Source organism: Pseudomonas sp. NUPR-002, assembly GCF_056322725.1.
On the sequence record NZ_CM150476.1, the window covers coordinates 1,133,271 to 1,360,229 of the forward strand.

Genomic DNA, 226,959 nt, shown 5'->3' on the forward strand with positions numbered 1-226,959 from the left:
GCCAACCGCGAACTTCGGCTTTGGACAGGAACGACAGCGGGGTCAGCATGCCCAGCAGCGGGATGTCGGTCCACGACACGTGGTTGCTGACCCACAGCATCGGTTGTTGCGGCAACTTACCCACTACACGGACCTTGAAGGGCAGGGCGTTGCTGAGCTTGCGCATGAACAGCTGCGACCAGCGCTGGCGCCGTTCGCGGGAGGCAGCGATTCCCAGGCGTTCATACACCGAAAACAGCGCGGCCATGGCCAGGCCGAGCAACACCACCAGCAGTACCCGCAGCAGGCGTGCAACCACACGCAGACGCCGCATCACACCGCTGCCTTGAAGTGACGGGCATAGCGCGGGCACAGCTCGTCACGTTTGAGCAGGATGAACACGTCGGCGACCTGGAAGTCTTCATCCCAGCACGGTTCGCCGCAGATTTTTGCCCCCAGGCGCATGTAGGCCTTGAGCAGCGGTGGCATTTCAGTAATGACGTTGCCGGGCAGGGCCAGGCTGGGCAGTGGTTTCTTCGGTTCGGCGCGCAGGTGCTCGGTGCACAGGTAGCGTTCGCGCAGGCGCTGCATGATGGCATGGGCCTGCACACCGCCGTCTTGCATGGGAATGCTGGCGCAACCCATCAGGTAGCTGTAGCAGCCCTCGTTGAGTACCTCGGCCAGCTCCGCCCAGAGCACGGCAATGGTGCCGCCGTTGCGGTAAGCCGGGTCGACACAGGTGCGGCCCAGCTCCAGTATCGGGCCCTGCAAGCCCGCCAGACCGTGCAGGCTGAACTCTTCTTCGCTGTAAAAACGCCCCAGGCTGCTGGCGGCCTGATGGTCGAGCAGGCGCGTGGTGGCAACCAGATGACCCGTGCAGAGGTCGCGTACACCGATGTGGCGACAGTGAATATCGTAGTCGTCCATGTCCAGGCCCAGTTCGGCGCCCTTGAGCTTGGCCTTGAACTCAGCGCTGAAGACCTTGAATCGAAGGGCCTGCGCTTCTTGCAGGGCCGCAGGGCCAACCAGACGCTCGGCGTGCAGGCGGCGTTCAGTGCGGGTGTCGCTGGTGCGCGCGATTCGAGTCATTGCGAGTCTCCATAAGCCAGCCAAGGGGTTGCGGCCGGTCGACTTTGTTGTGCAAGCTCAGCCTAGGGAGAGGGGGTGTCACCCCCATGAATCTTTGGTGATGCTTGTATGACAACCCTCAAGGAGCGTGACGATGGCCTGGCTGCAACGACTCAACGACCCACAGCGATCGCCGCTGTCCGCTGACCTTGGCGAGACCTACAGCAGCCTGCTGGCGCGCCTGGGCAGCGTCAGCCCGTTCGAGCTGGCGGTGCTTGGCGGCCGGGCCATGCCGACGCCGGGGTTGGCCTTTCTGATCGGCTACCAGGCGGCCTTGCGCATGCTCTGGCCAAGCGCCCCGGCCAGCCTCGGTGCCTTGTGTGCCAGTGAACGGCGCAGCGTGCGTGTGGCCGACATGCAAGTTCGCCTGGATGACTTGCGCCTGAGCGGCAGCAAGGATTTCGTCACCGCCGGGCTGGATGCCGACTGGCTGTTGGTGGCGGCACGCAGTGAAGCGGTGGGGGAGGCGCCGCAACTGAGCTTGGCGGTGGTCTACCCGGGTGAGCCCGGCGTTCGCCTGGAACCATTACCGGCCTTGCCACTGATGCCGGAAGTCGGCCACGCCCGCTTGCACCTCGATCAGGCCCTGTGTGAGCGCCTGGCAGGTGATGGCTGGGATGCCTACGTCAAACCGTTCCGTTCCCTCGAAGACCTTTATGTACTCAGTGCACTGTGCGCCTGGCTGTATGGCGTCGGTCAGGACAATGGCTGGCCGCAGAGCCTGCAGTTGCGCTTGATCGGTTTACTCGGCGGCTGCGCCGAAGGCAGCCGCCAATGTGCCGATTCCAGCGCCTGTCACGTGCTGCTGGGGGGCTTGTTCGCCCAGTTCGCCGCGCTCAAGGATGAACTCAATCAGGCGTTGAGCAATTCGCCGGGTGAATGGGCGCCGTTGTGGCAGCGCGACCAGGGCCTGCTGGAAATTGCCAGTGCGGCGCGAGCCAAGCGCCTGGCCAAGGCCTGGGCCTCCTTCGGATTGTCATGAAGCGCCCTTAAGCTGGCTGAACCCTGGCCTTGAGCGACACCGCATGATCAGAACGTTTACAGCGCTGTGGCTCGGCCTGTTGTTCATCAGCACCCAGGCCTCGAGCCAGGAGGACTGGCCGCTGCCGGACTGGCGTCAGGCGGCTGAGGTCAACAGCCCTGCCTGGCAGCAAGTGCAGGCCTATGCGTTTGCACCCCGTGATGAGCAGTGCCGTGAAGGTATACGCACCGATGCCTTGTTGGTCATCAAGAACGGCCGCATCGTGTTTGAGCAGTACGCTGCACCGACCACCGCCTGGACCCCGCACCTGACCTGGTCGGTGAGTAAAAGCGTGCTGGCGACGCTATTGGGTGTAGCTCGTCAGCAAGGACGCTTTGCCCTCGATGACCCGGTTGCCCGTTTCTATCCGCCCATGCATGTCCATCCACAGATACGTCTGCAAGACCTGCTGCACTGGGCCAGCGGTCTGGACTGGCAGGAAGACTACGAATACGCGCCATTGCATTCCTCGGTGGTGGCCATGCTCTACACCCGCGGGCGGGCGGACATGGCCGCCTATACCGCTGTGCGACCGGCGCTGGCCGAACCGGGCCAGCGCTTTCTCTACTCCAGCGGTGACAGCAATCTGTTGGCGGCCGCATTGCGCGGCATGCTCGGGCCTGAGCACTACACGCAGTACCCGTGGGACGCGCTGTTCACCCCCTTGGGCATCACTTCGGCAGTCTGGGAGCGAGATGCCAGCGGCACCCTGGTCGGTTCCTCCTACCTGTATATGACGGCGCGCGATCTGGCCCGTGTTGGCTTGTTGATGCAACGTGACGGTCGCTGGCAAGCGCAGCAGTTGCTGGGTACCGATTGGGTGGCGTTCAACCGCACCTTGTTTGCCGCGGCTATTTCCCAGCCCGGCGAAGCCAACCCCGGCGGCCATTGGTGGCTCAACCAGCCGCTACCCGGCGCCGCCCGTCCTTGGCCGGACGCCCCAGCCGACACCTTCGCCGCCTTGGGCCATTGGGGCCAGGCGTTGTATGTGCTGCCTGCTGAACAACTGGTGGTGGTGCGTTATGCCGACGACCGCGACGGCCAGTTTTCCCACAACGAACTGCTCAAGCGTGTGCTGGCGGCACAGGCGCAGGGGCGACCATGAAGCGCTTGATACTGCTTGTGCTGCTGGCCGTGGCCGGTTGGGCCTGGTACGAACGCCAGGCCCTGGCCGACTTTACCGGCATTCTCAGCGCCTACTCGGCCAAGGAGTACTGCTCCTGCCGGTTCGTCATGGGTTTTGAGGCGCCTTACTGTCGGGCCTATGTGCGCCAGTACCTGCCGTTGAGTCGTCTGGAGGAAGACACCCAGACCCGCCTGGTTGTCGCCAAGGGGCTGGGGGTCGAGCGTCGGGCGCGTTGGCAGGGCGTACGTGAGGGCTGTGGCTTGCTGCCGTGAAGGCAGGCGGGTAAGGTTGACGGCCTCTGTGTCACAGGATTGCTCATGTTCTCTCTGCCTCGTCTTTTACTGGCCCTGCTCGCTCTGGTGAGCGTCTCGGCCCACGCCAACTGGCACCTGGATGGCGAATCTTCACGCCTGTCTTTTATCTCCAGCAAAAATGGTGATACCGCCGAAGTCCATCGCTTCCTGGTATTGCACGGCAAGGTCGATCGCAAAGGCGCAGCGCAGTTGCAGATCGAAATGGACTCCAACAGCAGCGGTGTACCGTTGCGCGATGAGCGCATGCGCAAGGAGCTGTTTGAATTTGCCCGCTTCCCGGAAGCCAAGGTCACCGCGCAGATCGATTTGCAGCCCATCAATGACCTGGCCAATGGCGCCCAGGTGGAACTGCGCCTGCCGCTGACCGTCGAGCTGCACGGCAAAAAACACAGTTACAACGCCTTGCTGTTGGCGACCCGCCTGGACGAACGACGCTTCCAGGTAGTGACCCTGGAGCCGTTGATGCTGCGTGCCGAGGAGTTCGATTTGCTACCGGGCCTTGAGACCTTGCGCAAGCTGGCCGGGCTCAAATCCATCAGCCCGTCGGTGCCGGTGTCCGCGGTGTTGATCTTTACGGCGCGCTGATATGGCCGGACCGGTTTTCCCCTGGCGAGATGGTAACCGGTTCGAATTATTGATCGACGGCCCCGCGTTTTTCCCGCGCATGCTCAGTGCCATTGGCGAGGCCGAACAACACGTTGATCTGGAGCTGTACCTGGTGGAAGCGGGCGCCTGCGCCGAAGCCGTGGTGCAAGCCCTGGTACAGGCCGCCGAGCGGGGCGTGCAGGTGCGCTGCCTGTTTGACGATTACGGCTCATTGGCGTTCACCCTGAACCTGCGTCAGCGCCTGATGGCGGCGGGGGTCGAGCTGCGCTGGTACAACCGCCTGCGCTGGCGCCGTGGCTTGCGCAACCTGTACCGCGACCACCGCAAACTGCTGATCGTCGACCAGGCCTGGGCAGTGGTTGGCGGTACCGGGGTGACCGATCAGTTCTGGATGCCGGGCCAGGACGCCAGCGAATGGCATGAGGTCATGGTGCAGATGCAAGGGCCATTGGTGGCCGACTGGCAGATGCTCTTCGACCGCCAGTGGCGTGCCAACCTGCGCCGCACTGCCTGGCGGCCGCCGACCCACTTCGGCCTGACGCGCCTGCCGCACGTACCAGACAGCGGCCAGGGCATGGGCCGGGTGGCCTATGCCGATGCCCGTCAGCACCGGGATATCGTGCAATCGCTGGTACGTGCCCTGAACAGTGGCCAGCGGCGCATCTGGCTGGCCACACCTTATTTTCTGCCGACTTGGAAAGTACGCCGCTCCTTGCGCCGCGCTGCGAGCAAAGGCATCGATGTACGCCTGCTGCTGACGGGGCCGCGCACCGATCACCCCTCGGTACGCTATGCCGGGCATCGTTACTACCCGAAGTTGATGCGCGCTGGTGTGAAAATCTACGAGTACCAGCCGTGTTTCCTGCACTTGAAAATGGTGCTGGTGGACGATTGGGTCAGTATTGGCTCGTGCAATTTCGACCACTGGAATTTGCGCTTCAACCTTGAAGCGAACGTCGAGGCGCTTGATCCGCCGCTTACCGCAGCGGTGGCGGCCAGTTTCGAGCGTGACTTCAGCCTTAGTCAGGCAATCGATCTGGAGCAGTGGAATACGCGGCCACTTTGGCGTCGGTTCAAGCAGCGGCTGTGGGGGTGGTTGGATCGGTTGGTGGTTAACTTGTTGGATCGGCGAGACTGAGCGCTGCGGTCAGAAGTTGTTATCAGGTACGAGGTACTTTTTTCGGACGAAAAAGAATCGGTTCGGCTGGCGCGATATCCGAATAGTCAGAGAAAGGGCCACCTGGTATTGGTGGAACACGTTTGAATACGGTATTGCTGTTGGCATAGGCTTGTCCTATTTTTTCCGGCTGATTAGTTTGAGTTGGGTTTCTCATGAAGATATTGTCACCGTATGCAATTACCCGTCTTTTCAGCGTATTGGCCACTGATTGAGCTGCGCCATTTTTTCCCGCTTCACAGGCAAGCAGTAATATTGGCTTTTTGGGTCTCCAGAAGTATGCAAGTGATCTGGAAGTTCGCGGCGCTATTTCTTGCAAGGCAAAATCTTGCGCGGTCACATACACACCTTTTGAATTCATAAGTAGTCCTTTAGGTGTACTGTGCGTTTCAAAACCCATCACGGATGTGCTGAATACTCTTCGATGAAACACTACTGAATAGTCTTCACCAGGTAAGGTGTGCAAAAGTTCGGAATTGCCTACACGGGTTACTGTTGTACTGGAAATCGGAGTTTCGCCTGCAGCCCTGCCGCTCTTGAATTGCCCGGCGGTATTGAATGCTCTTCCAGGTTGTCGGCTGGACTGGCTTACCAGTTTGTTCACCGACTTCGACACCCCTCCCAGTACACCACTCGCCAATCCTGTCCCCAAGGAAATCCAGCCAAGGATGCTGGCGGCTTTCGAGTCCTTGTCAATGGCTTCCAATGCCGTGGCGGCGACGCCTGTGCCGAATGAAACGGCGCCCAGGACGGCTGAGCCAACAGCGAAGGCGCCGCTCATGGTCATGGCGCCGATCCCCCCCGCGGCGACGGTGGCGAACACCGGGGCCAAGGCGCCAAAGCTGGCGACCGTAGCGACAGCGCCCAGGGCCAGGCCGATACCGGCAATCACCCAGTTCAACCAGGCGTGGCCGTCCGGGTCAACGCGGTTGACCGGATCGCCTGCGCAGTAGGCGTAGGCATTGAGGCCGCCGCGGCCGAACGGGCTTTCGCTGTCGGGGCTGAGGAAGATCATCAGCAGCGGGTCATAAGGCCGGTAGCCGGCGGGGATGTACCAGCCGCTTAGCGGTTCGCGGCGTTCTCCGGCAAAACCATAGTCGCTGTTGGCGGCGTTTTTGTGTTCGCTGCCATGTGCACTGTACTGACGGTAGCGCACTTGGTTGTCAGCCTCGATGCGCACACTGCCCTGGGCATCGTGGCCGAGCAGGGTGGCCTGGCGCAGGCTGCCGGTGATTTTGTTCAAGGCCACCACGCTTGCACCGTCGCTGATGTGTTGGAGCACATGCTCGTCGGTGTGCTCGTGGGTGAGCTGGCCGTCGCTGAAGAAACTGCGGCTAAGCCGACCGTCGAGTATGCGGTCGCAGAGGCTACCGCTGGGGTCGTAGCCGTAGGCGCAGCTTTTACCCTCGTAGTCGACACGGGTCAGGCGGTCCTGGGCATCCCAGCTCATGCGTCGGCCAAGGCTGTCGGCGATAACGCGACCACAAGCGTCATACGTCAGTTCGATCAGGGCTGGCCATGATGAGTGGCTGTGGCTGATGGCGCTGACCTGAGTCGGGTCTTTGAGGTTGTCGTAGCGGTAGTGCGCAATGTCCTGGCTGTTGTCGGCGAAGGTGGTGGTGACCTGCTGATAGCCGTCGAGGGCATTGAGGATGAATTGCTGCTCGACGATGCGGTTGCCGTACGGGTCTTCGGGGGCCACAGCAGGCTCTGCGGTGTAAGTGATGAGTCGCCCGCGCAGGTCGTAGGCGAAGGTTTCGGTGCCTTCGCGGCTGGCGTCTTGCCAGCGCCGCTCGGTGAGCTGGTCGAGGTCGTTGTAGCTCAGCGTTTGCAGGCTGATGTGGGTGGCACTGCCGACGGTGGCGGCGAAGCTGCGCGAGCACTCGCGGCCGAGGCTGTCGTAACCTACTACCTGGACCAGCTGATTGCCGCTGATACGGTCGCGGGTGCTGAGCATTGTGGGTCGGGAGAAATCGTCATAAGCAATGCTGGCAGTGATGTTCTCGACCACTACCTCGCTCAGGCGGCCGAACTGATCGAAATGGCGCTGCTGGTCTGCGCCGTTGGCATCGATAAAACCGAGCAACAGGCCATCCAGCGAGAAGCGCCAGGTGGTGATGTGGTCTTGGCCGTCAACCGTCCAGGTGTCGCTCAGTGGTTTGCCAGAGGGGGTGTAGCGCATCCGCTGCGTGCCCAGCGGGCCACTGGCCGATGCGGTTACGGCCAGTTTTTTATCGTAGGTGAAGGTGTGGGCGGGTTCATTGGCCGGGTGAATACTGAGTAGTTGATACTCCAGTGTCGGCTCGTAGGTGAAGTCGACCTGTTTGCCGTCGGCAAGCAGGGTGGCTGTTGGTGGTAACTGGCCAGGGGTGTAGTTGAAACGGGTGCTACGGCCACCAGCTTCGACCTTGAGCTGGCGACCGAGGCCGTCGAATGTCTGGGCGCCCAGTAAAAATTTCTGCACGCGTGGAAGGCTAGGATTCAAAGTTTTGTCACTTGCACAAACTGACGTTGACTGGGTGACCAAACAGTGATCGTTGAATTGAGGGGCGGAGAGCCGCTTGTGCTTGAGCGGGAGGGTGAGGGCTGGGGCTCAGGAGCGGCACGATTGGAATTTGTTCGACTGCGTGCAGGGTTGGCCGTGTGGCGCGTCGATTCGTTTGTGCCAGGCCCGGAGGTCAACAGCGCTTCGGATTCCTGTGTCACTGAGGACGATCGAGTGGGTGGCGCGGTGAGCCTCGCTGAAGCTCCGGAGGTTGAAGGCTGAACCCGCGGTAGCTCTGGAGTGAGCGCTTCAAGATCTGCCACGCTTGGGTAAGACAGGTCTGGGGGAGCGGGGGCAGGACCGCTTCGTGTTGGAGCAAAAAAATCAGTATTACCGATGCGCGCCCCCGCGATGCGCGATTCGTCTCTAAAAAGAGGGACTCGCTTGTTCAGCTTTTTCAGTGCCCTGCCTGCCGAGCGCCTGATCCAGGCAGACAGCTTTGCCCCCGGTTTCGGCGCCGCACCCTGAATCCCACCAACGATACCAGTCAGAAGAGAAACGATGCCCAGGGTATCGACGGCCATTTCGTCCTTCTTTAAGCCATCAAGTATCGCAGAGGCAATACCAGTAGCCAACGATGTGGCAGTGAGGGTCGCTGAGGCAAGGGTAAGCGCGGTGCTGATAGTGATGTTGGCACTGACGGTAGCAGCCGTTACCGTGATGGCGCTGCCAACCCCACTGCTCAACAGGGCAGCGGTGGCGGGAAGCAAGGCCGGAGCGAAGCTGCCCAGGGTCATGGCTGTGGCAAGTACGCCCAGAGCAATACCGATGCCGGAAATAAACCAGCTCTTCCAGTCATGGCCATCAGGGTCGATGCGGTTGACCGGATCGCCCGCACAGTAGGCGTAGGCATTGAGACCGCCGCGGCCGAACGGGCTTTCGCTGTCGGGGCTGAGGAACATCATCAGCAGCGGGTCGTAAGGCCGGTAGCCCGCGGCAATGTACCAGCCGGTGAGTGGTTCGCGGCGTTCTCCGGTATAGCCGAACGGACTGTTGGCGGGGTTTTCAGGTTCGATGCCGTGCGCGCTGTAGTGACGGCTGCGTACCTGGTTGTCCGCTTCGACCCGCACGCTACCTTGGGCGTCCTGGCCGAGCAGGGTGGTCTGGTACAGGCCGGCGGTAATGCGGTTGAGGGCGAACAGGTTGGTCTCGCTGCGCAGGTGCAGGAGCGTTTCATCGCCGGTCTGTTCATGAGTGATTTGACTGCCGCTGAAGAAACTGCGACTGAGGCGACCGTCAAGTGTGCGGTCGCTGAGGTTGCCGCTGGGGTCGTAGCCGTAGGCGCAGCTTTTACCGTGGTAGTCGACACGGGTCAGGCGGTCTTGGGCATCCCAGGTCATGCGCCGGCCAAGGCTATCTGCGCTAACACGACCGCAGGCGTCGTAACTCAACTCGATGAGGGCTGGCCATGATGAGTGGCTGTGGCTGATGGCGCTGACTTGGGCCGGGTCTTTGGGGTTGTTGTAGCTATAGTGGGCAATATCCTGGCGCTTGTCGGCGTAGGTGGTAGTGACTTGCTCGTAGCCATCGAGGGCATTGAGGATGAAGGTCTGTGCAATGATGCGCCCGCCGAACGGGTCTTCAGGGGCCACCTCGGGCGTAGCCGTGTAGGTGATGAGTCGTCCGCGGGTGTCGTAGGCAAAGGTTTCCATACCTTGGCGTTCGGCGTCTTGCCAATGACGTTCGGTGAGCTGGTCGAGGTCGTTGTAGTTGAGGGTTTGCAGGCGTGCGCTGGTGCTACCGGCGACGGTGGTGGTGAAGCTGCGGGTGTGTTCGCGGCCGCAGTGGTCGTAAGTCAGGGCCTGCAACAGTTGATTGCCACTGGCATTGTCTGTGGTGTTCAGTAGCCTGGGACGGGAAAAGCCATCATAGGTGATGGTGATGGTGACGTTGTCGACCACAACCTGCACCAGGCGGCCGCACTGATCGTACTGCTGTTGCCGATCAGCGCCACTGGCATCGACAAAGCCGAGCAACAGGCCCTTCAGGGAGTAGCGCCATCGGGTGGTGTGGTCCTTGTCGTCAACTGTCCAGGTGTCGCTCGAAGGTTTGCCTGAGGGGGTGTAGCGCGTTCGCAGAGTGCCCAGTGGGCCGTCGGCGGTTGCGATTACGGCCAGCTTTTTATCGTAGGTGAAGTGGGAGGCGGGTTCCTCGACTGGGCAGATACTCAGCAGTTGATGCTCCAGTGCCGGTTCGTAGGTGAAATTGACCTGTTTACCGTCGGCGAGATGGGTAGTTGCCGGTGCAGGTTGCCCAGGTGTGTAAGTGAAGCGGGTGATGCGTCCGCCGACGTCAATGCTGCGCCGACGGCCGAGGCCGTCGAATGTCTGGGTGCCCAGAGAGTATTGAGTAGGCGCAGCAGTTGAACAGGTCATGAGGTGCTCCCTGCCTTTACTGGCGGCGCTTCAACGGTTATCGATTCAGGATGATCACTGTCGCTGTAGGCCAAGTACGTCCATACCACTACCGTGTCGTCGGGCAGGGTGCGTCGAGTCAGGCGTGAGTAAGCGTCGTATTCAAAGCGTGTCACCAGCGGCTCACCCTTGGCGGGGGTGATGCGCTGAGCAATCACCCGGTCAAGTCCATCGCGGGTGTTGTCAGTGGTGCGTACCAATTGCCCCCTGTTGTCATAGTATTCTTCTCGCTTCGGGCTACCTGCCACGTTGTTGTAGATGACCTGTTTGCCGCTGAGCGCGCCTGAAGCACTCTGTGACCACTGTTCGCTGCGTTGCGCGACAGGGTCATGAACGCTATGGGTAATAACGCCGGTTGGATCTATCTGCGAACTGAGGCTGCCCCAATCGTCGTATTCGAATCTGCTGGTCAGTGTCATTAGCGGTTCACTGCGGCCCGGCGCCCAGTCCCAGGTGGTTTGCCTGGTGATTCGGCCCTGCGCATCGTAAGCGCTGGATTCCATATCAAAAAAACGTGCAGGCTGTTCGGGGTTTGCGGATGACCAGTCGATGTCCTCCAACTGCACCAGTACGGCCCGACCACTGCCGTCGAGCCAGGTCCGCTTGCGCTGGCCAGTGGCGTCAGTTTCCTCGATGCCCACTGCTGAGAGCTTCTTTGTCGAGCCGTCACAGCGTGTGATGTGTGGCGCCTGCACGCTGGCGAATTCGTCATTCAGGTGATATGCGCAGGTTCGGCTGGCTTCATACTGCGAACCTGCGGCGATCACGGTGCGGGTGATTCGACCCAGGGCATCAAAGTGGTAGTCGGTTCGCACATTTGCTGTGCTGATCTCCCAGGCTGTCTGGCCGGTAATCAACGAGCGGACGTCACTGCTGCTCGATTGAGTCATTTCGTTGTTTTCGAAGCCTTTAATGGTCGTAGTGGTTCGTAGCAGCCGCTGGTCTTTGATGCTCTCGATCCGGTACTCCAAAGCCGTTGTGGTGTCTTTTCCGCCAAGGCGGGTGGTGATTTTTTTGGGCCTGCCATAGTGCTGCTTGTCGATAAGTTCGTAGACTTGCCGAGTGGTTTCCAATACCCGGCCAGTGCTCATGTCCGTCAGTTCTTCCAGCATGACCACTGCGTGATCCGGATTGCCCTCTATCAGCGACGGCAAATTCTGGTATTCGTAGCGCGTCGCAAGCTTAGGTGCTGTTCCGGGGGCGTTTGGTGCGGGCGATATTGTTTTGCGTTTCAGGTAGCGCACCATGCCTGAAGCATCGAATGGACAGGCACCTTCTTCGCCGGTTGCTGGGTAGTACTCACAATGCTCCTGAACACCTGTTGGATACAGGGTCGTCAGCACGTTTCCATAACGATCGTAGGTATAGGTAACCTGCTCGGAGCGTCGCTTGCCGGTTTTGCCGTCGACGTAGGTGGTTGTTGAACAGTGTGGAAGCTGACACCAGGGTTCTTGCTCTGGCCAGGACTTGTCGTAGTCAATACCGTAAGTTGTTTCAACGTTGACCTGGCAGTCGCCTGATACCGTGCTTTCGAATGTCAGCAGATGATGCCGATCCCATTGGCGGGTGATAGTGGCCAGGGTTGTCGAGCTGGCATCGAGCTGCGTCTCGATGACTGAATACTCATACGCTTCGCGTAATTGATAGAGGTTGTCCCTCCCGCTCTGCCACTTGAAGCCCAATGTGCTGCCATAACCAAAGTGGTTGTGCCGACCCACCCACTCGTAGCTTCGCAGCAGGGTTGTTTCCGGAGCACCGTCAGTGTGCAGCCAGGTGCTGACCCGTGGCAGGAATTGCAAGGGTGCATCATCGGGTAGTTGGTGCGAGTTGGCCTCTGCAGTCCAGACCACTGTGTCTGTAGTTCCCAGTGGGCTATTGACCTCACTGGGGAACAGTAGCTGCTGCCCTTTTCCTGTTGACTTCAACGTGTAGGCAAAATTGAAAGGTGTCTCCAGCGTTGGCAGTAACAGGGCTTGCAGCTGATTGTTCAGCACCAGAAACTGGATGTCGGACTGCTGGGCTGTAGCAGGCTCGAGTTCCAGTGTTGGCGAACCGCTCTGGCGATTGATTCTGGCCAGTGTGCGTTGCTCGTCTCGCACCTCGATGAGATGCGCGACATCATTGAGCATGCTCCAATTGAGGTACAGCTTGCGGCCTTCGGGGCTAAGTAGCTCATGAAGCACGTAGCTGCCACGGTTGTCGACCTGGCGCAGCACCTCCATTTCGCCAGTTTTGTGCTCAACTCGGAAGCTGGTTTCGTCATGGCGGATGACGCGCAGGGCTTCAAGCTTGTAATCGTAAAATGCCAGCTTTCCGCCGATGCTCAGGTCAGATTCATCCAGATTCACCGAAAATTGCTCGCCTGACGAAAGGCTTAACGACGAGGCGTTGACGGCCAGGGTCAGTTGCGAGAGCGCCAACGACCAGCCCAGGCCGAAGCCAAGGTCTCGATGTGAACTCAAGGAGCTGAATAGCCAGGTCAATGACAATGTCGGGCCGGTCAAGTTATTGGCCGCGCCGAGTGGAACATTGATGGCGAGGTTGAACTGCCCGGTTCTGGGGTCGACACCGGAATGCACAGCCTGTAAAAAATTGTTGGCTTGAGTATGGATACCGCCCACATTGAGTGGCGTGATTGGCGCTGCGCAAATCAACTTTGAAGTATCAGTCATGGCCATTATCCCAATAGCATCTTGAAGTTGCAAAATGTGAAGCTTGGGTTACCCGAGGGCAATGAAGTTGGCTTCTTCATATGGCTTTAAATACACTGCGTGGCCATTACCATGCTGGTCGCGATAGGTCACAAGAAGGCTGAAGTAGCGCTCGCCGGAGGCATCGTATTTGTACCCTTTTACCCGCGCGGCTGTAGCATCACCCGTGTTGGTGTTGATCGGCACCCGTTGTGGAATGGTACCGAAGTAAAGTGTGGAACCTTTGACTTCGTTGCATTGGTAGTAGGCTAGATAATTTGCTTTTAAATTGCCAATGTAATCGTACATCCAGACGGAGGTAGGGGCGTCGCTCCAGACGATGAAATGGTTTGCTGAGTTGATTTTTATGGTGTATGTGTCTACGTCGTAAATGCCCGGGGTTAAGTCTACCGATGAGTTTTTGCGCTCAAGACTGAAGTCTTCCTTGCGGTAGTTGTAGTCCTGTAATTGTGGTGAAATTACGGCGGCGCTGTTTGATTTTCCGGATACTGTCTTTCCGCCGGGCTCAACATCGGTTTGATACGTGTGATAAGTGATGCCGTCATGTACCAAGCGTGCGCCGATGGTCAGGTTGGTTCTCGACAGTGTGCTGATCCAGTACGTAATTGACTGCCCGCCTTGATTGGGCGTGGCAGAGGACGCTTCATTGCTATATGTCGATTGGATTATATGAAAACGTTTATCTCTATCGCTTTGGCGGCGAGAAATAGAATAATCGCTCGGTGACAAGGCGGTTCCCGTGTCGTAATCGACTAACAGGATTTTATCCAGCACGTCCTGGGGGAGGCTGATTGGCTCATCTCTTGAATTGACGGCGGTTATAACGATATTGACATAGGTTTGCTGTAGTCCGTTATTGTAGAGCTTGCATATTTGTTTGTGAGCGTCGCTGTTCAGGCCTTTGACCTGGAAGTGAGTAATGTGAATATCATCACTGTTTATGTGATCGTTGTTACTGGTGCTGACCGTCAGCTTGGTGCGTTTATCAAATGCGCTTCCTTCACTGTCGTCGAAGGCGATGCTGATGCTGTGCAGTGTGCCGTAGCGGTCGTAGGCTTGAAGCTTGAGCGGTCCTTGCTGGTCAAAACCTTCCGAGTAGTAAGGGATCTGATTATCACCTTGCAGCAGCACGACGATACTGTCGGGGTTTTCGGCGCTGATGGTCGTTGCTTTACGTGCGGGAAATTGTGCTCCCAGCTTGATGTTGTCGTTGTAATGAATGTTTCTGGCGTGCGGCAGGGCGACACCGACATGTGACGCAAAAGTTTGTCCCGGCGTATGGTCTTGCCAACGAATCATGCCTTTGGATTGTGCAGTGTCGGGATGAAATTCGGCATATGAAAAACGTACATGCCTGGGTGATAAAGAGAACTCATGAATGAACCGCGCATCATTGTCTTCCGAGGCGTAGGTGTTGCTGGCCAGCGATACTTTTTTCTGAGTCCAATTGTAGTCTTCGGGGAATTTGAAGGCAGGTGTCGATTCTGCAATGAGTGTAACTTCACTTTCGCTGTCTTTGCTGTAGTAAATGGTTTCCTGGTTTTTTTCAATGCAGGCATATAAGGTGATATCGGTCCCGGCTCGTGAATGGCTCTGAACATAAAAACGCTTTACTCTGCGAGCGCCGTTGACTTGTGTATTTGTGCTGCTGATTTCTGTGTTGCTCGTGACAGGGTCGGCGTTGTTGGCATCTAACCAGTTCCCCTCCGGTCCCAACGTCAGTAATTGTCCAAGGCTTCCATCTTCATTAAAAGTGGCAGCGGTCAAGGGTTCAGGTGTGAAAGTAGAGGGGAGGTAGTCGAAGTTTGGGTTTTCACTGCTGGAATAAAACCAGCTTTCATTGCTTGTCAATTCAGGCAACGCTACGTAGTTACCATCATCGTCGAGGTATACAGGTTTCAGTGTGTTGAATTGAGCATCGCTGATTTCTTGGTTAGCCTGTGGCTCGACAGTCAGGCTGATCTCTATTTGCTGGCGGCCATTGTTATAAACTCGGTCATTGCCCGATGAAACTTTGATGCTGAATTCTTTAAGCCAAAGGATTGGGTTTTCAGCACTTTGATTGGTTTTTCCGTGTTTCATTGGGCTTGTCCTTTAAGGGGATAAAGTCAAGCCGAGTCTAAGCCAGAACGTTTTAGGCGACACCTGACAAAAATATCAGGTCGCTTTCGTTCAGGGCGATGGCTCGTCACCGAACGCAACGAATTTTCACTCGAAAAATGACGCAACGTTCAGACGGAGAAAATCGATTATTCAACAAGATACAGAAGAAAAAACGCCCGGCAGAGGCCGGGCGTTTTATACAAAGCGAAGGCGTGAATTACTTCACTTCCACCGCCAGGCTTTCAGCGATTTTGCTCTGCCACAGGGCAGGCCCGGTGATGTGCACCGACTCGCCATTGCTGTCGACCGCGACGGTGACCGGCATGTCTTTGACTTCGAACTCGTAGATCGCTTCCATGCCCAGTTCGGCAAACGCCAGGACTTTGGACTTCTTGATCGCCTGAGCCACCAGGTAGGCAGCGCCACCTACGGCCATCAGGTACACGGCTTTGTTGTCTTTGATCGCGTCGATTGCGGTCGGGCCGCGCTCGGATTTGCCGATCATGCCCAGCAGGCCGGTTTGTTCGAGGATCTGACGGGTGAACTTGTCCATCCGTGTGGCGGTCGTCGGGCCAGCAGGGCCAACCACTTCTTCGCGTACCGGATCAACCGGGCCCACGTAGTAGATGAAGCGGCCTTTCAGATCGACTGGCAGCTCTTCGCCACGGTTGAGCATTTCGACCATGCGCTTGTGCGCAGCGTCGCGGCCAGTGAGCATTTTGCCGTTGAGCAGGATGGTCTCGCCCGGCTTCCAGCTCTGCACGTCTTCCGGGGTCAGGGTGTCGAGGTCGACGCGGCGGGCCGATGGGCCAGCTTCCCAGACGATTTCCGGGTAGGCGTCCAGCGACGGCGCTTCCAGGTCGGCAGGGCCGGAACCGTCGAGCACGAAGTGGGCGTGACGGGTGGCGGCGCAGTTAGGGATCATGCACACCGGCAAGGAGGCGGCGTGGGTTGGGTAGTCCATGATCTTGACGTCGAGCACGGTGGTCAGACCGCCCAGACCCTGGGCACCGATACCCAGCTGGTTAACCTTCTCGAACAGCTCCAGGCGGATTTCTTCGATGCGGTTCTGCGGGCCACGGGCTTTGAGCTCGTGAATGTCGATGGATTCCATCAACACTTCCTTCGCCATTACCGCAGCTTTCTCGGCGGTGCCGCCGATACCAATGCCGAGCATGCCCGGCGGGCACCAGCCAGCGCCCATGGTTGGTACGGTTTTCAGTACCCAGTCGACGATCGAGTCGGACGGGTTGAGCATGGCCATCTTCGACTTGTTCTCGGAACCACCGCCTTTGGCTGCCACGTCCACTTCCACGGTGTTGCCCGGAACGATGGAGTAGTGGATGACCGCAGGGGTGTTGTCCTTGGTGTTCTTACGCGCACCTGCCGGGTCGGCCAGGATAGAGGCACGCAGGACGTTTTCCGGCAGGTTGTAGGCGCGGCGCACGCCTTCGTTGATCATGTCGTCCAGGCTCATGGTCGCGCCATCCCAGCGCACATCCATACCGACGCGCACGAACACGGTGACGATACCGGTGTCCTGGCAGATCGGGCGATGGCCGGTGGCGCACATGCGCGAGTTGATCAGGATCTGGGCGATGGAGTCACGCGCAGCGGGCGACTCTTCACGCAGATAGGCCTCATGCATGGCCTGGATGAAGTCAACGGGGTGGTAGTACGAAATGAACTGCAGGGCGTCGGCAACGCTCTGAATCAGGTCGTCTTGCTTGATCACGGTCATGCAGCGCGCTCCTCTTAAAGACGGGAACATTCAATAAGGTATTCCGACGCGGACAGGCCGAGGTGTCGAAACGACCTTTCACGGCGCGCCGACGGACTGGCTGGCGGCGCAAAAAGGCGCGGCAGTATAGCGTGCATCGGCCGTGGGTACACGTATCAGTGGTCTGACGAAGGTCGGTAGGCGACGGGCATTGTTCTTGCGTAGCCCTTTTTATAGGTTCTTCACGGATTGTCGGGGAGGGTGGCTTTGGCTTTGAGGACTGTGGGCTTATCCATTTGCTGGGGGGGCTTTGCTGGCCTCTTCCGCCCTTATGGCAGCAAAACCGCTGGCTCCTGCATCCGGCCCTGCCGGTGGGAGCGGGCTTGCCCCGCGATTTTTTGTATCGCGCCAGATCGCGGGGCAAGCCCGCTCCCACCGTGACAGGCCCTCCACTCGGCCGCCGTAGAGGCGGAAGGGGATAAGCCCACAGCTCTCAAAGCCAAAGCCAACGCCAATCCTGCCCCGGAAATCCGTGAAGAACCTTTTTATATGCAAAACTGGCGATCTGAAGGCCTGGGAGAACATCAATGCCGGAGTTGCGGGTAGGCGAGCGGCAGTGGACGGTAGCAGCGGGCAGCAATCTGCTCGATGCCCTCAATGCGGCAGGGTTGTCGGTGCCGTACAGCTGTCGTGCGGGCAGTTGTCATGCCTGTCTGGTGCGTTGCCTGCACGGGCAGCCGCAGGATGCGCGGCCTGATGCCTTGAGTGAGCAGCAGCGGCAGTTGGGTTGGCGTTTGTCGTGCCAGTGCCGGGTCGACTCGGATGTGCAGATCGAGCTGTTCGATCCGCTGCGCGACGGCATTGCGGCAAGCGTGACCGGGCATGACTGGTTGAGCCCCGGGGTGTTGCGCTTGCGCCTGCAGGCCGAGCGGCCGCTGCGTTACCGGGCTGGTCAGCACCTGGTGTTGTGGAATGCCAGTGGTGTGGCGCGGCCATATTCGTTGGCCAGCCTGCCCGAGGAGGAGCGCTTTCTCGAGTTTCATCTTGATTGCCGCAAGACGGGTGCGTTTTGTGATGCGGCGCGCCAACTGCAGGTTGGGGATGTAGTGCGCCTGGGTGAGTTGCGTGGCGGGGCGCTGCACTATGATGCCGATTGGCAGGAGCGGCCGCTGTGGTTGTTGGCGGCTGGCACCGGGTTGGCGCCTTTGTGGGGGATTTTGCGTGAGGCGTTGCGTCAGCAGCACCTGGGCCCGATTCGTGTGTTGCACCTGGCGCATGACCGTCAGGAACACTACTTGGCCAGTGAGTTGAATGCGCTTGCCGAGCGTCATGCCCAGCTGCAGGTCGAACTGTTGACTGCGCAGGAATTGCCCCAGGCCCTGGCTGCGCTGCGGGTGCAATCACGCCAGACGGTTGCCCTGGTTTGTGGTTCACCTAGCAGTGTCGAGCTGTTTTCCCGACGTTTGTTTCTGGCTGGGGTGCCGCGTAATCAGGTGTTGGCCGACACGTTCAACGAACACGCTTAGGTAGGGGCGGGCTTGAGCTGCGATGCGGTGAGACAGGTTAACCGCAATCGCGGGGCAAGCCCGCTCCTACAGGCGTGGGAGCCGTCAGACCAGCGAATCACCTACGTGCAGGATCTTCATGCCGTTGGTGCCACCGATGGTGTGGTAGCTGTCGCCTTTGGTCAGGATCACCCAGTCACCCGGCGCAACCAGGCCACGCTTGAGCAACTCGTCGACCGCCGCCTGACTGACTTTTTCCGGTGGCAGGGCCGCCGGGTCGAAGGCAATCGGGTAAACGCCGCGGAACATCGAGGCTCGGGCCTGAGTAGCACGGTGCGGCGACAGGGCGAAGATCGGCACCGATGAGCGCAGGCGCGACATGATCAGCGGGGTGTAGCCACTTTCGGTCAGGGCGATGATCGCTTTGACGCCCGGGAAGTGGTTGGCGGTGTACATGGCCGCCAGGGCGATGCTTTCGTCGCAACGCTCGAAGGTGGTGTGCAGGCGGTGGCTGGACTTCTGGCTGGTCGGGTGCTTTTCAGCGCCCTGGCAGATGCGCGCCATGGCCTGGACGGCTTCGATCGGATAGGCACCGGCAGCACTTTCCGCCGACAGCATGACCGCGTCGGTGTTGTCGAGCACGGCGTTGGCCACGTCAGACACTTCAGCACGGGTCGGCATCGGGTTCTGAATCATCGACTCCATCATCTGGGTCGCGACGATCACCGCCTTGTTGTTGCGACGGGCGTGCTGGATGATCTTTTTCTGGATCGCGATCAGTTCGGCATCGCCGATTTCCACGCCCAGGTCACCACGGGCAACCATGACCGCGTCGCTGGCTGCGATCAGGCCATCAAGGGTTTCGTCGTCGGCAACCGCTTCGGCGCGTTCGATCTTGGCCACCAGCCAGGCGCTGCCGCCGGCTTCGTCGCGCAGGCGACGGGCGTATTCCATGTCCGAAGCATCGCGCGGGAAGGAAACGGCCAGGTAGTCCAGGTCCATTTCCGCAGCCAGTTTGATGTCGGCCTTGTCTTTTTCGGTCAGTGCCGGGGCAGTCAGGCCGCCACCTTTGCGGTTGATGCCTTTGTGGTCGGACAGCGGGCCGCCGATCAATACCGAGCAGTGCAGGGCATCGTTGGTAGCGGTTTCTACGCGCATTACCACGCGGCCGTCATCGAGCAGCAGCTCGTCACCGACGCCGCAGTCCTTGACCAGGTCGGGGTAGTCGATACCGACGATGTCCTGGTTGCCTTCGGTCAGCGGGTGGGCGGTGGAGAAGGTGAAGCGGTCACCGACTTTCAGCTCGATGCGCTTGTTGGTGAATTTGGCGATACGAATCTTCGGGCCTTGCAGGTCGCCGAGCAGCGCTACGTGGCGTCCCAGGCGTGCCGCGATTTCGCGGATCAGGCGGGCGCGGGCCTTGTGCTCATCGGGCGTGCCGTGGGAGAAGTTCAGGCGAGCGACATCCAGGCCGGCAAGGATCAGTTGTTCGATAACTTCCGGCGAGTTGCTGGCGGGGCCAAGGGTGGCGACGATTTTGGTACGGCGGATGGTCATGCACAGACTCCTATAGTGAAGCGCAGCGAAAGGCTACTCTGGAATTTCGCTGTAGTCATTGTTCCTTTGCACTACCTGCCCGGGGATAGGGGTAGCATTTGAACGGCCTGTGGCCCACCGTGATCGCGGGGCAAGCCCGCTCCTACAGATTTTGCGGGTGACGCCGATAAACTGCTCAATACAGGAGATACCTTATGCGAGCCTTGATCGTTCTGGCGCTGGCGACCTCTGTCGTTGGCTGCACCCGCTGGTCGATGGACCACCATCTGAACAATGCCTACCGTGCCTATGATCGCGGCGATTGCGAGAAGGTCATGCTCGAGCTGTCGCAGGTCGACCGCACCAGCCGCGCACGGCCGTTCATCCATCCGGAAGTGTCGATGCTGCGTGGCCAGTGCCTTGAGCGTCAGAAGCTGTATGTCGATGCGGCACAAACCTACCAGTACCTGATTGCGCGCTACCCGCAGAACGAATACGCCTACCGTGCTCGTGCTCGCCTGCAGACCCTGGAGCAGTTGGGGCATTACCGCAGCGGCGAAGCGGCCATCGCTCGGCCTGCCACCGCCACACCATGGCGTTAATACCAAAGAGCCTGGCGCGATTGTGACGCCAGGGTCAGGTTGCGCTAATCTTATAACTGCAATATACGTCAACCCGCAGCACTAGCGCGGCCCTGCTCAAGGGTCTCCGACAGCGATTCCGATCATGATTGACGAGCGCCACATCGAGCGTCATCAGCTCCCTTACTTTCTTAAAGTCTTCAACCGCTACACCGATCAGCCGATTGGCTACCTGGGTAATGTGTCGGAAGACGGCTTGATGCTGATCAGCCAGTTGCCGATGCTGGTCGGCCCCGACTACGAACTGCAACTGAAAGTGCTGGGGCGTAGCGGTGGGGTGCATCTGCTCAACCTGACCGCCAGTTGCCTGTGGTGCCATGAAGACGAGACGCCGGGGCATTATGACTCCGGTTTCATGCTGTTGCAGGCACCCTATGAGTACGCGCAACTGGTGCGTGCCCTGCGCAATTATTTCAGTTTCTATCCCTTGGGTGCCTCGGCATGAGGCTGGTGATGACGGGCGACTAGCCCTAGACTCTGGGCGATCTTATGTTCAGGACGGCCCCGTGAGCACCAGCATTTTCTGGCACGACTATGAAACTACCGGTATCAATCCGCGCAATGACCGGCCACTGCAGGTAGCCGGCGTGCGCACCGACCTCGATCTCAACGAGATCGAAGCGCCGATCAACTTCTATTGCCAACCCAGCGACGACATTTTGCCGCACCCGGCAGCCTGCCTGGTAACCGGCATCACTCCGGCGCAGTTGGCCAGCCAGGGCTTGCAGGAAGCCGAGTTCATGACCCGGATACATGCCGAGCTGGCCCGTCCCGGCACCTGTGGCGCAGGCTACAACAGCCTGCGCTTTGATGACGAAGTGACCCGATACAGCCTGTACCGCAACTTCTTCGATCCCTATGCCCGAGAGTGGCAAGGCGGCAACAGCCGTTGGGACTTGATTGATGTGGTGCGGGCCGCTTATGCCCTGCGCCCTGATGGCATTGTCTGGCCGCAGCAAGATGGGCGCACCAGTTTGCGCCTGGAGTTACTGACGGCTGCTAACGGGATCGATCATGGTCAAGCGCATGAAGCTCTCAGTGATGTGCGGGCGACCATTGCATTGGCTCGATTGATTCGGGAAAAACAACCGAAGTTATATGACTGGTTGTTTCAATTGCGCAGTAAACAGAAGGTGCTGGATCAGATTCGATTGCTGCAACCACTTGTACATATTTCCGGGCGATTCTCCGCAGAGCGCAATTATCTGGGGGTTGTCCTGCCGTTGGCCTGGCACCCACGTAATCGCAATGCATTGATTGTCTGTGACCTTGGAATGGATCCGCAGCCGTTATTGCAGGAACCAGGCGATGCATTGCGTCAGCGTTTATACACGCGGCGAGAGGAGATGCTGGAAGGGCAGTTACCTGTGCCCTTGAAGTTGGTGCATATCAACCGTTGTCCGGTTGTTGCGCCGCTGGGTGTATTGCGCGTGCAAGATCAGCAACGCTTGGGATTGGATATGTCCTTATTTCAAGCGCGGGCTTCGCAGTTGATTGCCGATCAGGCGATCTGGCAAGATAAATTACAAACCCTTTACAGTCAGGAAGAATTTGCACCGTGTGAAGATCCCGAGCAGCAGCTGTACGACGGCTTTATCGGCGATCGTGACAGGCGATTGTGTGAACAAGTTCGGAGCGTAGACCCACAGCAGTTAGGGCAGGGTCACTGGATGTTCGACGATGAACGATTACCGGAATTGTTGTTCCGCTACCGTGCGCGCAATTTCATTGAAACCTTGAATGAACAGGAGCGGCAGCGCTGGACGCAGTTCTGTCGGCAGCGTCTGACCGATCCGGCAATGGGCGCACCCAACACCGTTGGTGATTTTGAGCGAGCGCTGCAAGGCTGCTGGGACCAGGCTGACGTAGCTCAGCGGGAGCTGCTGGGGCATTGGCAAGCACACGTTCAGGCGTTGAAGTTGCAGCTGGGGATATAAGCTGTGGTCGAAAAAAAACGCCAGCAAGCTGGCGTTTTTTTCATCTTTGCAAACGCTGTTGCAGCGATGGCTAATTAACCCAGCAGGGTTGCCCAGCCTTCAACCACATCGCCGCCCCACTTGGCTTTCCACTCTTTCAGCGTTTTGTGGTTGCCGCCTTTGGTTTCGATGATTTCACCGTTGTGCGGGTTCTTGTATTGCTTGACCTTGCGAGCACGCTTGGTGCCAGTGGTTTTAACCGCGCCACGTGGTGCTTTGCTCGATTTGGCTTCTGGGTCGAGCAGGGCAATGATATCGCGCAGCGACTTCTGGTATTCGCCCATCAGATTGCGCAGTTTGCCTTCGAACTCCAGCTCTTTCTTCAGCTTGTCGTCGTTCGACAGGTTGGCCAGACGGGCCTGCAGTTCTTTGATGGCTTCTTCTGTAGCGCGATATTCGTTGATCAGGGACATTGGGTGATCCTTGCGAAGGGGGGTATCAGGTAGACAGTGAGGCAATAATAGTCAGAGTGTACTGCCAAGTAAACATTAAACTTGGCAATAATTAGCGCTGCGGTTAAAGCGATTCGATAAATTGTATAAAAAAAAATTTACAAACTAATACTGGTAAAGCTCAGTTAATTTTGCCGCCTCGGCCCAATCCGTATCGCCTGCACTCGCTACTCAGGTACTGCTGACACATGCGACAAAGCGCGTGCATTGCCTACTGCAGTTTTGCTGTGTACTCGTTAGAATGAGCGCCTTTGCGAAGTATCTGGAGTCTCATTCATGCGCACCTATCGGCTGGTGATTGCTTGCCCCGACCGCGTTGGCATCGTCGCCAAAGTCAGTAATTTCCTGGCGTCCTATAACGGCTGGATCAACGAAGCGAGCCATCACTCCGATGAGCAGAGCGGTTGGTTCTTCATGCGCCACGAAATCCGCGCGCAAACCCTGCCATTTGGCATTGAGGCGTTCCGCGAGGCGTTTGCACCGATCGCTGAAGAGTTTTCCATGGTCTGGCGGATCACCGATACCGACCAGAAAAAGCGTGTGGTACTGATGGCCAGCCGTGAGTCCCACTGCCTGGCCGACCTGCTGCACCGCTGGCACGCCAAGGAGCTGGATTGCGATATTCCCTGCGTTATCTCCAACCACAATGACCTGCGCAGCATGGTCGAGTGGCATGGCATTCCGTTTTTCCATGTACCGGTCGATCCGCAAGACAAACAACCGGCGTTCGCCGAAGTGTCGCGCCTGGTCAAAGAGCACGGTGCTGATGTAGTCGTGCTGGCGCGTTACATGCAAATTCTGCCGCCGCAACTGTGTCAGGAATATGCCCAGCAGGTGATCAATATTCACCACAGCTTCCTGCCATCGTTCGTCGGTGCCAAGCCCTATCACCAGGCCTCTTTGCGCGGCGTGAAACTGATTGGCGCGACTTGCCACTATGTCACTGAAGAACTGGATGCCGGTCCGATCATCGAGCAGGACGTAGTACGGGTCAGCCACAGCGACAGCATCGAAGACATGGTTCGCTTTGGCCGTGATGTCGAGAAAATGGTGTTGGCGCGTGGCTTGCGTTATCACCTGGAAGACCGTGTGCTGGTTCACGGCAACAAGACGGTGGTCTTCAACTAAACCGTTTGAGGAGGTTGCAGCATGGCCGATCCCTTCGACAAGGCAACCTCCAAAGCCCCGCCAGTTCTCGGTGAGGGCTGTCTGAGCCGTTACGACCCCGAAGCCCTGAACAGCGATGACGGCACCGATTTTCCCGGTGCCGCCGAGCTGTGGCAGCAGCTGCAACCAACGGGCAAAGCGGCGGAGCCTGATTCAACGGCCGGCTAGCCAGGCCGACTTTGTTAGGGGTGTCCGCCCCTGATACAGCAGCTGTTGCAAGGTTTGCATCCAGAAACGCCGGGAAAGGTCATGGCGCATATCCACCGGGTGCAGGCCCAGGCGTATCACCGCAGCCTCCTGCATGCGGGAAAGCTGAAGATTACACACCCCCTTGGACAGGCCGCGGCGCCAACCGCTGCGCGCGCTCCAGACCAGGCCGGGGGCAGCAATCGGTGTGAAGTCCGGCAAGCGATAAAGGTGCCTCGGGCCGCTGGTGTATGCCAGGGGGAGCGTGCTCAGCGCTTGTCGCGTGCCCAGGCTCATCAGCCAGGCCGGGGCAACAAAGCCAGCCAGTGGCCAGCCAAAGCGCTGAAACAAGGCTATTCCGTCTTCCAGGCGTTGCCGCGCGGTAGCCTGGTCAAGTGTGGAGAACTCGCCTTCATGGGTGTAGATACGCCGCATGACATAGTCTTTGAGCGAATGCGGTGGTGGGCTGTCGTCGAGATGATAAAAGCCATGCAGTACCAGCTCGTCGCCCCGCTGCAGGCGTCGATCAAGCATATGGCGAAATTCAGTCGCGCAAGCCAGTGGATTGCGCTTGTGAAAATCCGGTACCACCAGCCAGGTCATGGGAATGCTGCCCAGGGCATCCACCGCTTCGACGAACGTCTGGTAGTCCGGCCAGGTTTGCGGGGCTACGTCGTGCAGGACCAACAGCAGGTTCTGCTCAGGCATGAGCCCGTACCGGTAGCTCATAGCCCAGCACCGCCCGGTAGTGTGCCAGCAGGCCATTGACCACCGTGTCCCAGGCGTAGTGCTGCTCGACATGGCGACGGGCCTGCAAGCCAAGCTGCGCGGGGCCTTCTTCGAAGACTTCGCGTACTGCCCTGGCCATGGCCTGACCGTCATTGGGCGGGCACAGGCGGCCAAAGCGCTGATCGAGGATTTCCCTGAACGCGCCAGCGTCTACGGCTACCACGGGAATCGCGCTGGCCATGGCTTCGAGAATGACCAGGCCGAAGGTTTCCTGATCGCCTGCGTGCACCAGCGCATCGGCACTTGCCAACAGGCGGGAGACTTCGCTGGCAGGGCAGAAGTGGTCGATAACGCTGACATTGCCGGGTACGTTGGAGGGCATGTGCGAGCCCAGCAGTAACAAGTGGTAGTGCTTACCCAGGCGCTGCATGCAGTCGAGCAGTACCGGCAGGTTTTTTTCCCGTGAGCCACGGCCGGCAAACACCAGCAAATGGGTGCTGTCTGCAATGTGCAACTGCCGGCGCAGGGTTGGGTCGCGGTGACGTGGATGAAAAGTGTTCAGGTCTACGCCCAGGCGCTGAACATGCACATTATTGATGCCCAGGCGGCGCAGTTTGTTGGCCATTACCTGGCTGGGCGCCAGCACCCGGTCGAAATTGCCATACAGCTTGCTGACATAGGCTTCGACATTGGGGGTGAACCAGTTGCCCATGCGATTGCTGACCAGCAGCGGCAGGTCGGAGTGATAGAAGCCGATGACCGGTATATCGAGCTGACGCCGTGCGTCCAGCGCTGCCCAGGCGGTCAGGTAAGGGTCTGCGACTTCGATCAGGTCCGGCTGCAATTGCTGCAGGACGTTGCACCAGGGCGCCAGGCGCAATGGAAAGCGATAGCCATTGCCGAACGGCAATGCCGGTGCCGGTACCTGATAGACACCGTTGTCGTGCTGGGGGCTAGCGCCGGGGACCAGCAGGCTGTGACGGACACCTGGCGTCAGCCCCAGGCGGCGATGTTTGGCATCAAGATAAGTACGCACACCGCCACTGGCGGGGGCATAGAACATAGTGATGTCAGCGATATGCACGATCTGCATCCCTCCGAGATCGTCTTCAGAGTGTGTCGTGCGGTGTTGGCATGCACCGCAGGACGCGCCCTAAGGTTGACCTCTATACAGGATAGTTTGTTCGATCGCGTTTCGAGGGGAGGGCAGCGGCGCTGGCCGCTGCCTTTGCTGCTTAGATGCGGAAGCTGCCGACCAGCTGTTTCAGGCGGCTGGCCTGTTGCTCCAGGTCGGCGCAGGCGCGCAGGGTCGATTGCAGATTCTCGACCCCTTCCTGGTTGAGCATGTTGATTTCATTGATGTCCATGTTGATCGAGTCAACCACGGCGGTTTGCTCTTCAGTGGCAGTCGCCACCGATTGGTTCATGCCGTCGATTTCACCAATGCGCAGGGTGACGCTGCCAAGACGCTCACCGGCCTGGTTGGCAATTTCGACACTGTCCTGACTGTGGCGTTGGCTCTGGCCCATGGTATCGACCGACTCGCGCGCACCGACTTGCAGCTCCTCGATCATGTTTTGCACCTGCTGCGCCGATTCCTGCGTGCGGTGCGCCAGGTTGCGCACTTCATCGGCAACCACGGCAAAGCCACGGCCGGCTTCACCCGCTCGGGCCGCTTCGATCGCGGCGTTGAGCGCCAGCAGGTTGGTTTGCTGGGAGATGCTGGTGATCACTTCGAGGATCTGGCCGATGTTCACGGTCTTGCTGTTGAGCGTCTCGATGTGCGAACTCGACGTGCAGATCAGATCCGACAGACGGTTCATCGCGGCAATGCTGCGATCGACCACTTGCTGGCCTTCTTCTGCCAGATGACGCGCGGAGCTTGCCTGTTGCGAGGCCTGGGCGGCGTTATGGGCAATTTCCTGGGCCGCAGCGCCGAGCTGGTTGATTGCGGCAGCAACACTGTTGGTGCGGTTGGACTGCTCGTCGGAGTTGACCATCGAAGAGTTGGAGGCGCTGACTACCCGCAGTGCCACTTCGTTGACCTGCTCGGTGGCCGACGACACCTCGCGGATTGAACTGTGAATGCGCTCGACGAAATGGTTGAAGGCTTTGCCCAGCACGCCGAATTCGTCCTGGCTGTGCAGGGTCAGGCGCTTGGTCAGGTCACCTTCACCTTGGGCGATGTCTTCCATGGCCCGGGTCATGGTGTGCAGTGGCTGCAGCAGCACGCGAATCAACAGGCCGAGCAGGGCGATGATGATGGCCACCGCAACCAGGGTGGCGATCACCGCTGAAGTGCGGAACTCGCTGAGCATTGCGTAGGCTTTGTCTTTGTCGACAGACAGGCCGATGTACCAGTTGGCCGAAGGCAAGCCTTTGACCGGGGCGAAGGTCAGCAGGCGGGTTTGACCGTTGACTTGTACTTCACTGAGGTCTTTGCTCAGGCGCGGGGTGTTCTGCGGGAACAGGTCCGACAGCGACTTCATCACCAGATTTTTGTCGGGGTGCACCAGGATCTTGCCTTGGTCATTGACCAGGAAGGCGTAGCCCATGCCGCCGAAGTTCAGTGAGTTAATGATTTCGGTCAGGCCGTCCAGCGCCAGATCGCCGCCGACCACGCCGACGTTGCGCGCGGCAGTGGCCACCACCGAAATCACCATCTTGCCGGTGCTGACGTCGATGTAGGGTTCGGTCAGGATCGGGCCATTGGCGGCCATCCCGTCTTTGTACCAAGGGCGCACACGCGGGTCATAACCGTCAGGCATCTTGGTTTGCGGACGAATGGTGAAACCACCATTGACGTCGCCCAGGTAAATCGTCAGAAAACTCGACACCAGGGCTTGTTGCCCCAATAAGGTGCCAATCTTTTCAGCTTCAGGAAATGCGGCAATGTTCTGTGCCACGTTTTGTACTAGCAGGATACGTCCATCAAACAGGTTTTTAATATTGGTTGAGGTGGTATCGCCCATCTCCGCGAGATAACGTTCAAGATCTTCACGGATCGCATTGCGCTGCAGGTAATCGTTGTACAAAGTAAACAAGGTAAACGCGATCATGACGATCAGAGAAGCGGCCAGAAGGATCTTGTGGCTGAAACGGAGGCTTTTGTTCATAACGAGTTGGTCCGCTAAGGTTTTGTTATCCGGGTCGTTCGCACAAAGAACAGTTTGAAAGCAGTGCAGGTCCCCTTCCTTGTCGGGCTTATCCTGTCTTTCTGGTGGTCTATCGCTAATGAGCTATCGGCCGATTTGTATCAAAGCTTGAATAGAGGGTGAAAAAACATGCCTGACTCTTCGCAGTTCATTCTCGGCGCTGATCTGGCCGGACAACCAGTTGCTCAAGCCATGCGTCTGGCTAACCGCCACGGTCTGGTTGCGGGGGCCACCGGTACGGGAAAAACCGTCACCCTGCAGCATATGGCCGAGGCCTTTAGCGATGCCGGGGTCGCGGTGTTTGCGGCTGACGTCAAAGGCGACTTGTGTGGTCTGGGTGCGGTCGGCAACCCTCAAGGCAAGGTGGCTGAGCGGATTGCCGGTATGCCTTGGCTCGGCTATCGGCCGCAGGCCTATCCGGTCAGTCTGTGGGATATTCATGGGCAATCCGGCCATCCTTTGCGCACTACCCTGAGCGAAATGGGCCCGTTGTTACTGGGTAACTTGCTGGAACTGACCGACAGCCAGCAGGCTGCGCTGTATGCCGCGTTCAAGGTGGCCGACCGCGAAGGTTTGTTGTTGCTCGACATCAAGGACCTCAAGGCGCTGCTGGCGCACCTCAAGGACAATCCGCAACTGCTCGGCGAAGACAGCGCGCTGATGACCACAGGTTCCAGCCAGGCACTGTTGCGACGCCTGGCGACCTTGGAGCAGCAGGGCGCCGAAGCCTTGTTTGGTGAGCCGGCTTTACAGCTCGAAGACCTGCTGCGCCCGGATACTGACGGCCGTGGTCGTATTCATTTATTGGACGCCAGCCGCCTGGTGCACGAAGCGCCCAAGGTCTATGCGACCTTCCTGTTGTGGTTGCTGGCCGAGTTGTTCGAACAGTTGCCTGAGCGTGGCGATGCCGACAAGCCGCTGCTGGCGCTGTTCTTCGATGAAGCGCACCTGCTGTTCAATGGTACGCCCAAGGCGTTGCAGGATCGTCTGGAGCAGGTGGTTCGGCTGATTCGTTCCAAGGGTGTTGGGGTGTATTTCGTTACCCAGTCGCCGAGTGACTTGCCGGATGATGTCCTGGCGCAGTTGGGCTTGCGTATTCAGCACGGTTTGCGTGCGTTTACCGCCAAAGAGCAGAAGTCGTTGAAGGCAGTTGCCGACGGTTTCCGCCCCAATCCCGACTTTGACACCTTGAGTGTGCTGACTGAGCTGGGTATCGGTGAGGCCTTGGTCGGCACCTTGCAGGATAAAGGTACGCCGGGCATGGTTCAGCGGGTGTTGATTGCGCCGCCGCAGTCGCGCATCGGGCCATTGAGCGACGTTGAGCGCACAGCGCTGATTGCCGCCTCGCCACTGGCCGGGCGTTACGACAAACCGGCAGACCGTGAATCGGCTTATGAAATGCTCAATGCCCGCAAGGGTGGGGTTGCACCACCTGAGCAAGCGCCGGCCGCTGCCGAAGAGAGTTTGGCCGACAAGGCTGGGGAGTTTCTGCAGAGTGCGGCAGGGCAGGCGATCAAATCTGCCATGCGCCAGGCCGCCAACCAGTTCGGGCGCCAGTTGGTGCGTGGCTTGATGGGCTCGTTACTCGGTAGCAGCAAACGCCGCTAACTGCCTGTAGGAGCGGGCTTGCCCCGCGAGGCGGTGTGACAGGTGCACCGCAATCGCGGGGCAAGCCCGCTCCTACAGGTGGTGCAAGACAGTTCCCACCATGAAAAAAGGCGCCCGGAGGCGCCTTTTTTACTGCGAGCAGGTTCAGACGAAGAACTTGGTCGCCAACCAGAACAAGCCAGCCGACAGGCCCACGGTTGCTGGCAGGGTCAGTACCCAGGCCAGCAGGATGGTCTTGACGGTGCCGCCTTGCAGGCCGCTCTTGTTCGCCACCATCGTACCGGCTACACCCGACGACAATACGTGGGTGGTCGATACCGGCAGGCTGAAGATGTTGGCCATGCCGATGGCGCAGGCTGCGGTGATCTGTGCCGCCATGCCCTGGGCATAGGTCATGCCCTGCTTGCCGATTTTCTCACCGATGGTCAGTACCACACGCTTCCAGCCGACCATGGTACCCAGGCCCAGGGCCAGGGCGACCGCGAGAATCACCCAGAACGGGGCGTATTCGGTGGTGGCCGTCAGGTCTTTACGCAGCTTGTCCAGGTCGGCCTTTTCACGCGCCTGCAGGCCTGGCAGCTTGCCAACTTTCTTCGCGGTGTCGTCCAGGCAGAGCAGGTAGCGACGTACTTCTACACGCTTTTCAGGCGTCAGCGAGCGGTACTCGGTTACACCCTTGAGCGATTCGAGCAAGGCCGCGATGGTCGGTTCGGTTTGCTGCGGGTTGCAGCTGAACTGCTCTGGCAGGTCGCCAGTCTTGGCTTTGCCCAGTGCCAGGAATTCACCCAGGGTCGCTTCGTTGCGCTGGTAGAACTGGCTCAGGTGCAGGGTAGCGTCGCGGGTCCGCTCGATCTGATAGGTGGTGCTGTTCAGGTCGAGAACGAACTGCGCCGGAACGATACCGATCAGTACCAACATGATCAGGCCAATACCTTTCTGGCCGTCATTGGAGCCGTGCACGAAGCTTACGCCCATTGCCGACATGACCAGCACCAGGCGGTTCCAGAACGGCGGGTGCTTCTTGTCGTCGAGCTTGCGGCGCTGTTCAGGCGTCTTGTGCATCTTCGACAGTGGGCGCCACCATTTCAGGCCCAACAGCACGAGTGCCGCAACGGCAAAACCAGCCATCGGTGACAGCAGCAGGGAGACGCCGATGTCGATTGCTTTTTGCCAGTTGACGCCGTCACCCAGCGGAATGTCGCTGATCAGGGCGTTGGCCAGGCCAACACCGAGGATCGAGCCGATCAGGGTGTGGGAGCTGGAGGCCGGAATACCGAAGTACCAGGTGCCCAGGTTCCAGGCGATGGCCGCCGTGAGCAAGGAGAACACCATGGCCAGACCATGGCCGGTGTTCACATTGATCAGCAGTTCTACCGGCAGCAGGTGCACGATGGCGTAGGCCACACCGACACCGCCGAGCAGCACGCCGAGGAAGTTGAACACCCCGGAAAAGAACACTGCCAGGTGTGGGGGCATGGCTTTGGTGTAAATGACTGTCGCTACCGCGTTAGCGGTATCATGAAAGCCATTAATGAACTCGAAGGCGAGTACGAAGGTCAAAGCAAGCACGAGGCTCACCAGTACCCAGGCATCAAGTCCGCTGAATAAATCGATCATGAAGGTTTTCTGACCCGGTCATAAGGGGGCGCGATTATGCCAGAAATCCCTGCTAATCGATGCACCTGCCGCTGACCGGTTCTGGCCGTCCGGACACTTTTCCAGCAAGGGATGTGTCGGAAACGACCGCGAAAATGTCGGCTAAAATCGGTAAAAATCTAGAAAATATAAGGGTTTACCGAAAGTCGCTGCGTCTATGAAAAATTCAAACGCATGTATGAAATTTGTGAGAAACCATTACCGCTTGCGGTAGGGCTGTAACGATCAGCCCTATCCGGCTTTTCTCAAGTACCACTCATCCGGCCAGCAACGGTGCAGGACAGGGGCGAGCATCAGGGCTCGTCGGCCTTGAGTTCTTTCTCGATCTTTTGGATTTCCTGGGCGAATGCCTGGTCAAGAATACTGGCGCGCTTGCGCCAGGGCTTGCGCTCTGGATCGGGTTGGGCGGCGTAAGTGGTGACTTCCCCGCCGTAAACTTCCTTGTAACGTTGTTCCTGGCGCTCAAGTTCCGCGCGCAGTTCGTCTTTCGTCACAGTGCTACCTGTTGGTTATGAATAAACTCTGGCGTTAACGCGTCAGCGGTTACGCTCCTGCGCAACATCAACGCGGCTACGCTGCCAGAGCGTAGTTACTGTCGCAGCAACAGTCGATTTTTAGCGTGCAAGTCGAATGCAACGAAAGGGTGCTCATTGTTATGACGTTGCAGCAGGTCCTTTCTCTGCGGCATCAGGCAAACACGGATTGGATCCGACATAGCCCCGCCAAGCAGCAGAAAGTAAAAGTGATTATAGCAAGCAAGTTGCACTACCGTATAAGCCAGTTGTTTCACTAATGACAACAAAGACCGGCGTTTGTTACGCGCTTGTTAACGTAGGTATGCAATCGGATTGTTCACACTAGCGCTGGCGCGAAGCACGGCGTAATTGTTTTCAGCGCGTAGAAGCAGTTAACACTTGGCTGAAAGAAGAAAAAACGGCCTCGCTTCGTGGGCAAGGCCGTGCCTGGGACTTCTACGGTGGGTACCTGACCAGTCTCTCCAAGAAGCCACATGGTGGCAGTGGAAAGGTATAAGCAATTGAGGGTAGCGGTCAATTGCGATTATCGGTCGTTGGTTCGATAATCGCCCCAGTGACCGTGTTGCCGAGGTGAACCATGACAGAAGAAACATCGCCCAAGGGGGCCGGATTGAACGATCAGGTGCGCAGTTCGTTTGCGTCGCTGGCACCGCCCATCGTTGCTTCACCGGCCAGGCGCATCCAGGCCTTCACCGGTGACCCGGACTTCATGACGTCGCTGGCGCGTGGCCTGGCGGTGGTCCAGGCATTCCAGGAACGCAAGCGTCACCTGACCATCGCGCAGATCAGCCACCGTACGGAAATTCCCCGTGCTGCGGTGCGTCGTTGCCTGCACACCTTGATCAAGCTGGGCTATGCCACTACCGACGGGCGCACTTACTCGCTGCTGCCCAAAGTGCTGACGCTTGGCCATGCCTACTTGTCGTCTACGCCACTGGCGGTGTCGGCCCAGCCCTACCTCGACCGTATGAGCGATCAATTGCACGAGGCCTGCAACATGGCCACGCTGGAAGGCGATGACATTCTTTACATCGCGCGTTCGGCGACGGTGCAACGGTTGATCTCCGTCGATCTCTCGGTCGGCGGGCGACTGCCTGCCTATTGCACCTCCATGGGTCGGATTCTGCTGGCCGCACTGGACGATGCGACCTTGCATGAATACCTGGAGCATGCCGACTTGCAGGCCAAGACCAGCCGTACCATCCGCGACCCGGTGGCACTGCTCGAATGCCTGCAGCAGGTCCGGCAGCAAGGCTGGTGCGTGGTTGATCAGGAGCTGGAGCAAGGCCTGCGCTCGATTGCCGTGCCGGTCTACGATGCTTCCGGTCAGGTGCTGGCGGCCCTTAACGTCAGCACCCATGCGGGTCGGGTCAGCCGCACCGAGCTTGAACAGCGCTTCCTGCCGATCATGCTTGCCGCCAGTCGTGACTTGAGCACACAGCTGTTCGCATAACCCTGTACGTTCCTGTTCGATAAACGCACAGTGTTGCGTTTATCGAATTGCGCGGCTTTCGACTGCTTATTAATGTCCTTCGCACCAGTCGGTCGGTCTTGATCGATTGTGTCGCTCACGCGCGCCCCGCACACATGCGCGCTACTACTGGATAAAAATAATGAACAGTCCGCAAGCTGCTGTCGGGAACTGCCTTGATGTGCAGTCCTTTATTAATGAACAACCACTGTCACGTTATCAATGGCGTGTGGTGATCCTGTGTTTCCTGATTGTGTTCCTCGATGGTCTGGATACTGCGGCCATGGGCTTTATTGCCCCAGCGCTGTCGCAGGACTGGGGGATCGACCGTGCCAGCCTGGGCCCGGTCATGAGCGCGGCGCTGATCGGCATGGTCTTCGGTGCCTTGGGCTCGGGGCCGTTGGCCGACCGCTTTGGCCGCAAGCTGGTGCTGGTGGTAGCCGTGGTGGTGTTCGGGGCATTCAGCCTGGCGTCGGCGTACGCCACCAACGTCGACCAGTTGCTGGTGCTGCGCTTTCTGACTGGCTTGGGTCTTGGCGCAGGTATGCCCAACGCCACCACCTTGCTGTCTGAATACACCCCCGAGCGGCACAAGTCGCTGTTGGTCACCAGCATGTTCTGTGGTTTCAACCTGGGCATGGCCGGCGGTGGCTTTATTTCAGCCAAGTTGATTCCGGCGTTCGGCTGGCACAGCCTGTTGCTGATCGGTGGGGTACTGCCCCTGCTGTTGGCCTTGGTATTGATGCTGTGGTTGCCAGAATCGGCACGCTTTCTGGTAGTGCGCAACCGTGGTACCGACAAAGTACGCAGAACACTGGCGCCGATCCAACCGGCGGTGGTCGGTCAGGCCTCGAGCTTTAGCGTGCCAGAGCAGAAAACGGTCAAGGCTCGTAATGTGTTCGCGGTGATTTTTTCTGGCACCTACAGCGTCGGCACCTTGCTGTTGTGGCTGACCTATTTTATGGGGCTGGTGATTGTCTACCTGCTCACCAGCTGGTTGCCGACCTTGATGCGTGACAGCGGCGCGAGCATGGAGCAGGCCGCCTTTATCGGTGCCTTGTTCCAGTTTGGCGGGGTCCTCAGTGCGGTGGCGGTGGGCTGGGCCATGGACCGCTACAACCCTCACAAGGTGATCGGGGTGTTCTACCTGTTGGCCGGGGTGTTTGCCTACGCGGTCGGGCAAAGCCTGGGCGACATCACCTTGTTGGCCACCTTGGTGTTGATCGCCGGCATGTGTGTCAACGGCGCGCAATCGGCCATGCCGTCTCTTGCGGCGCGTTTTTACCCGACCCAGGGCCGCGCCACTGGAGTGTCGTGGATGCTGGGTATCGGGCGTTTCGGGGCGATTCTTGGTGCCTGGATGGGCGCCACGCTGCTGGGGCTGGGCTGGAACTTCGAACAGGTGCTGACAGCGCTGGTGATTCCGGCCGGACTGGCTACGGTGGCGGTGCTTATCAAGGGCATGGTCAGCCACGCTGATGCGACGTGATTTGATGGTGTAGGAGCGGGCTTGCCCCGCGATGCGATTCGTCTGCCAAATCGCTATCGCGGGGCAAGCCCGCTCCCACTGCACGACAATTCGTTCGATAATCGAACAGATAGTCGATTATCGGATTGTACCGCTCCAGACCCCGCCTTAATCTGAAGTCCTACCGGCGCCACCCTCGGCGCCTTGCACACCGACCTCGACTCAGCATATCCAGGAGTCTGCAATGGCTGAAATTCTCTCGCTCCACGACGCCGTGAAGCAGTTCGTCCACGACGGTGACAGCGTCGCCCTCGAAGGCTTTACGCACTTGATTCCGACTGCCGCCGGGCATGAAATCATTCGTCAGGGCAAGAAAGAGCTGACCCTGGTACGTATGACGCCGGACCTGATCTACGATCAGCTGATCGGCGCTGGTTGTGCCCGCAAACTGATTTTCTCCTGGGGCGGCAACCCAGGCGTAGGCTCGTTGCACCGTCTGCGCGATGCCGTAGAAAAGCAATGGCCGCAGCCGATGGAAATCGAAGAGCACAGCCACGCTGACCTGGCCAACGCCTACGTTGCCGGTGCCTCGGGCCTGCCCTTCGCGGTGCTGCGTGCCTACGCCGGTTCCGACCTGCCCAAGGTCAACCCATTGATCAAGAGCGTTACCTGCCCCTTCACCGGTGAAGTGCTCGCCGCCGTCCCTTCGGTTCGCCCGGATGTCACCGTGATCCATGCGCAAAAGGCTGACCGCAAAGGCAACGTACTGCTGTGGGGCATTCTTGGCGTGCAGAAAGAAGCGGCCCTGGCGGCCAAGCGCTGCATCGTCACAGTCGAAGAGATCGTCGACGACCTCAATGCCCCGATGAACGCCTGTGTCCTGCCGACCTGGGCACTGTCGGCAGTGTGCCTGGTACCAAGCGGTGCGCACCCGTCGTACGCCCATGGTTACTACGAGCGTGACAACCGTTTCTATCAGGCCTGGGACCCGATTGCCCGCAATCGCGAAGCCTTCACCGCCTGGATCGACGAATACATTCGCGGCACCACCGACTTCACTGAATTCAAGGCAAAACTGGCCAGCGCTTCGGAGGCTGCACAATGAGCTACTCCACCAATGAAATGATGACCGTCGCCGCAGCTCGTCGTCTGCGCAATGGTGCGGTGTGCTTCGTCGGTATCGGCCTGCCTTCCAAGGCGGCCAACCTGGCGCGTCTGACGTCCTCGCCGGATGTGGTGCTGATTTACGAGTCTGGTCCGATCGGTGCCAAACCAAGCGTACTGCCACTGTCGATTGGCGATGGCGAACTGGCGGAAACCGCTGACACCGTAGTGCCGACCGGCGAGATTTTCCGCTACTGGCTGCAAGGTGGGCGTATTGATGTGGGCTTCCTCGGCGCCGCCCAGGTGGATCGCTTCGGCAACATCAACACCACCGTGGTCGGTGACTACCATCAGCCGAAAGTGCGCCTGCCTGGTGCCGGTGGCGCGCCGGAAATTGCCGGTTCTGCCAAGCAAGTGCTGATCATCCTCAAGCAATCGAACCGTGCCTTCGTCGACAAGCTCGACTTCATCACTTCGGTGGGGCATGGCGAAGGCGGTGACTCGCGCAAACGTCTGGGCCTGCCAGGTGCCGGGCCGGTGGGGATCATCACCGACCTGTGCATCATGGAGCCGGAAGCCGGCACCAACGAATTCGTGGTAACCGCGATCCACCCGGGCGTTACCCGTGAGCAGATCATTGCCGCGACCGGCTGGGCGATTCGCTTTGCCGATACAGTAGCGACCACCGAGGCGCCGAGCGACGTCGAGCTGACCGCGCTGCGTGATCTGGAAGCCCGTACGGCTGCCGCTCACGGCCAAGCACCAGGAGAAGCCTGATGCGTGACGTATTTATCTGCGATGCCATTCGTACCCCCATCGGCCGCTTCGGCGGCGCGTTGGCCGGTGTGCGTGCCGATGACCTGGCGGCGGTGCCGATCAAGGCCTTGATCGAGCGCAACCCGCAGGTGCAATGGGAACAGCTGGACGAAGTGTTCCTCGGCTGCGCCAACCAGGCCGGTGAAGACAACCGCAACGTGGCGCGCATGGCGCTGCTGCTGGCGGGGCTGCCGGACAGCGTGCCGGGGGTTACCCTCAACCGTCTGTGCGCTTCGGGCATGGACGCGGTGGGCACTGCCTTCCGCGCCATTGCCAGCGGTGAGATGGAGCTGGCGATTGCCGGTGGCGTCGAGTCGATGTCGCGTGCCCCGTTCGTCATGGGCAAGGCCGACAGCGCCTATTCGCGCAACATGAAGCTGGAAGACACCACCATTGGCTGGCGTTTCATCAACCCGTTGATGAAAGCCCAGTACGGCGTCGATGCCATGCCACAGACCGCCGATAACGTCGCTGACGACTATCAGGTCTCGCGTGCTGACCAGGACGCCTTCGCCCTGCGCAGCCAGCAACGTACAGCAGTGGCTCAGGCCGCCGGCTTTTTTGCTGAAGAAATCGTGCCGGTGCGCATTGCCCATAAAAAAGGCGAGACCGTCGTCGAGCACGATGAGCATCCACGCGCCGACACTACGCTTGAAGCGCTGGCGCGGCTGAAGCCGGTCAACGGCCCGGACAAAACCGTCACCGCCGGCAATGCCTCCGGGGTCAACGACGGTGCTGCAGCACTGATCCTGGCCTCGGCTGAAGCGGTGAAAAAACACGGCCTGACCCCACGTGCCCGAGTACTGGGGATGGCCAGCGCCGGTGTGGCGCCGCGGGTCATGGGCATTGGCCCGGTGCCTGCGGTACGCAAACTGACCGAGCGTCTGGGTGTGGCAGTGAGCGATTTCGATGTGATCGAGCTCAATGAAGCGTTTGCCAGCCAAGGTTTGGCGGTGCTGCGTGAACTGGGCCTGGCCGATGATGCGCCGCAGGTCAACCCGAACGGTGGCGCTATTGCTCTGGGCCATCCGCTGGGCATGAGTGGCGCGCGTCTGATCCTGACGGCCCTGCACCAACTGGAGAAATCCGGTGGTCGCAAGGGGCTGGCGACCATGTGCGTTGGCGTAGGGCAGGGCCTGGCCCTGGCTATCGAGCGCGTGTAAACCAATGATCCCAGGCGAGCGGCTCCCACGCAGGGCTGTTCGCTTGGGGTGATTGTTCTGCGGAACGAGGTGTTACTGAATATGTCTAGACTTCAGTAACCCTCCAGGAGTAAACGGTCATGACTACAGCCTATTACACCGGTGAGGAGCGCAGTAAGCGTATCTTCGCCATTGTCGGTGCCTCTTCGGGCAACTTGGTCGAATGGTTCGACTTCTATGTCTATGCCTTCTGCGCCATCTACTTCGCCCCGGCGTTTTTCCCCTCCGACGATCCCACGGTGCAACTGCTCAATACCGCAGGGGTGTTCGCGGCTGGCTTTTTGATGCGACCGATTGGTGGCTGGCTGTTCGGCCGGGTGGCCGACCGGCATGGCCGCAAGAATTCCATGATGATCTCGGTGCTGATGATGTGTGCCGGCTCCCTGGTCATCGCTTGCCTGCCCACCTACAACTCGATCGGCGCCTGGGCGCCTGCGCTGCTATTGCTGGCGCGGTTGTTCCAGGGCCTGTCGGTAGGTGGCGAGTACGGCACCACCGCTACCTATATGAGTGAAGTGGCGCTGCGTGGTCAACGCGGGTTTTTTGCCTCGTTCCAGTACGTCACCCTGATCGGCGGGCAACTGCTGGCGGTGCTGGTGGTGGTGATTCTGCAGCAACTGCTCAGCGAAGATGAACTGCGCGCCTGGGGCTGGCGGATTCCGTTCGTGGTGGGCGCCGTTGCTGCGGTGATCTCGTTGTTCCTGCGCCGTTCGCTGGAAGAGACCAGCAGCGCCGAGACCCGTAACGACAAAGAGGCAGGCAGTATTGCCGGGCTGTTCCGTCATCACACGGCGGCCTTCATCACCGTGCTGGGTTACACCGCTGGCGGCTCGCTGATTTTCTACACCTTTACCACCTACATGCAGAAGTACCTGGTGAACACCGCCGGCATGAGCGCGAAAACCGCCAGCTTCATCATGACCGGCGCGCTGTTTCTGTACATGTGCATGCAGCCGTTCTTCGGCATGCTTTCCGACCGTATTGGCCGGCGCAATTCGATGCTGTTGTTCGGTGCCTTGGGTACCGTATTCACCGTGCCGATCCTGATGGCGCTGAAAACCGTTACCAGTCCGTTTCTGGCCTTTGTGCTGATTACCCTGGCGCTGTGCATTGTCAGTTTCTATACCTCGATCAGTGGCTTGGTCAAAGCCGAGATGTTCCCGCCGCAGGTGCGCGCGCTGGGCGTCGGCCTGGCCTATGCGGTGGCCAACGCGATGTTTGGCGGCTCGGCCGAATATGTGGCGCTGGGGCTGAAGTCGATGGGGATGGAGAACACCTTTTACTGGTACGTTACCGCCATGATGGCGATCGCTTTCCTGTTCAGCCTGCGCCTGCCGAAACAGGCGGCTTACCTGCACCACGATCATTGACTTGCGAAGGATGTGTAGATGACCCCGCGACCCGGCAATCAGCTGTTCGATGCCTACTTCACCGCACCGGCGATGCGTGAGGTGTTTTCCGACCGTGGCCGGGTACAGGGCATGCTCGATTTCGAGGCAGCCCTGGCGCACGCAGAAGCGGTCGTTGGAGTCATTCCGCAGGTGGCAGTGGCACCGATCGTGGCCGCCTGTAAGGCTGAACGTTATGACTTTGCCGCACTCGCCGAGGCCATTGGTATTGCCGGAAACTCCGCCATTCCGCTGGTCAAGGCCCTGGGCCGGGTGATCGCCAGTGGCGTCCCCGAAGCCGAGCGTTATGTGCACCTGGGCGCCACCAGTCAGGATGCCATGGACACCGGCCTGGTCTTGCAACTGCGCGAGGCCTTGAGCCTGATCGAACGCGACCTGCAACAACTTGCCGAAGCCTTGGCCCGTCAGGCCGAGGCCCACGCCAATACGCCACTGGCCGGACGCACCTGGCTGCAACACGCCACCCCGGTGACCCTGGGGATGAAAATTGCCGGTTGGCTGGGCGCCTTGACCCGCCATCGCCAGCGTTTGCAGGAACTCAAGCCGCGCTTGCTCACCCTGCAGTTCGGTGGCGCCTCCGGAACCCTGGCGGCGCTAGGGGAACAGGCCTTGCCGGTGGCCGAAGCCCTGGCCGCGCACTTGCAACTGCAACTGCCGGAACAACCGTGGCATACCCAGCGCGACCGTCTGGTGGAGTTCGCCTCGGTGCTCGGGATGCTCGCCGGTAGCCTGGGCAAGATGGGGCGCGACATCAGCTTGCTGATGCAGACCGAAGCGGCCGAAGTATTCGAGCCTGCGGCGCCTGGCAAAGGTGGTTCTTCGACCATGCCGCACAAGCGCAACCCAGTGGGTGCGGCGGTGTTGATCGGCGCGGCAACGCGGGTGCCGGGGCTGGTTTCTACGCTGCTCAGCGCCATGCCGCAGGAGCACGAGCGTAGCCTGGGCCTGTGGCATGCCGAGTGGGAAACCCTGCCGGAGATCTGCTGCCTGGTTTCTGGTGCCTTGCGTCAGGCACAGATCATCGCCGATGGCTTGCAGGTCGATGCCGAGCGCATGCGCCACAACCTCGACCTGACCCAAGGCCTGGTGCTGGCGGAGGCGGTGAGTATCGTCCTCGCCCAGCGCCTGGGCCGCGACACCGCGCATCACCTGCTGGAAACCTGCTGCAAGCGCGCCGTGGCCGAGCAACGCCACTTGCGTGCCGTGCTGGGTGACGATCCGCAGGTGAGTGCTGAACTGTCTGCAGACGAACTCGATCGTCTGCTAGATCCGGCGCATTACCTCGGTCAGGCGCGTGTCTGGGTCGAGCGTGCGCTGGCTGAACATCATCGTTTCCAAGCCTGAAGGAGGCCGCAGTGGCACAGGTACAACTCGCCGATGGCGCACTTAACTATCAACTCGACGGCCCGGAAGGCGCCCCGGTGTTGGTGTTGTCCAACTCCCTGGGCACTGACCTGCACATGTGGGACACCCAGGTCCCGGTGCTGGCCGCGCATTTTCGCGTGTTGCGCTACGACACCCGTGGGCATGGCGCGTCGCTGGTAACCGAAGGGCCTTACTCGATCGAGCAGTTGGGTCGTGACGTGCTGGCACTGCTGGATGCGCTGAACATCGAGCGCGCGCATTTCTGTGGTCTGTCCATGGGTGGTTTGATTGGCCAGTGGCTGGGCATCAATGCCGGTGAGCGAATCAACCGCCTGATCGTCTGCAACACCGCGGCCAAGATTGGCTCGCCAGACACCTGGAACCCGCGCATCGAGATGGTCCTGCGCGACGGCAAGGCGGCGATGGTCGGCCTGCGCGATGCCTCGATCGAGCGCTGGTTTACCCCGGCTTATTCGTCCAGCAACCCGGATCAGGCCAAGCGCATCACCGACATGCTCGCCGCCACCTCGCCGCAAGGCTACGCCGCCAACTGTGGTGCGGTGCGTGATGCTGACTTCCGTGATCAACTGGGTGAGATCAAGGCGCCGTTGCTGGTGATTTCCGGTAGTCACGACGCGGTCACGCCCCCTGCGGGCGGGCTGTTCATTCAGGAAAACGTGCAAGGCGCCGAATACGCCGAGTTCCATGCCGCGCACCTGTCCAACGTCGAAGTCGGCGAGCCATTCAGCCGCCGTGTGATCGACTTTTTGCTGGCCCGCTGAGGAACCGTTCGTGGACGAAAAACAACGTTACGAAGAAGGCATGAAGGTGCGTCGTGCGGTGCTGGGCGATGCTCATGTCGACCGCAGCCTCAATAACCTGACCGACTTCAACAGCGAGTTCCAGGAAATGATCACCCGCCACGCCTGGGGTGATATCTGGACCCGCCCGGGGTTGCCACGGCACACCCGCAGCCTGATCACCATCGCCATGCTGATCGGCATGAACCGCAATGAAGAGCTCAAGCTGCATTTGCGTGCCGCTGCCAGCAATGGCGTGACCCGCGAAGAGATCAAGGAAGTGCTGATGCAGAGCGCGATCTACTGCGGTATTCCGGCGGCCAATGCCACCTTCCACCTGGCCGAGTCGGTGTGGGATGAGTTGGGGGTTGAGTCGCGGGTGTAGCCTCAATCGCGGGGCAAGCCCGCTCCCACAGAATGCTCACCTACCGCTGTGGGAGCGGGCTTGCCCCGCGATACGATATGGCTGACAAACCGCAATCGCGCGGCCCGATGAAAAACCGTAAATCTGTCGGAATTTCCCGATTCCATGTAGTCCATTTCCCAAGCATACTTTTGCCGCGCGAAGTTGGTTGCGATGGCACCAATACCGCTCTAGTGTCACCCAGTCGTTGGTTATCAACGATCGGCTTTGACAGGCTGACTCAGATCTCTAGAGCACGTGCACGCGTTATGGCGGTTGTACGTGGGGCACCTTGTGTGCGCCGAGTTCTAGAGTCCTCGGTCTGTCAACCCGCGTACAGCTGCCACCTTCTTGTTTGACAGCAGGTCTGTAGCAGCCTCACTGACTCTAGAGGTTCGCATGCTCAAGATAGTCCCTGATCCACCTGCAAACACTTACCACACCCTCGAAGACATACTCGTCCAGATCTCCGAATACCTTGTGTGCGCATTAACTGTGTCGCATCAAACAGTCCTGCTTCACTCCAGCGCCTCTTGCCAGGCATTGAGCCTCGCCGCCCTGCACGAAATCGACAACGCCCACCGCTTGGTAGAACTGGCGTTGAGCAAGGTTCAGTCACAGCACTGAGTTTGAGCGCCAGCCTTGCTGCGGCAAGGCTGGCCGCTTCGTGTATGCCCGGAGTGCAACAAATGAGCGAAGAAGGTTTTAAAACAACTGGTGTCGGTATGTTTGGTGAAGGCGAGCACGAAAGCCGTACTGAACGGCTGTTCCGGGTGGAGGCAGGGCACGATGCGCAGTTTGTGATGGAGCAAGCGGCTTTGCTGATGGGCTGTGTGAGCAAACTGACCCAGCATGTGTTGTTCGAGCAGGATGAAGCCATGGTTTTGGCCGCTCACTACCTGAGCGGCATGGCCAAAGCGCTGGTTGAAGACGTAGCGCATGGCATGGTGCAAGCGCCTTGGAACCGGTGACACTTGGGAACTGTATCTGTGTACTTATCCCTTAGGTAGGCTGGGACGCGGCGAGAACCGCGTCTGAGCCAAAAATGTGTAAACCATGTCTCCGGTTTACAGAGTAGCGGATGTCTGCGGTTGTACACCCGCGATCTATTCACTCATTCACACCGCCGCCTTCTTCTGCCTGACCGCCACCGGACCTGCATTGCGTTCAATGGCCTGCTTCAGCTCCGGCCGCATTCCCAGCAAAAAGCCCAATTCCGCCACCACGAACAACGGCCCGACGATCAAGCCGCTCAGGTCATCGACAAACGCCGGTTTGCGCCCCTCGTAGTAATGGCCGACAAACTGGATCGCCCAGCCGACCACAAACAACCCCAGCCCGGCGCTCAACCAGACCAGCGTGCTCTGCTGCGCCAGCGCTTGCCCGGCCCACAGGCACAAGCCCAGCAGCAGTGCCATGATCAGCCCGAACTGTTGGTCCAGGCGCAGGTAGAACCAGCCCGCCCACAGGGCCACCAGCAGCGCAGGCGACAGCCACATCCCCGCCATTTCTGTGCCGGGGCGTGACAACAGCACGGTTACCGCGAGCACAATCATCGGGATGCCAACGAAGTGGGTGGCGATGTTGCGCGGGTCACGGTGGTAGGCTGCGTATTGACTGAGGTGTTCGACCAGGTTTTTCATTATTGTTCCTCCTGTAGGGTGGCATGAGCATGCCCTGCAGCTGTTGCGGCTGTCTGTCGGCTAGCCGACAGAGTTGACCTTCGAGGCGTTATGAATATCGATCCCGTCTGGCGCGAAACCCTGCTTCAAGGCCACTGGTTCCAGCACCTGCCTTTATCCCTTCAGCATAGCCTGATGGGCCTGGCCAAACGCCGCGAGCTGGCGCCGGGGCAATTGTTGTTCCAGCGCGGCGATGCGCCCTGCGGTTTGTATGCGGTGCTGGCGGGCAGCATGCGGGTCGGTGCGGTCAGCAGTGAAGGCAAGGAAGCCTTGCTGACTCTGGTGGAAGCCCCGCACTGGTTCGGTGAAATCAGCCTGTTCGATGGTCAGCCGCGCACCCATGATGCGCAGGCTGAAGGCGTAGTCAGCCTACTGTGGATACCGCAGGCAGCGCTGCTGGCGCTGTTGGCACAACACCCGCAGCACTGGCGTGACTTCGCGCTGTTGATGAGCCAGAAATTGCGTTGGGTGTTCGTCGCGCTGGAGCAGCAGAGCCTGATGGCGGCCGCTCCGCGGGTCGCCCATCGATTGCTGCAGATGGCTGCAGGTTATGGCGAGGTCGATGGCAGTCGCCGTGTGCTGCAGCTGTCGCAAGAGCAACTGGCATTGATGCTGTCGCTGTCGCGGCAAACCACCAATCAGGTCCTCAAGTCGCTGCAACAACAAGGTGCATTGCGTTTGGGCTATGGCGAGATCGAAATTCTCGACCTCGCCCGCCTGCACGCGGTGGCTAGTCCGGCTGGAATGGCGACTCGCTGAGGATCACTCCGGTTTCCTCGACGTATTTTTGCCATTCAGCCAACAGCGCTTGCAGCTTGGCCGGTTGTGCCTGGGCCAGGTCGTCGATTTCTCCCGGGTCGTTGGCCAGGTCATACAATTGCCAGGTGGCCGGGCCGACGGGGCCAGGGATGTACACTGCCTTCCACTGGCCCTGGCGAATCGCGCGGCGGCCAAACAACTCCCAACCGGTGACGGTGTTGTCGTCATGCACCTGTTCGGTCTCGCCCGACAAGTAACCCAGCCACGACTTGCCACGCAGCGCCGCGACATCGCGCCCGCGCCAGCGGGTGCCAGGGTGTCGAACACCGGCCAGGTCGAGCAGGGTCGGGGTGATATCCATCACCGTGCTGAACTGGTGACTGATCTGCCCCTGGCGCGCCAGGGCCGGGTAGTGCAGCAGCGCCGGTACGCGAATACCACCTTCGCTGGTAAACGCCTTGAACAGCCGCGACGGTGCGGTGGCGGCCTGTGCCCACTGCGGGCCGTACCAGACGTAGGAGTTGGCCCGGCCGATGTTGTCCAGGCTGTTGTCGTAATGCTGGTCGAGGTAGCTGGCCAGGTGCGGGCCGAACTTGGGGAAGGCTTCCAGCAGCGCGCCTTCGGCACCGTTGTCGGACATGAACAGCACCAGGGTGTTGTCCAACTGACCTTGGTTGCGCAGGTAATCGAGAATCCGGCCGATGTTCCAGTCCATGCGCTCAACCATGGCGGCGTACACCTCCATGGAACGCGCCGAACGTTGCCGCTGCTCTGGCGTAAGGCTTTCCCAGTGGTTGTCGACCGGGTGTGCGCGGGTTTCGCTTTTGATCAGGCCCAGTTCACGCAGTTTCTCCAGACGCTCCTGGCGCAGCACTTCCGGCCCGGCGTCGTAGCGGCCCTTGTAGCGTGCAACGACTTCAGCCGGTGCCTGCAATGGCCAGTGGGGGGCAGAGAAGGGCAGGTAGGCGAAGAACGGCCGGCTCTGATCACGCTCCTTGAGGTAGTGCAGCAGCTTGTCGCCAAAGGCATCGGATGAGTAGAAACCTTCAGGTAACTGTTCAACGAAGGTCTGGTCTTCGATGTACAGCGCAGGGGTGGACTTGAGCAGGCGTGGGGTCTGTTCGTCGTAGGTCGGCTCGAAACCGTAGTGGTTGGCAGCTCCTGGCAACAGGGCAAAGGAGCGCTCGAAACCACGGGCATGCGGCGCCAGCTCAGCCTTCAGGCCCAAGTGCCATTTGCCACTCATCAGGGTCTGGTAGCCAGCTTCGCGCAGCAGTTCCGGCAGCGCTACGACGCGGTCATTGAGGTAGCCCTCGTAGCCGGGTTTGCCGATCAGCTCCGGGGTCAGGGCCTCGGCCATGGTGCCGATCCCGGCGATATGGTGGTCGGTGCCGGTGAGCAGCATGGAACGGGTCGGCGAGCAGGTCGGCGCGGTGTGAAAGTCGGTCAGGCGCAGGCCGGCAGTGGCCAGGGCATCGAGGTTGGGGGTGGCAATCTCACCGCCGAAGGCGCCGAGGTCGGAGAATCCCAGGTCGTCGGCAACGATGACCAGAAAGTTGGGGCGTTGGCTCATGTGCGGCTCTCAGTAGGCAAGGTAGGACAGCGGGAGGTTGTTGATCTGCGCCGGTACGGGCGGCAGGTAACGATCGTCGGCGGTCAGGTCGTGCAGCAACGCTTCACGCAGGCGATGGAAATCGTGGCTGGAACGCTGACGGGGGTGCGCCAGAGCAACCGTATTGATGCGCTTGATCCGCCCGGGGCGGGGCTCCAGCACTACCACGCGGTCAGCCAGAAACAGCGCTTCTTCCACATCGTGGGTCACCAGCAAGGTGGTAATGCGCGCGCGTTCGCGGATGGCCAGCAACTCCTCCTGCATCTGTTGCCGGGTCAGCGCATCGAGGGCCCCGAACGGCTCATCGAGCAGCAGAATGCGTGGGCTGGCCACCAAGCCGCGGGCAATCGCCACACGTTGGGCCATACCGCCGGAGAGCTGGTGCGGGTAGGCCTGACTGAAATCTTGCAGGCCGACCAGGGCGATGTATTCGGCAACCCGCTGGGCCCGCGTACTGTCAGGCAATGGCTGATTGACCAGGCCCAGGGCGATGTTTTCCTGCACCGTCAGCCAAGGGAACAGGCGGTGTTCCTGGAACACCATGCCGCGTTCAAGACCAATGCTCGATACCGGCTGGCCATCGATCAGGATCTGGCCCTGAAAGTCGTTGTCCAGGCCGATCAGCAAGCGCAGTAAGGTGGACTTGCCACAGCCGCTGGCGCCGACAATGGCGACGAACTCGCCCTCGGCAATCTGCAGGTTGAAGTCGCGAATGGCTTCCAGCTGACCACCGGCCACCGCGAAGTGTTTGCCGACGTGGTTGAAACTGACCAAAGGATGGGCGATGGCGTTCATGCTCTTCTCCAGCGTGTGGCGCGTGATTCGATGTGTTGTCCAAGGGCGCCGAGCAGCGCCCCGGTGAGGCCGACCAGCAGCATCCCGGCCATGATCAGGTCCATGCGCAGCAACTGCTGGGCGCCAATCATCAGGCTGCCGATGCCACCGCCGGAGGGCATGAAGTATTCGGCGCCGATGGTGCCCAGCCAGGCGTAGATCAGCCCCACCCGCAGGCCGGCGAAAATCCCCGGGGCGGCGCCGGGCAGTACCAGGCGCAGCAAGCGTTGGCGCAGGTTCAGGTGCAACACCCGTGCGGCTTCATCCAGTTGTGGCGAGCGGTTGGCAACGCTGCGCTGGGTCGCGATGAACAGAGCAAAGAACGCGGCCAGGCCGACAAACACCCACTTGGCCAGCTCACCCAGGCCGAACCAGGCGGTGAGCAGCGGTACCCAGGCAAAGATCGCAATCTGCCGCAGCGCCGCCAGGGTCGGCCCGAGCAGGCGCTCGGCAGGCTGCGACAGCCCCAACCACAACCCCAGGGCGAAACCCAGGCCGCCACCCAGCAGCAAACCCGCCAGTGCACGCCCAACGCTGATTGCCAGCGCGGTGGTCAGCGAGCCGTCGAGCAAACCGCTCCAGGCGGTGCTCAATACCTGCACAGGCGCCACCAGAATATTGGCATCCACCCATTGCAACTGGCTGGCCAGTTGCCAGGCGGCCAGCAGCGCGAGGGGGAGCAGCAACGCCTGAAAGCGTTCGATGCCCTGCAAGCGATGGACGCGAAGCTCGGCGCCGGCCGGGTGTGGCCAGTGCACCAGGCGCTGTTCCAGCCAGCCCAGGCTACGGTCCATGGCAAAACCGAACAGGCCGATAACGGCGATGCAGACAAAGACGATATCGAGCATGAACAACTGCCGGGCCCAGACCATCAGGTAGCCGATGCCCTCACTGGACGCGAGCAATTCAACCGCCAGCAATGACGACCAGCCGGTGGCCAGGGCCAGGCGGACACCGGCCAGAAAGGCGGGCAACGCGGCCGGCAGGATCAGCCGGGTGATCAGCAAGCGCTGGGGGAGTTTGAGTACCGTGGCCGCTTCGCGCAGGCGGGGTTGGGCATCCCGTACGCCGACCAGTGTGTGCAGGGTGACCGGAACGATGATGGCCTTGACCAGCACCACCAGCTTGAGCAGTTCGCCGATGCCGAACAGCACCATGAACAACGGCACCCAAGCCAAGGTCGGGATCTGCGCCAGGGCATTGAAGGTCGGCAGGATCAAGCGTTCGGCACGCCGGCTGAAGCCTAGCCAGGCGCCGAGCAGGGCACCACTGGCGACCCCGACCAACAGCCCGACCAGCAATCGCTGCAGGCTGATGCCCAGGTGCATCCACAGCTCGCCGTGGGCCAGTTCCAGCGCGCTGTGCCAGACCAGGCTGGGGGCTGGCAGTATCTGTTCGCTCATCCACAGGTTTGCACTGGCCAGCCACCACAACAGTGCCAGTGCCAAGGGCAGGTACCAGGCCAGCAGGTGGCTCTGGGAGCGTGTGGCCACTGCGCGCAGGCGACCTGTGGGCCGGGCCAGAGGCAGGCTGGGAAGTGATGCTTGGGCCATGGCAGAGCTCCTTGGATTGGCTATTTCTATATTCCTTTCCGGTATATTTTTTAAAAAATAAATTCGAATAGGTGATAAGAGAAAGCATTTAAAGCAGGCCGCTGGCGCTGTATCCAATGCATTCGGCGCATATTTTTCTTGTGCTTGAGGCATCGCTTGCGCGAGCCCCGTGGCTGCTTGCTTATTCTTTAAAGTTTTTAAAATGTAATTTATTAGTATTTATTTTGCGTTCCAGGATGTGGTTAGCGTGGCGCCATCACTACAAGGAGTCGCCCGCCATGAACCTGTCTATCAACCGTGTGTTCAGTCTGTTTGCCGCCCCCGCCCTGGCCGCCGTAGTCGGTTGGCTTCCGCCGCTGGCCGAGGCCAATCCGGTGCGGGAAATCCGCATCGCTGTGCCTGACCTGAGTGCCGGGCCGAAAAACTCCGGTGGCGGTGTCAGCGATGTATTGCGCAATCAGCAATTGCTGGAAAAAGCCTTCGCGGCCGACGGCATCAAGATTCAGTGGAATTACTTCAAAGGCGCCGGGCCGGTGATCAACGAGGCGTTTGCCAACGGCCAGGTCGATTTCGCCTACCTCGGCGATCTGGCAGCAATCATCGGTAAGGCCAATGGCGTGGACACGCGCTTGCTGGCCGCGACCGGACGCGGCATCAAGCACTACCTGGGCGTCGCGCCGGGCAGCGGCATCCAGTCGTTGCAGGATCTGAAGGGCAAACGCGTGGCGATCTTCCGCGGCACTGCCAGCCAGCTGTCGTTCGATGCCGCGCTGGCCAGCCAGGGTTTGAGTGAGAAGGATCTGAAAATCATCAACCTCGACTTCAACGCCTCCATCGCTGCGTTGGCAGCGAAGCAGATTGACGCCACCTGGGGGCTGTCCGGGCTGACAGCGTTGCAGGCACGTGGCCTGGCCGAGTTGCCACTGAACACCCGTGACCTGGGCGGCGCCGGTAGCATTCAGGCGGTGCTGGTCGGTTCCGGTGCGTTTGTCGACGCCCATCCTGAGCTGGTGCAGCGCCTGCTGGCGGCTCAGCAGCAGGCGGTGCAGTGGCTCAGCGATGAGAACAACAAGGAAGCCTACATCCAGTTGGTCTCGGAATTGGCGAGCTATCCGCCGGTAATCCTGCAACGTGATTTGCAGGATGAATTGCTTGAACAGACCTTCCGTTCCAGCCTCGACCAACCTTTCCTCGACCAGCTTCAGGCCTCGGTCGACCTGGCGGCCGCGCAGCGCCTGATCCGTAAGCCGTTCAAGGTCAGCCAGTGGCTGGCGCCACAGGCTAGCCAGCCAGTGCCTGTCGCGCAGGCTGCTGATCGAGGCTGATCAGCGTATCGATCATTTCCCGGGCTGCCGGAGACAGGCGATAACCGCTGCGGCTGACAATGCCGCAGCGGGCATTGAGACTGTCGACCTGGGCCGGCAGATTGCGCCAGTGCAAGCGCACCAGACGGCCCTGCTGGATCTCCTTGGCAAACGCTTCCTCGGTGCCGATGCCGATGGCATCGCTGTCGAGCACCAGGCTCACCAGGGTCGGCAAGTGCTCCGTCAGCAACTGCGGGGTGAAATCAGTCTTGCCGCTGAGGTTTGCCAACAGCTTGCGCACCCCAGGCGGTATCAGCGTGGTGGCCAGGGGGTAATCGAACATATCGTTGGTCGACAGGCTGTCCTTGGCCAGCAGCGGATGCCCGGGGCGGCAGAAAAACAGGCCTCGGCGCGGGCTCAAGGGCAGGGTCTGGAAGTTCGGGTCGGCCTCGAACTGGCGCACGTCGGCGATGAAGAATTCAATCTCCTCACGGTTCAATGCCCGGCTGAGTTTCTCCCAGCTATCCACTTCAAGGCGGGTGCGCACATTCGGGTGCGCCTTGAGAAACACACTCAGCGCTTGAGGCACCAACTGCACGGCAGGCGCCGGCCCGCAGCCGAAGTGCAGTTCGCCGGCATCGAGCTTGGTCATCTGCAGGACTTCACAGCTCAACTGTGCCGCACCCTGTACCAGGCGCAAGGCGTGCTGCAACACCACCTGGCCTTCGGGCGTGGGGCGCAGGTCCTTGTTGCCACGGTCGACCAACACGCAGCCGAACTCCTGTTCCAGGCCCTGAATGCTGCGGCTGAAGGCCGGTTGGGTGATGCCCATGGCGTCCGCTGCACGGACAAAACTGCGGTGTTCGGTAAGGGCGATGAAGTAACGCAGTTGGCGAAGATCCATATGCTTTCCCGGCATTCCAAAAATACGGCGAAGGTATTTGCCGCCACGAAGGCTCAGGTTTTAAATGCAAGCTCTTATTCCGTCAATGAAGCGCTTGAATATTTATTAGAGCTTATTTGCATATAGATAGCGCAAGTGCCTCATTGGCTTTTTCCGAGAGCAGCCAGATGAGGGTCGTACCATGAGCAATGCCGCACACGCCGTAGCACCCGTCAGCCACGTGCTGGACATCCACCCGGTGGCCGGACGCATCGGCGCCGAGATCCGTGGCGTACAGTTGAGCGCCGACCTTGAACCGGCGGTGATCGAAGCCATTCAGGCCGCACTGGTTGAGCACAAAGTGATCTTCTTCCGCGCTCAGCATCAGCTCGACGATCAGGGCCAGGAAGCCTTTGCCCATCTGCTGGGTGAACCGATCGCGCACCCGACCGTGCCGGTTCGCGAAGGCACGCGTTTTCTGCTCGAACTCGACAGCGAGCGGCGGGCCAACTCCTGGCACACCGACGTGACCTTCGTCGATGCCTATCCCAAGGCTTCGATTCTGCGCTCGGTGGTGGCGCCAGCGTCAGGCGGTGATACGGTCTGGGCCAATACCGCGGCGGCTTACCGGGACCTTCCCGCAGAACTGCAGGCCCTGGCCGATCAACTGTGGGCGGTGCACAGCAACGAGTACGACTACGCCGGGGCAAAGCCGAATGTCAGCGCCGAGCAGCAGGAAAGCTACCGTCGTATCTTTACCTCGACGGTGTATGAAACCGAGCATCCGGTGGTGCGTGTACACCCGGTCAGCGGCGAAAAGAACTTGCTGCTCGGCCATTTCGTCAAGCGCTTGAAAGGCTACTCGCAGTTTGACTCCACACACCTGTTCAACCTCCTGCAGAGCCATGTCACGCGTCTGGAGAACACCGTGCGCTGGCGCTGGCAGGCCGGTGACGTAGCGATCTGGGACAACCGCGCCACTCAGCACTATGCGGTGGATGACTATGGCACCCAGAACCGCGTGGTGCGCCGAGTGACACTGCAAGGCGATGTGCCGGTGGGCGTGCTTGGCCAGCGCAGCCGCACTGTGCGCGGCGCCTGACGCTGTGTAGGAGCGGGCTTGCCCCGCGATCGCGATCTGTCAGCCATATCGCATCGCGGGGCCGATTCAGAGAATACCGATCGGGTAACTGATGATCAGGCGATTCTCGTCGAAGGCATTGCTGCTGTAGTCGCGACGCATGGTCGAGTTGCGCCATTTGACCGACAGGTTTTTCAGGCTTCCGGACTGAATCACATAAGCCAGTTCCGTTTCGCGTGCCCACTCTTCGCCATCGCTGACAGTGGCGGTGTGCACGTTATCGCCGCTGATGTAGCGGTTCATCAGAGTCAGGCCGGGAACGCCGACCCCAGCAAAGTTGAAGTCGTGGCGCAGTTGCCAGGAGCGTTCTTTGGCGTTGTCGAAGCTGGAGTTGTAGCTGTCGTTGGCCAGGGTGCCGCCGCTGGTGCCATTGACCCGCATCCAGCCATCGTCGCCGCTGACTTTTTGCAGGCCGACATAGAACGTGCTGCTGCCATATTTGGCGAAGAGCAGTGCCGAGGCGGTGCGGTTGTCCAGGTCACCGGCCCGTGCTGCGCCGTCTTCCTTGCCGATGAAGTAGCCGAGGTTGGCACCCAGCGTCCAGTCACCCAGCGGCTGGCTGTGCACCAGGTTGAGGTATTGCTGGCTGTAGATGTCGTTGAGCTCGGCATTCCACAGGCCAATCAGGGTGCGTTTTTCGTTGAAGCTGTATTCACCACCAGCAAAGTTGAAACGGTCGGACGTGAAGGCCGCTTTGCCGTTCATCGACATGTCTTCCATGCTCGCGTCATTGCGCGGGCTGTTGCCGCGGAACTGCCCGGCATACAGGGTCAGGCCGCTGATTTCCTGTGACGTGATCTGGCCGCCGCGAAAGGTTTGCGGCAACGAGCGGCCATCGTCCGCGCGCAAGATCGGCAACACCGGCATCCATTCACCCACTTTCAGTTCGGTGTTCGACAGCTTGGCTTTCAACGCCACGCCCAGGCGGCCGAAATCATCGGCGGGGCGGCCGTCATCATGCACCGGCAGCAAGTGAGTGCCCGCCGTGCCCTTGCCGCCATCGAGTTTGATCGAGTACAGCCCCAACACATCGACGCCGAAGCCGACCACGCCTTGGGTGAATCCGGAGCGAGCATCGAGGATGAAGCTTTGGGTCCATTCCTCGCCCTTGCCTTGTGGGTAGGCGGGGTCGACGAAGTTGCGATTGATGTAGAAGTTGCGCAGGTTGAGGTTGACCTTGGCGTCTTCGACAAAGCCGCTTTCGCTGGCCAGGGCCGGCAAGGTGAAGGTCATGGCCAACAGGCCGGAAAGCAGGTGCCGTGCGGGTGCGGGAGTGATCATGTGTGTGTCTCTTGTTTTTATTCAAGCCGAAACCATCCGCTGCGACATTCAGAGGTCTCAGGCCGGGTATCAGTCTTTTGGGGTGTGCTTTGTTAAGGCTGCGAGGGAATGGTGCGGGGGCGGGCGGGGGTGAATCAATTCGTTACAGGCGGTATTGGGCGGTAATCGAACGTTAACTGAATGGTTAGTTTGTTTTCGCGGGGCAAGCCCGCTCCCACTGGCGATCACTACAATCGGTGGGAGCGGGCTTGCCCCGCGAAGCATAAAAAAACCCACCGCAAGGGTGGGTTTGTAAGCCTCAAGTCAGCGTCAGCTCTTCGACGCGTCAACCGAAGCTTGTTGCTGTGCCTGCCCGGTCTGCTCGTACCAGCCGCCACCGAGGGCCTTGTACAGGTTGACCTCGCTGACCAGCTGCGACAGGCGATCAGTGATCAACGCCTGCTGGCTGTTGAACAACTGACGCTGAGCGTCGAGGAATGTCAGGTTGCTGTCGACACCGATACGGTAACGACGCTCGGCCAGACGGTAGTAGTCCTCGTTGGCGGAGACCAGATCACGCTGGGCTTTCAACTGATCGTTGAAGGTCTGGCGTGCGGCGAGGCCATCGGAGACTTCCTGGAAGGCAACCTGAATGGTTTTCTCGTACTTGGCGACGTTGATGTCTTTCTGGATCTTCGAGTAATCGAGGCTGGCACGCAGGGCACCGGCGTTGAAGATCGGCAGGCTGATCTGCGGCTGGAACAACCAGGTACCCGAGCCACCGCTGAACAGTCCGCTCATGTCCGGGCTGATGGTACCGGCGTTGGCGGTCAGGCTGATGCTCGGGAAGAACGCTGCACGGGCGGCGCCAATGTTGGCATTGGCGGCCTTGAGCAGGTGTTCGGCTTCCTGGATGTCAGGCCGGCGCTGCAGCAGATCCGACGGCAGGCCCGCTGGCACCTTGGCCAGCAGCTCGCTGTTCAGGTCCTTGGCTGCTGGCAGGTTGGTCGGCACACCGGTACCGAGCAATACCGCCAGGCTGTTCAGGTCCTGAGCAACCAGGCGTTGGTACTGGGCCAGTTTGACTCGGGCGCCTTCAACCGAAGTGCGCGCCTGGCTCAGGTCCAGCGCAGAAGCCACACCGACTTCATTGCTGCGCAAGGTCAGCGCATAGCTTTGCTCATAGGTTTTCAGCGTTTCTTCGGTCAGCTTGAGCAGGTCCTGGTCGGCCTGCCAGGTGAAGTAAGCGTTGGCAACGCTGGCGACCAGAGCAATCTGGGTCGAGCGCCGGGCTTCTTCACTGGACAGGTAGATTTCCAGCTGTTGCTCGGTGAGGCTGCGCACCCGGCCAAACAGGTCGAGTTCATAGGCACTCACGCCGAGGGTGGCCGAGTAGGTGCTGTTGATACCGGCTTCACCGCTCTGCGACATATTGGCCGGCAGACGTTGACGGTTGCCGCTGCCATCGGCGGTGACCGCCGGGAACAGGTCAGCACGCTGGATGCGGTATTGCGCCCGGTAGGCGTCGATGTTCAACGCCGCGACCTTGAGGTCGCGGTTGTTGAGCAGCGAGACCTGGATCAACTGCTGCAGCGCCGGGTCATGGAAAAACTGACGCCAGCCCTGCTCGGCAGCGGCGACATCCGCCGACTCGGTCGGCGAATAGGCAGGGCCTTGCGGCCACTGCGCAGCCACCGGCGATTCCGGGGTCTGGTAGTCAGGAATCAGCGAGCAGCCGCCTAGAATGAAAGCGGTGACCGCCAAAGATAACAGGGACTTACTCATTGCCCGGCCTCATTGCGTGGGGTTTCAGGGGTGAAGTCTTCTTCAGTTTTCTTGCTACTGAACATCGACGACACGCTAACGAAGAACAGCGGTACCCAGAAGATCGCCAGTACGGTGGCCGTCAGCATGCCGCCGATTACCCCGGTACCGATCGCGTGCTGGCTACCCGAGCCGGCACCGGTAGAGATAGCCAACGGTACCACGCCGAGGATGAACGCCAGCGAGGTCATGATGATCGGGCGCAGACGCATCCGGCACGCTTCAATCGCCGCATCGACCAGGCTACGGCCTTGTTCATGCAGTTCCTTGGCAAATTCGACGATCAGAATCGCGTTCTTCGCCGCCAGACCAATGGTCGTCAACAAACCGACCTGGAAGTACACGTCGTTGGACAGACCACGCAGGCTGGTAGCCAGCAGCGCACCGATGATCCCCAGCGGTACCACGAGCATGACCGCGATCGGAATCGACCAGCTTTCATACAGCGCGGCCAGACACAGGAACACCATCAGCAGCGACAAGGCGTACAGCGCTGGCGCCTGGGAACCCGACAGGCGCTCCTCGTACGACAGACCGGTCCAGGAGTAACCGATACCTTTTGGCAGTTGGGCCGCAATGCGCTCGACCTCGAGCATGGCTTCACCGGTACTGTAGCCAGGGGCTGGCGCACCGAGAATTTCCATGGCCTCGACACCGTTGTAACGCGACAGCTTCGGTGCACCGTAGATCCACTCGCCTTTGGCGAAGGAAGAGAACGGCACCATTTCACCGACACTGTTGCGCACGTACCACTTCTGCAGGTCTTCCGGGTTCATGCGCGATGCGGACTCACCCTGGATGTACACCTTCTTGACCCGACCGCGGTCGATGAAGTCGTTGACGTAGCTGGCACCCAGGGCAATCGACAGGGTGTTGTTGATGTCGGCGATGGTCACACCCAAGGCACTGGCGCGCTCGTCATCGACGGTCAACTGGTATTGCGGTTCATCGTTCAGACCGTTCGGACGTACTGCCGAGAGGATCTTGCTCTGCGCGGCCATGCCGAGGAACTGGTTACGCGCTTCCATCAGCTTGTCGTGGCCGACGCCGGCACGGTCTTGCAGGAACACGTCGAAACCGGTGGCGTTACCCAACTCCAGTACCGCAGGCGGGGCAAAGGCGAACACCATCGCGTCGCGGAAGCTGAAGAAGTGCTGCTGGGCACGTGCCGCCAGGTTGAACACGTTGTTCTCGGCGGAACGCTCTTCCCACGGCTTGAGCATGATGAAGGCCATACCCGAGCTCTGCCCGCGACCGGCGAAGTTGAAGCCGTTTACGGTGAACACCGAGGCAACGGTATCGGCTTCTTTGTCCAGCAGGTAGCTGCGCATTTCATCGATCACTACCTGGGTCCGCTCGGCACTGGAGCCGGCAGGGGTTTGCACCTGGGCGAACAGTACGCCCTGGTCTTCCTCAGGAAGGAAGGCGGTAGGGATACGCATGAACAGCCAGACCATACCGACCATGATCAGCAGGTAGGCCAGCAGGTACGGTGCCTTGTTGCGCAGGATGTTGCCCACGCCACGCTCGTAGCTCTGAACGCTGCGGTCGAAGTTGCGGTTGAACCAGCCGAAGAAGCCACGTTTGGCAACATGATGCTCACCCTTGGCAATCGGCTTGAGCATGGTTGCGCACAGTGCCGGGGTGAAGATCAGGGCGACCACGACCGACAGCGCCATGGCCGATACGATGGTGATCGAGAACTGTTTGTAGATCACCCCGGTGGAGCCACCGAAGAACGCCATTGGCAGCAGTACCGCCGAGAGCACCATGGCGATACCAACCAGCGCGCCCTGGATCTGGCCCATGGACTTCTTGGTCGCTTCTTTGGGTGACAGGCCCTCTTCGGACATCACCCGCTCAACGTTTTCCACCACAACGATGGCATCGTCTACAAGCAAGCCGATGGCCAGCACCATGCCGAACATGGTCAGGGTGTTGATGCTGAAGCCTGCAGCGGCCAGGATACCGAAGGTACCCAGCAATACCACCGGTACGGTCATGGTGGTGATGATGGTGGCGCGGAAGTTCTGCAGGAACAGGTACATCACCAGGAACACCAGCACGATCGCTTCGATCAGGGTGTGGATCACCCCGCTGATCGATTCGGTCACCACGGGCGTGGTGTCATACGGGAATACCGCCTTCATGCCTTCCGGGAAGAACGGCTCCAGTTCGCTGATGGTCTTGCGCAGTGCTTTGGCAGTGTCCAGGGCGTTGGCACCGGTTGCCAGCTTGACCGCCAGACCCGAGGCCGGCTTGCCGTTGAACTGGGCGCTGACCGCATAGTTCTCACCACCAAGGCCAACTTCGGCGACGTCTTTCAGACGTACCTGGGAGCCGTCGCGGTTAACCTTGAGCAAGATCTTTTCGAACTGCTCGGCGGTCTGCAGACGGGTCTTGCCGATGATCGTGGCGTTCAGTTGCTGGCCGGGCAGGGCAGGTAGGCCACCGAGCTGACCGGAGGAAATCTGTACGTTCTGTGCCGCCACAGCGGTACGCACGTCGATCGGGGTCAGTTGGTACTTGTTCAGCTTGGCCGGGTCGAGCCAGATACGCATCGCGTACTGGGCACCGAACACCTGGAAGTCACCGACACCCGCGGTACGCGAGATCGGGTCCTGCATGTTGGAAACGATGTAGTTGGCCAAGTCGTCCTTGGTCATGCTGCCGTCTTCAGACACCAGGCCGATTACCAGCAGGAAGTTCTTCACTGCCTTGGTTACCCGGATACCTTGCTGCTGTACTTCTTGCGGCAGCAGCGGGGTCGCCAGGTTCAGCTTGTTCTGCACCTGGACCTGCGCGGTATCGGGGTTGGTCCCCTGTTCGAAGGTCGCGGTGATGGTCATGGTGCCGTCGGAGTTACTTTCCGACGAGACATAACGCAGGTTGTCGATACCGTTGAGCTGCTGCTCGATCACCTGGACCACGGTGTCCTGCACGGTCTGCGCCGAGGCGCCCGGGTAGGTTACGGCAATGGCGATGGCCGGCGGTGCGATGCTCGGGTACTGGTTGATTGGCAACTTGAGGATCGACAAAGCGCCGACCAACATGATCACCAAGGCGATCACCCAGGCAAAAATCGGGCGATCGATAAAGAATCTCGACATGGTTTACTCCCCTTTGGCCCCTGCAGACTGTGCATTGGCCTGGGTTGGCTGAGCAGGCTTGACGTTGGTGGCTTCGCTGACTTTGACCTCGATGCCCGGCTTGACGTACTGCAGGCCTTCGGTAATCACCCGGTCACCGGCGTTCAGGCCTTCTTCGATCAGCCATTCATTGCCGACGGTACGGCTGGCCTTGAGCTGGCGCAGTTCGACCTTGTTGTCCTTGTCGACCACCAGCGCGGTCGGCTGGCCCTTGAGGTCACGGGTAACGCCTTGCTGTGGCGCGAGGATCGCCTGGGCGTTGACCCCGGCTTTCAGGCGGGCGTGGACGAACATGCCCGGCAGCAAGTTGTGCTCAGGGTTGGGGAATACGGCACGCAGGGTGACGGAACCGGTGGTCGGGTCAACCGACACTTCGGAGAATTCCAGGCGACCTTCCTGGCGGTAGGTGCTGCCATCTTCGAGGGTCAGGGTGACCTTGGCGGAATTGTCGCCGACCTTCTGCAGCTGACCGCTTTCCAGTTCACGGCGCAGTTTCAGCAGTTCAGCCGAGGACTGGGTAACGTCAACGTAGATCGGGTCCAGTTGTTGAATCACCGCCATGGCATCGGCCTGGCCATTGTTGACCAGGGCGCCTTCGGTGACCGAGGAGCGTCCGATACGGCCGCTCAGCGGGGCCAGGACCTTGGTGTAACGCAGGTCGATCTGGGCGCTGCGCAGGGCTGCTTCAGCCTGCAAACGTTTGGCTTGCGCGTCGTCGTATTCCTGACGGCTCACCGCTTGTTCGGCGACCAGCTGCTTGTAACGCTCAGACAGCGAACGGGTCGACTGCAGGTTCGCCTGGGCGCTGGCCAGGGTCGCTTCGTACACCGACGGATCGATCTGGTACAGCTGCTGACCTTCCTTGACCTCAGTGCCTTCTTTGAACAGGCGCTTGAGAATGATGCCGTTGACCTGTGGGCGAACTTCGGCAATGCGGTAGGCAGTGGTGCGTCCCGGCAGCTCGGAAGTCAGGGTGTAGGCCTGGGTTTGCAGGGTAACGACGCCGACCTGAGGAGCTTGCGCAACAGGCGCTGCCTCTTCCTTTTTACAGCCGCTGAGCAGTGTTGCCAGGGCGACGGCGGATACCAGAGCGGTAACAGCGGGCTTGAATTGCATGAAGATCCTCGGGTCGCAAGAGCTGAAGACGCTCAAGAATAAATGGAAAGGGTGCGAATAGAAAAAATGTTGTCGAGTGGATAAATAGCTTGCTAAGGAATATACTTACATTCATGGTTGTTTGTAAATACCTTGCAGGCGATGCTCCAGGCCGCCGCAAGCCTAGAATCTACTATCGCTGGTAACAACTTGTTAAAGGTTGATCCGGCTCAGCTCCCAGGTGCTTACGAATGCATCTGGGTTTTGATGAGGTCGTACTGCCATGGTCCGTCGAACCAAAGAAGAAGCCCAGGAAACCCGCGCCCAGATTCTCGAAGCGGCGGAAAAGGCCTTCTATAAGCGCGGGGTAGCGCGTACTACCCTGGCGGATATCGCCAAGCTGGCGGGGGTTACCCGCGGTGCTATCTACTGGCACTTCAACGACAAGGCCGAGCTGGTCGAGGCCATGCTCGAAAGCCTGCGCGAACCGCTGGATGCCTTGGCCCGGGCCAGCGAAAGCGAAGATGAAATTGATCCGCTCGGCTGCACGCGCAAACTGTTGGTCCAGCTGATGCACCAGTTGGTGCTTGATCCGAAAACCCGTCGTATCAATGAAATTCTGCATCATAAATGCGAGTTCACCGATGATATGTGCGAGATCCGCCAGCAGCGGCAAACCTCGACGGTGGAATGTCATGCCAATATCGCGTTGTCACTGGGCAATGCAGTCAAGCGTGGGCAATTGCCTGCGGATGTCGATCCCGAGCGTGCGGCGCTGGCGATCTTTGCCTATATAGACGGCCTGATTCGCCGCTGGTTGCTGTTGCCGGAAAGCTTCGATCTGTTGGGTGATGCCGAGCGTTGGGTCGATACCGGGCTGGATATGCTGCGCTTGAGCCCGGCCTTGCGCAAATGAGACTTTGTGAAGGTTTGTGATGAATTGTTTCCATAGCCTTCTGAAACTGCCTACATACGGCCGCGCAGTTGCCTATCTGGCAGGGCGAGCGCGGCCGTCAGACCAAACAGCGACACCATCGCACTGCCCAGGAGCAAGTTGCGGAAGGTATCAAGCAATTGTGCTTGCGCCTGCGCACTCGGCTCCCCGGCCTTGAGGCTGCCGAGCAGAGCGTCGGCGTTCTGGCTCAGGTCACCGTGCTGCAGCATCGCCAGTAGCAGCGCCGACATGCACGCAACGCCCATCGCGCCGCCCAGTGAGCGGAACAGGTTGCTGGTGCTGGTGGCGACTCCGATATCCTTGGGTTCCACGGCGCTCTGGGTGGCAACCAGTGAGGTCGGAAACTGCAGGCCCGAGGCGATTCCAGTGAGGATCATGAACAGCCCGCTGAGCCAGACCGACTGCGGCGCAGTGAAGGCCATGCCGACAATGGTAAAGGGCATCAGCAGCGCACCGGCGAGAATCTGTGGCTTGTAGCGCCCGGTGAAACTGGTCAGGCGGCCACCGCAGTAGGCGCCGATCGGTAAACCGATGGCCAGTGGCAGCAAGTGCAACGCAGCGCTGTCGGCCCCGGCGCCGGTGATGCTCTGGTAACGCAACGGCATCAGCATGGTCAGGGAAATCGCCTGGAAACTGGTGAAGAACAGCGTGCACCAGCACAGGGTTGCGACCCGGTTGGCAAACAGCTTGAGCGGCAGCAAGGGCTCCGCGGCGCGGCGCTCATGCAGGACAAAAATCACCAGCCCCACCAATGCACAGCCCAGCAAGACGCTGACTTGGGAAGAATACCAGGGGTGCCCCTGGCCGATCAGGGTGATACCCAGCAACAGGCTGCTCAAACCGAAAATCAACAGCGCCGCACCGAGGTAATCGACCTGCGCCCGATGTTGCGGCACCACCAGCGTACGCAGCGCGCGGCGGGTCACCCACCAGGCGGTCAGCCCCAGGGGCAGGTTCAGCCAGAACACCCAGCGCCAGGACAAATATTCAGTGAGGTAACCGCCCAGCACCGGACCGGCCACGCTGGCCAGGGCATACATGCTGCTGAAGTAACCCTGATAGCGACCGCGTTCACGCGGTGGCACAAAGTCACCAATGATCGCCTGACTGACCGAGACCATGCCGCCCGCACCGATGCCCTGGAGTACCCGCGCCAGCACCAGTTGCTCCATGTTCTGTGCCAGTGCGCAGAACAGCGACGCCACGGTGAACAGCGCGGTGCCGGTGAGGATCATCCGGCGCCTGCCGTACAGATCGCCCAGTTTGCCGTAGATCGGCACCGCCACGGTCATCGCGACCATGTAGCCGGAGATGACCCAGGCCAGCAGGCCAACATCATTGAATTGGGCGGAAATCGCTGGCATCGATACGGCGACGATCGTCTGATCGAGGGCACCGAGGAAAATCGCCAGCATCAGCGCAACCAACACGCTGCGCAGGACCGGTTGCGGAGTATTGAGTTGCGTCACTGGCCAGCTCGAAGGGCAGGGTTATTCCGCAGGGGTAGGCTGCAGAAGCAAGTGCTGGTCAGTGTACTCGATAGCTTGCTAAGCGTCTGCGTCATTTAATTAGACCGCAGCATTGCCCACGGGATTGATGCTTACCTCAGCGCGCTCAGGGTGGCGGTGTGCGGCACGCAATGAGCCAGGCTGCAACTGGCGGCTGAATACGGCTGATGGCGGGCTTGTTCGACCCGATAGGCAGCGGTGCCATATAACCCGAACACAGCAGCAATGGCGAAGACCACCGCACATCGTCTGGATTTGAGGCTCATAATGCTTACCCCTTTCAAGCTGTACACAGGTGCTATTAAAAGCATAGGTCAGCTTTGTCCGGCGTGCTTGCTAGTCCAGGCCACGGTCCCATTCCGGCTCGGTGGTGAAGCGTTCGGCCAGAAAGTCGAGCATGCTGCGTAAGGTGGCCGGCATGTGTTTGCGTGAGGTGTACACCGCGTTGAGATTGAGCTCTTGCGGCTTGGCTTGGGGCAGCAGGCGTATCAACTCGCCGCTGCGCAGGGCTGCGGCGGCCTGATAGGTCGGCAGCATGGCGATTCCGGCGCCGGCCAATGCTGCGCGTTGCAGGGTCATGGCTTCGTTGGCGCTGATGCTGCCCTGCACCGGCACCGAGAGCGATTGGCCGGCGACCTCGAAGTGCCAGAGATTGCGGCCAAAATAAGAGTGGGTCAGGCAGTTATGCTGCGCCAAGTCCTCAACCTGCAAGGGGGTGGGGTGTTCACGCAAGTAGGCGGGGGAGGCGCAGATCACCGAGCGGCACACGCTCAGGCGGCGGGCGATGAGGTTCGGATCCAGGTCGTTGCTGGTACGAATGGCCAGGTCGATGCGCTCATCCACCAGGTTGACGGTGCGATCGAGCATCTGCAGGTCGATCTTCACGCCAGGGTAGCGCTGCACGTACGCGGCAATGGCATCGATCAACTGCGCCTGACCAAACGAAGTGCTGACGCTGATGCGCAGTTCACCGCGTGGCGCCTCATCCGGCGCACGCACGGCCACCCGCAGGTCATCGGCCAACTCCAGCAGCTGGCGGCAGCGTGTCAGTGTCTCCTGGCCCGCCGCCGTCAGGCTCAGGCGCCGGGTGGTGCGTTGCATCAAGCGTGCACCTACCCAATCTTCCAGTTCGGCCAGATAACGTGACACCACCGGGCGCGACAGGTCCAGATGCTCGGCCGCCGCCGATTGGCTGCCGAGGTCAACGACACTGACGAAGACGCGCATTGCGCTCAGACGATCCATGATTTGCCCGATTTCAGAAACAAACTAATGCCAAGCATCGCATTTTTTGTACGGGTTCGCGCAACTAAGCTGTTGCGCACACCCTCTGTCACAGGAACTGCCTTGATGCGTCGTTCATTCTCCCTGCGCCGCTTGCTATTGGCCTTCGCCACACTGGCTGCGCTGACTCAGGCGCAGGCTGCCGAGCAAGCACTGCACCTGGATGTCTACAACCCGGGTAGCAACGCCTTGTTTCCGGTGAGTTCGGTGATTGTCAGCGGCGAGCACGAGGCAATACTGGTCGATGCTCAGTTTGGCAAAGGCCAGGCTGAACAGGTGCTGGCCAAGCTGCGTGCCAGCGGCAAGCAACTGACCACCATCTATATCAGCCATGGCGATCCGGATTATTACTTCGGCCTGCACACCCTGACTGACGCTTACCCTGGTGCCAAGGTCGTGGCCTCTGCCGCCACGGTTGCCCATATCAAGCAGACCATGGACGCCAAGCTGGCTTTCTGGGGGCCGCAGATGGGCGCGGACAAGCCGTCGAAACTGATGGTCCCGCAGGTGCTTGAAGGTAATCTGCTGAAACTTGAAGGCCAGACCCTTGAAGTCGTAGGCCTCGATGGCCCGCAACCTGACCGCAGCTTTGTCTGGATTCCTTCCATCCGGGCCGTGGTGGGCGGTGTGGTGGTCGCGAACAACCTGCACGTATGGATGGCCGACACGCAAACAGCGCAATCACACCGCGATTGGCTGACCACGCTGCAGCGCATCGAAGCGCTGAAACCGCAGATTGTGGTGCCGGGCCATTACCTCGGCCAGCCTGGCGAATCGCTTGCAGCGGTACGTTTTACGGCGGACTACATTCGCGCTTTCGACCAGGAAAGCGCCCGCACTGGCAACGCTGCCGAGCTGATTGCGGCGATGAAAAAACGCTACCCGGACCTGGGTGAAGAGAGTTCGCTTGAGCTCAGTGCCAAGGTCGCCAAGGGCGAGATGAAGTGGTAAGTGACATTCAATCCTGACTGGAGGTTTTCCATGAGCAAGATCGCAATTATCGGAGCAACCGGCCGTGCCGGAAGCCAGTTGCTGGAAGAGGCGCTGCGTCGTGGCCACCGCGTGACGGCCATTGCTCGTAACCCGGCGTCACTGAGTGGCCGTGAAGGGGTGACCCCGGTGGCGCTGGATGTCACGGATGCGTTTGCGCTTGAGCGGGCACTGCAGGGGCACGACGTGGTGCTCAGTGCTGCGCACTTTTCCGGCATCAAGCCCGAGGCCATTATCGAGCCGGTCAAGCGTGCTGGGGTCAAACGCTTGTTGGTGGTCGGTGGCGCGGGCAGCCTGCTGTTGCCGTCCGGGCACAAGGTGATCGACAGTCCGGACTTTCCTGAAGCCTACAAGGCAGAGGCCAGCGCCGGTGGGCATTACCTCGACACCTTGCGCCAGGAAAAAACACTGGACTGGACATTCCTGTCACCGTCGGCCGAATTTGTTGAAGGGGCGCGCAGCGGGCGTTACCAGACGGGTAAGGATCACCTGTTGATCGGAGCCGATGGCAAGAGCTGGATCACCTTTGCCGACTACGCCATCGCCATGCTCGATGAAGTGGAAAACCCCGCCCACTCGCGCCAACGTTTCACCGTCGGCTATTGACCCTGTAGGAGCGGGCTTGCCCCGCGATAGCGTTCTGTCAGTCACAGCGTATCGCGGGGCAAGCCCGCTCCCACAGGTGGTGCAAGACAGTTGCTCCTACCGGCAGCGCGCTCTTGCAGCCAGGTGAGCAACGCCTGCAATGGCGCTGAACCTGAACCCTGCGGCCAGACCAGGTAATAAGCCTGACCGGTTCTGACCTTGAGCGGAAAGGGCGTAACCAGACGCCCACAGCTCAGATCATCGCCAATCAACGACCAATCACCAATCGCCACACCCGTGCCTTGCGACGCCATGGACATGGCCATGTCCAGGGTCTCGAAATGCTGGCTCTTGCCTTGACGCGGCAGACTGGCACCAGCGGCACTGAGCCAGGCACTCCAGTCGAGCTGGTCACGGGTCGGGTGCAGCAGCATGTGTTGCTCCAGATCCGCAAGCTCCCGCAGCGGCACCGGGCCGGCCAGCAGTTGCGGTGCACACACCGGCGTCAGTTGCTCATCAAACAGCTTGAGCGTCTGTAATCCATGATTCGGCGCTGCGCCATACACCACGGCGGCATCGAACACTTCGCGGCGAAAGTCCACACCGTGCTGAACGGTGGTGGTCAGTTCTACCGGGACATCCGGGCGCAACGCTTGCCACTCCATCAAACGCGGAAGCAGCCAGCGCATCACGCAGGTGGGCGCCTTGAGTTGCAAGGTGGCGCTGCGCGCACCGACCTGCTGCACGCCTTCTTCAATCACGGCAAATACCTGCTGCACCCGCGGTAGCCAGTCCTGTCCTTCGCGGGTCAGGCTCAAACCACGGGCCTGGCGCAGGAACAGCGGGTAGCCCAGGTGATCCTCAAGCCCGGCAATCTGTCGGCTCACCGCCCCTTGGGTGATGTGCAGCAGTTGCGCCGCGCGGGTGAAGTTGCAGCACTGCGCGGTGACCAGGAACGTGTACAAGGCGGGTAGCGGCGGCAGGCGTTTCATTGGGCTCAAGCCATGATCTGTAGACATGCCTAGTATGAGCTTTTTTGCATTGTGCCGGTAGCGAGGCGGCGGTCCAATAAAGCCTGTTTTCAGCACAATAACAGGCAGACGAACATGGCAACTTGCGGTGAAGTACTGGTAAAACTCCTTGAAGGCTATGGCGTTGACCATGTCTTCGGAATTCCCGGCGTGCATACCGTCGAACTCTACCGCGGGCTGGCGCGTTCCTCTATCCGTCACATCACGCCGCGTCATGAGCAAGGCGCAGGCTTCATGGCTGATGGCTATGCACGCACCCGTGGCAAGCCTGGGGTGTGCTTCATCATTACCGGCCCGGGCATGACCAACATCACCACCGCCATGGGCCAGGCTTACGCCGATTCGATCCCGATGCTGGTGATCTCCAGCGTGCAGTCACGCAACCAGCTGGGTGGCGGACGCGGCAAACTGCATGAATTGCCAGCCCAGGGCAGCCTGGTTGCCGGCGTCGCGGCGTTTTCCCACACCTTGATGAGCGCTGATGACCTGCCGATGGTGTTGGCCCGCGCCTTCGCCGTGTTTGACGGTGCCCGTCCGCGTCCAGTGCATATCGAAATTCCGCTGGATGTGCTGGTCGAAGATGCCGATCACTTGCTGGCTACCACGCCGGTGCGCGTGGCCCGGGCAGGCGCCGCGCCGGGACCGGTCGCGGCAATGGCCGATGTACTGGCCAATGCACGCCGGCCGTTGATCCTTGTCGGTGGTGGCGCGATCGAAGCAAGCGCCGCACTGACGCGCCTGGCCGAGTACCTGCAGGCACCCGTGGCGCTGACCATCAATGCCAAGGGCGTAGTACCTGCCAACCACCCGCTGCAGATCGGTTCGACGCAGTCGCTGGTCGCAACGCGTGAACTGGTGGCCGAAGCGGATGTGGTGCTGGCGATCGGCACTGAACTGGCCGAAACCGATTACGACGTGACCTTCAAAGGCGGGTTCGAGATCCCTGGGCGTCTGCTGCGCATCGACATCGACGCGGACCAGACGGTGCGTAACTACCCACCAGAAATCGCCCTGGTGGCCGATGCCACGGTAGCCACCCAGGCGCTGCTGGTGGCCCTGGCCGAACAGCCAGCCCCGGTACGCGCTGTCGAGTGGGGTGCCAACCGTGCAGCACGTTTGCGTGAGCGCCTGCTCGCCGACTGGGACCTGCCGATGCACAGCCAGACGCGCATGCTTACAACCGTACTGGAAACCCTGCCGAACGCAGTACTGGTCGGCGACTCCACTCAGCCGGTATACACCGGCAACCTGACCCTGGATATGGATCAGCCACGGCGCTGGTTCAATGCCTCGACCGGTTACGGCACCCTGGGCTACGCCTTGCCTGCGGCCATGGGCGCCTGGCTCGGCAGTGCCGAGGCCATCGAAGAACGTGCGCCGGTGGTGTGCCTGATTGGTGACGGCGGGTTGCAGTTCACTTTGCCGGAACTGGCCAGCGCCACCGAGGCACAGGTGCCGCTGATCGTCCTGTTGTGGAACAACCAGGGCTACGAAGAAATCAAGAAATACATGGTCAACCGTGCCATTGAGCCGGTTGGTGTAGACATCCATACCCCGGACTTTATCGGCGTGGCCAAGGCGTTGGGCTGTGCTGCCCAAGCGGTGGGGAATGTCGAGCAACTGCGTGATGCCTTGCGTCAAGCATGCGAGCGCAAAGGCCCAAGCCTGATCGAAATCGACCAGAACAGCTGGGTGCAGGCGGTGCCAGCATGATGCAGATTGCCGGTGTTTACATTGAGGGTGTCTGGCAGCATGGCCCTCAGTCGCTCAAGGTCATCAACCCCAGCAACGAGCAGCAGTTGGCTGACGTGGCCGGCGGCGATGGCGCTGCGGTAGAGCGCGCCACCCTGGCCGCTCAGGCCGCATTCGACGGCTGGTCGGCTACCACCGGCGCCCAGCGCGCAACGCTGTTGCGGGCGATTGCCGAGGGTGTCGAGGCGCGCCGCGAACGTCTGGTGTTCTTGCAGGCCAGTAACAATGGCAAGCCGCTCGCCGAAGCGCAGATGGATGTCGACGATGTCATCGCCACATTCCGTTATTACGCTGAGCTTGCCGATCAGCTGGATGAAGGGCAAGACCGCCCGGTAGCGCTGCCTAGCAATGAGTTTGTCGCGCGCCTGCGACGTGAGCCGTGCGGCGTGGTCGGCCTGATCGTGCCGTGGAACTTCCCCATGGTCACCACCGCCTGGAAACTTGCCCCGGCGCTGGCCGCTGGCTGTTGCGTGGTGCTCAAACCTTCGGAAGTGACACCGCTGGCAGAGCTGGAGTTGGCCAGCATCATTGCCCAGTGCGGTTTGCCTGACGGGGTGTTCAACCTGGTCTGCGGTACCGGCGTTGCAGTGGGCGCCGCCCTGGCGGCTGATCCGCGTGTGGCGAAAATTTCCTTCACCGGCAGCAATGCGGTGGGGGTGCAGGTCATGCAGCGGGCAGCGGAGACGGTCAAGGGCGTGAGCCTGGAACTGGGCGGTAAGTCGTCTTTGCTGGTGCTGGAAGCGGCTGACCTTGAGCTGGCGGTGGAACTGGCCTGCATGGGCGGTTTTTTCAATGCCGGGCAAATGTGTTCGGCTACCAGTCGCGTACTGGTCGCAGAAGCCTTGTACCCGGACTTTATCGCACGGCTCAAAGCCCGCGCCGAAGCCATTCGCGTGGGTGATCCGTTCACCGGCGAGAATGAAATGGGCGCCCTGGTCAACCTGCTCCAGTACCAGCGGGTGCAGGCGCACATTGCTGCCGGGCTGCAAGCCGGTGCGCAATTGCTGTGCGGTGGTACCCGGCCTTCAGCCTTGCCTTGCGGGTATTTCATCAGCCCTACCGTGTTCACTGATGTGCCGCTGGACAGTGCGCTGTGGCGTGAGGAAATTTTTGGTCCGGTGCTGTGTGTGCGTGCGGTGGCCAGTGAGGCCGAAGCGCTGGCGCTGGCCAATGACAGCGAGTTTGGCCTGGTGGCCAGTGTGGTCAGTAGTGACCTGAACGCGGCAGAGCGGGTGGCCAATGCCTTGCGTGCTGGCCTGGTGTGGATCAATGCGCCGCAGGTGATCTTCCCGCAGACCGCCTGGGGTGGCTACAAGCAGAGCAGCATCGGCCGGGAGCTGGGGCCTTGGGGTTTGAGTGCCTTTCAAGAGCTAAAGCATGTGCTCAGGGCGGTGTAATTTCGAGCGCGGGGCAAGCCCACGCCTGCAGCAGGGTAGAATGACGGTTTTCGTCAATTGATCCGGGTTTCAGGTACATGGCACGTAGAGAGTTTTCGCAGTTCGAAGCAGTATCAGCAGCCGTACGTGGTGAGGAAGGCTACAGTGCGGCAATCGCCGTGAAAGGCTTGGGCGCTTCGGGAGCACCTCGTTTTCACAAGGTGCTCGACGGGCAGGTCTTCAAAACCGCACTGGCTGCCGATGAAGCGGCGTGTGCCGAGCTTGAACGTCTCAAGGATGTCGGCGACGACGCCGAGCTGGTGTGGTGAGTCAGTCGTTTACCAGCGGGCGGGCCATCTTGAACAGGTTGCCCAGTTCGAAATAGTCCGCAGGCCCACCGCCGCGCAGGATCGGCTGCGCGGCAGCGGTATCGTAGATACCGTCCTTGAGCAGGTGCTCGGCAATATGCACGGCCACCACCTCACCCAGAATCAACCAGCTTGGCACCAGCACCTGATCGGCGCGTTGCAGCTGAATGATTTGCGTCACCTTGCATTCAAAGGACACCGGGCTTTCTTGCACGCGCGGTACGGCGATGACCTTGGACGCCACCGGTGTCAGGCCGCTCAAGGCAAACTCATCGACTTGCGGGGCAACGGCTGCGCAGCTCTGGTTCATCGCCTCGGCCAAGGGGCGGGTGGCCAGGTTCCAGGCGAACTCGCCGGTTTTCTCGATGTTGTTCAGGCTGTCTTTGCGCCCGACGCTGGAGAAACCAATAATTGGCGGAATGTAGTTGAAGGCGTTGAAGAAGCTGTACGGCGCAAGGTTCAGATGCCCATCGCTGTCCTGTGAGGAAATCCAGCCAATAGGGCGGGGGCCGACGATGGCGTTGAACGGGTCGTGAGGCAGGCCGTGGCCTTTTGCGGGTTCGTAGTAATACATCTGCGCTGGCCTTGCGGCCTTCCCTGTGAATAAGCGCTTAGTGTGCCAAGGCTTTGCCCGGCTGAAAACGATTAAGCCCGGCCGGGGCCGGGCTGACTGCGTCGTATCAGCGCTTAGCTGATGCGGTGGGCCTGGGTGCGATCGAAACCATCTTCAGCGAATTTCGCGCCGCCAGTACGGTCGAAGCCGTCTTCAGCGAATTTGGCACCGCCGGTACGATCGAAGCCGTCTTCAGCGAATTTGGCGCCGCCGGTACGATCGAAACCGTCTTCAGCGTAGGTAGCCGATTGGGTTTGTACGGCACCGAAGTTGTGGCTGTTGGTGCGGTCAAAGCCGTCTTCGGCGAACGCGTTGGCAGCCAGTACCGAGAAGGCGAGGGTCAGGATCAGTTTGCTTTTCATGGTCGTTGCTCCGGGGTGGTGTGGGGTTGTTTGTTTCTATGGGTTTGATGTTACGCCGATTAAATTGATTAAAAAGCGCAAAAAATAGCGCATAAAAATCTATTTAATAGATATGTTTATTCGTGGTGATGCCTGATCGCGGGGCAAGCCCGCTCCCACCGGGGGGATCAGAGCAACCTGTGGGAGCGGGCTTGCCCCGCGATAGACATGAAGATGACAGCGCGCAATTAATTCGGCGTTAAACACAAAAAAGGGGGCGTCCACTGCTGGACGCCCCCTTTTCAAACCACAGCCTAAGACTCAGTCGGTGGTGATCCGCGAATGCTTGCGGGTGTCTTTCATGAACACATAGACCAGCAGCGAGCAGGCAATACAGGCCGTCACGTACCAGTAGAAACCGGATTCCATGCCATGGCTCTTGAACCACAGTGCGACGTATTCAGCGGTACCGCCGAAGATCGAAACGGTCAGTGCGTAGGGCAGGCCGACACCCAGGGCGCGGATCTCGGTTGGGAACAGTTCGGCTTTGACCACCGCGTTGATCGAGGTATAGCCGCTGACGATGATCAGCGCCGCCATGATCAGGAAGAACGCGCCCCACCAGGTCTGAATGGTGTGCAGGGTGGTCAGGATCGGTACGGTGCACAGGGTACCCAGCACGCCGAAGGCGATCAGGATCGGACGACGGCCGATCTTGTCGGACAGGCTGCCGATGATCGGCTGCAGGCACATGAACAGGAACAGGGTCGCCGCCGAAATGGTGGTCGAATCACTGATGCTCATGCCGACAGTGTTCACCAGGTACTTCTGCATGTAGGTGGTGTAGGTATAGAAGGCCAGGGTGCCGCCCATGGTCAGGCCGACCACGGTCGCCAGTTCCTTGGGATGGCGCATCAGGGTGCGCATCAGGCTTTCCTTGGACTTTTCCTTCTTGGTGAAGGAGGTGGTTTCTTCCATGCCACGACGCAGGTACAGCGCGACCACTGCGCACAATGCGCCGATCACGAAAGGTACGCGCCAACCCCAGGCATACAGCTGCTCGGTGGTCAGGGTTTGCTGGAGAATGATCAGCACCGCCAGGGCGATGAGCTGGCCGGAGATCAGCGTCACGTACTGGAAGCTGGAGAAGAAGCCACGACGCTCCTTGGTCGCCATCTCGCTCAGGTAGGTGGCCGAGGTGCCGTACTCGCCACCGACCGACAGGCCTTGCATCAGGCGGGCGATCACCAGCAGGACAGGCGCGGCAACGCCGATGGTTTCATAGCCAGGGGTCAGGGCGATCACCAGCGAGCCTGCACACATCAGCAGGACCGAAGCCATCAGCGCCGCCTTGCGGCCCTTGCGGTCGGCGTAGATACCCATCAGCCAGCCACCGATCGGGCGCATCAAAAAGCCCACGGCGAAGATCGCGGCGGTGTTCAGCAACTGTGCGGTGCTGTCACCGGCAGGGAAAAAGGCTTTGGCGAAGTACAGGGAAAACGCGGCGTAGACGTACCAGTCGTACCATTCGACCATGTTGCCGATCGAACCGCTGAAAATCGACTTGAGTCGGCTTCGGGTGGTTTTATCCGCGGCGGGCGCAACGGCCGCCCCGGCGGGCAGGGTGGTGGAGTTATCCATCGAAGGGACCTTCATAGTTGTTTTTGTGGAGCGCGCCGAAACGCAGCCTGCCAGGGCTATAGCAGGAGCTGTGCCAGGTGCTGAAGGCCCGGTTTAGAAGGGTTGCTGGTGGCGGATGAGCGGAAATCCGCTCATTGCTTTCATCGCTATCGGCAAGAATCCGCTTATCGGGTTCAGAGAAAGTCTTCGCGCAGCAGGCCGTGACGCTGCATCTTTTCGTTGAGTGTGCGGCGGGGCAGTTGCAGCTCTTCCATCACCGCCTTGATTTCACCTTTGTGTCGGCTCAGCGCGGCACGCAGGCACTGGGCTTCAAAGGCTTCCTGTTGGGCGGCCAGCGACTGCCCGGACTCAACCTGCGCAACTTCCGGTTCGCCCAGGCCCAGGGCGTGGCGTTCGGCGGCGTTGGCCAGTTCGCGGACGTTGCCCGGCCAGTCGTGGCTGAGCAGGCGTCCCAGGTGCGCAGCGCTGAGTTGAGGAGCGCTGCGGCCGATACGCTCGGCAGCCTGACGGGCAAAGTGCGCGAACAGCAACGGAATGTCTTCGCGGCGCTCGCGCAACGGCGCAAGACGCAGCTCCGCGACGTTCAGGCGGTACGCCAGGTCTTCGCGAAAGCGCCCGGCACGCGCCTCTTCCAGCAGGTCAGGCTTGGTTGCCGCGACGATGCGCAGATCGACGTTGATGCTTTGGTTGGCGCCAAGGCGCTCCAGTTTCTGTTCCTGCAACACACGCAACAACTTGGCTTGCTGGGCCAGGGGCATGCTTTCGATTTCATCGAGGAACACCGTGCCGCCATTGGCATATTCGAGCTTGCCGATGCGCTTGCCCTGCGCGCCGGTAAAGGCGCCGGTTTCATGGCCGAACAGCTCGGCTTCAAACAAAGCCTCGGGAATCGCCGCGCAATTGAGCGCGACGAAAGGTTTGCCCGCCCGCGGGCCGAAGTCGTGCAGGCAGCGCGCAACCTGTTCCTTGCCGCTACCGGTTTCCCCACGAATCAATACATTGACCGGCAGGCTGGCCAGGTCCAGCACTTGACGGCGTAACTGCTGCATGCCTTGCGACATGCCCAGCAGGTTCAGTTCCAGGCGTGCCTTGAGGTCGGCCTGCTCATGCAAGCGGCGGTTCTCCAGCACCAGCTGGCGTTTCTCCAGGGCCCGGCGCAGGCTGCCCAGCAGGCTCTGCGGGCTGAACGGCTTTTCCAGAAAATCATAGGCACCGTTGCGCATGGCCTCGACGGCCATCGGCACATCACCGTGGCCGGTCAGCAGGATCACCGGCAGGTCGGCATCACGCACTTGCAACTGTTCAAGCAATTGCAGGCCGTCCATGCCGGGCATGCGCACATCGCTGAGGATGACACCGGGGAAATGCTCAGGCAGTTGGCTCAGGCAGTCTTCGGCGCGGCTGAACAGCTGCACGTTGAAGCCGGACAAACTCAGCCACTGCTCGACCGCAGTACGAATGCTGGCTTCATCGTCGACGACCATTACCGAATTGAACATCAAGGCTCCAGATCACAGGGCAGGGTAAGGCTGAAGCGGGCGCCGCCAGGTTGATTATCGACGGTCAGGCGCCCACCGGCTTCATGAATGATGCCATAGGATATCGCCAGGCCCAGCCCCAGCCCTTCCCCCACGGGTTTGGTGGTGAAGAACGGATCGAAAACGTTGGCCAGGTGTTCTTCAGCGATCCCGCCTCCGCTGTCGAGCACGCTCAGGCGCCAGTGTTCGGCCTCGGCTTCGATACGGATTTCCAGGCGTTTGTAGCTTTTACCGGCCATGGCATCCAGGGCGTTGCGCAGCAGATTGATCAGTACCTGTTCCAGGCGGATCGCGTCACCACGTACCCAGGCTGGGCGCGCCAGGTACAGGGAGACTTTTACCTGCTCGGCGCGGATGCGCGTTTCCAGCAACTGCAAGGCCTGATCGACCACGGTGGCCAGGTCGAGACGCTCGCGCAAACCGCTGGGGCTGTTGCGGGCGAAGGTTTTCAAGTGGCCGGTGAGCGCCGCCATGCGGGTGAGCATCTGCTCCAGCGGCTCGAGCGCCTGCGCGGCTTCCTCGTAGCGCTGGTTGTCGAGCAGCAGGCGCAAGGTTGCCAGTTGCATGCGCTGGGTGGTCAGCGGCTGATTGATCTCATGGGCCAGGGCCGCAGACATCTGCCCCAACGCCGCTAGCTTCGCCGATTGCACCAGGCCTTCCTGCGCGGTGCGCAGGTCACGGGTGCGTTCCTCGACCAGGCGTTTGAGTTCTTCACGGCTGCGCTGACGCAAGCGCGCCAGGCGCAGGCGCTGGCTGATGAACAACAAGGCAAAGACCAGGCTCAGCCACACCGCCGCAGCGGCCAGGGCGGCATTACGTCCGTCGTCGCTGACCTGCGGCTTGCGCAGCAAGTGCAAGGTCCAGCCTTCGGCCTCCAGGGGCAAGCTTTCCCACAGGTATTCGCTGCTGCCTTCCGGCCCCTGCACGCGCATCAAGTGACTGTTGTCATCGAAACGGCTGAGCACCTGATGCTGCAGCGGCACCAACTGTTGCTTGTCATACTGACGGGTGACCGCAAGTTCAGCACGATCGGCATTGGTCAACGGCTTGAGGTGGCGATAGCGCCAACCTTCCTGGTTGGCAATGAAGATGATCCCGCGGGCATCGCTGACCAGCAGGACGTCGTTGCCCTGGCGCCATTCACGCTCAAGTTCGGGGAACTCCAGCTTCACCACCATGGCGCCGAGAAAGCGCTGGTGCTCATCCTGCACGGCACTGGAGAGGAAATAGCCCGGCACGCCACTGGTCACGCCGATGGCGTAGAAGCGTCCGCTGCCCTGGCTTTGGGTCTGTTTGAAGTAAGGGCGAAAGCCGTAGTTGGAGCCGACATAGGTGCTGGGCAAGCGCCAGTTGCTGGCGGCCACGGCAAGGCCGGTGTGGTCGAGCAACTCCAGGGTCGAGGAGTTGGCGGCACCGTTGATTCGTTCGAGTTTGCGGTTCAGGGTGTCCTGGACCTGCGCATTGACCGGCCCGCTGAGAGCGCTGATCAGCTCCGGGTCCAACGCCAGCACCGCAGGCAGGGCACGGTAGCGTTCGATCAAGGTGTGCAGGGAGTTGGCGTACAGGCCCAGCTGTTGGCTGGCCCGCGTGGCATCCTCGACCATCGACTGGCGCTTGGCATGGTGCATGGCCCAGCCGGCGGTGAACAAGGTGCCGGCCAGGATGAAGAAAATGATCAGCCCCAGACGCAGGGCGCGAAACGAATAAGGCATGGTGCAGACCCCGGCAGATGGGGAAGGCCTCCTGGCCTTCCCTTGACGCTTGGCAACGGTTTACAGAAGTTCAAATCGCTGCTGCTGCACCGCCTGCGAGTCCAGGCCTACCTGGACATTGAACTCGCCGGGCTCAGCCGCCCATTGCAGCTGGGTGTTGTAGAACTTCAGGTCTTCTTCACTGATCTGGAAGCGAACGGTGCGTTGTTCACCGGCCTTGAGCATGACCTTCTGGAAGTTCTTCAGCTCCTTGACCGGGCGGCTCATCGACGCGGCGATGTCCTGTACATACAGCTGCACGACCGTCTCACCGTCACGCTTGCCGGTGTTTTTCACCTCGACGCTGGCTTCGAGGGTCTGGCCCTTTTTCAGGGTTTTGCTCGACAGGGTCAGCGGCGACACGCTGAAGTCGCTGTAGCTCAGGCCGTAGCCGAAGGGGTACAGCGGGCCGTTCGGCTCCTCGAAGTACTGCGAGGTGTAGTTGCCAGGCTTGCCAGGGGTGAAGGGGCGGCCGATGCTCAGGTGGTTGTAGTACATCGGAATCTGCCCGACCGAGCGCGGGAAGGTGATGGCCAGTTTGCCCGACGGGTTGTAGTCGCCAAACAGCACATCGGCGATGGCATTGCCGCCTTCGGTACCGCTGAACCAGGTTTCCAGAATGGCGTCAGCTTGTTCGCGTTCCCAGCTCAAAGACAGTGGACGGCCATTCATCAGCACCAGTACCAGCGGCTTGCCGGTGGCTTTCAGGGCTTTGATCAGTTCGCGCTGGGCTGCCGGGATTTCCAGGGTGGTGCGGCTCGACGACTCGTGGGACATACCACGGGACTCGCCAACCACCGCCACGACCACATCGGACTGTTTAGCTGCCTTGACCGCCTCATCGATCAACACCGCAGCCGGACGTGGGTCGTCGACGATTTCCGGGGCATCGAAGTTGAGGAAGTTCAGGTAGTCGAGAATGGCCTTGTCATGGGTGACGTTGGAGCCTTTGGCGTAAATCACCTTGGCTTGGTCACCGAGGACCTGGCGCATGCCTTCACGCACGGTGACCGATTGCTGTGGACGACCGGCTGCAGCCCAGCTGCCCATCATGTCGATCGGGGCGTCGGCGAGCGGGCCGACCAGGGCAATGGTGCCGGATTTTTTCAGCGGCAGGGTCTGTTCGCGGTTTTCCAGCAGAACCAGGCTGCGCCGTGCGACATCACGGGCTTCGGCGCGGTGCAGGCGATTGTCGGCGTAGGTGTCGACAGGGTCGTCGCTGGCCTTGCCGATGCGCCGGTACGGGTCGGCGAACAGGCCCATGTCGTACTTGGCGCCGAGTACTTCACGCACGGCGTTGTCGATATCGGCCTGGTTGATTTCGCCAGCCTTGAGCAGGCTGGCCAGTTCTTCACCGTACAGCGAGTCGTTCATGCTCAGGTCGATGCCGGCCTTGATCGCCAGTTTTGCCGCCTCGCGGCCATCGCGTGCGACGCCGTGGCGCACCAGTTCGGTGATGGCGCCGTGGTCGCTGACGGTCACACCCTTGAAGCCCCAGTCCTTGCGCAGCAGGTCGTTCATCAGCCAGGTGTTGGAAGTGGCCGGCACGCCGTTGATCGAGTTCAAGGCCACCATCACACCACCGGCGCCGGCATCAATCGCCGCGCGGTAGGGGGGCAGGTAGTCGTTGAACATCTTCGTCGGGCTCATGTCGACGGTGTTGTAGTCGCGTCCGCCTTCCACGGCGCCGTACAGGGCGAAGTGCTTGACGCTGGCCATCAGGCTGGTGGGCTCGGCCGGGCTTTTGCCCTGGAACGATTCGACCATGACTTTGGAGATGCGCGATACCAGGTAAGTGTCTTCACCAAAGCCTTCGCTGGTACGGCCCCAGCGTGGGTCGCGGGCGATATCGACCATCGGCGCAAAGGTCATGTCGATGCCGTCAGCCGAGGCTTCCAGAGCTGACACGCGGCCGACCTTGGCGATGGCGTCCATGTCCCAGCTCGAGGCCAGGGCCAGGCTGATCGGGAAGATCGTGCGGTGGCCGTGGATCACGTCGTAGGCGAAGAACATCGGGATCTTCAGGCGGCTACGGCCGGCCGCGTCCTGCATTGGACGGTTCTCGGCACGGGTGATCGAGTTGAAGGTGCCGCCGATGCGGCCAGCAGCGATTTCCTTGCGGATCATCTCGCGTGGCATTTCCGGGCCGATGCTGATCAGGCGCAATTGGCCGATCTTCTCGTCCAGGGTCATTTGGCCCATGAGGTCGGCAATGAATGCCTGTTTAGTCTTCAACGGATCAGCAGGGGTATCGGCAAAGGCCGACTGACTGGCCAGGCTGACGACCAGGCCCAGCAAACACAGCTTGTTCATTTAGTTTGTTCTCAAGGCCCAGGGCAGTATTCACGGTGATACTGCCCAGCCGAAGTTGGGGAAGCGGCTATTGTTGTAGTTTGCTGGGGCATCTTTTAGCCAATTGGGCCGTTACCAGCCAGCGGCGGTGACGGATTATGCCTTAAGTTCGATGATTCACGCTGATCAAGGAGAAGAACCACTATGCAGGTCATCCAGTTCAAGAGCGTAAGGCTGTGGTTGCTGCTAATGCTGGGCAGCCTGCTGGCCGGTTGCGGAATCAACAACATTCCCAACTATGACGAACAGGTCAAGGCCGCCTGGGCTCAGGTGCAGAACCAGTACCAGCGCCGCGCCGACTTGATCCCCAACCTGGTCGAAACCGTCAAAGGCTATGCCAAACAAGAGCAGGAAACCCTGACGGCGGTCATTGAAGCGCGGGCCAAGGCAACCTCGATCCAGGTCGATGCCAGCACCCTGGACGATCCGCAGAAACTGCAGCAGTTCCAGCAGGCGCAAGCGCAGTTGAGCGGTGCACTCAGCCGTTTGATGGTGGTGTCGGAACGTTATCCAGACCTCAAATCGAACCAGAATTTCCTCGCCCTGCAGTCGCAACTTGAAGGGACGGAAAACCGTATCGCCGTGGCGCGCAAGGATTTCATCGCCGCGGTTCAACGCTACAACACCGAAATTCGCACGTTTCCCGGGCGTATCTGGCACAGCCTGATGTACAGCAGCCTGCCAATTCGGGAGAACTTCGAGGCCACTGCCGCTGATGCCGACAAAGCCCCTGAAGTGAAATTCTGATGCGCCTGGTGCAGTGGGCGTTGCTGCTGGCGTTGCTGATTGTCACACCGCTGCGGGCCGAGCTGAACTTTCCGGCCCTGACCGGGCGGGTGGTGGACAACGCCGGCCTGCTTGATGACAGCAGCCGCACGCAACTTGAACGCATGCTCACCGCCCATGAGCAGGCCAGCGGCGAGCAAGTGGTGGTGGTCACCGTGAATGACCTGCAGGGCCTGCCCATCGAGGAGTTTGGCTACCAATTGGGCCGGCATTGGGGGATCGGTCAGAAAAATAAAGACAATGGTGCGTTGTTGATCGTTGCGCCGCAGGCGCGCAAGCTGCGCATCGAAGTCGGCTACGGCCTGGAAGAACGACTGACCGACGCCCAGGCATCGGTGATCATCAACGGCATCATTACGCCTGCGTTTCGCCGTGGCGAGTTCAGCCTGGGCATCGTCCAGGGCACTGCAGCCATCTTGCAGGTCCTGGGTGGCAACCCGTTGGCAGAGCCGTCCCGGGCACAGGGTGGCGGCGAAGAGGGCGCGCCGGCCTGGTCGGTGGGCATTTTTGTGTTGCTGATTATTGTCGTCTTCGCCTTGCAGTCCCTGGGGCTGGGCGGCGGTGGTCGCGGTGGCCGTGGTGGTATGGGGGGCATGGGCGGTGGTTTTGGCGGTGGCTATGGCGGCTTTGGCGGCGGTGGTGGTGGCGGTGGTTTCAGTGGCGGTGGAGGTGGCTTCGGTGGAGGAGGTTCTTCCGGTGGCTGGTAAAACAATAATCAAGGAGAGACTCAGGGCATGACATTGCTCAGTGAATACGAACAGCGACAGGTTGCCGAGGCCATCGCCAAGGTCGAGCGACGCACCGACGCCGAGCTGGTCACGGTGCTGGCTACCCGCGCTGACGATTACGCTTATATCCCCTTGCTGTGGGCCAGCCTGCTGGCCTTGCTGGTGCCGGGTGCGGTGTATTACCTGGGCGGCTGGTTGAGTGTCGATGGCTTGCTGATTGCCCAGTGGCTGACCTTCATCGTGCTGTGCCTGCTGTTTCGCCTGCCGGTCCTGACCTCCCGCCTGATTCCGCGCACGGTGCGGCACTGGCGCGCCTCGAACCTGGCCCGGCGGCAGTTTCTCGAGCAAAACCTGCACCACACGGCGGGCAGCACCGGGGTGCTGATTTTCGTCAGCGAGGCCGAGCGTTACGTTGAAATCCTGGTGGATGAAGGCATTTCCCGGCGTCTGGACAACCAGGTCTGGGAGGCCATCGTCCAGCGCTTTACCGAGCAGGTGCGCCAGGGCCAGACCTTGCAGGGCTTTGTCACCTGCATCGAAGCCTGTGGTGAGCTATTGAGCCAGCATGTGCCGTTGACCCACGAACGCAATGAACTGCCTAACCGTTTAGTCGTGCTGGCTTGAGCGGGAAACACTCCTCCACGTAAAATGCCGAACTTTCCCATTCTCGGTAGGAGCGGGCTTGCCCCGCGATTGTGGTGTGTCAGTCAACACGCTTGGCGGGCAAGCCCGCTCCTACCGTCGGTCAATCCGAGGCACCCATTTCCGATGTCCGATTCCCCCACCGCCCAGGCTGCGCCGGATGCGCGTGCGCAGTTTCTGAGCCTGCTCGCCACCAGCCTGCAACAAAATGCCTTGATCAAGCTGGTGCTGGCACGCCATGTCGGTACTGAAGAAGCCTTGCAGCGGATTATCGCCAAGCCCTTGACCGTCAAGGGCCAGGCTTGCCTGTCGCTGGTGTACCGCTATCAGACCCGTGACATTACCCGCAACCTGCCCAATGAAGAGGCGCTGGCGTTGGTGGCCGAGCTGTTGCCGGGTTCGTTTCGCAACGCCCACCTGTTGAGCCTGAGCGATGAAGCGCAGCTGGAGTTCAGCAAAAAGGGCAAGCCGATGCTGCACTGCAACGCCGTGCAGCAGGCGCGTCCTGCCGCAGCGGGTGAGCACGATCGGGAGAAAAAGCGCTACCTGGAACTGAGCCGTCCGTTCCTCCACGACCTGGGCGTCACCGATAAGCAACAGGCGTTGATCCCGGCCATGTCGCGCAAGTGGAAGCAGATCAACAAGTTCATCGAAGTGTTTTCCCATGCCCTGAGCACTGCACCGCTGGCGGCGGACCAGCCCTTGCGAGTGGCCGATTTCGGTTCGGGCAAGGGCTACCTGACCTTCGCCATCCACGATTACCTGCGTAACACCCTGCAGCGTGAGGCTCAGGTGACCGGCGTGGAGCTGCGCAAGGACATGGTCGAGCTGTGCAATGCCGCTGCGGCGCGCTTGGAGCATCCGGGTCTGGTGTTCGAGTGTGGAGATGTGCGCAGCGTGGTGCCCAGTGCCATCGAGGTGATGATTGCCTTGCATGCCTGTGACATTGCCACCGATTACGCGATTCACACCGGCATTCGCTGTGGCGCAGCGATCATCATGTGCTCGCCGTGCTGCCACAAACAGATTCGCCCGCAGTTGCACAGTCCGGGTTTGCTCAAACCGATGCTGCAGTATGGGCTGCACCTGGGGCAGCAGGCCGAAATGCTTACCGACAGCCTGCGCGCGTTGTACCTGGAAGCCTGTGGTTATGAAACCAAGGTGTTCGAATTCATCTCGCTGGAGCACACCAACAAGAACAAGATGATTCTTGCGGTGAAGCGTCAGACGCCAGGGGATTCAGCGGCGCTGCTGGAGAAGATCCAGCAGTTGAAAGAATTCTATGGGGTCAAGGAGCATTGCCTGGAGACCCTGTTGCGGGCGGATGGTTTGATTCCGCTGTAAAGCAGCGCGGGGCAAGCCTGCTCCTACCGGTAGGAGCGGGCTTGCCCCGCGATGAGGCCCGTCAGACCCTCACCGGCGCTGGATGCACACGGGTCTTGCGCCCCAACACCACAGTAGCAATCACCCCCGCGGCAAACACCCAGGTGATCGGCTCAACCTGCTCACCAAAGAACAGCGCCGAAAAGGCGATGGTGAAGAAAATCTGCAGCAGCTGAATCTGGCTGACCCGCGCAATGCCGCCCAAGGCCAATCCGGCATACCAGGCAAAGAAGCCAATGAACTGCGAAAACAGCGACACATAGCCAAAAGCCCACCAGGCCTTGGCGCTGACCGGGCCTTGATGCTGCAGGGCCAGGTACACCACCGGGCCGATCAACAGCGGGCTGGACAGCACCAAAGCCCAGCAGATCACCTGCCAACCGCCCATTTCCCGCGCCAGCCGCCCACCTTCGGCATACCCCAGGCCACCGACGGCAATCGCCGCCAGCATCAACAGGTCACCGGCCTGAATCTGCCCGGCGCCCATGATCATCGCGTAGACCAGCACCAACGCACTGCCCAGCGCGGCGCACGCCCAGAAGGCCTTTGACGGCCGTTCATGGGACAACCAGGCAGCATAGAAGGCAACGCACAAGGGTTGCAGGCCGTTGACCAGGGCACCGTGGGAGGCGGGTACGCTTTGCATGGCCCAGGCGGAAAACACCGGGAAGCCAAGAATCACCCCCAGGGCCACCAGGCTCAGGCCTTTGATCTGCTGCCAGGTCGGCCATTTCTCGCGCCGCCACAGCAGCAACAGCGCTGCGGGAATCGCGGCAAGCAAGGCACGGCCGAGGCCATTGAGCAACGGATGCATTTCCTGCACGACGATGCGGGTCATTGGCAGGGTCAGGCTGAAAATGATGACACCAAGCAGGCCGAGGGCCATTCCGGTGTTTTCGCGGCTGGTCATAGCAAAAGCCTGTGGCAGATAAGTCCAGCCATTGAGCCACAGCTGGCACGGATGATCTTGTTACAGTTGCTCACAAGTTCATCCGTACAGTTTGCCGTCGTCTTAGAAGAAGCGGGTGATGCTTATCTTGGCATTGCGCCCCTGGCTGTAGGCATAGTCGCCGCTGAGTTCGGCGCGGTAGTCGTTGTTGAACAGGTTGTCGACGGTCAGGTTGACCTCGGTGCCCTTGAGGTACGGCTGCTGGGGTTTCCAGTTAGCGAACAGGCCGTGGATCTGATAGTCGTCGTTGGCGTAGTGATCGTAGTAACGGTCACCCAGCCCGCTGGCCGGACCTTCGCGGTACTTGTCGCTGGGCAGGCGGTCGGTCTTGCGCACGAACTGCGCCTGCCAGCCGACCTTGGCATCCCAGCTGGGGATCTTCACGCCCAGGGTGGTGATCCACTTCGGTGCTGGAATGTCCTTGGCCCAGACGTCCGGCCCCCACGGGTTGGTGTAGGCGCCTTCATGACGGCCGCTGATCCACGAATACGAAGCCGAACCGAACAGGTAGGTGGAGTCGTAGAAGCTTTCGACTTCAAAGCCTTTGATGGTGACGCTGTTGATGTTGCGGTAGTTGGACATCAAGCCCCCGCCACAGGCCTTGGCGATGCTTAGGCCGTTGACCAGTTGCTCCGGGCAGCCGATGCCGGTGGCTTTGAAAATCTCGTCATCGATTTTGTTGCGGAACAGGGTGGTGCGGATCAGTACGTTGTCCTGATCGGTGAACACATTCGAGAGGGTGGTGATGTTACCGGCGCGCAGGGCGGTGATGCGCTCGGGATCGAGGTTGCGGCTGCTGGCGGTGCGGCTGCCCAGCCCCTGGATTTCGTATTGCTCATCGAGCACGGGTGCGCGCCAGGTTTTGCTGTAGTCGGCGAAGAACGCCGTTTGCTCGTTGGTTTTCCAGAACACCGACAGGCGTGGCGACCAGCCAGTGTAGGTTTTCTCGCTGTAGTCGTGGCCCAGCTGTGGATTGTTGTAGAACGGCGCGTCGTTTTCCTTGCCTTTGTTGGCAACGTGATCGTAGCGCAGCGATGGCGTCACGGTGACCTCACCAAGGGTGATGGCATCCTGGATGAAGTAGCCCTGGCTGTCGACGCTGCCGCTGGGCATGAAGTTCGGCTGGTAAATGCCGTTGTTGTACAGCGGCGTCTCGTACTTGCTGCCCGGCATCCACATTTCGGTGTCGCGCTCATGGCGGCGCACCTGGAATCCGGCGGTGAAGGCATGTTCCAGCGGGCCGGTGGCGAACAGGCTGGTATTGCGTACATCGAGCATCTGGTCGGTGTATTCGGTGTCCATCTTGCGTCCGCCAGTGGACGGCTGGAAGTACGCCGTGGCCTCGCGCTCATCAGTCTGCTCGGTGTCGGACACCGAATACTTCACCGTCAGGTCCACCAACGGGTTGTTGATCGGCTGGTATTTGTAGGTGGTCGACCAGGTTGTGTCAGTGGTCGTGCGGTGGGCCAATTTGCGTTTGAGCGCCGCTTCGTAGCCGTATCTGTCGACATCACCCTGCGACGGAGGCGACGGGTAGGAGGTGGAGGAAAATGGCGCCCAGCGCTCACTTTCCGAGCGCGACCAGGAAAAGCCCAGGCTGTGTTCGTCGCTCAGGTGCAGGTTGAACTTGAACAGGGCACCGTCCAGGTCCAGGGCACTGTTAGGCAGGCGCTGGGGATTGAGCGGGTACAGGTTGTCCGGATCGGGTGGGGTGTCGGCTAGTTTCATGTCGCCACCGTCACGCTTGGTCAGGTAGGCCAGTGCGTCCATGCGGCCATCATCGGTACGGCCAAACAGTGCCGAGCTGTACACCTGCTGATGATCGTTACTGGCATAGCCGTACTTGAGCATGGCGCCACTGTTGCGGCCTTCCTGCAGCAGGTCCGGGGCGTCTTTGGTGGTCATGTTGACGCTACCACCGAAGCCACCATTGCCGGTGTAGATCGAGTGCGGGCCTTTCTCGACTTCGATGTTCTTGATCAGCTCCGGCTCGATGAAAATGGTGCCTTGCTGGTAGCGTTCAAAGCCGCTTTTGGTTGCACCGTCGACGGTCATCGGTACGTCTTCGGCGTCGCCCAGGCCCCAGATGTTGATGGTCTGGCCGCCGGGTTTGGCCGAGCCGCCCATGTTCACCCCGGGCAGGGTCGAGAGGATGCTGGGGATGTTGCTGGGTTGGTAACGATCGATGTCTTCTTGAGTCAGGGTCGAGCGCCCGACGGTGCTGGGGTCGATCTGCTGGCCGTCGCCGACAATGCTCACTGCGCCCAACTGGATACCGTTGTCGGCGGTCGGGTCGTCTTCGCGCAGGCGCACCACGTAAGTGCTGCCCATCTTGACTACGGTAAAGCGGCTGTTGCGCAGCAGTTGCTCGATCGCCTCCAGAGGTTCGTAAGCGCCATTCAGGGCCGGGGCCTGCACGCTGCGCAATACCGTTTCGTCGAACAGCAGTTGCACCTTGGCCTGTTGCGCCAGCTGGCTCAACGACACCGCCAGCGATTGTGCTGGCAGGTTCAACGCGACCGGCGCGGCTTCAACCTGCAGGCTCAGGGCCAGGCAGGCAGCCAGCAGCGATGGACGGGCAGACAAAGGTGTGAATGGACGAAACGCGCGCAACATGAAATCCCCCAGTACGGCAACAAAGGCCAAAAAGGCCTGCAATGACTACGCAGACGGGAGGAAGACGCGGTGCAGCGGAAAACCCTCATATGCGAATGAAAAATATTCTCAGAATTTAGCGGCGTTCGATCCGCAGACGGCCATCGGCCAGGGTCATGGTTTTGACCGGGAGCAGGGCGGGCAAGGCGTTGAGCAAGGCATCGGGGTCGTTGACATCAAGGTTGCCCGAGACTCGGAAACGGCCCAGCGCCGGGTCGGCCAGCACGATTTCGGCAGGGCGGTAGAGGGAAATTTCATCGATCAGGCTGCTCAACTCGCGATCGCGGAAGGTCACATGACCGCCACGCCAGTCCGCCACCTCCTGGTTGCCCAGCGCCTGAGCACTGAGCGTACCGCGCGCCGCATCGTAGATGGCGCGCTGACCGGCACCGAACAGGGCCGCTGCCGCGCCTCGCTCAGAGGTTTCCAGCGCGACCTGGCCGTGGGCAACACTCAACACCAGCTCCTGACGGCTGCGGCGCAGGTCGAAGCCGGTGCCCACCACCCTCACGTGGGCGTTACCGGCATCGACCAACAGCGGGCGCTCTTTGTCGGCGGCGACGTCGATGTAGAACTGGCCTTTGTCGAGCTGGATCAGGCGGCGCTCGGCGTTGAAGTCCAGACGCAATCGGGTATGGGCATTGACGCTCAGCTGGCTGCCATCAGGCAGTTCCAGGGTTTGCGCTTGTTCGCTGGTGATCGCCACGCTGTGCTGGTAATGCTGAGCCGGCAGCCCCAGGTTGCCTGCCAGCAGTGCACAAACCAGCGCCGCGGCGGTTGCCAGTGCCGGCCGCCAGTTGCGTGCTTTGCGTGCGGGCAACGGCACCACTTGGTTGAGGCTTTTGAGTGCGCCAAGGTCGTCCCAGAGTTGTTCGAACTGCTGGTAGGCACGGGCGTGTTCAGGCGTCTGCAACCACAGCGCAAAGTCTTTGCGCGCGGCACGCGAAGGGTTGTTGCGGTTACGGGTGAACCAGCTGGCAGCCTGAGCGTCGACCGAGCGCTTGGTGGTATCGGGGAGGGTGGTCATTCAGGCTGCTCCATGCCGTTGTCACTGTCCAGGCGTTGCTTGCAATGCAGCAGTGCAGCGGCAATGTGTTTTTCCACCATGCTCACCGAGATGCCCATGCGCTCACCAATCTGTGCCTGCGTCAAACCTTCGAAGCGGTGCAGCATAAGGGCTTCGCGTCGGCGCGGCGAGAGTTCGCCGAGTACGCTCTTCAATTGCTCCAGGCGTTGTTGCTGCTGAGCGTGATTAAGGGGGTCGGCGTTGCTATCGATGACCGCATGTTCGTCGACCGCTGCTTGATCATCGAGTAGCGTGTGCCGCACACGTTGGCGTCGCCAGTGATCGCTGAGCAGATTGCGCGCGACCTGGAACAGAAACGCTCGCGGTTGTTCCACCCGTGCCCGGTCGCGGTAACCCAGCCATTGGGTGAACACGTCCTGGGTCATGTCGGCAGCATCACTGGCGTTGTCCATGCGCTTGCGCAGGAAATGCAGGATGTCGGCATAAAACCCGCGACAGGTGTCATGCGCGAGCGGGTCGGGTTTGCGGCGGTGCATGCAAGCTTTCCAGGGTAGAGCACAGAAGAAAGCCGCGAATGGTATCGATAGTGATTACTATTTGCCACGAGAAAAGTGTCGCGGCATTTATTTCCGCTTGCGCATCGCGACCGGCGCCTCGACTTCCAGGCCAGGTGCGCCCAAGGGGTGGCTGGTGGCGTCGAAGAAATACAACGGTATGTGCGGGGTGTCGGCAAAACGCTGGGCGTAGTGCTGTTTCTGGCTGATGATCGACGCTTCGCTCAACGGCCGGATGGCGATGGCGATGTGCGCAGGGCGCGCTTGCTTGATCGCCTCCAGCAGGTGGCGATCGCTGGCATCCAGGTGCTGACCGAACAGGCACAAGCCGCCTTGATGGCGTGCCAGTTCGCCCAGGCACCAGCTCAGGTAGTCAGAGCTGCGGATCGCTTTGAGCTTGTCGTCGCTGCTGCTCTCGTTGACGAACAGCGGTACATCCCCCGGTGTGTTAACGGCAAAACCGTCGAGCAGCTCGCTGCCGCTGGCGCTGCGTTGACGGGTACTGCCATCTTGCTGCTTGAGCAGGTGCAGGCCTCCGTGCAGGTACAGCAAGCGGGTGCCCGGGGTGTGCGTGCGGCGGATATCGAAGCTGCCTTCTTCATCGAACAGCATCTGGAAAGCTTCCGGGCTCTGGCTGGCGGCCCAGTGGCAGAGCAGGTCGTAATTGCTTGAATACACGCTGTGATAGCGGCGCAGTTCAGCGTTGATGTGCTGCAAGGTCGATGTTGGCAACAGGCGCCAAGGGATGTGCACGCTGCGCACGGCGTGAATCAGCGCTTCTTTGATCGCGTAGTAGCGGTTCAGCGGTGCCGACGAACTGATCGCCAGGGCGGCGTTGATCCGTACCGTGGTGTTCAGGGCGCTGAGCACCGGTTCGAACAGCTCGCTGCCGTAGGATTTGAACAAGGCCTGGTCGGTCAGGCTCAAGGGCTTGTGGCGTACCCGTTGCGCTTGTTCGAACAGGGAAAAATAGGTGAACGGGCGCCACACGGCTCGACTGGCACCATTGCCCAGCAACAGGCCGCTGCACGGGTGGCGGGCAATCAGCTCAGGCCAGACATAGAGGCTGGAATCGAGGTCGGTGTGGGGCATGGGGCAGGGTTCCAGGTCAGGCACGTGATCGGCGCGACTGTACCATGCCACTGCGTTGTCATCAGCGTGGGTGACTATGCTGGATTCGCAATCGATCAAGAGGAAGGGTGATGACGATGCAAGCAATTGCCAGGTTGTGCTGTTTGATGCTGCTGCCTCTGGCTGGACTTGCCGAGGCCGAGCCGGGTCGTGAACTGGCTGCGCGTCAGGGCATTGCCTATCCGGCGGTGATTGCCCATCGCGGCGCCTCGTTCGATGCCCCGGAGTCCACCGCTGCGGCTTACGTGCTGGCGCGCGAGCTGGGGGCCGACTACCTCGAACTGGACCTGCAGCGCAGCAAAGAGGGCGTGTTGGTGGCGGTTCACGACAACGATTTACAGCGCACCAGCGATGTCGCCGAACGCTTTCCCGAGCGCAAGGACAGTCCGGTCAATGCCTTCACCCTGGCTGAACTCAAGTCATTGGATGCCGGCAGCTGGTTCAACCAGGCCTACCCTGAACGGGCGCGGCCGGGCTTCAAGGGCTTGCAGATCCTCACTCTGGATGAGGTCATGGATATTGCCGAAGGCGATGCACAGAAGCGCCCAGGCCTGTACATCGAGACCAAAGTGCCAAGCTTGTTTCCAGGTATCGAAGCAGACCTGAACGCGCGTCTGCAGGCACGTGGCTGGCTCGAGCAGCCGGGCAGGGTGGTGTTGCAGAGTTTTGACCGTAACAGCCTGGCCTTGCTGCACAAGCACATGCCTCAGGTGCCCAAAGTGCTGTTGTTGTGGATCGGCAAGGGCAGCATCGAACCTGCCTCGACGCAGAGTTTTGCGCAGTCTGGCGAAACCGACAAAGCGGCCTTCTATGCCCGCCAGCAACCGCGCAGCAGAGCAGAGTTTGAACGCTGGCTCGATTACGCCAAGGCTGCGGGCGCTATAGGCACTGGCCCCTCTGCTGCGCTCAGCGCTGGCGGTGCGCAGAGTTATGCCGATCTGGTGCAGCCGTGGATGAACCAGCTGAGCCATGACAAAGGGCTGCTGGTGCATGTGTACACCGTGGATGAGGACGTGGACTTCGCCAAGGTCATGGCGGCTGGCGTCGATGGCATTTTCACTAACCGCAGTGGTCGCTTGCTGCAGTACTTTTCCCGGCCAGCCGTGCTGAGTGAAGCGCAGATCCTTGAGGCTCAGGGCTTCTGAATATCTGGTCTGGTGTTGGCGGCTGCCGTAGACTCCGTCCTTTGTGCCCTCGCTCAGGATCCGCGCCCCAATGACCTTGTCGCTGCTGTTTGCCGTGCTGGCTTCCGGTTTTATCTATGGCATCACCCCGGGGCCTGGTGTGCTTGCGGTGTTGGGCATCGGTGCCACTCGCGGACGCAAGGCCGGGGCTGGATTTCTCTGCGGGCACCTGCTGGGTGATGTGCTGTGGTGCAGCACGGCGCTGGTGGCCATTGTTGGCGCGCGGCAGATCGGCAGTTCGGTGTTCGACATTCTCGGCCTGGTCAGCGGTCTGTACCTGTTCTGGTTGGGCCTGCGTGCGCTGCGCAGCCGTCCGGGCAATGGCGGGGGTGAGCAAGGGCCGGTGCGCAAGCCATTCTTGCATGGCATCGTGTTTGGCTTGACCAACCCCAAGGCGTACCCGGTGGCGGTGGCGACCTTCACTGCCCTGATCTCCAGCCGTGCCGAGAGCCTGGAATGGTCAATGCTGCCGGCGCTGATTGCCCTGAGTTTTGTGGGCGGCTTGCTGGCCTACGTGATCCTGATCGCGATTGTTGGCGCCCGCCATGTGCGCACCCTCTACACCCGTTATGAACTGTGGATCACCCGCGCCTGCGGGGTGATGTTCATCGGCTTTGCCGTCAATGCCCTGATGCATGCACTGCCAGGGCTGATGCCACAACGGTAGGAGCGGGCTTGCCCCGCGATAGCGATATACCTGTAAAACCGAATCGCGGGGCAAGCCCGCTCCTACTGGGCCTCTTTGCGGGTGCGGTTACGCCATACGCGATAGGCACGTATCCCGGCGCGAACCGAGCCGAACAGCAACTGCTGCTCCATTTCCCGAGCCATGCCCGAGCGCACCAGCATGCGCAGAAAACGTCCACGGGCGCGGGCAATAGCGAAGTGAATACCGCGGGCCTTCAGGGTTTCGCGCACTTCGCGCAGTGCAGCAATGCCACTGACGTCGATGGACGTCACCGCTTCGGCATCGAACAGCACCGCCCGTGGCTCCAGTTCCCGTTGCACCGCTTCGAGCAGGCGCATTTTGAAGTAGTCGGCGTTGAAGAACAGGATCGCATCGTCGAAGCGGTACACCACCAGGCCTTTGACCGTGCGCGCATCCTTGTGCCCTTCGATATCCACCTGGCCTTCAATCCCAGGCACCCAGCCAAGTACTGCATCGGTGGGCTGATAGATGCTGTAGAGCAAACGCAGAATGGCCAGGGTCACGGCGATGATGATGCCCGGCAAGACCCCCACGCCCAGCACCCCAACGGTGGTCAGCACGCACAGCCAGAATTCAAAACGGCTGAGCTTGTAGATTTTGCCCAGGGACTTCACATCGATCAGCCCCCAACCGGCCATCAGCAGAACCGCCCCCAAAGCGGCTTGGGGGATCCAGGCCATCGGCGCGGTAAAGAACAGCAGGATCATGGCAATCACCAGCGCAGCGATAATGCCTACCAGCTGGCTTTTGCCTCCGACCATGTCGTTGACGGCAGTACGCGAGTCGGCACCACTGATGGCGAAGCCCTGTGAAACCCCGGCGGCGATGTTGGTCACCCCGAGGGCCAGAAATTCGTGGTTGGCGTTGATTGCGTAGCCATGACGGGCGGCAAAGCTGCGTGCGGTGAGCATGGCGCTGCAAAAACTGACGGTGGCGATACCCAGGGCGTCGCGCAACAGGCTTTTCATTTCTTCAAGGTTGGTTTGCGGCCAGGCCAGCTCGGGCATGCCAGCCGGTACCGGACCGAGAATCGCTACGCCATAGCGGTCCAGACCGAACACGCCAACCACCAGCGTGGCAATCACGACCGTAACCAATGCGGAAGGTAAGCGCGGGTATTTACGCGGCAGCCAAATCAGTAGCGCCAGGCCGGCCATGCCGATACTCAGAGTGACCCAATGGATTTCCCCGAGGCGTTCCAGCAGGTTGATCAGGCTGAGAATGAAACCGTTGCCTTCAATCTTGAAGCCGAGGACTTTGCCCAGTTGCCCGGCCAGCAGGCTCAGGCCGATACCGTTGAGGTAGCCGATCAGAATCGGCCGCGAGAAGAAACTGGCAATAAAGCCGGCACGGGCCACCCCGGCAGCGATCAGCATCAACCCAACCAGCAGAGTGACAATCACCGACAACTGCGCGAGGCGCGCGGGGTCACCCATGGCTAAAGGCGCAATGGCGCCGGCCACCATGGCACAGGTGGCGGCATCGGGGCCAACCATCAACTGCCGTGAACTGCCGACCAGGGCATAGACCATCATTGGCAGAATGCAGGCGTATAGCCCGTACTGCGGTGGCAGGCCGACAATCTGTGCGTAGGCAATGGCGATTGGAATCTGAATTGCGGCGACCGACAACCCGGCTTGCACGTCGGCATGGAGCCATTCACGGCGGTAATGCAGGAGATTGGCCAGGCCCGGAAGCCAGCGGGAAAGCAGCATGAACGGGTCCTTTCGACTAGGCGCACGAGGCTGAGGAATACGCAATCGGCTTAATTAAAGCGCATTGCTGATGCCAAAGTGGGGTGTCAGATCAAAAGGTCGGTGTTTGTACAGTTCAGCCGCTGCGGGCTGTGACAGGCGGGGCGCCTTGGAGAGAGTGGAGCGGGTGAAGGGAATCACCCAAGGCAGCCAACCCATTGATTAATAAAGATTTTTTCTGGTTATTAAAACCAGAAGTGGCCTCTGAATGTACCACATCACCCCTCTTGGCGAAAGGCATAAATCCACCGCCTTCTGCTGGCAGCTACCGACAGCCACTGCGATCAGGAAGGGAGCGCTTTTGCGATCTGCAGTGCCCTGCGCTCGAACCGTTCGGAAACAGGGTTCGCTTGCCCCTGGGGCCTATGCAGGTGCGCCACGATTTCGTAGGGGCCGTCGTCCAGTGGTCGCATGCTGACTCCCCATCCAGGGGCGTGCTTGATACGCGATTGTGCGGATACCCCGACACCGTAGCCGGCAGAAACCCATAGCGCCATCATCTCGAAGGAAGTCACGTACTGAAGGTTCTGCGGGTCAGCAGGCAGACGCGCGAGCAGCCGACGATCCAGCGAAGAACAGGTCTCAGCCTCCCAGCGAAAGATCGGATAGTTCTGGAGGTCGGCGATGGTGAGCGATGCCTGCTCAAGCAAGGGAAGCCTCAGCGGTATCGCAACGGCCATGTGCTCAATCCACAAGGGCTGGGTTTCCAGGGCCGGATCGCTCGCTCCTTGAAGCGACATTCCCACGTCGTAGCGGCCTTCACGAAGCCCATCAAGCAGCTCGTCACCTGCCACTTCAAAGAACGTGATGCTGACCTCGGGTTCTTCCGCTCGTTGCAGCGCGAGCAGCGCCGAGAGCTGAGATGACGATACGCCTGGCGCAATCGCAAGCCTGAGGTGGGCGGGTTGGCTGGTGATGTTGTCCACGGAGAACCTACAGAAGCGACGAAGCAGGTCAAGGGCAAACCAGCATCATAGTAAAGAGAGAAGTTTAACGTCTATATGTTTAACGTGGTTAATTTAAGAGGATTGTTTGACGCTTCTGTTGATGCAGAAGCTTACTATTCAGCCAGGTCGTCCACCTGGCACACCCACATATGAATCCGAACCAGCATTAGCTTTCGGGCGGGCCGTGCGTGCCGCTCGCGTCGCGCAGGGGGTCGCTCAAGACGATTTTGCGTATCAGGCGGGAATATCGCGTTCGCACATGGGCAAGATCGAACGCGGGGAGCATGTGCCGACGCTGCCTTTGATACTGAAAATCGCTGCCGCACTCGGGATAAGCGCCAGCGAATTGATGGCCGCGACTGAAAAGAACCTCAGCGCGGGCAGTGAGCCGCAAGATTCGGCATAGCGGTCGTAAGTGTCTTTTCGGATATTGGCAGCGCAAGCTGTCGCAGCCAACGGCGCCGGGCGGGTGCTTAGCCCGACAGCGGAACACTGGAATGCCTCTTACGTATCGACAACCACAACATTAGCCACAGGGATTTTCTGGGAAATAGCAGCGTAAAGATCAACGTCCGTCTGCTGGGTCTGAATGGATACCACCAAGCTATATCGCGCCGGCAGGCCATAACGTTCCAGCGCAGGCCGTGTCCGCCACCACCCAGCCGAAGGATACACAGCAATGAAGCCACGGCTGGCCAAGTCAGCCGCCGTACCTTTCCAGACATCCTGATGCAGCGAACCACGATGCCGCTGCCGTTCGCCCAACAGCCAATTGGGATCTGAGGGGTTCACAGGGTCACCCTCATCCTCGCGCTGCGCTGCCGCATTCACCCGTGCGACAAAATGCTCGGTGGATGCATCCAGCGGACGCTGCACATCGAATCGCAGGCGATGCGAAGGGTAGTGATACTTCGAGGCCACACCACGTGCCGAAGGATTGGGTTCGATGAAGTAGGAGAGCGTGACACGCATCTCGACGGGCGTGTCCTGCAATGCCTCCAACTCATCCTTCGGCCAAGGCAAGGAATGCAAATTCATGTCGCGCGTCACGACCTTGCCTGAAACCTTCGCGTAAGGCTGTACCACGTCCTCAACCAGCAAGGTCAGCGAGTCTCCCGCGCTCCATAGTGCCCGGTTCAAATCCGGGACTCCCCAGCCGCAATGGCGAATCAAGTGAACGTAATCGTCCTTGTTCGGCACCACGGGCAGGAACATCCCGCGCATGGCCTCGCTCCATTGCGCAGAATGCACCAGCAACGCACGCACGGTTTCCGGCCGGAGGTGCGGATAGGCCGCCATGATCTGAGCCACCATTCCCGCACACAATGCCGACGCGGCACTGGTGGCGTTGCTGGTGGTGAACAGGCGATCCAGCGGCTGGTTGTGGGTCGTCAGCAAGTTCAGGCTGGCCATACCGACCGCACCCAGTTCATCCTTGGCCGTATTGCCTCCTTCCAGCACAACCTCGGGCTTCAACGGCCATGCCCGATCCCACGTTCTGGTTGTCGTCGTGAAGGGGCTGAGGCCGCCGGCTTCGGCGACGGGGCTCAAGGAAGGATGACCTTCCGTGTCGATCTTGTCAGTACAAGCACCCACCGTGATTGCGTTCCATGCCTGGCCGGGGTCATGCACGAGATTGGTGGAAAGGCTATCGGGATATCCAGCCCACGCATTGGGGTCGCGCGTGTTGCCGGCGGACAGCACGAACAGGCGCGGACTTTCACCAGCCCCATCGGTATCCGCAGCAAGGCCATCGACAGCAGCAGACCACGAGGAAGGACGGCCACGGTCACGGTAGTCCGAAGCCGTCACCGCCGAAGCAAACACGCGCGACCGATTCGGCGCAGAGATTTCAGGCCGCGCGACGCCTTCCGTGAAAAGATAAGCGTGGTGGCGCGCATCACCTTCATTCGCACCTTCCGCCGGTATCAGCTTCACCGACTCCAGTCGATGAGGGACATTGATTGAATCAGCAGAGGCCAGAGCATCCGTGAGATCGCCATAGGCAGCCAAGCCCGCCAGGCCGGTGCCATGATCAGCCTCATCATCCACGCCCCAGGCCGGCTCCACGGTATGCAAATCGCTCGCATCCATCAAAGGCGCCAAGAGCGGATGCGCACGAGTCACTCCGGAATCCAACAGGCAGACGCGGGGAGCCGTATCGTCCGACGGCTGCAACCGGGCACGACGCAGCAAGTCGTCCGCCCACGCCTGCTGCTCGCGTACGCCCATGCCATCGAAGAACTCAGCAGTCTCCTTGGCATAGCGAAGTTCAGCCACACAGTTCAGCGTCATCACCGACCGCGAGAACTGCTGCTGCGATCCATACATCAACAGCACCGTGCGTTCGGGGAAATTGACCTGCTTGTCACTGACGACACATTCCGCCAATCGAGCAAGTTTCTTGAAGTCCTCTACAACGATTTGCCGCTGTCCCGCCCCTCGAACCGGAAGCCAGACCTCCCACCAGAAGGCGGTCGCGAGATCGTCAGGCAGCAATTCGGGGGCGTCAGTCCACAGAGCCCTGATTTCTGCTGCCCGGATGGATTCGATGGCATCGATCAGCTTGCGGTGATCTCGCGCCTTGCCGTTACGATCCTTTTTCTCTTCGAGGTAGTCGGAAATGTATTTCTCGAAATGCGCCAGCTTTCCATCAGGGACAAAGACATTGGCGAAGGTCCGGTTGCCCTCGTGACGAACACTGAGAAGCTCAATCCTCTTGCGAGCATCCGCCAAGCTCTCGAACGCCAGCTCAACATCCGGTTGACTGGAAAACTGGATTTGCAAGCCAAGGCCACTTTCCAGTTGCAGTTCCCCTTGAACTCGCACCGCCTCTGCCACAGCAGGCTTCAAGATCTCGATTTGTGCTCGGAGGGACGCACTCTGTTGCGGCCGAGGCAAGGCCGGTACGTTTTGCGTTGGGCCACCGCCCGGAGAATGTGCGGTAAACCCGACGGTCTTTGATGTATTTCGAAGAATGAAGTGTGGGCGTTTAGCTTGTGGCTGATCCGGCATGGTTCGGTACGGCCTTCTTGTGATTCATTCTGAAGCTTAATTTGCGGCGCTCATCGAGAGCGCGTGTCAGCATATCCACCTTCACACACGCCTCGTCGTGCATCACCGCTTCCTTGATGGACTCATCCACTGCACGTTTAATCTCTGCGTAGCTCAAACCCTCCGCTCTGCTTGTAAGCGCCTTGAGTGGAAAAGGTTTGGGCGCGAACTTCCCAAGCCGCGACTGGATCAGCCTGGCGGCTTGCGGCGCACCTGGAAACCGATACTCGATCACATCATCAAACCGGCGGAAAAGTGCGTAGTCAAGGATCTCCACATGGTTCGTCGCTGCGACGATCAGGCTATGGGATTGATCGCTTTCAATCATTTGCAGAAAGCTGTTCAGTACCCGCCGAATCTCACCCACGTCATTGGCCAGCCCTCTTTGCGAGCCGATGGCATCGAACTCATCAAAGAAGTAAACACCCCGCACATCATTGATGGCATCGAATATTTGACGCAGCTTGGCGGCGGTCTCTCCCATGAACTTGGTAATCAGGGCATCCAGCCGAACAGAAAACAGCGGGATACCCAGTTCACCGGCCAGCACAGAGGCCGTCATCGTTTTGCCGGTGCCAGGCGGGCCGACCAGCAACAATTTACGTCTCGGCGACAGGCCATGCTCGCGGATACGCGAATGGTGCTTCTGTTCCTTCATGATGCGGCCAAGCTGTTCGGCCATCTCCGCATCGAGCACCATGTCCGACAGTCGATTCTTTGGGTAGGACACCGTCAGCAAGTTCGCCAGTTCACCGCGTGGACGGGCCAATGGCACCAGTTTGCCCTCGGTGCCATGCGATGAGACACGGGCTTTCGCCGCGTCGATCATGTCGCGCAGTTCTTCGGCAAGCTTGCCATGCCCCACCTTGGCTTCACGAGCCGCGACCTGCATGGCGACGGAATAGAAGTGCTGGTCATCCCGCTCGATATGGGATTTCACCAACGCCTTGAGTTGTTCGGCATTAGCCATAGTGGCCTCCCACCTGCGCTGTCATGTTGGCCGATGCTCCCAGTGATGCCAGCGCAGACTGCATTAACTGATCGGCGACGTGCTCGTCTATCGCACCCAGTTCGCTTTGGTCGGCAGCCAGAACGAACAGCAGGCCGACAGGCACATGCAATGCCTCGGCAATTCTTGTAACCGTCGAAAGTGTCGGGTCGCGCTTATTGTTCTCAAGCATCGACAAGTACGACACGGAGCAATTGGCTCGGTTCGCAATGGTGCTTTGAGAGACGCCCCGTTGCGTTCGGCACAGTCGAATGGCTTGTCCAACATTCATGGCGCTTGCTTTCTCACGGGTTGCGACGAGCGTAAGTACCCTGGAATTTTACCACCAGTGAACATTATTGACGAGACTTCTCCTCCGGATACCGCACTGGCAGGCTTCAGGCAGCCAGTCCTGGCCGCTGCGGATCAATCGTCCGAGTGCGCGCGCAGGCGCGCGATGAATCGTTCCACCGACACCGGCGAGTCCTCGCCGGCGGGCCGTAGCAAGTAGGTCGTGATGACTGCGGAATCCATGGCCAGAGGGCGGATCACCACGTCGGGGCGCAGGCTCGCCGCGATCCTGGTTTCGGTGATGAAGCCTACCCCGTAGCCGGCACCGACCAGGGTGAGCATCATGTCCAATGACGACACGTGCTCGGCGACGTCGGGTGGACGCTCCAAAGGCCGCAGCAGCCGCGCCAGTTCACGATGGTAGCCTTCGCATGCCTGCGGGTCACATAAGACCAGTGGGTAGATCGCAAGCTGATGCAGCGGAACAGCCTTGTGTGAAAGTAAAGGATGCCGGGCGGGCACGGCTACCACCAGCGGATCGTGCCAGAGTGGCTCGGTAACGATGTCGTCGCCGACTTCCGCCGTGTGCGCAAACCCGATCGAGAAGTCACCTGAGCGCAAACCACGCAACTGATCGGCCAACGGCACTTCGGACAGGCGAATCTCGATCTCCGGCTCTTCCTCGCGGCAGCGGGCCAGGAGGGCCGACAGCCTGGGATCGATTGCACCGTCGGATACGGCAATGCGAAGGCTTCCGCTCAGGCCCGCAGCGACCGCCTGTACGTTCTCCTGAGCCTGTTTGAGGACGGCGAACACTCTGCGCACATCTTGCAGGAACGTTGCTCCCGCCTCGGTCAGTACCGTGCCTCGGCGGTTGCGCTCGAAGAGCACCACACCCAGATCATCCTCAAGCTCTTTGATGGCGCGGGACAAGGGTGGCTGTTCGATATGCAGGCGCTCTGCGGCCCGTGTGAAGTGCAGCTCTTCTGCGAGAGCCACAAAGCAGCGAAGGTGTCGCAGTTCCATGGGTCGTGCTCCTGTTCCGTATCAGCGATCTATTCGCACCAGCTCTCGTCCGCAGTGACCTGCTGGATGCACGTCCAGTCCACGTCACTCCTGGCGCGCTGCGCTGGACTGAAGCGCCTGCCAGTCCACGCCGGATCACTCATTTGCGCCTCAAAAATGGTTATCATAATACAGCTAACTAGTGAATCAACTTAGATTTATAGACGTCTTTCCACACAGACCATATACTTTCTGCAGAAATTTACACGAGCATTCGCTAACCCGAACGAGCCAGTCAGGATGCCCCACCAACAGCTTGCCGATCTCACCCAGCCACAGCGTGACCGCCTCGCGTTCGTGGAATTGCGTCTGCGCTTCATTGGGGAGATGCGCCGCCAGGACTTGGTCGCGCGTTTTGGTATCCAGTCCGCTGCCGCGTCCAGGGATCTGGCGCTGTACAAGGACTTGGCTCCGGGCAATATCGACTACGACGGCAAAGGCAAGTTCTACGTCCTGGGTTCGAGCTTCCAGCCGATCTTCGATTTCCCACCCGAGCGGGTGTTGTCGTGGCTGACCCAGGGGTTTGGCGACGGTGAACCGATGCACATCAAGGCGTGGGTGGCCAGCGAGAGCCCGTCCCGGCTCACTCACCCTGACCTGGCAATCTTGGCGAGCGTCACTCGGGCCATTCATTACGAGTGCCCGCTCGGCATCGAGTACCACTCCATCTCAAGCGGTCGCACGGAGCGCGAGATCGTTCCGTTTGCGCTGATCGACAACGGTCTGCGCTGGCACGTTCGCGCGTTCGACCGCAAATCCCAGGATTTCCGGGATTTCGTCATCACCCGGATCAGACGCCCTGTCGTGCTCAAGGGCCAGCCAGTGGCGGCTCACGAGATGAGCGATCAGGACATTCAGTGGACACGGATCGTCGAGCTGGAACTGGTTCCCCATCCGGACCAGCCCCGGCCAGAGATCACCGAAATGGACTACGGCATGCAGGGCGGCGTGCTGCGGATGAAGCTGCGTGCAGCCACGGCCGGGTACATCCTGCGCAAATGGAGTGTCGATTGTTCCCCCGACCATAGCCTGCGCGGCCCCGAGTACCGGCTTTGGTTGAAAGACCACCTTGCCATCTACGGTGTGCGCAATGCTGTGCTGGCGCCGGGATATGCATCGCCAAGTACAGAGGCGTCGATAGACGACTGAACGGGAACGACCATGAAGCTGATCCACAACACCGGTTCGCAGCGCGTCATCGATTTGATCCGCCCTCATCTCAAGCGTGGCAATCAGCTCGGTTGCGTGACGCCTTCGTTCTCTCTTTACGCCTTCGCTGAAGTCCGAGAGGCTCTGTCCACCCTGGAACGGGTCCAATTGATTGTGCCTCCCGACGATGCGGTGCTTGAACTCCTTGGTTCGGAAGGTGACCGTGCCGCGCGCAATCGTCTGCAGGCACGCTGGTTGGCCAATCAGTGCGCGAAGTGGATCAGTGAGAAGGTTGATCTGCGGCGGGCATCAAGATCAGTGCCTCAAGGTGCAGCAGTCATGCGCAGGCTCGATGGAACGCCTGAACAAGTGGTGCTGGGGTCGTTCGCCTTCAGCACATCAGGCCTTGGCCTGACGCCAGGCAACCCATTGAGCTTGATTCAGGCATCGGAATCTGCTGACGAGGCCGCGCAGCTTGCCCAATGGTTCGATCACCAGTGGGCAAATCTGCAAAGCGTTTCTGCCACCGATTCGGAGGACAAGAGCAAAGGGCGTGATGCCGTTCTCGAAGCGCTGCGAGCCCTTGGTGAGCACCGCGACCCGTTCACCATCTACACATTGATGTTGCATCACCTGTTTCGTGACAGTGGCGACGAGATGGATGAAGAGCGCATCGTCAAGTCCGCCACCGGCATTCGCAATACCGTGGTGTGGAAGAAGCTCTTCAAGTTCCAGCGCGACGGCGTGGTGGGCGCGATCGACAAACTCAACCGCTTTGGCGGCTGCATCATTGCCGACAGTGTCGGCTTAGGCAAAACCTTCGAAGCCCTGGCCATCATCAAGTACCACGAACTGCGCAACGACCGCGTGCTGGTGCTGGCGCCCAAGCGCCTGCGCGATAACTGGACGCTTTACAAGGCCAACGACAAGCGCAACGTCCTTGCAGGCGACCGTTTCAACTACGACGTCCTCAACCACACCGACCTGTCACGCGATGGCGGCACATCCGGCGATATCGATCTGTCGCATGTGAATTGGGGCAACTACGACCTGGTGGTGATCGACGAATCGCACAACTTCCGCAACAAGGCCACCCACAAAGGCAAGGAGTCGCGCTACGACCGCCTGATGCGGCGGATCATCCGCGAAGGCGTCAAGACCCGCGTGCTGATGCTCTCGGCCACACCGGTCAACAACCGCCTGGCCGACCTGCGCAACCAGATTGCCTTTGCCACCGAAGGCGATGACACCGCCCTGATGGAGCACGGCATCGCCAGCATCGAGGCCACGACCCGCAAGGCGCAGGCGCAGTTCAACCGCTGGCTGGCGCTGGACGAAGCTGAAAAAACACCGACCCGGCTGGTGGAGATGCTGGGTTTCGACTACTTCACCTTGCTGGACCATCTCACCATCGCCCGCTCTCGGCGGCACGTGGAGAAATACTACGGCACCAGCGAGACAGGCCGCTTCCCGGATCGCCTGCCACCGATCAACATCAAGGCCGACGTTGACCTTGCGGGCGAGTTCCGCGCCATCCGCGACATCAATCAGGAAATCCGCCGACTCACCTTGGCCAGTTATGCGCCGCTGCGCTATGTCCTGCCCCACAAACAGGAAGCCTACGACGCCAAGTACAGCACGCAGATTCGCGGCGGAGAAAGCTTCTTCCGCCAAGCGGACCGCGAAGAAAGCCTGATTCATCTCCTGCGTGTGAACGTGCTCAAACGCATGGAAAGCGCCGTTTCTTCCTTCACCCTGACACTGCAAAGGCAGCTCAAGGACGTGGAGGCCACGCTGGGCCGCATTGAGTCGCATGCCGATGCACTGGAGGAAATCGACATTGCCGACGTCGATATCGACGACCCCGCGTTCGAGTCCTTGTTGGTCGGGCGCAAAGTCAAGGTGCTGCTGGATGACGTGGATCTGATCCGCTGGAAGCAGGATCTGCTGGAAGACCGCAACCGCCTGGCAACCCTGCTGGCGGCTGCCAAACAAATCGATGCCGCCCGCGACGCCAAGCTGACCGCACTGCGCGACTTGATCCAACGCAAGTGCCACGATCCGATCAACCCCGGCAACCGCAAGATCATCGTGTTCACTGCTTTTTCCGATACGGCGCACTATCTCTATGCGCAGCTCGCTCCCTGGGCCAAAAGCACGTTGGGTGTCGATGCTGCGCTGGTCACCGGGAGCGCCGGCATACAGACCACCTTGCCCGGTCTGCGCAAAGGCATGAGCGATGTGCTGTCGGCATTTGCGCCGCGCGCCAAGGAGCGCCCGGCCGAACTGGCCGCTGAAGGCGAGATTGACTTGTTGATCGCCACCGACTGCATTTCCGAAGGGCAGAACCTGCAAGACTGCGACTGGCTGATCAACTACGACATCCACTGGAACCCGGTGCGCATCATCCAGCGCTTCGGACGCATCGACCGCATCGGCTCGCCCAACCAGCGCATCCAGCTCGTGAACTTCTGGCCCAACATGGAGTTGGAGGAATACATCAACCTGGAACAGCGCGTCAGCGGTCGCATGGTGCTGCTCGATGTCTCGGCCACAGGGGAAGAAAACCTGATCGAGCAACAATCCGGCAACGCCATGAACGATCTGGAATACCGGCGCAAGCAGTTGCTCAAATTGCAGGACACCGTCATCGACATGGAAGACCTGTCCACCGGCGTGTCGATCACCGACCTCACCCTGACCGACTTCCGCATCGATCTGGCGCAATATCTGAAGGCGCACCCCGGCAAGCTCGACACCCAGCCCCTTGGAGCCTATGCGGTGACCACGACACTGGATGCCGATATTCCCCCCGGCGTGATCTTCTGCTTGCAAGCCTGCGGCCCGGCAGCAAAGCCCGCCGCATCGTCCGACTACCCGCTCGCGCCGCACTACCTGGTGCATGTCGGCGATGACGGAACCGTATTGCTGCCTTACCCCCAGGCCAAACGCATCCTGGACCGCCTCAAGCGCCTTTCGCTGGGGCGCGAACGACCTGATGAAAGTGCCTGCGCGCGGTTCGACAAGGCCACCAAAGGGGGCGAAGACATGCGCCATGCCCAGAAGCTGCTCGCGGCGGCAGTGGCATCCGTCGCCGGCAAGCACGAGGAACGGGCCGTGGCCAGTCTATTCACGCCCGGCGGCACGCACGCCATGAAAGGCGAATTCGCCGGCAGCGGTGATTTTGAGGTGGTGGCATTCCTGGTGGTGCTGCCGGAAAGGGAGGCAGCATGACGGTCATCGACGCGCACGCCGTTATCCAGGCATTGGGCCTGCCCGACAGTTGCCGGGTAGAGCAGCGCGTCCCCAAGAAACTGCTGTTGGAGAATGGTGTGCCTACGGCGTCCGACAAACGCTTGATCACCGATGCCATTGAAGAAATCCAGTGGTTCGCCGCGCTCAAGCCCAACACCATCGGCGTGCCTGACTACCGGGACGCGCAGCGCGAGTACCTTGAGATCGCAGTGCTGGTTGTGACCTTGCGGGGTACCGTCAAACCCGCCAGTTGCTCGCGGCTGGCTGAACTGGTGCACCGTGCGGTGCCTTATCCGGTGCTGTTGCTGTTGGTTGAAGGACAAACGGTGGCCTTGTCCCTGGCCCACAAGCGCTGGGCGCAGAACGAGGCCAGCAAAGTGGTGCTCGACGGCAGCCTTACGTTGGCCTTGCTATCCCACGCAACCGCCAATGCCACGGCGACCGATGCCGCAGCACGCTCCGAAGCCGAGCATGCCTTCGTGCAATCCCTGTCGATTGCACACCAGCCCCAGACCTCGTTGCACGCCCTCTATCAAGGCTGGATGGATTGCGTGCAGGCCCTGCAGGCTGCGCGGCGGACAGGAAACTACCGAACCACGGCAACGCCGGAGCAGGCGGCGGCGCGTCGGCAGGCGCTGGCCGATTGCGAGCGGCTTGAAGGCGAGATCAGCCGCCTGCGGGCACAAGGCGCGAAGGAAAAGCAGATGGCACGCCAAGTCGAAATCAATCTCCAATTAAAAGCACTGTTGGCCGAGCGTCAGCAGATCGCTCAATATCTCTGAGGAATAGAAGTGAAGGCCACAGAAACCAACCTGCTCAAGTTCTTGAAGAAATCTCCGCAGTTCGTCATTCCCATCTATCAGCGCAATTACTCCTGGACGGAAGCCCAGTGCCAACAGCTGTGGTCAGATTTGCTGAGGTCGGGTCGTGACGAGCAGATTAATGGCCATTTCATCGGTTCCATCGTTTATGTGGAGCGTGGTCTGTCCACCGTCACCACCCAGGAAGCACTGCTGGTCATCGACGGACAACAACGTCTTACCACGTGCACCTTGTTGATTGCAGCACTGGCCAAGCACTTTGAAGCCAATCAGCTGCCTGAATTGCTGGACAGTTTCTCCGCGCGAAAGCTGCACAATTACTACCTGCTCAATCCTGAAGAGGACGGCGAGCGCCACTACAAACTCATTCTGTCGGAAACTGATAAGAAGACGTTGTTGGCCATCATCAAATCCGCACCGATGCCTGCGGAGATCAGTACCCGCATAGAGCAGAACTACACGCTCTTTCAGGCGCTGATAAACAAGCATCAGGACGAGCTCAAAGCCATCTGCCAAGGGTTGGCCAAATTGCTCATCGTCGAGGTGTCGCTCGATCGCACTCAGGACAATCCTCAGCTCATCTTCGAGAGCATGAATTCCACCGGCCTTGAGCTCAGCCAGGCCGATCTGATTCGCAACTACATCCTGATGGGATTGGAGCCAAAGCTCCAGACTGAGCTTTACCAGAGTTACTGGCGGCCGATGGAAAAATCGTTCGGCCAGAAGGCCTACGTGACGCACTTCGATCCCTTTATGCGTCACTATCTCACTGCCAAAACAGGTGAGATTCCCAACGTGCGCGAAGTGTATGCTGCCTTCAAGGCTTTCGCTCGCGCCAGCCAGCTTGATACCACTGCGCTTGTTGCTGATATCCACGCCTATGCCAGCTACTACTGCGCCATGGCGCTTGGTGCGGAAACGGAGTCGAAACTAAAAGAAGCTTTTCACGATCTGCGTGAGCTGAAGGTAGACGTAGCCTATCCCTTCCTGCTTGATGTCTATCACGACTACAAGCAAGCACGGTTGGCTGCGGACGAATTGGTGAGCATCGTTCGCTTGGTTGAAAGCTACGTGTTTCGCCGCGCCATCTGCGCCATTCCCACCAACTCGCTGAACAAGACCTTCCCAGGCCTGAGCCGGACACTGAAAAAAGACCGTTATCTGGAGAGTGTGCGGGCGGCGTTCCTGTTGTTGCCGTCCTATCGCCGCTTCCCAGGCGATGAGGAGTTCCAGCGCGAGCTCAAACAACGCGACCTGTACAACTTCCGCAGCCGTAGCTATTGGTTGCGTCGTCTCGAAAACCATGGACGCAAGGAACGCATCGTGGTTGAGGACTACACCATCGAGCACATCCTGCCGCAGAACGAAGTACTTTCATCAGCGTGGCAGGCGGAACTCGGCCCCGATTGGCAACAGACTCAGCAGAAGTATCTGCATACCTTGGGCAATCTCACCTTGACGGGATACAACAGCGAGTACAGCGACTATCCATTCGCCTACAAGCGCGATCAGGTCATCAATGCCGATGGCAAGAAAATCGGCTTCAAATACAGCGCCCTCAACATCAACGAAGGATTGGGTGAGGTAGAAAAGTGGGATGAAAGTGCCATCAAAACACGTGCCGAGCGCCTTGCTAGAGAAGCCGCCAAAGTATGGGCTGCACCGCAGCTGGATAGCAGCGTCCTTGATGCCTATCGCCCTTCAGCAACCAACGCAGGGCAACACTACGGCATCGACGATCATCCGCACCTGACCAGCGGCACCATTCGCACACTGTTTGATGCCTTGCGCAAAGAAATTTTGGAGTTGGACCCGTGCATCTACGAGGAATACCTCAAGCTCTATGTCGCCTATAAGGCAGAGACAAATTTCGTGGATGTTGTCCCTCAGGCCAGACGCTTGCGCCTGTCGCTGAATATGCCATTCAGCGAGATCGATGACCCCAAAGGGCTGTGCACCGATGTCACCAACCTTGGCCGCTGGGGCAATGGCGATGTAGAAGTCGGCTTGTCCAGCCTGGATGAGCTTCCCTACGTCATGGGCCTGATTCGCCAGTCTTTTGATCGCCAGATGGGCGACCTGCAGGATGCCTGATGCCAAAGAATACCGAGTTTGAGGAGAGTCTCACCATGACCATTAAAAAAATCGATACCACCAGCCCAGAAGCCCAATCCGCCGATCTGGTGGCGGGAAATATCGAACAGCTCAAAGCGCTGTTCCCGGAGCTGATCACCGAGGGCGCGGGCGGCGTGGCCGTGAATGTGGACGTACTCAAGGCGCTGGTGGGCGATGCCACCGTCACCGATGCCGACGAGAAATACGGCCTCAACTGGCATGGCAAGCGCCGCGCCCGGCAATTGGCGCTCACGCCCAGCACGGGCACCCTGCGCCCCTGCCCGGAAGACAGCGTGGACTGGGATACCACCCAGAACCTGATGATCGAGGGCGACAACCTTGAAGTGCTCAAGCTGCTGCAAAAAAGCTATGCCAGCAAGGTCAAGCTGATCTATATCGACCCGCCGTACAACACCGGCAAGGATTTTGTGTATCCGGACAATTTTCAGGACAACATCAAGAACTATCTGGAGCTGACCGGGCAGATCGAGGGTGGAGAGAAGATTAGCAGCAATACCGAGGCCAGCGGGCGCTTTCATACCGACTGGTTGAACATGATGTATCCAAGGTTGAAGCTGGCGAGGAATTTACTGCGAGAGGATGGGGTAATCCTGCTCAGTATCGACGAGCATGAGATCACGAACCTGCGCTCCGTGATGGATGAAGCCTTCGGTGAAGAAAATTTTCTATCCTGCCTTACATGGGAAAAAGGCAGAAAAAATGATGCCAAGTTTTTTTCCAATGGACATGAGTACGTTCTTGTCTACGCAAAATCGCAGAGCTACCTTCGAGAGCAGAAAACGCTGTGGCGTGAAGAAAAGCCGGGTGCCCGAGATATCTGGAATAAATACCTCGAACTGCGCGTTCAGCATGGAATCCAAGACAACCTGATCGAAGAGGGGCTGCAAGCTTGGTATTCCGACTTGCCCAAAGCACACCCCGCTAAAAAGTGGAGCCGCTACAAGCGAGTGGATCAAAACGGGCCGTGGCGGGATCGTGACATCTCCTGGCCGGGCGGTGGTGGGCCGCGCTATGACGTCCTTCATCCCGTTACAAATCAACCGTGCGTTGTGCCGGAGGCCGGTTGGAGATACTCATCTTCCGATGAAATGCAACGCCAGATAAAACTTGGGCTTGTTGAGTTTCGCCAAGACCACACGGAGCCGCCCTTCCGAAAGGCACATATCCGCCCGATTCCTCAGGAGCTTGATTCGGACAGTTCGACTGATGTTGATGCGCCTGAGGAACCAGCCGATATCGAGGATGAAGAAGAATTCGCAACTCAGGTTAGGGGTAGCTACTTCTACAAGCAATCCCAGGTTTCGGTGAAATATCTCCGGACCCTATTGGGGAAGAAAGTCTTCAACAATCCAAAGGATCTGGACGAGATTGCGAAACTGATCCGCTACACCACGTCTGATGACCCTCACGCCGTTGTGCTGGATTTTTTTGCGGGCAGCGGCACGACGGGCGAGGCGACGATGCAGTTGAACAGTCAGGATAACGGGAGCAGACGTTACATTCTTGTCCAACTTCCAGAGTCGCTTGACGCAAGCGACAAGCAGCAAAAGATTGCTGCAAAGTACTGTGGAGACCTTGGACGGCCGCTGAATATCGCTGAGCTCACTAAAGAACGCCTACGCCGTTCCGGAACCAAGATCAAAGCCGATAACCTCGACTGGCAGGGCGACACCGGCTTCCGCGTATTCAAGCTCGACACCTCTAATATCCGAGCCTGGAATCCCAAACCACACGATCTGGAAGCCACACTGTTCGACCATCAGGATCACCTGCTCGAAGGCCGCAGCGAGGCCGATGTGTTGTACGAACTGCTGCTCAAGCTCGGCCTTGATCTTTGCGTACCCATCGAAAAGCGCGGCATTGAAGGGCTAGATGTACATGCCGTAGGCGGCGGCGTGCTGTTGGCTTGCCTGGCCGAAAAAATCACCCGTGAGCAGGTGGAGCCACTGGCCCAAGGCATCATCGCCTGGCACAAGGAGCTGGCACCCGCTGGCCCTGCTGGAAAAGAAAGCACCTGCGTGTTCCGCGACAGCGCCTTTGCCGACGACGTTGCCAAAACCAACCTCGCCGCGATTCTGGAGCAGCACGGCATCCAGAACGTGCGTAGCTTGTAAGGGAGGTTCGCAATGAAACTCCACTTCGAGCCCAACCTCGACTATCAGATGCAGGCCATCGAGGCCGTGTGCGATCTTTTCCGTGGTCAGGAGGTCTGCCGCACCGAATTTACGGTGACCATGAAACTGCCCGATGAGGTGCAGATGTCACTGGGTGTGGCGCAGTCCGACCTTGGCGTTGGCAACCGCTTGACCCTGCTGGACGATGAACTGCTCAAGAACCTCGCGGACATCCAGTTGCGCGGTGGCCTGCCGCCTTCCGGCTCGCTGACTTCCGGCGACTTCACGGTGGAAATGGAGACCGGCACCGGTAAGACCTATGTATACCTGCGCTCGATCTTCGAGCTGAACAAGCGCTACGGTTTCAGCAAGTTCGTGATCGTGGTGCCCTCGGTGGCGATCAAGGAAGGCGTCTACAAGACCCTGCAAATCACCGAGGAACACTTCAAGGGGCTCTACGCGGGCGTGCCCTTCGATTACTTCCTGTACGACTCGGGCAAGCCCGGGCCGGTGCGCAATTTCGCCACTAGTTCCAACATCCAGATCATGGTGGTGACGGTGGGCGCCATCAACAAGAAGGATGTGAACAACCTCTACAAAGAGACCGAGAAGACGGGCGGCGAGAAGCCCATCGACCTGATCAAGGCCACCCGGCCGATCATCATCGTGGATGAACCGCAAAGTGTGGACGGCGGCCTTGAAGGACGCGGCAAGGAAGCGCTGGATGCCATGAACCCGCTCTGCACGCTGCGCTATTCCGCTACCCATGTGGACAAGCACCACATGGTGTTCCGCCTGGATGCCGTGGATGCTTATGAGCGCAAGCTGGTCAAGCAGATCGAGGTGGCGTCGGCCACGGTGGAGGATGCGCACAACAAGCCTTTCGTGCGCCTGGTGAAGGTGGAAAACAAGCGCGGCCGCATCAGCGCCAAGGTCGAGCTGGATAAACAGACCGCCACTGGCGTGCAAAGGACTGAGGTGACGGTCAGCGATGGCGACGACCTTCAGCAGAGCGCCGATGGCCGTGCGATCTACGCCGATTTTCGGGTGGGCGAGATCAATACGGCCAAGGGCGAAGCGTTCATGGAGCTGCGCTACCCCGGCGGCGAAGTGTTTTTGCAGCCGGGTCAGGCCCACGGTGATGTGGATGCGCTGGCCGTGCAACGCGAGATGATCCGCCGCACGATCAAGGAGCATCTGGACAAGGAAAAGCACCTGCGTCCATTGGGGATCAAGGTGTTGAGCCTGTTCTTCATCGACGCGGTGGACAAGTACCGTCAGTACGATGCGGACGGCCAGCCGGTCAAGGGCGTGTATGCGCAGATGTTCGAGGAAGAATATCGCCGTGCCGCCAAGTTGCCGGCCTACCAGAGTTTGTTTGCCGAGATCGACCTGGAGTCCGCCGCCGAAGAAGTGCACAACGGCTATTTCTCCATCGACAAGAAGGGCGGCTGGCTTGATACCGCCGAGAACAATGCGGGTAACCGGGAGAATGCCGAACGCGCCTACAACCTGATCATGAAAGAGAAGGAGAAGCTGCTGTCCTTCAGCACGCCGCTGAAGTTCATCTTCTCCCACTCCGCCCTCAAGGAAGGCTGGGACAACCCCAACGTGTTCCAGATTTGCACCTTGCGCGACATCCAGACCGAGCGCGAGCGCCGCCAGACCATTGGTCGCGGCCTGCGCCTGTGCGTCAACCAGGATGGCGAGCGGGTACGGGGCTTCGAGGTCAACACCCTGACCGTGGTGGCCACGGAAAACTACGAACAGTTTGCCGAAAACCTGCAGAAGGAAATCGAGAAAGACACAGGCATCCGCTTTGGCATTGTGGAGCAGCATCAATTTGCCGCCATTGCCGTGACTGGCGCTGATGGGCACGCCGCACCGCTGGGCATCGAGCAATCAAAGGCACTGTGGGAGCACCTGAAAGCCGCCGGCCATATAGATGCCAAAGGCAAGGTGCAGGATTCACTGAAAACGGCGCTGAAGAACGGCACCTTGGAACTGCCGGCCGAGTTTGATGCGCAGAAAGCCCAGATTGCTGAAGTGCTGCGCAAGGTGTCGGGCCGGCTGGACATCAAGAATGCCGATGAGCGCAGGCAAGTGCCGCTGCGCAAGGGTAAGGATGGCAAGGTCGTTTATCTGAGCGACGAGTTCAAGGCACTGTGGGACCGCATCAAGCACCAGACAACGTACCGCGTGCAGTTCGATAACGCCAAGCTGGTGACGGATTGCATCGCAGCGTTGCAGAAGGCCCCGGTGATTGCCAAAGCACGGCTGCAATGGCGCAAGGCCGACATCTCTATCGGCAAGGCGGGTGTCGCCGCGACGGAGAAAGCGGGCGCGGCGACCGTGGTGCTGGACGAGGCGGATATTGAGCTGCCGGATTTGCTGACCGACCTGCAGGATCGCACCCAGCTCACCCGACGCACCATCGTCAGCATCCTGACGGGAAGCGGCCGCCTGGACGACTTCAAGCGCAATCCGCAGCAGTTCATCGAATTGACCGCCGAAACCATCAACCGTTGCAAGCGCTTGGCCCTGGTCGATGGCATCAAGTACCAGAAGCTCGGCGACCAGCATGTCTATGCGCAGGAGCTGTTCGAGAAGGAGGAACTGACCGGTTATCTGAAGAACATGCTGTTGGATACCCAGAAGTCGATCTACGAGCACGTGGTGTACGACTCGACCCCAGAGCGGGATTTTGCCAACGGGCTGGAGAAGAACGAGGCCATCAAGCTCTACGCCAAGCTGCCGGGCTGGTTCAAGGTGCCCACCCCACTGGGCAGCTACAACCCCGACTGGGCCGTGCTGGTGGAAGAAGACGGTGCTCAGCGCCTGTACTTCGTGGTGGAAACCAAGAGCAGCCTGTTCACCGACGACCTGCGCGACAAGGAAAGCGCCAAGATCGAATGCGGCAAGGCGCATTTCACTGCGCTGGCGGTTGGTGAGAACCCCGCCCGGTATGTGGTTGCGCGCTCCGTTGACGATCTTTTGACCGAGGCGGCAAAAGGATAGGTTCTGTCGCTGTCACGGCGAGAGACGACACAAAACACAAGGAGCAGAGACCCGAAATGAAGATCCAATCCGTTCGCATCCGAAACTTTCGCACGTTGAAAGACGTGACGATTCCGTTCGATTCCGTCACGACCTTCATCGGGCCGAACGGTGCCGGCAAGTCAACGGTGCTTCGTGCGCTCGACTGGTTCTTCAACGGCAAACCCGGCTCGCTGACGGAGAAGGATTGCTCTTTTGGGGCGACTGACGAAGACATCGAGGTTCAGGTCACCTTCGCAGACCTCACCGAAAAGGATCGCGAGGCACTTGGCAAGTACGCGCCGGAAGGAGTTGCCACGTTCACCGCATGGAAGCGCCGATCTCCCGATGGCACCGATGTGCTCTCCGCCAATGCAAAGGGATTTCCGGCTTTAAATGCCATCAAGGCAGCAGGCGGTGCGACTGCGAAGAAAGAGCTGTATGCCACTCTCCGGCGCGAGCGCCCGGAGCTTGACCTTCCTGCGGCGAATACTGGTCCAGCCGTCGAGCAGGCGATGACAACTTGGGAGGCGGCTCACACTGATCAACTGCTCGATGCGCCCGAGGCTTTGCAAACCAATTTCTTCGGTTTCAACAGCGGCGGCAAGATGAGCGGGCTCTTCGACTTCGTCCTGGTTACGGCAGACCTTCGGGCAAGTGAAGAGTCCATCGACGGCAAGGCAAGCATCATTGGGCGAATCCTTGAGCGCTCGATTGACCGAACTGCCGCTGATGAGGCAATCGCGGAAATCGTTGCGGAGTCACGGGCAAAGCAGCAACAAGTCTACGAAGAGAAGTTCAAGGAGCAACTTGGGGCCATCACAACGCAGCTCAACGAGGTCGTCACAACCTATGCGCCAGGCCGGGCAATCACGGTTTCTCCGGCTGAGGTGGAACTCAAGGCACCTCGCACGACGTTCGACGTGGCCGTGCTCGACGGCACCACCGAGACTGCGGTGGAGCGGCAGGGACACGGCTTTCAGCGCACGCTGCTGATCTCGGCTCTGCAACTCTTGGCGCAGTCGGGCGCAGCCTCGGCCGAGGGAGTCATCTGCCTGGCGATCGAGGAGCCGGAACTTTTCCAGCACCCGATCCAGGCGCAGACCTTTGCGAAGGTGCTCAGGTCGCTCGCCGAAGATGCTGGCAAGCGCATCCAGGTGACCTATGCGACGCATAGCCCCTACTTCCTGGAGGCTCGACATTTCCATCAAGTCAGACGGCTGACGAGATCCGCTGACGAAGTCCCGGTGGTGACGGTCCACTTTGCCACGGTTGAGGATGTGAAGGCCAGGCTGAATGGAACAGTGGATGGCGATGTGGTCGATCGCAGGCTCGACCATAACGTGGCCGACCAGCTTGCCATAGCACTCTTCGCGAATCGCGCATTTCTTGTGGAGGGGACAACCGAATCTGCTGTGTTCTACGGTATTGGAGATAGAACTTCCCCCGGCGCCCTTGAGGCAGCAGGAATTTCTATCGTTTCTGTGGGCAGCAAGACATCGATACCCCTCGCGCATGCGATTTTGAAATCTATTGGTGTGCCAGTCTACGCACTGTTTGATGCAGACGGTGGATTTGAAGCGCGAGCCAAAGCCAAAAACAAAAAGCAAGATGACATAGATCGGGAGCGCAACAATCATGCGGTAGAGAACTGCAGATTAATGCGGTACTTCGGCTTGCCTGAAGAAGATTTTCCATCCGCCACCATTTCCGACGTCGCGGCCATTTTTGATGATCATCTTGAAGCGTTTCTGTCTGCGAACTGGGGTGAGTGGATAACTGCCTGCAATAGTGTTGAGGCTGATACCGGAATAAATCTATCGAAAAACCAACTCGCATACCGGACTGCAACACTCCGGTCGGGAGGAGTGGTGCCAGAAATGCTTAAGCAGATTCTTGTCAAGGTGGAGGGTAAGTAATCATGCATGAAATCATCTGCCCTCACTGCGGGAAGGCATTCAAGATCGATGAAGTTGGGTACGCGGACATTCTGAAGCAGGTTCGAGATAGCGATTTCGAGAAGCAGTTGCATGAGCGGCTAGAGTTGGCCGAGCAGGGAAAGCGCAATGCGGTCGAACTAGCTGAAGCCAAGATTGCCAACGAATTGCAGAAGACCTCGTCTGCCAAGGACGCCGAGATCCAGGAGCTGAAGGCCAGGCTTGATGCTGGCGAAGTTGCGCGGCAACTTGCCGTGGCCGAGGCTTTGAGCGCGGTGGAAAAAGAGCGTGACACGCTTGCAAATGAATTGGAACAAGCGAAGCGTGACAAGCAAGCCGTATCCAAGTTGGCAGAGGTCACGCTCATGAGCGAAGTGCAAAAAGCCGCTGCAGCGAAGGAGTCGGAGATACAGGAACTCAAGGCGAAGCTTGACGCTGTTGTCATCGAGAAGAAGCTCGCGATTACCGAAGCAGTCGGCGCGGTCGAGAAAGAACGTGACGAATTGAAGAGCGGCTTGCAGCGGGTAGAACTTGAAAAGCATCTCGCCGAGAAATCTTTGAAAGAAAAGTACGAGACGCAGATCAAGGATCGTGATGACGCAATCGAGCGCCTACGGGACATGAAGGCGCGACTATCGACCAAGATGGTGGGCGAAACTCTTGAGGGGGTCGTCTCAGAAAACGGAAAATAAAGCACGCTAAGGCATAGCCGAACCTGCCAAGCTTGCTCCACCCTGTAGTGACGCGATCAGCGGGCAGGAAACGTTCCCCCTTCGCGCATGGCAGGCGCACACCAACTCAGACAGCACGGCCTCCATGCGCGCCAGGTCAGCCATTTTCTCGCGCACGTCCTTGAGCTTGTGCTCGGCCAGACTGCTGGCTTCCTCGCAATGGGTGCCATCCTCCAGCCGCAGCAGCTCGGCGATCTCATCCAGGCTGAAGCCCAGCCGCTGGGCTGATTTCACGAAGCGCACCCGCGTTACATCCGCCTCGCCATAGCGGCGGATGCTGCCATAGGGCTTGTCAGGCTCCAGCAACAAGCCCTTGCGCTGATAGAAACGGATGGTCTCCACATTGACCCCGGCCGCCTTGGCGAAAACGCCAATGGTCAGGTTCTCCAAATTGTTTTCCATATCGCTTGACTCCGTACATGAGTACGGAAGTAAGGTTACGCTATCCAATTTCAATTCGAAAGGACAAGCGCATGTCTGAACCAAAAACCGGGCGCGGCGCGCTCTTCACTGGAGGGCTTGCCGCCATCCTCGCCTCGGCTTGCTGCCTCGGGCCGTTGGTTCTGATCGCCTTGGGGTTCAGCGGCGCTTGGATCGGCAACTTGGCGGTGTTGGAACCCTATCGCCCCATCTTTATCGGCGTGGCGCTGGTGGCGTTGTTCTTCGCCTGGCGGCGCATCTACCGGCAGGCAGCGGCCTGCAAACCGGGTGAGGTCTGCGCGATTCCCCAAGTGCGAGCTACTTACAAGCTCATTTTCTGGATCGTGGCCGCGCTGGTTCTGGTCGCGCTCGGATTTCCCTACGTCATGCCATTTTTCTACTGATCGGAGTTCACCATGAAGAAACTGTTTGCCTCCCTCGCCCTCGCCGCCGTTGTTGCCCCCGTCTGGGCCGCCACCCAGACCGTCACGCTGTCCGTACCGGGCATGACCTGCTCCGCCTGCCCGATCACTGTCAAGAAGGCGATTTCCAAGGTCGAAGGCGTCAGCAAAGTTGACGTGACTTTCGAGACACGCCAAGCGGTCGTCACCTTCGACGATGCCAAGACCAGCGTGCAGAAGCTGACCAAGGCAACCGCAGACGCGGGCTATCCGTCCAGCGTCAAGCAGTGAGTCACTGAAAACGGCACCGCAGCACAACGGACGTCATTGTCTGGCGCCACAAACGATAAAGGATCTGTTGCATGACCCATCTAAAAATCACCGGCATGACTTGCGACTCGTGCGCGGCGCACGTCAAGGAAGCGCTGGAAAAAGTGCCAGGCGTGCAGTCGGCGCTGGTGTCCTATCCGAAGGGCACAGCGCAACTCGCCATCGTGCCGGGCACATCGCCGGACGCGCTGACTGCCGCCGTGGCCGGACTGGGCTACAAGGCAACGCTAGCCGATGCGCCACTGGCGGACAACCGCGTCGGACTGCTCGACAAGGTGCGGGGATGGATGGCCGCCGCCGAAAAGCACAGTGGCAACGAGCCCCCGGTGCAGGTAGCGGTCATTGGCAGCGGTGGAGCCGCGATGGCGGCGGCGCTGAAAGCCGTCGAGCAAGGCGCGCAGGTCACGCTGATCGAGCGCGGCACCATCGGCGGCACCTGCGTCAATGTCGGCTGTGTGCCGTCCAAGATCATGATCCGCGCCGCCCACATCGCCCATCTGCGCCGGGAAAGCCCGTTCGATGGCGGTATTGCGGCAACTGTGCCTACGATTGACCGCAGTAAGCTGCTGGCCCAGCAGCAGGCCCGCGTCGACGAACTGCGGCACGCCAAGTACGAAGGCATCCTGGGCGGTAATCCGGCCATCACCGTTGTGCACGGTGAGGCGCGCTTCAAGGACGACCAGAGCCTTACCGTCCGTTTGAACGAGGGTGGCGAGCGCGTCGTGATGTTCGACCGCTGCCTGGTCGCCACGGGTGCCAGCCCGGCGGTCCCGCCGATTCCGGGCTTGAAAGAGTCACCCTACTGGACTTCCACCGAGGCCCTGGCGAGCGACACCATTCCCGAACGCCTTGCCGTAATCGGCTCGTCGGTGGTGGCGCTGGAGCTGGCGCAAGCCTTTGCCCGGCTGGGCAGCAAGGTCACGGTCCTGGCGCGCAATACCTTGTTCTTCCGTGAAGACCCGGCCATCGGCGAGGCGGTGACAGCCGCTTTCCGTGCCGAGGGCATCGAGGTGCTGGAGCACACGCAAGCCAGCCAGGTCGCCCATATGGACGGTGAATTCGTGCTGACCACCACGCACGGTGAATTGCGCGCCGACAAACTGCTGGTTGCCACCGGTCGGACACCGAACACGCGCAGCCTCGCGCTGGACGCAGCGGGGGTCACTGTCAATGCGCAAGGTGCCATCGCCATCGACCAAGGCATGCGCACGAGCAACCCGAACATCTACGCGGCCGGCGACTGCACCGACCAGCCGCAGTTCGTCTATGTGGCGGCAGCGGCCGGCACCCGTGCCGCGATCAACATGACCGGCGGCGATGCGGCGCTCGACCTGACCGCAATGCCGGCCGTGGTGTTCACCGATCCGCAAGTGGCGACCGTGGGCTACAGCGAGGCGGAAGCCCACCACGACGGGATCGAGACCGACAGCCGCACCTTGACCTTGGACAACGTGCCGCGTGCGCTCGCCAACTTCGACACACGCGGCTTCATCAAGTTGGTTATCGAGGAAGGCAGCCATCGGCTGATCGGCGTACAGGCGGTCGCGCCGGAAGCGGGTGAACTGATCCAGACGGCGGCTCTGGCCATTCGCAACCGCATGACGGTGCAGGAACTGGCCGACCAGTTGTTCCCCTACCTGACGATGGTCGAGGGGTTGAAGCTCGCGGCGCAGACCTTCAACAAGGATGTGAAGCAGCTTTCCTGCTGCGCCGGGTGAGAAAAAGGAGGTGTTCAATGAACGCCTACACGGTGTCCCGGCTGGCTCTTGATGCCGGGGTGAGCGTGCATATCGTGCGCGACTACCTGCTGCGCGGATTGCTGCGCCCGGTGGCGTGCACACCAGGCGGCTACGGCTTGTTCGATGACGCCGCCTTGCAACGGCTGTGCTTCGTGCGGGCGGCCTTCGAGGCGGGCATCGGCCTCGACGCGCTGGCGCGGCTGTGCCGGGCGCTGGATGCGGCGGACGGCGACGAAGCGGCCGCGCAGCTTGCCCTGCTGCGTCAGTTCGTCGAGCGTCGGCGCGAAGCGTTGGCCGATCTGGAAGTGCAGTTGGCCACCCTGCCGACCGAGCCGGCACAGCACGCGGAGAGTCTGCCATGAACAACCCCGAGCGCTTGCCGTCCGAGACGCACAAACCGATCACCGGCTACCTGTGGGGCGGACTGGCTGTGCTGACTTGCCCCTGCCACCTGCCCATCCTCGCTGTCGTGCTGGCCGGCACAACCGCCGGTGCTTTCCTCGGCGAGCATTGGGTCATCGCGGCGCTCGGTTTGACCGGCCTGTTCCTTCTGTCCCTGTCGCGGGCGTTGCGGGCATTCAGGGAAAGAGAATGAGCGCTTTCCGGCCGGATGGATGGACGACGCCGGAACTGGCCCAAGCGGTCGAGCGCGGGCAGCTTGAACTGCACTACCAGCCCGTCGTCGATCTGCGCAGTGGTGGGATTGTCGGCGCGGAAGCCCTGTTGCGCTGGCGTCATCCGACGCTTGGACTATTGCCACCGGGCCAGTTCCTGCCCGTGGTCGAATCGTCCGGCCTGATGCCTGAAATCGGCGCTTGGGTGCTGGGCGAAGCCTGCCGCCAGATGCGTGACTGGCGAATGCTGGCATGGCGACCGTTCCGGCTGGCCGTCAATGTTTCGGCGAGCCAAGTGGGACCGGACTTCGACGGGTGGGTAAAGGGCGTGCTGGCTGATGCCGAGTTGCCCGCCGAGTATCTCGAAATCGAGCTGACCGAATCGGTCGCGTTTGGTGATCCGGCGATCTTCCCCGCCCTGGACGCCTTGCGGCAGATCGGTGTGCGCTTCGCCGCCGATGACTTCGGGACGGGGTATTCCTGTCTGCAACATCTGAAGTGCTGCCCAATCAGCACGCTCAAGATCGACCAATCGTTTGTCGCCGGGCTCGCCAACGACCGCCGCGACCAAACCATCGTGCACACCGTGATTCAGCTTGCGCACGGGCTGGGCATGGATGTGGTGGCTGAAGGCGTGGAAACATCGGCGAGTCTTGATCTATTGCGACAAGCGGACTGCGACACAGGACAAGGCTTCCTGTTCGCGAAGCCAATGCCGGCGGCGGCATTCGCCGTCTTCGTCAGTCAATGGAGGGGTGCCACCATGAATGCAAGTGACTCTGTCATTTTCAGAAGACGACTGCACCAGTTGATTGGGCGTAATGGCTGTTGTGCAGCCAGCTCCTGACAGTTCAATATCAGAAGTGATCTGCACCAATCTCGACTATGCTCAATACTCGTGTGCACCAAAGCGAGGTGAGCATGGCGACGGAGGCTCTGTTGCAAAGATTGGCGGCAGTCAGAGGTAGGCTGTCGCTCTGCGCCGATCAGGCGGCTGCTGCGAAATGGTGGTTGAGCATGCCCATGGCCTCCGTCAGCGCCGAGGGCCCAATGCCAAAAGCTCTCTCCACAAGGCGCACCTCGCCCCTGATGCCGGGCTGCAGGCACCAGGGGCGAGCCTGTCCTTTGCGCAGGGCTCGCATGACTTCGAATCCCTTGATCGTGGCATAGGCCGTGGGGATCGATTTGAAACCGCGCACCGGCTTGATCAGTATCTTGAGCTTTCCGTGATCGGCCTCGATCACGTTATTGAGATACTTCACCTGCCGGTGGGCCGTCTCCCGGTCCAGCTTTCCTTCGCGCTTCAATTCGGTGATCGCTGCACCATAGCTCGGCGCTTTGTCGGTATTGAGCGTGGCAGGCTTTTCCCAGTGCTTCAGGCCTCGCAGGGCCTTGCCCAGGAACCGCTTCGCTGCCTTGGCGCTGCGGGTCGGCGACAGGTAGAAATCGATCGTGTCGCCCCGCTTGTCGACTGCCCGGTACAGGTAGGTCCACTTGCCCCGCACCTTGACGTAGGTTTCATCCAGGCGCCAGCTCGGATCAAAGCCACGCCGCCAGAACCAGCGCAGCCGCTTCTCCATCTCCGGGGCGTAGCGCTGGACCCAGCGATAGATCGTCGTATGGTCGACCGAAATGCCGCGTTCCGCCAGCATTTCCTCAAGGTCGCGATAGCTGATCGGATAGCGACAATACCAGCGCACCGCCCACAGGATCACATCACCCTGGAAATGGCGCCACTTGAAATCCGTCATCGTTCCGTCCGTCCAATCTCCGCCAAGCATGCTCAAGCTTCACGATTTTTGCAACAGAGCCCTCGCGACTAGGAGCTCGGATCTCAGGACGAAGGTCTCCGCGAATGTCCGGTCGATCCGCGCGACGTCCCAGGCGGGCGTTCCCTTGGCGGACATCCACGCCGCAGCGTCGTGCATCAGCCGCACAACCTCGTCGATATCACCCGAGCAGGCGACCCGAACGTTCGGAGGCTCCTCGCTGTCCATTCGCTCCCCTGGCGCGGTATGAACCGCCGCCTCATAGTGCAGTTTGATCCTGACGAGCCCAGCATGTCTGCGCCCACCTTCGCGGAACCTGACCAGGGTCCGCTAGCGGGCGGCCGGAAGGTGAATGCTAGGCATGATCTAACCCTCGGTCTCTGGCGTCGCGACTGCGAAATTTCGCGAGGGTTTCCGAGAAGGTGATTGCGCTTCGCAGATCTCCAGGCGCGTGGGTGCGGACGTAGTCAGCGCCATTGCCGATCGCGTGAAGTTCCGCCGCAAGGCTCGCTGGACCCAGATCCTTTACAGGAAGGCCAACGGTGGCGCCCAAGAAGGATTTCCGCGACACCGAGACCAATAGCGGAAGCCCCAACGCCGACTTCAGCTTTTGAAGGTTCGACAGCACGTGCAGCGATGTTTCCGGTGCGGGGCTCAAGAAAAATCCCATCCCCGGATCGAGGATGAGCCGGTCGGCAGCGACCCCGCTCCGTCGCAAGGCGGAAACCCGCGCCTCGAAGAACCGCACAATCTCGTCGAGCGCGTCTTCGGGTCGAAGGTGACCGGTGCGGGTGGCGATGCCATCCCGCTGCGCTGAGTGCATAACCACCAGCCTGCAGTCCGCCTCAGCAATATCGGGATAGAGCGCAGGGTCAGGAAATCCTTGGATATCGTTCAGGTAGCCCACGCCGCGCTTGAGCGCATAGCGCTGGGTTTCCGGTTGGAAGCTGTCGATTGAAACACGGTGCATCTGATCGGACAGGGCGTCTAAGAGCGGCGCAATACGTCTGATCTCATCGGCCGGCGATACAGGCCTCGCGTCCGGATGGCTGGCGGCCGGTCCGACATCCACGACGTCTGATCCGACTCGCAGCATTTCGATCGCCGCGGTGACAGCGCCGGCGGGGTCTAGCCGCCGGCTCTCATCGAAGAAGGAGTCCTCGGTGAGATTCAGAATGCCGAACACCGTCACCATGGCGTCGGCCTCCGCAGCGACTTCCACGATGGGGATCGGGCGAGCAAAAAGGCAGCAATTATGAGCCCCATACCTACAAAGCCCCACGCATCAAGCTTTTGCCCATGAAGCAACCAGGCAATGGCTGTAATTATGACGACGCCGAGTCCCGACCAGACTGCATAAGCAACACCGACAGGGATGGATTTCAGAACCAGAGAAAGAAAATAAAATGCGATGCCATAACCGATTATGACAACGGCGGAAGGGGCAAGCTTAGTAAAGCCCTCGCTAGATTTTAATGCGGATGTTGCGATTACTTCGCCAACTATTGCGATAACAAGAAAAAGCCAGCCTTTCATGATATATCTCCCAATTTGTGTAGGGCTTATTATGCACGCTTAAAAATAATAAAAGCAGACTTGACCTGATAGTTTGGCTGTGAGCAATTATGTGCTTAGTGCATCTAACGCCGCCATAAGTTGCGGCTTTGGAGTTGATTGTTTTGTGGTAGCGTAGCGTTAAACCACAAAACAAGCGACGGAAAAGCCGTCAACTTGATGGCCTTGTTAGCCTTATCAGCGCGACTGTGATGTATAAACGTCAAAAATTGAATGACCAATTTTAACAATCGCATCATTTCGCTCTGCCATTGAAGCCTGTGTTTGAGCTAGATAGATGCTCACAATAATTGGGGCTTGATGCTCACTCCACACAACTGCTGTAATACTCCGAGCACCAAATCCGCCAGCACCTGAGCGATCCGCAATGTTCCATCCCGCCGGCAATACTGAACGTAGTAAATTACCAGTGACTTGATTGTTCACCATCCAAGACTCTAATTTTTTCTGGTTCATTTCAGATAGCGCGGAACCAAATAAAAATTTATTCAAAGTACTGGCTATTGCCTTAGGAGTTGTCGTATCCCTCAAATCACCGAGCTTACCTTCATTTAAATCAGGCTCAATACGGTCTAGACGAGTCTCTTTGTCCCCAATTTGTCTTAAAAAATCAGTAACGCCTTTGGGGCCACCTACAGCACTTAGGATGATATTTGCCGCAGTATTATCACTTGTAGTCATAGTTGCGAAGCACGCATCATCGAGTGTGATTGCCTGCCCTACTTGCTTTTCTATTACAGGGGAATAGGTCACAAGATCTGCTTTCTTAATCTCGACTGTACTATTGGGATTAACTTTTCCTTGCTCAGCATCATATAGTAATTTAGCGCAAGCTATTGTTTTAAAAGTACTTGTTAACGGGAAGCGCTGATTGCCATTGTAATCCCAATATTCTCCATTTTGAGTATCAAGAACGGAAACACCTATACGAGCAGAAAGAGAAACTTCAATTGCCTTAACGTCTTGTTCAACTTGCTGAAACTTTGAACTACTTGCAAAAACCACGGATGGTATTAAAAGCGAAAATGCCAATAAAAACTTCATGTAAGTAACCCCATAATTTTGATTGTCACACATTTTATATAAAAGCATGAGGCTCCATAATATGGCTAACGTTTGACATGAGGGGCGGCCAAGGGCGCCAGCCCTTGGACGTCCCCCTCGATGGAAGGGTTAGGCAACACTGCGTGTTCGCTCGAATGCCTGGCGTGTTTGAACCATGTACACGGCTGGACCATCTGGGGTGGTTACGGTACCTTGCCTCTCAAACCCCGCTTTCTCGTAGCATCGGATCGCTCGCAAGTTGCTCGGCGACGGGTCCGTTTGGATCTTGGTGACCTCGGGATCATTGAACAGCAACTCAACCAGAGCTCGAACCAGCTTGGTTCCCAAGCCTTTGCCCAGTTGTGATGCATTCGCCAGTGACTGGTCTATTCCGCGTACTCCTGGATCGGTTTCTTCTTCCCACCATCCGTCCCCGCTTCCAAGAGCAACGTACGACTGGGCATACCCAATCGGCTCTCCATTCAGCATTGCAATGTATGGAGTGACGGACTCTTGCGCTAAAACGCTTGGCAAGTACTGTTCCTGTACGTCAGCAAGTGTCGGGCGTGCTTCTTCTCCGCCCCACCACTCGACGATATGAGATCGATTTAGCCACTCATAGAGCATCGCAAGGTCATGCTCAGTCATGAGGCGCAGTGTGACGGAATCGTTGCTGTTGGTCACGATGCTGTACTTTGTGATGCCTAACTTTGTTTTAGGGCGACTGCCCTGCTGCGTAACATCGTTGCTGCTCCATAACATCAAACATCGACCCACGGCGTAACGCGCTTGCTGCTTGGATGCCCGAGGCATAGACTGTACAAAAAAACAGTCATAACAAGCCATGAAAACCGCCACTGCGCCGTTACCACCGCTGCGTTCGGTCAAGGTTCTGGACCAGTTGCGTGAGCGCATACGCTACTTGCATTACAGCTTACCAACCGAACAGGCTTATGTCCACTGGGTTCGTGCCTTCATCCGTTTCCACGGTGTGCGTCACCCGGCAACCTTGGGCAGCAGCGAAGTCGAGGCATTTCTGTCCTGGCTGGCGAACGAGCGCAAGGTTTCGGTCTCCACGCATCGTCAGGCATTGGCGGCCTTGCTGTTCTTCTACGGCAAGGTGCTGTGCACGGATCTGCCCTGGCTTCAGGAGATCGGAAGACCTCGGCCGTCGCGGCGCTTGCCGGTGGTGCTGACCCCGGATGAAGTGGTTCGCATCCTCGGTTTTCTGGAAGGCGAGCATCGTTTGTTCGCCCAGCTTCTGTATGGAACGGGCATGCGGATCAGTGAGGGTTTGCAACTGCGGGTCAAGGATCTGGATTTCGATCACGGCACGATCATCGTGCGGGAGGGCAAGGGCTCCAAGGATCGGGCCTTGATGTTACCCGAGAGCTTGGCACCCAGCCTGCGCGAGCAGCTGTCGCGTGCACGGGCATGGTGGCTGAAGGACCAGGCCGAGGGCCGCAGCGGCGTTGCGCTTCCCGACGCCCTTGAGCGGAAGTATCCGCGCGCCGGGCATTCCTGGCCGTGGTTCTGGGTTTTTGCGCAGCACACGCATTCGACCGATCCACGGAGCGGTGTCGTGCGTCGCCATCACATGTATGACCAGACCTTTCAGCGCGCCTTCAAACGTGCCGTAGAACAAGCAGGCATCACGAAGCCCGCCACACCGCACACCCTCCGCCACTCGTTCGCGACGGCCTTGCTCCGCAGCGGTTACGACATTCGAACCGTGCAGGATCTGCTCGGCCATTCCGACGTCTCTACGACGATGATTTACACGCATGTGCTGAAAGTTGGCGGTGCCGGAGTGCGCTCACCGCTTGATGCGCTGCCGCCCCTCACTAGTGAGAGGTAGGGCAGCGCAAGTCAATCCTGGCGGATTCACTACCCCTGCGCGAAGGCCATCGGTGCCGCATCGAACGGCCGGTTGCGGAAAGTCCTCCCTGCGTCCGCTGATGGCCCAGACCGTGTAAAAACGTTGGCATCGTCCTTGCTGTGATTTGATGGATTCAAAATCAGCGGGGGACGCCAATGAAGCGCTTTATCCAGGGAGAGCACCGAGGGCAAAGCACACTGCTTCCCGAGAGCTTGGATGACTACGTGGCGGACACCAACCCGGTGCGGGTGGTCGATGTTTTCGTCGATGAACTCGACCTTGGCCTACTGGGTTTCGAGGGTGTCGTCCCGGCGGAAACCGGCAGACCCGCCTACCATCCTGCTGACCTGCTGAAGATCTACATCTACGGTTACCTCAACCGTATCCAGTCCAGTCGACGTCTCGAACGCGAGAGTCAGCGCAACGTTGAGTTGATGTGGCTGACCGGACGTTTGATGCCGGACTTCAAGACCATCGCCAACTTCCGCAAGGATAACGGCAAGGCAATCCGCGGCGTCTGTCGGCAGTTCGTGGTGCTGTGCCAGCAACTTGGCCTGTTCTCTGAAGCGCTGGTAGCCATTGATGGCAGCAAGTTCAAGGCGGTCAACAACCGTGACCGCAATTTCACCAGCGCCAAGCTTCAGCGGCGAATGGAGGAGATCGAGTCCAGCATCAACCGTTACCTGACCGCACTGGATACCGCTGATCGCCAGGAACCGGCCGTGGCGCAGGTCAAAGCCGAACGCCTCCACGACAAGATTGCGACCTTGAAAACTAAGCTGCGGGAGCTCAAGGAAGTCGAGGTACAGCTCAACGAAACACCGGATAAACAGATCTCCCTGACCGATCCCGATGCCCGCTCAATGAAGACCCGGGGCAGCGGAATAGTCGGCTACAACGTGCAGGCGGCGGTCGACGCGAAGCACCACCTGATCGTGACCCACGAGGTCACGAACGACGGGGTCGATCGAGACCAACTGAGCTCCATGGCCAAGCAAGCGCGAGAGGCCATGGGTGTCGAGGAACTCTCGGCGGTCGCAGACAGAGGGTATTTCAAAGGCGAAGAAATCCTGGCGTGCCATGAGGCTGGAATCACCGTTTTCGTGCCCAAGACGCTGACCTCGGGAGCGACAGCGGCTGGTCGCTTCGGCAAAGGTGATTTCATCTATGACGCAGCCAAGAACGAGTATCGATGCCCGGCTGGGCAAAGCCTGATCTGGCGGTTCTCAAGCGTCGAAAAAGGGCTGAAACTGCACCGCTACTGGAGTTCGCATTGCCAGGGTTGTGCGTTGAAAGAGCACTGTACGCCTAGCTCAGAGCGCCGAGTGAGCCGATGGGAGCATGAGGCAGTGCTCGAAGCGATGCAGAGTCGCCTGGATCAAGCGCCTGAAATGATGCGAATCCGCCGTCAGACGGTCGAGCACCCGTTCGGCACGCTGAAGAGCTGGATGGGCGCCACCCACTTCCTCACCAAGACTCTCGACCGAGTGAGTACCGAGATGAGCCTGCATGTGCTCGCCTACAATCTCAAACGCGTGTTGAACGTGCTGGGCAGCGGTGCCCTGATGGCAGCGATGAAGGCCTGAGGCCTGTTCTACGACTCGTACCGCCCTCCAGCAGGCGTACTGAAGCCGAAAGTGCCATAGCAACCAGAATTATCGATTGCGCCTGATTGGGCCTCCGACGGCCTCCTAGACGCTGAGAAAATCCCCGGAAGTTGATGGTCATCGTTTGCTGCGTTTTTACACGGTCTGGGCCGGCAGCAGCCCGTCGTTGCCTGATGGATCCAACCCCTCCGCTGCTATAGTGCAGTCGGCTTCTGACGTTCAGTGCAGCCGTCTTCTGAAAACGACAGACTCGACCACCACCAGTTGCTGCGTGTGCTGCAAGGAAATCCCGCTCGATGCCGCCTTCACCCCGGAAGGCGCGGAATACGTCGAGCACTTCTGCGGGTTGGAGTGTTATCAACGCTTCGAAGCGCGTGCCAAGACAGGGAACGAAACCGATGCCGATCCGAACGCCTGCGACTCGCTACCGTCAGATTGAGGCATACCCTAACTTGGCGTCAGACCATCCGGCGCTAAATCGTCAGAATAGAGTTGCCTTCCGAATTGATTGACATGCGCCGTCAAGGGTCATAGATTTCTTCCTGACACATTTCCCTCAGGAGGATACCTTGCACGGTCAGCGCATCGGTTACGTCCGCGTCAGCAGCTTCGACCAGAACCCAGAACGGCAGCTCGAACAGATCCAGGTGGATAAAGTGTTCACCGACAAGGCGTCGGGCAAGGACACACGGCGGCCCGAACTGGAACGGCTGCTCGCCTTCGTGCGCGAAGGCGACACGGTCGTGGTGCACAGCATGGATCGTCTGGCGCGCAACCTCGACGACCTGCGCCGCCTGGTGCAGGGCCTCACCCAGCGCGGCGTACGCATCGAGTTCCTTAAGGAGCATTTGACCTTCACCGGCGAGGACTCGCCGATGGCGAACCTGATGCTGTCGGTAATGGGCGCGTTCGCCGAGTTCGAACGCGCCTTGATCCGCGAGCGGCAGCGCGAGGGCATCGCGCTCGCCAAGCAGCGCGGGGCCTACCGTGGCAGGAAGAAATCCCTGTCGTCTGAGCGTATTGCCGAACTGCGCCAACGTGTCGAGGCTGGCGAGCAAAAGACCAAGCTGGCTCGTGAATTCGGAATCAGTCGCGAAACCCTGTATCAATACTTGAGAACGGATCAGTAAATATGCCACGTCGTTCAATCCTGTCCGCCGCCGAGCGCGAAAGCCTGCTGGCGTTGCCGGACACCAAGGATGAGTTGATCCGTCACTACACGTTCAGCGAAACCGACCTCTCCATCATCCGGCAGCGGCGCGGCCCGGCCAACCGGCTGGGCTTCGCCGTGCAGCTCTGTTACCTGCGCTTTCCTGGTGTCATCCTGGGCGTCGATGAGCCGCCGTTTCCGCCCTTGTTGAAACTGGTCGCCGACCAGCTCAAGGTCAGCGTCGAAAGCTGGGACGAATACGGGCAGCGGGAGCAGACCCGGCGCGAGCACCTGGTCGAACTGCAAACGGTGTTCGGCTTCCAGCCCTTTACCATGGGCCACTACCGGCAGGCCGTCCAGTTGCTGACCGAGATGGCCTTGCAGACCGACAAGGGCATCGTGCTGGCCAGCACCTTGATCGAGCACCTGCGGCAGCAGTCGGTCATTCTGCCTGCCCTCAACGCCGTCGAGCGGGCGAGCGCCGAAGCAATCACCCGCGCCAACCGGCGCATCTACGATGCCTTGGCCGAACCGCTGTCGGACGCGCATCGCCGCCGCCTCGACGATCTGCTCAAGCGTCGGGACAACGGCAAAACGACCTGGCTGGCCTGGCTGCGCCAATCGCCCGTCAAACCGAATTCGCGGCACATGCTGGAACACATCGAACGCCTCAAAGCGTGGCAGGCGCTCGACCTGCCTTCTGGCATCGAGCGGTCGGTGCACCAGAACCGCCTGCTCAAGATCGCCCGTGAGGGTGGCCAGATGACGCCCGCCGACCTGGCCAAGTTCGAGGCGCAGCGACGCTATGCCACCCTGGTGGCGCTTGCCATCGAGGGCATGGCCACCGTCACCGACGAAATCATCGACCTGCACGACCGCATCCTGGGCAAGCTGTTCAACGCCGCCAAGAACAAGCATCAGCAGCAATTCCAGGCGTCCGGCAAGGCGATCAACGCCAAGGTGCGGTTGTTCGGCCGCATCGGCCAGGCGCTGATCGAGGCCAAGCAGGCGGGCCGCGATCCGTTCGCCGCCATCGAGGCCGTCATGTCCTGGGATGCCTTCGCCGAGAGCGTCACCGAAGCGCAGAAGCTTGCGCAGCCCGAGGACTTCGATTTCCTGCACCGCATCGGCGAAAGCTACGCCACGCTGCGCCGCTACGCGCCGGAATTCCTTGCCGTGCTCAAGCTGCGGGCCGCTCCCGCCGCGAAGGACGTGCTCGACGCCATCGAGGTGCTGCGCGGCATGAACAGCGACAACGCCCGCAAGGTGCCCGCCGACGCGCCGACCGAGTTCATCAAGCCGCGCTGGCAGAAGCTGGTCATGACCGACACCGGCATCGACCGGCGCTACTACGAACTGTGCGCGCTGTCGGAGATGAAGAACGCGTTGCGTTCCGGCGACATCTGGGTGCAGGGGTCGCGCCAGTTCAAGGACTTCGAGGACTACCTGGTGCCGCCCGCGAAATTCGCCAGCCTCAAGCAGGCCAGCGAATTGCCGCTGGCCGTGGCCACCGACTGCAACCGGTACCTGAACGACCGGCTGACGCTGCTGGAAACACAGCTTGCCACCGTCAACCGTATGGCGACGGCCAACGAGCTGCCGGACGCCATCATCACCGAGTCAGGCTTGAAGATCACGCCGCTCGACGCGGCGGTACCCGACACCGCCCAAGCGCTGATCGACCAGACGGCAATGATCCTGCCGCACGTCAAGATCACCGAACTGCTGCTGGAGGTGGACGAATGGACGGGCTTCACTCGGCATTTCGCGCATCTGAAATCGGGCGACCCGGCCAAAGACAAGAACCTGTTGCTGACCACGATCCTCGCCGACGCGATCAACCTGGGCCTGACCAAGATGGCGGAGTCTTGCCCCGGCACGACCTACGCCAAGCTGGCTTGGCTGCAAGCCTGGCACATCCGCGACGAAACCTACGGGGCGGCGCTGGCCGATCTGGTCAACGCACAGTTCCGCCATCCCTTCGCCGAGCACTGGGGCGACGGCACCACCTCATCGTCGGACGGCCAGAACTTCCGCACCGGCAGCAAGGCCGAGAGCACCGGCCACATCAACCCGAAATACGGGAGCAGCCCAGGGCGGACGTTCTACACCCACATTTCTGACCAGTACGCGCCATTTCACACCAAGGTCGTGAACGTCGGCGTGCGCGATTCGACCTACGTGCTCGACGGCCTGCTGTACCACGAGTCCGACTTGCGGATCGAGGAGCATTACACCGACACGGCGGGCTTCACCGATCACGTCTTCGCCCTGATGCACCTCCTGGGCTTCCGCTTCGCGCCGCGCATCCGCGACCTGGGCGACACCAAGCTCTACATCCCGAAGGGCGACGCCGCCTATGACGCGCTGAAACCCATGATCGGCGGCACGCTCAACATCAAGCACGTCCGCGCCCATTGGGACGAAATCCTGCGGCTGGCCACCTCGATCAAGCAGGGCACGGTGACGGCCTCCCTGATGCTCCGAAAGCTCGGCAGCTACCCACGCCAGAACGGCCTGGCCGTGGCGCTCCGCGAGCTGGGCCGCATCGAGCGCACGCTGTTCATCCTGGACTGGCTGCAAAGCGTGGAACTGCGCCGCCGCGTGCATGCCGGCCTGAACAAGGGCGAGGCGCGCAATGCGCTGGCCAGGGCAGTGTTTTTCAACCGCCTGGGTGAAATCCGCGACCGCAGTTTCGAGCAGCAGCGCTACCGGGGGGTCTCCTCGTTTTCAGTGCAATAAGTGACGGTACGCAAAGCTAGCACTGGCGCGGGGGTGGTCTGGGTAGACCGTTGATTTCATTGACTTTCCTGTTCGCTTTGTAAACGGGTATGGTGGCCTCCCACTTTTGAGGTTCACGATGCAGGGTTGGCACACAACGTTTTTGGGGATGCGTGGGCTCCCCCGCGATATCAGCGACTTCGAGATGAAGGCATTTTTCACCTTCGATGGTGCCGAGCGCGACGCAATCAATGCACGCCGAGGTGATTCCCACAAGCTTGGTCTGGCGCTCCATATTGGTTTCCTGCGCATGAGTGGGCGTTTGCTCGGTGCCTTTCGGGTAATTCCAGTAGCCTTGTGGCGCCACCTTGGCAACGAGCTTGGCATTGCAGCACCAGAAGTCGCCTCGCTGAGAGCCATGTATGAACGCGGGCGCACGCTATTCGATCACCAACAAGTAGCCTGCACGGTCCTTGGATTCCAGTGGATGAGCGAGCACCAGCGCCGCTCACTGGTACGTGAACTGCGCGACGAAGTGGCGCGCTGCGCCGACCGCGATCAGCTACTCGTGCGGGCGCGTCAATGGCTGTACAAGAACAAGCTGGTGATCGTGCACGAGCGGGCAATTCGGACACTGATTGCGGCGGCACTTGCCCAGCTTGAAGTTGAAACAGGCACCGCCATCGCCGCCAGCGTTGATCCAGCAACACTTGATCGCTGGCGAGCCTCAGTTTCAGAGCTGCGCCCAGATGGACAAACCCAGCAGAGTTGGCTATGGGCTGCACCGGCGAAACACTCAACCCGCCAAATCAGCGAGGTACTGGAGCGCATCGACCTGCTTTACACGCTGGACGTTCATAAGCACCTGGCAGACATCCCCGATCTCATCTTGCGCCGCTACGCGCGCCGACTTGTCTCCAGGCCGCCCTCAGCCGGAGCCAAGATCAAAGAGCCAGCGCGCACCGTGGAGGTCGCATGCTTTCTTCGGTATTGCCTGTTCACCACCACAGACCAGTTGATCCTTATGGTGCAGCGCCGGATCGCCGATCTGTGGCGTCAGGCTGCCGCCGATGTCCCCGCTACCGTCAATTGGGCCGCAATGTACAAAACGCTGCTCGGCGAACTTGTTGCCTTGAGCGCGCAAGGTGCGGTGCCAGATGCTGAGTTGCGTGCCCGTCTTGAAGCCTTGATCACCGAAACCCAGAAACGCAAACCACCGAGCAGGGCCTCCCTGGTCCGCGAGGGATTGATTGATGGAATTCGCCCCGTGCGGTCGTTGCTCGTCGCCATTGCAAAGCTGCCCTGGCAGGCCACCGGCGAGCATCCTGCCATCGAGTACCTTGCCAAGCTGCAAGCTTTATATCTCAAAGGATCCAGAAAGCTGCCAGTTGAAGTGGTGGCACCAAGTCTGGGAATGATCTGGCAGGTTTCGATCTCCAGCCCAGACCGGGAACGGGCGTTTCAGGCGTTGGAGGTGGCCACCCTGTTTGCCCTGCGCCGCGCGGTGCGCAATGGCTCGGTCTGGATTGAGCACAGCCTGAGCTTTCGGGGTCGTGCGCGCTTGTTCTTCACGGACGAGCGTTGGCAGGCAGAGTCCAAGAAACACTATGCCCGTCTATCGTTACCCAGCAAGGCTGCCACTTTCTTGAAGCCTTTGCTGGCCAGAGTAACTGCCGGTGTCGATGCGGTGGCCGCTGCAGCCCGCAGTGGCGTACTGCGCGTGGATGATGAACTCCATTTGTCGCCATTGCCCGCAGAGGACGAAGACCCAGAAGTGACCAAGCTGCGCGCGGCTTTGGATCACCGCATCGGTGAGGTTCAATTGCCGGAAGTGATTCTGGCCGTTGACGCCCAGGTGCGCTTTAGCTGGATCATGCTCGGACGTGAGCCGCGCTCTACCGACGAGCTGCTGATGGTCTATGCCGGCATCATGGCCCACGGCACCAGTCTGACTGCGGTCGAATGCGCGCGCATGATTCCGCAATTGTCTGCCACCAGCATTCGCCAGGCCATGCGCTGGGCGCGGGACGAACGGCGTCTGAGCCAGGCCTGCCAGGCTGTGCTGGAATTCATGCAGCGACACCCGATTGCCGCCACCTGGGGGCGGTCCGATTTGGCATCTTCTGACATGATGACCATGGAGACCACCAAACGGGTGTGGCAAGCCCGGCTTGATCCTCGGCGCAACACACCTTCCATTGGAATCTACTCCCATGTAAAAGACCGGTGGGGCATCTTCCATGCGCAGCCCTTTGTGCTCAATGAGCGCCAGGCGGGCGTGGCCATTGAAGGTGTCATCCGCCAAGAAAAGCTGGAGACCAGCCAGCTTGCTGTGGATACCCATGGCTACACCGACTTTGCCATGTCACATGCCCGTTTGCTTGGTTTTGATCTTTGCCCGCGGTTGAAGGAACTCAAACAGCGCCACCTCTTTGTGCCACGCGGCACCAAAGTGCCCGCAGAAATCGCTGCGGTGTGCGAAGCCAATGTCGACGTCGCTTTGATCGAAAAGCATTGGGATAGTCTGGTGCACCTGGCAGCCTCGGTCATGAGCGGACATGCCAGTGCGGTGGCAGCTCTTGCGCGGTTCGGTTCTGCCGCCCAGGGCGATCCAATCTATGAGGCTGGCGTGCAATTGGGGCGGTTGCTGCGTACGGCGTTTTTGGCTGACTACTTTGTCAAGGACGCTTTCAGGAACGAGTTGCGCCGGGTGCTCAATCGGGGCGAGGCTGTTAACGCCCTCAAGCGCGCCATTTATACCGGCCGGATCAGCCCGGCGCAGGCCAAACGTGTCGATGAAATGCAGGCTGTGGCCGATGCGTTGAGCCTGATGGCCAACATCGTGATGGCGTGGAATACCTCACAGATGCAGGCGGTCCTGGATCGCTGGTCGAACCGCCGCCAGGTCATTCCACCGGAACTGATCGGGAAGATTGCGCCCACCAGGCTGGAGAGCATCAACTTGCGGGGTGTGTTTCGCTTCCCGGTTGACCGCTATGCTGACCAAATCCTGCCTTCGCGGCCAAATGCATCGATAACTGGCACCAATGGATGAAACCGACCACGGTTTGACGCCACGAATCGCAGATTTGAAAGTGAACAGGAAAGTCAATGAAATCAACGATCTACCAACACCACCTCCGCGCCAGTGCTAGCTTTTCGTACCGTCACTTATTGCACTGAAAACGAGGAGACCCCTACCGGGCTAGCGGCCTCAATCTGGTAACGGCTGCCGTCGTGTTGTGGAACACGGTCTATCTGGAACGGGCTGCGCACGCGCTGCGTGGCAACGGCCATGCCGTTGATGACGCGCTGTTGCAGTACCTGTCGCCGCTCGGTTGGGAGCACATCAACCTCACCGGCGATTACCTCTGGCGCAGCAGCGCCAAGATCGGCGCGGGCAAGTTCAGGCCGCTACGACCGCTGCAACCGGCTTAGCGTGCTTTATTTTCCGTTTTCTGAGGCGACCCCTTGAGCAACATTGCGAGACCGAGTTCAATCGAATTCGCGCCACCGCATTTCCGAGGGCGTATTTCGAGAAGGACAACGATGCGCGCAGCGGCAGCAAGGGAGACTACATCTTTCGCGACTCCGATGAAGCTGGCACCGAGATCGTCTCGATCATGTTCGAGATGAAGAACGAGAATGACGAAACTGCCACCAAGAAGAAGAACGAAGACTTCCTGAAGGAGCTCGACAAGGATCGCACCGAGAAGGGCTGTGAGTATGCGGTGCTAGTTTCTCTACTCGAACCGGACAGTGAGTTATATAACACTGGGATCATTGATATGTCCCACCGCCACCCGAAGATGTACATTGTTCGGCCGCAATTTTTCATTCCCATCATCACGCTGCTGCGAAATGCGGCGATGAATTCGCTCAAGTACAAATTGGAACTGGCGCTCGTGAAGGCGCAAAACATCGATATCACGAACTTCGAGACCCAGCTGGATACGTTCAAGACCGCATTCGCGAAAAACTACGACCTCGCCTCCAGGCGATTTCAGACAGCAATCGATGAAATTGACAAGTCGATCGACCACCTACAGAAGACGAAGGAGGCCCTGCTTGGCACCGACAGGAATCTTCGACTTGCGAACGACAAGGCGCAGGACGTGACGATCAAGAAGTTGACTCGGGGTAACCCAACAATGGCTGCGAAGTTCGCCGAACTCAAGGACGGCGGATCTTCTGATGCTGAATGAGTCTGGTCATTCACGTCGGAAGCACGGCCAAGTAGGGATTGTTTGGTGGCACGTCACCGAATACCGATTGCGGCTGAAGAAGCAGGTAGCCGTGTAGCTTGCGCGATTTTCGCGGCCCGGTGACTTCGCAAGTCCAAATATTCAGTCCGCTAGCTTGTTTGCGATGCAGTTGCAGCCGCTCGAAGCGTTTTTGCACCCACCGCCAATCTTGCTGGTTCTCCTGCTTGGCGAATGCGCCTACCTGTGGGTGCTCCTGCGCATAGCGCTGGAAGACGCCTGGGCTGACCAGGTAAGCGGTATCGCTCACCGTATGCACGAGCGCCTTCGCATCGTTGATGATAAGCCGGCGTGATGCGATGCCCTGTTGCAGCCATGTCATGAAGTGCTCGCCGGAGGGCCGCGCCGTTGAGGGCGATGTCGCAGCCGTGGGCATAGACGTCGGTGAAACCGTGACCATCGCTGGCATGGACGCCTCGGGGCGCGTGGCAGGCGTCATGCTCGAAACGACTTCCGCATCTTGCTGGGTGCCGCTCGAATCACCCATGCCAACCATCGTGAGCATGTCCTCCAGCGCGTCGGGCAAGGCCTGGTGGGCCGTGGGCGGCGGAGCCAAGGCAGCGGCGCTGCCGCCTTCCCAAGGTCGGGGCCCCTGGTCTTCCTGGGCGGGCTTCATCACGACCGCAGGCGGGGTAGCTGGCGCACTGGCGTCGTTTTCTGCGAGCGTCGCGTCGATCGCCACCGTACCGGCAAAAGGTGCTGGCCGCTCGCCGGATTCCCAGATCAGCGCCGGCGCCAGTCGCAACAAGGTGAATGAATGGGACCAGCCCGTCGTGCTGATCACGGTCGCGCGCCAGACTGCCTTCCCGTCCGGCGTGGGCTTCAACATGCCGTGATCCTGCAGCACGTTGAACACGGCGGTGTTGTTCGCAGGGATGCCGTCGATGCCCTGGGACAGCAGGTGTGCGCGCAGCTTGTCCGAGACCGTCTTGCTCACCAGCCACAAGCCGTCTTCGGTGAGCCAGCCATCGGAGGCCTCGGGTTGGTTCAGCTTCAGCTCCTCCTTGAGCAGGTAACGCAACCCGTCCAGCAGCTTGCGTTGCAGTGCGTGCTTGGGCGCGACCATGGCGCGGGCAGGATCGCCGCCCAGTTCCAGGGCGACCGAAGCGCGATCGGCCTGCACGACGAGTTCGCCAAGCACCCCAGCGTGTTCGTATTGGCCGGCAAGAACATAAAGCAGCGGTCCCCAGAGCGCGGGGTAGCCGCTGAGCCAGTCCAGGATTTGGCGATCGAGCAGTTGGTGGTGGAGCAATCCCGTCGCGGCGCTGTGCAGGCGGTACTCGCGATCATCGCGGTAGCGGAAGCGGTACGGCTGCTGCAACGGGCCGTGCCAAGGGTGCCAAGTGCTGCCGTCGGCCAGTTCGACATGCAGATCGACGGCGATCTTGCCGATGTCATGCAGCAGCGCAGCGTAGGCGACGGCGGCGGTCCAGGCCTCGGACTGCGCCGCTTGGTCTTCGGGGTTGGCGCCGATAGGTAGCAGATGGGACTGCCGTAGCTTCAGGCTGTAGGCGACGATCTCCAGGCCATGGTCGAGCATGCCGCCGGGGTACGCATGGTGATGGGCCTCCGATGCAGGGAACTGCTGGACCAACTCGGCGTAGCACTCCAGCGGAGCGCGATAGAGGATGGCGAACTGCTTGCGCGACAGCGATGTGCGCTGCCAGATGTGTTCCAGCAGCTTTTGCCGGCGCGGTATCGCCAGTAGGGATGCGGCCGACTCGGGCCGCAGCAGCCCTTTCGGAAGATCAGTGGCTGGCGTTGGCGACGGAGCGGCAGCGACCGAGGCCCGTTTTCGCTGGAACAGGGAGAGCATGAGGGTGTCCTGATGGCGGGCCGACCGGGAGGCCTTTTTGCTTTTTCGAGGTAGGGCCTTTCCCCTTGCACTCCATTCCCTTCCCCTTTCGGCCTTTTGGCCCTTAACAGCCTTTGGGTATAGGGCGCCAGGCGTTGATCGTCCACCACCAATGCGGGTTGCAGCGGGGCCGGATTGATGCGGGAAGGCGGGCTGTTCCCAGCCTACGATGGGCCGATTCTTGGACTCGGGAGGACGCCATGAGGCCCCACCGCATTGACGATGTAAGGAAGTTTCCTTACAATGCAGGCATTGCCTCCAGGAGAACCGCCATGCCTGCCATTCATGAAGTTGCCACGCTGACCTCCAAAGGCCAGATCACGCTACCCAAGTCAATCCGGCAGGCGCTTGGCGCCGATACCGGCAGCAAGCTCGCGTTCGAGCTGCGTGGCAGTGAAGTCGTCGTGACCCGTGCTGATGCCGAGCACGAAGACCCCGCCATTGCCGCGTTCCTGACCCTTCTGGCCCGCGATATTGAGGCTGGCCGGAACATTCGCGGGTTGCCGAAGGATCTGGCTCGCACGATGCTAGAGCATGCGGGCCACAAGGTGAGCCTGGCCGACGATTTCGATGAGGACGTGGAAATTTGATGCAACAGCATGGCTGGACGCTGCTGTTCCACGACAACTTGATCGAGCAGATGATGAAACTGCGCGCAGCTGTGCTGCGTGCGCAAGAGAGCGACCCGGAGCGCTTCGGGTCCAACGCCAACGTCAAGTTCTTCCGGGCCTTGGTCCAGTTGATGCAAGATGTGGTGCCGGGCGATCCAGCCCGCGACGAATATCGTCAGGGCAACACCATGGGGCCGGCTTATCGCCATTGGCGGCGGGCCAAACTTGGAAGACGGTACCGGCTGTTCTTCCGGTACGACTCGAAGGCGAAGGTCATCGTATATGCCTGGGTCAACGACGAGCAGACCTTGCGGTCATCGGGCAGCAAGTCAGATCCATACGCAGTGTTCGAGAAGATGCTCGGGCGGGGAAATCCGCCAGACGACTGGAACGCATTGGTACAGGTAAGCAGGCAGGATTGGAGCAAACTGGAGTAGGCATTCCTCACGTAGCAGGAGACGACCATGAACACGACGACCCGAATCAGCACCTCGGAGCGCCTCGGCCGCACCGTCGGTCGTGGATGGCGCACTTATGTGCGTGGCGAGCGACGGTTGTCGAACTGGCTCGCCTCCAAGGGGGTGCCGGTCGTTGGTGCCGCTATGGGATTGTGGGTGGTCAAGCTGGTCGCACTTGGTGTGCTGCTGTACACCGCGTCTTGGCTGGCGCTGCTGCTGGTGGCCGCGGTGGTGGCTGCATGGGTGGCGCGCAATGCGGGCCTGGACGACGACCCGACCGAGCCGGAATGGCGCAACGGGCCTGCTGGATTCGGTCTGTACACCTACGATGGTTTCCGAATCGATCCGCACATCGAGGACGACGAGTAGCGCTGCTCACTTTTTTGAGATGGCATTGATCGCAATGCCTCCGCCCTTGCCTCCGGCAGCCTTGGCGTCCCCCGTTGCCCCGGCGAGGCCTTGCAGGACATTCCCGGCGCGAACACCCGCCCAAGCCAAGGCCATGATCCAGAACGTGGGCAGCACGATGAACATCGTGCCCATGACGAACATCAGAAGCATGTCGCCGAAGGCATTGTTCAGCCCCACCAACGGGTCGAAGTTGGTGTGCGGCCGGTTCCAGCCGAACCCCCAGCCATAGAGCGCATCCAAGATCGTTGAATCGACCCAGCGTGCGAGCTGGAACCAGAAATCCACGAAGAACAGCGCGAACTGCACGACGCTCACGGTGACGACCGTCTTCAGGTCATAGGTGCCCACGACCAGCACCAGCGGGATGCAGATCACGAGCGCCATCTTGAGCAGCGCGAGCACCATGGGCAGCGCCTGGCGCACCACGTCCATCGCCGGGAACGCGGCGACCGCCCCCACGGCCATCCCGACGTCGCCAGCCGCGCGCGTCACGATGTTCGGCAAGGTCTTGTCGATCTGGCCGCCGTAGTCGGTATAGACCGAACCCTGGTTGAGCTTCTGCTGCCGTGGCGAGGCAATCGCGCGGATCACGGAATCGTCCACCTCGGCACGGCTCAGGAATCCGGCCCAGCCCGCCAGGCGATTCAACAGGCTCGGGTCCACCTGCCCCAGCAGCCGCGCACGCAGGCCGTTGCTGCCGTCGGCCCACCACTGCCTGCAGTTCGGGTAGCCGCCACCGCTGGCCACTTGCGCAAGCCCCGCATCGCGGGTGCTGTCGTAGGGCCAGTCGTCGCGCGGCGTGCTGGAGCGGTAGGTGTCGTAGTAGCCGCTCGTGTCCGTGAAGAAGTGCGAACCGATCCAGGTCACGTCGTGCATCTGCGTCTCATCGAGGTTCGGGCGCTGCATGAACAGCTTGGCGCGCGCCGGCCCGTAGCAGTCGCGCGAGAAATCCGCCACCTCCTGAGCCAGCACCGGATCGTCGATGCGCGTGGCGTCGATCTCCATGCGCATCTGCCGCAGATCGGTGCCGCACGGGATTGCGGCCACCGAGGCCCCCGTGACGGCGCGCGAGAGCGCGTGCATGAAACCCCACCAGACCGGCACCTTGGCACTCTGGTTGTTGATGGTGCTGAAGGACTGCGACCAGCCGGTATCCGTGGGCTGCGGCACGCTGACCTGGCACTGGGCCGAGCGCGAGCTGTCGTACTGGATGGTGTTGAGATCCACGTCGATGAACGGGATGCCCGCAAACATCACCACCACGATGGCGACGAACACCCGGTTCTCGATGCGCGCAGCCGAGAGCACACCCTTGTTGCCTTCGTCGGCTCCCTCCGAGCGGGCCTTCAACCATTCCTGCACGATGATCGCAACGAACGGCAGCGCGAAGACACCGCTGGAGACCAGCACCGCCCAGATGCCGTTATGGACGATCCAGGACACGAGGGTCAGGTAGTACTCCAGGTAGTCGGTCGTGAAAAGCGTCATGGCCCGAATCTCCCTTCAGCCCTGCATCAGCAGGCTGGCTTCCAGCACCACGATGGCGAAGACGCCGGCGATCTCGCTGCGCACCAGGCGGCGCCGTGCCTGCCCATCTGTCCCGTTTTGTTCCTCGCGTGCCAGCAGCCGGCGGCGCATCCAGACCCAGCCATAGGCCGTCGCCCCATACAGGCACAACCGCCACACCAGGAAGTAGCCCGCGGCAGCCACCAGCCACTGCTCCCATCCAGCAACGCTGCCGACGAGGTAGATACCGACGATGTTGGCGCCCACGGCCGCGGCGACGAGCATCACCGCCCACAGCAGTGCCTGCCCCACGCGCCGGCTGAACAGCCAGCGCGGGCGCCACGAGGTCGTGCTCATGGCCGGCTCCCTGGGTTGCCCTTCTGCAACTGGTCGAGGCGGTCGGGCACCGGGTCGCCTTCGTAGATGCCGCGCGAGCCGGCCGCGCGCGTGCCGTGGCGCTGGATGATGGCCATCGGCGAGTTGTTGGCCAGCTCGCGGCGCAGTTCCAGTTCGGTCTTAAGGTTGCGGATCTCCTGGTCGAGCGTGTCGCTTTCGTGGTTCACCGCCGCGACCGCCAGCTGGTTCGCCGCCACGTTGGGTTCCTTCTTGCCGGTCAGCAGCGTGCGCTGGAGCAGCAACGCTTTCTCCAACACCGACGACAGCGCGACCTCCGATGCCAGGCGCCGCGCCAGCAGCTCCTTGTCCGGCTCGTCACGCAGCGCCTCGATCACGCCCCGCGTAATGGGCAGCGAGGTGCTGCCGGCCGCACGCAAGTGCTCGAACGTCGTGTTGCGCGTCCCCGAGACCAGTTCCTGCAGGGCTTCCAGTTTCTCCTCGTACTCCTCCTGGATCAGCGGCGTCAGTCCGACGCCGGGCACCGTCTCGGTCTTGGTGCAGGCATCGCAGGTGCGCTGCACCTGTTCCCCAAGCACCCGTGTCGCCCATTCGGTGGCCTGCTGCGGCGACGTCCAGGTCTGGCAGGACAGGCTTGCGCAACTGGTGGGCGCGATGGAGGACGTGTCAGTCACGCCGCGGCCGTTGACGAGGTTGTAACCCGCGCGGGTCACGTCGCCGACCACCCGGACGGCGGGCTGGCCCGCGCCACCGGCATTGCTGCCGCCGACCCAGGGCACGCCATCGTTGCCACGGCGCGTTTCGGCCTGCTCGATCGCCGACACGGCATCCGTGCTCGACACCGCATCGCGCAACGCCATGCCTTCGGCCATCTGACTCCAGCCCAACTGGCCGCCCGCCGTGTCGGCCATCCTCTCGGCCATGGCGCGGCACGTCAGCTTCGAGCGGTCGAAATCCAGCCGCGCCTGCAGCACGCCGTTGGTCAGCAGGTTGTACAGACCGGGATCGGCGCGCTGGATGATCAGCGCAGGCAGGGATGCCACGGCGCTCGTGGCGCTCTGGATCACGTTGCTCATGATCTGCTGGAAGCCGTTCGTGATGCCGTTGAGCTGGTTGCGCAGCGTGGTCTGGATGCTCATGTCGCCGCAGATGAGATTGCTGTTCCAGCCCACGCCGACCCCGATCGAGCGCATGCCGGCGGCGCGGCCCATGGATACCGCGCTGCCGCCGCCGATCGAGTACATGACTTCATCGCCGATGACGGGGCCGCTGGTCTGGAAGCCAGCCTGCGCCCACGCGAGGCCGCAGCCCAGGGCGAGCGCGCCGGCCAGCACTGTGGGGCGCAGCAGGCGGCATGCCTTGGTGGAGAGGTTCATCAGTTCAGGACGCTTCATCGCCGTACCCTCATTGGAAATCGACGCTGCCGAGGAACACCTGGCCCCGGCGTTCGCAGCACGAATAAGGCCGCCACAGCGCCCAGGCGTAGTCGCCTTGCTGGGCCTGGGTCAGGAAGCCGCTGCGCGGGAAGACCGTGCAGGACGAGGACAGGACGGGCGTGAGTTCCTGCCACTTGCCGGTCGAGGCATCGCCTTCCATCAGCGCGCCGGCAGGCCAGTAGCCGGGCCGCGAGTTCGCGAGCAGCGGCTGGTAGACGTGGATCTGCCCGCGGCGCGTGACGACATCGCCGGCGCGCTGGGCCACCACGGCGCCAGCCTTGTGGTCGTCGGCCTGGTGCAGGAAGCCGCCGCGCGGATACACGTTGCCCCACAGGTTCAGCGTGGTGCGCGCGCCGACCTCGCGCCTGCCCGGAATCAGCGCCTCCGGGTAGGCCATCTCGGGCACGTTGTAGCGCCAGGCCAGCGTGTCCAGGGTGCTGAGCAGGTATGGCATGAACGCCGTACCCGCACCCTCGCAGAAGTAGCCCGACGATGAGACGAACTGGTTGAACACCTCGACGCCGGGGTGGCCGATGACGTCCGCGTTCTTGAACTTGGCGAGATTGTTCTCGTGGTCTTCGTTGGTGGTGCCGTCTCCGCCGGCCTGGGCCGAAGGGTTGGGCGTGCTCATCGGACGAACTTCGACCCAGGGGTTCTCGCCGGTGTTGCTGTAGCTGGAGACGACCGCATCCGGGATGTAGTGGCGAACTTTGATGGACGTGCGCACCGTGCAGCCCGTCCAGGTGCAGTAGAGCCAGTAGCAGATGCCGACGACGCGGTATTCGAGGCAGTCTGGCGATGCCACTGAGCCAACGATGGTTGCGGTGTTGAGGGCGTAGCTGCCCGTGGCGCTGAGCAGCAGCACTGAGGCCACGCCAGCACGCAGGAGGCGCATCCGCTCGAAGGGGCGGGTCATGGCTGCGGCCTCCGGTGTTGCGCAACGCGCGCGACGGCACGGGCCACGTCCGGCTCGCCATAGACCACGTAACGCTGATCCACCACGACTGCCGGAATGCTGGTGACGCCCAGGCTCCAGGCGTCGGCGACGCCCTGGTATGCGGAAGCGATGCGGCGCTGGAGGCCGGCACCGCCGTTGTTCAGGCGGCGCTTGACGATGGCCGTGGCCTGCTCGGGATCGGCGGGCAGCTGTGCGGAAAGCTCGGCTTCGATGCGCTGGCCTTCATCCAGCTCGATCAGCCGCTCTCCACCCATAGTCTTGACCGGGTGGCGGCTGTCGGTGACGACCACCACATCGGCGGCGAAGGTGGCTGGGCTGAAAACGGCCAAGGATGCCGGCAGTGCAACGGCCAGGCCAAGGGTTCGCCAGCCGGATGCGAAGCGGAATAAAGATGCTGGCATGTCGCGTGCCCTGGAAGTTGATCAGAGCCATAGTCGAACGCGAACCCGCTGCCGCCCCAACAAACAATGCGCATCGCGGGCACCCCGCATACCTTTTCGGTGCTGTCGCATGGAAAAAGCGGAGGCCGAAGCCTCCGCTGTGATTACAAAAGACCAGACTCGGCGAACGAGTACGGTGCGCCTTGACCAATCACGAAATGGTCGAGTACCCGCACGTCGATAAGCGCCAAGGCCGTCTTCAACTGCTCGGTCAGCAACCGATCCGCATTGGATGGCTCGGTGGTGCCCGAGGGGTGCTGATGCGCGAAGATGACCGCAGCGGCGTTCAGTTGCAACGCTCGCTGCAGCACGACACGTGGATAAACCGAGGTCGCATTGATCGTTCCATGGAACATCGGCTCCACGGCCAGCACGGCGTGCATGCTGTTCATGAACACGACGACGAATATTTCGTTGGGCTCGGCGACCAGCTTCAAACGAAGGTAGTCCCTGACCGCTGCGGGCCGCTCAAGACGTGGCCCTGCTTTGAAAACCCGCCGCTCCAGCAACACGATGGCTTGCTGAACGATCCAGTCCTCGTTCTGAATAGAAATATCGGAAAGCGACTCCAGGCAGGAGTCATTGATGACGACAGACATGGCGAACCTCCAGGCAGGGAAATCGGAGAGCGCACATGCCCCTGGAGGGCAGGCCCTCCAGGGAATGGAACAACGGAACAAGGTGCATCCATCACCGCTGCTGCGGTGATCGTTCGCGCCCAGGATGCGAGGCGAACGGGTGACGGTCAGCGCAGCGTGCTGCGCCGTAGCCTCAAAGACCGCAGGCTACCTGGGCATGTCGCCGACAACGTCGGCAGGCATTTCGGTGGTCGGTGGAGCGGCGGCATCCTCAGCCACCAGCATGTCCATGGCCGACAGCAGTGCATCGCCTTCGATCGGCCCCTGCAACACGACTGCCTGATCGGTTTGGCGATCCTGCAGACGAATCGAAGGCGTCGCGGTCACGCCGCCCTTGGTGGCTTCCTCGGCCTGAGCGCGAATCACCCTATCCGGTCGCTCGCTGGCCAAACACTGCTCGACGGCTGGGTTGAGGCCGGGATAGCGCAGACCCTCGGGCAAGCCCAAGCCGTCGCTACGTGTGTGCGCATAGATCCATTCAATGGCCTGCCAGAACGCAGCATGCCCGCCACTTTCGGCGGCGCACTCGGCCAGGCGTGCCTCGGCGGAGGCGGCCGGTTCGTGCGCGGCCAGCGGCTGGTGGTGCCATTGCAGAGCTACGTCCGCGTTGGCACCCACCCAGCGCTTGAGCTGCGGGAAGTACGCTCGGCAGAACGGACATTCGAGGTCGGCATAGAGCGTCAGCGTGAAACGGCCCTGCGCGTTGCCCATCTGCCAGGGAGGCCCGGCCACCTGCGCGGTGCTGACCTGCGCGGGAGCCTGCAACGCGGGTTCACTGGGTGCGCGGGACACGAGCCAGATCAACAGCAGTGTGATCAGTCCAATCGCCACGAACCAGGGCCAGCGCCGATGGCGGAGCGCCTGTACCGGCATAGGAATGGAAGGACGTTTCGGTTTCACGGCATTCTCCGGCTGCTATTGCGGCAGGCCCAAGGCTGGCGACTCGATGCCACGCGCCTGGTCGATCTTCTCGGCCACCTTGAAGGCCGCGTCGAGTTCACTGATGCCGTGTTGCTGCATGAGCTGGTAACGCTCGGCTTTTTCCTCGGGTTCGGTCTGCGCGAGCGCGAGATAGAGGCTCGGTGGCACGGCCCGAAACAGCACTTCAAGGCTCTTGGAGAGGATGACGCCCTCGGTGAACTTCCCTGCTTCCTTGCGCGCGGAAAGCATCAGCGCCTTCTGCGCAGGCGAGAGTTCGCGGAACCGCGCGATCTTCTCCACCTCATCGGGCGGCATCGACAGGCAGATCCACCACTCGATCATGTTGAGCATGGGCTCTGCAGCGCGCGGCAAGTCGTCGATGTTTTGTGTGGCGAGCCAGAACCAGGCCCCCAGCTTGCGCCACATCTTGGTGATCTTCACCACGTAGGGGGCGAGCAGCGGGTTCTTGGTGATGATGTGTCCTTCGTCGGTGACGTTGATGATCGGGCGGCCCAGGTACTGATCGCGCTCGGCAATGTTGTTCACCGTGCTGATCAGGCTGATGTAGGCAATGGAGAGCTGCGCGTTGTAGCCCTCGCGGGCATAGGTCGCCAGATCGACCAGGGTGATGTCGGCTTCGGGCCACGGCGAACCGTCGCGGTCGAACATTTCGCCGTCCGTGCCTTGACAGAACATGTCCATGGCATCTGCCATCTCCAGCAGCCGCACGCGCCGCATCTCTGGCAGCGTTGGGTCCTGGCCGCGCTCGCGCAGCGCGTTGCGCACGTCGCGCGTGAGCACCGTGCGCTTCTCGGCCACGCAATGCTCGGCGGCGTCGAGGATGCACTGGCGGATGAGCGAGCGATCGGCCCGCGTCATCCGGGCCTCTTCTTTATCCTCGCCGCCGGTGATCATCAGCCGTGCGGTGATTTCCAACTCGCCGAGTACGTCGCGCTGCTCGTCCGCTTCCATGGCCGATGCATCGGGTGGCATGTCCTCGTCCAGCACATCGGCATCCAGCGTCTGCACGTCGCTCGGCGTTTCGATCAGCCGACGCGCGTCGGCGAACGGCGCCAGGCTGATGCCCGAGCCGGGGGCCAGCTTGACCCGGTTCACAGTCAGGCCCAGGCGCTTGGCGAAATCGCTGAACAAGCCGAAGCTGTTGCCGGCTTCCACGATGAAGAGGCGCGGCCGGTAGATGGCCGTGACCTGGTTCAAGAGGTTGTTGAGCGTTGCGCTTTTGCCGGAGCCGGTGGGGCCGAACAGGAACAGGTGCGCGTTCATCTGCCGATCCAGGCGGTTGAGCGGGTCAAAGGTGATCGGCCCGCCGCCTCGATTGAAGAACGTATTGCCCGGATGGCCCGTGCCCTGGCTGCGGCCCCAGGCCGGTGAGAGGTTCGCCACGTGCTGGGCGAACATCAGTTGGGTGAACCAGTTCCGTCGATCCTGGCTCGGGTTGTAGCAGCACGGCAGCCAGCGCAGATAACTGTTCAAAGGCGCGACTTCATCGTCCTCGCGCACGGGCTGCAAACCGGCGTTAAGCATCACGTTCGCCAGATCAAGGCCGCGCCGGTCCAGTTCGGCTTCATCCCGGCCGCGCAAATAGAACGCCAGTGTTCCCCGGTACAGCTTGTGCGCGCTGCCGATCAGCGAGCGGGCCTCCTGCACATCCTTGAGCGTCTGCTCCGATGCCAGTGTTTCGCCGACTGCCTTCTTCGCCAGGTGGTTCAGGTGCGATTCGAGGATGTCCTGGGGTGTCGCCACCATGGTCAGACACATCGTCGTGTCCTCGGGCATCTGATCGAACAGCGTATTGATCGCATCGCCTTTGCGGGTTTCGCCAGTCAAATGCCCCGTGCCGGGCGGCATGCGCAGCCGGTCAGTGACCAGCACACGATGCGGCATGCCGTCGAAGTGCCAGGTGCCGTGATCCGCGTCCGAGCGTGGCTGGCTGAAGAAAAGCCGCTGGCTGAAATCCCGCCCGCTCGCCAGCTCGATCTCGCCGTCTTCTGTCTCGTCGGGGTAGCGTGCCAGCGCATAGAAGCGTTCGCGGTCCTCGATCCCAGGGCCGAGCAGCGTGGGACGCGGGTTGAACCACCGCAGCAGCCAGTCATGGACGTCGGCCGCGGCCATGCGCCGGGCCTGGATGCCGGCGTTCGCCAGCCCGCCACACAAGCGATCGCAGACGATGTTCAGCATCTGCTCGGGCGTCTGGCCGCGGCGGTTCGCCTGCCCGGTGGCCCGGCGATAGACGACCATGCGCACGCGCCGCGTCTGGCCGCGCCAGCGCAGCCGTGTGACCACCGTGTCCTCGAACAGCCCGCCGGGCTTCGCTACCGCGCGCAGGTGGTGTCCGAAGAAGCGAAGGTAGAACTCGGTGAAAGCCGTATTGCGGGCGCGCGGCTGCACGTAGTCGCGCAGGGTCTGCATGTACTGGTCGAAGCTGGGTTCGTCCTGGGCGTAGAGCTGGAGTACCCAGGGGTTCTCGTCCAGTTCATCGAACGAGTCCTGGAGCGCGTTCTCCAAGGCGTCGCGGGCATGCGCGAGCCAGCCGGGTTCCCGGCCCTCGGTGCCCAGCGGCACCAGCTCGTAGAACGCCGCGACCGATTGCCCGTCTTCCAGCAGCATCGACTTCGACTGGGGCAGGAACTCCACCCAGGGCAGGAATTCCGCGAACGACGGCGCAACGTCGTACAGCGCCTGCTCGTCGGCCACGGTCGCCGGCCTGTGGCCATGGACCGCCGTGCCGGGTTCGGGGATGCCGGCCTGACGCAGGGCCTCGACGTGGCGCTGCCAGCCGTCCGGCTGCTCGTCATCGTCTGCGTCGGATGCAGTCAGCTTCGGCCAGGGGAGTTTCCAGCGCATCAGTAGTCCTCCACGCGCTCGCCGGGCATGGCGTACTGCACGCGCTGGTACAAGGGAAAAACCGTCGTATAGCCCGGCACGGGCACCGGGTCCGTGCCTGCCAGGTGCGGGTACACGTACATCACCAGGTCGGGATTCGGCAGGCGCTGGAACTGGCGATAGACCTCGTTGCGCGCTGTGCGCGTGTAGCGCATCTGCTCGGCGGGCGCGGCCTGTACATCCATCTCGGTCAGCGGCCGGCGCAGGCTCTGGCGCGCGTCGAGCAATTGCCTGCGTGCCACCTGGCCGGCGCCACCGCCGCCGTCACCGGCGTTCTGCTGCCAGATGTCCATCATCGTGCTGTCGCCGTGGGGCAGCAGCTTTTCCTTGCTGGTGGCGCAGCCGCCGAGCACCGCGACGGCAAGGGCCAGCGCCAGGCCCTTATTCAAGTTCGAGAGCATGGCTTTCTCCTGCACGGTGATCGACCTTGCGACCTTCGGGATCGAAATCGATGGCGAGCGGCTTTTCGAGGTGGACGGCGACCTTTGCGCCGGGTTGGACATAGACGGCGGCGAAGGCCTGGCCGTACAACTTGTTCACCCAATCGGCCATGTCCCGAACGCCGCCGGCCAGGATGCGGCCCACGGCTTCGTTGCCCGAGATGCCGACGCTTCCGATGGAGCCATCGGCGCCCACGTAGGACATCTGACCGCTGTCGCTGTCGATGAGCGAGGCGACGCCGGCACCCGCCGCGGTGATCAGCGCCTGTGAGCCGAGGTACTGCTGGGCGTTGCTGCGCCGCTCTCCGCTGACGCAGGGAATGCCATAGGGGTCGCTGATCCAGCCCAGGCCGTCGCGCTGCTGGTTGTTCTGCTGGTTGCCCTCGCGGTCTTCGGGAATCGTCCGAATGGTCCCGTCATGGAACACAAAGGTGATGCTGCGCACCTGGCCGCGCACGCAAGAGAGCGTCCAGTCACCCGAGGCCGTGCCGGAAAACACGGCGCCCGCCACGTCGGGAATGTCAATTCCGTTTGCCGTGAGGTTGTCGGGACCGACCAGGACTTTGAACGGATACGGATCGTTGACCGTACCGTCGATCGGCACGCGGCCGATCAGCGCCGTCATTGCCACCGATCCCATCAGCGTCGAGTTGGTCGGCACCGTATAGACCGGCTTGGCGCTCTTGACGCCTGCGGCGCGGGCGCCCGCGTTCGCCACGGTTTGTGCCGTGGTTTCCAGCGTGCTCTGCGCGGGGCCGAAGCTCGTCGGAAAGCTCATGCCGCCACCCGTGCCACGACTGCCGTTACGCCCATCAGTGGGCTTCGCGTCGTCCGGCTCGACCCAGCGCACGCCGCCTTCCATGCCTGCCTCGTCGCCGTTACGCAGCCCCAGGCCCACGGGTAGATCGGCGTGGCCGCCGCCGCGCCCGCCGATGCCTTCCAGGCGCCGCTGCAGGTCGGCGAGCAGTCCCTCGGTCTGCTGGCGCTCGCTGGCTGCCTGCTGCTGGTCGCGGCGCAGGTTGGAGCGCTCGGTCTCCAGCGCCGAATTGATGCGCTGGTCGATGGCGTTCTCGCGCTGGCGCAGGCGCTGGTTCTCTTCGCGCTGAGACTTGTTGTCCAAGAGCGTGGTCTGAAGCTCGGTGCGCAATTGCTTCACCTGCGCCACCAGGGTCGCCACGGTATCGCGGGGGGTATCGCCCTCGATGCCCAGCGCCTTCATCTCCTCGGGCGTGAGCTGGGCGCCGGCATCGGCTGCGGGCTGTGTCGACGTGCTCCCACCGGAGAACAGCCGGATGGCGACGAACAGCACCAACAGGGCCACGGGGATCATCAGCCACTTCAGGAGTCCGTTACTGCGCATGGCGAGTCTCCTTGCCATCCGCGGCCTCGTTGTCCCGTGTCTCGATTTGCGGCTGCGGCAGATGCGCAGCCGGGTCGAAGCGGTGGATAGCGGGCAGCAGCGACTGCGCGAGGCCACGCCCGCGCGTCACCAGGTACAGAACGGTGGTGTCCTCGGGCGTTCCGCGTGGACCCAGCGCCTCGTGCTGGAAGCTGGCCGTGAGGAAATCGCCTTGCAGCACACGCGGGTCGAGGGTGATCCAGCCGCTGCTGCCGTTGGTGAGACGCACGGCGGTGACCCACTGGTCTTCCAGCCGCCACGACGCGAGCGCGACCGCGCGCACCGGCAGCGTCGGCATCAGCGTGGTCAGGTCCATGTCGCGGCGCAGATTGACCCGCATGACACCCGGCAGCGCCTCGACCGTACGCAGCGGCGCATAGAGGTTCTGCGCGGCGAAGCGCGTCAGCGCGACCGAGACCGGGGTTTCGCGCCGCGCCGTCCGCGCGCCTGCCTGATTCTGGGTGTGCGCCGGGGGCGCGTCGGCACCCTCCGGCTGATCGCCATAGCGCGCCGGGGTGCTGTTGCCCTCGACGATGCGCACCGGCTCCAGCTCGGCTTCGCCGTCCTTGGCCGGCTCGGCGGCGATGTCCAGCAGGATCAATGCGCCCGTGTCGGCGTCCTGCAGTTGCAGCCGTGTTGGTTCGATCGGCGCACTGGCGCGCAGGTACACCGCACCGCCCGCGCTCTGCACGCGCAGACGTTCGCCCACGCCGGCAGGCACGCCCACGCGGACGTTCCTGTCGATGAACACGATGCGCTCCTGGCCGACACGCAACGGCACGGCCAGCGGCAGACGTTCCCAGCGCAGGATCTCCACCGCATGGGCGACAGGTGCTGCGACTACGACCAGCAGCCCCAGCAGTGCGAGTACAGGATGCTTCATGGGGTTTCTCCTTGGGGCGCTTGCGGAGCCAAACCACCGGGCGCCGGGCGCGTCGGCTCCGGGGCGCCGATGCGCTGCGGCGCCCCTTCGTAGCAGTCGAGTACCAGGCCGAACGGGTTGCGGGCGGGATCGATGTCCACGCGCGTGACCTTGATGGGGTAGCGCACCAGGGCGCGCTTGACCTGTTCCGCGCCGTAGTACTCGTCGGCGCTGATGTCCAGTGTCACCACCCAGTCGCGGTCGGAGACCACGCGCACGCGCGTCGTAGGGTCGTCGCCGTAGCCACGGCCCGGGATTTCGTAGATGCCGCGCACGCGCTGGCGCAACTCACCCGTGCTGCGGCGGTAGTCGTAGTCGGCTCGCAGGAAAGCCTGGCAGGACGGCGTGAGATACGGCGAGAGTGTGTGAAGGTTGCGTGCGTAGTCCTCTTCGCCATTCGTGGGCCAACGGTGGAGGGTCTGAAACACGTAGAACGTGAACGCATAGACCGATTCGGGCGGCACTTCCCACCACTTGCGGGTACTGCCGGAGCGCAGATCAGGCGGGACGTGGATGGTCAGGTCGCGCGGAGCGCTCCACCAGCCGCCGCCCATCACCAGGGCGACGATGACCAGCGCGCCAGCACCCAGGCGAAGCGTCTTGATGTGCGCCTGCAGATGGGTGATCTCGTTCTTGAAGCGGCTCATCGTGCCCCCCTTGCAGCAGACCTTCGGGTGGTCCAGAAGCCGGAGCGTGAGATCAGCACATGGCCGCCCACCCAGCCCGCCACCAGCGGATAGCGCGTGGCGATGCGCCACTGGAGTTGCCGATACAGCCAGGTGTCGGGACGCCCACGCTTGAGGCGACGCAGGATGCCGCCCCCGATGAACACGCCGAAGGCCACGCCCAGCACGACGAACGTGGGCGCGAGCGCGATCGTGCGGAACACCCAGGACAGCGGCGCACCGACCAGCAGGCCGGCGGCACCGGACAGGCCGCAGCAGATCCACAGCTCGTCGGCGGTGAGGCCGCGCACGACAACGGGATGGCGGTTGAGCCGGTGCGGAAGGAACGTGACCGTCCCGTCAGCACGGACGTGCTGCTGCTCGGACATACCGGCCTCGCCTTACAGGATGCCGGTGGCTTCGGTGAGCAGCCAAATGCCGATCACGAGCAGCACCGCGCCGATGGCGACCGTGAGGCCGAATTGGCCCCAGGTTTTGCGACCAGTGTGGATTTCCGCGTAGGTGCCGTAGGCGTGGTAGCACACGCCAATGAACATCGACGCCACAACCAGCAGGGCCACGAGCATGATGATGTCGTAGCCGTAGTTCCTGATCGTCTCCATGATGCCGCTGCCGGCGCCCCGGGTCGGGTTCTCCAACTGCGGCAGGCCTTGCGCGAACGACAGCGCCGGCAGCGCGGCGGCGCCCAGAGCCACGGTGGTGCGCTGGACAAAACGGGAAGTGAGGATGCGGTTTTGCATGGTCAGGCCTTTCAGGTCAGGAGAGGAGGAAGAAACTCAGGACGAGGTACATCGCGACGAAGCGGATGCAGACGCCGAGGAACTGGCGCTGGTTGAGGCGGCTCTCGGACCACCCTACGTAAGCCGTTCGGATGGCCCAGACGCCCCAGACGAGCAGGACCGCGAACACGACGCCGACCAGGACGGTCGCCATCGCGGAAGGCGCGATGCCGCTGTTGGCTTGAAATGCCGAGACTTGGGCGCCGTTCATGGCTTGGCCTCCGCGGTCGTCGGCGATGGCTCGACGGCCCGCTCGGTGCGGTAGTCGCCGGCCAGCTCGGCGGGGTCGCGCGGCTGAGCACGCGAAGGAGAGAGGTGCGCCTGGATGCCGGCGCGCACGCGCGCTAGGTCAGCCAGCAGCCGCGGGTAATCGAAGTGGTAGCGCTCGCCCGGCTGGACGGGAGCATGCGCGGCGCTGTCGGCGACGGTGCGCTCCAGCGCGTCGAGCTGGCGCAGCGCCGCGACCAATTCCTGACGCTGCGCGGGGGGCTCGGCCAACGCCATCGGGGACTGGCCCAGCAGGAGGGCCGTCACGAGAAAAGTGGGCACGCCGCGATGCGCGGCACGCAGCCAGGTTGAAGCCACCATCGCGCCATTCCTGTGTGATCAGCAATGGCTCGATCGTGGAGATCAGGGCTGCTTTAGGCCCCCCCCGCGTCAGAATAGTTGTCGCCTCCATAGATCAACCCCGGGGGCGGCGATGAAGGACAAACTTGGCTCGATACGGACAGACATTCAAAGACAGAGCGGTAGCGCGGTTGCTGCCGCCGGAGAGCGCAGCGATCGACGTGGTTGCGCGGGAGATTGGGATCGCTGCAGGCACCTTGGAGCGCTGGCGCGAGCAGGCGCGGTCCAGGCCCGCCCGAGGGCGGGCCTGGACCGCGGCCGGCCGGCTTGAGGCGGTGGTGACCACGGCGGCGATGAACGAGGCCGAATTGAGCGCGTGGTGTCGCTCGCACGGTGTGTACCCACAGGATCTGGCGAAGTGGCGCGCAAGTGCCACGACGGCGCTGGCCGCGCCCGAGGAACTGCGAGCCAGCCCGCAGGCCACGCGGGCCGACCGCAAGCGCATCAAGGAACTCGAGCGCGAGTTGCTGCGCAAGGACCGCGCCCTGGCGGAGACGGCAGCGCTGCTGGTGCTGTCAAAAAAAGTGCAGGCGATCTTCAGCAGGGGAGAGGACGAATGATCGGCCTCGAGGATCGCCAATGCCTGTCCCAAGAAATCGGTGTTGCGCATGCCGCAGGCGCACGGCTGCACCAGGCTTGCGAGGTCGTCGGCATCGACCTTCGCACCCTGCAGCGCTGGAAGGCGCAAGAAGGCCTCACAGCGGGTGATCGCAGGCCTCACGCGGTGCGCCCGCTGCCCAGCCATGCCCTGAGCGACAGCGAGCGCGCTGAGATCGTCCGGGTGGCCAATGAGCCGCGCTTCGCAGCCGTGCCGCCGGCACGCATCGTGCCCATGCTGGCTGACGACGGCGTGTACCTGGCCAGCGAGTCCACCTTCAGCCGCGTGCTGCGCGACGAGGGGCAGGCGGCGCACCGGGGTCGCGCCAAGAAGCCCCGCACAGTCCGACCGCCGACCACGCATGTGGCTACTGCGCCGCGACAGGTGTGGTGCTGGGACATGACCTATCTGCCGGCTGCGGTGATCGGCATGTGGTTCCACCTGTACCTGATCCTGGACCTGTACAGCCGCAAGATCGTCGGCTGGGAAGTGCACGCCACGGACGACTCCGTGCACGCGGCTCACCTGGTGCGGCGCACCGCGCTGGCCGAGGGCATCGCCACGATGCTGACCAAGCCCGTGCTGCACGGCGACAACGGCGCCACGCTGAAGGCCACCACGGTGCTGGGGATGCTGTACTGGCTGGGCGTCAAGCCGTCGTATTCGAGGCCTCGCGTGAGCGACGACAACGCCTATGCGGAGTCGTTGTTCCGCACCGCCAAGTACCGCCCTGAGTTCCCTGCGAAGGGCTTCGCCGACCTCGACGCCGCTCGGACCTGGGCCGCGGAATTCGTGCGTTGGTACAACGATGAGCACCGACACAGCGGCATCCGCTACGTCACCCCTGGTCAGCGCCATTGCGGCGCAGATCAGGCCATCCTGGCTGCTCGACACGAGCTGTACCTCAAGGCCCGTGAGCGCAACCCAGCGCGCTGGTCCGGCACCACGCGCGACTGGTCGCCTATCGGCGCAGTTACCCTCAACCCCGAACGCGACTCGGTCGTCGCGGACCACATGAAAGCAGACCTTAAACAGCCCTTGGCTGCATAAATCAGGCGACAACTACCTTGACACGCGCCGGGCCGCAAACAATAGGAACCCGCGGATGACCGGATTGATGGATGCCGAGGCTGTTGGTGTCAGCCTGGGCTATCCTGCGGTCAGAAGTAGATCGAGGAGGAATTTATGGGGCTAAAGACCGAGCTGAAAGCTCTGGTGGATGAGTTAGATCGCGTGCACAAGGGGGCCACTCCATGGTCCGAAGAGGCCGGCATTCCTGATTTCATCACCGCTGAGAACGGTATGCAGCGGTACTTCACCAAGAAGGCAAGAGAGGCGCTTGGGCAGTTCTCCAGCACCCTCCATCAGAATCGGACTCTGAACTCAGTGAAGATCGAACCCGAGGCCTTTCAGAAAATTGCCCGCCAAGCCGTTGCCGATATGCACGCCTCGGGTGAGCTTTCGGGGTTTGATGAATGCGATCAGGGCGGGCTGCTTCCCAAACTGAAATTGCTTATCGAGGAACGACTCGCAAGCATCACCAACGAACACACGCACTATTTCCCTGCCTGGACCCTGGGCATGGAGAGGAAGTCTCCGTTCTCCCTCGGCCCGGTGACATTCTTGAATAGGTCGGACTGGATAGATTCTGTAGATTTCCCTCAGCAGGGAAAGGATCACTATCTGAACCAACCAGAGGCGAACCACCGCTGGAAGGAAATTCTCAAGGATGCCTTGCAGAAGGCCAATGATGGCTCCTCCATCGAAGGGCTGGCCAACGCCGTCTACAGTGCGATAGTCGGATGTCCAGCCTTGGTCAAGGTAACAGTCCGTGGCTATGAGCGTGAATTCTCACGCAAGCTGGCGAGATTGGTTGGCAAGACAGCGCTTGACGCTATCTCTCTGGGCTTTGGAGCCCCCGAGTGCTTCCTGCAACAGGCGCTTCAAGACGAGCGCCTACCGCCTGCGGGTAGCGATCGCCTGGTCGAAACCAAAGGGTTTCTGTGGTTGCCTGGAAGCTCGCTCGGGAAGCGGATTCCTTCGCAACCTCCTGAACGAGTAAGGCAAGCGTTGGATGACATGACATCTATTCTTCCGGCATTCGCGGCGATCCTTGATGGGCTGCTTGATCCATCGAGTCACCCGCATCCCAAGCTTGCCAATCGATGGGCTACTGCGCTGGATTGGTTCGGCGAAGGAAACCGTGAGTTAAGCGATGCTATAGCGTTGGCGAAGCTCGGAACCTGCCTGGATGTACTGAGCTGCGGCGGCAGGAACGGCGGTATCTGTAAAATGGTCGTGCATCTGACCGGAACGAGTGACGACACGCAGGTAATACGAGGCAACCGTCCTCGCACGCTGAAGCAATTGGTCAAGGACATCTATGACCATGGTCGATCGCAGATACTGCATGGCACGCACTACGACAGACTGGAATCATTCGCGGCAGAGCGGCAGTATGCAGCCTACCTCGCACGGATCGTATTGATTGAGTGCGCAGTGCGACTACAGCGTTATGGTGGTCCAGATGATGACGGGGCGTTCAGCACAATATAGCTAGAGGTACTTTTTGAAGCTCCCCGCAGTCAGGGATATACCCAGTCCAAGCAAGGCGGTGCTCGGCAGCAGGATCAGCAGCGGATGCACCGATACCGGCAGCGCCAGGTACGTCACCCAAGGCAGCACGGCCAGCGGCATCAGGCTCGCCTTTGCGCGGTGGTAGATGAAGCCGGATTCCCGGCCCGCGCCGAAGCGCCGCACGTCACGGCGCACCAGGCCATCGATCAGACCTACGAATGCCGCCGTGAAGATCAGTGGCAGGGTGAGCACCAGGACCAACAGACGCACGAGAAAGGTCAGCGTCGTGAACGCTGCCGCAATCAGGTAGCTCTCGGTCCAAACATAGACTTGGCTGATGAAATAGCGGAAGTTGCGCGTCTGGCCCTGGCTCGACGCACGGGCGCGCTCGGCGGTCTGGCTCATGCGCTCCAGCAGCCCCGAACGCACGAACACCCATTCGTAGCCGGTATCTACCAACTCGTGCGCTGTGCGCCCCGGCTCCTGCACGATCACGCTGCGCGTGAAATGGCTAGACAGGTGCCCCAGCTCGTACTGCAGCATCTGCTGGGAGTGCCGCCAGCTTTGATCCTTCCAGAACAAGTGCATGCCCACGCACTCCATGACGATGGAGAACAGCAGCGAGCCGATCAGTACCCCAAGCAGCCGAAAAGGCAGCGTGATCGTGCCGATGACCAGACCCTGGCGGCGGCCTTGCTCCCTTCGTGTGGTGCCGGCGGCATCGCTCATGGTGCGGCCTCGTCTCTGGCCATATCGCCCGTGCCGGAGGCAGGAGCGTCGGCGGTGGCCACCTCATCGAGCAGGTCATCGGGCAAGGCCGTGTCCTGCAAGACCGGGGAACTGGTGAACTCCCACCACTGCGTGGCCTCACTGTAGCTCTGGCGCATGTAGCCCGCGAGTTGTTGCAGATCCTGCGGCATGACCTCATCGGGGTCCGGTGCCGGCAGCGGCATGCGAACCTTCCAAAGCTGGCCGCCCTGCAACAACGCGAAACACTGACCCTTGGGTAAGGCGACGACGTGCGACGGCTCGATCATCGGCACGCTGGACATGCTGATGCGGTCCTGCGTGTTGCTGGTGAAATCCGTCGCCCCGCGGATGTCGGAGCTGTCGGTCGCGCCGGAGACGATGGTGGTCGTATAGACCTCGACCTTCGGCAATTGCCGGGTCAGCAGTTCAGCGGTGGCCGTCTCGCGCACGCGCAGCATGAACAGGTTGTTGAAGTTGCCGATCACCTGACCGGCCTTCGCGCGGTTGCCGATGCGAGCCTCGATGTCCGAAAGGGTCTGGGTGTACGCGGTGACTTGCAGACCGGCGCCGCCGCCTTTGTTGATCAGCGGCACGAACTCGTCACCCATGAGTTCATTGAATTCATCCGCGTGGACGTTGATCGGCACGCGCGTGCCAGCCGATGCGCCCGGCAGGCCGTCATCGATCCCGTGCTTGTAGATATGGCCTGCCACCGAAACGAGATCGCTGAACATCGAGTTGCCGACCGCTGCGGCGACCTCGGCATCGGATAGCGCGTCCAGGCCCACATAGACGACGGCGCGCTTTCGGATGACCTGCATCCAATCGAAGATCGGGCGGGGGTCGGCCAGGTCGGAATAGTTCGGCGCCAGAAGCTGGGAAATCTTCCCGCTGGTGAGTTTCTCCAGCAGCGGCAGCAGCGATGCGACGATCTTGTCGAAATACGTCTTGTCGTAGCGAACCGCCGAGCGCAGGCCGTCGAGCACCGGGTCATAGTTACGGGCCTGGGAGAGGTACTGCTCCAGCGCCACCACGCGCTTCTCGCGCCCAATCATGTTGCGCGGGATGTTCTTCTCGTTGAGCTTGGCCTCGATCTGGACGATCACCTCCCAGGCCTTGGGCTCGGTCTTGGCGAAGTAGTGCTGGGCGTACTCGATGAACAGCGCGTCGATGTTGATGACGTGGCGCTGGATCAGCATGTAGTCCGGGCGCTGGCCCAGTTCCACCAGGGCGCGGGCGATGATATTGACGAAGCGCCACGCAAACTCGCGAAATGCCGCGCTGTTGCCTTCCCCGGAGAGCTGCCCTGCAACACGGGTGGCCACCTCGCTGATGCGCCCAAAGCGGCCCACAGCGTTGTAGCGCGCGGAAATGTCGGGCCAGCCCAAATGGAAGACATAGAACTCACCCTCACGACCCGCGCGTTTGGCCTCGACGTACACCCGCTTCAAAAGATCGGCATCGCCCTTGGGGTCTATGACGATGACGACCTCGTGCTCGCCGTCGGCGTTCTTGCGCCGAATGTCCTGGGTCACAAACAACTCGGCCAACCGCGTCTTGCCCACGCGCGTGGTGCCCAGCACCAGCGAATGCCCGACGCGCTCACCCAGCGGCAGGCTGACGTCCACCTCATCGGGTTCGATGCCGTGCAGGCGCGGCAGGCCGCCCACAGGCGGCAGCGGGCGCACCGGGTTGAAAGACACATCCCAGCCCGTGAGCGCGGGCAGCCGAGACAGCGGGAACGGCGCGAACTCCAGCCGTTCCTCCAGCCTGCGCGCCAGCCGGTAGGCCGGCGTCAACTCGACGTAGCGGCGAAATTCCGGTCGGTACGTCTGCATGAGCCGATGGGTGTGTTTCTGCTCCCACAGAAACCCGCGCCCCACGAACAGACGCTGCTGGCTGACCGGTACGTCCTTGCTGGTCATCACGTAGCGCGGCAAGCGGCGAATGTTGCGCCGGTAGCGCAGGATGACGCGGGCATCGCGGTAGCGGATGGCACCGTAGGCGCAGAACGCCAGCGCACTGCCGACGCCCATGGCCGGACTCAGCGCGAGCGACCACGGGGCCACCAGGGACAGAAACGCGGCGCCTGCACACGCCGCGACGGTATAGAACTCCACCGCTGGGCGCAGCAAAACCTCGACCGGCTGTTTCCCCGACATGGCTTCATTGCTCGATGCCGGTGGCTGTGATCAGCACCGGGTAATGTCGCAGAGCCAGGCGCTCGGCCAGGTCGTCACCGGCCACAGGCGCGAGGGCTACGCCCGGCACCAGGGCGCGCAGCCGTGCCAGGCCCTGCACGGTCTCGACGTTAACCACCAGGCCCACCGCGCCGCGCTGGCGCAGCGAGGCCGCCTGACGACGAAGCCAGGCGCGGGACGCCTCGTCGTCGCCGATGACCACAAAGGGCCGCAGGCCCGGCGCCTCTATCACCCGCCGCGCGACGGTGCCAGGTGTGAGCTTGGCACTGCGCACCGGCAACATCGCGGCCTCGTCCATGGGCGTGGCGGGCACCGGGAGCATTGGGATGGGCGGTCGGGCCGGCGCATCGGCGCGCGGCTGAAGGTTCAGAGCCTCGTAGTACGGCAGCGCCGACGCGCCGCCACGGTCTTCGACCACGATCAGCGGCTCGCCGGCACGCGAGGCCAGCGGCAGAGCCGCCAGCAGCACGAGCAGACCCTTCAGCGTGAAGTTGCTCAGAGGGAGGTTCGTCATGGGGATGTCTCCTGGCGCGCAGCGAGGGCCGCGGTGGTTGGGTGCGTGCCCTGCACACGGGCAAGGTGGCGCGACACGCTCCGCCTGTAACGGGCGGCAGGTTCTCCGCCCGCAGGACGGTGGTAGCGACCGATTGCCAGCAACCAGTCCTCGCCAGTGGTGTGCTGCTCTTTCAGGATTTCAGCGGCGATGGAAAGATTGCGGTACGGGTCGAGCAGGTCGCACGCGCTGGCGTAGCGCTGTTGGTGGTAGCCGAGGTTGATCTGGCCAAGGCCCGCGTCGATGCGCGTGTGCGGCGTGGCGCGCATCGCCTGCTGCAAACCGGCGCAGGCGTCGGCGCGTGTTGCGTAACGACGCGACTGGCCAGCGACGTTGAGCGACCACGGCCACGGGACGATGCGTCCATTGCGTCGGATGCCGCTCTCTTGCAAGGCTACGGCGTAGAGCACCGTCGAGGGGATGCCTGCGCGCTGTGCGGCAAGCTGGTAAGCCGGTGGCGGAAGCTCCTGGGCATGGGCGGCGCAGGCGCACAGGCCCGCCGCGATCACCAGTGCGCGCAAGCACTGCGAAACGGAGGTGGCCACTATGGCTGGCGCTGCCATTGACCGTTCACCTCGCGCACGACCGCAGGAAGGTCTCCGGGCAAGCTCAGCGACAGCCACCGCCCGCCATCATGGTTGAGCGTGATGCCACCGCTGCGCACGCGCGCCGGATCGACGTTCGCCCGCTTGGCCCAGTCGCGGATACGTGTGTCGTCCTGGCGGCTGCCGACCATGTACAGGTCGAACTCGGTACCAGAGGATTGCAGGCGCTGCACGAGCTGCCCGCAGGCCGCGCAGCCGTCCTTGATGAACACTGCCGTGCGGCCTGAACCGCGCAAGGGATTGGCGCTTGTGCCGGTGTCGGGCTTGTCGTCAGGCAGGTTCACCCGCTGCATGCCGGGATTCAGGCGCTGCCAGGCCTCGTCGTAGGCACGCTGGTAGGCGAGCAGCTTCTCGACACGGCGTGCCTCGATCTGTACCTGCAGCTCTGCGTAGCGGAGCCGTTCCTCGTCGGTGCGCGCCTCGATGCCCAGGGCGGACAGCGGGTCCAGGTTGGGTGAGTAGATACCCAGCGGCCCATCCATCAGTTCGCGATAGCGCGCCCACTCCTGCGGTTGCAAGCCCCAGTCGCTTGCCACCCGGTCGTCCAAGGCGCGAGTGACCAGCGGACGCTCCTGGCTCTGGGCATTGCCGGCGGGGGCCGTGGTCGGTTGCTGCGCCCAAGCGGACAACTGGGCAGACACCAGCAGAAGCGCGGAAAGGATAATGGCAGGCTTCATGTCATGTCCTCAGCTCAAGGGATCGCCACGCGACGGGTCTGGTCGCCGGCCTGAAACACGGCGGAGTTGCCCTCGACCGCCTGAAAGCGCCATGGGCCGAGCGAATCGCCGGGCAGCAGTACCTCAAGCTGGTCGGGCGTGAAGTCCCCGCTGCTCGGCGCGACGGACAGGCTGCGCTGGCCGGCGCGAAGTTCGGCGCCGACGATGCGGAACGGCAGTGGCAGCGGTTCCGGCTTGGCGTTAGGCCTGCGCGGTGTGCGCGGCTGAGCGGGTGCTGCGGTGCGCGCAACGGTCTGGCGCGTCTTGATTTGCTCGACCTCCGTGCGCAGCGCCTGAAGGTCGTCAGCAGCGGCATAGCCGCTCAGCGTTGTCTCGACCTGGGCAGCGCGTGCTTCCAGGAGTTCGCGGGTGTCTTTAAGGTCTGCCGCCGTTGCGACGGTTGGACGCTGCTGGATGGCCTCAATGGCCTCGGCCAGACCTACCGCCTGCGCTTCGAGACGTTGCAGGCGGGAATTAAGCAGCTCCTGGTCGACCTGCTCGTTCACCGCCTGGTAGCCGAGAGCGACGAAAACGCTGAGGCCGATCAGCCAGAGCCACATCAGGCTCTGCAACATCATGGCGGTGATCGGGCGACGGGGAGACTGCGCGGCATTCATGGCTGGCCTCCCGAAACCGAAGGCATCAGCGGAAACGTCTGCACCGCCTCGGCAGCAGGCGGTTCGTGTTCGTGCTCGGCGGTCGCACTGCCTCCAGCCTGCTCAAAGCAAATCTGCCGTGCCCGGTCATTCGCGTGCAGTTCCCAGGCCGGGCCAGCCAGGGTAAGCAGCGCATCGCGCAAGGTCATGGGGCCAAGATGCAGGTGCGCCGCCGGCAGCGGCAGCGCATACAACTCGGTCACGGCGTGGGCCATCTCGCAAAGCTGGTAACCACTGCGTTTGAGCACATGCCGCAGGCCATCGCCCACCGTGGCACGGGCATCCTCCGGCATGGACACATCGATGGTCTGCAACAGCAAGTCACGCTGCGCTGCCGAGGGTGCCAGCTCAACCAGCGTGTAGCGGCCATAGCGCACGACGGGAATGAACTCGGGTGCCTCGGGTTGGGGAACGGAGGCGATTTCCTCTATGGCGTCTGGTGCCAGTGGCGCGGTCGTGGTGGCGCAGCCGCTGGCCAGGGCAGCGGCCAGGAGACCAGCGCCGACCAGACGCCGGGATACATGGATGGCGGGCATGGCATCGGCTCTTCTGTTGCGATGCCGATACATTGGCGGCGCGATGCCGTGCGGTCAGCCAGGAATGCGAACTGGGTGGTGCCCGGTTTGCTGCCTTGGGCAAGCGCTCGGCCTTCACGGGAACACTTTGGAATGAGAGAAAAACGCAGCCCCGCCCACGAAGAACGCGGACGGGGCTGCAAGGTGGGAAGAACAGAAAGCCGGCGGCGCTAGGCCGGCTTGTGGCGTGGAAATCAGGCGGTGACCAATTGCCGGGCCAGCGCCACTTCGACGGAATCACCGTCCTGGTTCAGGACATCCAGCCCCGATTCGGGCACATCGCCCGAGGTGGACTGCGAGACCATGATCTTCTTGGCCATCAGTTCCAGGCAGGTCATCTGCGAGGAACCGGCATAGCCGAGGTAGATCACGCGCACGGGTTGCTTCTGCCCGATGCGCCAGGAGCGGCGTGCTGCCTGTTGGAGCGAGTACACGTTGTAGCCACTTTGCATGAACACAATCGTCGGGAACTCCAGCAGGTCCAGCCCCGTCTTGACCAGCTCGGGATTGGTGACGAGCACGTCGATGCCACGGTCCAGTTGCTCGGCGATCCAGTCTTCTCTGCGGCTGGCATCCACGCTTGCGCGCAGCACCGCCACCTTGAAGCCTTCCTGCTCCAGCAGCCCCTTCAGGCGCGACGTGGTATCGCGCGTGCCGGTATAGACCGTGTAGGCCAGAACCTTGCGGCCCTGTGTCTTCTCCTGCCTGCAGATCTCGATCAGCTCACGCTCCTTGGGGCTGATCTCGAACTCATTGAACTGAGCCGGGACAAACGCCAAGGTGTTGCGCGTGCGTGGATGCACCACGGTCTCCGACCGGAAGCAGCAATCCGGCCAGGCCAGCAGCACGTTGAGCACCACCCCCAGCAAGGTCGTATCGCGTCGCGCCAGAGCCTGTTTCAGCTCTGCGGTCAGCCGACCCGCCAAATCGCGGTAGGCCGCAGCTTGCGCCACGTCCATCTGGACTTCACGAAACTCCTCGTCATACGGTGGCAGGACGTTGCCACCGATGTCCTTGAGCTTGAGAAATATGGTGAACGGCAGGATGCAACGCAAGACCCCTTTCGGGCCGAAGCCGGGAGCCTTGACCGTGCGCACCGATACCTTGGTGCCCTTGGCCGTCTTGTGCGCCGTGCCGGCGCTCTCGGAGTAGATGTCCTTGAGGACGCCGTGATCGCGCATGAACGCCATCGCAGCCGAGGTCATGCTGCCGCTCGTGGTCGGGCGGTAGCCGTCTTCGATCATCCGCCCTGGCAGTGCCCGGAACAGCAGGTAGAACAGATCATCGCCGTAGCCGCCCATCAGCGTGCCGGTCAGCAGCAAGGTCTTGCGAGCCTTCGCCGCCAGCACGCCCATGGCCTGGCCCTGGGCACTGCCACCGTTCTTGTACTCGTGCGCCTCGTCGGCGATGAGCAGGTCGAACGTGCCTTGCGGCAGGTAGCGTTTGATGAACTCGGACGGTTGGTAGCCGCCCTCGCCAAAGCCAAACTCCATGTTGGCCATCGCACGTTCCATGCGCGTGGCCTGACGGTCGGAAAACACCAGCTCGCCATTGCCGTCCATCAGGTTGATGAACTCGTGGATGTTGTCACCCAGCATCGAGGCCAGGAAGCCGTCACCAAACTTCTGCATCAACTTCTGCGCGGTGACTTCCCCGATGGTCGGGATGCGCTTCAAGGCTTTGAGGACGACAGAGGACTGGTCACTGCCGGACAGACTACGCGGGCGGATCAGCGTCCACAGGGGCGCGGCGCAGTGGCTGCACTTCCTGCGGGACTCCTCGGCTTCGAGCGAGATCGGGTTGACCGGTTCGCCGTCGAGGTCCGTAATGACCGTGCCGCAGTTCGGGCATGCTGCCACGTCGCCGTGGCGGGTGCGCCGCTGGGTGAAGACCGGCTTCCAGTGGAACCCCATCCGCATCCGCACGCGCCCCAGGACGAAAAACTCCTGGCCCGTGGGCTGCACACCCAACTGCTCGCGCAGCTTGATGAGCTTGACCAGCGTATCCGGGCCATTGAGCACCCAGACCTTGGCGCCGGCCACCGTCTCCTGGATCTCGCGCCGCCACTTGTAGACCAGGTGGGGAGGCGAAAGTACCAGCGTGCGGCGGTAGCCTTCGGCGTTGAGCACCGCGGCCGTGGCGATGCCGACGGTCGTTTTGCCGCAGCCCATTTCGCCATTGACGATCGCAGCGCGTTCGCCTTGATCGACCAGCAGCTCGGCGGCAGCATGGACAACGTCGGCCTGGGCCTGGAACAGCTTGCGCTTGAGGCTGGCAACGACGAGTTGCCGCTGTGCTTGCGCTTGGCCGGTATAGACCGGCGGGTTGGCGCGGTTGAGAGAATCAAGCAGTTCGTCGCCGAACTCGCCGACAAAATCCTGAAGGCTCAGGGTCAGAGGGGATGATTCCGCTTCGAGCAGTTCGCCCGGTACGGGCGCTGCATTGCTGGCGGTGGTGTCGAGATCAACGGGCATGGTGATGCTCCATAAAAAGAATGGGGCATGCACCACCCCAGCGGGGCGATGACATGCCCCGTGGTGGGAAGAGAGACGGCGAACCGTCGGTGGTTGGACAGTACAGGCACTCCTTGGCCTGCGGTGACAACTCGCGGTCAGTACTCGTTGGGCAGCAACAGCGTGGTGACGCTGCGATCCCATTCGGTGATGATCCAAATCTTCAGGCCGGGTGTGACCTCGTAAGAAGAAAACAGACGATCCTCGCCGGACTTCAGCGCGGCATCGTTCTGCCGCCTGTCGCTGTCGTCGAGGTCGCCCCAATCGCCGCCGAGGTGGCGACGCAGGTAGGGAGTCGGGTTGAGCCGGCCCTGTCGGACCAGGTCATCGACGCCGCAGGTCATGACCACCTGGCCTGGCGAGAAGCGCAGGCTCGGTGTTTGGCTGATGGAAAGTGCTTGGGCTGCCATGGAAGGCTCCTGGATATGGAGGGGCCACGGCACCCCATCGGGGCGACTGGACCCCGGTAGGTGGAAAAATCGACGGCGAACCGTCGGCGGTGAAAAACAATCAGCGAATGGTCAACACCTCGCCCCGTGTCGGGGAATCAGGCGTCATGTCCCACGCGCGGATGACGGGAACAAACTTGTCGGTGAGGATGCGCGTCTCGGCGATCGAGCCGTCTTCGCGCTCGGTGAATTCCCGCTGGAGCGTCTTGTCCTTGTGGGTGTCACCTTTGACGACGAGCACGCGCCCCGTCTTGGATTGCACGACTCCCGAGATCGCGCCTGCGGCCAGAGCCAGGGCGAGATGCCAGTGGGACAAGGCCCGCGCCGGTGGACGTAGCGTCTGCTGCGCGGCCCCCAACTGCGTATCCCGCGACGGCCAGAGGCCTTGCAGTCTGCCAACCTCATCGGCGAACTGCTCCGGCTCCATCGTCACGCGGAAGAAATGCCCCGGCTCCGCCGGGCTGGCGGGGACGATGTACGGCAGGAACGGCCATTCGCTCGGCAGCTCCTCGGCTTCGATTTCGCCAAGCCCAATCTGCAGCAACAGACTGCGCACGGCCTTGACGGCATCGGGTGTCTGCTCACGCTGACGCACCCGTCGCCCGAAGATCACCACCTGCTTAAACTGCGTTTCCACCGCTCGATAGATCCGCAGGTCGGTGTAGTGGCGTGTCAGCCAGCCGACCAGCTCGGCATCGAGCACGTAGCCGGGGACGATGAAGACCAGCACGCCGCCGTACTGCAACAGGGGCAGCGTGCGCTGGTAGAACAGCTTTTCGAGGCGGGCTCGGCCCTGACCTTGATAGCCAATGTTGCCGTTGACGTCCTTGGACAGGTCGCCATACGGCGGATTGAGCCAGAGCAGACCGAAGGACTGCTTGGAGATCATCGTGTCCATCAGGTCCGCGTGCAGACAGTGATCGACCAGACCACGGGCATGGCGCGCCCGCTCTGCGTCGAACTCGACGGCGAACGCCTTGGCATGCTCGCGCCCCAGGGCATGAGCCGCTTCAGCGATTGCCACGCCTTCGCCGGCGCAGGGATCGAGGATGCACATCGGCCCATTGGATTCAGAGTTACTGGGCATCAATGCGTTGAGCGCTCTTTCGAGCGTGGGTTCGTCGGTCGGGAAGTACCCGTTTTTCACGAAATTGCGGGCGAGCCGCGGGAACATGAGAGCCATGGAAGTCTCCTGGTTGGCGGGGATGATTGGCGCAGGCACGCCTTGGCGTGCCTGCGCAGGTGGGTCAAGCCGCTACCGTTTCCGGCGTCCAAATCTTGGCCGGATAGGGATAGGCGGTGAGCACGTCACTGCGGATCAGCGAGCCGAGCGCCTGGGTCAGCGCCGGCACGTCGATGGCGAGCCGATGGCCCACCAAAGGCCCGAGGGCGAACGGCAGGCGGGTCAGCATCTCGCGGCTTTGCAGCAGTTCCAGCACGGTTTCGCGCCAGTGGTCGAGCAATGGCAGTGGGCAGGTGTCCTGCACCAACGTCCACAGGCGGTCAAGCCGGTGGTCGCTATCGCGGGGCAGCAATGCCAGTGCGCTGGCGTTGGCCTTGTCGGGCTTGACGCAGCGCCGATCGAACAGCCACACGTTGGACAGCGAACCGAACAGCGTTCGCCGGTAGGCGCGGGTCATGCGCTTTTCCAGGCGATCGACGTTGCCGACGAACACCGGGACGCTGCCGCCCTGGTCGGTGATGACGTGGAACTGCTCCAGGCCTTGCTCGTCACGCCCGAGGGTCAGGCGAGCAAGGAACTGCTGGACGGCGGTGTCCCGCGCCCAGATCGACAGGAAGATCAGATTGCCCTGGTCATCGCCGACGCAAGCGTCGGCCATCACGTCCGGGCATTCGTCGATGCGATACAGCGTGGTGGAAGAAGGGTTTGCGGGCATAGTGGTGTCCTCGGATAAGCGGGAACAGCAGCGCCGCTGGGGCAAGTGCTGCCCCTTGGGGTGGTAGGGCAAACGCCCTGGCTCAGGCCGTCAGCGTCGTAGCCGGGGCTGCTTTGGGTATGCGCCTCTGCGCGTGGTAGGCGCGAACGCCTGCACGCCAGTCGGCGGATTGCTCCGGTGCGAGATCCAGATAGGACAGCGGGCACGAGTAGTAGTACGGGTGCATGGATTCGTCCAGCGGCTTGTAGCCCCACTGGCCGCCGCTGCGTTGCAGCAGATCGCAGCGGATATAGCGCAGGGACTGACCTGGCGCGAGATCACGATGTACGCCGTCGGCTTTGGCCGTCACTTGCGTAACAGACCAGAGGACGTTGCCACGCAGTGCGTGGGCGATGACCTTCACGCTGGTGCGCTCGGTCTCTTGCGGTGTGATCAGTTCCGCGATCAGTTCAGACCGCGATTGGGGGGAGAAATACCAGCCCATGAGAGGCCTCCGGGAGAAATGAAGCCGGAGGCTTCCCCCGAGGGGAAGGCCCCCGGCGGGTGGGTGAGGAACACCGCAGATGCAGCGTTCCGTACTACGCGGGTTGCAGTTCGGCCTGGCGGCTCCACTCTTGCGTCTTGAAGTCCAGCGCATAACCCAGTTCGCTCAAGCGAGCGATCTGCGCGCGCAGGGTGCGGCGGTCGATGGTCGAATCCAGTTTCACGGACTCATCCAGCGGCCACAGCAGGCCGAACAGCGCGGCATCGCCCTCTTCGGTACTGCCGGAGGCAGTCGCCGTAGCGGGCGTCGGCGCATCCACACCAAAGGGGGTGGTATCGACCAGCGGGTCTGCGGATGCCTGCACAGGTGCGGGCTTGGCGGGCCTGGACGTTTTGGCTGGTTTGGCTGGTTTGGCCGGCGTTACCGCAGGCTGTTCGCCCAGCTCTTCATCAAGTGGATCGAGGTCCTGAGTGGCGAAGCTGCGTGCCTCGTCACGGCTCAGTTTGTCGATGTCGTAGAGCGTCATTCCGTCCAGACTGGCGCGGATTTCGAAACGCATGCCACCACCGACCGGGTAGGACTTCGGGAAGATGTACCTGATGATGAACTCCCCGTCGTACTTGCCTTCGGGGTATTGCTCCAGCTCCGGGTCCTTGACCTCGAACGTACCGAGGTGCGTGGCGAGGCGACCGACGGTGAAGGGGCCGTTCTTGCCGCGAATGGTGCGCAGCGTGAGTTGGCCGGGGACGACAATGGGCGAAACCGATTTATCGGATGCCGATGTGGCTGCCATGATGGTTCTCCTTAGCGATTGGGAAAACGACAAGGCCCGCGAGGGCCTTGCCGATCAGAACGAATCAGCCAATGCCGGCTCCTGCTTCTCGACTTCACCTTCGGGCTCGCGCTCGGCGGGCTCGGCAGGCTGATCGGCAGCGGGGCCGGCGTCCTCGGCTTCGGACGCGGATGCGTCCTGGGCTGGCGGCGTCTCGGCTTGCGCGGGGCTCGTCGGATAGACCTTGGTGCCGTCGATCTTGATCAGGCCGATGTGGATCAGCGTCGATTCCAGGCTTGCGGCCGGTTCCCCAGCGCGTTCACCCTTGGTGCGGATGTACGGATCGATCTTCATGTCGTTGAGACGGAAGGCGATCAGCACCTTGCAGTCCCCTTCGATGGCCTGCACGCACCGGCGAACCAGATGCTCGGCTTCAGGGGTGGTAACGATGGTGTCGAAGTACCGATACTCCGGTTCATCGACAGGCCCGGCCAGCGCGGCGACGGTGCAAGAGAGGAACGGGTCGCCATCTTTGGGCGTGACGTCCTTCGGACGGCTGAGGTAGCCGATGCCGCGGGTGATCAGCTCGTGATGCCTGATCGAAGCCAGTTCGGCTCGGTCAAGTGGCTCGGCCTTGAGCAGTCGCGCCTTGAGGGACGCGGCGGCTTGGCCTTTCTGCTCGCCCTTGTCGCGGATGTACGCATCGCCCCACAGGTCGCCGAGGCGAAAGCGCACCAGCGGGCGCTGCTTGGGATCGTCAACGCCGATGCAGCGCTCGACCAGCTTCTTGGCCTCGGCACCCGAGACCTTGACATCGAAATAGCGATAGCTGGGGTCCTTTGCGGAACCGACCAGCGCGGCGATGGTGCATGCCAGAAAAGGCTGCGCACGGCGGCCGCCCCGAACAGGCACTTCACGGACACGCTGGATGTAACCGATGCCCGAGGTGTGGAGGTCGAAATACGATTTCTCGTTGGACGTGGTGCTCATGGTGAATCTCCATAGGGATGAAGCGGAGACACGCCAGTCCCACGCTGCGGGGAAAGGTGCGTAACCCCGCGATGGGTTGATAAGGCGAAAGCATCCACCACCAGAGACTGGTGGCCGCTCGCGGATGGATGCGGTGCGAGCTGGCTCGGTCACGCAGTGGGAGCTGCGCCGCAACCTCGAAGACCGATGGTTGCCTGGCATGTCGCTGACAACGTCAGCAGGCATGGGCTCAGCATGGCCTCGCCTCGCGCGCGAGGCAGCCATCAATCGGCATCCGGGCGATTCCCTTTGATGAATCTCCCAGGCAGAAAAAAGGCCCTCCTTCCGAATGGAGGGAGAGCCTGTGGGGGCATGTCGCCTGGTTTTTTTCGTGGTGTCACGCAGGTACAGCGCGGCGCCGTCGGGACGTCTCCGCGCCGATCACGCTCACATCGATCAGACGCCAGCGTCCGTCGTCGATGAGCCGCTCCAGCACTTCGCCGAGCATGTCGAAGTACACCTCGTCGTGCCGATCGACCAACTCGCCGTCGCGGCGCAGCTCCACCGCATAGGTATCGCTGCCGCGCTGGTAGAGGATCGTCACCTGGCCGGCGAACTTCGCGGTCGAAACCGTGAAACTGATCGCCGGGGGCGTTTCGATGATCCTGGACGGCTTCGGATCGACCCAGGTGAAGTCGTGGGCGCCCGCATCGACCAGCATGTGGGTGATGCGCCGGAACCTGTCGGGCGCCGGCATTTCCTCCAACTGCTCGATGAGCTGACCCAGTTCCATGCACTGCGGCTCGGGAATGGGCAGCTTGGCCGGCGCGGAGCCGAGGATGTGTGTCTTGACGGTGTAGGGAGTGCCGTCGGACATCATCTCGGTGCGCTCTTCTGGCGTGTCCGCACGCAGGCCGTCGAAACGGCGACGGGCATAGGGTTGGACATGCACCTTGGTGCCCTCGCTGGGAACGGTGGTCACCAGGTTGGGATCGAGTACCGCGAACTCGCTGGGCTTGAGCTTGACGACGATGGCGTCTTTGCTGGCTGCTACCACCTTGCCGTCGAAGGGCTGGGGATCAATGACGAAGCCCAGTGTCGAGGACTGTGGTTGATCATCGAACACGCGGTACTTGAACGATCGCACGTTGCGCGGCACATGGCCTGCGACCAGCGAAGGCATCAGGGTCTTGATGAGAGAGCGATCCATGTGAATCTCCTTGAGGAAGAACAAGGGATTCCCGCCCGCAAGGGAGAGGTCCCTTGTGGGTGAATGGGCGCGATGCGTCCGTAGGAAGAAACAACCAGCACGGTTTCCCGCGCTTGCAGCCTTGAAGGTCTTGGCTGCCTGGGCATGTGTCGGCAACGCCGACGAACATGGGGTAAGGATGGCCCTTGAGTGAGCGGCCTGCGCTCAGCAAACCGCACCGCGCCGCACCCGCTTTCCTGCGCCGGGACAAGAAAAGGCCCCTCGAAAGGGGCTGGGTGGTCAGGCTTGGTACACGAAGTAGTGTTCGCGCTGACGTGGAAAGAACACGTGCTTCCACGTGTCGCCGCCGGTGTTGCCACCGTCGAAAACGACCATTTCGTAGTCGTCAATGTCGGTGTCGGCCAGATCGGCGCTGGCGATATGGCGCATGTGCAGCGTGCCACTCAAGCGCTCGAATACCAGGATCTGGCCGATGGCGTCGTCCTGGCCCATGGCGTTGACGCAGGCTCCAAGCTGATGCTCGAAGTCGCGTGCGGGCGAGATGAGGTCGGGGAACATAAAGTGCTCCTATGAAATTGGACCAGCCCGGCTCCTAGAAAGGAGACGGGCTGGCATGGAGGGCAAAGAGGAAGGTGGGCTCGTGGTGTGTTTGCTAGGACTCGGCCAGCGGCAAGCCCGGCAACACGGGCGCGTCGGCGTCGAGGATGAGGATGCGCACATCGGCCTGGCCAGCCAGTTCCAGGATGTTCGCCAGGTCGTCTGGCATGCCCTTGCTGCGGTGCTCCTGCCGAAGCTGCTCGGCGGTGATGCCATCGGCGTGCTCCAGGTTCTGGTCCGTCCAGGGCGTTGAGATCAGCTTGACGCCGATCGCCGGGCTGTACGGAACCCGAAAGGCGATGAACAAAAAGGCCTCCGGCGTGGCGAGGTCCGCCAGATTGGCGAGGTACTGGCCGGTTTCCTGGCTGATGTGCGCGCTGCTGATTTCCCAGCAGCGGCTGTAGTAGCCGGTCTCGAAACTCAGGCGCTGCACGATTTCCCGCGCGGCCTCGACCGAATAGCTGTCACCGACGTGGATCAGGCGATCGTCGAAGTCCTCGCCATGAATGGCATAGACCACGGCACCGATCACGCCTTCGCCGTTAACGCCCTCATCGGCATCGCATTCGGCCAGCACCTCGGCGCTTATAGGTTCAGAGCCGTTCGTGACCACCGCGAAATCGCTGGTGACGATGCAGGAAGATGAAATCAGTTCCTGGTCGGAAAGATGTTGCTGGCTCGGGTGGATATTTCGCCAGACATGCGGGCTTCCGTCCTCGTAGCTGATGGACAGCGTGCGGACGATTTTCAAGTTCCAGTAGCCGCGAACAAAGGGATTGGGATTCTGAGACATGGGAACGCTCCAGATTGAATAATGGAGCCAATTCCCGCCACCGGGAATTGGACCCAGTGGGTTGAAAAGGGAAAATGCGTCAGTCGGCGCTGATCGTTGGCTTTGATTCAGCCGCTTTACGCTGGGCTACGGAAAGGAAATCGAGGGACATGGCCGTGTGGACGCATGTCCCTCGTGGGGAACGAAAAGACGGGGGTGTGCCCGAAACGGGCTCACCAGCCGCTGTAGTTCACCATCAAGTCGGCGATGACCTTGCGGCGTTGCAGATCGAGGCCGTCGAAGTCCGACAGCCCGTCGAAGTGGCAGCGCTTGAGCATGGCACCGCCCTCGCGCGCGTTGTAGAAGCTGACCATGGCGGACAGGAACATGCGTTCGCCGCTGCTCAGGACGCCGAGGGCATCATTGAGCAGCAGCATGTTGGGACGCAGATCCCACTTGCTCTTGGCCTGGTTCAGACCTTCACGGGTGCCGTCGCCGAACCATTCGGGGCCAGCGATCTCGGCACCACGCTTCCATGCCTCGAAGAAGGCTTGGGGCGCGGCAGCGAAATGCTGCTCTTCCCGCATGATCTGATCGACGACTTCCTGCGGCAGCAGTTGATTCATGGCGTGATTCCTCCAGTTGGATCAGGGAATGGCGAGCTGGGACCAGCCGCCTCTTTCGAGGGCACGTTGAGCCGCCGCATGGCTGCGGAAGTACTCGTGCGATTCCCGCGAAACGGGACCTTCGGTATCGCGCGTGCCGATGTAGTGGCCGGCGGCGCTTTGCAGGACTTCGAGCGGCAGGAACTTGCCGCAATAGGTCAAGGCCAACTGGCCGAAAGAGGCTTTGTGGGACATGGGTAGGCTCCTTGGAAAAGCGAGGCCTTGTCCCTCACGGGATGGCAGCTCCCGCACGTGGTGGATAAAAAGCATCGGCGTCACGGGGACGCGCGTCCGCAGACTTGATGCGATACGGACTGGCGGGTTACGCGGGAAGAACCCACGGCAGCCTGGAACCCATGGCTGCTGGCATGTGCTGACGAATCAGCGAACATGCGGGCAGCTTCGTCCGGGAGCCTCGCTGCGTCAGTTGGAAAACGGCAATCGGCCCAGCCCGGATTGATGGCGCGGAGACAGAAAACCCGCATCGAGTGCGGGCTGTCAGGGGGGGCGTGGGTGCGTTGGCTCACTCGGTCTTGTCGCCCAGGACATACTGCTTCCACAGGGCGAATGCCTCGTCCTGTCCCAGTTCGGCCAGGACCACAACGGGTTGCGTTTGCCGCGCACGCAGCGAAGCGAAATACGCCTTACGGTCGGCGATGGCCTTGAGGTTGATGCCATCGATAAACAGCAGCTTGCCGTCCTTGATGAACAGCACCTTGTTGCCAAGGTCGCGCTCGAACGCGGCTCGTACTTTCTCCGGTTGTTGCATGCGTCGGTTTCCTGTTGCTGTGGCCGGCCCTTGGATCGGAACGTTGATCGACGAGACAAAGGAGCCGAAGGCTCGCTGACCTTCGGCTCGGGAGGAAATAACCACCCGTGGGCTGTTGCAGGCCCGGTCGTCGCTCGAACCGTCTGCTCATCAGCAATCACACCCGGCCCATGTCGTGGCTGGGGCCGGCATCGTCTGGCGCACATCCGCGCACAAAGGGAGCCCGTTTTTGCGCCGGTGGGCACCGGCACTGAATACCGCTGACCACAAAGGGTCTCCGGGTGGCTCGCGCTGCCAGGCAAGCCATCGGGGGACCACTTCGCAGTGGGCGGGAGAAACACAGACCAGCAGAACACGCGGGAGGCGGTTCGCGGAAAAACTACCTTCAGGTCCCGCAGCCGGGGACGGCTCGACGGGACGCGCACACGGACAAGAAGGCGTTGCGCGCTGGGCGACCCGCAGGGGCGTGCGGGACACGGGCCACGCCTTTGAAACAGGGTGCGGCCCACGGGAAACGGAGTCGGTTAGGCGCCTTTGCGGCCGCTGCTACGCGAGCGCGAAGCGCCACGCTTGGGCGGACCAGATTCGACCGGCAGCGTGCCTTTGCAGTCGGGGTAGCGACTGCACGACCAGAATGGACCGCTCTTGCCGGTGCGTTGGCGCGTCGATGCGCCGCACTGCGGGCATGCTGGTCCATGGGCAAGCTTGATGGACAGGGACATGCTGCCGTACTGCGCGATCAACTGCGAAATCCAGGCGGCCTGCTTGCCAATGAACACGTCCAGCGTGAGCTGACCAGCCTCGATCATGTCGAGTGCCTGTTCCCACACGGCGGTGGTGCCGGGGTCAGCAATCGCCGCAGGCACGGCATCGATCAGCGTGAACGCCGCATCCGATGCACGGATGGAGCGTCCCTTTTTCACGATGTAGCCGCGAGTGATCAACCCGCTGATGATGTTGGCCCGCGTCGCCTCGGTGCCGATGCCCGTCGTGTCCTTCAGCTTCTGCTTCAGGCGCGGGTCGGTCACGAAACGCGCAACACCCTTCATCGCCTTGACCAGTTCGCCCTGCGTATAGGGCTTGGGTGGCATCGTTTTGAGTGCCTTGATGTCGGCCCCAGCGATCTGACATGCCATCGCTTCGCGCAACGCGGGTAGCACCTGGCTGCGTGCAGAGGCGTCGGCGTCCTCATCAGCGCTGCCTTCACGTTCGGGCTCGTCCAGCACCAGGCGCCAGCCCTTGACGACGACCTGCTTGCCCGTAGCCACCAGCTTCTGCTGGCCGCAGGAAAGCTCGGCCACGGTGCGGTCGAACTCGTGGTGAGGGAGGAACTGGGCCAGGTAATGCGCCCGGATTAGCCGGTACACGGCCCGTTCCTTCTCGCTCATGACGGAAAGATTCGCCGGTTCGAGCGTCGGGATGATGCCGTGGTGCGCTGTGACCTTGCCGTCGTTCCATGCACGCGAACGCTGGGTGCGGTCGAGCTGACCCATGATCGGGCGCAGCGACGGGTCGGTCTTGAGCAGGCTGTCCAGGACGGTGGGCACCTCGGCGAACATGCTTTCGGGCAGGTAGCCGGAGTCCGAGCGCGGGTAGGTTGTGGCCTTGTGCGTCTCGTACAGGGCCTGGGCTATCTGCAATGTCTCCTGTACGTCCAGCCCGAGCTGCCTGGAACAGACCTCCTGAAGCGTCCCCAGGTCGAACAGCAGGGGCGGGCCTTCGCGCACGCGCTCGGTCTCGACCGACACCACCTGGGCGCTGCCCGCAGCGCGAATCTGCTGCGCCGCCTGCTGGGCGACCGGCTGTTGCAGGCAACGACCGGCGTCGTCGGTGCAGCCGTCGGGCGCAACCCACTGCGCGGAGAAAGCCTGACCCTCTGTGGACAAAGACACGTCGATGGCCCAGAACGGCGCCGACTTGAAAGCCGCGATTTCGCGGTCGCGATCAACGACCAGCTTCAGGGTCGGGGTCTGGACACGTCCGACCGACAGCACGCCGTCGTAGCCCGCCTGCCGCCCGAGCAGCGTGAACAGACGGCTGAGGTTCATGCCGACGAGCCAGTCTGCCCGCGAACGCGCCAGCGCCGAGTAGTACATCGGCAGCGTATCGGATGATGGTCGCAGCTTGCCGAGCGCAGTGCGGATCGACGCATCGTTGAGCGCCGACAGCCACAAGCGCTCGATGGGGCCACGGTAGCCGCACAGGTCGATGATCTCGCGGGCGATCAGCTCGCCCTCGCGGTCGGCATCGGTGGCGATGACGAGATGGGTCGCCTTCGCCAGAAGCGCCTTGACGACCTTGAATTGCGTGGCGGTCTTGGGTTTGACCTCGACCCGCCACTGCTGGGGAATGATGGGCAACTGCTCCAGCGACCAGCGCTTGAGCGCCGCGTCATAGACCTCGGGTGCTGCCGCTTCTACGAGATGGCCGATGCACCAGGTAATCGTGACGCCGGAGCCGTTGAGGCAGCCTTCACCGCGCTGTGTCGCGCCGAGAATCCGACCAATATCCTTGCCCTGGGAGGGCTTCTCGCACAAGAACAGCCGCATATCCGTCCATCCGATTTCCGTGGTTCATTGAGTTGCTGGAATCGAGGATGCCGGTCCCCACCAGGGGCAACAGCAAACAAGTCGCAAGCGGTGGCGACCACTTTCACGGGATGGAATGGCTGGGGCGGAGATGGTATGCAGCCGGGGTGTGCGGGCCGGGAGCCGCGATTTTCGGGAGCACGTGGAATCCGGTGGACGTAGATGGAGCTATCCCCTGGGGATAGCTCGCGGGTGCATGGAGCGGCGAACAGTGGCCGACCCATGCCGGGTCACTTCCTACGCCGCGGCTCTTTTGGCGCAGCCGGTTCCTGGGCGGCCTGGGGCTTTGCCTCCGCATCCTGCGGCTTCGGGCTGAGGGTCACGGACTCGATGCGAAACGGCAGGATGCCGACGCTGCGCGCGTTGATCTGCCAGGTTTCGCGCGGCTGATCTTCGTTGTCCGTCCAGGGCTCGCGCTCCATGCGGCCGACGACCAGGATGCGCATGCCTTTCTGGTAGAGGCTTTTCCAGTGCGCGGCGTCGCGGTGCCAGATTTCCACGGGCGCCCAGAAGCCGCCGCGATCCTCGAAGTCGCCGCCTTTGGTGGGAACGGGGTTGTCGAAATACACGTTCAGCCGCAGCAAGCGCCGCGGCTCGTCGTTGCCGTTGGGGAACTCCCGGTATTCGGGCGGGGAGCCAATGTTGCCTTCGCCCCAAAAGTGCGTGCTCATGTTGCAATCTCCATGGTGGTTGAAATACCCGTGCCGCGTCGGCGTCGGGTGTGTGCTGGGGTGTCCGGTGCCATCACCGATCACGCATTCCAGGTGGGATGGACTTGAGCCGGCGCAGGTAGGCGTCTTCCGCCACAGCCGCCTTGCTGGCGCATTCCTGGGCCTGCCTGCCCAGGGTGTGCAACAGGCTGATCTGCATGTTCAGCGTGATGCGCTGAAGCTCGATCGCGTGCAGCTCGGCCAGTAAGTTGACCGGCGTGCCGGTGCTCGCCATCAATTCCTGCCACAGGGCTACGCCCATGGCTGAGCGGTCGTGCTTGCGCCAGCGCAAAAACGCCGTTCCTGCGCCAGTGGTTTGTTGGGCCAACTCCACGGGCAGCAGGTGGAAGGGATGCCCGACTGCCTGTTGCAGCACCTGCCGCTGAGCCAAGCCAATCAACTCGTCGCGCATGGCGAAGCACTGGCTGGCCCAGGCCTCAAGATCCCCCTTACCCTTAAAAGGCTTTAAAAGGCCTTTTAGAGAGGCCGCGTGTTCCAGCTTCACGAAGGCAGCCTGTTGCAGGCCCTGGAAGTAGCGGGGTTCGCGGTTCGGATCGCTCATGCCTGCTCGCCCTTGATCTCGCCGACGCCGACCTCGGGCACCGCGCCGGTGGCGGCCTCGTCGTTGGGGGCAGGCGCTGCAGCAGGACTCTCGACACGCTGTTGCAGGCCACGGCGCACGATGGGCGGCGCGAACTTCGAGCGGTGCGTGCCTTCCAGCACGTCCTGCGGCAGTTCGCCGAATTTCTCCAGCGCCGCCCGTGCTGCGGCGTTCTTTGACACGAAGTCGTCGCGCGTACAGCCCGAATAGCGGTATTGCTGGGCCAGCGAGAACAGGCTGCGCAGTGCATGGGCGCCCTCGTTGAGCCAGCGCTCCAAGGTGCTGCGGTCGATGAGCGCCGTGTGATGGGCGAGGATCAGTTTGCGGGCGATGTCGTCGTAGTCGGCCAGCAGATAGACGGCGGCAAAGCCGAGCTGCGCATTGACGAACAGCGGCAACTTGACGGGTTGCACGTTGAGGTTCTCGCCCAGGCTGAGTGCCGGCGGTACGCTTGCCAGCGCCTGATCCACCTGCTCGCGCAGCGCTTGCAGCGTGGTCTTGGTCTGGTCGAGCTTGACCTCGATGCGCAGCATCCACCAATCCGAGTACGGGTCGTCCTGCTCCGAACCGCGCCGCATCTTGTTCATTTGGGCGATGTAGCCGTTCAGGCCGACGATGCCCGGTCGCCCCTCGGCGGCGGCACGGCCATGCCAGATGCGCGAAGCGTGGTGGGTGTGAAGCGTCAGCGACATCGCGCTGCGCAGGGAGCCGAGATTCAGTTGCAGAGATTCATTGGTTGCCATGGTGTCCGCTCGTTGTGGGGAAAGGAGCGGTCAGCTTCGGCAGGAAGCGGAAGGCCGTCAGTCAACAAACCGAAACCTGCCAGACCCCGGTTCAGCGCGTGGTGGCCGCCTGCGGCGCGAGCTATCCCCAGGGGATAGCTCCAAGGAGCGCCAGCGAACGCTGCACGTCAGGATCAGGACGGACAAGGCCGATGCTGCGGCAGATGTTCGAGGCGAGGCCTGCGACTGCACGGCATCCGCCCCAACGGTGGAACTATCCCCAGGGGATAGCTCTACTGGCATCCATGGGCGTCCACTTCACCGCCTTGCCGGCCTGCTCACTTGCTGGCGAGCAGATTTCGCAGCCGCTCGATGTGCTGCCTGGCGACTTCTGGTGGCACCGGCTTACCCTGCGTTTGGGTCGGCGGTGCGGGTGGTGGCCGTTCGTTTGGTTGAGTGGGTGCCGGTGGCGGGTCTTTCTTTGCCCAGGCATTGAACTCACCGTGGATGGCCCGCTGGATGATGCCGAACAGATACCCTGCGGGATTGCGGATGCCGGGGTTGCTACAACGCGCGGCCCATTCGTCCAGCACGTCCTGCCTCAGCGAGGGATCAACTTGCTGCAATGCCACCTTGGCACCCGCCTGCTGTTCCGCCTTCAGTTGTGCAAAGCGCTTGGGCCATTGCAGATCGCCCAGCGCGCGCGCCTGCGCAGTAGTACGTATTTCATTAATACAACTACTACGTACTGTACGGGCCTGCTTCGGATTCCGAAGAGAGACGTCTGGCGCGGGTTTCAGCCCTGCTTCGGAATCCGTAGCGGGTCGTTCACGATTCCGAAGAAGGCTCGGAGCCCCTTCTTCGGAATCGTGAATGGCGTCTTCCTGTGGATAACTTTCGCAGGCCGTGGGGTTCTGGTTGGCGAGACGTTCGGCCATCACCTGCAACCGTGACGGGAGGGTGCGTCCGGCCAGTAATGGGTCTTCGCCGATTTCCTTGAGCGTGTGCAGGCCCACGATCTGCACGGCCTTGGCAGAATGGCCGAGCGCCTGGCTGACGAGTTGCAGGTAGTCCGGGTCGAGCTGCATGGCCTCGAACGGTGTCAGGGGTTCGTCGTGCAGCACGTACAGATTGCCGAGGATGCGGCCGGTCTTGGGGTCGCGCCGTCGCCGAACCAGGCTCAGCCAGCGGGTCAGGCGCATCAGTGTCAGCGCCCGTGCCACGGTTTCATGCGAGGCCTGGCCTGCGCAGGGCATGGACGCTAGCCAGGGGCGCAACTGCTCGTAGGTGGGAAATGCGGTCACGCCATCGTCGTTGAGCATCAGTCGGAACACTTGCCAGGCGTTTCGTTCCAGCGGCGTCAGGCGGCGGTCGAGGAACAACTTGCGTGGCACCGTCTCGTGCCGGTTGCCACTGAACAGGAAAGCATCGCCGGAGGTGGGCGTGGGCGACTGTGCAGGTGTAGACGCAGGTGCGCTGGGGGCGGGCTTGGGCGCAAGGTCTTTCAGCGCAGCATCGAACAGTTCTGCCAGTGCGATGGGGCCTTGGCGTAGGGCTCGTGGTGCGGTGTCGTCCACGGCCATGACTCACGCCAATCCCTGATCGACCCAGCTCTTGATCGAGGCCCAGACCACCGACAGAGGCAGCGACATTCCTTCGGCCAAGTCCATGGCGGCATCGAGGATGGAAGTGTCATCTTCGAGATCGACGGTTCTGCTGTTGGTCACGGCCTTCCATTGCCGCCACAGCTCCGTGTCCTGCTCCTCGTCCAGCACGGGGTGCCGGCCCTTGCGCTTGGGCAGACCGAGGATTTCACGGCGAAGCGCTACTTCCTGATGCGTCAAGCCATAGAACTTGCTGACCATCTCCGTGCTCGCGCCCAGCCTGAGCATGCGATCGACCGTGGCGATTTCCTTCTCCACGTCCTGCGCCTGCTGGAGCAGCCGCCGCAGCACTTCGCGGTTGACCGTCACTGAGCACCAGGAGACGTTGGCGTTGGCCAGCACGCTGATCAGCGCAGGATGCTTGAGGGCGTCCAGCTCTGCCTCGCCAAACCCCATCAGTTTGCAGCGGCGCAGTTGCCCATTGCGCAGGTCATAGAGGGCCTGGGCGATGACAGCCTGGTTGAGCGGGTGTGCTGTGGACATGCTGGCCTCCCTCGCTTAGGTTCCAGAGTCCGCAGCGCCGGCTTCGAGATCGAGCAGGCGGCGGGCCAGTCGCAGCAGGCGGAACAGCTTGACCAGCGCGGTGTCGCTCAATCGTCGGGTTACGTCGCCCTGGCCGTGCAGCAGCGCCGGCAGGTCGATGACGAGTTGCCCGTTGTCCAGACCGACGTCGGCGGGCTGCTGACCGGCCAGGCAAGCCAACAGCGCATGGACGGCACGGCCCTTTGGCGCCAGGCTTGAGGTATGGGCACGGCAGGCGAAGCCGATGCCTTCTGGACGGTCATCGATGCACTCGCCCAGGTGTGCCTCGCCCGCAATCTCGCGGGCAAACTGCGCGACGTGGATGCGCAGGTGCTCGGGTGTGTCCAGGCCGGGGGCGATGTACCAGACATCCGAGATCGGATAGAGCCCACCAGCCTGCACCGGGATGGACTGCAAGACATTCGCCGAGAAGTCGTGCGGCAGTGCATCGCCCAACTGGTCGGCGACCATGCGCTGGATGGACTCAAGCCGTTCCGTTGTCGGCGCCGGCGAGACGATGTGCTCCTGAAGCCGGTCGCCATCTGTCGCCGGGCTGACCGCGTCCGAATGACTGGCTTCCGCGTCGCTCTCGCCCGTCGAGGGAGTTGCCGTCGGCCTCGCAGCAGGTGGCGCAGTATCGGCAGGTGGGCGCGCAATGGCCTCTGGCTCTGGCAGGGCAGGCGGCGTCGAGGGCGGCGTCGGCTCGCTGACCAAGGCGCGCTGGCGGCTCTCGGATTCGGTCATGTCCAGAGCGAGCACGTCGTAATCAACACCCAGCAATTCGGTCATCTGGCCGATCAGCTCGTCCTGTATGCGCTGCGCAGAGAACTCGTCGGCCTGGACATCGAATTGCGACAGCACTTCCTGAAAGAACTCGTCGAAGTCCTGAACCAGTGAGCGGCCTTTGGCGTAATGCGCCCAGGTGCGCTCGCAGGCCTTGCGCATGACCGACAACCGCTCGACCTGGTGACGCCCCAGGCCGGCGTAGAGCACGGTCGGGATTGCGGGCAGCAGGTAGCGTACTGCGTCGGCCATCCGGCTGATGTGCGACTGCTGCACGGGGTATCCGTCGGCGGCCAGGCGGCGGGCCAGCTCGGACTGGCTCAGGGTGGAGCCGCTTTCCAGTTCGTAGAATTCGCGCGCTTTCTCGACGCCCAAAGCCCGCTCGATGAAGGTGAGGCCACCGCGCAGTTCGTTTTCCGCAAGATGCCCGGTGAGCGCGACGATCTCGCCACGCTCGGGCCACGGGCGGAACAGGCATGAGACCCGAAAAAATCGTTCGTCCTTGGTCTCCGACCAGAGTTCGCGCAGGATTGCCAGTCGCGTGTTGCCGCCATTACGGATGATGTAGTGATCGTCGCCGGGCCGCCGGGTGATGGCCGGAGCCGCGTCCAGACCACGCTCGCGGATGGATGCCTTGATTTCCTCGTACACCGGATTGCGCTTCTTGCGCGGGTCGTGGTCGTAGGGGCGCAATTGGTCGAGCGTCACGACCATGGGCGTGTCGGCGATCGGGTCGCTCAAGGTCGTTGCTGACGGGCCGCTGCGCTCGAACCCGGACGCAAGCAGTTTGCCGGCCATCTGCTGGGAAGTGATCTCAGTCATGGCCGCCCCCCTGCGCTTGGGATCGGGTCTCGCGCTCGGCGCGACGGATCTGCGCACGGGCGTTGAGGGCTGCCCGGTGATCGCTGGCCGTCGAACTGGTGTAGATCGCGGCGCAGCCTGACTTGGTGAACTTGAGGTGACCGCCCGCCGTGCGCTTGACGTGCCAGCCTTCGCCCACGGCGAACTCGATCAGGGCGCGCAGCCGGCTGTGACCTCGGGCCAGTTCATGTGCGTTGGCCATGGGGCCTCCTGGTATCAAGAGGCTGTGGCGGACGGCCGGACACTGCGGCAAATCGATCCTGCCACTGCGGGAGCAATTCGCCGGCAAGATCGCGCATGGTGGCGAGCGCGGCGGGAGCGACTCTGCCCACTGGCTGGCGGTACTCGACCCGATGCACCGGCAGGCCGCGCGTAGCAGCACGCGGATAAGCCTCAATGGCCGGCACGTCGGTAGCCAACACACGGATGTCAGCATGGTCCTGGAACAGATCGCGCAGCGCCTGCTGGATCAGGCGGGCGTTGGCGGACACCGGATGGACGCGGTTGATGAGCAGATGCAGCGGCGGCGGCGCGATGCCCAGCTGCCGGTACGGTGCAATGTCCTCCAGCAACTGCATGGTGCCGCGCCGCAGCTCGCGGGCGGCGAGAATTTCCGGGGTCACGGGTGACAGTGCGAGGTCGGAGGCCAGCACCGCCATCTCCAGCAGCACCGAGCGCGCGCCCTGGGTGTCGATCAGCACCAGGTCGTAGAGGGGATTGAGCGCCGGAAGCAGATGCCGCAGCCGCAAGCGCCCGTCCGGCGCGTGCAGCAGCAAAGTGTTCAGTTCGCCTCGGTGGTCGTTGGAGAGCACCAAGTCCAGGCCCGCGATGATCGTGCGGGACACAAGCTGGTCGAGGTCGCGCTCGTTGAAGGCCAGCAATTCATAGATACCGCCCGGCGCGCGGTGAGCCAGCTCATAGTATGAGGACAAGGTGGGCTGCACATCGAGGTCGAGCAGCAGCACGCGCAGTCCGGCGTCCGCAGCGAGACCGCCGAGGTTCGCAGCGGTGGTAGTCTTGCCGACCCCACCTTTGGTTGAAATGATGGATACGACCTGCATGGCGTTCTCCGTGTCAAGATGAAAAGTCCGCGGGAGAACGGGTCAGGCCCGGTTGTTGACGCGCTCGTCGATCCACTGATCGATTTCGATGGAGTCCCAGCCCACGGCGCGCACGCCCAGACGCAGGGCCTGCGGGAACTGGCGTTTCTTCATCAGGTTGTAGATGTGGGCGCGCTTGAAACCTGATTTCGCTTCGACTTCTTCCAAGCGCAGGATGCGGCGCTCGTTTGGCTGCAGTACAGATGTTTGCGACATGGCAGTCACTCCTGAACGCTCAGCGGCGTTTGTTGGCGTGACCTCTATTCAATAGACACGGCTGCGAAAAGACATTGCAAATGCAATCTCCGCGACTGCACATACAAGCTGGCAAATCTCAGCGGGAGGCGCTACGCAGCCGGCGCCTGGCGGTGGCAAACTTACCGTTCAATGTCCGCTCCGCGATGCCCATGGCGCCGCTGTGATGGGCGACCAGCGCGCTGACCACGGCCTCCTGCGTCTTGAAGCTGGAGTACGGCGTGCCCGATGGCGACTGGCCGAGCATCAGCTCCAACAGGCCGCCAACGATGTTCAGGTAGGTGGCCTCGGCTCGATCACTGATCGGACACTGCGCGCATGCCGGAATCACCGTGGGCTGCTTGAGCAGCGCGTCATGCTTGTCCTGCAACTCGCGAAGCTGACGTTTGGTCTGTTCCAGGACGGATTTCAAAGCCTGGCGTTCGACCAGCATGGCTTGCCCTGTTTCCAGAGAGATGAAGGGATGGGTGATGCGCTCGCTGCGGGAGAAGAGAAAGCCGGGCCGCTGCTCGGGGTAGTGCTGGCGCATCCAGCACTTCAGATCGACATGGCGCACCGTCAGATCAGGCGATTCGATCAACGTGGTGTCGCGCGTCGTGATGCCGTGCTGCCCGAAGGGCAGTTCCCCGTTGAGGATGCCGTCATAGATGCGGTCGGTGTACAGCCGCAGTTCGCCCAAACGTGGGCAGTCCAGCGACTGCGGCAGATTCATCGGCGACGAGACCGAAGCCAGAATCACCTGCTCGTATCGCAGCAGTCCGGCCCAGCGGATGGACGCTTCGAGCGGGCGGTAGAACACCTTTGATGTTGGTGCATCATTTTTGTTCTCGTGCATGCTCCGTCTCCTTCCAGGAGAAGAACTACAGGGCCGACTGCTTTTGCAGCCGTCCCCATGGTCGGCCTGTTGTCCGCGCAAGACGCGAGTGATGACGCCCGCTTTTGATTACTTCTGATCAGTTCGCGCAACGAGTAGGCGTTGTGTGCTCGATGTACAAAAATCCATTGAGCACAAGAAAAGCGAGCGTCCGTCGCGGCTCGACAGTGACGCTTGCGCTATCAGGATCGTGAGAAGTGGCGGTTCACGCAAAACCGTATCGGTATGGTCTGATACGGCAGCGGTTTGAAAAAGCTGCGAGCGGTCGGAATCTATTGATCGGGGCTTGGGATTGGCTGCGGAAATCCGCTGGCGTCATATCCGATCAGGATACTGATATAGCGAGATAGCATCACAGAGAAGTCGCCTATGGTGACTGCCAAGCGCAGATTCGACGCTAAACACTGCCTGCCAATACTTGGAAATCGCGAGTTGGCGGGTGGTCATGCAACGATCGACCTATTGGTTCCCTGCTTGGACCTTGACCGGACGGGCTGCCGTCCGGCCTCAGCTCAACGGGCGACCAGATCTTCGGGCGTATCAACCAACATTGCCGTTTTTACCAGGCGCTCTACAGTCTGCCTGGCCAGCACCGGAGATACTTCCGATTGCTCTGCAAGCTCATCGGTTTCTATGGCATGTGCGGCGACCAGTCGAGCTGCAAGATGCAGGTTGGTCGGATCGACTGCCTCGATGACTGGACACTTGCCCAGGGCATCGTATGGCCGCAGCAGTGCGTGATAGATGTGCCAGGTGTCGATGCCGCGCGGCACCAGCTTCAGGACAGCCTGAATCAGCTTGCGTTTGATGGGGTCGAGTTGCCAGTCCGGGACGCGCTGTCCACGGTGACCCAGATGGATCGACAGGAGATTGCCAGCCTGAATCTCGTAAGTGATCCAGCGGCGGGACTTGCCAACCAGCTTGGCGTAGTCGGCCACCGACAGGTTGTGGGATGCCTCGAACATCTCCAGCAATTGCAAGCGCTCGCGCTGCACCTCTGACAGCGTGGGTCGCGCGTACTCGGGCAGATGCACCGCCGAAAGTCGATAGACGGAAGCTGGAACCGCTGGCGCATCCGGTGCAGGCGCAACGATCAACTGAGGGGCGTTTGGATTCAGGGCGGGCGGCTGCGCTGCCGCCTGTCCGGCAATCGTGGGCAGACCCTGCAGCGTGATGGTCAGGTGCGTGCTGGCAACTTCGAGCTGATTCTGCTCGAACAAGTCCAGGCGGTCGGCCCAGTCTTGCATCATGACGCGGCGCTGCTCGACGTACTCGGCGTGGTTGTAGGTCGCGCTGATCCGATCCGGATCGGCATGCGAGAGTTGGGCGTCTACCCACTTGGGCGGATAGCCCAATTCATTGAGCGCGGTCGATACGGTGGCGCGAACGCCGTGCCCAGTGAGCTGATCTTCATAGCCCATGCGCTTGAGCGCGCCATTGAGCGTGTTCTCGCTGAGAGGTTTTTTCAGGCACCAATCACCGGGGATGAGATAGACCTGCGCTGGCTTCAGATTTCCCAGCAGATGACGAACGACTTCTTGTGCCTGCAACGACAGTGGCACGATGTACGGCGGGATGTCGGCGAAACGCTGGCGCTTCTTCTTGGTGAGCTGCTTGCGTTGCTTGAGCCTGACAACCGGGATGATCCACAGACCGCGCTCCAGATCGAACTGATCGGGCGTGGCGTAGCGCAATTCACCGGTGCGCACGCCCGTGAGCAGCAGCAGACGTAGACCCAGTTGCGTATTCAGGCGGCCGCTGTACTTGCGCAACGTCTGCAGCATGGCCGGCAGTTCGGGCATGCGCAAAAAGGGGTTGTTCTCCACCGGCGGCAGCGGCATCGCCACCACATCCAAATCCTTGGCCGGGTTGTCGCCCATGTTGGGCACCACCACCGAGGCGTAGGTGAATAGCTGGCTGAACCAGGTGCGCAGCTTCTCGGCGACCGACAGCGAGCCACGTTTTTCCACTCTGCCGATGATGTCCAGCAGGTGGGCGCGAGTGACGTCGTAGACGGTCAGGTGGCGCAATACGGGAAACACATCCTTGGCGAAGACGCGCCCGATCTGTTTGGGCGTGCTCTGGCGGCCCTCATTTTCCAGAGAGAGGCTGCGGTGGGCCAGCCATTTGTCGTAGATGGCCTGGAAGGTGTGCTCGCCCGCCAGGACAATCACGTGGCGTTTGCGCTTGCGTTCCGAATGCGGGTTGATGTCCTTGGCCAGCATGGCCCGGGCCTCGTCGCGCAGATGACGGGCATCTTTCAGGGAAAGCGCGGGATAGCCGCCGAAGGACATGCGCTCGCGCTTGCCGCCCCAAGTGAAGCGGAAGTGCCAGGCCTTGAAGCCGGTGGCTGAGATATGGAAGTAGAGACCGTCGAAATCGACAAGCGAATACGCCTTGCCGGTCACCTTGGCCTGTCGAACCTGGAGGTCTGAAAGCATGAGCCCAACTCCTGCGAAACGAGTTGGATGCCATGTTCCCGACGGAACCCCGGCTCCTCCAGCAACAATACGGTTTTGGGAACCTCCGCATTGCCAATGTACCACTCAACGTACCAGTTGGAACCGGCTGTGAGTGGATTTCGCTGGATGTCAGTGGATCGATATTGGGTGAAAATCCTCAATCCTGACAATGACTTACGACGTTCCCTGGCGTTCGGCGGAAGACCCTGGAAAGTCGAAGTGGAGCGGGTGAAGGGAATCGAACCCTCGTTATCAGCTTGGGAAGCTGGAGTAATGCCATTATACGACACCCGCGCTCAGGGCTGACTTTGTACCAGAAGTGCTATGCGAATTGAAGTCTTGTTGCGTAAAAACTCAAGACGTTGGCCAGTAGCGCGAGGTCATGCATCTTCCTTCTGCCCAAACGGGCCGTTGATGCAGGAGGCTGCGCTACCGCCAACCAGGGTATTCAGATCGCCAGTGCATGGTGTGCCTGGGCGTATGGGTATCGCACACGGGATTCCCGGGTGGCGGGTTTGAGGAAACTCAGCAAGGCGTCACGGGTTTCGTCGCAGGCAGCCTTGTGCTCCATGTCGAGGAAGTGCCCGGCGGCGCGGATTTCGCTGAAGTGGCTGTTGCGCACATGCTGGCTGAACTGCCGGGCATCATCGATTGTGGTGTATTCATCCCACTCACCGTTGATGAACAGCACCGGAATGTCGATGACCCGGGCCGAGCGCAAGGCATTGTCCAGGTCGTGGTCGAGCACCTGGTTGATGTGAAAATGCATCTGCGCGTATTCGTGGTTGTCCAGGCTGCTGACATGCCGGTAGTTGAAGCGCTTGAACAGCGAAGGCAAGTGCTTGCCGATGGTGTCGTTGACCAGGTTGCCCACCTGTGGACGGTCGCAGGTGCTGAGGTACTGGCAGCCGCGCTCGAGGTAGTCGCGCATCGGTTCGTTGATCACCGGCGAGAACGAGCTGACCACTGCCTTCTCAATGCGCCGCGGCTTGTGCGCCAGGGCCAGCAGGGTGCAGGCGCCGCCCCAGGAGAACGACATCACGTGGTCGGCGGCAAAGTGATCGATCAGTTCCAGCAGGATCTGCCCTTCGGTTTCCTTGGTCAGCAACCGCTCATGACGGTTGTGCGCCTTGGATTTTCCAGCATACGGCTGATCGTACAGCACCACGTTGAATTGCGGATGCAGGCTACGCACGGTCTGGGCAAACGAGGCCGTGGTGGCCAGCGAGCCATTGATCAGGATGATCGTCTTCTCAGCGGCGTCTGCGCGATAGAACTCCGTGTAAACCCGATACTGACCTTGTATATCAAGCACAGCAATTTCTGGCCTCATGTCGTCGACTCCTGGCGCAAAAAGGGTATTCGCGCATGCAAGGATGCGCGTTCTTTATGACAGGTAGGCATACGCCTTGAAGAAGAGAGGCTGAGGGCCCTTGTCGATCCTTTCACGCCGGTCGACGGGTATTGTTCTAGGTGGGCAATCTGCCGGACCCCGGTACTTCGAGGCACTGGTGGCCAGCAAAAAGGTGTCTTTGACTACGGTTGTGACTGGTGAGTCACATGCAGACCGACGATTGGATTCAAGCAGGCAGCGCTGTAACCCGCAAGTGCCTTTGGGGAAATTGACGAAATCTTTCCGCCCAGCGGTCGTTGCTTCAGATTGCCAGGATTTCTTCGGGATAGAGCGCTCGGTACTCGCCGGGGCGCAGGCCTGGGTCCAGCTGCAGCGGGCCCATGCGTTCGCGGTGCAGGCGTAGCACCTTGTTGTCGAAGTGGCCGAACATGCGCTTGACCTGATGATAACGGCCTTCAACGATGCTCAGGCGAGCGCTGCGCGGACCGAGCACGGTGAGTTCGGCGGGCAGGGTGGTGAGGTCTTCGAAGGCGAAGTAGAAGCCCTGGCGGAATTTGTCGATGTAGTGCGGTTCGATCACCTGTTCGGTTTCGACGTAATAGATTTTCGCCAGCTTGGTTTGCGGTTGGGTCAGGCGCCGTGACCATTGGCCGTCGTTGGTCAGCAGCAACAGGCCGGTGGTGTTGTAGTCCAGGCGCCCGGCGATGTGCAGTTCGTGCTTGTCGCTTTCATCGAGCAAGTCCAGCACGGTGCGGTGCTCGGGGTCTTGGGTGGCGCTGACGCAGCCCTGGGGTTTGTGCAGCATCAAGTAGCGCGCCGGGCGTCCGGCTTGCAGCAGTTGATCGTCCACCTCGATGCGGCTGAACTCACGGACTTCCAGGCGCGGGTCACTGACGCACACACCATCCACCCGCACGCGCCGTTCTACCAGCAGCACACGAACTTGCTGACGGTTGAAGCAGGGCAGGTTGCTGAGAAATCGATCGAGACGCATACAGGCTCAGGGGCAGGGCGTTGCAGTTTAACGCTCGCTGGCAGGCTTTGCCGCTTCAAGTTGCTCCAGCACCTTTGCGCAGGCGGGGCACAGGCAAGCCTTGTTGCGCTGTTCGGCAGGCAACGCCTCGATCACCTGCGCATCGATGCTGACGCTGAAGCACCAACAGGCGTTGGCCGCAGTGCGCGGGTCAGCAAGGCTGCAACGGTTGCTGGCACCGCAGGCGGGGCAGCGTTGGGCATCATTCATGGTCGGACCTGAGCATCTCTACACATACGCGGTTGCGCCCACTTTGCTTGGCGCGGTACAGGGCATGATCGGCGCGGGCGATCAGGCTGTGCAGGGTATCTTCAGCCTGCAGGCTGCTCAAGCCAATACTGGTGGTCAGCCTGATCAGGGTGTTGTTGAAGTGGAAATCCTGTTGCTCGGTGAGCAAGCGCAGTTTTTCCGCAACCTCGAGGGCATGTTCGCCGTCGGTATCCTTGAGCAGCACGATAAATTCTTCACCGCCCCAACGGCAGATAATATCCGCCTGACGCAGGCAGTTTTCCAGGATGCGGGCGAATTGGCGCAGCACTTCGTCGCCGGCCAGGTGACCGTGGGTGTCATTGAGTTGTTTGAAGTGATCGAGATCGATCAACAAGGCGACCAGTGGCTTGGGTTCGCGTTGCGCTTCATGCAGCGCCTGGCCGGCCAGCAGGTCGAAACCACGGCGGTTGGGCAGGCCGGTGAGGCTGTCACGGGTAGCCAGGGTTTCGATGTTGTCCTGATGTCGCTTGACCATGGCATTGAGCAGCGACAACACCACCAGGCCGATGATGGTGCAAATCGCCAGGTTCAGATAAAGCGACTCGCGGATGTTGTCCAGGGCGCCGTCTTCACGTTTGTCGACGAACAGGTACCAGTTCAGCTCCGGCACCAGGCGCACATTGAGGAAATGACTGTCACCCTCGCTGCTCAGGTATTCGTAGCTGCCGCTGGCCGGTTTCGGCATCTGCTTGAGCAGTTCGCGCAAGCCGTGCAGGTCGCGCAGTGATTGCCCGGTGCGGGCACCATGGGCGCCGCCATTGGATCCGGTCAACACCACGTTGCCTTGCGGGTCAACGAAGTACACCTGGCGCTGATAGCGCTGTTGGTAGTCATCAATCAGGCGCACCACGGCTTCGACGGTGAGGCCAATACCCGTGACACCGATGAATTTTTGCTGGTAGTCGAGCACCCGGTAGTTGATGAACACCGTCAGTTTGTCCTGGTTGGCCATGTCCAGGTCGACGTTGAGTTCGTAGGGCACGTCCATGTTGCGCACCCGGTAATACCAGATGTCGCGCGGCTCCTGTGGGTCGATCTTTTTCAGCACGCCTTTTTGCGCCTGGTAGTAGTTCCCGGTGACGTCGGAGATGAAGAACGCGGTGTAGGCGTGATACTCGCCCATCACTTCATTGAGGTAGCGGGAAATCTGTGTCCGGTCAGGTTCGCCGGCCAGTGCCCAGTCACGCAGGAAAGTGTCGTGGGCCATCATCGAAGAGATCAGAATCGGCCGCACCAGGTCTTTCTGGATTTCCGAATACACGGTGTCGGAGGTCAGCGGCAGTTCGGTGTTGACGATGCTGTCGCGGATCGAACTGCGCGAGGCGAAATAGCTCAGCAGCGATGTCGCCAGAAAGCCGCTGCCCAGCAGCAATAGCAAGGTCAGAATCAGCGAGCGCTGCGAAAACAGGGCGGAGCGAGGCAATATGACATTCCCTTGAAATAAGCCAATGCCGTCCATTCTAGTGCGATGGCCGGAAAATAACTGGACAAATATCAAGGGCATTGGCCTTGTTGCAAATTATTACGGCAACGGCACCGGACCGCCTCTTCGTGGTCTTAATCTATGTCGCTCAGCGCTTGCTGACCGACGCCGACCAGCGCCGCTGGGATGGGCAGTTCCGCGGTCCGGGAGGCCGCCATGTATCGCCGACTTTTGCTTGTTGCCGTGCTGAGTTTGCTGACTAGCGCTTGTGTCCCTTATGGAGGTAACGGTTACTACCGTACAGAAGTCTATACCGCTGATCGTTATGGCTACCCAGGCTATTACCGGCCGGGTTACTCCTACAACCGTGGTTACTACGTGGTGCCACAGCCACGCTATTACGCACCCCCACCGCGCTACTACTCGCCACCGCGTTACTACCGGCCGACGCCCCACTATGACCGTCCGGCACCGCACTATTACCGCACGGCCCCCGAGCGTCACTACCAGCCCTACCCGAACCATCGCAATGACCGTTACCGTCAGGGACCTTCACGTCATGACCGTGATCGCGATGACCGGCAGGGGCGCAACTGGCACCGCTAGGTCGCTCAGGCCAGGTCGGCCAGCGGATGGCGACCTTCCCAGGCTTTGGCAAAATGCGCGTTGATGACCGCCGTTGGTACCTGGGCAATGTCTGCCCAGTGCCAGCGCGGTTGTTGATCCTTGTCGATCAGCCGCGCGCGTACGCCTTCGCTGAATTCCGGGTGTCGGCAGCAGTTGAGGCTCAGGGTGTATTCCATCTGGAACACTTGCGCCAAAGACAGGTGGCGGGCGCGTTGGATCTGCTGCCAGACTAGGTGAGCCGTCAACGGACAGCCTTCGAGCATGGTGTTCGCGGCTTTGGCCAGCAGCGGGTCGGCATGATTGCGCCATTGCCCGATCGCGCGCCAGGCACATACCGGGTCGGCGGCATCCAGCAGGGCATCGATCTGCTTGCGCCGGGGTAGCCATTGCGCTTCGGGTAACTCACTTTGCGCGCTGTGCTGCTGGGCCTTGAGCAGGCTGTTGAGCTGCAAGGCGGTCTGTTCCTGCCAGTTCAATTGCAGCAGGTCATCGAGCAGTTCTTCCTGTTGGCTTTCGCCGAGAAAACGGTCGGCCAGGCCCAGCTCCAAAGCATCGGTAGCGTTGATCGGCGCGCCGGTCAGGCCGAGAAACAGGCCCAGCTTGCCCGGCAAGCGCGCCAGAAACCAGCTGGCACCGACATCCGGGTACAGGCCGATACTGATTTCGGGCATGGCCATGCGTGTACTTGGGGTAACGATACGCACGTTGGCACCTTGCAACAGGCCCATACCACCGCCGAGCACATGGCCGTGGCCCCAGCACAGCAACGGTTTGGGGTAAGTGTGCAAGCGATAATCGAGGCGATACTCATCGGCGAAGAACTGCGCGGCCAGCGCCGGCACTTGCCCTGGGTGATCGCGGCAGGCCTGGGCCAGGCTGCGCACCTCGCCACCGGCGCAAAAGGCCTTGGCACCGTCGCCACGCAGCAGCACGCACACAATGTCCGGGTTGGCGGCCCATTGGGCCAGTTGCTGGTCGAGCACTTCGATCATCGGTAGTGACAAGGCATTCAGCGCCTTGGCGGCATCCAGGGTGGCGATGCCGATCCGGGCACCATCGACGCCGGTGAGTTCTTCGCACTGTACGGCCATGGGCGACCTCATTCGTCTGATCCGGACAAGTATGGCCGGTGTCGGCAAAACTGCCGGTCGCCGGTCGGATCGATTGACAAGCTCGGGCAGCTTTCCTAGTGTCGCGCCATTGTTTACGGATGGCCCCATGACTGACGACGATCGCATCAAACTTGAAGCAGGCTGGAAAGCAGCGCTGCGCGCCGAATTCGACCAGCCCTACATGCAGCAACTGCGTGAATTCCTGCGCCAGGAATATGCGGCGGGTAAAGAGATTTACCCACCAGGCCCGATGATCTTCAATGCGCTCAATTCCACGCCGCTGGACAACGTGAAGGTGGTGATCCTCGGCCAGGACCCTTACCACGGCCCGGGCCAGGCCCATGGCCTGTGCTTCTCGGTGCAGCCTGGGGTGCCGACGCCGCCGTCGCTGGTGAATATCTACAAGGAATTGCAACGCGACCTGAACATCGAAATTCCCAAGCATGGCTACTTGCAAAGCTGGGCTGAACAGGGCGTCTTGCTGCTTAACACCACCATGACGGTCGAGCGCGCCAATGCCGCTTCGCATGCCAAGAAAGGCTGGGAATTCTTCACTGATCGAATCATTCAGGTGGTCAGTGAGCATCAGCCCAATACCGTGTTCCTGCTGTGGGGCGCGCATGCGCAGAGCAAGCAGAAACTGATCGACGCCACCAAGCACCTGGTGCTCAAGTCGGTGCACCCGTCGCCGCTCTCGGCGTATCGCGGGTTCCTGGGTTGTGGGCATTTCAGCCGCACTAACAAGTTCCTCGAACAGCATGGCCTGACGCCCGTAGATTGGCGCCTGCCACCGCTGTAACGGTGGGAGCGGGCTTGCCCCGCGATTGCGATTTGTCAGACACATCGCATCGCGGGGCAAGCCCGCTCCTACACGCGTTCGTTGATCCAGTGACGGAACAAGGGCTCGGCCAGGAACAATACGAACAGTAAGCGCATCACCTGCAGGGCCGTTACCAGCGGTACTGATAGCTGCAAGGTTTCGGCGGTCAGGCTCATTTCAGCGATACCGCCCGGCATCATGCCCAGGGTCAAGGAGCGCAAGTCCAGTTGGCTCAGGTGGCTCAAGACCAGGGCAGCGGCTGCAGCGATCAGCATGCTCAAGGCCGTCGCAACCAAGGTGCGGCCAAGAAAGGACGGCGCCCGGCGAAAAAACGCCCGGTTGAAATGACAACCCAGGCCACTGCCAATCAACCACTGGCCAATCTGGCTCGCGCCGTCGGGCAGGGCGATGTGCAAGTCACCGCTGACACTGGCGATAGCAGCCACCAGCAAGGGCCCGAACAACCAGGGGTTAGGCTGTTTCAGCCGCTGCCATACCCAGGCCATGAGCACGCCCAGCGGGCAGATCAGCGCCAGCCAGCCCCAACTGACGCTGCCGTTATGAGTGATCGGCACGCCATCACCGAGCAGGTATTTGAACAGGGCCGGTACGCACAGCACGATGGCCAGCACCCGCAGGCTTTGTGCAGCCGCAACCTGACTGAGCACGGCGCCGTTGCGCGCCCCGAGGTTAACCATCTCCCCGGAGCCACCCGGCATGCTGGAGAAGAACGCCGTGGCGCGGTCTTCACCAGTGCGCCGCAGCAACCAGATGCCGGCGACACTGGACACACTGGTAATCAACGCGCCACAGAAGATCAGGCCGAAATTGCTGGCCACTTGCTCGACCACTGCCGGGGTGAAGTGCAGGCCGATGCCAATGCCGATAATCCACTGGCCGCATTTGCGGCCACCGGGGATTTCGTTCAATTGCCAAGGGGTCAGGCAGCGCACCAGGATGATCGCCAGCAACGAGCCGACCATCCACGGTAACGGCCAGCCGACCTGGCTGGCGAGAAACCCGCCTGCCAGGCCGACCAGGCCAGTGGCCCAGAACAGAGACGAAGGCCGATCAGACATCGGCCAGGGCGCGACGCTGAAGGCTTCGTTTGCGCCAGATGCGCAGCAGCGGGAAGGCCAGCATCACTGCAGTCAGCGACCACACCGTCATGCTGATCGGGCTGGACCAGAGAATGTCCAGGCTGCCGTTGGAGATCGACAGGGCACGGCGCAGGTTCTGTTCCATCAGGCCGCCGAGGATAAAGCCGAGCAGCAACGGCGACAGCGGGAAGTCGAGCTTACGCAGGATGTAACCGAAGATACCGATACCGATCATCAGGAACAGGTCGAAGGTCGTCGCGTGAACAGCATACACCCCGATGGCGGTGATGATTGCAATTACCGGCACCAGCGCCCAGTTCGGCACGGCAAGGATGCGGGTGAACAGACGCACCATTGGCACGTTGAGAATGATCAGCATGACGTTGGCAATGAACAACGACGCAATCAGGCCCCAGACAATGTCGGGCTGCTGTTGGAACAGCAGTGGGCCAGGCGTGATGTTGTACAGGGTCAGGGCGCCGATCATCACCGCAGTGGTACCAGAGCCGGGTACACCCAGGGTCAGCATCGGTACCAGCGCACCGCAGCAGGCGCCACCGATGGCGGTTTCCGGCGCGGCCAGGCCGCGTTTGTCACCCTGACCGAATTTACCACTGGCACCGGCCAGACGTTTTTCGGTCATGTAGGCCACCGCACTGGCCAGGGTCGCACCGGCACCCGGCAACACACCCATGACGAAACCCAGCACGCCGCAGCGGATGTTGACCCAGAACACCGAGGCCGCTTCTTTGAGGTTGAACAACATGCGCCCGGTGGCCGTGACTGCTTGGTGGCCATGGTGGGTTTTTTCCAGCAGCAACAGAATTTCGCTGATCGAGAACAGGCCCAGTACCAGCACCACGAACTGAATACCGTCGGCCAGGTTCACGCTGTCGCCGGTAAAGCGGTAGACGCCGCTGTTGGCATCGATGCCGACGCAGGACAGAAACAAGCCGATCAGCGCCGCGATGAAAGTCTTCAGCGGTTTGTCACCGGCCATGCCGCCCAGGCAGACAATGGCAAAGACCATCAGCACGAAGTATTCCGCCGGACCAAAGGCAATCGCCCATTTGGCCAGCAACGGCGCGAACAGGACCATACCGCAAGTGGCGATAAAGGCGCCGATGAACGAACTCCACGCCGACAGCGACAGGGCGACACCGGCCAGGCCTTTGCGGGCCATCGGGTAACCGTCGAGGGTGGTCATGACGGTTGCAGCTTCACCGGGAATGTTCAGCAGGATCGAACTGATACGCCCGCCGTATTCGCAACCCAGGTACACCGCAGACAACAGAATCAGCGCCGACTCCGGCGGCAGGCCAAGGGCGAACGCAATCGGGATCAGCAGCGCCACCCCGTTAATCGGGCCAAGGCCCGGCAGCAGGCCAACCACCGTACCGATCAAGCTGCCACACAGGGCAGTGACCAGGTTGTACGGGCTCAGGGCAACGCCGAAGCCCTGGCCGAGATAACCAAGCGTATCCATGTCAGTTCTCCAGTACGTCGAGCAGGCCCAGGGGCAGTGGCACATCCATTACACGGTCAAACAGCCAGTACAGCGCGATGCTCATCAGCGTGATGATGACGATGCTCGGCAGCCAGCGGCCGTCGTAAAGACGCGCCATAGGCACGCCAACCAGGATGCTGCTGAGGACAAAGCCCAACGGTTCGAAGGTGCTGGCAAAGAGCAGGAGCAAGGCCACACAGAGGCCGATCTTGATCAGCGATTCGCGATCCAGCTCGGGCTCATCGTCCTTGCGCACGATCGGGGTTGGACGAAAAGCCAGGTACAACAGGCCGCAGCCCATCAAACCGATAATCAACAGAGGAAAGGCACGAGGGCCGACAGGCTCGTAGGAAAACGCCGCCTGATAGGGCCAGGCCATGACTGCCAGTGCGGTACATACCGCTAGCAGCAACAAGGCGAAAATGCGTTGCAGGATCATTGGGGAATCCTCTTTTCGCGGGGCAAGCCCGCTCCCACAGCGAGAGACCGTGTCTGTAGGAGCGGGCTTGCCCCGCGATGCTTCTCGAAAGGTTAAAGGCTTACTGAATCAGCCCAAATTCCTTGGCCAGGACTTTGTAGTCGGCCACCTGTTTCTTCACGTAGGTGTCCAACTCTGCGCCGGTCATGGCAAAGGGGAACAGTTCGCGCTGATCACGCAGCTTGGTGAACTCTTCCGAAGCCAGCATCTTGTCGAACGAGTCTTTCCACCAGGCGTACTCTTCATCGGAGACTTTCGGCCCCATGTAGAAACCACGCACTACCGGCCAGACGATGTCGTAGCCCTGTTCCTTGGCGGTTGGAATGCTCTTCATTTCCGGCTCGTCCAGGCGGTTTTCGGCGAACACGGCCAGCAGGCGCATGTCACCGCTCTGGATGTGCGGCATGGAGTCGGAGATGTCGGTACTGCCTACCTGGATATGCCCACCGAGCAGCGCAGTAGCAATTTCGCCACCCCCTTCAAGGGCGACATAACGCAAGTCGCGTGGGTTGATGCCCGCGGCTTTGGCAATCAGTGCGGTCTGCATCCAGTCCTGGCTACCGACCGTGCCGCCGGAGCCGATCACCACTTTGCTTGGGTCTTTTTTCAGCGCTTGAACCAGGTCGTCGAGGGTTTTGTAGGGCGAATCGCTTTTCACTGCGATGGCGCCATAGCTGGTGCCAACGGCGGCCAGCCAACGCACGGCGTTCTCGTCGAAACGGCCAAACTTGCCTTGGGCCAGGTTCAGCAGCGAGCCGCTGGACCAGGCCACCAGGGTGCCGGCATCGGCGGGGCGCTGGGCGACCACGGCGTTGTAGGCCACCGCGCCGACACCGCCAGGCATGTAGGTCACACGCATAGGCTTGCTGAGGATTTTTTCATTGACCAGGGCGCTTTGCACCAGCTTGCAGGTCAGGTCGAAACCACCGCCAGGCGAGGCGGGGGCAATACATTCAGGGCGTTTGGGTTCGGCGGCCATGGCGTGGCTGGTCAACACCAGGCAGGCAGTGGCCAAGGCAATGCGGCGCAGTGAAAAGGTCATCGTCAATCTCCGTGAGCATTATTGTTGTCGGGGATTACCACAGCGCAAGGCTGTAACTCACCAGCAGCCGCACTTCATCCGCATCGCGGGCAAAGTTCGAGCGGAAGGTAGCGTTGCGCAGGCGCACGGCGACGTTTTTCAGGGCGCCACTTTGCACCACATACTTGAACTCGGTGTCGCGTTCCCACTCCTTGCCTTCACCGCCATCGGCCAGGCTGACATTATCGCCGCTGATGTAGCGGGTCATGAAGGTCAGGCCGGGAATGCCCAGTTTGGCGAAGTCATAGTCGTAGCGGGCTTGCCAGGAACGCTCGTCAGCGTCGGCGAAGTCGTTGATCTGGACGAAGTTGACCAGGTACGGGTCGGCGCCATCGACGTAAGGGAAGGCGGTGTCGCCAGACAGGTGCTGGTAACCGGCGCTGAGCTTGTGGCCGATGATGCTGTAGCTGAGCATGCCGTTGAGCGCGGTGTTGTCGATCTTGCCACCGCGGGCCTGGCCTTGGTCGTCGCTGAACGCCATGCGCAGGTCAGCACCGAAGGTGCCCGGTCCCCACGGCTGGCTGGCGAGCAGGCCGACAAAGTGCTGAGCGTACACGTCATCGAGCTGCGCCCAATGGTAGCTACCGGTGATCTTGTCGGTGAACGTGTAGTCCAGGCCGGCCATGTCGAAATGGTTGCCGGTAACGGTGCCGGCAAAACGGCGGTTCTTGTTGTTGAGGGCGATGTCTTCGTTATTGGTGCTGTCGCGATCCCGGGCTTTTTCCAGGCGTCCGCCGGTGAAGGTCAGGTTCTTGATTTCCCCGGACGTCAGCAAGCCACCTTCGAAGGTCTGCGGCAGAATTCGACCGTCGTTGGGTTGCAGGGTTGGCAGTTCTGGAATCAGCGTACCGAGTTTCAGCTCGGTGTCGGAGATTTTGACTTTGCCGGTTATGCCGAGCTTGGAATACTCGTCGGCAGCACGGCCATCATCGTGGGTAGGCAACAGGCCGGTGCCGGTGCGGTCGGGGCTGGAGTCGAGCTTGATACCGAGCATCCCCAGGGCATCCAGGCCAAAGCCTACGGTGCCATCGGTGTAACCCGACTCGAAATTGAGCATGAAGCCCTGAGCCCATTCGTCACGCTTGGATTGCTGGGCGCTGGTGCCATCGCGAAAGTCGCGGTTGAAGTACATGTTGCGGGTTTCGAAGGTCGCCTTGCTGTCTTCGAAGAAGGCGGCCTGGCTCAGCGGTGCGACGCCGGTAAGGGCGAGGGCGCTGACAACTGCGGTCTGGCGGGAAGGTAAACGGCGAGTAGGCGCGGACGCCCGTGGCTGTATGGACAGCATCGTCAAGTAACTCCGTTTTTGTTTTTATTAGTCGAACGTCAATGTTCAGTTTTTACGGCGCGCAGAGTGAGCCGTGAGGGGATGCTAGGGCTTTAACCTTTCGCTAACCTTTCAATACTTTTTCATTGTTACGAAGGCTTCACAGGCTGCCTGTCGGCTGTACACTCCGCGCCATTGACCGCGACGCGACCGGGGAGAAAACCATGCGTGTGCTGCTCGTCGAAGACCATTTGCAGTTGGCTGAAAGCGTGGCCCAGGCCCTGAAAAGCAGCGGCCTCACCGTCGATGTGCTGCACGATGGCGTGGCTGCCGACCTGGCCCTGGCCAGCGAAGAATATGCTGTGGCCGTGCTTGATGTAGGCCTGCCGCGCATGGACGGATTTGAAGTGCTGGCGCGCTTGCGCGCGCGCGGCAAAACCGTGCCGGTGCTGATGCTGACCGCACGCAGTGACGTCAAGGACCGGGTGCACGGCCTCAACCTGGGTGCTGATGATTACCTGGCCAAACCTTTTGAACTCACCGAGCTTGAGGCGCGGGTCAAGGCGCTGCTGCGCCGCAGTGTGCTCGGTGGTGAGCGACAGCAGCGCTGTGGCCCACTGGTGTACGACCTGGACACCCGACGCTTCACCCTCGGTGAAGAACTGCTGACGTTGACCTCGCGCGAGCAATCCGTGCTTGAGGCCTTGATCGCTCGCCCGGGGCGGGTGATGAGCAAGGAGCAAGTGGCTGCCCAAGTGTTTGGCCTGGATGAAGAAGCCAGTGCCGACTCGATCGAGATCTACATCCATCGACTGCGCAAGAAACTCGATGGGCATGCCGTGGCCATCGTCACGTTCCGGGGGCTCGGCTACCTGCTTGAGCATCGCGATGCGTGACAGCGTCAGCCTGCGCGGGCGGCTGCTGTGGAACCTGGCGTTGCTGCTGGTGGTACTGATGCTCGCCAGCGGCCTGAGTGCTTACTGGAACGGCCGCGAGGCCGCCGACACCGCCTACGATCGCACCTTGCTGGCCTCGGCGCGGACCATTGCCGCCGGCTTGTCCCAGCGCGATGGCACCCTCAGTGCCGATGTGCCGTACGTGGCGCTGGACACCTTTGCCTATGACAGCGCCGGGCGTATCTATTATCAGGTCAACGACATCCATCAGCGCCTGATTTCCGGCTACGAAAACTTGCCCGCACCGCCGCCGGGCACGCCGCGAACCGATGCCTACCCGGCCTTGGCGCGCTTCTACAACGCGCGCTATCTGGGCCAGGATGTTCGCGTGGTCAGCCTGCTCAAGCCGGTCAGTGAGCCGAACATGAACGGCATGGCCGAAATTCGCGTGGCGGAAACGGAAGAAGCGCGGGTGCGCATGGCGCGTGGTTTGATGGCCGATACCCTGCTGCGCCTCGGTATGCTGGCGCTCGGGGCATTGATGCTGGTGTGGTTTGCGGTGAGTGCAGCGCTACGTCCGCTGGAGCGTTTGCGTAGTGCGGTAGAAGAACGTCAACCCGATGACCTGCGCGCGTTGCCGCTGGTTGAGGTGCAGCGCGAGTTGAGCCCCTTGGTACGCGCCTTGAATCACTTCACCGAACGTCTGCGTGGCCAGTTCGAGCGCCAGGCGCAGTTCATTGCCGAGGCTGCGCATGAACTGCGCACGCCGCTGGCAGCGCTGAAGGCCAGGGTTGAGTTGGGGTTACGTTCCAACGAGCCACAGGTGTGGCGCGAGACCCTGGAGTCAGCGGCGCAGGGCACTGATCGCCTGACCCACCTGGCCAACCAACTGCTTTCCCTGGCACGGGTGGAAAACGGTGCGCGGGCCATTGCCGAAGGCGGGGCGCAGTCACTTGACCTGAGCCAGTTGGCGCGCGAGCTGGGCATGGCCATGGCACCACTGGCCTATGCGCGTGGCGTTACGCTGGCGTTGGAGGCTGAGGCCCCGGTGCATGTCCGTGGCGAGCCGACCTTGCTCAACGAGCTGCTCAGTAACCTGGTCGACAACGCCCTGGCGCACACGCCCAAGGGCGGCAACGTTATCTTGCGGGTCTATGCGCCTGGGATACTGGAAGTTGAAGACGACGGGCCAGGCATTCCTCAGCCTGAGCGCGAACGGGTGTTCGAGCGTTTCTACCGGCGCGGTGCTCAGGGGACCGGTCTGGGCCTGGCGATTGTCGGTGAAATCTGCCGCGCCCACCTGGCGCAGATCAGTCTGCATGACGGTGAGCGCGGCGGCTTGAAGGTGCGGGTCAGTTTTACCGTTGATTAACGGAACATCGAGCGGGCAAACAACAGGTCGTTGGCCACCAGTTCGGTGCCGGTTGGCAGCCCCAGGTGGCGGTAGGCCGGCAGTGCTGCCAGGGGGCGGGTCTTACCCAGGGCAGGGCTCAGCGCGCGGGCAATCTGCACGATGTCCACGTAGTCGATCTGCGCGCTGCCGCGGTCCAGGTCCAGGACCTGGCCCGGCAAACTCACCAATTGTTCGGGAAACTCCCAGCTGCTGAGGATCTTGTCACCGAGCACCGGATGAATCTGGTCGATGACATAGTTCAGGCACACCGGGTCGGAGAGCAATTCGTTGTGTTCTTCGGCGTAGATCAGGATCGGCAGTACACCAATCTGGTGAACCAGCCCGGCGAGGGCGCCCTGATCGGGTTTGAGCTGGGTGTAGCGCAGGCAGAGTTCGTAACTGATACCCGCCACTTCCAGGCTGGTTGCCCAGATTTCGCGCATTTTCTTTTCCACCACCTCGGAGCGGGCGTGGAATATCTGCTCAATCACCAGGCCCACGGCCAGGTTGCAGCTGTAATTGATGCCAAGGCGGGTGACGGCCGTCTGCAGGTCGGTGACCTCGACGGTCGCTCGCAGCAGGGGGCTGTTCACCACCTTGATCAGGCGTGCCGACAGGGCAGCGTCGCGGCCAATGACCTTGCTCAGGGCGCTGACGCTGATCTCGCTGTCTTCGGCGGCCTCGCGGATGCTCAGGGCGACCTCCGGCAAGGTCGGCAGCACCAGGTCATCGTTGTCGATGGCGGCCAATAACTGGGCCTGGACCATCTCGGCCAGCTTGTTCATCGTAAATCTCTAGCGCAATTCAAAGAGAGCCCCGGCGAATCAAGCACCGGGGCAGGGCTGGCTCAGCGCTGGATCTCGCGGTCGCGGTCCAGCTCGTACGGCAGCGTCAGCAGGTCCAGACGAGGGCCATCAGGGCTGCCCAGGTGCAGGTTGTTGTCTTCTACCGCATCGGCCGTCAACACGGCCAGCAATTCGCTGCCGGCGCCGCTGTGCGCCGCCAATACCACTTCACCCACCGAGGAGCCGTGAGTGGGCGAGAAGATTTCAGTGCCGGGCTCAGGCAGGCTGTCGCTGGCCAGTGCAACCCGGTACAGGCGACGCTTGAGTTTGCCCAGGTACTGCATGCGCGCGACGATTTCCTGGCCGGTGTAGCAGCCTTTCTTGAAGCTCACGCCACCGACGGCCTGCAGGTTGATCATCTGCGGGATGAACAGCTCGCGGGTTTGCGCCATGACCTGGCCGATGCCGGCACGGATCTGCCCGAGCAGCCAGTCGTTCAACGGCGCTTGCGGCAAGGTGGCAGCCAGTTGGGTCTGAACACGCTCGGCCTGATCAGCCGGCGCCCAGAGTTCGATACGCCCGGCCGACACGGCAATGGCAATCAGCCCATCGTGGCGAGTGATTGCGTCAGTCTGCTGCGGAACCTCCAGGCCCAGTGCCTGCAACGCCGCATCACCGCCCTGCAGGCCAAAGCGTACCCAGGCATCGCTGTCATCGGTCAGCTTGGCCTTGGAGAACACCGCGTACTTTTTCAGGTCGGCCAGTTGCGCTTCCAGCAACTCGCGGGTCATCGCCAGCAGGAAACCGTCGCCTTCAGGCAGGATACGGAAGCTCGACTGCATCCGGCCCTTGACCATGCAGCGGGCGCCCAGGCTACTGGTGTTGTCGCTCAGGTAGTTGATATTGCAGGTCAGTTGGCCTTGCAGAAACTTACCGGCGTCCGAGCCGCGGACGGCGAGAACGCCTTCGTGGGAGAGGGTGCAGAAAAAAGCGGTATCGGCCATGGGAGATCGCAGGGTAGTAAGACTGGGGGCCATGATAGAGCGCCGTTGGCAAAATAGGTAGTTGAGTGCGCTCCTCTGTCATTATTTGCTCACAGGTCCGGACCAACGTCGCGTGTCCCTCAGGCGCTGGGTCTGTATACTGGCGGCCTATTTCTGGAGGGTTCCATGGTCGAACAAGTTGAACTCAATCGGCTCTTTTGGCACAGCCGTCGTGGCATGCTCGAGCTGGACGTATTGCTGGTGCCTTTCAGCCAGGACGTGTTTGCAACCTTGAGTCAGGAAGATCGTGCCCTGTACTGGCGCTTGCTGGGCTGTGAAGACCAGGACCTGTTCGGCTGGTTCATGGAACGCGGCGAGTCGGAAGATCCGGAGCTGCAGCGCATGGTTCGCATCATCCTGGACCGTGTCCAGCCCAAGTGAGCAATTCGTGTGCCGCTGGCAAGGCTCGACAGCCTTGCTCGCGGCGTACCTGGCCAGTCAATTGCTGGCCGCGCTGGCACTGAGCATTCTGCAAGTGCCCGTCTGGTGGCAGGTAGTGGGCGTGCTGTTGTGCCTGCTGCATGCGGGCTGGATGATTCCCCGGCGTATTCTGCTCAGCCATCCCCATGCTATCAGTGGCTTGCGCCGGGACCGTGACGGCTGGCAGCTGTTCAGCCGTGCCCTGGGGTGGCAAACCGTGCAACTGCGCCCCGACAGCCTGGCCTTGCCGGGCTTGGTGGTGCTGCGTTACCGCAGGCCGGGGCGTTTGTGCAGTGAAGGTTTGACGATCGCCTATGACGCGCTGGAGCCGGAGCAACACCGGCGCCTGCGCGTGCGCCTGAAGTTCAGTCGGCGAAGGTGGGCGGCTGCAGGATAGTGTCGCGGGCTTCGCTGAGCATGCCCGGGTAGTCCAGGGTGTAGTGCAGGCCCCGGCTTTCCTTGCGCTGCATGGCGCAACGGATCATCAATTCAGCGACCTGGGCCAGGTTGCGCAACTCGATCAGGTCACGGCTGACCTTGTAGTTGCTGTAGAACTCGACGTGATGAGGCTAAACCCAATGGATACAGGGGTTTCAGCCGATGACCATCAATCCACGCTCCCAAACTGGGACAAACCTGTTACAAACTGCCCTCGCCAAGCCATACCACTATCGCCGGTCTGGTCGCTATTACCTTCGCCTTCGCCCTCAAGGCACCGCTAAGGGCTTCTTCACGCTATCACTCAGGACCACCGACAAGGCCACCGCTATGACCATCTCGCAAGACATCCTCTCGACCCTCAAGGCCTACCATCTGGACAACCCAGAGGCTTCATGGGATGAGCTGAGAGAGCGTCTCTTGGACATCGCTGAGTACAGCCTGACGATGGCCCACGGTGATAGCTCACTGGTCGCCTACGAGATGATTAACGATGAGCACCATCAGGCCCTCCGTGAGGCAAGCGCAAAGCTACCCTTGAGCGTCAATCAGCAACGGGCTGTGAGTAAGGCATTGGAGATCATTGAGGCGTCTCAGGAGCGCATGAAGGGCAGGTCGGGGAATCTGGTGGATATCGTAAAGGGTCTAAAGGATGAGTCTTGTAGCACGTCAGTGGCCCTGTCTCCGTCCCTATCTGTAAGTTCATCTGAGCGGCTGACCTTCAAGGCTCTGTCTGCGCTGTACATGGAGGAACGCAAAGACAGCATTCAGGCCAGCACCATGCGGGACGTGAGATCGTCCTGTGAGGCTATCGCTACGATCCTCGGTGACTTGGACTTGAAGGCTCATACGCGGGAGGACATGAAGAACCTTCGGGACAAACTCCTTGAGGACCGCAAGCCATCGACGGTGAAGAAGCTACTGACCCGGCTATCAACTGTCATGGACTGGGCTGTGCATAACGGTTACCTCGATAAGAGCTTCGACAAGGGTCTGAAGCCAACGAAAGGAGCTGATAGCTCCCGTGAGGCGTTCTCTCTGGATCAGGTGAAGGCCCTCATGGCTCACGCTAAGACCCTGCCAGTGGACGCATGGCAGCGCTGGGCGTTGTCCCTTGGGGTCATCACTGGGACCCGTATTGAGGAACTTAGGCAGTTGACTAAGGCTGACGTTAAGCAGGTCGGGGATGTCTGGGTCATCGACATCAATAGGAACGATGGCAAGACGGCCAAGACCAAGAACGCTCTGAGGGTTATCCCGTTGACCGATGGGGCCTATGGGTTTGACCTGAAGGCTTTCCTTGAGTTTGTCCAAAGGGCGGACTCTCGCCTGTTCGCTTTGGGCGCTGGGCGATTCTCTGAGTTGCTCAATGGGCTTATCCGTGATGTCTTAGACCTGAAGGCTGATCGCACCCAGACCTTCCACTCCCTACGGCACTCTCTGGCTGGTGCCTTGAAGGCCGCTGAGATTCCTGTGGGCACCGCTGAGTCGATCTTGGGTCACGCTTCGGGGTCGATCAGCTATGACCTATACGGGGCGGGGAGCGGGGTTGATGTAGGGCGTATGGCTGAAGCGCTGCAAGCAGCCTTGCGTTGATTACGTAGGAACCTTTCCTCGTAGCTCCTACGCGGGGTCTCAGCGGGTTCCTGTGGGGGCACTCCATGAAGCACTCGTGAAAGCGTTCGCTCGAACTGTCCAAGTCTCGAATGGTAATTAATAAGGAGTAGGCTCATATGGAAAAAGCTAAAGCCAACAATGAAATCAAGTGGCTTCTTTTAGATCAGATGACGGACTTGACTGCCGCAGTTTGTATGGGCCGAGATTTTTTAAAAGCTTACAGCGATGGCAAGCTGACACTGATTCAGATCATGACGCGACTGAGAGTGTGTAACCACAGCCTAATCCTTTCACTTTACAAGGTTTGGGAGATTAGGGACAAATATAACCAGCACCTCTACTCACTTGATAAAACCTTCGTTAATCCTTTATTCCAGTACGCCAAAGAAATTGACAAACGTAACATAAACAAATTTCGAGGCAGATACGCTGCTCACATTTGGGACTTAAAGGACAAACCAATCTCGCTTATCGAAGCTCAGGCACTACTGGACACAATCACCGGAGAGAACAACTCCAAGGTGCAAGAGTTCTATGATTGGATTTGGCTCGACGGGGAGCCGTGTGTAGTGAAAGCGCTTCACGACCTGATTGACTACCTAAGAACTCTGCCGGGTGGGGACTTCGCAAGGTTCTGATGAACTCGACCTTGATCGCTCTCGGAAAGCGGTGTCGTTAAAAACCCTCACTATGGCTGCACGTTCGCAGCGGCCATATGAGGACCACTATCATGACCCTGCTCACCCAACCCGGACCATTACACCGTCACGTCGATCACGAAACCGGCACCATCCTTCACATTGACCCACTCTCTGGCGAGGTCATCCGCCGCAGGGATATGGTTCGACCCGCAAACCTCGAAGCCCAGTATCAGTCATGGGCCTCTGAGCGTCGTGCCGATGAGTCCCTCTTTGATGACCAACAGAAAGCCGCCAAGGGCCTGACCAACGGCACCCAAGGGCAACCCCAAGAGACCCCAAGCGATGAACCCAAGCGAGGCCGTGGACGCCCAAAGGCCACCTTCGCTAACCCTGTCGCAGCCTACATGCACCTCCTTGCGATTCCCGATCCGCTGCCATGGGTAGACGACATCATTACCGGGTCAATCATCACCAGTGCCGGAGTCACCAACGGAAAGATCAACGTCAAGGCACGAGCGGTCATCGGAGCGTTGTTCCTTTCGGAGATCACAGCGGACGCCTGCAAGACCAATGAGTATTCCTTGAGAACCGCCCAGCGAATCGCCAAGGCTGCGCGACACGCTGCCCATGGGATCGCTTCGTATGTCGAGAGACACCCAGACATCAAGGCTGAGATTGTGGCCGAGGTGGGCGCAGAGGCTCTATTCCGGGGCTTAGCGACTTAACGCCGGATAATATAAAGAAAATCTCAACGACCATCTTCAGGTCAAAGCATCGACCAGACCCAGAGGGAGGGGTTGTTAATTACAACTCCCCTCATCTCAAAGGGCATCTTTAAGACACCTCAAAGGAGACCTTCCAACATGACCAGCATTGTCTGCCCAGCTAACTCACGCCTCACCGAACAAGATATGTCAGTCTTGTCTACTGTATTCCCTCGACCAGCTCGAACCCAGCTCATCGAGTTGCGTCGTGCCCTTAGTGACCATCGCTCCAACTTCAGGACCTACAAGGCTGGACAGGTCACCTTCGATATGGACGGTGTGGCCCAACGGGTCCTCGCTAAGTGTCCCCAAAAGACTCTCGACCGTTTGAACCAACTACTTGAACAAGGGTTGTGTCTTCAAGCCATCGCCTCGACTCACTTGAGGATTCCATTAAGCGGCTCTGAAGGAATCTCACTCACAACTTAAAGGCGTCCGTCAAGACTGTCGTTAAAAACCCTCACTATGGGTAAGACAGGAAGACCAACAACAAAATAATTTCCTCGACCCTGCACAACAGCCGTCGCCACGGTTGATCCCTTCGATGCCCTTCAGGCTTGCCATGTCCCTGAATCAGCGTCATCAACACCACTTGAAACCCAGAACCTTTTGATCGTCCTTGAAGATGCCCGCGAAGGCTTTCTCCTTGGCCGTCTGGTCGTGCGCGTCTATGGCGCAAGGACGAATCAAAGGGTCCCCAATAGGAGAACCCAAACCATGAAAATCACTATCACGAAAGTCCTGAAGAACGAAGTCACCGTGTCGGGCCAGACCCTGAACCGTGAGTACGTCGAGAACATCATGCTGCCCATGTTGGTCGCCCAATGCGGGACCGTTAAGGGCCAGCAATTCGAGATCGTTAAGGCGTTCGATGAGGCCGGTCTGTCGCTCCAAGCGATTCCCGTAGTTGCCCGAGAGTACCGCCAAGACCAATACCAGAAGGCTCAGGAGCGTGCTCGCTTGCAGGCTGAGGCCAATGCCCATGCCGAGCGGTGCCGTGAATGGTCGCCTCGTGAGATCGCCCAAGCGAAGCACGAGCGGGAAGCCCGAGCCGCTGCCATTCGTGAGCATGGTGCCCGTATGCGTGCCGCTTCCCGTAGCAATAGCGGTGGCTGGTAACAGCACCTCCCTCGACACACCCACTTCATTCATCTATTCAGGAGAACCATTCCCATGAAACAACCATTCCAGTACGCCAAGCCATCGACCTACACCACCGCCATCACTGATGAGCACACCGGTTCGATTCGATTCAACACCGCCGATGTTCGCCCAGAGACCCAAGCGGCCACCGATGTGTCGGTCTATGTGGAAGCCCTTGTGGAAGCCGCTGAGGACTATTTGAACGGCGATGAGTGGCGAGAGGCTGCCATGGAGGCGACTCCTTGCGAGTTCCGTCCGGCTGGCTCCGAGGCCACTGGGCAACAAATCATCACCATGGCTGACCGCTCCGTCACCTTCGACCCTCGCAAGAACTGGGATAACCAGACCATCGAGAAGGGTGAAGTGCTGGCCGGGTCGATCATCTTCACCGAGGCCACCGACACGGCATTGGTCATCAGCCACCGTGCCACCATCCTCGACCACAATCTGATGGCAGGCTTCACCGTACAGTCTATGGAGCAAACCGCTGACAAGATGCTCCGTGACATCGAGCACAGCGCAGCCGGTAAGGTCGCTGCCATCTTGGCGACTGCCCCAAGCACTGAGAGCGTCTCTGAGGCTAAGCCAACAGGTAAGCCTATGGAGATCGCTGAGGAACTCATTGACCTCATGACGACCCACGTTAACCAGACTGTAGGGACCTCGCTGAGTGACTTCGTGATCCTGCTGCCCGTGTCACTGGTGGCCGTCCTTGAGCGTGCTGCTCAACGTGCTGGTCAGGACTCTATTGAGGACCTCATTGGCGCAGGCGTACAGCCGTACACCGGGACCGACCATGGCATCTTTATGTTGCCCAAGCTGTTCACCTCGCTGAGCTACCGTGAGCGCCAAGACGGGAGCGTTTGGCGCATCGAAGCGACCCGCAACCCGAACGCCCAAGGATGGGACCTTGAGATCATGGCTGTGGTGGACATCATCGCCAAGGGCATGGTCAAGGTGAAACTGACCACTGATGGTCTTCAGACTGTTCAAGTGCCGTTCCCGCTGGTCACTCGCATTGCCCTGAGCTGATCTAAAAGCGCCCCGTAAGGCCGGACCTACACAGGGACCGGCAGGGGCACGGCTTCACCTATCCGCATCATCGCCCGTCGCTGGGCATCCATCTAATCGAAAGTCTTTCTGTTTGCTCTCTGTGCCACCGGCAGAACCCTTGTCTGGGGTCTTTCGGCTGCCCGTGGGAGCGAACTCAGAGAGCAAACATAAGGAAAACAGACTATGACCATGACCACCAATACAGCAACCATCTTCGAGAACATCTCCAAGGCCGGAGCGGTATCCTCAACGACTCTCAACGGCTTACCCGGTATGTCGTCCTTGGAGATCGCTGAGATCACCGGTAAGCGCCATGACCATGTACTCAGAGACATCCGAAAGATGCTCAACGAGCTGGAAAGGGAGACCCCAAATCTGGGGGCACCTCAATGGGTCGAGGCCAGCTACCAGTCCAGTCAAAGCAAGTTATTACCGCTGACCATTCTCGACAAAGAGCTGACCTTTACGCTGCTCTCCCGGTATTCCTTCAAGCTGTCCAACATGATCGTCAAGCGCTGGCTTGAACTGGAAGGCTCAGGGTTTGAACGTGTGTCGATACAGGCTGCTGTGGTTCACCTGCTCGAACGAGAGAAGGACAACTATCGAATCGCAATGAGGGACATCAAGGCCGCTGCAAGGCGTCTCAAGGCCCGGTAAGCGCCAAACGACACTTCCATAAACGAAGCGTGACGCGCTAAGCTCTTGGACTAAGTTGCCTACACTAAGGCCCGTCGATGAGTGTCACGCTGTGCTACACATACAAGGGCAAGCGGGTAGTTACTAAAGTGCCTGTCGAGTCTCTGACCCCGCATGCTGCGCTGTGCTTTGCCCTGCTGCAATCAGGCGCCTCTGACGACCAATCCCAAGGGAGCTGGCCGCATTCATATGAGCGCCTCCTTGAGGTAGCCCTGCAACACGAACTCACAGACGTTCGCTTTCACAAGTCACTCTAATCCCTCAAGGAGAACCCCATGGACCACCTACAGGCCCTCTACTGGGTCTGTCTGGCCGTTCAACTGGGGTTCTGGTTGTGGTCTCGCCGACCCTCTTGAGAATCTGACAGAAAAATCTGAAAGGTCACCATTACAAGACTTCCCGCGCAGGCTCCCCCGTAGGCCCTCGCATGGGTGCCCGTGAGCGCGTTAAGGACCCTCGCGGGCGCACCATAAAGACCCCAGAGGCTGGGACAAATGTGCGCCAAAGCTGTTACAAAACCCAGCCGAACGGTGTACGCTGAGCGCTCCTAACGTGCCTCATTTGTCGGGTGTAAGGATCGTATCCTTCGCCTCTGGCAGCATCTCTGGATAGTCCAGCGTGTAGTGCAGACCCCGAGATTCCTTGCGTTCCATGGCTGACCTAATCATCAGCTCTGCTACTTGAGCAAGGTTCCTCAGTTCAATCAGGTCTCTGCTTACTCGGTAGTTGCTGTAGAACTCGTCGATCTCGTCCAGCAACAGGCGTACCCGGTGCTCAGCGCGTTGCAGGCGTTTGCTGGTGCGCACGATCCCTACGTAGTCCCACATGAATCGCCGCAGTTCGTCCCAGTTGTGCGCAATGATGACGTCTTCGTCCGAGTCGGTGACCTGGCTGGCATCCCAGCCTGGCAGTGCGCGTGGCATCGGCACCTGGTCCAGATGCGCTTCGATGTCGTTGGCCGCGGCGCGACCGTACACAAAGCATTCGAGCAGCGAGTTGCTGGCCATGCGGTTGGCACCATGCAGGCCGGTGAAGCTGGTCTCACCGATGGCGTACAGGCCGGGCACGTCAGTGTGGCCGCGGTCGTCGACCATAACGCCGCCGCAAGTGTAGTGCGCAGCCGGTACCACCGGGATCGGTTGGCGGGTGATGTCGATGCCGAACGTCAGGCAGCGCTCATACATGGTCGGGAAGTGACTTTTGATGAAGTCGTCAGGTTTGTGGCTGATGTCGAGGTACACGCAGTCCACGCCCAGGCGTTTCATTTCGTGGTCGATGGCGCGGGCCACGATGTCGCGCGGCGCCAGCTCTTCACGCGGGTCGAAGCGCGGCATGAAGCGCTCGCCATTGGGCAGGCGCAGCAAGGCGCCTTCGCCGCGCAAGGCTTCGGTAATCAGGAAGCTCTTGGCCTGTGGGTGATACAGGCAGGTGGGGTGGAACTGGTTGAATTCCAGGTTGGCGACCCGGCAACCGGCACGCCAGGCCATGGCAATGCCGTCGCCGCAGGCCCCGTCGGGGTTACTGGTGTACAGGTAGACTTTCGCCGCGCCGCCGGTGGCCAGCACGGTGAAGCGCGCACCGTAGGTGTCGACTTCGCCGGTGTTGCGATTGAGCACATAGGCGCCCAGGCAGCGCTCGCCGTCCTGGCCCAGGCGTCGTTCGGTAATCAGGTCAACGGCAACCCGTTGTTCCAGCAATTCAATGTTCGTGCGTTGCCGTGCCTGGGCCAGCAGCGTCGTGAAAATCGCCGCGCCGGTGGCATCGGCAGCATGAATGATGCGCCGGTGGCTGTGACCGCCTTCACGGGTCAGGTGGAACTCGAAGCCGCCGTCGTCAACGCTGGCGTGCTCGTCGCGGGTAAAGGGTACACCCTGGTCGATCAGCCACTGGATGGCTTCACGGCTGTGCTCGACGGTGAAGCGCACGGCGTCTTCATGGCACAGGCCGCCACCGGCGTTGAGGGTGTCTTCGACGTGTGATTGCACGGTATCGGTGTCATCCAGCACGGCAGCAATGCCGCCCTGGGCCCAATAGGTCGAACCGTTGGCAAGATCGCCCTTGCTGAGCACGGCGATGCGCAAATGACCGGGAAGGTTCAGCGCCAGGCTCAGACCAGCGGCGCCGCTGCCGATCACGAGGACATCATGTTGGAATTGTTGGCTCATGTCAGGACACTAGTATCTGAAGGGGGGGATCGGCACAATAGTCAGGCGCGTATGGCATTGTGAAACTATCGTGAATCAGGACCGGCTGTCTTTATAGCAGCCCCAAGGCCCTGATTTCCAATGGCGCTTGTAGTGGCCTGGTGGCTTTCCATGGGAACTTTCCCTGCTGTGTGGATATCCATAGAAGGTTGCCCGCACACCACAATGCCGTGGCGACGCATGGCAGTAGCCCATAATGAAGGTACTGTTGGCGTATTCGAGACCCGATTATCGACGCAGCCGGCCGTGACCGCGCTGCGTTTTTCGTGCGAGCCGACCAAGGGCCGCAGGAAACTTGCTTGGAGGGGAGAACTTTTGCGAAAAGCCCGAGTCTATGGTTGCAAGCCTGAACGATGCTTCTCGCAACGCTCCTTCACGTTTACTGAGGAGTGTTCATGCTAACCCAGGAAGAGGATCAGCAGCTTGTCGAGCGCGTGCAGCGTGGCGACAGGCGAGCGTTCGATCTGTTGGTGCTGAAGTATCAGCACAAGATTCTCGGGTTGATCGTGCGTTTTGTACACGACACCCATGAAGCCCAGGATGTGGCGCAGGAAGCTTTCATCAAAGCTTACCGGGCGCTTGGTAATTTTCGCGGAGACAGTGCTTTTTATACCTGGCTGTACCGCATTGCCATTAACACGGCAAAGAACTATCTGGTGTCCCGCGGTCGGCGGCCACCGGACAGCGATGTAAGTTCCGAGGATGCGGAATTTTACGACGGCGATCATGGCCTCAAGGATCTGGAGTCCCCCGAGCGTGCGTTGTTGCGAGATGAGATCGAAGGCACCGTCCATCGGACCATTCAGCAACTGCCAGAAGATTTACGTACGGCGTTAACTTTACGTGAATTCGATGGTCTGAGTTACGAGGACATTGCGAGCGTCATGCAGTGTCCAGTGGGTACCGTGCGCTCCCGGATCTTCCGCGCTCGGGAGGCCATAGATAAAGCCCTGCAGCCGTTGTTGCAGGAAACCTGAGACAGCGGCGACAGCCAAGAGAGGAACCGCCATGAGTCGTGAAGCGTTGCAGGAATCGCTGTCCGCGGTAATGGATAACGAAGCGGACGAACTGGAATTACGTCGGGTGTTGAACGCCGTCGATGATGCCGAAACCCGCGCCACCTGGTCGCGCTATCAGGTTGCCCGTGCCGCCATGCACAAGGAACTGGTGCTGCCACAACTGGATATCGCCGCCGCCGTTTCTGCTGCGTTGGCTGACGAAGCCGCGCCGGTCAAGGTCAATCGTGGTCCTTGGCGCAGCCTGGGACGTCTGGCTGTGGCAGCTTCGGTTACCGTTGCCGTGCTGGCCGGTGTACGCCTGTACAACCAGGACGAAATCAGTGGTGCTCAGCTGGCTGCGCAGCAACCTGCCCAGCAAGGCGTGATCACCCCACAAGTTCAAGGCCCCGCCGTGCTGGCAGGCTATAGTGAGAGTGCAGAACAGCCAGGCCCGATGGCCAATGGCGTGCTGCAAGGGCAATCCGGCTGGCAAGACCAGCGTCTGCCCGGCTATCTGCGTCAGCATGCTCAGGAAGCAGCCCTCAAGGGCACTGAGAGCGCACTGCCTTATGCCCGCGCGGCCAGCCTGGAAAACCGTTAAGTAAGGAGGATCATGCGCGCGCTACCTCTTATACCGCTGCTGTTGGGTGGCTGGCTGACACTGCCGGCCCTGGCTGCCAACTCTTCGCCCGAAGCGGGCGACTGGTTGAAGAAGCTGGCACAGGCTGAACAGCAGCAGAGTTATCAGGGTACTTTCGTTTACGAGCGTAACGGTAGCTTCTCCACCCACGACATCTGGCATCGAGTCCAGGATGGCAAAGTCAGCGAGCGCTTGCTGCAGCTCGATGGCTCGGCCCAGGAAGTTGTGCGTGTCGACGGACATACCCAGTGCGTGAGCGGAACCCTGGTGCCAGGTGTGATGAGTTCGCCGGAGTCCACCGCGCGAGTGCTTGATCCTCTGAAACTGATGAGCTGGTATGACCTCGGGATTGCTGGTAAATCCCGGGTGGCGGACCGCTCGGCCGTCATTGTTACCCTAAGCCCGCGTGATCAGCATCGTTACGCATTTGAGCTGCACCTTGATCGTGAAACCGGTCTGCCGCTCAAGTCGCTGATGCTCGATGACAAAGGGCGCTTGCTGGAACGCTTTCAGTTCACCCGCCTGGACACCAAAGAGGCGCCGACGGATGACGAGCTCAAAGCCGGTGAGCAATGCAAACCGGTCACTCAGGCAGTTGCGCAAGAAGCACAGCCGGTCACCGGTTGGCGCTCGGACTGGCTACCGCCAGGTTTCGAACTGGTCAACAGTTCAATGCGCAAGGATCCACAAGGCAAGGGCACCGTCAGCAGCCTGATGTACGATGATGGCCTGGCGCGCTTCTCGGTGTTTGTAGAGCTGTTGAACGGCGGTACTGCAGCGGATATTCGTACCCAATTGGGGCCGACGGTCGCAGTCTCCCGGCGCTTGACCACACCGAAAGGTGAAATGATGGTCACTGTGGTCGGGGAAATTCCGATCGGTACAGCCGAACGGATTGCCCTGTCGATGCGATCCCAAGACACCCAGGCGCAAAAATGAACAGTAAGTACTGCGCTGGCCGGTCGAGGATCCCTTGGCTGACATGATTAGCAAGCTTTGCAGTTTGCAAAAACCTCAGAATTTTTCTATAGGTCAGTCCTTTCGGGGTCTGGCCTTTCCTGCGTCTGCAGGGCCCTACTGCTAACCACGCTCGATGTGACGGGAGCCGTATGTCAATACCACGCTTGAAAACCTACCTATCGTTGTTCGCCGCCGTGCTGATGCTCGGTCAGGTGGCCACCGCTGCCCAGGCCGAAGCCCTGCCGGACTTCACCACCCTGGTCGAGCAGGCTTCGCCTGCGGTGGTGAACATCAGTACCAAGCAGAAGTTGCCCGATCGTCGCTACGCGACCGGGCAAATGCCAGACCTTGAAGGCCTGCCGCCCATGTTCCGCGAGTTCTTCGAGCGCAACATGCCGCAGCAGCCGCGTTCCCCGCGCGGTGACCGCCAGCGTGAAGCGCAGTCGCTGGGCTCGGGCTTCATCATTTCCAGCGACGGCTACGTGCTGACCAACAACCATGTAGTGGCCGATGCCGACGAAATCATCGTTCGTCTGTCTGACCGCAGCGAGCTGCAAGCCAAGCTGGTGGGTACCGATCCGCGTACCGACGTGGCGCTGCTCAAAGTCGATGGCAAGAACCTGCCAACGGTGAAGCTGGGGGATTCCGAGAAGCTCAAGGTCGGTGAGTGGGTGCTGGCCATCGGTTCGCCGTTCGGCTTTGACCATTCGGTGACCAAAGGTATCGTCAGTGCCAAAGGCCGGACCCTGCCTAACGACACCTATGTGCCGTTCATCCAGACCGACGTGGCGATCAACCCCGGTAACTCCGGTGGCCCGCTGTTCAACATGAACGGTGAAGTGGTGGGTATCAACTCGCAGATCTTCACCCGCTCCGGTGGCTTCATGGGCTTGTCGTTCGCCATCCCGATCGACGTGGCGATCGATGTCTCCAACCAGTTGAAGAAAGACGGCAAAGTCAGCCGTGGCTGGCTGGGTGTGGTGATTCAGGAAGTCAACAAAGACCTGGCCGAATCCTTCGGCCTGGACAAGCCGGCCGGCGCGCTGGTAGCCCAGGTGCTGGAAGACGGCCCGGCAGCCAAGGGTGGCCTGCAGGTCGGTGACGTGATCCTGAGCATGAATGGCCAGCCGATCGTCATGTCTGCTGACCTGCCACACCTGGTCGGTAGCCTCAAGGATGGCGCCACCGCCAAGCTCGATATCATCCGCAACGGCAAACGCCAGAGCCTGGATATCAAGGTGGGTGCGCTGCCAGATGACGATGCCGACATCACCGCCGGTGTCGATGGTGGCGCCGAGCGCAGCAGCAACCGCTTGGGTGTTGCCGTAGCCGACCTGACTGCCGAGCAGAAAAAGACCCTGGAACTCAAGGGTGGTGTGGTTATCAAGGAAGTTCAGGACGGTCCTGCTGCCTTGATCGGCCTGCGTCCGGGTGACGTCATCAGCCACCTGAACAACCAGGCGATCTTGTCGGCCAAGCAGTTCACCGAAATTGCCAAGGAGCTGCCGAAGAATCGTTCGGTGTCCATGCGCGTGCTGCGTCAGGGGCGTGCGAGCTTCATCACGTTCAAGCTGGCTGAATAATCCAGGCGCGCGAAAGCGCGTATGGATGTGCGATCAAAGCCCGGTGCGTAGCGTACCGGGCTTTTTTTGTTTTTACTGATTGAGAAAGCTGAAGATCATTCCTGTGAGGCCCGCCGCGCCGGTGGTATTCATCGCGATCAGGGTGTCTTCGTTGCGCACAAACGCAATCATTGTTTCGTTTGTATAGAACGGCATGCCGAGGCTGAATGAGGTGTCCTGAGCACCATCGACGTGGTAGCGAAGTGCGTAGAGCGTAATGTCCTCGGAGTGCCCCACAACCGTCAGTTTTCCATCCTCGCCCAGGGCGCCGCTGCGGTAGGTACTGAAGGCATCGTGGAAGTGCGCGAATACGGGTTGTCCTCGGTTGAACGCCGGGTCGACGCGGCCATTCGCAGTGAGCTGCATGATCATCGCATCGGTGCGCGGCAGGGCGCTTCGTTGAGCTTCACCTAGGGCTAACAGTCTCCCATCGGGACGCAGGATCAGTTGATTGATTCGGGTATGTGCGCTGTCGGCCAGAAAACTGTAGAAGCCTGCTCCATTTGCAAACGTCAGATCCAGGTTACCGTTCGTCAGGTAGCGGGCGATGAATCCGTAATCGTTGCCGTCGTTCTGTCTCTGGTGTCCGCCAATCAGGAAGGTGTCGGGTTGCTGGATCAAGCTGGAAATTCGGATCAGGCCCTGTTCGTGGCTGATATCGATGTACTGTTTTCCACCAAATCCAGGATTGCCTTGCAAATCCAGGCGATAAACACGCGTCTGGCTCGGTGTTCCGTCGATTTCAGTGAAGTTGGCTGCGGCCATTACTGAGTGGCCCAGGATGCTCAAGGCGCTGTTGAGCGTTACCAGTTTTGTGTTCTCTGGTTGATCCAGCGGGTGAGGCATTTTTTCTTGAGCGTTGCGATCAAAGCGCAATAAGCCAATTTTTGCATTATCGGTCTGATAGTTCTTGTACCAACCCAGCATCCAGATACTGCCGTTGTCCTCGTCGGCTGTGCCAATGGCTTCGCAGCCTGAGTGTGAGCTATTTTCGAACTGGCCGGTGACGGTTCCTTCCTTGCCGAAGGCGTTGTCTAACGCTCCGTCTCTGGTAAAGCGTGCGATCGCAAAGTAGCTTGGTGCGGGGCCGCCAATGGTGTAGGCAGAGGCTCCAGCTATGATGTCGTCACCTTGCATAACGCTATCAATGACGTGGCGATCCTGGATAGTGTCAAACTCTGGAAGTACGACTACGCCTCCATCGCCAAACGCAGGGTTAAGGCCGCTAGGTCGGGTGAAATGATTCATGTCTTATCTCCGTTATGAACAGAAAAATTCATGCTCTTGAGTAAGCGCAGGCGCAATTTCCGCCACCAGCGAGGGGTGTCGAACGCAGTAGCAACCATTTCGACGCTTTCATTCTGAATCGCAGCGATTGTTCCGATCACTCCGTTCGCCGCAGTTGCGTTCCAGGCCAGCAAGGTATTTGTGCCGTGGGGCAAGCACAGCATGGCGTCTTCGATACCGGTTAAATCATCTGGAGGGATGTAATCGGCGTCCGGCGAACCCTCCATCAGGTAGCGTTTGTGCACCAGCGCCGGTCCTCGACCAAAGGTGATCAGCCTGCCGTTGGCATCGAGTGCGGCGTTGTGCCAAACGGCAACTGCCTCATCCAGCACCGGACGGGCGTTGTTGAAACGTGGGTCTGGCAAGCCTTGGGCGGTGAATTGCCAGACAAATGCAGTACTTTTTTCAGCAATCTGTGCGTTGCCCAGGACAATCAGTGAGCCATCAGGCCTTTGCACCAGTGCTCTGGCCCAGGTGGGTTGGCCTTGTACATCAAAGGTGACGAAGCCCTCGTTGCCAAATGAACAGTCGAGTTCGCCGGTATCGCTGTAGCGTGCAATGAAGCCTTCAGCACGGTCGCGCAGGCTGCGTGTACCGCTGACAATAAAGCCATCCGGCGCTAGCACCAGCCCTGTTACTTCATGTTCGCCCAGCAAGAAATCGGTTTCGATGAAGTTGCCATGCGTAAAGCCCGGTTTGCCATCGTTGGCTATCCGGTAGATTCGCGAGTTCGGTGGCGGCAGTCCTGGAGCGGTGTACAGGTTCAGGGAAATCATGAAGTGCGTATCGGAAGCGGTGAGCCGTCCACTGCCAATCACCATTGCCGCGTTTTCGGGGAGCTCCAGGGCAAATGCCACGCCTGGTTGTTGGCCGTCTCGCGTAAGCATAAGGAGATGTGCCTGGGGAAAAGGGCGCGCTGGGTCTGAGGAAAACCCGAGCATGATGATGGATCCGTCTCTCAGGACGGCCAAGGCCTCGGGCTGTGCATGTTCGTCGGGATTGAATCTGCCGACTACCGCGCCATTTCTGCCGAACTGCTGGTCCTGCCTGCCGTCCTTGGTGAGGCGTACAAGGCCGCAGTGCCTGCCTCCGCGTTCGTCAAATGCGAGGGCGGCGACAAGAATGCTGTCGTCCTGCAATGCCACTCCGGTAAAATTTCGCGGGAGTAAGGGGTTGAAGAAGGGGGGTAACTCGACGATGCCTTGCTCGCCGAATGAGCGGTCATAATCACCGGCCTGCCTGTTTGCAGTTTTCATGGCTCGTGCTCTGCGTGCGGGAGTCAAGAGCATAAAAACAGGGGCTTTTTACGGCTACTGACAAAAATATCAGGTGCGCCTTTGTGTTTCGTAGCGCCGTATGCCGGGGCGTGGCGGTTGAAGAACGTACGGCTCGATAGAGGAATCTCCCATATCCCCGCGGCTTCAGGTACAATTCCCGGCTATTTTTCGGTGGGCGTCCGGCCCGCAGCCTTTTCGAGTGTTGACCCGTGAGTGATTTGAGTCATATCCGCAATTTCTCCATCATCGCCCACATTGACCATGGCAAGTCGACCCTGGCGGACCGTTTCATTCAGATGTGCGGTGGCCTGACTGCCCGTGAAATGGAAGCCCAGGTCCTCGACTCCATGGATCTGGAGCGTGAGCGCGGTATTACCATCAAGGCCCACAGCGTCACCTTGCATTACAAGGCGCAAGACGGCAAAACCTACCAGCTGAACTTCATTGACACCCCCGGTCACGTTGACTTCACCTATGAAGTCAGCCGCTCCCTGGCGGCGTGCGAAGGTGCGTTGCTGGTGGTCGATGCCGGTCAGGGCGTCGAGGCCCAGTCGGTCGCCAACTGCTATACCGCCATCGAGCAGGGCCTTGAGGTCATGCCGGTGCTGAACAAGATGGACTTGCCTCAGGCCGATCCGGACAAGGTCAAGGACGAGATCGAGAAGATCATCGGTATCGACGCCACCGACGCCGTGGCCTGTAGCGCCAAGAGCGGCATGGGTGTGGACGAGGTGCTCGAGCGCCTGGTTCAGGCCATTCCGGCACCTACCGGTGATATCGACGCACCGTTGCAGGCGCTGATCATCGACTCCTGGTTCGACAACTACCTGGGCGTTGTCTCCCTGGTGCGCGTGCGTCATGGCCGCGTGAAGAAGGGCGACAAGATCCTGGTCAAGTCCACCGGCAAGGTCCACCTGGTCGACAGCGTGGGTGTGTTCACCCCCAAGCACACCCAGACCGCTGATCTCAAAGCCGGTGAAGTAGGCTTCATCATCGCCAGCATCAAGGACATTCACGGTGCCCCGGTGGGTGACACCCTGACCTTGAGCTCCACCCCTGAAGTTGAAGTGCTGCCAGGTTTCAAACGCATTCAGCCGCAGGTTTATGCCGGTCTGTTCCCGGTCAGTTCCGATGATTTCGAAGACTTTCGTGATGCATTGCAGAAACTGACCCTCAACGACTCGTCGCTGCAGTACCTGCCGGAAAGCTCCGACGCCCTGGGCTTCGGCTTCCGTTGCGGCTTCCTCGGCATGCTGCACATGGAGATCATCCAGGAGCGCCTGGAGCGTGAATACGACCTGGACCTGATCACCACGGCGCCAAGCGTAATTTTCGAGGTCAAGCTCAAAACCGGCGAAACCATCTACGTCGACAACCCGTCGAAGCTGCCGGATGTGTCGTCGGTTGAAGATTTCCGCGAGCCGATCGTTGCCGCCACCATCCTTGTGCCTCAAGAGCACCTGGGCAACGTCATTACCCTGTGCATCGAGAAGCGCGGCGTCCAGCGTGACATGCAGTTCCTCGGTTCGCAGGTGCAAGTACGCTACGACCTGCCGATGAACGAAGTGGTACTGGACTTCTTCGACCGCCTGAAGTCCACCAGCCGCGGCTATGCTTCGCTGGACTACCATTTCGACCGTTATCAGTCGGCCAACCTAGTCAAGCTCGATGTACTGATCAACGGTGACAAGGTCGACGCCCTGGCGTTGATCGTGCACCGTGACAATGCGCACTACAAGGGCCGCGCATTGACCGAGAAGATGAAAGAACTGATTCCTCGGCAGATGTTCGACGTGGCAATCCAGGCCGCCATTGGCGGGCAGATTGTGGCGCGAACCACTGTCAAGGCGCTGAGAAAGAACGTACTGGCCAAATGCTACGGTGGTGACGTGAGCCGTAAGCGCAAGCTGTTGGAAAAGCAGAAAGCCGGTAAGAAACGCATGAAACAGGTCGGTAACGTGGAGATTCCACAAGAAGCCTTCCTCGCCGTGCTCAGGTTGGATAATTAGGCCCTATGTCACTAAATTTCCCGCTGTTGCTAGTCATCGCCGTTGCCGTTTGCGGTCTGTTGGCCCTGGTCGATCTGCTGTTCCTGGCGCCGCGTCGGCGTACGGCGATCGCCAACTATCAGGGCAGCGTCAGCCAGCCCGAAATGGCAGTGGTCGAGCAGTTGAACAAGGAACCGTTGCTGGTTGAGTACGGTAAATCGTTCTTCCCGGTGCTGTTCATCGTCCTGGTGTTGCGTTCGTTTCTGGTCGAGCCTTTCCAGATCCCTTCGGGATCGATGAAGCCGACCCTGGAAGTGGGCGACTTCATCCTGGTGAACAAGTTCTCCTACGGCATCCGCCTGCCGGTGATCGATAAAAAGGTCATCGAAGTCGGTGACCCGCAACGCGGCGACGTGATGGTGTTCCGCTATCCGAGCGACCCGAATGTCAACTACATCAAGCGTGTAGTCGGCTTGCCGGGCGATCAGATCCGTTACACCAGTGACAAAAAGCTGTTCGTCAACGGCCAGCCGGTTGCCGAACGCCTGGTAGGCACCGAGCCGGGCACCCTGGGCAGCGCCGAGCTGTACAAGGAAAAGCTCGGTGAAGCTGAACACCTGATCCGCAAGGAAATGAGCCGTTACCGCATGCCGCCTGACCAGCAATGGACAGTCCCGGCCGGCCATTACTTCATGATGGGCGACAACCGCGACAACTCCAACGACAGCCGTTACTGGGATGACCCTAATATTCCCAAAGCGCTGCATGGCATGGTCCCGGACCAGAACATCGTCGGCAAGGCCTTCGCGGTCTGGATGAGCTGGCCAGAGCCTAAACTCAGCCACTTCCCGAACCTGTCGCGGGTTGGCCTGATCCAGTAACAACACAACGGCGCTGTCCTGGGACAGCGCCGAATGCATTTCTGGCATAGGCTGTGTTCAGAGGGTCTGCGGATCCGCCTGGCACGCCAACGCTGGTGAGCATGAGCTAAACAGTCTTTCAGGATGTTGATTTGAACAAAGCGTTGAATATCGACCACGAACTGCGCGTGGGTACACTGTGAGCGTTTCTTTGAGCCGCCTCGAGCGCCAGCTCGGTTACACCTTCAAGAACCAGGAGCTGATGCTGCTGGCCCTGACGCACCGTAGTTTTGCCGGGCGCAATAACGAGCGCCTGGAATTTCTTGGCGATGCGATCCTTAACTTTGTCGCCGGTGAAGCGCTGTTCGAGCGTTTTCCCCAGGCCCGTGAAGGCCAGTTGTCGCGCTTGCGCGCACGCTTGGTCAAGGGTGAAACCCTGGCGGTACTGGCCCGTGGTTTTGACCTGGGTGAGTACCTGCGTCTGGGCTCCGGTGAACTGAAAAGCGGTGGTTTTCGCCGTGAATCGATCCTGGCTGACGCCCTCGAGGCGCTGATCGGCGCCATTTACCTGGATTCAGACATGCAGACCGCCCGTGAGCGGGTACTGGCCTGGCTGACCGGTGAATTCGAGAGCCTGACCCTGGTCGATACCAACAAAGACCCGAAAACACGCCTGCAGGAATTTCTGCAGTCGCGGGGCTGCGAGCTGCCGCGTTACGAAGTGGTGGATATTCAAGGTGAGCCCCATTGCCGGACGTTTTTCGTCGAATGCGAAGTGACCCTTTTGACTGAAAAAAGCCGAGGCCAGGGCGTTAGCCGGCGTATCGCCGAGCAAGTCGCGGCCGCTGCAGCACTGATCGCCCTGGGCGTGGAGAATGGCAATGACTGATACGAACACCACCCGCTGCGGCTACGTTGCCATTGTCGGCCGCCCGAACGTCGGCAAATCGACCCTGCTCAACCACATCCTCGGCCAGAAGCTGGCGATCACCTCGCGCAAGCCGCAGACCACCCGGCATAACATGCTGGGGATCAAGACCGAGGGTGATATCCAGGCGATCTACGTCGATACCCCGGGTATGCACAAGAGCAACGAAAAGGCGCTCAACCGCTACATGAACAAAACGGCGTCGGCGGCTCTGAAAGACGTCGACGTGGTGATCTTCGTGGTCGACCGCACCAAATGGACCGACGAAGACCAACTGGTCCTGGAGCGTGTGCAGTACGTGCAGGGGCCGGTGATCCTGGCGATCAACAAGACCGACCGGATCGAAGAGAAAGCCGAACTGATCCCGCACCTGCAGTGGCTGCAGGAGCAACTGCCGAATGCCGAAATCGTGCCGATTTCCGCGCAGCAGGGGCACAACCTCGAAGCGCTGGAAGGCTTGATCGCCAAGCACCTGCCGGAAAACGATCACTTCTTCCCGGAAGACCAGATCACCGACCGTAGCAGCCGCTTCCTGGCCGCTGAACTGGTGCGCGAAAAGATCATGCGCCAGCTGGGTGCAGAGCTGCCGTACCAGATCACTGTGGAAATCGAAGAGTTCAAGCAGCAGGGCAAGATCCTGCACATCCACGCCTTGATTCTGGTTGAGCGTGATGGTCAGAAGAAGATCATCATTGGCGACAAGGGCGAGCGCATCAAGCGCATCGGTTCCGAGGCGCGCAAAGACATGGAAGTGCTGTTCGACGCCAAGGTCATGCTCAACCTCTGGGTCAAGGTCAAAGGCGGCTGGTCCGACGACGAACGCGCCCTGCGTTCGCTGGGCTACGGCGACCTCTGATCGCATCAGGCCCGGCAGCGTCCGCTGCCGGGTCGAACCTTTTCTGAAGCGCTGCCCATGGAACTGCCAATTGGCCAGCCGGCCTACGTGCTACACAGCCGGGCCTACCGTGAAACCAGCGCGCTGGTCGATTTCCTCACCCCGCAAGGCCGCCTGCGCGCCGTGTTGCGTCGTGCGCGTGGCAAAGGTGGCAGCCAGGCGCGTCCCTTCGTGCCGCTTGAGGTCGAATTCCGTGGCCGTGGCGAGCTGAAAACCGTCGGGCGTCTGGACAGTGTCGGTGTAGCGGCCTGGCTCAATGGCGATGCCTTGTTCAGTGGCCTGTACCTGAACGAACTGCTGATTCGCCTGCTGCCCGCCGAAGATCCTCAGCCGCTGTTGTTCGAACACTACGCCGCAACCCTGCAAGCACTCGCCGCCGGACGACCGCTGGAGCCGCTGCTGCGGGCGTTCGAGTGGCGCTTGCTGGACGAGCTGGGTTACGCCTTCGCCCTCGACCAGGACGTCAATGGCGAGCCGCTGGTTGCCGACGGCTTGTATCGCCTTCAGGTGGACGCCGGGCTTGAGCGGGTTTACCTGCTGCAACCCGGTTTGTTTCGCGGCGAAGAGCTGCTGGCCATGGCCGAAGCCGACTGGAATGTGCCGGGTGCCTTGAGTGCTGCCAAGCGCCTGATGCGCCAGGCGTTGGCCGTTCATTTGGGCGGGCGGCCCTTGGTCAGTCGGGAACTGTTTCGCAAGCGCTGAGCACGTCGTATGCTGTCAGGCTAAATCTTCAGGAGAGCCTTTTCGTGACTCAAAGCAACCGCATGCTCCTTGGCGTCAACATCGACCACGTTGCCACCCTGCGCCAGGCGCGCGGCACGCGCTACCCCGACCCGGTCAAGGCTGCGCTGGACGCCGAAGAGGCTGGCGCCGATGGCATCACCGTGCACCTGCGTGAAGACCGTCGGCATATCCAGGAGCGCGATGTGCTGGTGCTCAAGGACGTGCTGCAAACGCGCATGAACTTCGAAATGGGTGTCACCGAAGAGATGATGGCCTTTGCCGAGCGCATCCGCCCGGCGCACATCTGCCTGGTTCCGGAAACCCGTCAGGAACTGACTACCGAAGGTGGCCTGGATGTCGCCGGTCAGGAAGCGCGGATCAAGGCCGCGGTTGAGCGCTTGTCGCGTATGGGTTCGGAAGTCTCGCTGTTTATCGATGCTGACGAGCGCCAGATCGAAGCCTCGCGCCGCGTCGGTGCACCGGCAATCGAGCTGCACACCGGCCGTTATGCAGACGCCGAAACCCCGAGCGAAGTGGCCGAAGAGCTCAAGCGCGTTGCCGACGGCGTGGCTTTTGGCCTGGCTCAGGGCTTGATCGTCAATGCCGGTCATGGCCTGCACTACCACAACGTTGAAGCGGTGGCCGCGATCAAGGGCATCAATGAGCTGAACATTGGCCATGCCCTGGTGGCGCATGCCTTGTTCGTTGGCTTCAAGTCGGCGGTGGCGGAGATGAAAGCGCTGATCATGGCGGCTAGCCGGCATTAATCAGATCGCGGGGCAAGCCCGCTCCCACAAAGCTTTGTGGGAGCGGGCTTGCCCCGCGATTCACTCCACACGCCCCGGAAACACCAGACTGAACCGCGTCAATCCATGCAACTGGCTGCTCACCTCAACCCGCCCACCATGCAGCTGCATGATCGATTTGACGATCGCCAGCCCCAGCCCAGTCCCGCCCTCTAGCCGCGAACGGCCCGATCCTGCGCGGTAAAAGCGTTCGAACAAGTACGGCAGATGCCCCTGTTCGATGCCCGGTCCGCGATTCTTAACCCACATGAAAACCTCATCACCACTGCGCTCGACACCTATGTCGATCGGCTGCCCTTCAGGGCTGTGGCGAATGGCGTTGCTCAACAGGTTCGACAACGCCCGTTGCACCATCAGGCGATCAGCCATGATCGTGCCCCAGCCGTGCAAGCGCAGGCTGATGCCTTTCTGTTCCGTATTGAACTCGAACAACGCACTGACGCACTTGGCCTCATCCGCCAAATTGACCGGCTTGAGTGACAACTGGCTTTGCGGCTGACTGACCCGTGCCAGAAACAGCATGTCGTTGATGATGCGGCTGAGCCGGGTGAGCTCCTCGATGCTGGTTTCCAGCACTTCTTTGTATTGCTCGATGGGGCGCTCTCGGGACAGGGTGACTTGCGCCTTGCCCATCAGGTTACTGATAGGCGTGCGCAGTTCATGCGCCAGATCGTCAGAGAATTGCGAGAGCTGCTGCACGCCACCGTCGAGGCGGTCGAGCATGACATTCATGCTTTTGGCCAGCTCGTACAGCTCTTGCGGCAAGTCGTTGAGCGGCAGGCGCAAGGCCAGTTGCTGGGCCGTTACCTGCTCGGCGACCTGGCTGAACCTGCGCAACGGGATCAGGCCACGCTGCACCAGTTTCCAGGCGCCAAAACCGATCAGCAGCAATAGCAATGGCACGGCCAGCAAGGTCGAGCGCAAGTACGCCTGGAGCAAGCTGTGATCGTCGGCGCGGTTGACGCTCAGCAGCACGCGCACCTCGGTGCCGTCTTGCAGGCGCAGCAGCCGCGAGGCGGTGAGCAGGTGATTGCCGCTGCTGTCGCGCCACTTGCTGAAGCCCAACTGCGCGCTACCGGGAATCTGCATCAGGGCCTCGGCGTCGAGGCCCGGGCCAAGGGTCAGCAGGGCCGAATGGCGGCCGGTCAGGGCGATCACGCTCAGGCTCAGGTTGTCATGGCCCATCACCACATCCAGCAGGGGGTGCGCGGAAGTTTGCAGGTCGCCTGACTTGAGGTCGATGCTCAGGCCGTGCTCGATCTGCGCCATCTTCGCGGTCAGGCTTTTGCGCGCGCGGCTGTCCAGTTCATGGTCCAGGGCGAACACCGCCAAACAGGCCAGCAGTAGCACCAGTGCCGCGCCCATCAGGCAAACGCTCAAGCCCAGGCGCAGGGAAAGCCGCGCCGGTTTCATTCGCGCGCCTCAAGGACATAACCGACACCGCGCAGGGTATGGATCAGCTTGTTCTCGAACGGGTCATCGATCTTGGCGCGCAATCGGCGGATCGAGACTTCAACCACGTTGGTGTCGCAATCGAAGTTCATGTCCCAGACCAGCGAAATGATCTGCGTGCGCGACAACACTTCGCCACTCTGACGCATCAACAGGTGCAGCAGGGCAAACTCTTTGGCGGTCAGGTCGATACGCTGGCCGGCGCGGTAAGCCCGGTGTCGGCCAGGGTCCAGCTCAAGATCGGCGACTTTCAAGGTGTTGGGCTGCAGGGCCTGGTCGTTACGGCGCAACAGGCTGCGGATGCGTGCCAGCAGCTCCGGAAACTCGAACGGTTTGAGCAGGTAGTCATCGGCGCCCAGGTCCAGGCCTTTGACCCGGTCGGAAAGGCGGCCGTGGGCGGTGAGCATCATGATCCGCGTGCTGGAGTCGGCACGCAGGCGCTGCAGGACGGTCCAGCCGTCGAGTTCAGGCAGGTTGACGTCGAGAATGATCAGGTCATAGGCCTGCTGGCGGGCCAAGTGCAGGCCGTCGGCGCCGCTGTGGGCACAGTCGACGATGTAGCCGTTTTCGCTCAGACCTTGTTGCAGGTAATCGGCGGTACGCAGCTCGTCCTCGATAATCAGTAAGCGCATGGGATGACTCGGTAATGGCAAAGGCGGTGATTCTCAACCCTGAAGTAACTGTAAGGTCAAGACCTTGGAAGGCGTCGAGCGGCGGATACTAAGCCATCTTTGCTCCGGTGATGGCTGGATAACAGATTTGTAATATTCGAGTCATCTTGGGGATAAACCCCGATAACTACAGTGCGGGCTCTCGAAAAGGCGCAGGAGCCCGCCATGTTTTGCTCTCTGGACAGGCCCGGCACAGGCCGCGGCTGCATGCTGTTGATGCTGGTATTACTGGCCGTGCCCTCGCTGGCACTGGCCCAGGGCCCGGTGTTGACCCTCGATCAGGCGCTGCAGAGCGCGCAAGCGAACAACCCTGAACTGGCATCCGCGCGCTGGGGTATCGATATCGCCGAAGGCGAGCGGCGCCAGGCCGGCGTGCTGCCCAACCCCGAGGTGGGGTGGGAAGTTGAAGACACCCGCAGCGGTCAGCAGACCACCACCCTTAGCGTCAACCAGATGTTCGAACTGGGCGGCAAGCGCGGTGCCCGTCTGGACGTGGCCGGGCGCGGTTCGCAACTGGCCGAGCTCGAGCTTGAGCGCCAGCGCAATACATTGCGCGCCGATGTGATCGGTGCTTTCCAGGCGGCGCTGCAGGCGCAGGAAGGCTTGCAACTGGCCGAGCAGTCACTGCGTTTGAGTGAGCGGGCGTTGCAGGTGGTGCAGGGGCGGGTCAAGGCGGGCAGTGCTTCGCCTGTGGAGGCGACGCGTGCGCAGGTGCAGCTTTCTGAGGTGCGTCTGGAGTTGGGGCGTGCCGAGCAGGCACTGACCGTGACCTATCAACAACTGGCTGCCGTTACCGGTGCGCCGATGGCGCAGTTCAGCCGGGTTGACAGCATCGGCAGCGAAGACCCGGCAGTGCCGAGCCGCACCCAGCTGCTTGAGCGCCTGGAGCAGACCCCGGACATGCGCCTGGCACTGGTGCAGATCGATCAGCAAGAGGCGTCGCTGAACCTGGCGCGTACGCAGCGGATTCCCGACCTGACCGTCAGTGTTGGCAGCCAGTACAGCGAAACCGAGCGCGAGCGCATCAATGTGGTTGGGGTGTCGCTGCCAATTCCGTTGTTTGACCGCAATCAGGGCAACATTCTGGCCGCCGCGCGCCGCGCCGATCAGGCCCGTGATCAGCGCAATGGCGCTGAATTGCGCTTGCGCAGTGAAGTGGTTCAGGCCCTGGCGCAGTGGAACACCGCCAATCAGGAAGTGCAGGACTTCGACCGCTCGATCCTGCCTTCGGCACAAAACGCCGTGGACGCCGCCACCCGCGGCTTTGAACGCGGCAAGTTCGCCTTCCTCGATGTCCTCGATGCCCAGCGCACCCTGGTTGCTGCACGTCTGCAGTACCTGCAGGCGCAGGCACAGCGCAGCGAGGCACGGGTGCGCCTGGAGCGCATTTTCGGCGACTTGAGCCTGGCTACCCGCTGAACCGCATCGACATTTCCCCCCCGCTTTGATTGACGCCGCCGAGCGCGGTGAGTGCTAAGGAGACTGCATGAACAAGAAGTCCGCAACGCTGCTGATCGCTGCCTTGTTGCTGGGCCTGGGCCTGGGTGTGTTACTGGCGCGCCAGAGCGGCCCGCAGCCACAGGCGGCCACGGCAACGTCAGCCCATGATCATGCTGAAGAGGGTGATCACGACGAGCCGGAGCAAGACGAGCGTGGTCATGGCGATGGCCATGGCGAGGCTGAAGGCGGGCATGAGCAAGAGGAGGGGGCCATCACGCTCAGTCAGGAGCAGATTGACTTGGCGGGCATCGCGTTGGCCGCCGCCGGGCCACGCCAGTTGCAGCGCAACCTGTCGTTGCCAGGGGAAATCCGTTTCGATGAAGACCGCACCGCGCATATGGTGCCCAGGGCTGCCGGGGTGGTCGAGTCGGTCGCGGTAGTGCTTGGCCAGCAGGTCAAGGCCGGTGATTTGCTGGCGGTCATCGCCAGTCCGCAGATTTCCGAGCAGCGCAGCGAACTGGCAGCCAGTCAGCGTCGACTGGAGCTGGCGCGCAGTACCTATCAGCGTGAGAAGGACCTGTGGCAGGAGGGGATTTCCGCCGAACAGGATTACCTGCAGGCGCGTCAGGCCTTGCAGGAGGCGGAGATTGCCCAGGCCAATGCCCGGCAGAAAATCAGCGCCCTGAGTGGCACCACGGTACTGGCCGGTGGCAACCGTTACGAGCTGCGCGCGCCGTTTGCCGGGCAGATCGTCGAGAAGCACCTGGTGCCGGGCGAGGTGGTCAACGAGACCAGCGCGGCCTTCACCCTGTCTGACCTGTCCCGCGTCTGGGCAACCTTCGGTGTCGCGCCACGGGATCTGGGCAAAGTACGCAGCGGCATGGCGGTGAACATCGTCGCCAGCGAGCTGAACGAGCAGGTGCAGGGGCAGATCAGCCATGTCGGCAGCCTGCTCGGTGAGCAGTCTCGTACCGCCACGGTCCGCGTCACCCTCGACAACCCACGCGGTGCCTGGCGCCCGGGTCTGTTCGTTGCGGTCCAGGTGCCGAGCGAAAGCGTTGACGTTGCACTGGCGGTGCCAGATCAGGCGATCCAGAACCTTGAAGAGCAAGCCACCGTGTTTGTCCGCACCAAGGAAGGCTTTGTTGCCCAGGCGGTAGAGCTGGGGGCCAGCGCCAACGGCTACGTCGAAATCCGCAAAGGCCTGCAAGCCGGACAGCAGGTGGCGGCGTCGGGCAGCTTTGTCCTCAAGTCGGAGCTGGGCAAGGCCAGCGCCGAGCACGTCCACTGACCGGCGCGAGTACCTGTTATGTTCGAACGTCTTATTCAATTTGCCATCGAGCAGCGCTGGATGGTGTTGCTGGCGGTGTTGCTGATGGCCGGGCTGGGTGTGGCCAGCTACCAGAAACTGCCGATCGATGCGGTCCCGGACATCACCAACGTCCAGGTCCAGATCAATACCCAGGCCGACGGCTTCTCGCCGCTGGAAACCGAACAACGCATCACCTTCTCCATCGAAACGGCAATGGCCGGTTTGCCCGGCCTTGAGCAGACCCGCTCGCTGTCGCGCTCGGGGCTGTCGCAGGTTACGGTCATCTTCGAAGAGGGCACCGACCTGTTCTTCGCCCGGCAGTTGGTCAACGAACGCTTGCAACAAGTTCGAGGGCAATTGCCTGACGGTGTCGAGACGGCGATGGGGCCGATTTCCACTGGCCTTGGGGAAATCTTCCTGTGGACCGTGGAGGCTGCCGAGGATGCCCGCAAGGAAGACGGCAGCCCTTACACGCCAACCGACCTGCGTGAGATTCAGGACTGGATCATCAAACCGCAACTGCGCAACGTGCGCGGCGTGGCGGAGATCAACACCATTGGCGGCTTCGCCAAGGAATATCAGATCGCCCCCGATCCCAAGCGTCTGGCCTCGTACAAGCTGACCCTGGCTGACTTGCTCACCGCCCTGGAACGTAACAACGCCAACGTCGGTGCCGGCTACATCGAGCGGCGCGGCGAACAGTTACTGATCCGTGCGCCGGGACAACTGGCCGGGATCGACGATATTGCCAACATCGTGCTGGCCAACATCGATGGCACCCCGATCCGCGTGCGCAACGTCGCTGAAGTCGGCATCGGCAAAGAGCTGCGCAGCGGCGCGGCCACCGAGAACGGTCGCGAGGTGGTGCTGGGTACCGTGTTCATGCTAATTGGCGAGAACAGCCGTACGGTGTCCCAGGCGGTGGCGCAGAAGCTGGTGGAAATCAATCGCTCGTTGCCGCCGGGGGTCAGCGCGGTAACCGTGTATGACCGCACCAATCTGGTCGACAAAGCCATTGCCACAGTGAAGAAGAACCTGATCGAAGGCGCGATCCTGGTGATCGTGATTCTGTTCCTGTTCCTCGGCAACATCCGCGCGGCGCTGATTACCGCGATGATCATTCCGCTGTCGATGCTGTTCACCTTTACCGGCATGTTCAGCAACAAGGTCAGCGCCAACCTGATGAGCCTGGGCGCGCTGGACTTCGGCATCATTGTCGATGGTGCGGTGGTGATCGTTGAAAACGCGATCCGTCGTCTGGCCCACGCCCAGCAACACCACGGCCGTCTGTTGACCCGTTCCGAGCGTTTCCACGAGGTGTTCAATGCCGCCCGAGAAGCGCGTCGACCGCTGATCTATGGGCAATTGATCATCA

General features: G+C 60.9%; 205 protein-coding genes, 1 tRNA gene and 5 pseudogenes (2 of these 211 running past the window's edge). 91 read left to right on the forward strand and 120 right to left on the reverse strand.

Annotation, left to right across the window (positions count from 1 at the left end; all coding sequences use genetic code 11):
- Together ACVWSC_RS05310 and olsB are read right to left on the reverse strand one after the other, a co-directional pair.
- Positions 1-313: the beginning of a lysophospholipid acyltransferase family protein gene (locus ACVWSC_RS05310; RefSeq protein WP_442112373.1), read on the reverse strand. It extends 476 nt beyond the left edge of the window; only the first 313 of its 789 coding nucleotides appear in the window; the start codon lies at positions 311-313; its stop codon lies beyond the left edge, outside the window.
- Positions 313-1,068, reverse strand: a complete 756-nt coding sequence (gene olsB / locus ACVWSC_RS05315; protein WP_442112374.1) for an L-ornithine N(alpha)-acyltransferase — start codon at positions 1,066-1,068, stop codon at positions 313-315. The genes ACVWSC_RS05310 and olsB overlap by 1 nt, the downstream gene beginning before the upstream one ends.
- 133 nt (positions 1,069-1,201) lie before the next feature.
- Between olsB and ACVWSC_RS05320 the strand changes: the two genes are divergently transcribed.
- Genes ACVWSC_RS05320 through ACVWSC_RS05340 form a run of 5 tightly spaced genes read left to right on the forward strand, consistent with a single transcriptional unit; the run spans position 1,202 to position 5,312 of the window.
- Complete coding sequence (locus tag ACVWSC_RS05320) at positions 1,202-2,089, forward strand: acyl-CoA dehydrogenase middle domain-containing protein (protein ID WP_442112375.1); 888 nt, start codon at positions 1,202-1,204, stop codon at positions 2,087-2,089.
- Positions 2,090-2,132: 43 nt separating this feature from the next.
- The gene (locus tag ACVWSC_RS05325) at positions 2,133-3,233 is read left to right on the forward strand and encodes a serine hydrolase domain-containing protein (protein WP_442112376.1); all 1,101 of its coding nucleotides are present in this window, start codon (positions 2,133-2,135) and stop codon (positions 3,231-3,233) included.
- The gene (locus ACVWSC_RS05330) at positions 3,230-3,526 is read left to right on the forward strand and encodes an amidase (protein ID WP_442112377.1); all 297 of its coding nucleotides are present in this window, start codon (positions 3,230-3,232) and stop codon (positions 3,524-3,526) included. Before ACVWSC_RS05325 ends, ACVWSC_RS05330 begins: the two co-directional genes overlap by 4 nt.
- A gap of 45 nt (positions 3,527-3,571) precedes the next feature.
- Positions 3,572-4,153 carry a YceI family protein gene (locus ACVWSC_RS05335; protein WP_442112378.1) on the forward strand — a complete coding sequence of 194 codons (582 nt, stop codon included), beginning with the start codon at positions 3,572-3,574 and terminating at the stop codon, positions 4,151-4,153.
- A 1-nt stretch (position 4,154) separates the two neighbouring features.
- On the forward strand, positions 4,155-5,312 hold the full coding sequence (locus ACVWSC_RS05340; RefSeq protein ID WP_442112379.1) for a phospholipase D-like domain-containing protein: 1,158 nt from the start codon (positions 4,155-4,157) through the stop codon (positions 5,310-5,312).
- Between the two features lie 22 nt (positions 5,313-5,334).
- Here the strand turns inward: ACVWSC_RS05340 and ACVWSC_RS05345 are convergent, their stop codons facing one another.
- The 5 genes from ACVWSC_RS05345 to ACVWSC_RS05365 form a co-directional block, all read right to left on the reverse strand.
- Positions 5,335-7,815: an RHS repeat domain-containing protein gene (locus tag ACVWSC_RS05345; RefSeq protein WP_442112380.1), complete on the reverse strand. Its 2,481-nt coding sequence runs from the start codon at positions 7,813-7,815 to the stop codon at positions 5,335-5,337.
- 17 nt (positions 7,816-7,832) lie between these two features.
- A complete protein-coding gene (locus ACVWSC_RS05350; protein ID WP_442112381.1) occupies positions 7,833-10,271 on the reverse strand; it encodes an RHS repeat-associated core domain-containing protein in 2,439 nt (812 codons plus the stop codon).
- Complete coding sequence (locus tag ACVWSC_RS05355) at positions 10,268-12,982, reverse strand: RHS repeat domain-containing protein (RefSeq protein ID WP_442112382.1); 2,715 nt, start codon at positions 12,980-12,982, stop codon at positions 10,268-10,270. Before ACVWSC_RS05355 ends, ACVWSC_RS05350 begins: the two co-directional genes overlap by 4 nt.
- Before the next feature lie 48 nt (positions 12,983-13,030).
- Positions 13,031-15,103, reverse strand: a complete 2,073-nt coding sequence (locus ACVWSC_RS05360; protein ID WP_442112383.1) for a hypothetical protein — start codon at positions 15,101-15,103, stop codon at positions 13,031-13,033.
- Between the two features lie 238 nt (positions 15,104-15,341).
- The gene (locus tag ACVWSC_RS05365) at positions 15,342-16,865 is read right to left on the reverse strand and encodes a fumarate hydratase (protein ID WP_107026360.1); all 1,524 of its coding nucleotides are present in this window, start codon (positions 16,863-16,865) and stop codon (positions 15,342-15,344) included.
- Between the two features lie 566 nt (positions 16,866-17,431).
- On the opposite strand from ACVWSC_RS05365, the gene ACVWSC_RS05370 reads away from it, so the two are divergent.
- Positions 17,432-18,370: an iron-sulfur-binding ferredoxin reductase gene (locus ACVWSC_RS05370; protein WP_442112384.1), complete on the forward strand. Its 939-nt coding sequence runs from the start codon at positions 17,432-17,434 to the stop codon at positions 18,368-18,370.
- An 84-nt stretch (positions 18,371-18,454) separates the two neighbouring features.
- Here ACVWSC_RS05370 and pyk read toward each other — a convergent pair whose 3' ends face one another.
- Positions 18,455-19,906 carry a pyruvate kinase gene (gene pyk, locus ACVWSC_RS05375; RefSeq protein ID WP_442112385.1) on the reverse strand — a complete coding sequence of 484 codons (1,452 nt, stop codon included), beginning with the start codon at positions 19,904-19,906 and terminating at the stop codon, positions 18,455-18,457.
- 194 nt (positions 19,907-20,100) lie between these two features.
- On the opposite strand from pyk, the gene ACVWSC_RS05380 reads away from it, so the two are divergent.
- The 3 genes from ACVWSC_RS05380 to sbcB all read left to right on the forward strand — a co-directional run bounded on the left by ACVWSC_RS05380 (position 20,101) and on the right by sbcB (position 22,463).
- The gene (locus ACVWSC_RS05380) at positions 20,101-20,487 is read left to right on the forward strand and encodes a tetratricopeptide repeat protein (RefSeq protein WP_442112386.1); all 387 of its coding nucleotides are present in this window, start codon (positions 20,101-20,103) and stop codon (positions 20,485-20,487) included.
- Between the two features lie 124 nt (positions 20,488-20,611).
- Positions 20,612-20,971 (forward strand): PilZ domain-containing protein, encoded by a 360-nt coding sequence (locus ACVWSC_RS05385; protein ID WP_442112387.1) that lies wholly within the window; start codon positions 20,612-20,614, stop codon positions 20,969-20,971.
- 61 nt (positions 20,972-21,032) lie between these two features.
- Entirely contained in the window at positions 21,033-22,463 is a 1,431-nt protein-coding gene (sbcB, locus tag ACVWSC_RS05390; protein WP_442112388.1) for an exodeoxyribonuclease I, read from the forward strand.
- Between the two features lie 74 nt (positions 22,464-22,537).
- Here sbcB and mvaT read toward each other — a convergent pair whose 3' ends face one another.
- The gene (gene mvaT, locus ACVWSC_RS05395) at positions 22,538-22,915 is read right to left on the reverse strand and encodes a histone-like nucleoid-structuring protein MvaT (protein ID WP_442112389.1); all 378 of its coding nucleotides are present in this window, start codon (positions 22,913-22,915) and stop codon (positions 22,538-22,540) included.
- A 315-nt stretch (positions 22,916-23,230) separates the two neighbouring features.
- On the opposite strand from mvaT, the gene purU reads away from it, so the two are divergent.
- Both purU and ACVWSC_RS05405 read left to right on the forward strand, forming a co-directional pair.
- A complete protein-coding gene (gene purU, locus ACVWSC_RS05400; RefSeq protein ID WP_028943351.1) occupies positions 23,231-24,082 on the forward strand; it encodes a formyltetrahydrofolate deformylase in 852 nt (283 codons plus the stop codon).
- A gap of 21 nt (positions 24,083-24,103) precedes the next feature.
- On the forward strand, positions 24,104-24,289 hold the full coding sequence (locus ACVWSC_RS05405) for a hypothetical protein (RefSeq protein WP_442112390.1): 186 nt from the start codon (positions 24,104-24,106) through the stop codon (positions 24,287-24,289).
- Here ACVWSC_RS05405 and ACVWSC_RS05410 read toward each other — a convergent pair.
- From ACVWSC_RS05410 to ACVWSC_RS05425, 4 genes and pseudogenes are all read right to left on the reverse strand, one after another.
- Positions 24,275-25,015 (reverse strand): DUF2334 domain-containing protein, encoded by a 741-nt coding sequence (locus ACVWSC_RS05410; RefSeq protein ID WP_442112391.1) that lies wholly within the window; start codon positions 25,013-25,015, stop codon positions 24,275-24,277. The two genes, ACVWSC_RS05405 and ACVWSC_RS05410, sit on opposite strands and share 15 nt — an antisense overlap.
- A complete protein-coding gene (locus tag ACVWSC_RS05415) occupies positions 25,008-26,129 on the reverse strand; it encodes a glycosyltransferase family 4 protein (RefSeq protein WP_442112392.1) in 1,122 nt (373 codons plus the stop codon). Before ACVWSC_RS05415 ends, ACVWSC_RS05410 begins: the two co-directional genes overlap by 8 nt.
- 142 nt (positions 26,130-26,271) lie before the next feature.
- Positions 26,272-27,036 carry a methyl-accepting chemotaxis protein gene (locus ACVWSC_RS05420; RefSeq protein ID WP_371261989.1) on the reverse strand — a complete coding sequence of 255 codons (765 nt, stop codon included), beginning with the start codon at positions 27,034-27,036 and terminating at the stop codon, positions 26,272-26,274.
- A 93-nt stretch (positions 27,037-27,129) separates the two neighbouring features.
- Positions 27,130-28,152: pseudogene (locus ACVWSC_RS05425) on the reverse strand (HAMP domain-containing protein); the annotation flags it as partial.
- A 168-nt stretch (positions 28,153-28,320) separates the two neighbouring features.
- Between ACVWSC_RS05425 and ACVWSC_RS05430 the strand changes: the two are divergent.
- Positions 28,321-29,799: a helicase HerA-like domain-containing protein gene (locus ACVWSC_RS05430; RefSeq protein WP_442112393.1), complete on the forward strand. Its 1,479-nt coding sequence runs from the start codon at positions 28,321-28,323 to the stop codon at positions 29,797-29,799.
- A gap of 144 nt (positions 29,800-29,943) precedes the next feature.
- Here ACVWSC_RS05430 and ACVWSC_RS05435 read toward each other — a convergent pair whose 3' ends face one another.
- Complete coding sequence (locus ACVWSC_RS05435) at positions 29,944-31,416, reverse strand: inorganic phosphate transporter (protein WP_442112394.1); 1,473 nt, start codon at positions 31,414-31,416, stop codon at positions 29,944-29,946.
- Between the two features lie 332 nt (positions 31,417-31,748).
- The gene (locus tag ACVWSC_RS05440; protein WP_442112395.1) at positions 31,749-31,949 is read right to left on the reverse strand and encodes a hypothetical protein; all 201 of its coding nucleotides are present in this window, start codon (positions 31,947-31,949) and stop codon (positions 31,749-31,751) included.
- Between the two features lie 619 nt (positions 31,950-32,568).
- Here ACVWSC_RS05440 and pcaR point away from each other — a divergent pair.
- The 11 genes from pcaR to ACVWSC_RS05495 all read left to right on the forward strand — a co-directional run bounded on the left by pcaR (position 32,569) and on the right by ACVWSC_RS05495 (position 43,000).
- A complete protein-coding gene (pcaR, locus tag ACVWSC_RS05445; protein ID WP_442112396.1) occupies positions 32,569-33,444 on the forward strand; it encodes a pca regulon transcriptional regulator PcaR in 876 nt (291 codons plus the stop codon).
- A 160-nt stretch (positions 33,445-33,604) separates the two neighbouring features.
- Positions 33,605-34,951 carry a 4-hydroxybenzoate transporter PcaK gene (gene pcaK / locus ACVWSC_RS05450; RefSeq protein WP_442112397.1) on the forward strand — a complete coding sequence of 449 codons (1,347 nt, stop codon included), beginning with the start codon at positions 33,605-33,607 and terminating at the stop codon, positions 34,949-34,951.
- Positions 34,952-35,174: 223 nt separating this feature from the next.
- The gene (locus ACVWSC_RS05455; RefSeq protein ID WP_442112398.1) at positions 35,175-36,035 is read left to right on the forward strand and encodes a CoA transferase subunit A; all 861 of its coding nucleotides are present in this window, start codon (positions 35,175-35,177) and stop codon (positions 36,033-36,035) included.
- On the forward strand, positions 36,032-36,811 hold the full coding sequence (locus ACVWSC_RS05460) for a CoA-transferase subunit beta (protein ID WP_442112399.1): 780 nt from the start codon (positions 36,032-36,034) through the stop codon (positions 36,809-36,811). The genes ACVWSC_RS05455 and ACVWSC_RS05460 overlap by 4 nt, the downstream gene beginning before the upstream one ends.
- Positions 36,808-38,013 (forward strand): 3-oxoadipyl-CoA thiolase, encoded by a 1,206-nt coding sequence (gene pcaF, locus ACVWSC_RS05465; protein WP_442114258.1) that lies wholly within the window; start codon positions 36,808-36,810, stop codon positions 38,011-38,013. The genes ACVWSC_RS05460 and pcaF overlap by 4 nt, the downstream gene beginning before the upstream one ends.
- Positions 38,014-38,132: 119 nt before the next feature.
- Positions 38,133-39,422 (forward strand): MFS family transporter, encoded by a 1,290-nt coding sequence (locus ACVWSC_RS05470; protein ID WP_442112400.1) that lies wholly within the window; start codon positions 38,133-38,135, stop codon positions 39,420-39,422.
- Between the two features lie 18 nt (positions 39,423-39,440).
- The gene (locus ACVWSC_RS05475; RefSeq protein ID WP_442112401.1) at positions 39,441-40,805 is read left to right on the forward strand and encodes a 3-carboxy-cis,cis-muconate cycloisomerase; all 1,365 of its coding nucleotides are present in this window, start codon (positions 39,441-39,443) and stop codon (positions 40,803-40,805) included.
- 11 nt (positions 40,806-40,816) lie between these two features.
- Entirely contained in the window at positions 40,817-41,608 is a 792-nt protein-coding gene (gene pcaD, locus ACVWSC_RS05480; RefSeq protein ID WP_442112402.1) for a 3-oxoadipate enol-lactonase, read from the forward strand.
- A gap of 10 nt (positions 41,609-41,618) precedes the next feature.
- The gene (pcaC, locus tag ACVWSC_RS05485) at positions 41,619-42,011 is read left to right on the forward strand and encodes a 4-carboxymuconolactone decarboxylase (protein WP_442112403.1); all 393 of its coding nucleotides are present in this window, start codon (positions 41,619-41,621) and stop codon (positions 42,009-42,011) included.
- A 417-nt stretch (positions 42,012-42,428) separates the two neighbouring features.
- Positions 42,429-42,656 carry a hypothetical protein gene (locus ACVWSC_RS05490; RefSeq protein ID WP_442112404.1) on the forward strand — a complete coding sequence of 76 codons (228 nt, stop codon included), beginning with the start codon at positions 42,429-42,431 and terminating at the stop codon, positions 42,654-42,656.
- A gap of 62 nt (positions 42,657-42,718) precedes the next feature.
- Positions 42,719-43,000, forward strand: a complete 282-nt coding sequence (locus tag ACVWSC_RS05495) for a DUF3077 domain-containing protein (RefSeq protein ID WP_442112405.1) — start codon at positions 42,719-42,721, stop codon at positions 42,998-43,000.
- 147 nt (positions 43,001-43,147) lie between these two features.
- Here the strand turns inward: ACVWSC_RS05495 and ACVWSC_RS05500 are convergent, their stop codons facing one another.
- Entirely contained in the window at positions 43,148-43,672 is a 525-nt protein-coding gene (locus tag ACVWSC_RS05500; protein WP_442112406.1) for an Mpo1 family 2-hydroxy fatty acid dioxygenase, read from the reverse strand.
- 90 nt (positions 43,673-43,762) lie between these two features.
- Between ACVWSC_RS05500 and ACVWSC_RS05505 the strand changes: the two genes are divergently transcribed.
- Positions 43,763-44,470 carry a Crp/Fnr family transcriptional regulator gene (locus tag ACVWSC_RS05505; protein ID WP_442112407.1) on the forward strand — a complete coding sequence of 236 codons (708 nt, stop codon included), beginning with the start codon at positions 43,763-43,765 and terminating at the stop codon, positions 44,468-44,470.
- Here the strand turns inward: ACVWSC_RS05505 and ACVWSC_RS05510 are convergent.
- Genes ACVWSC_RS05510 through ACVWSC_RS05520 form a run of 3 tightly spaced genes read right to left on the reverse strand, consistent with a single transcriptional unit; the run spans position 44,442 to position 48,469 of the window.
- Positions 44,442-46,043 (reverse strand): arylsulfatase, encoded by a 1,602-nt coding sequence (locus tag ACVWSC_RS05510; RefSeq protein WP_442112408.1) that lies wholly within the window; start codon positions 46,041-46,043, stop codon positions 44,442-44,444. The genes ACVWSC_RS05505 and ACVWSC_RS05510 overlap by 29 nt on opposite strands.
- A gap of 9 nt (positions 46,044-46,052) precedes the next feature.
- Complete coding sequence (locus ACVWSC_RS05515; protein ID WP_442112409.1) at positions 46,053-46,877, reverse strand: ABC transporter ATP-binding protein; 825 nt, start codon at positions 46,875-46,877, stop codon at positions 46,053-46,055.
- Positions 46,874-48,469 (reverse strand): ABC transporter permease, encoded by a 1,596-nt coding sequence (locus ACVWSC_RS05520; RefSeq protein ID WP_442112410.1) that lies wholly within the window; start codon positions 48,467-48,469, stop codon positions 46,874-46,876. The genes ACVWSC_RS05515 and ACVWSC_RS05520 overlap by 4 nt, the downstream gene beginning before the upstream one ends.
- A 278-nt stretch (positions 48,470-48,747) precedes the next feature.
- On the opposite strand from ACVWSC_RS05520, the gene ACVWSC_RS05525 reads away from it, so the two are divergent.
- Positions 48,748-49,794: an ABC transporter substrate-binding protein gene (locus tag ACVWSC_RS05525; RefSeq protein ID WP_442112411.1), complete on the forward strand. Its 1,047-nt coding sequence runs from the start codon at positions 48,748-48,750 to the stop codon at positions 49,792-49,794.
- Here ACVWSC_RS05525 and ACVWSC_RS05530 read toward each other — a convergent pair.
- Positions 49,751-50,677, reverse strand: coding sequence for a LysR family transcriptional regulator (locus ACVWSC_RS05530; RefSeq protein ID WP_442112412.1), 927 nt, complete (start codon positions 50,675-50,677; stop codon positions 49,751-49,753). The two genes, ACVWSC_RS05525 and ACVWSC_RS05530, sit on opposite strands and share 44 nt — an antisense overlap.
- A gap of 181 nt (positions 50,678-50,858) precedes the next feature.
- Between ACVWSC_RS05530 and ACVWSC_RS05535 the strand changes: the two genes are divergently transcribed.
- A complete protein-coding gene (locus ACVWSC_RS05535) occupies positions 50,859-51,758 on the forward strand; it encodes a TauD/TfdA dioxygenase family protein (RefSeq protein WP_442112413.1) in 900 nt (299 codons plus the stop codon).
- Between the two features lie 66 nt (positions 51,759-51,824).
- Here the strand turns inward: ACVWSC_RS05535 and ACVWSC_RS05540 are convergent, their stop codons facing one another.
- The 4 genes from ACVWSC_RS05540 to ACVWSC_RS05555 form a co-directional block, all read right to left on the reverse strand.
- Positions 51,825-53,078, reverse strand: a complete 1,254-nt coding sequence (locus tag ACVWSC_RS05540) for an OprD family porin (protein WP_442112414.1) — start codon at positions 53,076-53,078, stop codon at positions 51,825-51,827.
- Positions 53,079-53,387: 309 nt separating this feature from the next.
- A complete protein-coding gene (locus ACVWSC_RS05545) occupies positions 53,388-54,842 on the reverse strand; it encodes an AdeC/AdeK/OprM family multidrug efflux complex outer membrane factor (protein WP_442112415.1) in 1,455 nt (484 codons plus the stop codon).
- A complete protein-coding gene (locus ACVWSC_RS05550) occupies positions 54,839-57,991 on the reverse strand; it encodes an efflux RND transporter permease subunit (RefSeq protein WP_442112416.1) in 3,153 nt (1,050 codons plus the stop codon). Before ACVWSC_RS05550 ends, ACVWSC_RS05545 begins: the two co-directional genes overlap by 4 nt.
- A 3-nt stretch (positions 57,992-57,994) precedes the next feature.
- Positions 57,995-59,146, reverse strand: a complete 1,152-nt coding sequence (locus tag ACVWSC_RS05555) for an efflux RND transporter periplasmic adaptor subunit (protein WP_442112417.1) — start codon at positions 59,144-59,146, stop codon at positions 57,995-57,997.
- A 262-nt stretch (positions 59,147-59,408) separates the two neighbouring features.
- On the opposite strand from ACVWSC_RS05555, the gene ACVWSC_RS05560 reads away from it, so the two are divergent.
- Complete coding sequence (locus tag ACVWSC_RS05560) at positions 59,409-60,041, forward strand: TetR family transcriptional regulator (RefSeq protein ID WP_442112418.1); 633 nt, start codon at positions 59,409-59,411, stop codon at positions 60,039-60,041.
- 50 nt (positions 60,042-60,091) lie between these two features.
- Here ACVWSC_RS05560 and ACVWSC_RS05565 read toward each other — a convergent pair whose 3' ends face one another.
- The 3 genes from ACVWSC_RS05565 to ACVWSC_RS05575 all read right to left on the reverse strand — a co-directional run bounded on the left by ACVWSC_RS05565 (position 60,092) and on the right by ACVWSC_RS05575 (position 62,833).
- Positions 60,092-61,495 (reverse strand): MDR family MFS transporter, encoded by a 1,404-nt coding sequence (locus tag ACVWSC_RS05565; protein ID WP_442114259.1) that lies wholly within the window; start codon positions 61,493-61,495, stop codon positions 60,092-60,094.
- A gap of 185 nt (positions 61,496-61,680) precedes the next feature.
- Positions 61,681-61,854, reverse strand: coding sequence for a hypothetical protein (locus ACVWSC_RS05570; RefSeq protein WP_442112419.1), 174 nt, complete (start codon positions 61,852-61,854; stop codon positions 61,681-61,683).
- A 70-nt stretch (positions 61,855-61,924) separates the two neighbouring features.
- Complete coding sequence (locus ACVWSC_RS05575; protein WP_442112420.1) at positions 61,925-62,833, reverse strand: LysR family transcriptional regulator; 909 nt, start codon at positions 62,831-62,833, stop codon at positions 61,925-61,927.
- Between the two features lie 105 nt (positions 62,834-62,938).
- Here ACVWSC_RS05575 and ACVWSC_RS05580 point away from each other — a divergent pair, with 105 nt between their 5' ends.
- Positions 62,939-63,823, forward strand: a complete 885-nt coding sequence (locus ACVWSC_RS05580; RefSeq protein WP_442112421.1) for an MBL fold metallo-hydrolase — start codon at positions 62,939-62,941, stop codon at positions 63,821-63,823.
- Positions 63,824-63,853: 30 nt separating this feature from the next.
- Positions 63,854-64,468, forward strand: coding sequence for an NAD(P)-dependent oxidoreductase (locus tag ACVWSC_RS05585; RefSeq protein WP_442112422.1), 615 nt, complete (start codon positions 63,854-63,856; stop codon positions 64,466-64,468).
- A 41-nt stretch (positions 64,469-64,509) separates the two neighbouring features.
- Here the strand turns inward: ACVWSC_RS05585 and ACVWSC_RS05590 are convergent, their stop codons facing one another.
- Positions 64,510-65,439, reverse strand: a complete 930-nt coding sequence (locus ACVWSC_RS05590; RefSeq protein WP_442112423.1) for a LysR substrate-binding domain-containing protein — start codon at positions 65,437-65,439, stop codon at positions 64,510-64,512.
- Positions 65,440-65,553: 114 nt separating this feature from the next.
- Between ACVWSC_RS05590 and ACVWSC_RS05595 the strand changes: the two genes are divergently transcribed.
- The 3 genes from ACVWSC_RS05595 (at position 65,554) to ACVWSC_RS05605 (ending at position 68,935) form a co-directional block, all read left to right on the forward strand.
- Entirely contained in the window at positions 65,554-67,191 is a 1,638-nt protein-coding gene (locus ACVWSC_RS05595; protein WP_442112424.1) for a 5-guanidino-2-oxopentanoate decarboxylase, read from the forward strand.
- On the forward strand, positions 67,188-68,627 hold the full coding sequence (locus ACVWSC_RS05600; RefSeq protein WP_442112425.1) for an aldehyde dehydrogenase family protein: 1,440 nt from the start codon (positions 67,188-67,190) through the stop codon (positions 68,625-68,627). Before ACVWSC_RS05595 ends, ACVWSC_RS05600 begins: the two co-directional genes overlap by 4 nt.
- Positions 68,628-68,704: 77 nt before the next feature.
- A complete protein-coding gene (locus tag ACVWSC_RS05605; RefSeq protein WP_442112426.1) occupies positions 68,705-68,935 on the forward strand; it encodes a hypothetical protein in 231 nt (76 codons plus the stop codon).
- A gap of 1 nt (position 68,936) precedes the next feature.
- Here ACVWSC_RS05605 and ACVWSC_RS05610 read toward each other — a convergent pair whose 3' ends face one another.
- The 6 genes from ACVWSC_RS05610 to bglX form a co-directional block, all read right to left on the reverse strand.
- A complete protein-coding gene (locus tag ACVWSC_RS05610; protein WP_442112427.1) occupies positions 68,937-69,548 on the reverse strand; it encodes a flavin reductase family protein in 612 nt (203 codons plus the stop codon).
- A 113-nt stretch (positions 69,549-69,661) separates the two neighbouring features.
- Positions 69,662-69,949 carry a hypothetical protein gene (locus ACVWSC_RS05615; RefSeq protein WP_157191316.1) on the reverse strand — a complete coding sequence of 96 codons (288 nt, stop codon included), beginning with the start codon at positions 69,947-69,949 and terminating at the stop codon, positions 69,662-69,664.
- A 300-nt stretch (positions 69,950-70,249) separates the two neighbouring features.
- Positions 70,250-71,569: an MFS transporter gene (locus tag ACVWSC_RS05620; protein ID WP_442112428.1), complete on the reverse strand. Its 1,320-nt coding sequence runs from the start codon at positions 71,567-71,569 to the stop codon at positions 70,250-70,252.
- Positions 71,570-71,742: 173 nt separating this feature from the next.
- A complete protein-coding gene (locus ACVWSC_RS05625; RefSeq protein ID WP_442112429.1) occupies positions 71,743-73,068 on the reverse strand; it encodes a sigma-54-dependent transcriptional regulator in 1,326 nt (441 codons plus the stop codon).
- Entirely contained in the window at positions 73,068-74,819 is a 1,752-nt protein-coding gene (locus tag ACVWSC_RS05630) for an ATP-binding protein (protein WP_442112430.1), read from the reverse strand. Before ACVWSC_RS05630 ends, ACVWSC_RS05625 begins: the two co-directional genes overlap by 1 nt.
- Before the next feature lie 60 nt (positions 74,820-74,879).
- Positions 74,880-77,171 (reverse strand): beta-glucosidase BglX, encoded by a 2,292-nt coding sequence (gene bglX, locus ACVWSC_RS05635; protein WP_442112431.1) that lies wholly within the window; start codon positions 77,169-77,171, stop codon positions 74,880-74,882.
- 183 nt (positions 77,172-77,354) lie between these two features.
- On the opposite strand from bglX, the gene ACVWSC_RS05640 reads away from it, so the two are divergent.
- The 4 genes from ACVWSC_RS05640 to ACVWSC_RS05655 all read left to right on the forward strand — a co-directional run bounded on the left by ACVWSC_RS05640 (position 77,355) and on the right by ACVWSC_RS05655 (position 80,710).
- A complete protein-coding gene (locus tag ACVWSC_RS05640) occupies positions 77,355-77,957 on the forward strand; it encodes a LemA family protein (protein ID WP_442112432.1) in 603 nt (200 codons plus the stop codon).
- Entirely contained in the window at positions 77,957-78,703 is a 747-nt protein-coding gene (locus tag ACVWSC_RS05645; protein ID WP_442112433.1) for a TPM domain-containing protein, read from the forward strand. The genes ACVWSC_RS05640 and ACVWSC_RS05645 overlap by 1 nt, the downstream gene beginning before the upstream one ends.
- Positions 78,704-78,730: 27 nt before the next feature.
- The gene (locus ACVWSC_RS05650) at positions 78,731-79,348 is read left to right on the forward strand and encodes a TPM domain-containing protein (protein WP_442112434.1); all 618 of its coding nucleotides are present in this window, start codon (positions 78,731-78,733) and stop codon (positions 79,346-79,348) included.
- A 144-nt stretch (positions 79,349-79,492) separates the two neighbouring features.
- Positions 79,493-80,710, forward strand: coding sequence for a class I SAM-dependent methyltransferase (locus ACVWSC_RS05655; protein ID WP_442112435.1), 1,218 nt, complete (start codon positions 79,493-79,495; stop codon positions 80,708-80,710).
- Positions 80,711-80,771: 61 nt separating this feature from the next.
- On the opposite strand, the gene ACVWSC_RS05660 is transcribed toward ACVWSC_RS05655, so the two are convergent.
- From ACVWSC_RS05660 to ACVWSC_RS05680, 5 genes are all read right to left on the reverse strand, one after another.
- Entirely contained in the window at positions 80,772-81,659 is an 888-nt protein-coding gene (locus tag ACVWSC_RS05660) for a DMT family transporter (protein ID WP_442112436.1), read from the reverse strand.
- A gap of 102 nt (positions 81,660-81,761) precedes the next feature.
- Positions 81,762-84,314, reverse strand: coding sequence for a TonB-dependent receptor (locus tag ACVWSC_RS05665; RefSeq protein WP_442112437.1), 2,553 nt, complete (start codon positions 84,312-84,314; stop codon positions 81,762-81,764).
- A 115-nt stretch (positions 84,315-84,429) separates the two neighbouring features.
- Complete coding sequence (locus tag ACVWSC_RS05670; RefSeq protein WP_442112438.1) at positions 84,430-85,380, reverse strand: FecR family protein; 951 nt, start codon at positions 85,378-85,380, stop codon at positions 84,430-84,432.
- Positions 85,377-85,916: an RNA polymerase sigma factor gene (locus tag ACVWSC_RS05675; protein WP_442112439.1), complete on the reverse strand. Its 540-nt coding sequence runs from the start codon at positions 85,914-85,916 to the stop codon at positions 85,377-85,379. The genes ACVWSC_RS05670 and ACVWSC_RS05675 overlap by 4 nt, the downstream gene beginning before the upstream one ends.
- Positions 85,917-86,003: 87 nt before the next feature.
- The gene (locus tag ACVWSC_RS05680) at positions 86,004-87,026 is read right to left on the reverse strand and encodes a DUF4917 family protein (RefSeq protein ID WP_442112440.1); all 1,023 of its coding nucleotides are present in this window, start codon (positions 87,024-87,026) and stop codon (positions 86,004-86,006) included.
- A gap of 116 nt (positions 87,027-87,142) precedes the next feature.
- Between ACVWSC_RS05680 and ACVWSC_RS05685 the strand changes: the two genes are divergently transcribed.
- Together ACVWSC_RS05685 and ACVWSC_RS05690 are read left to right on the forward strand one after the other, a co-directional pair.
- Positions 87,143-88,210, forward strand: a complete 1,068-nt coding sequence (locus ACVWSC_RS05685; protein ID WP_442114260.1) for a glycerophosphodiester phosphodiesterase — start codon at positions 87,143-87,145, stop codon at positions 88,208-88,210.
- A 70-nt stretch (positions 88,211-88,280) separates the two neighbouring features.
- Positions 88,281-88,916, forward strand: a complete 636-nt coding sequence (locus ACVWSC_RS05690; RefSeq protein WP_442112441.1) for a LysE family translocator — start codon at positions 88,281-88,283, stop codon at positions 88,914-88,916.
- A gap of 62 nt (positions 88,917-88,978) precedes the next feature.
- Here the strand turns inward: ACVWSC_RS05690 and ACVWSC_RS05695 are convergent, their stop codons facing one another.
- Together ACVWSC_RS05695 and ACVWSC_RS05700 are read right to left on the reverse strand one after the other, a co-directional pair.
- Positions 88,979-90,673 (reverse strand): SulP family inorganic anion transporter, encoded by a 1,695-nt coding sequence (locus ACVWSC_RS05695; RefSeq protein ID WP_442112442.1) that lies wholly within the window; start codon positions 90,671-90,673, stop codon positions 88,979-88,981.
- Positions 90,674-90,996: 323 nt separating this feature from the next.
- On the reverse strand, positions 90,997-91,638 hold the full coding sequence (locus ACVWSC_RS05700) for a substrate-binding domain-containing protein (protein WP_003158902.1): 642 nt from the start codon (positions 91,636-91,638) through the stop codon (positions 90,997-90,999).
- A gap of 106 nt (positions 91,639-91,744) precedes the next feature.
- Between ACVWSC_RS05700 and ACVWSC_RS05705 the strand changes: the two genes are divergently transcribed.
- Positions 91,745-92,065: a helix-turn-helix domain-containing protein gene (locus ACVWSC_RS05705; RefSeq protein WP_023464294.1), complete on the forward strand. Its 321-nt coding sequence runs from the start codon at positions 91,745-91,747 to the stop codon at positions 92,063-92,065.
- 98 nt (positions 92,066-92,163) lie between these two features.
- On the opposite strand, the gene ACVWSC_RS05710 is transcribed toward ACVWSC_RS05705, so the two are convergent.
- The 4 genes from ACVWSC_RS05710 to ACVWSC_RS05725 all read right to left on the reverse strand — a co-directional run bounded on the left by ACVWSC_RS05710 (position 92,164) and on the right by ACVWSC_RS05725 (position 97,018).
- Positions 92,164-94,512 carry a S8 family peptidase gene (locus ACVWSC_RS05710; RefSeq protein ID WP_176031468.1) on the reverse strand — a complete coding sequence of 783 codons (2,349 nt, stop codon included), beginning with the start codon at positions 94,510-94,512 and terminating at the stop codon, positions 92,164-92,166.
- A gap of 139 nt (positions 94,513-94,651) precedes the next feature.
- Positions 94,652-95,683 carry an AAA family ATPase gene (locus ACVWSC_RS05715; RefSeq protein ID WP_003158906.1) on the reverse strand — a complete coding sequence of 344 codons (1,032 nt, stop codon included), beginning with the start codon at positions 95,681-95,683 and terminating at the stop codon, positions 94,652-94,654.
- A complete protein-coding gene (locus tag ACVWSC_RS05720; RefSeq protein WP_023464296.1) occupies positions 95,676-95,993 on the reverse strand; it encodes a helix-turn-helix domain-containing protein in 318 nt (105 codons plus the stop codon). The genes ACVWSC_RS05715 and ACVWSC_RS05720 overlap by 8 nt, the downstream gene beginning before the upstream one ends.
- 134 nt (positions 95,994-96,127) lie before the next feature.
- Positions 96,128-97,018 (reverse strand): LysR family transcriptional regulator, encoded by an 891-nt coding sequence (locus ACVWSC_RS05725; RefSeq protein WP_003158908.1) that lies wholly within the window; start codon positions 97,016-97,018, stop codon positions 96,128-96,130.
- Between the two features lie 279 nt (positions 97,019-97,297).
- Here ACVWSC_RS05725 and ACVWSC_RS05730 point away from each other — a divergent pair, with 279 nt between their 5' ends.
- From ACVWSC_RS05730 to ACVWSC_RS05765, 8 genes are read left to right on the forward strand one after another with little or no spacing between them, the layout of a single operon-like run.
- Positions 97,298-98,206, forward strand: a complete 909-nt coding sequence (locus ACVWSC_RS05730) for a WYL domain-containing transcriptional regulator (RefSeq protein ID WP_003158909.1) — start codon at positions 97,298-97,300, stop codon at positions 98,204-98,206.
- Between the two features lie 12 nt (positions 98,207-98,218).
- A complete protein-coding gene (locus ACVWSC_RS05735) occupies positions 98,219-101,440 on the forward strand; it encodes a helicase-related protein (RefSeq protein WP_003160812.1) in 3,222 nt (1,073 codons plus the stop codon).
- Entirely contained in the window at positions 101,437-102,243 is an 807-nt protein-coding gene (locus ACVWSC_RS05740; RefSeq protein ID WP_003158911.1) for a DUF4391 domain-containing protein, read from the forward strand. The genes ACVWSC_RS05735 and ACVWSC_RS05740 overlap by 4 nt, the downstream gene beginning before the upstream one ends.
- 9 nt (positions 102,244-102,252) lie before the next feature.
- Positions 102,253-104,376, forward strand: coding sequence for a GmrSD restriction endonuclease domain-containing protein (locus tag ACVWSC_RS05745; protein WP_003158912.1), 2,124 nt, complete (start codon positions 102,253-102,255; stop codon positions 104,374-104,376).
- Positions 104,377-104,411: 35 nt separating this feature from the next.
- On the forward strand, positions 104,412-106,532 hold the full coding sequence (locus tag ACVWSC_RS05750) for a site-specific DNA-methyltransferase (protein WP_071535871.1): 2,121 nt from the start codon (positions 104,412-104,414) through the stop codon (positions 106,530-106,532).
- Between the two features lie 12 nt (positions 106,533-106,544).
- Complete coding sequence (locus ACVWSC_RS05755; protein ID WP_003160810.1) at positions 106,545-109,550, forward strand: type III restriction-modification system endonuclease; 3,006 nt, start codon at positions 106,545-106,547, stop codon at positions 109,548-109,550.
- A gap of 56 nt (positions 109,551-109,606) precedes the next feature.
- Entirely contained in the window at positions 109,607-111,487 is a 1,881-nt protein-coding gene (locus ACVWSC_RS05760; protein ID WP_003158915.1) for an ATP-dependent endonuclease, read from the forward strand.
- 2 nt (positions 111,488-111,489) lie between these two features.
- Positions 111,490-112,197 carry a DUF2130 domain-containing protein gene (locus ACVWSC_RS05765; protein WP_003158916.1) on the forward strand — a complete coding sequence of 236 codons (708 nt, stop codon included), beginning with the start codon at positions 111,490-111,492 and terminating at the stop codon, positions 112,195-112,197.
- Positions 112,198-112,203: 6 nt separating this feature from the next.
- On the opposite strand, the gene ACVWSC_RS05770 is transcribed toward ACVWSC_RS05765, so the two are convergent.
- Complete coding sequence (locus tag ACVWSC_RS05770; protein WP_003131969.1) at positions 112,204-112,638, reverse strand: mercury resistance transcriptional regulator MerR; 435 nt, start codon at positions 112,636-112,638, stop codon at positions 112,204-112,206.
- 71 nt (positions 112,639-112,709) lie between these two features.
- On the opposite strand from ACVWSC_RS05770, the gene merT reads away from it, so the two are divergent.
- From merT to ACVWSC_RS05800, 6 genes are all read left to right on the forward strand, one after another.
- Entirely contained in the window at positions 112,710-113,060 is a 351-nt protein-coding gene (merT, locus tag ACVWSC_RS05775) for a mercuric ion transporter MerT (protein WP_003131974.1), read from the forward strand.
- A 12-nt stretch (positions 113,061-113,072) separates the two neighbouring features.
- Positions 113,073-113,348, forward strand: coding sequence for a mercury resistance system periplasmic binding protein MerP (gene merP, locus ACVWSC_RS05780; RefSeq protein WP_003131987.1), 276 nt, complete (start codon positions 113,073-113,075; stop codon positions 113,346-113,348).
- A gap of 71 nt (positions 113,349-113,419) precedes the next feature.
- Positions 113,420-115,105: a mercury(II) reductase gene (gene merA / locus ACVWSC_RS05785; RefSeq protein ID WP_003158917.1), complete on the forward strand. Its 1,686-nt coding sequence runs from the start codon at positions 113,420-113,422 to the stop codon at positions 115,103-115,105.
- A 17-nt stretch (positions 115,106-115,122) separates the two neighbouring features.
- A complete protein-coding gene (gene merD / locus ACVWSC_RS05790) occupies positions 115,123-115,488 on the forward strand; it encodes a mercury resistance co-regulator MerD (protein WP_000995360.1) in 366 nt (121 codons plus the stop codon).
- Positions 115,485-115,721 carry a broad-spectrum mercury transporter MerE gene (gene merE, locus ACVWSC_RS05795; RefSeq protein WP_003132004.1) on the forward strand — a complete coding sequence of 79 codons (237 nt, stop codon included), beginning with the start codon at positions 115,485-115,487 and terminating at the stop codon, positions 115,719-115,721. The genes merD and merE overlap by 4 nt, the downstream gene beginning before the upstream one ends.
- Positions 115,718-116,587 (forward strand): putative bifunctional diguanylate cyclase/phosphodiesterase, encoded by an 870-nt coding sequence (locus ACVWSC_RS05800; protein ID WP_003160808.1) that lies wholly within the window; start codon positions 115,718-115,720, stop codon positions 116,585-116,587. The genes merE and ACVWSC_RS05800 overlap by 4 nt, the downstream gene beginning before the upstream one ends.
- Before the next feature lie 139 nt (positions 116,588-116,726).
- On the opposite strand, the gene ACVWSC_RS05805 is transcribed toward ACVWSC_RS05800, so the two are convergent.
- The 6 genes from ACVWSC_RS05805 to ACVWSC_RS05830 form a co-directional block, all read right to left on the reverse strand.
- The gene (locus ACVWSC_RS05805) at positions 116,727-117,491 is read right to left on the reverse strand and encodes an IS6-like element IS6100 family transposase (protein ID WP_023464298.1); all 765 of its coding nucleotides are present in this window, start codon (positions 117,489-117,491) and stop codon (positions 116,727-116,729) included.
- Positions 117,492-117,530: 39 nt separating this feature from the next.
- On the reverse strand, positions 117,531-117,737 hold the full coding sequence (locus tag ACVWSC_RS05810) for a hypothetical protein (protein WP_033896018.1): 207 nt from the start codon (positions 117,735-117,737) through the stop codon (positions 117,531-117,533).
- A 127-nt stretch (positions 117,738-117,864) separates the two neighbouring features.
- Entirely contained in the window at positions 117,865-118,704 is an 840-nt protein-coding gene (sul1, locus tag ACVWSC_RS05815) for a sulfonamide-resistant dihydropteroate synthase Sul1 (RefSeq protein ID WP_000259031.1), read from the reverse strand.
- Entirely contained in the window at positions 118,698-119,045 is a 348-nt protein-coding gene (locus ACVWSC_RS05820; protein ID WP_000679427.1) for a quaternary ammonium compound efflux SMR transporter QacE delta 1, read from the reverse strand. Before ACVWSC_RS05820 ends, sul1 begins: the two co-directional genes overlap by 7 nt.
- 216 nt (positions 119,046-119,261) lie before the next feature.
- Positions 119,262-120,128, reverse strand: a complete 867-nt coding sequence (locus ACVWSC_RS05825; protein WP_001931474.1) for a PSE family carbenicillin-hydrolyzing class A beta-lactamase CARB-2 — start codon at positions 120,126-120,128, stop codon at positions 119,262-119,264.
- A gap of 129 nt (positions 120,129-120,257) precedes the next feature.
- A complete protein-coding gene (locus ACVWSC_RS05830; RefSeq protein ID WP_014454105.1) occupies positions 120,258-120,812 on the reverse strand; it encodes an aminoglycoside N-acetyltransferase AAC(6')-Ib' in 555 nt (184 codons plus the stop codon).
- A 160-nt stretch (positions 120,813-120,972) separates the two neighbouring features.
- Between ACVWSC_RS05830 and intI1 the strand changes: the two genes are divergently transcribed.
- The 8 genes and pseudogenes from intI1 (at position 120,973) to ACVWSC_RS05870 (ending at position 131,690) form a co-directional block, all read left to right on the forward strand.
- Positions 120,973-121,986 carry a class 1 integron integrase IntI1 gene (gene intI1, locus ACVWSC_RS05835; protein WP_000845039.1) on the forward strand — a complete coding sequence of 338 codons (1,014 nt, stop codon included), beginning with the start codon at positions 120,973-120,975 and terminating at the stop codon, positions 121,984-121,986.
- A 176-nt stretch (positions 121,987-122,162) separates the two neighbouring features.
- A complete protein-coding gene (locus ACVWSC_RS05840; protein ID WP_023098450.1) occupies positions 122,163-123,593 on the forward strand; it encodes an IS1182-like element ISPa7 family transposase in 1,431 nt (476 codons plus the stop codon).
- A 145-nt stretch (positions 123,594-123,738) separates the two neighbouring features.
- Positions 123,739-124,053, forward strand: coding sequence for a DUF3330 domain-containing protein (locus ACVWSC_RS05845; protein WP_235550047.1), 315 nt, complete (start codon positions 123,739-123,741; stop codon positions 124,051-124,053).
- A gap of 130 nt (positions 124,054-124,183) precedes the next feature.
- Positions 124,184-124,744, forward strand: coding sequence for a recombinase family protein (locus ACVWSC_RS05850; protein ID WP_003124096.1), 561 nt, complete (start codon positions 124,184-124,186; stop codon positions 124,742-124,744).
- Positions 124,745-124,746: 2 nt separating this feature from the next.
- A pseudogene (locus ACVWSC_RS05855) lies at positions 124,747-127,479 on the forward strand (Tn3 family transposase); the annotation flags it as partial.
- A 145-nt stretch (positions 127,480-127,624) separates the two neighbouring features.
- Positions 127,625-130,540, forward strand: coding sequence for a Tn3-like element IS1071 family transposase (locus tag ACVWSC_RS05860; RefSeq protein WP_003158660.1), 2,916 nt, complete (start codon positions 127,625-127,627; stop codon positions 130,538-130,540).
- 143 nt (positions 130,541-130,683) lie between these two features.
- Positions 130,684-130,923, forward strand: a pseudogene (locus ACVWSC_RS05865) (Tn3 family transposase); the annotation flags it as partial.
- On the forward strand, positions 130,824-131,690 hold the full coding sequence (locus ACVWSC_RS05870) for a DUF2130 domain-containing protein (protein WP_023465076.1): 867 nt from the start codon (positions 130,824-130,826) through the stop codon (positions 131,688-131,690). The pseudogene ACVWSC_RS05865 and the gene ACVWSC_RS05870, both read left to right, overlap by 100 nt.
- Positions 131,691-131,700: 10 nt before the next feature.
- On the opposite strand, the gene mobH is transcribed toward ACVWSC_RS05870, so the two are convergent.
- On the reverse strand, positions 131,701-133,563 hold the full coding sequence (mobH, locus tag ACVWSC_RS05875; protein WP_003158656.1) for a MobH family relaxase: 1,863 nt from the start codon (positions 133,561-133,563) through the stop codon (positions 131,701-131,703).
- 311 nt (positions 133,564-133,874) lie between these two features.
- On the opposite strand from mobH, the gene ACVWSC_RS05880 reads away from it, so the two are divergent.
- Genes ACVWSC_RS05880 through ACVWSC_RS05890 form a run of 3 tightly spaced genes read left to right on the forward strand, consistent with a single transcriptional unit; the run spans position 133,875 to position 135,040 of the window.
- Complete coding sequence (locus ACVWSC_RS05880; protein WP_003158655.1) at positions 133,875-134,192, forward strand: type II toxin-antitoxin system PrlF family antitoxin; 318 nt, start codon at positions 133,875-133,877, stop codon at positions 134,190-134,192.
- Positions 134,192-134,650 (forward strand): type II toxin-antitoxin system YhaV family toxin, encoded by a 459-nt coding sequence (locus tag ACVWSC_RS05885; protein ID WP_003158654.1) that lies wholly within the window; start codon positions 134,192-134,194, stop codon positions 134,648-134,650. Before ACVWSC_RS05880 ends, ACVWSC_RS05885 begins: the two co-directional genes overlap by 1 nt.
- Positions 134,651-134,677: 27 nt before the next feature.
- Positions 134,678-135,040 (forward strand): DUF3742 family protein, encoded by a 363-nt coding sequence (locus ACVWSC_RS05890; RefSeq protein WP_003158653.1) that lies wholly within the window; start codon positions 134,678-134,680, stop codon positions 135,038-135,040.
- Between the two features lie 6 nt (positions 135,041-135,046).
- Here ACVWSC_RS05890 and ACVWSC_RS05895 read toward each other — a convergent pair whose 3' ends face one another.
- The 16 genes from ACVWSC_RS05895 to ACVWSC_RS05970 form a co-directional block, all read right to left on the reverse strand.
- Complete coding sequence (locus tag ACVWSC_RS05895) at positions 135,047-136,570, reverse strand: conjugal transfer protein TraG N-terminal domain-containing protein (protein ID WP_003158652.1); 1,524 nt, start codon at positions 136,568-136,570, stop codon at positions 135,047-135,049.
- A gap of 15 nt (positions 136,571-136,585) precedes the next feature.
- The gene (locus ACVWSC_RS05900; RefSeq protein WP_003158651.1) at positions 136,586-136,945 is read right to left on the reverse strand and encodes a hypothetical protein; all 360 of its coding nucleotides are present in this window, start codon (positions 136,943-136,945) and stop codon (positions 136,586-136,588) included.
- A complete protein-coding gene (locus ACVWSC_RS05905) occupies positions 136,942-138,336 on the reverse strand; it encodes an integrating conjugative element protein (RefSeq protein WP_003158650.1) in 1,395 nt (464 codons plus the stop codon). Before ACVWSC_RS05905 ends, ACVWSC_RS05900 begins: the two co-directional genes overlap by 4 nt.
- Positions 138,337-138,346: 10 nt before the next feature.
- A complete protein-coding gene (locus tag ACVWSC_RS05910) occupies positions 138,347-139,294 on the reverse strand; it encodes a TIGR03756 family integrating conjugative element protein (RefSeq protein WP_003158649.1) in 948 nt (315 codons plus the stop codon).
- Positions 139,291-139,737, reverse strand: a complete 447-nt coding sequence (locus ACVWSC_RS05915) for a TIGR03757 family integrating conjugative element protein (RefSeq protein WP_003158648.1) — start codon at positions 139,735-139,737, stop codon at positions 139,291-139,293. The genes ACVWSC_RS05910 and ACVWSC_RS05915 overlap by 4 nt, the downstream gene beginning before the upstream one ends.
- A gap of 143 nt (positions 139,738-139,880) precedes the next feature.
- A complete protein-coding gene (radC, locus tag ACVWSC_RS05920) occupies positions 139,881-140,375 on the reverse strand; it encodes a RadC family protein (protein WP_003158647.1) in 495 nt (164 codons plus the stop codon).
- A 186-nt stretch (positions 140,376-140,561) separates the two neighbouring features.
- Positions 140,562-141,314, reverse strand: a complete 753-nt coding sequence (locus tag ACVWSC_RS05925; RefSeq protein WP_031299380.1) for a DsbA family protein — start codon at positions 141,312-141,314, stop codon at positions 140,562-140,564.
- Between the two features lie 15 nt (positions 141,315-141,329).
- Complete coding sequence (locus tag ACVWSC_RS05930) at positions 141,330-144,200, reverse strand: conjugative transfer ATPase (protein ID WP_003158645.1); 2,871 nt, start codon at positions 144,198-144,200, stop codon at positions 141,330-141,332.
- The gene (locus ACVWSC_RS05935) at positions 144,200-144,640 is read right to left on the reverse strand and encodes a TIGR03751 family conjugal transfer lipoprotein (protein WP_003158644.1); all 441 of its coding nucleotides are present in this window, start codon (positions 144,638-144,640) and stop codon (positions 144,200-144,202) included. The genes ACVWSC_RS05930 and ACVWSC_RS05935 overlap by 1 nt, the downstream gene beginning before the upstream one ends.
- A complete protein-coding gene (locus ACVWSC_RS05940; protein ID WP_003158643.1) occupies positions 144,621-146,039 on the reverse strand; it encodes a TIGR03752 family integrating conjugative element protein in 1,419 nt (472 codons plus the stop codon). Before ACVWSC_RS05940 ends, ACVWSC_RS05935 begins: the two co-directional genes overlap by 20 nt.
- Entirely contained in the window at positions 146,029-146,961 is a 933-nt protein-coding gene (locus ACVWSC_RS05945) for a TIGR03749 family integrating conjugative element protein (protein ID WP_003158641.1), read from the reverse strand. The genes ACVWSC_RS05940 and ACVWSC_RS05945 overlap by 11 nt, the downstream gene beginning before the upstream one ends.
- The gene (locus ACVWSC_RS05950) at positions 146,958-147,647 is read right to left on the reverse strand and encodes a PFL_4703 family integrating conjugative element protein (RefSeq protein ID WP_003158640.1); all 690 of its coding nucleotides are present in this window, start codon (positions 147,645-147,647) and stop codon (positions 146,958-146,960) included. The genes ACVWSC_RS05945 and ACVWSC_RS05950 overlap by 4 nt, the downstream gene beginning before the upstream one ends.
- Positions 147,644-148,054, reverse strand: a complete 411-nt coding sequence (locus ACVWSC_RS05955) for a TIGR03750 family conjugal transfer protein (protein ID WP_003158639.1) — start codon at positions 148,052-148,054, stop codon at positions 147,644-147,646. The genes ACVWSC_RS05950 and ACVWSC_RS05955 overlap by 4 nt, the downstream gene beginning before the upstream one ends.
- A 12-nt stretch (positions 148,055-148,066) precedes the next feature.
- The gene (locus ACVWSC_RS05960) at positions 148,067-148,426 is read right to left on the reverse strand and encodes a TIGR03745 family integrating conjugative element membrane protein (RefSeq protein ID WP_003158638.1); all 360 of its coding nucleotides are present in this window, start codon (positions 148,424-148,426) and stop codon (positions 148,067-148,069) included.
- A gap of 16 nt (positions 148,427-148,442) precedes the next feature.
- Complete coding sequence (locus ACVWSC_RS05965; protein WP_003050225.1) at positions 148,443-148,676, reverse strand: TIGR03758 family integrating conjugative element protein; 234 nt, start codon at positions 148,674-148,676, stop codon at positions 148,443-148,445.
- Positions 148,673-149,053 (reverse strand): integrative conjugative element protein, RAQPRD family, encoded by a 381-nt coding sequence (locus ACVWSC_RS05970; RefSeq protein ID WP_003158637.1) that lies wholly within the window; start codon positions 149,051-149,053, stop codon positions 148,673-148,675. Before ACVWSC_RS05970 ends, ACVWSC_RS05965 begins: the two co-directional genes overlap by 4 nt.
- 125 nt (positions 149,054-149,178) lie before the next feature.
- Here ACVWSC_RS05970 and ACVWSC_RS05975 point away from each other — a divergent pair.
- Positions 149,179-150,740, forward strand: a pseudogene (locus ACVWSC_RS05975) (IS3 family transposase).
- 135 nt (positions 150,741-150,875) lie between these two features.
- Positions 150,876-152,246 carry a hypothetical protein gene (locus ACVWSC_RS05980; RefSeq protein WP_003158636.1) on the forward strand — a complete coding sequence of 457 codons (1,371 nt, stop codon included), beginning with the start codon at positions 150,876-150,878 and terminating at the stop codon, positions 152,244-152,246.
- Here ACVWSC_RS05980 and ACVWSC_RS05985 read toward each other — a convergent pair whose 3' ends face one another.
- The 37 genes from ACVWSC_RS05985 to ACVWSC_RS06165 all read right to left on the reverse strand — a co-directional run bounded on the left by ACVWSC_RS05985 (position 152,247) and on the right by ACVWSC_RS06165 (position 186,643).
- Complete coding sequence (locus tag ACVWSC_RS05985; RefSeq protein ID WP_003158635.1) at positions 152,247-152,996, reverse strand: TIGR03747 family integrating conjugative element membrane protein; 750 nt, start codon at positions 152,994-152,996, stop codon at positions 152,247-152,249.
- Positions 152,993-155,179, reverse strand: a complete 2,187-nt coding sequence (gene traD, locus ACVWSC_RS05990) for a type IV conjugative transfer system coupling protein TraD (RefSeq protein ID WP_003158634.1) — start codon at positions 155,177-155,179, stop codon at positions 152,993-152,995. Before traD ends, ACVWSC_RS05985 begins: the two co-directional genes overlap by 4 nt.
- Positions 155,180-155,183: 4 nt before the next feature.
- Positions 155,184-155,732 (reverse strand): integrating conjugative element protein, encoded by a 549-nt coding sequence (locus tag ACVWSC_RS05995; protein WP_003158633.1) that lies wholly within the window; start codon positions 155,730-155,732, stop codon positions 155,184-155,186.
- Positions 155,729-156,334, reverse strand: coding sequence for a transglycosylase SLT domain-containing protein (locus ACVWSC_RS06000; RefSeq protein WP_003158632.1), 606 nt, complete (start codon positions 156,332-156,334; stop codon positions 155,729-155,731). Before ACVWSC_RS06000 ends, ACVWSC_RS05995 begins: the two co-directional genes overlap by 4 nt.
- Positions 156,316-157,053, reverse strand: a complete 738-nt coding sequence (locus tag ACVWSC_RS06005; protein ID WP_003158631.1) for a TIGR03759 family integrating conjugative element protein — start codon at positions 157,051-157,053, stop codon at positions 156,316-156,318. Before ACVWSC_RS06005 ends, ACVWSC_RS06000 begins: the two co-directional genes overlap by 19 nt.
- Before the next feature lie 14 nt (positions 157,054-157,067).
- On the reverse strand, positions 157,068-157,709 hold the full coding sequence (locus tag ACVWSC_RS06010) for a hypothetical protein (RefSeq protein WP_003158630.1): 642 nt from the start codon (positions 157,707-157,709) through the stop codon (positions 157,068-157,070).
- On the reverse strand, positions 157,706-158,284 hold the full coding sequence (gene pilL2, locus ACVWSC_RS06015) for a PFGI-1 class ICE element type IV pilus protein PilL2 (protein ID WP_003158629.1): 579 nt from the start codon (positions 158,282-158,284) through the stop codon (positions 157,706-157,708). Before pilL2 ends, ACVWSC_RS06010 begins: the two co-directional genes overlap by 4 nt.
- A 233-nt stretch (positions 158,285-158,517) precedes the next feature.
- Entirely contained in the window at positions 158,518-160,797 is a 2,280-nt protein-coding gene (locus ACVWSC_RS06020; protein WP_003158628.1) for a helicase-related protein, read from the reverse strand.
- Positions 160,798-160,934: 137 nt separating this feature from the next.
- On the reverse strand, positions 160,935-161,180 hold the full coding sequence (locus ACVWSC_RS06025) for a plasmid related protein (protein ID WP_425311439.1): 246 nt from the start codon (positions 161,178-161,180) through the stop codon (positions 160,935-160,937).
- Positions 161,181-161,346: 166 nt separating this feature from the next.
- On the reverse strand, positions 161,347-162,468 hold the full coding sequence (locus tag ACVWSC_RS06030; RefSeq protein WP_003158626.1) for a DUF6094 domain-containing protein: 1,122 nt from the start codon (positions 162,466-162,468) through the stop codon (positions 161,347-161,349).
- 64 nt (positions 162,469-162,532) lie between these two features.
- Positions 162,533-163,183, reverse strand: coding sequence for a hypothetical protein (locus ACVWSC_RS06035; protein WP_003158625.1), 651 nt, complete (start codon positions 163,181-163,183; stop codon positions 162,533-162,535).
- A gap of 82 nt (positions 163,184-163,265) precedes the next feature.
- The gene (locus ACVWSC_RS06040) at positions 163,266-163,667 is read right to left on the reverse strand and encodes a hypothetical protein (protein WP_003158624.1); all 402 of its coding nucleotides are present in this window, start codon (positions 163,665-163,667) and stop codon (positions 163,266-163,268) included.
- A gap of 94 nt (positions 163,668-163,761) precedes the next feature.
- Positions 163,762-164,460: a DUF3275 family protein gene (locus ACVWSC_RS06045; protein WP_003158623.1), complete on the reverse strand. Its 699-nt coding sequence runs from the start codon at positions 164,458-164,460 to the stop codon at positions 163,762-163,764.
- 54 nt (positions 164,461-164,514) lie between these two features.
- Complete coding sequence (locus tag ACVWSC_RS06050) at positions 164,515-165,429, reverse strand: DUF3577 domain-containing protein (RefSeq protein ID WP_003158622.1); 915 nt, start codon at positions 165,427-165,429, stop codon at positions 164,515-164,517.
- 376 nt (positions 165,430-165,805) lie between these two features.
- Complete coding sequence (locus ACVWSC_RS06055; RefSeq protein WP_003158621.1) at positions 165,806-166,618, reverse strand: hypothetical protein; 813 nt, start codon at positions 166,616-166,618, stop codon at positions 165,806-165,808.
- 279 nt (positions 166,619-166,897) lie between these two features.
- Positions 166,898-167,176, reverse strand: a complete 279-nt coding sequence (locus ACVWSC_RS06060) for a hypothetical protein (RefSeq protein WP_003158620.1) — start codon at positions 167,174-167,176, stop codon at positions 166,898-166,900.
- A gap of 94 nt (positions 167,177-167,270) precedes the next feature.
- Positions 167,271-168,008 carry a DUF5983 family protein gene (locus ACVWSC_RS06065; protein ID WP_003158619.1) on the reverse strand — a complete coding sequence of 246 codons (738 nt, stop codon included), beginning with the start codon at positions 168,006-168,008 and terminating at the stop codon, positions 167,271-167,273.
- Positions 168,009-168,220: 212 nt separating this feature from the next.
- On the reverse strand, positions 168,221-168,613 hold the full coding sequence (locus tag ACVWSC_RS06070) for a hypothetical protein (RefSeq protein WP_003158618.1): 393 nt from the start codon (positions 168,611-168,613) through the stop codon (positions 168,221-168,223).
- A gap of 21 nt (positions 168,614-168,634) precedes the next feature.
- Entirely contained in the window at positions 168,635-168,847 is a 213-nt protein-coding gene (locus ACVWSC_RS06075; RefSeq protein WP_003158617.1) for a hypothetical protein, read from the reverse strand.
- Positions 168,848-169,175: 328 nt separating this feature from the next.
- Positions 169,176-169,421 (reverse strand): hypothetical protein, encoded by a 246-nt coding sequence (locus ACVWSC_RS06080; protein WP_476461723.1) that lies wholly within the window; start codon positions 169,419-169,421, stop codon positions 169,176-169,178.
- Positions 169,422-169,945: 524 nt separating this feature from the next.
- Positions 169,946-171,970 carry a DNA topoisomerase III gene (locus ACVWSC_RS06085; RefSeq protein ID WP_003158613.1) on the reverse strand — a complete coding sequence of 675 codons (2,025 nt, stop codon included), beginning with the start codon at positions 171,968-171,970 and terminating at the stop codon, positions 169,946-169,948.
- Between the two features lie 269 nt (positions 171,971-172,239).
- Positions 172,240-172,680: a single-stranded DNA-binding protein gene (locus tag ACVWSC_RS06090; protein WP_003158612.1), complete on the reverse strand. Its 441-nt coding sequence runs from the start codon at positions 172,678-172,680 to the stop codon at positions 172,240-172,242.
- Between the two features lie 73 nt (positions 172,681-172,753).
- Positions 172,754-173,281: a DUF3158 family protein gene (locus tag ACVWSC_RS06095; protein ID WP_003158611.1), complete on the reverse strand. Its 528-nt coding sequence runs from the start codon at positions 173,279-173,281 to the stop codon at positions 172,754-172,756.
- Positions 173,278-174,063, reverse strand: a complete 786-nt coding sequence (locus ACVWSC_RS06100) for a PFL_4669 family integrating conjugative element protein (RefSeq protein ID WP_003158610.1) — start codon at positions 174,061-174,063, stop codon at positions 173,278-173,280. The genes ACVWSC_RS06095 and ACVWSC_RS06100 overlap by 4 nt, the downstream gene beginning before the upstream one ends.
- Positions 174,064-174,380: 317 nt before the next feature.
- Positions 174,381-175,625 (reverse strand): STY4528 family pathogenicity island replication protein, encoded by a 1,245-nt coding sequence (locus ACVWSC_RS06105; RefSeq protein WP_003158609.1) that lies wholly within the window; start codon positions 175,623-175,625, stop codon positions 174,381-174,383.
- A gap of 3 nt (positions 175,626-175,628) precedes the next feature.
- Positions 175,629-176,189, reverse strand: a complete 561-nt coding sequence (locus ACVWSC_RS06110) for a DUF2857 domain-containing protein (protein WP_003158608.1) — start codon at positions 176,187-176,189, stop codon at positions 175,629-175,631.
- A 15-nt stretch (positions 176,190-176,204) separates the two neighbouring features.
- Positions 176,205-177,833 carry a ParB family protein gene (locus tag ACVWSC_RS06115; RefSeq protein WP_003158607.1) on the reverse strand — a complete coding sequence of 543 codons (1,629 nt, stop codon included), beginning with the start codon at positions 177,831-177,833 and terminating at the stop codon, positions 176,205-176,207.
- The gene (locus ACVWSC_RS06120) at positions 177,826-178,074 is read right to left on the reverse strand and encodes a hypothetical protein (protein ID WP_003158606.1); all 249 of its coding nucleotides are present in this window, start codon (positions 178,072-178,074) and stop codon (positions 177,826-177,828) included. Before ACVWSC_RS06120 ends, ACVWSC_RS06115 begins: the two co-directional genes overlap by 8 nt.
- Positions 178,058-178,933 carry a ParA family protein gene (locus tag ACVWSC_RS06125; protein WP_003158605.1) on the reverse strand — a complete coding sequence of 292 codons (876 nt, stop codon included), beginning with the start codon at positions 178,931-178,933 and terminating at the stop codon, positions 178,058-178,060. The genes ACVWSC_RS06120 and ACVWSC_RS06125 overlap by 17 nt, the downstream gene beginning before the upstream one ends.
- Before the next feature lie 42 nt (positions 178,934-178,975).
- A complete protein-coding gene (locus ACVWSC_RS06130; protein ID WP_003158604.1) occupies positions 178,976-179,188 on the reverse strand; it encodes an AlpA family transcriptional regulator in 213 nt (70 codons plus the stop codon).
- Positions 179,189-179,306: 118 nt separating this feature from the next.
- A complete protein-coding gene (locus ACVWSC_RS06135; RefSeq protein ID WP_003158603.1) occupies positions 179,307-180,062 on the reverse strand; it encodes a hypothetical protein in 756 nt (251 codons plus the stop codon).
- Between the two features lie 551 nt (positions 180,063-180,613).
- Entirely contained in the window at positions 180,614-182,542 is a 1,929-nt protein-coding gene (locus tag ACVWSC_RS06140) for a tyrosine-type recombinase/integrase (protein WP_003158602.1), read from the reverse strand.
- 241 nt (positions 182,543-182,783) lie between these two features.
- A tRNA-Gly gene (locus ACVWSC_RS06145) sits at positions 182,784-182,857 on the reverse strand.
- 154 nt (positions 182,858-183,011) lie between these two features.
- Positions 183,012-183,896: an alpha/beta fold hydrolase gene (locus tag ACVWSC_RS06150; protein ID WP_442112443.1), complete on the reverse strand. Its 885-nt coding sequence runs from the start codon at positions 183,894-183,896 to the stop codon at positions 183,012-183,014.
- Positions 183,897-184,218: 322 nt separating this feature from the next.
- Positions 184,219-184,911, reverse strand: a complete 693-nt coding sequence (locus ACVWSC_RS06155) for a pseudouridine synthase (protein ID WP_442112444.1) — start codon at positions 184,909-184,911, stop codon at positions 184,219-184,221.
- 27 nt (positions 184,912-184,938) lie between these two features.
- Complete coding sequence (locus ACVWSC_RS06160) at positions 184,939-185,160, reverse strand: cysteine-rich CWC family protein (RefSeq protein ID WP_442112445.1); 222 nt, start codon at positions 185,158-185,160, stop codon at positions 184,939-184,941.
- On the reverse strand, positions 185,153-186,643 hold the full coding sequence (locus ACVWSC_RS06165; RefSeq protein WP_442112446.1) for a sensor domain-containing diguanylate cyclase: 1,491 nt from the start codon (positions 186,641-186,643) through the stop codon (positions 185,153-185,155). Before ACVWSC_RS06165 ends, ACVWSC_RS06160 begins: the two co-directional genes overlap by 8 nt.
- A gap of 216 nt (positions 186,644-186,859) precedes the next feature.
- Between ACVWSC_RS06165 and ACVWSC_RS06170 the strand changes: the two genes are divergently transcribed.
- Positions 186,860-187,249 (forward strand): hypothetical protein, encoded by a 390-nt coding sequence (locus ACVWSC_RS06170; RefSeq protein WP_442112447.1) that lies wholly within the window; start codon positions 186,860-186,862, stop codon positions 187,247-187,249.
- A gap of 5 nt (positions 187,250-187,254) precedes the next feature.
- Here the strand turns inward: ACVWSC_RS06170 and ACVWSC_RS06175 are convergent, their stop codons facing one another.
- Positions 187,255-188,361 (reverse strand): enoyl-CoA hydratase/isomerase family protein, encoded by a 1,107-nt coding sequence (locus tag ACVWSC_RS06175; protein WP_442112448.1) that lies wholly within the window; start codon positions 188,359-188,361, stop codon positions 187,255-187,257.
- Between the two features lie 127 nt (positions 188,362-188,488).
- On the opposite strand from ACVWSC_RS06175, the gene ung reads away from it, so the two are divergent.
- A complete protein-coding gene (ung, locus tag ACVWSC_RS06180; protein WP_442112449.1) occupies positions 188,489-189,181 on the forward strand; it encodes a uracil-DNA glycosylase in 693 nt (230 codons plus the stop codon).
- A gap of 68 nt (positions 189,182-189,249) precedes the next feature.
- Here the strand turns inward: ung and ACVWSC_RS06185 are convergent, their stop codons facing one another.
- The 5 genes from ACVWSC_RS06185 to ACVWSC_RS06205 all read right to left on the reverse strand — a co-directional run bounded on the left by ACVWSC_RS06185 (position 189,250) and on the right by ACVWSC_RS06205 (position 194,653).
- Positions 189,250-190,281, reverse strand: a complete 1,032-nt coding sequence (locus ACVWSC_RS06185; RefSeq protein WP_442112450.1) for an AbrB family transcriptional regulator — start codon at positions 190,279-190,281, stop codon at positions 189,250-189,252.
- Positions 190,274-191,788: a tripartite tricarboxylate transporter permease gene (locus ACVWSC_RS06190; protein WP_442112451.1), complete on the reverse strand. Its 1,515-nt coding sequence runs from the start codon at positions 191,786-191,788 to the stop codon at positions 190,274-190,276. Before ACVWSC_RS06190 ends, ACVWSC_RS06185 begins: the two co-directional genes overlap by 8 nt.
- Position 191,789: 1 nt before the next feature.
- A complete protein-coding gene (locus ACVWSC_RS06195) occupies positions 191,790-192,248 on the reverse strand; it encodes a tripartite tricarboxylate transporter TctB family protein (RefSeq protein WP_442112452.1) in 459 nt (152 codons plus the stop codon).
- Between the two features lie 100 nt (positions 192,249-192,348).
- Positions 192,349-193,329 (reverse strand): Bug family tripartite tricarboxylate transporter substrate binding protein, encoded by a 981-nt coding sequence (locus tag ACVWSC_RS06200; protein WP_442112453.1) that lies wholly within the window; start codon positions 193,327-193,329, stop codon positions 192,349-192,351.
- 34 nt (positions 193,330-193,363) lie between these two features.
- Positions 193,364-194,653 (reverse strand): OprD family porin, encoded by a 1,290-nt coding sequence (locus tag ACVWSC_RS06205; protein ID WP_442112454.1) that lies wholly within the window; start codon positions 194,651-194,653, stop codon positions 193,364-193,366.
- A gap of 203 nt (positions 194,654-194,856) precedes the next feature.
- On the opposite strand from ACVWSC_RS06205, the gene ACVWSC_RS06210 reads away from it, so the two are divergent.
- Positions 194,857-195,528, forward strand: a complete 672-nt coding sequence (locus tag ACVWSC_RS06210) for a response regulator (RefSeq protein ID WP_442112456.1) — start codon at positions 194,857-194,859, stop codon at positions 195,526-195,528.
- Positions 195,521-196,900 carry a sensor histidine kinase gene (locus ACVWSC_RS06215; RefSeq protein ID WP_442112457.1) on the forward strand — a complete coding sequence of 460 codons (1,380 nt, stop codon included), beginning with the start codon at positions 195,521-195,523 and terminating at the stop codon, positions 196,898-196,900. The genes ACVWSC_RS06210 and ACVWSC_RS06215 overlap by 8 nt, the downstream gene beginning before the upstream one ends.
- On the opposite strand, the gene ACVWSC_RS06220 is transcribed toward ACVWSC_RS06215, so the two are convergent.
- Positions 196,897-197,706: an HDOD domain-containing protein gene (locus ACVWSC_RS06220; RefSeq protein ID WP_442112458.1), complete on the reverse strand. Its 810-nt coding sequence runs from the start codon at positions 197,704-197,706 to the stop codon at positions 196,897-196,899. The two genes, ACVWSC_RS06215 and ACVWSC_RS06220, sit on opposite strands and share 4 nt — an antisense overlap.
- Positions 197,707-197,768: 62 nt before the next feature.
- The gene (gene ygfZ / locus ACVWSC_RS06225) at positions 197,769-198,710 is read right to left on the reverse strand and encodes a CAF17-like 4Fe-4S cluster assembly/insertion protein YgfZ (protein ID WP_442114261.1); all 942 of its coding nucleotides are present in this window, start codon (positions 198,708-198,710) and stop codon (positions 197,769-197,771) included.
- Between the two features lie 165 nt (positions 198,711-198,875).
- Here ygfZ and ACVWSC_RS06230 point away from each other — a divergent pair, with 165 nt between their 5' ends.
- Together ACVWSC_RS06230 and ACVWSC_RS06235 are read left to right on the forward strand one after the other, a co-directional pair.
- Entirely contained in the window at positions 198,876-199,130 is a 255-nt protein-coding gene (locus ACVWSC_RS06230) for an FAD assembly factor SdhE (protein ID WP_442112459.1), read from the forward strand.
- Entirely contained in the window at positions 199,114-199,566 is a 453-nt protein-coding gene (locus ACVWSC_RS06235; protein WP_442112460.1) for a protein YgfX, read from the forward strand. Before ACVWSC_RS06230 ends, ACVWSC_RS06235 begins: the two co-directional genes overlap by 17 nt.
- Here ACVWSC_RS06235 and ACVWSC_RS06240 read toward each other — a convergent pair.
- Positions 199,535-199,726: pseudogene (locus ACVWSC_RS06240) on the reverse strand (L-aspartate oxidase); the annotation flags it as partial. The gene ACVWSC_RS06235 and the pseudogene ACVWSC_RS06240 sit on opposite strands and share 32 nt — an antisense overlap.
- 43 nt (positions 199,727-199,769) lie before the next feature.
- Between ACVWSC_RS06240 and ACVWSC_RS06245 the strand changes: the two are divergent.
- The 6 genes from ACVWSC_RS06245 (at position 199,770) to ACVWSC_RS06270 (ending at position 205,482) form a co-directional block, all read left to right on the forward strand.
- Entirely contained in the window at positions 199,770-201,203 is a 1,434-nt protein-coding gene (locus ACVWSC_RS06245) for a tyrosine-type recombinase/integrase (RefSeq protein ID WP_442112461.1), read from the forward strand.
- A 137-nt stretch (positions 201,204-201,340) separates the two neighbouring features.
- Positions 201,341-201,862: a hypothetical protein gene (locus ACVWSC_RS06250; RefSeq protein WP_200992730.1), complete on the forward strand. Its 522-nt coding sequence runs from the start codon at positions 201,341-201,343 to the stop codon at positions 201,860-201,862.
- Between the two features lie 92 nt (positions 201,863-201,954).
- Positions 201,955-202,590 carry a hypothetical protein gene (locus ACVWSC_RS06255; protein WP_442112462.1) on the forward strand — a complete coding sequence of 212 codons (636 nt, stop codon included), beginning with the start codon at positions 201,955-201,957 and terminating at the stop codon, positions 202,588-202,590.
- Between the two features lie 756 nt (positions 202,591-203,346).
- Positions 203,347-203,748: a DUF6971 family protein gene (locus ACVWSC_RS06260; protein ID WP_442112463.1), complete on the forward strand. Its 402-nt coding sequence runs from the start codon at positions 203,347-203,349 to the stop codon at positions 203,746-203,748.
- A 54-nt stretch (positions 203,749-203,802) separates the two neighbouring features.
- Positions 203,803-204,804, forward strand: coding sequence for a hypothetical protein (locus ACVWSC_RS06265; RefSeq protein WP_284396336.1), 1,002 nt, complete (start codon positions 203,803-203,805; stop codon positions 204,802-204,804).
- Between the two features lie 204 nt (positions 204,805-205,008).
- Positions 205,009-205,482: a Rha family transcriptional regulator gene (locus ACVWSC_RS06270; protein ID WP_054903677.1), complete on the forward strand. Its 474-nt coding sequence runs from the start codon at positions 205,009-205,011 to the stop codon at positions 205,480-205,482.
- 596 nt (positions 205,483-206,078) lie between these two features.
- On the opposite strand, the gene nadB is transcribed toward ACVWSC_RS06270, so the two are convergent.
- A complete protein-coding gene (gene nadB / locus ACVWSC_RS06275; protein ID WP_442112464.1) occupies positions 206,079-207,686 on the reverse strand; it encodes an L-aspartate oxidase in 1,608 nt (535 codons plus the stop codon).
- 434 nt (positions 207,687-208,120) lie between these two features.
- Between nadB and rpoE the strand changes: the two genes are divergently transcribed.
- The 4 genes from rpoE (at position 208,121) to ACVWSC_RS06295 (ending at position 211,906) form a co-directional block, all read left to right on the forward strand.
- A complete protein-coding gene (gene rpoE, locus ACVWSC_RS06280; protein ID WP_010220971.1) occupies positions 208,121-208,702 on the forward strand; it encodes an RNA polymerase sigma factor RpoE/AlgU in 582 nt (193 codons plus the stop codon).
- 31 nt (positions 208,703-208,733) lie between these two features.
- Complete coding sequence (locus tag ACVWSC_RS06285) at positions 208,734-209,324, forward strand: RseA family anti-sigma factor (protein WP_442112465.1); 591 nt, start codon at positions 208,734-208,736, stop codon at positions 209,322-209,324.
- 12 nt (positions 209,325-209,336) lie between these two features.
- Positions 209,337-210,302, forward strand: coding sequence for a MucB/RseB C-terminal domain-containing protein (locus ACVWSC_RS06290; RefSeq protein ID WP_442112466.1), 966 nt, complete (start codon positions 209,337-209,339; stop codon positions 210,300-210,302).
- Between the two features lie 221 nt (positions 210,303-210,523).
- Positions 210,524-211,906: a DegQ family serine endoprotease gene (locus ACVWSC_RS06295; RefSeq protein ID WP_442114262.1), complete on the forward strand. Its 1,383-nt coding sequence runs from the start codon at positions 210,524-210,526 to the stop codon at positions 211,904-211,906.
- Between the two features lie 72 nt (positions 211,907-211,978).
- Here the strand turns inward: ACVWSC_RS06295 and ACVWSC_RS06300 are convergent, their stop codons facing one another.
- Together ACVWSC_RS06300 and ACVWSC_RS06305 are read right to left on the reverse strand one after the other, a co-directional pair.
- Positions 211,979-213,193: a hypothetical protein gene (locus ACVWSC_RS06300; protein ID WP_442112467.1), complete on the reverse strand. Its 1,215-nt coding sequence runs from the start codon at positions 213,191-213,193 to the stop codon at positions 211,979-211,981.
- Complete coding sequence (locus tag ACVWSC_RS06305) at positions 213,190-214,488, reverse strand: NHL repeat-containing protein (protein WP_442112468.1); 1,299 nt, start codon at positions 214,486-214,488, stop codon at positions 213,190-213,192. Before ACVWSC_RS06305 ends, ACVWSC_RS06300 begins: the two co-directional genes overlap by 4 nt.
- 230 nt (positions 214,489-214,718) lie before the next feature.
- Here ACVWSC_RS06305 and lepA point away from each other — a divergent pair, with 230 nt between their 5' ends.
- The 6 genes from lepA (at position 214,719) to pdxJ (ending at position 220,670) form a co-directional block, all read left to right on the forward strand.
- Complete coding sequence (gene lepA / locus ACVWSC_RS06310; protein ID WP_442112469.1) at positions 214,719-216,518, forward strand: translation elongation factor 4; 1,800 nt, start codon at positions 214,719-214,721, stop codon at positions 216,516-216,518.
- 5 nt (positions 216,519-216,523) lie between these two features.
- Complete coding sequence (gene lepB / locus ACVWSC_RS06315; RefSeq protein WP_442112470.1) at positions 216,524-217,378, forward strand: signal peptidase I; 855 nt, start codon at positions 216,524-216,526, stop codon at positions 217,376-217,378.
- A 178-nt stretch (positions 217,379-217,556) separates the two neighbouring features.
- On the forward strand, positions 217,557-218,246 hold the full coding sequence (gene rnc / locus ACVWSC_RS06320) for a ribonuclease III (protein ID WP_133215566.1): 690 nt from the start codon (positions 217,557-217,559) through the stop codon (positions 218,244-218,246).
- Positions 218,239-219,141, forward strand: a complete 903-nt coding sequence (gene era, locus ACVWSC_RS06325; protein ID WP_038607646.1) for a GTPase Era — start codon at positions 218,239-218,241, stop codon at positions 219,139-219,141. Before rnc ends, era begins: the two co-directional genes overlap by 8 nt.
- Before the next feature lie 57 nt (positions 219,142-219,198).
- Positions 219,199-219,882 carry a DNA repair protein RecO gene (gene recO / locus ACVWSC_RS06330; RefSeq protein ID WP_442112471.1) on the forward strand — a complete coding sequence of 228 codons (684 nt, stop codon included), beginning with the start codon at positions 219,199-219,201 and terminating at the stop codon, positions 219,880-219,882.
- Between the two features lie 62 nt (positions 219,883-219,944).
- Positions 219,945-220,670: a pyridoxine 5'-phosphate synthase gene (gene pdxJ, locus ACVWSC_RS06335; protein ID WP_442114263.1), complete on the forward strand. Its 726-nt coding sequence runs from the start codon at positions 219,945-219,947 to the stop codon at positions 220,668-220,670.
- 60 nt (positions 220,671-220,730) lie between these two features.
- Here pdxJ and ACVWSC_RS06340 read toward each other — a convergent pair whose 3' ends face one another.
- The gene (locus tag ACVWSC_RS06340) at positions 220,731-222,122 is read right to left on the reverse strand and encodes a heavy metal sensor histidine kinase (protein ID WP_442112472.1); all 1,392 of its coding nucleotides are present in this window, start codon (positions 222,120-222,122) and stop codon (positions 220,731-220,733) included.
- The gene (locus tag ACVWSC_RS06345) at positions 222,119-222,793 is read right to left on the reverse strand and encodes a heavy metal response regulator transcription factor (protein ID WP_442112473.1); all 675 of its coding nucleotides are present in this window, start codon (positions 222,791-222,793) and stop codon (positions 222,119-222,121) included. Before ACVWSC_RS06345 ends, ACVWSC_RS06340 begins: the two co-directional genes overlap by 4 nt.
- A 204-nt stretch (positions 222,794-222,997) precedes the next feature.
- On the opposite strand from ACVWSC_RS06345, the gene ACVWSC_RS06350 reads away from it, so the two are divergent.
- From ACVWSC_RS06350 to ACVWSC_RS06360, 3 genes are all read left to right on the forward strand, one after another.
- Positions 222,998-224,251 (forward strand): TolC family protein, encoded by a 1,254-nt coding sequence (locus tag ACVWSC_RS06350; RefSeq protein WP_442112474.1) that lies wholly within the window; start codon positions 222,998-223,000, stop codon positions 224,249-224,251.
- 67 nt (positions 224,252-224,318) lie between these two features.
- Positions 224,319-225,563: an efflux RND transporter periplasmic adaptor subunit gene (locus ACVWSC_RS06355; RefSeq protein WP_442112475.1), complete on the forward strand. Its 1,245-nt coding sequence runs from the start codon at positions 224,319-224,321 to the stop codon at positions 225,561-225,563.
- An 18-nt stretch (positions 225,564-225,581) separates the two neighbouring features.
- A protein-coding gene (locus ACVWSC_RS06360; RefSeq protein ID WP_442112476.1) for a CusA/CzcA family heavy metal efflux RND transporter crosses the window boundary here: on the forward strand, positions 225,582-226,959 show its beginning. The gene runs 1,784 nt beyond the window's last position; only the first 1,378 of its 3,162 coding nucleotides appear in the window; it begins with the start codon at positions 225,582-225,584; the stop codon falls past the right edge of the window.

Excerpts from the sequence above, each read along its gene's own strand:
- ACVWSC_RS05515 (WP_442112409.1), bottom strand. The coding sequence starts at position 46,877 with ATGAACGCCATCGCCCATCCTTTGGTCAGTTTCAACCACGTCGGCAAA.
- ACVWSC_RS05490 (WP_442112404.1), top strand. The coding sequence starts at position 42,429 with ATGCTCAAGATAGTCCCTGATCCACCTGCAAACACTTACCACACCCTC.
- ACVWSC_RS06115 (WP_003158607.1), bottom strand. The coding sequence starts at position 177,833 with ATGACTGAGATCACTTCCCAGCAGATGGCCGGCAAACTGCTTGCGTCC.
- ACVWSC_RS06090 (WP_003158612.1), bottom strand. The coding sequence starts at position 172,680 with ATGAGCACGCACTTTTGGGGCGAAGGCAACATTGGCTCCCCGCCCGAA.
- ACVWSC_RS05915 (WP_003158648.1), bottom strand. The coding sequence starts at position 139,737 with ATGCCAGCATCTTTATTCCGCTTCGCATCCGGCTGGCGAACCCTTGGC.
- ACVWSC_RS05645 (WP_442112433.1), top strand. The coding sequence starts at position 77,957 with ATGCGCCTGGTGCAGTGGGCGTTGCTGCTGGCGTTGCTGATTGTCACA.
- ACVWSC_RS05655 (WP_442112435.1), top strand. The coding sequence starts at position 79,493 with ATGTCCGATTCCCCCACCGCCCAGGCTGCGCCGGATGCGCGTGCGCAG.
- ACVWSC_RS06355 (WP_442112475.1), top strand. The coding sequence starts at position 224,319 with ATGAACAAGAAGTCCGCAACGCTGCTGATCGCTGCCTTGTTGCTGGGC.
- ACVWSC_RS05995 (WP_003158633.1), bottom strand. The coding sequence starts at position 155,732 with ATGACGAACCTCCCTCTGAGCAACTTCACGCTGAAGGGTCTGCTCGTG.
- ACVWSC_RS05895 (WP_003158652.1), bottom strand. The coding sequence starts at position 136,570 with ATGACGCTTTTCACGACCGACTACCTGGAGTACTACCTGACCCTCGTG.
- ACVWSC_RS05685 (WP_442114260.1), top strand. The coding sequence starts at position 87,143 with ATGCAAGCAATTGCCAGGTTGTGCTGTTTGATGCTGCTGCCTCTGGCT.
- ACVWSC_RS06255 (WP_442112462.1), top strand. The coding sequence starts at position 201,955 with ATGACCCTGCTCACCCAACCCGGACCATTACACCGTCACGTCGATCAC.
- ACVWSC_RS05405 (WP_442112390.1), top strand. The coding sequence starts at position 24,104 with ATGGCCGATCCCTTCGACAAGGCAACCTCCAAAGCCCCGCCAGTTCTC.
- ACVWSC_RS05475 (WP_442112401.1), top strand. The coding sequence starts at position 39,441 with ATGACCCCGCGACCCGGCAATCAGCTGTTCGATGCCTACTTCACCGCA.
- ACVWSC_RS06170 (WP_442112447.1), top strand. The coding sequence starts at position 186,860 with ATGTATCGCCGACTTTTGCTTGTTGCCGTGCTGAGTTTGCTGACTAGC.
- ACVWSC_RS05725 (WP_003158908.1), bottom strand. The coding sequence starts at position 97,018 with ATGGAACTGCGACACCTTCGCTGCTTTGTGGCTCTCGCAGAAGAGCTG.
- pyk (WP_442112385.1), bottom strand. The coding sequence starts at position 19,906 with ATGACCATCCGCCGTACCAAAATCGTCGCCACCCTTGGCCCCGCCAGC.
- ACVWSC_RS05555 (WP_442112417.1), bottom strand. The coding sequence starts at position 59,146 with ATGCAATTCAAGCCCGCTGTTACCGCTCTGGTATCCGCCGTCGCCCTG.
- ACVWSC_RS05320 (WP_442112375.1), top strand. The coding sequence starts at position 1,202 with ATGGCCTGGCTGCAACGACTCAACGACCCACAGCGATCGCCGCTGTCC.
- traD (WP_003158634.1), bottom strand. The coding sequence starts at position 155,179 with ATGTCGGGGAAACAGCCGGTCGAGGTTTTGCTGCGCCCAGCGGTGGAG.
- ACVWSC_RS05755 (WP_003160810.1), top strand. The coding sequence starts at position 106,545 with ATGAAACTCCACTTCGAGCCCAACCTCGACTATCAGATGCAGGCCATC.
- ACVWSC_RS05675 (WP_442112439.1), bottom strand. The coding sequence starts at position 85,916 with ATGCACCGCCGCAAACCCGACCCGCTCGCGCATGACACCTGTCGCGGG.
- ACVWSC_RS06070 (WP_003158618.1), bottom strand. The coding sequence starts at position 168,613 with ATGAATCAACTGCTGCCGCAGGAAGTCGTCGATCAGATCATGCGGGAA.
- ACVWSC_RS05825 (WP_001931474.1), bottom strand. The coding sequence starts at position 120,128 with ATGAAGTTTTTATTGGCATTTTCGCTTTTAATACCATCCGTGGTTTTT.
- ACVWSC_RS05650 (WP_442112434.1), top strand. The coding sequence starts at position 78,731 with ATGACATTGCTCAGTGAATACGAACAGCGACAGGTTGCCGAGGCCATC.
- ACVWSC_RS06230 (WP_442112459.1), top strand. The coding sequence starts at position 198,876 with ATGGTCGAACAAGTTGAACTCAATCGGCTCTTTTGGCACAGCCGTCGT.
- ACVWSC_RS06150 (WP_442112443.1), bottom strand. The coding sequence starts at position 183,896 with ATGAGGCCAGAAATTGCTGTGCTTGATATACAAGGTCAGTATCGGGTT.
- ACVWSC_RS06140 (WP_003158602.1), bottom strand. The coding sequence starts at position 182,542 with ATGCTTTCAGACCTCCAGGTTCGACAGGCCAAGGTGACCGGCAAGGCG.
- ACVWSC_RS05535 (WP_442112413.1), top strand. The coding sequence starts at position 50,859 with ATGAGCAATGCCGCACACGCCGTAGCACCCGTCAGCCACGTGCTGGAC.
- purU (WP_028943351.1), top strand. The coding sequence starts at position 23,231 with ATGCGCACCTATCGGCTGGTGATTGCTTGCCCCGACCGCGTTGGCATC.
- ACVWSC_RS06215 (WP_442112457.1), top strand. The coding sequence starts at position 195,521 with ATGCGTGACAGCGTCAGCCTGCGCGGGCGGCTGCTGTGGAACCTGGCG.
- recO (WP_442112471.1), top strand. The coding sequence starts at position 219,199 with ATGGAACTGCCAATTGGCCAGCCGGCCTACGTGCTACACAGCCGGGCC.
- ACVWSC_RS06295 (WP_442114262.1), top strand. The coding sequence starts at position 210,524 with ATGCTCGGTCAGGTGGCCACCGCTGCCCAGGCCGAAGCCCTGCCGGAC.
- ACVWSC_RS05945 (WP_003158641.1), bottom strand. The coding sequence starts at position 146,961 with ATGAAGCATCCTGTACTCGCACTGCTGGGGCTGCTGGTCGTAGTCGCA.
- ACVWSC_RS06075 (WP_003158617.1), bottom strand. The coding sequence starts at position 168,847 with ATGTCCCACAAAGCCTCTTTCGGCCAGTTGGCCTTGACCTATTGCGGC.
- ACVWSC_RS05610 (WP_442112427.1), bottom strand. The coding sequence starts at position 69,548 with ATGTATTACTACGAACCCGCAAAAGGCCACGGCCTGCCTCACGACCCG.
- ACVWSC_RS06345 (WP_442112473.1), bottom strand. The coding sequence starts at position 222,793 with ATGCGCTTACTGATTATCGAGGACGAGCTGCGTACCGCCGATTACCTG.
- pcaR (WP_442112396.1), top strand. The coding sequence starts at position 32,569 with ATGACAGAAGAAACATCGCCCAAGGGGGCCGGATTGAACGATCAGGTG.
- ACVWSC_RS06035 (WP_003158625.1), bottom strand. The coding sequence starts at position 163,183 with ATGCCCGCAAACCCTTCTTCCACCACGCTGTATCGCATCGACGAATGC.
- ACVWSC_RS06040 (WP_003158624.1), bottom strand. The coding sequence starts at position 163,667 with ATGGGCTGGTATTTCTCCCCCCAATCGCGGTCTGAACTGATCGCGGAA.
- ACVWSC_RS05760 (WP_003158915.1), top strand. The coding sequence starts at position 109,607 with ATGAAGATCCAATCCGTTCGCATCCGAAACTTTCGCACGTTGAAAGAC.
- ACVWSC_RS06130 (WP_003158604.1), bottom strand. The coding sequence starts at position 179,188 with ATGTCGCAAACATCTGTACTGCAGCCAAACGAGCGCCGCATCCTGCGC.
- intI1 (WP_000845039.1), top strand. The coding sequence starts at position 120,973 with ATGAAAACCGCCACTGCGCCGTTACCACCGCTGCGTTCGGTCAAGGTT.
- ACVWSC_RS06030 (WP_003158626.1), bottom strand. The coding sequence starts at position 162,468 with ATGGCTCTCATGTTCCCGCGGCTCGCCCGCAATTTCGTGAAAAACGGG.
- ACVWSC_RS05960 (WP_003158638.1), bottom strand. The coding sequence starts at position 148,426 with ATGCAAAACCGCATCCTCACTTCCCGTTTTGTCCAGCGCACCACCGTG.
- ACVWSC_RS05950 (WP_003158640.1), bottom strand. The coding sequence starts at position 147,647 with ATGAGCCGCTTCAAGAACGAGATCACCCATCTGCAGGCGCACATCAAG.
- ACVWSC_RS06065 (WP_003158619.1), bottom strand. The coding sequence starts at position 168,008 with ATGTCTCAGAATCCCAATCCCTTTGTTCGCGGCTACTGGAACTTGAAA.
- ACVWSC_RS05805 (WP_023464298.1), bottom strand. The coding sequence starts at position 117,491 with ATGACGGATTTCAAGTGGCGCCATTTCCAGGGTGATGTGATCCTGTGG.
- ACVWSC_RS06020 (WP_003158628.1), bottom strand. The coding sequence starts at position 160,797 with ATGCCCGTTGATCTCGACACCACCGCCAGCAATGCAGCGCCCGTACCG.
- ACVWSC_RS06005 (WP_003158631.1), bottom strand. The coding sequence starts at position 157,053 with ATGAAGCCTGCCATTATCCTTTCCGCGCTTCTGCTGGTGTCTGCCCAG.
- ACVWSC_RS05985 (WP_003158635.1), bottom strand. The coding sequence starts at position 152,996 with ATGAGCGATGCCGCCGGCACCACACGAAGGGAGCAAGGCCGCCGCCAG.
- ACVWSC_RS05365 (WP_107026360.1), bottom strand. The coding sequence starts at position 16,865 with ATGACCGTGATCAAGCAAGACGACCTGATTCAGAGCGTTGCCGACGCC.
- ACVWSC_RS05600 (WP_442112425.1), top strand. The coding sequence starts at position 67,188 with ATGATGCAGATTGCCGGTGTTTACATTGAGGGTGTCTGGCAGCATGGC.
- ACVWSC_RS05860 (WP_003158660.1), top strand. The coding sequence starts at position 127,625 with ATGCAGGGTTGGCACACAACGTTTTTGGGGATGCGTGGGCTCCCCCGC.
- ACVWSC_RS05615 (WP_157191316.1), bottom strand. The coding sequence starts at position 69,949 with ATGAAAAGCAAACTGATCCTGACCCTCGCCTTCTCGGTACTGGCTGCC.
- ACVWSC_RS05415 (WP_442112392.1), bottom strand. The coding sequence starts at position 26,129 with ATGCAGATCGTGCATATCGCTGACATCACTATGTTCTATGCCCCCGCC.
- ACVWSC_RS06110 (WP_003158608.1), bottom strand. The coding sequence starts at position 176,189 with ATGTCCACAGCACACCCGCTCAACCAGGCTGTCATCGCCCAGGCCCTC.
- ACVWSC_RS06185 (WP_442112450.1), bottom strand. The coding sequence starts at position 190,281 with ATGTCTGATCGGCCTTCGTCTCTGTTCTGGGCCACTGGCCTGGTCGGC.
- ACVWSC_RS05525 (WP_442112411.1), top strand. The coding sequence starts at position 48,748 with ATGAACCTGTCTATCAACCGTGTGTTCAGTCTGTTTGCCGCCCCCGCC.
- ygfZ (WP_442114261.1), bottom strand. The coding sequence starts at position 198,710 with ATGGCCGATACCGCTTTTTTCTGCACCCTCTCCCACGAAGGCGTTCTC.
- ACVWSC_RS05570 (WP_442112419.1), bottom strand. The coding sequence starts at position 61,854 with ATGAGCCTCAAATCCAGACGATGTGCGGTGGTCTTCGCCATTGCTGCT.
- ACVWSC_RS05670 (WP_442112438.1), bottom strand. The coding sequence starts at position 85,380 with ATGACCACCCTCCCCGATACCACCAAGCGCTCGGTCGACGCTCAGGCT.
- ACVWSC_RS06010 (WP_003158630.1), bottom strand. The coding sequence starts at position 157,709 with ATGAATGCCGCGCAGTCTCCCCGTCGCCCGATCACCGCCATGATGTTG.
- ACVWSC_RS05630 (WP_442112430.1), bottom strand. The coding sequence starts at position 74,819 with ATGCCTTATTCGTTTCGCGCCCTGCGTCTGGGGCTGATCATTTTCTTC.
- ACVWSC_RS05820 (WP_000679427.1), bottom strand. The coding sequence starts at position 119,045 with ATGAAAGGCTGGCTTTTTCTTGTTATCGCAATAGTTGGCGAAGTAATC.
- ACVWSC_RS06125 (WP_003158605.1), bottom strand. The coding sequence starts at position 178,933 with ATGCAGGTCGTATCCATCATTTCAACCAAAGGTGGGGTCGGCAAGACT.
- ACVWSC_RS06205 (WP_442112454.1), bottom strand. The coding sequence starts at position 194,653 with ATGCTGTCCATACAGCCACGGGCGTCCGCGCCTACTCGCCGTTTACCT.
- ACVWSC_RS05720 (WP_023464296.1), bottom strand. The coding sequence starts at position 95,993 with ATGAATGTTGGACAAGCCATTCGACTGTGCCGAACGCAACGGGGCGTC.
- ACVWSC_RS05550 (WP_442112416.1), bottom strand. The coding sequence starts at position 57,991 with ATGTCGAGATTCTTTATCGATCGCCCGATTTTTGCCTGGGTGATCGCC.
- mvaT (WP_442112389.1), bottom strand. The coding sequence starts at position 22,915 with ATGTCCCTGATCAACGAATATCGCGCTACAGAAGAAGCCATCAAAGAA.
- ACVWSC_RS05470 (WP_442112400.1), top strand. The coding sequence starts at position 38,133 with ATGACTACAGCCTATTACACCGGTGAGGAGCGCAGTAAGCGTATCTTC.
- ACVWSC_RS05510 (WP_442112408.1), bottom strand. The coding sequence starts at position 46,043 with ATGAGCCAACGCCCCAACTTTCTGGTCATCGTTGCCGACGACCTGGGA.
- ACVWSC_RS05350 (WP_442112381.1), bottom strand. The coding sequence starts at position 10,271 with ATGACCTGTTCAACTGCTGCGCCTACTCAATACTCTCTGGGCACCCAG.
- ACVWSC_RS05770 (WP_003131969.1), bottom strand. The coding sequence starts at position 112,638 with ATGGAAAACAATTTGGAGAACCTGACCATTGGCGTTTTCGCCAAGGCG.
- ACVWSC_RS05690 (WP_442112441.1), top strand. The coding sequence starts at position 88,281 with ATGACCTTGTCGCTGCTGTTTGCCGTGCTGGCTTCCGGTTTTATCTAT.
- ACVWSC_RS05380 (WP_442112386.1), top strand. The coding sequence starts at position 20,101 with ATGCGAGCCTTGATCGTTCTGGCGCTGGCGACCTCTGTCGTTGGCTGC.
- ACVWSC_RS06305 (WP_442112468.1), bottom strand. The coding sequence starts at position 214,488 with ATGAAAACTGCAAACAGGCAGGCCGGTGATTATGACCGCTCATTCGGC.
- ACVWSC_RS05495 (WP_442112405.1), top strand. The coding sequence starts at position 42,719 with ATGAGCGAAGAAGGTTTTAAAACAACTGGTGTCGGTATGTTTGGTGAA.
- ACVWSC_RS05385 (WP_442112387.1), top strand. The coding sequence starts at position 20,612 with ATGATTGACGAGCGCCACATCGAGCGTCATCAGCTCCCTTACTTTCTT.
- ACVWSC_RS05530 (WP_442112412.1), bottom strand. The coding sequence starts at position 50,677 with ATGGATCTTCGCCAACTGCGTTACTTCATCGCCCTTACCGAACACCGC.
- ACVWSC_RS06025 (WP_425311439.1), bottom strand. The coding sequence starts at position 161,180 with ATGACCTGCGGCGTCGATGACCTGGTCCGACAGGGCCGGCTCAACCCG.
- ACVWSC_RS05505 (WP_442112407.1), top strand. The coding sequence starts at position 43,763 with ATGAATATCGATCCCGTCTGGCGCGAAACCCTGCTTCAAGGCCACTGG.
- sul1 (WP_000259031.1), bottom strand. The coding sequence starts at position 118,704 with ATGGTGACGGTGTTCGGCATTCTGAATCTCACCGAGGACTCCTTCTTC.
- pdxJ (WP_442114263.1), top strand. The coding sequence starts at position 219,945 with ATGCTCCTTGGCGTCAACATCGACCACGTTGCCACCCTGCGCCAGGCG.
- ACVWSC_RS06270 (WP_054903677.1), top strand. The coding sequence starts at position 205,009 with ATGACCATGACCACCAATACAGCAACCATCTTCGAGAACATCTCCAAG.
- ACVWSC_RS06260 (WP_442112463.1), top strand. The coding sequence starts at position 203,347 with ATGAAAATCACTATCACGAAAGTCCTGAAGAACGAAGTCACCGTGTCG.
- mobH (WP_003158656.1), bottom strand. The coding sequence starts at position 133,563 with ATGCTCTCCCTGTTCCAGCGAAAACGGGCCTCGGTCGCTGCCGCTCCG.
- ACVWSC_RS05410 (WP_442112391.1), bottom strand. The coding sequence starts at position 25,015 with ATGCCTGAGCAGAACCTGCTGTTGGTCCTGCACGACGTAGCCCCGCAA.
- ACVWSC_RS05665 (WP_442112437.1), bottom strand. The coding sequence starts at position 84,314 with ATGTTGCGCGCGTTTCGTCCATTCACACCTTTGTCTGCCCGTCCATCG.
- ACVWSC_RS05955 (WP_003158639.1), bottom strand. The coding sequence starts at position 148,054 with ATGTCCGAGCAGCAGCACGTCCGTGCTGACGGGACGGTCACGTTCCTT.
- pcaK (WP_442112397.1), top strand. The coding sequence starts at position 33,605 with ATGAACAGTCCGCAAGCTGCTGTCGGGAACTGCCTTGATGTGCAGTCC.
- ACVWSC_RS05940 (WP_003158643.1), bottom strand. The coding sequence starts at position 146,039 with ATGCGCAGTAACGGACTCCTGAAGTGGCTGATGATCCCCGTGGCCCTG.
- ACVWSC_RS05885 (WP_003158654.1), top strand. The coding sequence starts at position 134,192 with ATGCAACAGCATGGCTGGACGCTGCTGTTCCACGACAACTTGATCGAG.
- ACVWSC_RS05730 (WP_003158909.1), top strand. The coding sequence starts at position 97,298 with ATGCCCCACCAACAGCTTGCCGATCTCACCCAGCCACAGCGTGACCGC.
- ACVWSC_RS06195 (WP_442112452.1), bottom strand. The coding sequence starts at position 192,248 with ATGATCCTGCAACGCATTTTCGCCTTGTTGCTGCTAGCGGTATGTACC.
- ACVWSC_RS05765 (WP_003158916.1), top strand. The coding sequence starts at position 111,490 with ATGCATGAAATCATCTGCCCTCACTGCGGGAAGGCATTCAAGATCGAT.
- ACVWSC_RS05970 (WP_003158637.1), bottom strand. The coding sequence starts at position 149,053 with ATGGTGGCTTCAACCTGGCTGCGTGCCGCGCATCGCGGCGTGCCCACT.
- ACVWSC_RS06120 (WP_003158606.1), bottom strand. The coding sequence starts at position 178,074 with ATGGCCAACGCACATGAACTGGCCCGAGGTCACAGCCGGCTGCGCGCC.
- ACVWSC_RS05455 (WP_442112398.1), top strand. The coding sequence starts at position 35,175 with ATGGCTGAAATTCTCTCGCTCCACGACGCCGTGAAGCAGTTCGTCCAC.
- ACVWSC_RS05545 (WP_442112415.1), bottom strand. The coding sequence starts at position 54,842 with ATGAGTAAGTCCCTGTTATCTTTGGCGGTCACCGCTTTCATTCTAGGC.
- nadB (WP_442112464.1), bottom strand. The coding sequence starts at position 207,686 with ATGAGCCAACAATTCCAACATGATGTCCTCGTGATCGGCAGCGGCGCC.
- ACVWSC_RS05910 (WP_003158649.1), bottom strand. The coding sequence starts at position 139,294 with ATGACCCGCCCCTTCGAGCGGATGCGCCTCCTGCGTGCTGGCGTGGCC.
- ACVWSC_RS05800 (WP_003160808.1), top strand. The coding sequence starts at position 115,718 with ATGAGCGCTTTCCGGCCGGATGGATGGACGACGCCGGAACTGGCCCAA.
- ung (WP_442112449.1), top strand. The coding sequence starts at position 188,489 with ATGACTGACGACGATCGCATCAAACTTGAAGCAGGCTGGAAAGCAGCG.
- ACVWSC_RS05715 (WP_003158906.1), bottom strand. The coding sequence starts at position 95,683 with ATGGCTAATGCCGAACAACTCAAGGCGTTGGTGAAATCCCATATCGAG.
- ACVWSC_RS05560 (WP_442112418.1), top strand. The coding sequence starts at position 59,409 with ATGGTCCGTCGAACCAAAGAAGAAGCCCAGGAAACCCGCGCCCAGATT.
- ACVWSC_RS05595 (WP_442112424.1), top strand. The coding sequence starts at position 65,554 with ATGGCAACTTGCGGTGAAGTACTGGTAAAACTCCTTGAAGGCTATGGC.
- ACVWSC_RS05520 (WP_442112410.1), bottom strand. The coding sequence starts at position 48,469 with ATGGCCCAAGCATCACTTCCCAGCCTGCCTCTGGCCCGGCCCACAGGT.
- ACVWSC_RS05640 (WP_442112432.1), top strand. The coding sequence starts at position 77,355 with ATGCAGGTCATCCAGTTCAAGAGCGTAAGGCTGTGGTTGCTGCTAATG.
- merT (WP_003131974.1), top strand. The coding sequence starts at position 112,710 with ATGTCTGAACCAAAAACCGGGCGCGGCGCGCTCTTCACTGGAGGGCTT.
- ACVWSC_RS05430 (WP_442112393.1), top strand. The coding sequence starts at position 28,321 with ATGCCTGACTCTTCGCAGTTCATTCTCGGCGCTGATCTGGCCGGACAA.
- ACVWSC_RS06290 (WP_442112466.1), top strand. The coding sequence starts at position 209,337 with ATGCGCGCGCTACCTCTTATACCGCTGCTGTTGGGTGGCTGGCTGACA.
- ACVWSC_RS06350 (WP_442112474.1), top strand. The coding sequence starts at position 222,998 with ATGTTTTGCTCTCTGGACAGGCCCGGCACAGGCCGCGGCTGCATGCTG.
- merA (WP_003158917.1), top strand. The coding sequence starts at position 113,420 with ATGACCCATCTAAAAATCACCGGCATGACTTGCGACTCGTGCGCGGCG.
- ACVWSC_RS06175 (WP_442112448.1), bottom strand. The coding sequence starts at position 188,361 with ATGGCCGTACAGTGCGAAGAACTCACCGGCGTCGATGGTGCCCGGATC.
- ACVWSC_RS05900 (WP_003158651.1), bottom strand. The coding sequence starts at position 136,945 with ATGAGCACGACCTCGTGGCGCCCGCGCTGGCTGTTCAGCCGGCGCGTG.
- ACVWSC_RS05660 (WP_442112436.1), bottom strand. The coding sequence starts at position 81,659 with ATGACCAGCCGCGAAAACACCGGAATGGCCCTCGGCCTGCTTGGTGTC.
- radC (WP_003158647.1), bottom strand. The coding sequence starts at position 140,375 with ATGTCTGTCGTCATCAATGACTCCTGCCTGGAGTCGCTTTCCGATATT.
- ACVWSC_RS05880 (WP_003158655.1), top strand. The coding sequence starts at position 133,875 with ATGCCTGCCATTCATGAAGTTGCCACGCTGACCTCCAAAGGCCAGATC.
- ACVWSC_RS06160 (WP_442112445.1), bottom strand. The coding sequence starts at position 185,160 with ATGAATGATGCCCAACGCTGCCCCGCCTGCGGTGCCAGCAACCGTTGC.
- ACVWSC_RS05980 (WP_003158636.1), top strand. The coding sequence starts at position 150,876 with ATGGGGCTAAAGACCGAGCTGAAAGCTCTGGTGGATGAGTTAGATCGC.
- ACVWSC_RS05360 (WP_442112383.1), bottom strand. The coding sequence starts at position 15,103 with ATGAAACACGGAAAAACCAATCAAAGTGCTGAAAACCCAATCCTTTGG.
- ACVWSC_RS05575 (WP_442112420.1), bottom strand. The coding sequence starts at position 62,833 with ATGGATCGTCTGAGCGCAATGCGCGTCTTCGTCAGTGTCGTTGACCTC.
- ACVWSC_RS06245 (WP_442112461.1), top strand. The coding sequence starts at position 199,770 with ATGACCATCAATCCACGCTCCCAAACTGGGACAAACCTGTTACAAACT.
- rpoE (WP_010220971.1), top strand. The coding sequence starts at position 208,121 with ATGCTAACCCAGGAAGAGGATCAGCAGCTTGTCGAGCGCGTGCAGCGT.
- ACVWSC_RS05565 (WP_442114259.1), bottom strand. The coding sequence starts at position 61,495 with ATGCTGGCGATTTTCCTCGGTGCCCTCGATCAGACGATCGTCGCCGTA.
- ACVWSC_RS05840 (WP_023098450.1), top strand. The coding sequence starts at position 122,163 with ATGAAGCGCTTTATCCAGGGAGAGCACCGAGGGCAAAGCACACTGCTT.
- ACVWSC_RS05605 (WP_442112426.1), top strand. The coding sequence starts at position 68,705 with ATGGCACGTAGAGAGTTTTCGCAGTTCGAAGCAGTATCAGCAGCCGTA.
- ACVWSC_RS06055 (WP_003158621.1), bottom strand. The coding sequence starts at position 166,618 with ATGGATCGCTCTCTCATCAAGACCCTGATGCCTTCGCTGGTCGCAGGC.
- ACVWSC_RS06080 (WP_476461723.1), bottom strand. The coding sequence starts at position 169,421 with ATGCAACAACCGGAGAAAGTACGAGCCGCGTTCGAGCGCGACCTTGGC.
- ACVWSC_RS06045 (WP_003158623.1), bottom strand. The coding sequence starts at position 164,460 with ATGGCAGCCACATCGGCATCCGATAAATCGGTTTCGCCCATTGTCGTC.
- bglX (WP_442112431.1), bottom strand. The coding sequence starts at position 77,171 with ATGAACAAGCTGTGTTTGCTGGGCCTGGTCGTCAGCCTGGCCAGTCAG.
- ACVWSC_RS05500 (WP_442112406.1), bottom strand. The coding sequence starts at position 43,672 with ATGAAAAACCTGGTCGAACACCTCAGTCAATACGCAGCCTACCACCGT.
- merP (WP_003131987.1), top strand. The coding sequence starts at position 113,073 with ATGAAGAAACTGTTTGCCTCCCTCGCCCTCGCCGCCGTTGTTGCCCCC.
- ACVWSC_RS05740 (WP_003158911.1), top strand. The coding sequence starts at position 101,437 with ATGACGGTCATCGACGCGCACGCCGTTATCCAGGCATTGGGCCTGCCC.
- ACVWSC_RS05325 (WP_442112376.1), top strand. The coding sequence starts at position 2,133 with ATGATCAGAACGTTTACAGCGCTGTGGCTCGGCCTGTTGTTCATCAGC.
- ACVWSC_RS05620 (WP_442112428.1), bottom strand. The coding sequence starts at position 71,569 with ATGGATAACTCCACCACCCTGCCCGCCGGGGCGGCCGTTGCGCCCGCC.
- ACVWSC_RS05585 (WP_442112422.1), top strand. The coding sequence starts at position 63,854 with ATGAGCAAGATCGCAATTATCGGAGCAACCGGCCGTGCCGGAAGCCAG.
- ACVWSC_RS05435 (WP_442112394.1), bottom strand. The coding sequence starts at position 31,416 with ATGATCGATTTATTCAGCGGACTTGATGCCTGGGTACTGGTGAGCCTC.
- ACVWSC_RS06265 (WP_284396336.1), top strand. The coding sequence starts at position 203,803 with ATGAAACAACCATTCCAGTACGCCAAGCCATCGACCTACACCACCGCC.
- olsB (WP_442112374.1), bottom strand. The coding sequence starts at position 1,068 with ATGACTCGAATCGCGCGCACCAGCGACACCCGCACTGAACGCCGCCTG.
- ACVWSC_RS05590 (WP_442112423.1), bottom strand. The coding sequence starts at position 65,439 with ATGAAACGCCTGCCGCCGCTACCCGCCTTGTACACGTTCCTGGTCACC.
- ACVWSC_RS05420 (WP_371261989.1), bottom strand. The coding sequence starts at position 27,036 with ATGGTCAACTCCGACGAGCAGTCCAACCGCACCAACAGTGTTGCTGCC.
- ACVWSC_RS05695 (WP_442112442.1), bottom strand. The coding sequence starts at position 90,673 with ATGCTGCTTTCCCGCTGGCTTCCGGGCCTGGCCAATCTCCTGCATTAC.
- ACVWSC_RS06000 (WP_003158632.1), bottom strand. The coding sequence starts at position 156,334 with ATGGCAGCGCCAGCCATAGTGGCCACCTCCGTTTCGCAGTGCTTGCGC.
- ACVWSC_RS06285 (WP_442112465.1), top strand. The coding sequence starts at position 208,734 with ATGAGTCGTGAAGCGTTGCAGGAATCGCTGTCCGCGGTAATGGATAAC.
- ACVWSC_RS05330 (WP_442112377.1), top strand. The coding sequence starts at position 3,230 with ATGAAGCGCTTGATACTGCTTGTGCTGCTGGCCGTGGCCGGTTGGGCC.
- lepB (WP_442112470.1), top strand. The coding sequence starts at position 216,524 with ATGTCACTAAATTTCCCGCTGTTGCTAGTCATCGCCGTTGCCGTTTGC.
- ACVWSC_RS06105 (WP_003158609.1), bottom strand. The coding sequence starts at position 175,625 with ATGGCCGTGGACGACACCGCACCACGAGCCCTACGCCAAGGCCCCATC.
- ACVWSC_RS05540 (WP_442112414.1), bottom strand. The coding sequence starts at position 53,078 with ATGATCACTCCCGCACCCGCACGGCACCTGCTTTCCGGCCTGTTGGCC.
- ACVWSC_RS05370 (WP_442112384.1), top strand. The coding sequence starts at position 17,432 with ATGCCGGAGTTGCGGGTAGGCGAGCGGCAGTGGACGGTAGCAGCGGGC.
- ACVWSC_RS06155 (WP_442112444.1), bottom strand. The coding sequence starts at position 184,911 with ATGCGTCTCGATCGATTTCTCAGCAACCTGCCCTGCTTCAACCGTCAG.
- ACVWSC_RS06220 (WP_442112458.1), bottom strand. The coding sequence starts at position 197,706 with ATGAACAAGCTGGCCGAGATGGTCCAGGCCCAGTTATTGGCCGCCATC.
- ACVWSC_RS05905 (WP_003158650.1), bottom strand. The coding sequence starts at position 138,336 with ATGAAGCGTCCTGAACTGATGAACCTCTCCACCAAGGCATGCCGCCTG.
- ACVWSC_RS05355 (WP_442112382.1), bottom strand. The coding sequence starts at position 12,982 with ATGACTGATACTTCAAAGTTGATTTGCGCAGCGCCAATCACGCCACTC.
- ACVWSC_RS05930 (WP_003158645.1), bottom strand. The coding sequence starts at position 144,200 with ATGCGCTGGAAACTCCCCTGGCCGAAGCTGACTGCATCCGACGCAGAC.
- ACVWSC_RS05680 (WP_442112440.1), bottom strand. The coding sequence starts at position 87,026 with ATGCCCCACACCGACCTCGATTCCAGCCTCTATGTCTGGCCTGAGCTG.
- ACVWSC_RS05890 (WP_003158653.1), top strand. The coding sequence starts at position 134,678 with ATGAACACGACGACCCGAATCAGCACCTCGGAGCGCCTCGGCCGCACC.
- ACVWSC_RS06300 (WP_442112467.1), bottom strand. The coding sequence starts at position 213,193 with ATGAATCATTTCACCCGACCTAGCGGCCTTAACCCTGCGTTTGGCGAT.
- ACVWSC_RS05810 (WP_033896018.1), bottom strand. The coding sequence starts at position 117,737 with ATGGACAGCGAGGAGCCTCCGAACGTTCGGGTCGCCTGCTCGGGTGAT.
- ACVWSC_RS05580 (WP_442112421.1), top strand. The coding sequence starts at position 62,939 with ATGCGTCGTTCATTCTCCCTGCGCCGCTTGCTATTGGCCTTCGCCACA.
- ACVWSC_RS05750 (WP_071535871.1), top strand. The coding sequence starts at position 104,412 with ATGACCATTAAAAAAATCGATACCACCAGCCCAGAAGCCCAATCCGCC.
- ACVWSC_RS06050 (WP_003158622.1), bottom strand. The coding sequence starts at position 165,429 with ATGAGCACCACGTCCAACGAGAAATCGTATTTCGACCTCCACACCTCG.
- ACVWSC_RS06210 (WP_442112456.1), top strand. The coding sequence starts at position 194,857 with ATGCGTGTGCTGCTCGTCGAAGACCATTTGCAGTTGGCTGAAAGCGTG.
- ACVWSC_RS06100 (WP_003158610.1), bottom strand. The coding sequence starts at position 174,063 with ATGGCAACCAATGAATCTCTGCAACTGAATCTCGGCTCCCTGCGCAGC.
- ACVWSC_RS05460 (WP_442112399.1), top strand. The coding sequence starts at position 36,032 with ATGAGCTACTCCACCAATGAAATGATGACCGTCGCCGCAGCTCGTCGT.
- ACVWSC_RS05335 (WP_442112378.1), top strand. The coding sequence starts at position 3,572 with ATGTTCTCTCTGCCTCGTCTTTTACTGGCCCTGCTCGCTCTGGTGAGC.
- ACVWSC_RS06060 (WP_003158620.1), bottom strand. The coding sequence starts at position 167,176 with ATGTTCCCCGACCTCATCTCGCCCGCACGCGACTTCGAGCATCAGCTT.
- ACVWSC_RS06340 (WP_442112472.1), bottom strand. The coding sequence starts at position 222,122 with ATGAAACCGGCGCGGCTTTCCCTGCGCCTGGGCTTGAGCGTTTGCCTG.
- ACVWSC_RS06190 (WP_442112451.1), bottom strand. The coding sequence starts at position 191,788 with ATGGATACGCTTGGTTATCTCGGCCAGGGCTTCGGCGTTGCCCTGAGC.
- ACVWSC_RS05965 (WP_003050225.1), bottom strand. The coding sequence starts at position 148,676 with ATGAACGGCGCCCAAGTCTCGGCATTTCAAGCCAACAGCGGCATCGCG.
- ACVWSC_RS06135 (WP_003158603.1), bottom strand. The coding sequence starts at position 180,062 with ATGCACGAGAACAAAAATGATGCACCAACATCAAAGGTGTTCTACCGC.
- era (WP_038607646.1), top strand. The coding sequence starts at position 218,239 with ATGACTGATACGAACACCACCCGCTGCGGCTACGTTGCCATTGTCGGC.
- ACVWSC_RS05340 (WP_442112379.1), top strand. The coding sequence starts at position 4,155 with ATGGCCGGACCGGTTTTCCCCTGGCGAGATGGTAACCGGTTCGAATTA.
- ACVWSC_RS06200 (WP_442112453.1), bottom strand. The coding sequence starts at position 193,329 with ATGACCTTTTCACTGCGCCGCATTGCCTTGGCCACTGCCTGCCTGGTG.
- ACVWSC_RS05625 (WP_442112429.1), bottom strand. The coding sequence starts at position 73,068 with ATGTTCAATTCGGTAATGGTCGTCGACGATGAAGCCAGCATTCGTACT.
- ACVWSC_RS05935 (WP_003158644.1), bottom strand. The coding sequence starts at position 144,640 with ATGCTCTCGAACTTGAATAAGGGCCTGGCGCTGGCCCTTGCCGTCGCG.
- ACVWSC_RS06250 (WP_200992730.1), top strand. The coding sequence starts at position 201,341 with ATGGAAAAAGCTAAAGCCAACAATGAAATCAAGTGGCTTCTTTTAGAT.
- ACVWSC_RS05735 (WP_003160812.1), top strand. The coding sequence starts at position 98,219 with ATGAAGCTGATCCACAACACCGGTTCGCAGCGCGTCATCGATTTGATC.
- merE (WP_003132004.1), top strand. The coding sequence starts at position 115,485 with ATGAACAACCCCGAGCGCTTGCCGTCCGAGACGCACAAACCGATCACC.
- pilL2 (WP_003158629.1), bottom strand. The coding sequence starts at position 158,284 with ATGCCCGCCATCCATGTATCCCGGCGTCTGGTCGGCGCTGGTCTCCTG.
- ACVWSC_RS06085 (WP_003158613.1), bottom strand. The coding sequence starts at position 171,970 with ATGCGGCTGTTCTTGTGCGAGAAGCCCTCCCAGGGCAAGGATATTGGT.
- ACVWSC_RS06095 (WP_003158611.1), bottom strand. The coding sequence starts at position 173,281 with ATGAGCGATCCGAACCGCGAACCCCGCTACTTCCAGGGCCTGCAACAG.
- merD (WP_000995360.1), top strand. The coding sequence starts at position 115,123 with ATGAACGCCTACACGGTGTCCCGGCTGGCTCTTGATGCCGGGGTGAGC.